Source organism: Nonomuraea sp. NPDC049419 (genome assembly GCF_040676995.1).
Lineage (GTDB): Bacteria > Actinomycetota > Actinomycetes > Streptosporangiales > Streptosporangiaceae > Nonomuraea > Nonomuraea salmonea.
In genome coordinates this window covers 396,695-624,410 of the sequence record NZ_JBFAQB010000002.1, presented here as the reverse complement: position 1 = coordinate 624,410, position 227,716 = coordinate 396,695, and the positions used below count along the sequence as shown (strand labels likewise).

206 protein-coding genes and 1 pseudogene (2 of these 207 cut by a window edge) are annotated in these 227,716 nt (G+C 71.8%); 109 read left to right on the top strand and 98 right to left on the bottom strand.

Going from position 1 to position 227,716, the window contains the following annotated elements; translation table 11 throughout:
- From AB0K12_RS08175 to AB0K12_RS08155, 5 genes are all read right to left on the bottom strand, one after another.
- On the bottom strand, positions 1–801 hold the 5' portion of the coding sequence (locus AB0K12_RS08175) for a sugar phosphate isomerase/epimerase (RefSeq protein WP_364556739.1). The gene continues 63 nt to the left of window position 1, outside the view; the window shows 801 of its 864 coding nt (coding positions 1–801); its start codon is at positions 799–801; the stop codon falls past the left edge of the window.
- A complete protein-coding gene (locus tag AB0K12_RS08170; protein WP_364556736.1) occupies positions 798–1,964 on the bottom strand; it encodes a dihydrodipicolinate synthase family protein in 1,167 nt (388 codons plus the stop codon). The genes AB0K12_RS08175 and AB0K12_RS08170 overlap by 4 nt, the downstream gene beginning before the upstream one ends.
- Positions 1,961–3,106, bottom strand: a complete 1,146-nt coding sequence (locus tag AB0K12_RS08165) for a Gfo/Idh/MocA family oxidoreductase (RefSeq protein ID WP_364556734.1) — start codon at positions 3,104–3,106, stop codon at positions 1,961–1,963. Before AB0K12_RS08165 ends, AB0K12_RS08170 begins: the two co-directional genes overlap by 4 nt.
- A gap of 358 nt (positions 3,107–3,464) precedes the next feature.
- Complete coding sequence (locus AB0K12_RS08160; protein ID WP_364556732.1) at positions 3,465–4,691, bottom strand: ribonuclease D; 1,227 nt, start codon at positions 4,689–4,691, stop codon at positions 3,465–3,467.
- A gap of 45 nt (positions 4,692–4,736) precedes the next feature.
- Entirely contained in the window at positions 4,737–5,333 is a 597-nt protein-coding gene (locus tag AB0K12_RS08155) for a DUF3000 domain-containing protein (protein ID WP_345387286.1), read from the bottom strand.
- A 598-nt stretch (positions 5,334–5,931) separates the two neighbouring features.
- Between AB0K12_RS08155 and hemE the strand changes: the two genes are divergently transcribed.
- From hemE to AB0K12_RS08135, 4 genes are all read left to right on the top strand, one after another.
- Positions 5,932–6,951: a uroporphyrinogen decarboxylase gene (gene hemE / locus AB0K12_RS08150; RefSeq protein ID WP_364556728.1), complete on the top strand. Its 1,020-nt coding sequence runs from the start codon at positions 5,932–5,934 to the stop codon at positions 6,949–6,951.
- A gap of 283 nt (positions 6,952–7,234) precedes the next feature.
- Complete coding sequence (hemG, locus tag AB0K12_RS08145) at positions 7,235–8,638, top strand: protoporphyrinogen oxidase (RefSeq protein WP_364556725.1); 1,404 nt, start codon at positions 7,235–7,237, stop codon at positions 8,636–8,638.
- A gap of 5 nt (positions 8,639–8,643) precedes the next feature.
- Entirely contained in the window at positions 8,644–9,345 is a 702-nt protein-coding gene (gene hemQ / locus AB0K12_RS08140; RefSeq protein ID WP_355427777.1) for a hydrogen peroxide-dependent heme synthase, read from the top strand.
- A gap of 194 nt (positions 9,346–9,539) precedes the next feature.
- Positions 9,540–10,340: a hypothetical protein gene (locus tag AB0K12_RS08135; protein WP_364556722.1), complete on the top strand. Its 801-nt coding sequence runs from the start codon at positions 9,540–9,542 to the stop codon at positions 10,338–10,340.
- 180 nt (positions 10,341–10,520) lie between these two features.
- Here the strand turns inward: AB0K12_RS08135 and msrB are convergent, their stop codons facing one another.
- Positions 10,521–10,922, bottom strand: coding sequence for a peptide-methionine (R)-S-oxide reductase MsrB (msrB, locus tag AB0K12_RS08130; RefSeq protein ID WP_345387280.1), 402 nt, complete (start codon positions 10,920–10,922; stop codon positions 10,521–10,523).
- Positions 10,923–11,297: 375 nt separating this feature from the next.
- Between msrB and AB0K12_RS08125 the strand changes: the two genes are divergently transcribed.
- Genes AB0K12_RS08125 through ligD form a run of 3 tightly spaced genes read left to right on the top strand, consistent with a single transcriptional unit; the run spans position 11,298 to position 12,620 of the window.
- Complete coding sequence (locus AB0K12_RS08125; protein ID WP_364556718.1) at positions 11,298–11,444, top strand: hypothetical protein; 147 nt, start codon at positions 11,298–11,300, stop codon at positions 11,442–11,444.
- Between the two features lie 15 nt (positions 11,445–11,459).
- A complete protein-coding gene (locus tag AB0K12_RS08120) occupies positions 11,460–11,582 on the top strand; it encodes a hypothetical protein (RefSeq protein WP_364556715.1) in 123 nt (40 codons plus the stop codon).
- A 36-nt stretch (positions 11,583–11,618) separates the two neighbouring features.
- Positions 11,619–12,620 carry a non-homologous end-joining DNA ligase gene (gene ligD / locus AB0K12_RS08115; RefSeq protein WP_364556712.1) on the top strand — a complete coding sequence of 334 codons (1,002 nt, stop codon included), beginning with the start codon at positions 11,619–11,621 and terminating at the stop codon, positions 12,618–12,620.
- Positions 12,621–12,635: 15 nt separating this feature from the next.
- Here the strand turns inward: ligD and AB0K12_RS08110 are convergent, their stop codons facing one another.
- The gene (locus tag AB0K12_RS08110) at positions 12,636–13,448 is read right to left on the bottom strand and encodes an MBL fold metallo-hydrolase (RefSeq protein WP_364556709.1); all 813 of its coding nucleotides are present in this window, start codon (positions 13,446–13,448) and stop codon (positions 12,636–12,638) included.
- 540 nt (positions 13,449–13,988) lie between these two features.
- Between AB0K12_RS08110 and AB0K12_RS08105 the strand changes: the two genes are divergently transcribed.
- Both AB0K12_RS08105 and AB0K12_RS08100 read left to right on the top strand, forming a co-directional pair.
- Positions 13,989–14,327 (top strand): RNHCP domain-containing protein, encoded by a 339-nt coding sequence (locus AB0K12_RS08105; protein ID WP_364556706.1) that lies wholly within the window; start codon positions 13,989–13,991, stop codon positions 14,325–14,327.
- Between the two features lies 1 nt (position 14,328).
- Positions 14,329–14,730: an RNHCP domain-containing protein gene (locus AB0K12_RS08100; protein ID WP_364556703.1), complete on the top strand. Its 402-nt coding sequence runs from the start codon at positions 14,329–14,331 to the stop codon at positions 14,728–14,730.
- A gap of 43 nt (positions 14,731–14,773) precedes the next feature.
- On the opposite strand, the gene AB0K12_RS08095 is transcribed toward AB0K12_RS08100, so the two are convergent.
- Positions 14,774–15,649 (bottom strand): tetratricopeptide repeat protein, encoded by an 876-nt coding sequence (locus AB0K12_RS08095; RefSeq protein WP_364556701.1) that lies wholly within the window; start codon positions 15,647–15,649, stop codon positions 14,774–14,776.
- 19 nt (positions 15,650–15,668) lie between these two features.
- On the bottom strand, positions 15,669–17,102 hold the full coding sequence (locus AB0K12_RS08090; protein WP_364556698.1) for an aldehyde dehydrogenase family protein: 1,434 nt from the start codon (positions 17,100–17,102) through the stop codon (positions 15,669–15,671).
- 126 nt (positions 17,103–17,228) lie between these two features.
- Between AB0K12_RS08090 and AB0K12_RS08085 the strand changes: the two genes are divergently transcribed.
- Positions 17,229–18,302: a class I SAM-dependent methyltransferase gene (locus tag AB0K12_RS08085; RefSeq protein ID WP_364556695.1), complete on the top strand. Its 1,074-nt coding sequence runs from the start codon at positions 17,229–17,231 to the stop codon at positions 18,300–18,302.
- Here the strand turns inward: AB0K12_RS08085 and AB0K12_RS08080 are convergent.
- Positions 18,292–19,707 carry an MFS transporter gene (locus AB0K12_RS08080; protein ID WP_364556692.1) on the bottom strand — a complete coding sequence of 472 codons (1,416 nt, stop codon included), beginning with the start codon at positions 19,705–19,707 and terminating at the stop codon, positions 18,292–18,294. The genes AB0K12_RS08085 and AB0K12_RS08080 overlap by 11 nt on opposite strands.
- Before the next feature lie 83 nt (positions 19,708–19,790).
- Here AB0K12_RS08080 and pgeF point away from each other — a divergent pair, with 83 nt between their 5' ends.
- Positions 19,791–20,498 carry a peptidoglycan editing factor PgeF gene (gene pgeF / locus AB0K12_RS08075; RefSeq protein ID WP_364556689.1) on the top strand — a complete coding sequence of 236 codons (708 nt, stop codon included), beginning with the start codon at positions 19,791–19,793 and terminating at the stop codon, positions 20,496–20,498.
- A 353-nt stretch (positions 20,499–20,851) separates the two neighbouring features.
- On the opposite strand, the gene AB0K12_RS08070 is transcribed toward pgeF, so the two are convergent.
- From AB0K12_RS08070 to AB0K12_RS08060, 3 genes are read right to left on the bottom strand one after another with little or no spacing between them, the layout of a single operon-like run.
- Positions 20,852–21,211 (bottom strand): hypothetical protein, encoded by a 360-nt coding sequence (locus tag AB0K12_RS08070; protein WP_364556686.1) that lies wholly within the window; start codon positions 21,209–21,211, stop codon positions 20,852–20,854.
- 25 nt (positions 21,212–21,236) lie between these two features.
- On the bottom strand, positions 21,237–22,415 hold the full coding sequence (locus AB0K12_RS08065) for an ATP-dependent DNA ligase (RefSeq protein WP_364556683.1): 1,179 nt from the start codon (positions 22,413–22,415) through the stop codon (positions 21,237–21,239).
- Positions 22,408–23,133, bottom strand: coding sequence for a pyrimidine reductase family protein (locus tag AB0K12_RS08060; protein ID WP_364556680.1), 726 nt, complete (start codon positions 23,131–23,133; stop codon positions 22,408–22,410). Before AB0K12_RS08060 ends, AB0K12_RS08065 begins: the two co-directional genes overlap by 8 nt.
- Before the next feature lie 138 nt (positions 23,134–23,271).
- On the opposite strand from AB0K12_RS08060, the gene AB0K12_RS08055 reads away from it, so the two are divergent.
- Entirely contained in the window at positions 23,272–23,667 is a 396-nt protein-coding gene (locus AB0K12_RS08055; protein ID WP_364556677.1) for a hypothetical protein, read from the top strand.
- Between the two features lie 38 nt (positions 23,668–23,705).
- On the opposite strand, the gene glgX is transcribed toward AB0K12_RS08055, so the two are convergent.
- Both glgX and AB0K12_RS08045 read right to left on the bottom strand, forming a co-directional pair.
- Positions 23,706–25,838 (bottom strand): glycogen debranching protein GlgX, encoded by a 2,133-nt coding sequence (gene glgX / locus AB0K12_RS08050; RefSeq protein ID WP_364556675.1) that lies wholly within the window; start codon positions 25,836–25,838, stop codon positions 23,706–23,708.
- Between the two features lie 77 nt (positions 25,839–25,915).
- Entirely contained in the window at positions 25,916–26,341 is a 426-nt protein-coding gene (locus AB0K12_RS08045) for an OsmC family protein (RefSeq protein ID WP_345387252.1), read from the bottom strand.
- A 174-nt stretch (positions 26,342–26,515) separates the two neighbouring features.
- Here AB0K12_RS08045 and AB0K12_RS08040 point away from each other — a divergent pair, with 174 nt between their 5' ends.
- The 4 genes from AB0K12_RS08040 to AB0K12_RS08025 all read left to right on the top strand — a co-directional run bounded on the left by AB0K12_RS08040 (position 26,516) and on the right by AB0K12_RS08025 (position 29,826).
- Positions 26,516–27,073 (top strand): sigma-70 family RNA polymerase sigma factor, encoded by a 558-nt coding sequence (locus AB0K12_RS08040; protein ID WP_364556671.1) that lies wholly within the window; start codon positions 26,516–26,518, stop codon positions 27,071–27,073.
- A 154-nt stretch (positions 27,074–27,227) separates the two neighbouring features.
- On the top strand, positions 27,228–28,118 hold the full coding sequence (locus tag AB0K12_RS08035) for a maleylpyruvate isomerase family mycothiol-dependent enzyme (RefSeq protein ID WP_364556668.1): 891 nt from the start codon (positions 27,228–27,230) through the stop codon (positions 28,116–28,118).
- A 359-nt stretch (positions 28,119–28,477) separates the two neighbouring features.
- Positions 28,478–29,032, top strand: coding sequence for a hypothetical protein (locus tag AB0K12_RS08030; RefSeq protein ID WP_364556665.1), 555 nt, complete (start codon positions 28,478–28,480; stop codon positions 29,030–29,032).
- A 215-nt stretch (positions 29,033–29,247) separates the two neighbouring features.
- Positions 29,248–29,826: an HD domain-containing protein gene (locus AB0K12_RS08025; protein WP_364556662.1), complete on the top strand. Its 579-nt coding sequence runs from the start codon at positions 29,248–29,250 to the stop codon at positions 29,824–29,826.
- 113 nt (positions 29,827–29,939) lie between these two features.
- Here AB0K12_RS08025 and AB0K12_RS08020 read toward each other — a convergent pair whose 3' ends face one another.
- The gene (locus AB0K12_RS08020) at positions 29,940–31,280 is read right to left on the bottom strand and encodes an ankyrin repeat domain-containing protein (RefSeq protein WP_364556660.1); all 1,341 of its coding nucleotides are present in this window, start codon (positions 31,278–31,280) and stop codon (positions 29,940–29,942) included.
- A gap of 183 nt (positions 31,281–31,463) precedes the next feature.
- Here AB0K12_RS08020 and AB0K12_RS08015 point away from each other — a divergent pair, with 183 nt between their 5' ends.
- Positions 31,464–32,180 carry a DUF1707 domain-containing protein gene (locus tag AB0K12_RS08015; protein ID WP_364556657.1) on the top strand — a complete coding sequence of 239 codons (717 nt, stop codon included), beginning with the start codon at positions 31,464–31,466 and terminating at the stop codon, positions 32,178–32,180.
- Positions 32,181–32,395: 215 nt separating this feature from the next.
- On the opposite strand, the gene AB0K12_RS08010 is transcribed toward AB0K12_RS08015, so the two are convergent.
- The 5 genes from AB0K12_RS08010 to AB0K12_RS07990 form a co-directional block, all read right to left on the bottom strand.
- Positions 32,396–33,094 carry a sirohydrochlorin chelatase gene (locus AB0K12_RS08010; RefSeq protein WP_364557747.1) on the bottom strand — a complete coding sequence of 233 codons (699 nt, stop codon included), beginning with the start codon at positions 33,092–33,094 and terminating at the stop codon, positions 32,396–32,398.
- A gap of 59 nt (positions 33,095–33,153) precedes the next feature.
- Positions 33,154–33,882: a phosphoadenylyl-sulfate reductase gene (locus AB0K12_RS08005; protein WP_345387240.1), complete on the bottom strand. Its 729-nt coding sequence runs from the start codon at positions 33,880–33,882 to the stop codon at positions 33,154–33,156.
- 181 nt (positions 33,883–34,063) lie between these two features.
- Positions 34,064–35,752 carry a nitrite/sulfite reductase gene (locus AB0K12_RS08000; RefSeq protein ID WP_364556653.1) on the bottom strand — a complete coding sequence of 563 codons (1,689 nt, stop codon included), beginning with the start codon at positions 35,750–35,752 and terminating at the stop codon, positions 34,064–34,066.
- Between the two features lie 109 nt (positions 35,753–35,861).
- The gene (locus AB0K12_RS07995) at positions 35,862–35,945 is read right to left on the bottom strand and encodes a putative leader peptide (protein WP_311132608.1); all 84 of its coding nucleotides are present in this window, start codon (positions 35,943–35,945) and stop codon (positions 35,862–35,864) included.
- An 83-nt stretch (positions 35,946–36,028) separates the two neighbouring features.
- Positions 36,029–36,217: a hypothetical protein gene (locus AB0K12_RS07990; RefSeq protein ID WP_364556650.1), complete on the bottom strand. Its 189-nt coding sequence runs from the start codon at positions 36,215–36,217 to the stop codon at positions 36,029–36,031.
- 18 nt (positions 36,218–36,235) lie between these two features.
- On the opposite strand from AB0K12_RS07990, the gene AB0K12_RS07985 reads away from it, so the two are divergent.
- The 4 genes from AB0K12_RS07985 (at position 36,236) to glyA (ending at position 40,134) form a co-directional block, all read left to right on the top strand.
- Positions 36,236–36,997: a TIGR03084 family metal-binding protein gene (locus AB0K12_RS07985; RefSeq protein ID WP_364556647.1), complete on the top strand. Its 762-nt coding sequence runs from the start codon at positions 36,236–36,238 to the stop codon at positions 36,995–36,997.
- A gap of 52 nt (positions 36,998–37,049) precedes the next feature.
- Positions 37,050–37,424, top strand: a complete 375-nt coding sequence (locus AB0K12_RS07980; RefSeq protein ID WP_364556645.1) for a YccF domain-containing protein — start codon at positions 37,050–37,052, stop codon at positions 37,422–37,424.
- A 91-nt stretch (positions 37,425–37,515) separates the two neighbouring features.
- Entirely contained in the window at positions 37,516–38,448 is a 933-nt protein-coding gene (locus tag AB0K12_RS07975; protein WP_364556642.1) for a YihY/virulence factor BrkB family protein, read from the top strand.
- A gap of 435 nt (positions 38,449–38,883) precedes the next feature.
- Entirely contained in the window at positions 38,884–40,134 is a 1,251-nt protein-coding gene (glyA, locus tag AB0K12_RS07970; RefSeq protein WP_364556639.1) for a serine hydroxymethyltransferase, read from the top strand.
- A 125-nt stretch (positions 40,135–40,259) separates the two neighbouring features.
- Here the strand turns inward: glyA and AB0K12_RS07965 are convergent, their stop codons facing one another.
- Both AB0K12_RS07965 and AB0K12_RS07960 read right to left on the bottom strand, forming a co-directional pair.
- Positions 40,260–40,991, bottom strand: a complete 732-nt coding sequence (locus tag AB0K12_RS07965; RefSeq protein WP_364556636.1) for a zf-HC2 domain-containing protein — start codon at positions 40,989–40,991, stop codon at positions 40,260–40,262.
- Positions 40,988–41,584: a sigma-70 family RNA polymerase sigma factor gene (locus AB0K12_RS07960; RefSeq protein WP_364556633.1), complete on the bottom strand. Its 597-nt coding sequence runs from the start codon at positions 41,582–41,584 to the stop codon at positions 40,988–40,990. Before AB0K12_RS07960 ends, AB0K12_RS07965 begins: the two co-directional genes overlap by 4 nt.
- 244 nt (positions 41,585–41,828) lie before the next feature.
- Between AB0K12_RS07960 and rsgA the strand changes: the two genes are divergently transcribed.
- Together rsgA and AB0K12_RS07950 are read left to right on the top strand one after the other, a co-directional pair.
- On the top strand, positions 41,829–42,926 hold the full coding sequence (gene rsgA, locus AB0K12_RS07955; protein WP_364556630.1) for a ribosome small subunit-dependent GTPase A: 1,098 nt from the start codon (positions 41,829–41,831) through the stop codon (positions 42,924–42,926).
- Positions 42,927–43,175: 249 nt separating this feature from the next.
- Positions 43,176–43,835 carry a phosphoribosyltransferase family protein gene (locus tag AB0K12_RS07950; RefSeq protein ID WP_364556628.1) on the top strand — a complete coding sequence of 220 codons (660 nt, stop codon included), beginning with the start codon at positions 43,176–43,178 and terminating at the stop codon, positions 43,833–43,835.
- On the opposite strand, the gene AB0K12_RS07945 is transcribed toward AB0K12_RS07950, so the two are convergent.
- Positions 43,800–44,273, bottom strand: a complete 474-nt coding sequence (locus AB0K12_RS07945) for an ATP-binding protein (protein WP_364556625.1) — start codon at positions 44,271–44,273, stop codon at positions 43,800–43,802. The two genes, AB0K12_RS07950 and AB0K12_RS07945, sit on opposite strands and share 36 nt — an antisense overlap.
- Positions 44,274–44,404: 131 nt before the next feature.
- On the opposite strand from AB0K12_RS07945, the gene AB0K12_RS07940 reads away from it, so the two are divergent.
- Both AB0K12_RS07940 and AB0K12_RS07935 read left to right on the top strand, forming a co-directional pair.
- On the top strand, positions 44,405–45,286 hold the full coding sequence (locus tag AB0K12_RS07940) for a helix-turn-helix transcriptional regulator (protein ID WP_364557745.1): 882 nt from the start codon (positions 44,405–44,407) through the stop codon (positions 45,284–45,286).
- A 132-nt stretch (positions 45,287–45,418) separates the two neighbouring features.
- Complete coding sequence (locus AB0K12_RS07935) at positions 45,419–45,652, top strand: DUF397 domain-containing protein (protein ID WP_345387214.1); 234 nt, start codon at positions 45,419–45,421, stop codon at positions 45,650–45,652.
- Between the two features lie 29 nt (positions 45,653–45,681).
- On the opposite strand, the gene AB0K12_RS07930 is transcribed toward AB0K12_RS07935, so the two are convergent.
- The 5 genes from AB0K12_RS07930 to AB0K12_RS07910 form a co-directional block, all read right to left on the bottom strand.
- The gene (locus AB0K12_RS07930; RefSeq protein WP_364556622.1) at positions 45,682–46,335 is read right to left on the bottom strand and encodes a hypothetical protein; all 654 of its coding nucleotides are present in this window, start codon (positions 46,333–46,335) and stop codon (positions 45,682–45,684) included.
- Between the two features lie 417 nt (positions 46,336–46,752).
- Positions 46,753–47,064: a WhiB family transcriptional regulator gene (locus tag AB0K12_RS07925; RefSeq protein ID WP_080036407.1), complete on the bottom strand. Its 312-nt coding sequence runs from the start codon at positions 47,062–47,064 to the stop codon at positions 46,753–46,755.
- Between the two features lie 100 nt (positions 47,065–47,164).
- On the bottom strand, positions 47,165–48,034 hold the full coding sequence (locus AB0K12_RS07920) for a sucrase ferredoxin (RefSeq protein WP_364556619.1): 870 nt from the start codon (positions 48,032–48,034) through the stop codon (positions 47,165–47,167).
- A 101-nt stretch (positions 48,035–48,135) separates the two neighbouring features.
- Complete coding sequence (locus AB0K12_RS07915) at positions 48,136–49,647, bottom strand: glycerol-3-phosphate dehydrogenase/oxidase (protein ID WP_364556616.1); 1,512 nt, start codon at positions 49,645–49,647, stop codon at positions 48,136–48,138.
- Entirely contained in the window at positions 49,640–50,149 is a 510-nt protein-coding gene (locus AB0K12_RS07910) for a helix-turn-helix domain-containing protein (protein ID WP_355427655.1), read from the bottom strand. Before AB0K12_RS07910 ends, AB0K12_RS07915 begins: the two co-directional genes overlap by 8 nt.
- A gap of 31 nt (positions 50,150–50,180) precedes the next feature.
- Here AB0K12_RS07910 and AB0K12_RS07905 point away from each other — a divergent pair, with 31 nt between their 5' ends.
- The gene (locus tag AB0K12_RS07905) at positions 50,181–51,755 is read left to right on the top strand and encodes an FAD-binding oxidoreductase (RefSeq protein WP_364557742.1); all 1,575 of its coding nucleotides are present in this window, start codon (positions 50,181–50,183) and stop codon (positions 51,753–51,755) included.
- A gap of 16 nt (positions 51,756–51,771) precedes the next feature.
- Here AB0K12_RS07905 and AB0K12_RS07900 read toward each other — a convergent pair whose 3' ends face one another.
- Positions 51,772–52,122 carry a hypothetical protein gene (locus AB0K12_RS07900; protein WP_364556612.1) on the bottom strand — a complete coding sequence of 117 codons (351 nt, stop codon included), beginning with the start codon at positions 52,120–52,122 and terminating at the stop codon, positions 51,772–51,774.
- A 197-nt stretch (positions 52,123–52,319) separates the two neighbouring features.
- Between AB0K12_RS07900 and AB0K12_RS07895 the strand changes: the two genes are divergently transcribed.
- The 3 genes from AB0K12_RS07895 (at position 52,320) to AB0K12_RS07885 (ending at position 56,888) form a co-directional block, all read left to right on the top strand.
- Positions 52,320–53,825 (top strand): metallophosphoesterase, encoded by a 1,506-nt coding sequence (locus tag AB0K12_RS07895; protein WP_364556610.1) that lies wholly within the window; start codon positions 52,320–52,322, stop codon positions 53,823–53,825.
- Positions 53,826–53,855: 30 nt separating this feature from the next.
- On the top strand, positions 53,856–55,424 hold the full coding sequence (locus tag AB0K12_RS07890) for a bifunctional 3'-5' exonuclease/DNA polymerase (RefSeq protein ID WP_364556608.1): 1,569 nt from the start codon (positions 53,856–53,858) through the stop codon (positions 55,422–55,424).
- 78 nt (positions 55,425–55,502) lie between these two features.
- Positions 55,503–56,888, top strand: coding sequence for a serine hydrolase domain-containing protein (locus AB0K12_RS07885; RefSeq protein WP_364556606.1), 1,386 nt, complete (start codon positions 55,503–55,505; stop codon positions 56,886–56,888).
- Here AB0K12_RS07885 and AB0K12_RS07880 read toward each other — a convergent pair.
- Positions 56,854–58,128, bottom strand: coding sequence for an MFS transporter (locus tag AB0K12_RS07880; protein ID WP_364556603.1), 1,275 nt, complete (start codon positions 58,126–58,128; stop codon positions 56,854–56,856). The genes AB0K12_RS07885 and AB0K12_RS07880 overlap by 35 nt on opposite strands.
- 133 nt (positions 58,129–58,261) lie before the next feature.
- Entirely contained in the window at positions 58,262–59,080 is an 819-nt protein-coding gene (locus AB0K12_RS07875; protein ID WP_364556601.1) for an MOSC N-terminal beta barrel domain-containing protein, read from the bottom strand.
- 160 nt (positions 59,081–59,240) lie between these two features.
- Here AB0K12_RS07875 and AB0K12_RS07870 point away from each other — a divergent pair.
- A pseudogene (locus tag AB0K12_RS07870) lies at positions 59,241–59,474 on the top strand (helix-turn-helix domain-containing protein); the annotation flags it as partial.
- A 111-nt stretch (positions 59,475–59,585) separates the two neighbouring features.
- Here AB0K12_RS07870 and AB0K12_RS07865 read toward each other — a convergent pair.
- The 7 genes from AB0K12_RS07865 to tnpA all read right to left on the bottom strand — a co-directional run bounded on the left by AB0K12_RS07865 (position 59,586) and on the right by tnpA (position 69,099).
- Positions 59,586–60,782: a Cmx/CmrA family chloramphenicol efflux MFS transporter gene (locus AB0K12_RS07865; RefSeq protein ID WP_364556599.1), complete on the bottom strand. Its 1,197-nt coding sequence runs from the start codon at positions 60,780–60,782 to the stop codon at positions 59,586–59,588.
- Between the two features lie 52 nt (positions 60,783–60,834).
- Complete coding sequence (locus AB0K12_RS07860; RefSeq protein ID WP_364556597.1) at positions 60,835–61,407, bottom strand: TetR/AcrR family transcriptional regulator; 573 nt, start codon at positions 61,405–61,407, stop codon at positions 60,835–60,837.
- 40 nt (positions 61,408–61,447) lie between these two features.
- A complete protein-coding gene (locus AB0K12_RS07855; RefSeq protein ID WP_364556593.1) occupies positions 61,448–63,532 on the bottom strand; it encodes a protein kinase in 2,085 nt (694 codons plus the stop codon).
- 256 nt (positions 63,533–63,788) lie between these two features.
- A complete protein-coding gene (locus AB0K12_RS07850; RefSeq protein ID WP_364556590.1) occupies positions 63,789–65,189 on the bottom strand; it encodes a DUF1116 domain-containing protein in 1,401 nt (466 codons plus the stop codon).
- Between the two features lie 55 nt (positions 65,190–65,244).
- Positions 65,245–66,588, bottom strand: a complete 1,344-nt coding sequence (locus tag AB0K12_RS07845; RefSeq protein WP_364556587.1) for an FdrA family protein — start codon at positions 66,586–66,588, stop codon at positions 65,245–65,247.
- Entirely contained in the window at positions 66,585–67,439 is an 855-nt protein-coding gene (locus AB0K12_RS07840) for a DUF2877 domain-containing protein (RefSeq protein ID WP_364556585.1), read from the bottom strand. The genes AB0K12_RS07845 and AB0K12_RS07840 overlap by 4 nt, the downstream gene beginning before the upstream one ends.
- Before the next feature lie 166 nt (positions 67,440–67,605).
- Positions 67,606–69,099 (bottom strand): IS200/IS605 family transposase, encoded by a 1,494-nt coding sequence (gene tnpA / locus AB0K12_RS07835; protein WP_364556582.1) that lies wholly within the window; start codon positions 69,097–69,099, stop codon positions 67,606–67,608.
- Positions 69,100–69,265: 166 nt separating this feature from the next.
- Between tnpA and AB0K12_RS07830 the strand changes: the two genes are divergently transcribed.
- The 10 genes from AB0K12_RS07830 to AB0K12_RS07785 all read left to right on the top strand — a co-directional run bounded on the left by AB0K12_RS07830 (position 69,266) and on the right by AB0K12_RS07785 (position 79,656).
- Entirely contained in the window at positions 69,266–70,867 is a 1,602-nt protein-coding gene (locus tag AB0K12_RS07830) for a PucR family transcriptional regulator ligand-binding domain-containing protein (protein WP_364557739.1), read from the top strand.
- 22 nt (positions 70,868–70,889) lie between these two features.
- Positions 70,890–71,093 carry an RNA-binding S4 domain-containing protein gene (locus AB0K12_RS07825; RefSeq protein WP_355431188.1) on the top strand — a complete coding sequence of 68 codons (204 nt, stop codon included), beginning with the start codon at positions 70,890–70,892 and terminating at the stop codon, positions 71,091–71,093.
- Between the two features lie 148 nt (positions 71,094–71,241).
- Positions 71,242–71,886, top strand: a complete 645-nt coding sequence (locus AB0K12_RS07820) for an NYN domain-containing protein (protein WP_364556578.1) — start codon at positions 71,242–71,244, stop codon at positions 71,884–71,886.
- A gap of 76 nt (positions 71,887–71,962) precedes the next feature.
- Entirely contained in the window at positions 71,963–73,288 is a 1,326-nt protein-coding gene (locus AB0K12_RS07815; protein ID WP_364556575.1) for a solute carrier family 23 protein, read from the top strand.
- 189 nt (positions 73,289–73,477) lie between these two features.
- The gene (locus AB0K12_RS07810) at positions 73,478–74,887 is read left to right on the top strand and encodes a solute carrier family 23 protein (protein ID WP_364556573.1); all 1,410 of its coding nucleotides are present in this window, start codon (positions 73,478–73,480) and stop codon (positions 74,885–74,887) included.
- A complete protein-coding gene (locus AB0K12_RS07805; protein ID WP_364556571.1) occupies positions 74,884–75,741 on the top strand; it encodes an FAD binding domain-containing protein in 858 nt (285 codons plus the stop codon). Before AB0K12_RS07810 ends, AB0K12_RS07805 begins: the two co-directional genes overlap by 4 nt.
- Before the next feature lie 109 nt (positions 75,742–75,850).
- A complete protein-coding gene (locus tag AB0K12_RS07800; protein WP_364556569.1) occupies positions 75,851–76,345 on the top strand; it encodes a (2Fe-2S)-binding protein in 495 nt (164 codons plus the stop codon).
- Positions 76,342–78,711, top strand: coding sequence for an aerobic carbon-monoxide dehydrogenase large subunit (cutA, locus tag AB0K12_RS07795; protein ID WP_364556568.1), 2,370 nt, complete (start codon positions 76,342–76,344; stop codon positions 78,709–78,711). The genes AB0K12_RS07800 and cutA overlap by 4 nt, the downstream gene beginning before the upstream one ends.
- 32 nt (positions 78,712–78,743) lie before the next feature.
- Positions 78,744–79,169 (top strand): hypothetical protein, encoded by a 426-nt coding sequence (locus AB0K12_RS07790; RefSeq protein WP_364556566.1) that lies wholly within the window; start codon positions 78,744–78,746, stop codon positions 79,167–79,169.
- A gap of 58 nt (positions 79,170–79,227) precedes the next feature.
- A complete protein-coding gene (locus AB0K12_RS07785; RefSeq protein ID WP_364556564.1) occupies positions 79,228–79,656 on the top strand; it encodes a hypothetical protein in 429 nt (142 codons plus the stop codon).
- Here the strand turns inward: AB0K12_RS07785 and cydB are convergent.
- The 3 genes from cydB to AB0K12_RS07770 form a co-directional block, all read right to left on the bottom strand.
- The gene (cydB, locus tag AB0K12_RS07780; RefSeq protein ID WP_364556563.1) at positions 79,625–80,506 is read right to left on the bottom strand and encodes a cytochrome d ubiquinol oxidase subunit II; all 882 of its coding nucleotides are present in this window, start codon (positions 80,504–80,506) and stop codon (positions 79,625–79,627) included. The genes AB0K12_RS07785 and cydB overlap by 32 nt on opposite strands.
- 28 nt (positions 80,507–80,534) lie before the next feature.
- Positions 80,535–81,890, bottom strand: a complete 1,356-nt coding sequence (locus AB0K12_RS07775; RefSeq protein ID WP_364557736.1) for a cytochrome ubiquinol oxidase subunit I — start codon at positions 81,888–81,890, stop codon at positions 80,535–80,537.
- Between the two features lie 197 nt (positions 81,891–82,087).
- On the bottom strand, positions 82,088–82,951 hold the full coding sequence (locus AB0K12_RS07770) for a polysaccharide deacetylase family protein (protein WP_364556561.1): 864 nt from the start codon (positions 82,949–82,951) through the stop codon (positions 82,088–82,090).
- 96 nt (positions 82,952–83,047) lie between these two features.
- Between AB0K12_RS07770 and AB0K12_RS07765 the strand changes: the two genes are divergently transcribed.
- From AB0K12_RS07765 to AB0K12_RS07755, 3 genes are read left to right on the top strand one after another with little or no spacing between them, the layout of a single operon-like run.
- A complete protein-coding gene (locus AB0K12_RS07765; protein WP_364556559.1) occupies positions 83,048–83,776 on the top strand; it encodes a carbon monoxide dehydrogenase subunit G in 729 nt (242 codons plus the stop codon).
- Positions 83,777–83,832: 56 nt separating this feature from the next.
- Positions 83,833–84,729: a hypothetical protein gene (locus AB0K12_RS07760; protein ID WP_364556557.1), complete on the top strand. Its 897-nt coding sequence runs from the start codon at positions 83,833–83,835 to the stop codon at positions 84,727–84,729.
- A 40-nt stretch (positions 84,730–84,769) separates the two neighbouring features.
- Positions 84,770–85,438: a DsbA family oxidoreductase gene (locus tag AB0K12_RS07755; RefSeq protein ID WP_364556555.1), complete on the top strand. Its 669-nt coding sequence runs from the start codon at positions 84,770–84,772 to the stop codon at positions 85,436–85,438.
- On the opposite strand, the gene AB0K12_RS07750 is transcribed toward AB0K12_RS07755, so the two are convergent.
- The gene (locus AB0K12_RS07750; RefSeq protein WP_364556553.1) at positions 85,387–86,106 is read right to left on the bottom strand and encodes a thymidine kinase; all 720 of its coding nucleotides are present in this window, start codon (positions 86,104–86,106) and stop codon (positions 85,387–85,389) included. The two genes, AB0K12_RS07755 and AB0K12_RS07750, sit on opposite strands and share 52 nt — an antisense overlap.
- A gap of 78 nt (positions 86,107–86,184) precedes the next feature.
- Here AB0K12_RS07750 and AB0K12_RS07745 point away from each other — a divergent pair, with 78 nt between their 5' ends.
- The 3 genes from AB0K12_RS07745 to AB0K12_RS07735 are packed head-to-tail and all read left to right on the top strand — an operon-like array spanning position 86,185 to position 90,365.
- A complete protein-coding gene (locus tag AB0K12_RS07745) occupies positions 86,185–86,556 on the top strand; it encodes a hypothetical protein (RefSeq protein ID WP_364556552.1) in 372 nt (123 codons plus the stop codon).
- 7 nt (positions 86,557–86,563) lie between these two features.
- Complete coding sequence (locus AB0K12_RS07740; RefSeq protein ID WP_364556550.1) at positions 86,564–88,564, top strand: hydantoinase/oxoprolinase family protein; 2,001 nt, start codon at positions 86,564–86,566, stop codon at positions 88,562–88,564.
- Positions 88,557–90,365 carry a hydantoinase B/oxoprolinase family protein gene (locus AB0K12_RS07735; RefSeq protein WP_345387152.1) on the top strand — a complete coding sequence of 603 codons (1,809 nt, stop codon included), beginning with the start codon at positions 88,557–88,559 and terminating at the stop codon, positions 90,363–90,365. The genes AB0K12_RS07740 and AB0K12_RS07735 overlap by 8 nt, the downstream gene beginning before the upstream one ends.
- Before the next feature lie 155 nt (positions 90,366–90,520).
- On the opposite strand, the gene AB0K12_RS07730 is transcribed toward AB0K12_RS07735, so the two are convergent.
- Entirely contained in the window at positions 90,521–91,381 is an 861-nt protein-coding gene (locus AB0K12_RS07730) for an NAD(P)-dependent oxidoreductase (protein WP_364556548.1), read from the bottom strand.
- Between the two features lie 50 nt (positions 91,382–91,431).
- Here AB0K12_RS07730 and AB0K12_RS07725 point away from each other — a divergent pair, with 50 nt between their 5' ends.
- Entirely contained in the window at positions 91,432–92,100 is a 669-nt protein-coding gene (locus AB0K12_RS07725) for a histidine phosphatase family protein (protein ID WP_364556547.1), read from the top strand.
- Here AB0K12_RS07725 and AB0K12_RS07720 read toward each other — a convergent pair.
- Positions 92,090–92,620, bottom strand: a complete 531-nt coding sequence (locus AB0K12_RS07720) for a hypothetical protein (protein ID WP_364556545.1) — start codon at positions 92,618–92,620, stop codon at positions 92,090–92,092. The genes AB0K12_RS07725 and AB0K12_RS07720 overlap by 11 nt on opposite strands.
- Before the next feature lie 80 nt (positions 92,621–92,700).
- On the opposite strand from AB0K12_RS07720, the gene AB0K12_RS07715 reads away from it, so the two are divergent.
- Both AB0K12_RS07715 and AB0K12_RS07710 read left to right on the top strand, forming a co-directional pair.
- The gene (locus AB0K12_RS07715; protein ID WP_364556543.1) at positions 92,701–93,870 is read left to right on the top strand and encodes a CoA transferase; all 1,170 of its coding nucleotides are present in this window, start codon (positions 92,701–92,703) and stop codon (positions 93,868–93,870) included.
- A 74-nt stretch (positions 93,871–93,944) separates the two neighbouring features.
- Positions 93,945–95,429, top strand: a complete 1,485-nt coding sequence (locus AB0K12_RS07710; RefSeq protein ID WP_364556541.1) for a carboxyl transferase domain-containing protein — start codon at positions 93,945–93,947, stop codon at positions 95,427–95,429.
- Positions 95,430–95,440: 11 nt separating this feature from the next.
- On the opposite strand, the gene AB0K12_RS07705 is transcribed toward AB0K12_RS07710, so the two are convergent.
- Genes AB0K12_RS07705 through AB0K12_RS07685 form a run of 5 tightly spaced genes read right to left on the bottom strand, consistent with a single transcriptional unit; the run spans position 95,441 to position 99,511 of the window.
- The gene (locus AB0K12_RS07705) at positions 95,441–95,836 is read right to left on the bottom strand and encodes a hypothetical protein (protein WP_364556540.1); all 396 of its coding nucleotides are present in this window, start codon (positions 95,834–95,836) and stop codon (positions 95,441–95,443) included.
- Positions 95,833–96,279, bottom strand: a complete 447-nt coding sequence (locus tag AB0K12_RS07700; protein WP_364556538.1) for a hypothetical protein — start codon at positions 96,277–96,279, stop codon at positions 95,833–95,835. The genes AB0K12_RS07705 and AB0K12_RS07700 overlap by 4 nt, the downstream gene beginning before the upstream one ends.
- A 46-nt stretch (positions 96,280–96,325) precedes the next feature.
- Entirely contained in the window at positions 96,326–97,102 is a 777-nt protein-coding gene (locus tag AB0K12_RS07695; protein WP_364556537.1) for a carbon-nitrogen hydrolase family protein, read from the bottom strand.
- Positions 97,062–97,982, bottom strand: coding sequence for a DUF418 domain-containing protein (locus AB0K12_RS07690; RefSeq protein ID WP_364556536.1), 921 nt, complete (start codon positions 97,980–97,982; stop codon positions 97,062–97,064). The genes AB0K12_RS07695 and AB0K12_RS07690 overlap by 41 nt, the downstream gene beginning before the upstream one ends.
- Positions 97,979–99,511 carry a hypothetical protein gene (locus AB0K12_RS07685; protein WP_364556534.1) on the bottom strand — a complete coding sequence of 511 codons (1,533 nt, stop codon included), beginning with the start codon at positions 99,509–99,511 and terminating at the stop codon, positions 97,979–97,981. The genes AB0K12_RS07690 and AB0K12_RS07685 overlap by 4 nt, the downstream gene beginning before the upstream one ends.
- Positions 99,512–99,536: 25 nt before the next feature.
- Here AB0K12_RS07685 and AB0K12_RS07680 point away from each other — a divergent pair, with 25 nt between their 5' ends.
- Positions 99,537–100,703: a pyridoxal phosphate-dependent aminotransferase gene (locus AB0K12_RS07680; protein WP_364556533.1), complete on the top strand. Its 1,167-nt coding sequence runs from the start codon at positions 99,537–99,539 to the stop codon at positions 100,701–100,703.
- A 5-nt stretch (positions 100,704–100,708) separates the two neighbouring features.
- On the opposite strand, the gene AB0K12_RS07675 is transcribed toward AB0K12_RS07680, so the two are convergent.
- The 3 genes from AB0K12_RS07675 to AB0K12_RS07665 form a co-directional block, all read right to left on the bottom strand.
- A complete protein-coding gene (locus AB0K12_RS07675) occupies positions 100,709–101,035 on the bottom strand; it encodes an Atu4866 domain-containing protein (RefSeq protein WP_364556532.1) in 327 nt (108 codons plus the stop codon).
- Between the two features lie 119 nt (positions 101,036–101,154).
- Positions 101,155–102,246 carry an FUSC family protein gene (locus tag AB0K12_RS07670; RefSeq protein ID WP_364556531.1) on the bottom strand — a complete coding sequence of 364 codons (1,092 nt, stop codon included), beginning with the start codon at positions 102,244–102,246 and terminating at the stop codon, positions 101,155–101,157.
- A gap of 61 nt (positions 102,247–102,307) precedes the next feature.
- Positions 102,308–102,988 carry an alpha/beta fold hydrolase gene (locus AB0K12_RS07665; RefSeq protein WP_364556529.1) on the bottom strand — a complete coding sequence of 227 codons (681 nt, stop codon included), beginning with the start codon at positions 102,986–102,988 and terminating at the stop codon, positions 102,308–102,310.
- Between the two features lie 123 nt (positions 102,989–103,111).
- On the opposite strand from AB0K12_RS07665, the gene AB0K12_RS07660 reads away from it, so the two are divergent.
- The 8 genes from AB0K12_RS07660 to AB0K12_RS07625 all read left to right on the top strand — a co-directional run bounded on the left by AB0K12_RS07660 (position 103,112) and on the right by AB0K12_RS07625 (position 109,603).
- Complete coding sequence (locus tag AB0K12_RS07660) at positions 103,112–104,203, top strand: ring-opening amidohydrolase (RefSeq protein WP_364556527.1); 1,092 nt, start codon at positions 103,112–103,114, stop codon at positions 104,201–104,203.
- A 132-nt stretch (positions 104,204–104,335) separates the two neighbouring features.
- Entirely contained in the window at positions 104,336–104,878 is a 543-nt protein-coding gene (locus AB0K12_RS07655) for an SseB family protein (RefSeq protein WP_364556525.1), read from the top strand.
- A 167-nt stretch (positions 104,879–105,045) separates the two neighbouring features.
- Positions 105,046–105,627 carry an A24 family peptidase gene (locus AB0K12_RS07650; RefSeq protein ID WP_364556524.1) on the top strand — a complete coding sequence of 194 codons (582 nt, stop codon included), beginning with the start codon at positions 105,046–105,048 and terminating at the stop codon, positions 105,625–105,627.
- A 44-nt stretch (positions 105,628–105,671) separates the two neighbouring features.
- A complete protein-coding gene (gene aroC / locus AB0K12_RS07645) occupies positions 105,672–106,853 on the top strand; it encodes a chorismate synthase (RefSeq protein WP_364556522.1) in 1,182 nt (393 codons plus the stop codon).
- Positions 106,850–107,353: a shikimate kinase gene (locus tag AB0K12_RS07640; protein WP_355423968.1), complete on the top strand. Its 504-nt coding sequence runs from the start codon at positions 106,850–106,852 to the stop codon at positions 107,351–107,353. The genes aroC and AB0K12_RS07640 overlap by 4 nt, the downstream gene beginning before the upstream one ends.
- Positions 107,350–108,420, top strand: coding sequence for a 3-dehydroquinate synthase (gene aroB, locus AB0K12_RS07635; protein WP_364556519.1), 1,071 nt, complete (start codon positions 107,350–107,352; stop codon positions 108,418–108,420). Before AB0K12_RS07640 ends, aroB begins: the two co-directional genes overlap by 4 nt.
- The gene (aroQ, locus tag AB0K12_RS07630) at positions 108,417–108,851 is read left to right on the top strand and encodes a type II 3-dehydroquinate dehydratase (protein WP_345387107.1); all 435 of its coding nucleotides are present in this window, start codon (positions 108,417–108,419) and stop codon (positions 108,849–108,851) included. Before aroB ends, aroQ begins: the two co-directional genes overlap by 4 nt.
- Positions 108,848–109,603: an SGNH/GDSL hydrolase family protein gene (locus tag AB0K12_RS07625; RefSeq protein WP_364556517.1), complete on the top strand. Its 756-nt coding sequence runs from the start codon at positions 108,848–108,850 to the stop codon at positions 109,601–109,603. The genes aroQ and AB0K12_RS07625 overlap by 4 nt, the downstream gene beginning before the upstream one ends.
- A 138-nt stretch (positions 109,604–109,741) precedes the next feature.
- Here AB0K12_RS07625 and AB0K12_RS07620 read toward each other — a convergent pair whose 3' ends face one another.
- A complete protein-coding gene (locus tag AB0K12_RS07620) occupies positions 109,742–111,736 on the bottom strand; it encodes an ATP-dependent DNA helicase (protein WP_364556515.1) in 1,995 nt (664 codons plus the stop codon).
- Positions 111,737–112,110: 374 nt separating this feature from the next.
- On the opposite strand from AB0K12_RS07620, the gene AB0K12_RS07615 reads away from it, so the two are divergent.
- The gene (locus tag AB0K12_RS07615) at positions 112,111–113,160 is read left to right on the top strand and encodes a hypothetical protein (RefSeq protein WP_364556513.1); all 1,050 of its coding nucleotides are present in this window, start codon (positions 112,111–112,113) and stop codon (positions 113,158–113,160) included.
- 91 nt (positions 113,161–113,251) lie between these two features.
- Complete coding sequence (locus AB0K12_RS07610; protein WP_364556511.1) at positions 113,252–114,832, top strand: Na+/H+ antiporter; 1,581 nt, start codon at positions 113,252–113,254, stop codon at positions 114,830–114,832.
- 64 nt (positions 114,833–114,896) lie between these two features.
- On the opposite strand, the gene AB0K12_RS07605 is transcribed toward AB0K12_RS07610, so the two are convergent.
- The gene (locus tag AB0K12_RS07605; protein ID WP_364556510.1) at positions 114,897–115,154 is read right to left on the bottom strand and encodes a UBP-type zinc finger domain-containing protein; all 258 of its coding nucleotides are present in this window, start codon (positions 115,152–115,154) and stop codon (positions 114,897–114,899) included.
- Between the two features lie 89 nt (positions 115,155–115,243).
- Between AB0K12_RS07605 and AB0K12_RS07600 the strand changes: the two genes are divergently transcribed.
- Positions 115,244–115,822, top strand: a complete 579-nt coding sequence (locus AB0K12_RS07600; RefSeq protein WP_364556509.1) for a UTRA domain-containing protein — start codon at positions 115,244–115,246, stop codon at positions 115,820–115,822.
- 30 nt (positions 115,823–115,852) lie between these two features.
- Entirely contained in the window at positions 115,853–116,641 is a 789-nt protein-coding gene (locus tag AB0K12_RS07595; protein ID WP_364556508.1) for an NAD(P)-dependent oxidoreductase, read from the top strand.
- 4 nt (positions 116,642–116,645) lie between these two features.
- Here AB0K12_RS07595 and AB0K12_RS07590 read toward each other — a convergent pair whose 3' ends face one another.
- Entirely contained in the window at positions 116,646–118,814 is a 2,169-nt protein-coding gene (locus tag AB0K12_RS07590; protein ID WP_364556506.1) for a transglycosylase domain-containing protein, read from the bottom strand.
- Positions 118,814–119,770 carry a class A beta-lactamase gene (gene bla, locus AB0K12_RS07585; protein ID WP_364556504.1) on the bottom strand — a complete coding sequence of 319 codons (957 nt, stop codon included), beginning with the start codon at positions 119,768–119,770 and terminating at the stop codon, positions 118,814–118,816. Before bla ends, AB0K12_RS07590 begins: the two co-directional genes overlap by 1 nt.
- 200 nt (positions 119,771–119,970) lie before the next feature.
- Between bla and AB0K12_RS07580 the strand changes: the two genes are divergently transcribed.
- The 5 genes from AB0K12_RS07580 to AB0K12_RS07560 are packed head-to-tail and all read left to right on the top strand — an operon-like array spanning position 119,971 to position 122,461.
- Positions 119,971–120,924: an alpha/beta hydrolase gene (locus AB0K12_RS07580; protein WP_364556502.1), complete on the top strand. Its 954-nt coding sequence runs from the start codon at positions 119,971–119,973 to the stop codon at positions 120,922–120,924.
- Positions 120,925–120,970: 46 nt separating this feature from the next.
- Positions 120,971–121,357: a hypothetical protein gene (locus tag AB0K12_RS07575; RefSeq protein ID WP_364556499.1), complete on the top strand. Its 387-nt coding sequence runs from the start codon at positions 120,971–120,973 to the stop codon at positions 121,355–121,357.
- Between the two features lie 56 nt (positions 121,358–121,413).
- Complete coding sequence (locus tag AB0K12_RS07570) at positions 121,414–121,746, top strand: DUF202 domain-containing protein (protein ID WP_345387087.1); 333 nt, start codon at positions 121,414–121,416, stop codon at positions 121,744–121,746.
- 13 nt (positions 121,747–121,759) lie between these two features.
- Positions 121,760–122,101: a DUF202 domain-containing protein gene (locus AB0K12_RS07565; protein WP_364556498.1), complete on the top strand. Its 342-nt coding sequence runs from the start codon at positions 121,760–121,762 to the stop codon at positions 122,099–122,101.
- 57 nt (positions 122,102–122,158) lie between these two features.
- Positions 122,159–122,461 carry a hypothetical protein gene (locus tag AB0K12_RS07560; protein WP_364556496.1) on the top strand — a complete coding sequence of 101 codons (303 nt, stop codon included), beginning with the start codon at positions 122,159–122,161 and terminating at the stop codon, positions 122,459–122,461.
- Between the two features lie 65 nt (positions 122,462–122,526).
- On the opposite strand, the gene AB0K12_RS07555 is transcribed toward AB0K12_RS07560, so the two are convergent.
- Both AB0K12_RS07555 and AB0K12_RS07550 read right to left on the bottom strand, forming a co-directional pair.
- The gene (locus AB0K12_RS07555; protein ID WP_364556494.1) at positions 122,527–124,380 is read right to left on the bottom strand and encodes an ABC transporter ATP-binding protein; all 1,854 of its coding nucleotides are present in this window, start codon (positions 124,378–124,380) and stop codon (positions 122,527–122,529) included.
- Positions 124,377–126,101 (bottom strand): ABC transporter ATP-binding protein, encoded by a 1,725-nt coding sequence (locus AB0K12_RS07550; RefSeq protein ID WP_364556493.1) that lies wholly within the window; start codon positions 126,099–126,101, stop codon positions 124,377–124,379. Before AB0K12_RS07550 ends, AB0K12_RS07555 begins: the two co-directional genes overlap by 4 nt.
- Before the next feature lie 353 nt (positions 126,102–126,454).
- On the opposite strand from AB0K12_RS07550, the gene AB0K12_RS07545 reads away from it, so the two are divergent.
- Complete coding sequence (locus AB0K12_RS07545) at positions 126,455–127,735, top strand: HAMP domain-containing sensor histidine kinase (protein WP_364556491.1); 1,281 nt, start codon at positions 126,455–126,457, stop codon at positions 127,733–127,735.
- On the opposite strand, the gene AB0K12_RS07540 is transcribed toward AB0K12_RS07545, so the two are convergent.
- Complete coding sequence (locus AB0K12_RS07540; RefSeq protein WP_364556489.1) at positions 127,634–130,699, bottom strand: hypothetical protein; 3,066 nt, start codon at positions 130,697–130,699, stop codon at positions 127,634–127,636. The genes AB0K12_RS07545 and AB0K12_RS07540 overlap by 102 nt on opposite strands.
- Before the next feature lie 48 nt (positions 130,700–130,747).
- On the opposite strand from AB0K12_RS07540, the gene AB0K12_RS07535 reads away from it, so the two are divergent.
- Positions 130,748–131,395: a TetR/AcrR family transcriptional regulator C-terminal domain-containing protein gene (locus AB0K12_RS07535; RefSeq protein ID WP_364556488.1), complete on the top strand. Its 648-nt coding sequence runs from the start codon at positions 130,748–130,750 to the stop codon at positions 131,393–131,395.
- Between the two features lie 31 nt (positions 131,396–131,426).
- On the opposite strand, the gene AB0K12_RS07530 is transcribed toward AB0K12_RS07535, so the two are convergent.
- On the bottom strand, positions 131,427–131,879 hold the full coding sequence (locus tag AB0K12_RS07530) for a lytic transglycosylase domain-containing protein (RefSeq protein WP_364556486.1): 453 nt from the start codon (positions 131,877–131,879) through the stop codon (positions 131,427–131,429).
- Between the two features lie 334 nt (positions 131,880–132,213).
- Positions 132,214–132,612 (bottom strand): transglycosylase SLT domain-containing protein, encoded by a 399-nt coding sequence (locus AB0K12_RS07525; RefSeq protein ID WP_364556485.1) that lies wholly within the window; start codon positions 132,610–132,612, stop codon positions 132,214–132,216.
- A 188-nt stretch (positions 132,613–132,800) separates the two neighbouring features.
- On the opposite strand from AB0K12_RS07525, the gene AB0K12_RS07520 reads away from it, so the two are divergent.
- Together AB0K12_RS07520 and AB0K12_RS07515 are read left to right on the top strand one after the other, a co-directional pair.
- Complete coding sequence (locus AB0K12_RS07520; RefSeq protein WP_364556484.1) at positions 132,801–133,286, top strand: glutathione peroxidase; 486 nt, start codon at positions 132,801–132,803, stop codon at positions 133,284–133,286.
- Between the two features lie 98 nt (positions 133,287–133,384).
- Complete coding sequence (locus AB0K12_RS07515; RefSeq protein ID WP_364556482.1) at positions 133,385–134,533, top strand: hypothetical protein; 1,149 nt, start codon at positions 133,385–133,387, stop codon at positions 134,531–134,533.
- A 33-nt stretch (positions 134,534–134,566) separates the two neighbouring features.
- Here the strand turns inward: AB0K12_RS07515 and AB0K12_RS07510 are convergent, their stop codons facing one another.
- Positions 134,567–135,634 (bottom strand): LacI family DNA-binding transcriptional regulator, encoded by a 1,068-nt coding sequence (locus tag AB0K12_RS07510; RefSeq protein ID WP_364556480.1) that lies wholly within the window; start codon positions 135,632–135,634, stop codon positions 134,567–134,569.
- Between the two features lie 177 nt (positions 135,635–135,811).
- Here AB0K12_RS07510 and ugpC point away from each other — a divergent pair, with 177 nt between their 5' ends.
- The gene (ugpC, locus tag AB0K12_RS07505; RefSeq protein WP_364556478.1) at positions 135,812–137,026 is read left to right on the top strand and encodes a sn-glycerol-3-phosphate ABC transporter ATP-binding protein UgpC; all 1,215 of its coding nucleotides are present in this window, start codon (positions 135,812–135,814) and stop codon (positions 137,024–137,026) included.
- A 134-nt stretch (positions 137,027–137,160) separates the two neighbouring features.
- On the opposite strand, the gene AB0K12_RS07500 is transcribed toward ugpC, so the two are convergent.
- Complete coding sequence (locus AB0K12_RS07500) at positions 137,161–137,910, bottom strand: SDR family oxidoreductase (protein ID WP_364556476.1); 750 nt, start codon at positions 137,908–137,910, stop codon at positions 137,161–137,163.
- A gap of 26 nt (positions 137,911–137,936) precedes the next feature.
- Between AB0K12_RS07500 and AB0K12_RS07495 the strand changes: the two genes are divergently transcribed.
- Entirely contained in the window at positions 137,937–139,097 is a 1,161-nt protein-coding gene (locus AB0K12_RS07495) for a PQQ-dependent sugar dehydrogenase (RefSeq protein ID WP_364556474.1), read from the top strand.
- Here the strand turns inward: AB0K12_RS07495 and AB0K12_RS07490 are convergent.
- Positions 139,057–139,392: a carboxymuconolactone decarboxylase family protein gene (locus AB0K12_RS07490; protein ID WP_364556473.1), complete on the bottom strand. Its 336-nt coding sequence runs from the start codon at positions 139,390–139,392 to the stop codon at positions 139,057–139,059. The genes AB0K12_RS07495 and AB0K12_RS07490 overlap by 41 nt on opposite strands.
- Positions 139,393–139,658: 266 nt before the next feature.
- Here AB0K12_RS07490 and AB0K12_RS07485 point away from each other — a divergent pair, with 266 nt between their 5' ends.
- From AB0K12_RS07485 to AB0K12_RS07475, 3 genes are all read left to right on the top strand, one after another.
- Entirely contained in the window at positions 139,659–140,318 is a 660-nt protein-coding gene (locus tag AB0K12_RS07485) for a hypothetical protein (protein ID WP_364556471.1), read from the top strand.
- Positions 140,319–140,330: 12 nt separating this feature from the next.
- Positions 140,331–143,285 (top strand): AAA family ATPase, encoded by a 2,955-nt coding sequence (locus tag AB0K12_RS07480; protein WP_364556469.1) that lies wholly within the window; start codon positions 140,331–140,333, stop codon positions 143,283–143,285.
- A 252-nt stretch (positions 143,286–143,537) separates the two neighbouring features.
- The gene (locus tag AB0K12_RS07475; RefSeq protein ID WP_364556467.1) at positions 143,538–144,707 is read left to right on the top strand and encodes a TerC family protein; all 1,170 of its coding nucleotides are present in this window, start codon (positions 143,538–143,540) and stop codon (positions 144,705–144,707) included.
- A 7-nt stretch (positions 144,708–144,714) separates the two neighbouring features.
- On the opposite strand, the gene AB0K12_RS07470 is transcribed toward AB0K12_RS07475, so the two are convergent.
- Positions 144,715–146,190 (bottom strand): LLM class flavin-dependent oxidoreductase, encoded by a 1,476-nt coding sequence (locus AB0K12_RS07470; RefSeq protein ID WP_364556465.1) that lies wholly within the window; start codon positions 146,188–146,190, stop codon positions 144,715–144,717.
- 63 nt (positions 146,191–146,253) lie between these two features.
- Here AB0K12_RS07470 and AB0K12_RS07465 point away from each other — a divergent pair, with 63 nt between their 5' ends.
- Together AB0K12_RS07465 and glnII are read left to right on the top strand one after the other, a co-directional pair.
- Complete coding sequence (locus AB0K12_RS07465; RefSeq protein WP_364556463.1) at positions 146,254–146,733, top strand: hypothetical protein; 480 nt, start codon at positions 146,254–146,256, stop codon at positions 146,731–146,733.
- 88 nt (positions 146,734–146,821) lie between these two features.
- The gene (gene glnII / locus AB0K12_RS07460; RefSeq protein ID WP_364556462.1) at positions 146,822–147,841 is read left to right on the top strand and encodes a glutamine synthetase; all 1,020 of its coding nucleotides are present in this window, start codon (positions 146,822–146,824) and stop codon (positions 147,839–147,841) included.
- Positions 147,842–147,892: 51 nt separating this feature from the next.
- Here the strand turns inward: glnII and AB0K12_RS07455 are convergent, their stop codons facing one another.
- From AB0K12_RS07455 to AB0K12_RS07445, 3 genes are all read right to left on the bottom strand, one after another.
- The gene (locus tag AB0K12_RS07455) at positions 147,893–149,431 is read right to left on the bottom strand and encodes an aldehyde dehydrogenase family protein (RefSeq protein ID WP_364556460.1); all 1,539 of its coding nucleotides are present in this window, start codon (positions 149,429–149,431) and stop codon (positions 147,893–147,895) included.
- A 141-nt stretch (positions 149,432–149,572) separates the two neighbouring features.
- A complete protein-coding gene (locus AB0K12_RS07450) occupies positions 149,573–150,475 on the bottom strand; it encodes an alpha/beta hydrolase (protein WP_364556458.1) in 903 nt (300 codons plus the stop codon).
- Positions 150,476–150,740: 265 nt separating this feature from the next.
- On the bottom strand, positions 150,741–151,283 hold the full coding sequence (locus tag AB0K12_RS07445; RefSeq protein WP_364556457.1) for a cupin domain-containing protein: 543 nt from the start codon (positions 151,281–151,283) through the stop codon (positions 150,741–150,743).
- 122 nt (positions 151,284–151,405) lie between these two features.
- Between AB0K12_RS07445 and AB0K12_RS07440 the strand changes: the two genes are divergently transcribed.
- The 5 genes from AB0K12_RS07440 to AB0K12_RS07420 are packed head-to-tail and all read left to right on the top strand — an operon-like array spanning position 151,406 to position 158,720.
- Positions 151,406–152,860, top strand: a complete 1,455-nt coding sequence (locus AB0K12_RS07440) for an SWIM zinc finger family protein (RefSeq protein ID WP_364556456.1) — start codon at positions 151,406–151,408, stop codon at positions 152,858–152,860.
- A complete protein-coding gene (locus tag AB0K12_RS07435) occupies positions 152,857–154,254 on the top strand; it encodes a DUF5691 domain-containing protein (RefSeq protein ID WP_364556454.1) in 1,398 nt (465 codons plus the stop codon). Before AB0K12_RS07440 ends, AB0K12_RS07435 begins: the two co-directional genes overlap by 4 nt.
- Entirely contained in the window at positions 154,251–155,315 is a 1,065-nt protein-coding gene (locus AB0K12_RS07430; RefSeq protein ID WP_364556453.1) for an AAA family ATPase, read from the top strand. Before AB0K12_RS07435 ends, AB0K12_RS07430 begins: the two co-directional genes overlap by 4 nt.
- Positions 155,312–157,537, top strand: a complete 2,226-nt coding sequence (locus tag AB0K12_RS07425) for a DUF5682 family protein (protein WP_364556452.1) — start codon at positions 155,312–155,314, stop codon at positions 157,535–157,537. Before AB0K12_RS07430 ends, AB0K12_RS07425 begins: the two co-directional genes overlap by 4 nt.
- A gap of 13 nt (positions 157,538–157,550) precedes the next feature.
- The gene (locus tag AB0K12_RS07420; protein ID WP_364557733.1) at positions 157,551–158,720 is read left to right on the top strand and encodes a VWA domain-containing protein; all 1,170 of its coding nucleotides are present in this window, start codon (positions 157,551–157,553) and stop codon (positions 158,718–158,720) included.
- A 6-nt stretch (positions 158,721–158,726) separates the two neighbouring features.
- On the opposite strand, the gene AB0K12_RS07415 is transcribed toward AB0K12_RS07420, so the two are convergent.
- Positions 158,727–160,172, bottom strand: a complete 1,446-nt coding sequence (locus tag AB0K12_RS07415) for an MFS transporter (protein ID WP_364556450.1) — start codon at positions 160,170–160,172, stop codon at positions 158,727–158,729.
- Between the two features lie 102 nt (positions 160,173–160,274).
- Here AB0K12_RS07415 and AB0K12_RS07410 point away from each other — a divergent pair, with 102 nt between their 5' ends.
- From AB0K12_RS07410 to AB0K12_RS07400, 3 genes are all read left to right on the top strand, one after another.
- Positions 160,275–161,015, top strand: coding sequence for a TetR/AcrR family transcriptional regulator C-terminal domain-containing protein (locus tag AB0K12_RS07410; protein WP_364556448.1), 741 nt, complete (start codon positions 160,275–160,277; stop codon positions 161,013–161,015).
- Positions 161,016–161,089: 74 nt separating this feature from the next.
- Positions 161,090–162,475, top strand: coding sequence for an MFS transporter (locus tag AB0K12_RS07405; protein WP_364556446.1), 1,386 nt, complete (start codon positions 161,090–161,092; stop codon positions 162,473–162,475).
- A gap of 11 nt (positions 162,476–162,486) precedes the next feature.
- Complete coding sequence (locus AB0K12_RS07400) at positions 162,487–163,491, top strand: enolase C-terminal domain-like protein (protein WP_364556445.1); 1,005 nt, start codon at positions 162,487–162,489, stop codon at positions 163,489–163,491.
- A gap of 32 nt (positions 163,492–163,523) precedes the next feature.
- On the opposite strand, the gene AB0K12_RS07395 is transcribed toward AB0K12_RS07400, so the two are convergent.
- Positions 163,524–163,778 (bottom strand): hypothetical protein, encoded by a 255-nt coding sequence (locus AB0K12_RS07395; RefSeq protein WP_364556443.1) that lies wholly within the window; start codon positions 163,776–163,778, stop codon positions 163,524–163,526.
- A gap of 25 nt (positions 163,779–163,803) precedes the next feature.
- On the bottom strand, positions 163,804–165,294 hold the full coding sequence (locus AB0K12_RS07390; protein ID WP_364556442.1) for an LCP family protein: 1,491 nt from the start codon (positions 165,292–165,294) through the stop codon (positions 163,804–163,806).
- A gap of 171 nt (positions 165,295–165,465) precedes the next feature.
- On the opposite strand from AB0K12_RS07390, the gene AB0K12_RS07385 reads away from it, so the two are divergent.
- Together AB0K12_RS07385 and AB0K12_RS07380 are read left to right on the top strand one after the other, a co-directional pair.
- Positions 165,466–166,326: an enoyl-CoA hydratase-related protein gene (locus AB0K12_RS07385; protein ID WP_364556440.1), complete on the top strand. Its 861-nt coding sequence runs from the start codon at positions 165,466–165,468 to the stop codon at positions 166,324–166,326.
- A gap of 1 nt (position 166,327) precedes the next feature.
- Positions 166,328–167,293 carry an alpha/beta hydrolase gene (locus AB0K12_RS07380; RefSeq protein ID WP_364556438.1) on the top strand — a complete coding sequence of 322 codons (966 nt, stop codon included), beginning with the start codon at positions 166,328–166,330 and terminating at the stop codon, positions 167,291–167,293.
- On the opposite strand, the gene AB0K12_RS07375 is transcribed toward AB0K12_RS07380, so the two are convergent.
- On the bottom strand, positions 167,266–168,759 hold the full coding sequence (locus tag AB0K12_RS07375; RefSeq protein WP_364556436.1) for a prolyl oligopeptidase family serine peptidase: 1,494 nt from the start codon (positions 168,757–168,759) through the stop codon (positions 167,266–167,268). The genes AB0K12_RS07380 and AB0K12_RS07375 overlap by 28 nt on opposite strands.
- 107 nt (positions 168,760–168,866) lie before the next feature.
- On the opposite strand from AB0K12_RS07375, the gene AB0K12_RS07370 reads away from it, so the two are divergent.
- The 3 genes from AB0K12_RS07370 (at position 168,867) to AB0K12_RS07360 (ending at position 174,728) form a co-directional block, all read left to right on the top strand.
- On the top strand, positions 168,867–169,988 hold the full coding sequence (locus AB0K12_RS07370; RefSeq protein WP_364556434.1) for an exonuclease SbcCD subunit D: 1,122 nt from the start codon (positions 168,867–168,869) through the stop codon (positions 169,986–169,988).
- Positions 169,989–173,612, top strand: a complete 3,624-nt coding sequence (locus AB0K12_RS07365; protein WP_364556432.1) for an AAA family ATPase — start codon at positions 169,989–169,991, stop codon at positions 173,610–173,612. It begins immediately after the preceding gene.
- Positions 173,613–173,843: 231 nt separating this feature from the next.
- A complete protein-coding gene (locus tag AB0K12_RS07360) occupies positions 173,844–174,728 on the top strand; it encodes an NAD(P)-dependent oxidoreductase (protein ID WP_364556431.1) in 885 nt (294 codons plus the stop codon).
- Positions 174,729–174,737: 9 nt separating this feature from the next.
- Here the strand turns inward: AB0K12_RS07360 and AB0K12_RS07355 are convergent, their stop codons facing one another.
- Positions 174,738–175,367, bottom strand: a complete 630-nt coding sequence (locus tag AB0K12_RS07355) for an HAD family hydrolase (protein ID WP_364556429.1) — start codon at positions 175,365–175,367, stop codon at positions 174,738–174,740.
- Positions 175,368–175,472: 105 nt separating this feature from the next.
- Here AB0K12_RS07355 and AB0K12_RS07350 point away from each other — a divergent pair, with 105 nt between their 5' ends.
- Together AB0K12_RS07350 and AB0K12_RS07345 are read left to right on the top strand one after the other, a co-directional pair.
- Positions 175,473–176,759 (top strand): MFS transporter, encoded by a 1,287-nt coding sequence (locus AB0K12_RS07350; RefSeq protein ID WP_364556427.1) that lies wholly within the window; start codon positions 175,473–175,475, stop codon positions 176,757–176,759.
- 51 nt (positions 176,760–176,810) lie between these two features.
- A complete protein-coding gene (locus AB0K12_RS07345) occupies positions 176,811–178,199 on the top strand; it encodes a citrate synthase (RefSeq protein WP_364556426.1) in 1,389 nt (462 codons plus the stop codon).
- Between the two features lie 4 nt (positions 178,200–178,203).
- Here AB0K12_RS07345 and AB0K12_RS07340 read toward each other — a convergent pair whose 3' ends face one another.
- Genes AB0K12_RS07340 through AB0K12_RS07330 form a run of 3 tightly spaced genes read right to left on the bottom strand, consistent with a single transcriptional unit; the run spans position 178,204 to position 183,709 of the window.
- Positions 178,204–181,239: a chromosome partitioning protein ParA gene (locus tag AB0K12_RS07340; RefSeq protein WP_364556424.1), complete on the bottom strand. Its 3,036-nt coding sequence runs from the start codon at positions 181,237–181,239 to the stop codon at positions 178,204–178,206.
- A gap of 57 nt (positions 181,240–181,296) precedes the next feature.
- A complete protein-coding gene (locus AB0K12_RS07335) occupies positions 181,297–182,514 on the bottom strand; it encodes a hypothetical protein (protein ID WP_364556423.1) in 1,218 nt (405 codons plus the stop codon).
- On the bottom strand, positions 182,507–183,709 hold the full coding sequence (locus AB0K12_RS07330) for a hypothetical protein (RefSeq protein ID WP_364556421.1): 1,203 nt from the start codon (positions 183,707–183,709) through the stop codon (positions 182,507–182,509). The genes AB0K12_RS07335 and AB0K12_RS07330 overlap by 8 nt, the downstream gene beginning before the upstream one ends.
- A 238-nt stretch (positions 183,710–183,947) precedes the next feature.
- On the opposite strand from AB0K12_RS07330, the gene AB0K12_RS07325 reads away from it, so the two are divergent.
- Positions 183,948–185,039 carry a MoxR family ATPase gene (locus tag AB0K12_RS07325; RefSeq protein ID WP_364556419.1) on the top strand — a complete coding sequence of 364 codons (1,092 nt, stop codon included), beginning with the start codon at positions 183,948–183,950 and terminating at the stop codon, positions 185,037–185,039.
- 90 nt (positions 185,040–185,129) lie between these two features.
- Positions 185,130–185,429 carry a crosslink repair DNA glycosylase YcaQ family protein gene (locus AB0K12_RS07320; RefSeq protein WP_364557730.1) on the top strand — a complete coding sequence of 100 codons (300 nt, stop codon included), beginning with the start codon at positions 185,130–185,132 and terminating at the stop codon, positions 185,427–185,429.
- Here AB0K12_RS07320 and AB0K12_RS07315 read toward each other — a convergent pair.
- The 7 genes from AB0K12_RS07315 to AB0K12_RS07285 form a co-directional block, all read right to left on the bottom strand.
- Entirely contained in the window at positions 185,426–185,992 is a 567-nt protein-coding gene (locus tag AB0K12_RS07315) for a hypothetical protein (RefSeq protein WP_364556418.1), read from the bottom strand. The two genes, AB0K12_RS07320 and AB0K12_RS07315, sit on opposite strands and share 4 nt — an antisense overlap.
- Positions 185,989–188,055: a hypothetical protein gene (locus AB0K12_RS07310; RefSeq protein WP_364556417.1), complete on the bottom strand. Its 2,067-nt coding sequence runs from the start codon at positions 188,053–188,055 to the stop codon at positions 185,989–185,991. The genes AB0K12_RS07315 and AB0K12_RS07310 overlap by 4 nt, the downstream gene beginning before the upstream one ends.
- A complete protein-coding gene (locus tag AB0K12_RS07305) occupies positions 188,052–188,279 on the bottom strand; it encodes a hypothetical protein (protein WP_364556415.1) in 228 nt (75 codons plus the stop codon). The genes AB0K12_RS07310 and AB0K12_RS07305 overlap by 4 nt, the downstream gene beginning before the upstream one ends.
- Before the next feature lie 132 nt (positions 188,280–188,411).
- Positions 188,412–189,530 (bottom strand): magnesium and cobalt transport protein CorA, encoded by a 1,119-nt coding sequence (locus AB0K12_RS07300; protein WP_364556413.1) that lies wholly within the window; start codon positions 189,528–189,530, stop codon positions 188,412–188,414.
- 23 nt (positions 189,531–189,553) lie between these two features.
- Entirely contained in the window at positions 189,554–190,027 is a 474-nt protein-coding gene (locus AB0K12_RS07295; protein ID WP_364556412.1) for a nuclear transport factor 2 family protein, read from the bottom strand.
- 7 nt (positions 190,028–190,034) lie between these two features.
- Positions 190,035–190,916 carry an amidohydrolase family protein gene (locus tag AB0K12_RS07290; protein ID WP_364556410.1) on the bottom strand — a complete coding sequence of 294 codons (882 nt, stop codon included), beginning with the start codon at positions 190,914–190,916 and terminating at the stop codon, positions 190,035–190,037.
- The gene (locus tag AB0K12_RS07285; RefSeq protein WP_364556408.1) at positions 190,913–191,776 is read right to left on the bottom strand and encodes an LLM class F420-dependent oxidoreductase; all 864 of its coding nucleotides are present in this window, start codon (positions 191,774–191,776) and stop codon (positions 190,913–190,915) included. The genes AB0K12_RS07290 and AB0K12_RS07285 overlap by 4 nt, the downstream gene beginning before the upstream one ends.
- Before the next feature lie 121 nt (positions 191,777–191,897).
- Between AB0K12_RS07285 and AB0K12_RS07280 the strand changes: the two genes are divergently transcribed.
- Positions 191,898–192,596, top strand: a complete 699-nt coding sequence (locus AB0K12_RS07280; RefSeq protein ID WP_364556406.1) for a M50 family metallopeptidase — start codon at positions 191,898–191,900, stop codon at positions 192,594–192,596.
- Between the two features lie 46 nt (positions 192,597–192,642).
- Positions 192,643–194,202: a protein kinase gene (locus tag AB0K12_RS07275; RefSeq protein ID WP_364556404.1), complete on the top strand. Its 1,560-nt coding sequence runs from the start codon at positions 192,643–192,645 to the stop codon at positions 194,200–194,202.
- Here AB0K12_RS07275 and AB0K12_RS07270 read toward each other — a convergent pair.
- Entirely contained in the window at positions 194,191–196,410 is a 2,220-nt protein-coding gene (locus AB0K12_RS07270) for a thiamine pyrophosphate-dependent enzyme (RefSeq protein WP_364556403.1), read from the bottom strand. The two genes, AB0K12_RS07275 and AB0K12_RS07270, sit on opposite strands and share 12 nt — an antisense overlap.
- Positions 196,411–196,609: 199 nt before the next feature.
- On the opposite strand from AB0K12_RS07270, the gene AB0K12_RS07265 reads away from it, so the two are divergent.
- Positions 196,610–197,941: a hypothetical protein gene (locus AB0K12_RS07265; protein WP_364556402.1), complete on the top strand. Its 1,332-nt coding sequence runs from the start codon at positions 196,610–196,612 to the stop codon at positions 197,939–197,941.
- 57 nt (positions 197,942–197,998) lie between these two features.
- Here AB0K12_RS07265 and AB0K12_RS07260 read toward each other — a convergent pair whose 3' ends face one another.
- Both AB0K12_RS07260 and AB0K12_RS07255 read right to left on the bottom strand, forming a co-directional pair.
- On the bottom strand, positions 197,999–198,559 hold the full coding sequence (locus tag AB0K12_RS07260; protein ID WP_364556400.1) for a hypothetical protein: 561 nt from the start codon (positions 198,557–198,559) through the stop codon (positions 197,999–198,001).
- 252 nt (positions 198,560–198,811) lie between these two features.
- Positions 198,812–199,411, bottom strand: a complete 600-nt coding sequence (locus AB0K12_RS07255; protein ID WP_364556399.1) for a helix-turn-helix domain-containing protein — start codon at positions 199,409–199,411, stop codon at positions 198,812–198,814.
- Between the two features lie 61 nt (positions 199,412–199,472).
- On the opposite strand from AB0K12_RS07255, the gene AB0K12_RS07250 reads away from it, so the two are divergent.
- From AB0K12_RS07250 to AB0K12_RS07225, 6 genes are all read left to right on the top strand, one after another.
- Positions 199,473–201,044, top strand: a complete 1,572-nt coding sequence (locus AB0K12_RS07250; protein ID WP_364556397.1) for a carboxyl transferase domain-containing protein — start codon at positions 199,473–199,475, stop codon at positions 201,042–201,044.
- A gap of 3 nt (positions 201,045–201,047) precedes the next feature.
- The gene (locus tag AB0K12_RS07245; protein WP_364556395.1) at positions 201,048–202,994 is read left to right on the top strand and encodes a biotin carboxylase N-terminal domain-containing protein; all 1,947 of its coding nucleotides are present in this window, start codon (positions 201,048–201,050) and stop codon (positions 202,992–202,994) included.
- Complete coding sequence (locus tag AB0K12_RS07240; protein ID WP_364556393.1) at positions 202,994–203,899, top strand: hydroxymethylglutaryl-CoA lyase; 906 nt, start codon at positions 202,994–202,996, stop codon at positions 203,897–203,899. The genes AB0K12_RS07245 and AB0K12_RS07240 overlap by 1 nt, the downstream gene beginning before the upstream one ends.
- Before the next feature lie 3 nt (positions 203,900–203,902).
- Positions 203,903–205,048, top strand: coding sequence for an acyl-CoA dehydrogenase family protein (locus AB0K12_RS07235; protein ID WP_364556391.1), 1,146 nt, complete (start codon positions 203,903–203,905; stop codon positions 205,046–205,048).
- Between the two features lie 93 nt (positions 205,049–205,141).
- Complete coding sequence (locus tag AB0K12_RS07230) at positions 205,142–205,576, top strand: GNAT family N-acetyltransferase (RefSeq protein WP_364556390.1); 435 nt, start codon at positions 205,142–205,144, stop codon at positions 205,574–205,576.
- Between the two features lie 49 nt (positions 205,577–205,625).
- Positions 205,626–208,646: an AAA family ATPase gene (locus AB0K12_RS07225; protein ID WP_364556388.1), complete on the top strand. Its 3,021-nt coding sequence runs from the start codon at positions 205,626–205,628 to the stop codon at positions 208,644–208,646.
- A 185-nt stretch (positions 208,647–208,831) separates the two neighbouring features.
- On the opposite strand, the gene AB0K12_RS07220 is transcribed toward AB0K12_RS07225, so the two are convergent.
- From AB0K12_RS07220 to AB0K12_RS07210, 3 genes are all read right to left on the bottom strand, one after another.
- Positions 208,832–212,134, bottom strand: coding sequence for a hypothetical protein (locus AB0K12_RS07220; RefSeq protein ID WP_364556387.1), 3,303 nt, complete (start codon positions 212,132–212,134; stop codon positions 208,832–208,834).
- An 82-nt stretch (positions 212,135–212,216) separates the two neighbouring features.
- The gene (locus AB0K12_RS07215; RefSeq protein WP_355428461.1) at positions 212,217–213,146 is read right to left on the bottom strand and encodes a sugar kinase; all 930 of its coding nucleotides are present in this window, start codon (positions 213,144–213,146) and stop codon (positions 212,217–212,219) included.
- Entirely contained in the window at positions 213,143–214,069 is a 927-nt protein-coding gene (locus AB0K12_RS07210; protein WP_364556385.1) for a pseudouridine-5'-phosphate glycosidase, read from the bottom strand. Before AB0K12_RS07210 ends, AB0K12_RS07215 begins: the two co-directional genes overlap by 4 nt.
- A gap of 167 nt (positions 214,070–214,236) precedes the next feature.
- On the opposite strand from AB0K12_RS07210, the gene AB0K12_RS07205 reads away from it, so the two are divergent.
- Complete coding sequence (locus AB0K12_RS07205; RefSeq protein WP_364556383.1) at positions 214,237–215,742, top strand: NAD(P)/FAD-dependent oxidoreductase; 1,506 nt, start codon at positions 214,237–214,239, stop codon at positions 215,740–215,742.
- Positions 215,743–215,924: 182 nt separating this feature from the next.
- On the opposite strand, the gene AB0K12_RS07200 is transcribed toward AB0K12_RS07205, so the two are convergent.
- On the bottom strand, positions 215,925–216,485 hold the full coding sequence (locus tag AB0K12_RS07200; protein WP_364556382.1) for a TetR/AcrR family transcriptional regulator: 561 nt from the start codon (positions 216,483–216,485) through the stop codon (positions 215,925–215,927).
- 88 nt (positions 216,486–216,573) lie between these two features.
- Between AB0K12_RS07200 and AB0K12_RS07195 the strand changes: the two genes are divergently transcribed.
- The 3 genes from AB0K12_RS07195 (at position 216,574) to AB0K12_RS07185 (ending at position 219,919) form a co-directional block, all read left to right on the top strand.
- The gene (locus AB0K12_RS07195) at positions 216,574–217,773 is read left to right on the top strand and encodes a cytochrome P450 (protein WP_364556380.1); all 1,200 of its coding nucleotides are present in this window, start codon (positions 216,574–216,576) and stop codon (positions 217,771–217,773) included.
- A gap of 65 nt (positions 217,774–217,838) precedes the next feature.
- On the top strand, positions 217,839–218,537 hold the full coding sequence (locus AB0K12_RS07190) for a response regulator transcription factor (RefSeq protein ID WP_364556378.1): 699 nt from the start codon (positions 217,839–217,841) through the stop codon (positions 218,535–218,537).
- Entirely contained in the window at positions 218,534–219,919 is a 1,386-nt protein-coding gene (locus AB0K12_RS07185; RefSeq protein WP_364556376.1) for a HAMP domain-containing sensor histidine kinase, read from the top strand. The genes AB0K12_RS07190 and AB0K12_RS07185 overlap by 4 nt, the downstream gene beginning before the upstream one ends.
- Positions 219,920–220,023: 104 nt before the next feature.
- Here the strand turns inward: AB0K12_RS07185 and AB0K12_RS07180 are convergent, their stop codons facing one another.
- The 4 genes from AB0K12_RS07180 to AB0K12_RS07165 form a co-directional block, all read right to left on the bottom strand.
- Positions 220,024–220,290 (bottom strand): hypothetical protein, encoded by a 267-nt coding sequence (locus AB0K12_RS07180; protein WP_345386917.1) that lies wholly within the window; start codon positions 220,288–220,290, stop codon positions 220,024–220,026.
- A 69-nt stretch (positions 220,291–220,359) separates the two neighbouring features.
- Entirely contained in the window at positions 220,360–221,211 is an 852-nt protein-coding gene (locus AB0K12_RS07175) for a helix-turn-helix transcriptional regulator (RefSeq protein WP_364556374.1), read from the bottom strand.
- 57 nt (positions 221,212–221,268) lie between these two features.
- Positions 221,269–221,532, bottom strand: coding sequence for a hypothetical protein (locus tag AB0K12_RS07170; RefSeq protein WP_364556372.1), 264 nt, complete (start codon positions 221,530–221,532; stop codon positions 221,269–221,271).
- 168 nt (positions 221,533–221,700) lie between these two features.
- Positions 221,701–222,714: a phosphotransferase family protein gene (locus tag AB0K12_RS07165; protein ID WP_364556370.1), complete on the bottom strand. Its 1,014-nt coding sequence runs from the start codon at positions 222,712–222,714 to the stop codon at positions 221,701–221,703.
- Between the two features lie 93 nt (positions 222,715–222,807).
- Between AB0K12_RS07165 and AB0K12_RS07160 the strand changes: the two genes are divergently transcribed.
- The gene (locus AB0K12_RS07160; protein ID WP_364556368.1) at positions 222,808–223,719 is read left to right on the top strand and encodes an ROK family protein; all 912 of its coding nucleotides are present in this window, start codon (positions 222,808–222,810) and stop codon (positions 223,717–223,719) included.
- On the opposite strand, the gene AB0K12_RS07155 is transcribed toward AB0K12_RS07160, so the two are convergent.
- The 3 genes in view from AB0K12_RS07155 to AB0K12_RS07145 are tightly spaced (each overlapping or abutting the next) and all read right to left on the bottom strand, a layout consistent with a single transcriptional unit that may run on beyond the window.
- On the bottom strand, positions 223,710–225,428 hold the full coding sequence (locus AB0K12_RS07155) for an acyclic terpene utilization AtuA family protein (protein ID WP_364556366.1): 1,719 nt from the start codon (positions 225,426–225,428) through the stop codon (positions 223,710–223,712). The genes AB0K12_RS07160 and AB0K12_RS07155 overlap by 10 nt on opposite strands.
- Positions 225,416–226,174, bottom strand: a complete 759-nt coding sequence (locus AB0K12_RS07150; RefSeq protein ID WP_364556364.1) for an enoyl-CoA hydratase-related protein — start codon at positions 226,172–226,174, stop codon at positions 225,416–225,418. Before AB0K12_RS07150 ends, AB0K12_RS07155 begins: the two co-directional genes overlap by 13 nt.
- A protein-coding gene (locus AB0K12_RS07145) for a biotin carboxylase N-terminal domain-containing protein (RefSeq protein WP_364556362.1) crosses the window boundary here: on the bottom strand, positions 226,171–227,716 show its 3' portion. 320 nt of this gene lie beyond the right edge of the window; 1,546 of the gene's 1,866 nt are visible here — the last part of the coding sequence; its start codon lies off the right edge, out of view; the stop codon is at positions 226,171–226,173. Before AB0K12_RS07145 ends, AB0K12_RS07150 begins: the two co-directional genes overlap by 4 nt.

Below are 227,716 nucleotides of genomic sequence, written 5' to 3'. Positions count from 1 at the left end.
GGCCCAGACGTCGGCGTTGAAGATCTCGACCTCGACGTCGCCCGCGTACCCGGCGGCCTGGACGGCGCGCGTGATCGGCGGGAAGCCGATCACGCCGTCGCCCATCATCCCCCGCCCGAGCAGCACGTCCGCCGGCAGCGGATGCAGGTAGTCGCACACCTGGTAGCTCGCGATCCTGCTGCCCGCCCGCGCGATGTCCTCCGCCAGGCGCGGGTCCCACCACACGTGGAAGGTGTCCACGACCACCCCGACCTGCTCCTCGGGGTAGGGCAGGCTCAGCTCCAGCGCCTGGCCGAGCGTGGACAGCACCGCCCGGTCGGGGCAGTAGATCGGGTGCAGCGGCTCCAGCGCCAGCTTGACCCCACGCTCGCCGGCATACGGGGCCAGCTCCGCCAGCGCCTCGGCCACCCGCTCCCTGGCCCCCGCCAGGTCACGGGTGAAGCTTTCGGGCAGCGCCTCACCGGGTCGCACGCCCGGCAGGCCGCCCACGACCATCACCAGGCAGGCCGCCTCCAGCTCGGCCGCCTCGTCGATGGCCCGCCGGTTGTCGTCCAGGGCGCGGGCGAAGGCCGCCCTGCCCTCCTCGCCGGGCAGGCCGCCCGCGGTCAGGAAGCCGCCCCGGCACAGCGACGACACGCGCAGCCCGGCCGCGCGTACCAGCTTGACGCTCTCCGCCAAGCCCTGCTCCTCGACCTTCTCCCGCCACAGCCCGATCGCCTCCAGGCCGTGACGGACGCAGCCGTCCACCGCCTCGGCCAGCGACCAGCGCCGGGTCGTCCACTGGTTCAGCGACAGGCTCACAGGCCGTTCACCGCCAGCAGCGCCCGCATCCTGCGCACGGCCAGCTCCTGGTCGGCCAGCAGCCCCGCCTGGTCGGCCAGGCGGAACACCTCCGACAGGTGCAGCAGCGAGCGCGCCGACTGGGCTCCGTTCACCATGGCGAACGCGTCCTGGTGGCCGTTCAGCCAGGCCAGGAAGACGATGCCGGTCTTGTAGTGGTAGGTCGGCGCTTCGAAGATCTTGCGCGACAGGGTGACGGTCGGGGCGAGGATCTCGTCGTACGCGGTCAGCAGCCGCTCCCGCTCGGCCTCGTCATCGGCCGACTCGGCGGCGTCCAGGGTCCGCAGCGCCGCCGCGGCGGCCGGGGCGATCGCGTCGAAGATGCCGAGCAGCGCGTGGGAGCCGCTCTTGATCAGCGACGGGTAGTTGAAGTCGTCGCCGGTGTAGAGCTTGACGCCCTCGGGCAGCGCGGCGCGCAGCCGCACCTCGTGGTCCTCGTCCAGCAGCGACACCTTCACGCCGTCCACCTGCGCGGCGTGCGCGTGGATCAGCTCCAGGAACGCGTTCGTGGCCGCGTCCACGTCGGGCGAGCCCCAGTAGCCGGCCAGGTTCGGGTCGAACATCTCGCCCAGCCAGTGCAGGATGACCGGGCGGTCGGCCAGGCCGAACAGCTTGCTGTACACCCTGTGGTAGTCCTGCGGGCCCGAGGCGACCGCGGCGAGCTGGCGGGAGGCCATGATGATCACGCCCGCGCCCGCCGACTGGACGGTCTCGATCTGCTCGGCATACGCCTGCGTGATCGCGTCCAGGTCCGCGGCGCCCGGCGCGTGGTCGGTGCCCGCTCCGCACGAGACGAGCGTGGCCGGGTCGCCGAACGAGCGGGCCTCGGCGGCGCTGCGCCTGATCAGCTGCTGGGTCGCGGCCCAGTCGAGACCCATGTTGCGCTGCGCGGTGTCCATGGCGTCGGCCACCCGCAGCCCGTGCGACCACAGGTGGCGGCGGAAGCGCAGGGTCGCGTCCCAGTCGACGGCGGCCGGTGAGCCCGGCGTGTTGTCGCCGAGGGGGTCGGCGACGACGTGCGCGGCGGCGTACGCGACGCGCCCGCGTGCCGGCGCGCTCTCGACCGGCCAATTCCCCTGCTCACGCAGGGGATAGGACCCGAATCCGGGAAGTTCGATCCTCACGGCTGCGGCACCTCGATCCTGCGGCCCTCGGCGTTGGAACGCAGCCCCAGCTCGGCCAGCTGCACGCCTCTCGCGCCCGAGGCGAAGTCGTTCGGGAAGGGCGCGTCCTCCAGCACGTGCCGGATGAACCGCTCCCACTGCACCTTGAAACCGTTGTCGAACTCGGCGTTGTCCGGCACCTCCTGCCAGCCGTCGCGGAAGCGCGCGGTGGCGGGCAGGTCGGGGTTCCAGACCGGCTTGGGCGTGGCCGAGCGGTGCTGGACGCGGCAGTTGCGCAGGCCCGCCACGGCGCTGCCGTGCGTGCCGTCCACCTGGAACTCGACCAGCTCGTCCCGGTTCACCCTGACCGCCCAGGAGGAGTTGATCTGCGCGACGATGCCGCCCTCCAGCTCGAAGATCCCGTACGCGGCGTCGTCGGCGGTCGCCTGGTAGGCGTTGCCCTGCTCGTCCACCCGCGAGGGGATGTGCGTGACCGCCCGCGCATAGACCGACTGCACCCGGCCGAACAGGTTCTCCATCACGTAGTGCCAGTGCGGGAACATGTCGAGCACGATGCCGCCGCCGTCCTCGGAGCGGTAGTTCCAGGACGGGCGCTGCGCCTCCTGCCAGTCGCCCTCGAACACCCAGTAGCCGAACTCGCCCCGCACCGACAGGATGCGGCCGAAGAAGCCGCCGTCGATCAGCCGCTTCAGCTTGAGCAGGCCGGGCAGGAAGAGCTTGTCCTGGACGACGCCGTTCTTGACGCCCTTGGCGGCGGCGGCCTCGGCCAGCGCGAGCGCCTCCTGGGTCGACTCTGCGGTGGGCTTCTCGGCGTAGATGTGCTTGCCTGCCTCGATGGCCTTCAGCACGGCCTTGACGCGGGCGCTGGTGACCTGGGCGTCGAAGTAGATGAGGTTGGCGTCGTCGGCGAGTGCGGCGTCGAGGTCAGTCGTGAAATCCGAAATATCGTGCTTCGTAGCGATATCTGCAAGCTTGTCGGCATTGCGGCCGACCAGGACGGGCTTGAGGGCGACCCTGGAGCCGTCAGAGAGCGTGACGCCGCCCTGCTCGTTGATGGCCAGGACGGACCGGACCAGGTGCTGGCGGTAGCCCATTCGTCCGGTGACGCCGTTCATCACGACGCCGATGGTGCGCACGCTCATGAGGATCCCTTCAGGCACAACAGGTGGAAAGCGCTTTCCCGAACGGTAAGGCCGTCCTGCCAAGGGCGTCAAGAGCCCCGGCCCCGCCACGCCGCCCCCTGCGCCCGGATGAACCCCGGGCACGGCACGCCGAGGGCCCGGATCAGGCCACGGCGTGGCGGGCCTCGACCGGCCGCGGATGCGCTCTGGGCGGGGCCGCGGCCTGGGTGAGGCCACGGATGTGTCGGGCCTCCGGCCCGGATGTGGCGGGCTCTGAGCTCGGATGGGTTTCGGGCGTTGACCCCAGTGGGGAAGGGCCTCGGGCCCTGGTGGGGAAGGGCCTCGGGCCCGGGTGGGGTCTGCCACCCGGGGGCCGGGGCTACGCCTCGCCGCGGGTCTCCAGCCGGGCCAGGGCCTTGGCGATGGGGTGGGCGGTGAGGGAGAGCTGCCACTCGCGGGCTCCGAGCCCGCGCAGCCGCTCGGTCACGCTCTCGTCGGTGATCACGTCGGGCGGCTCCCACGTGAGCCTGCGTACGGCGTCGGGCTGCAGCAGGTTCTCCGTGGGCATGTGGTGCTCGTCGGCCAGCGCGGCGACCACGGCCCTGGCGGCGGCCAGCCGCTTGGCGGCGGCCGGGTCGCGGTCGGCCCAGCGGTTGGGCGGCGGCGGGCCGTCGCCCGGGGTGCTGGGCTGGGGGAGCTGGCTGTCGGGCAGGTTGCGGGCGCGGGCGACCGCGGCGAGCCAGTCGCTCATGTGCCGGCGGGCGCTGCGTCCGGTGAATGCCGATATTTCGGTCAATGCCTTCTTGGTGCGCGGGCCCTCAAGCGCCGCCGTCACGATCGCCGCGTCCGGAAGCACCCGGCCGGGCGCCAGGTCCGCCTCACGGGCGATGCGGTCGCGCATGGTCCACAACTCGCGCACGATCGCCAGCGCCCGCACGTTGCGCACCTTGTGAATCCCCGACGTACGGCGCCAGGGATCGGCGCGCGGCGCCGGCGGCGGGGTGTTGAGCACGGCGGAGAACTCCTCGCGCGCCCACTCCAGCTTCCCCGTCTCGGTCAGCTCCTGGTGCAGCACGTCGCGCAGCTCGACGAGGACCTCCACGTCGAGCGCGGCGTAGCGCAGCCAGTCTTCGGGCAACGGCCTGGTGGACCAGTCGGCCGCCGAATGGCCCTTCTCCAGCCGCAGGCCGAGCACGGTCTCGACCATCGTGCCGAGGCCCACCCGTTCATAGCCGAGCAGCCGGCCGGCCAGCTCGGTGTCGAACATCGTCCGCGGCCTGAACCCGACCTCCAGCAGGCACGGCAGGTCCTGCGAGGCGGCGTGCAGCACGATCTCGGCCCCGGACACGGCCTCGTCGAGCGCGGACAGGTCGGGGCAGCCGATCGGGTCGATCAGCGCGGTGCCGGCGCCCGCCCTGCGCAGCTGCACGAGGTAGGCGCGGTTGCCGTAGCGGTAGCCGGAGGCGCGCTCGGCGTCGACGGCGACGGGGCCGCTGCCCGCCGCGAACCTCTCCACCACCTCGGCCAGCCCGGCCGCGTCGGCGATGACGGGAGGGATGCCTTCCCGCGGCTCCAGCAGCGGCTCCACGGTGCGTTCTTCTGTCATGAGTTCACCGACCTCATGACGTAGGTGCTGTGTTGACTGGTGCCCTCACTTCGTTCGGTCACTCTCCGGATCATCACGTCGACGGGGCAGGGCGGCCACGTCGGGCGGGAGCGGCGGGATGCCCGCAGCCAGACACATCAGATCACACCAAGCGGCGACATGGCCGGACAGATCTTCCTGTGCGGGTGACCAGGACGCCCGCAACTCCAGCTCGGTCGTGACCGGATCGTCGGCCTTGTTGCCGAACCCCTCGGACACGGCTCTAGTCACGGTACCGCCAGCGGCGGAGTAGTCGGCTTGGTGGGCGTCGAGCGCCTCGGTCAGCCAGCTCCACGCGACCGGCCCGAGCAGCGGGTCGGAGGTGATCTCCGGCTCCATGTCGGCCCTGACGTAGGCCACCAGCCGGAACGGCCCCTCCCAGCCGCGCTGGCCGTCGGGGTCGTAGAGCAGGATCAGCCGGCCGACCGCCAGCTCGTCGTCGTCGCGGTAGACCGACGCGCCGATGGCCGCCGAGTAGGGGGCCAGCCGCTGGGGAGCGGGCAGGTCCTCGAGCTCGATCTCCGGCCGCACCTCGGCCAGCCGCATGCTCTCCGCGGCCCGTGCGAACACTGCGGGAGGCGGCGGCTGGTCACCGAGCGTCATAGCCGAAGCGTAGGTCGAAGACGGGCGGAAGGGGACCACGGGGGTGCTCATCCTTCGTGATCAAGCCGCTGCCGTAACCAGCTGGCGAACCGGGCGGATGGTCTCAGCGGCGCCGAAGACGAGGGCGTGACCACACTCGACGCAGGCCCACTCAGGGCACTGGCCGGGCTCGTGCCCGTCGAGGCACGGCGGCTGCTCGAACGGCCGCTCACCGGCGCAGGTCGGGCAGCGCTCACTGCGGCGCTCTGGGGAACTCCACAACGCGGTCATCGCACGAGTCATCGAACCGGGGCCTTTCTTCGGGTCGTGGCTCCGACGTTGGCATGAGCCGCTGACAATTCCCCGCAACGCGCTCGGCGTGTCCTGAAAGTGGTCGATGAATCGGTGCCGCGCGGTGGCTTGGGGAACATTTGGCCCAGTCGAGACCGGCTCTCTGGGCGGGCATGGGGTGTGGTGGACCCGTGGGGGATGCCGATGCCGAGCAGACCGGTAAACCTTCATCTGGCTATCTGATCATGATTTGGGGTGTCCAATGCATCTTTTTCCGACACCTCGGACCCGTGTCCTGACCGCGCCCCCCACATGGCACCCTGGTGAGGTGAACCTCGCCGAGTCAGCCTTCCTGCGCGCCTGCCGCCGCCAGCCCGTCCCGCACACTCCCGTCTGGTACATGCGCCAGGCCGGACGTGCGCTGCCGGAGTATCACAAGGTCCGCGAGGGCGTGCCCATGCTGACGGCGTGCGCCACCCCCGATCTGATCGTCGAGATCACCATGCAGCCCGTCCGCCGCTACGGCGTCGACGCGGCCATCTTCTTCAGCGACATCGTCGTGCCGCTCAAGGCCATCGGCATCGACCTCGACATCAAGCCGGGAGTCGGGCCCGTCGTCGCCGACCCCATCCGCGACGCCAAGGGCCTCAGCGCGCTGCGCCCCCTGGAGCCCGGCGACGTCCCCTACGTCACCGAGGCCATCAAGGCGCTCACCGCCGAGCTCGGCTCCACCCCGCTCATCGGCTTCGCCGGCGCGCCCTTCACCCTCGGCTCCTACCTCATCGAGGGCGGCCCCTCCAAGAACCACGACCGCACCAAGGCCATGATGTACGGGGCGCCCGAGCTGTGGCACGCGCTCATGGAGAAGCTCACCGACATCGTCCTGGAGCACCTGCGCATCCAGATCGCCGCGGGCGCCTCCGCGGTGCAGTTGTTCGACTCGTGGGTGGGGGCCGTCGCGCCCGACGACTACCGCGAGTTCATCCTGCCCCACACCAGGCGCATCTTCGAAGGCGTCGCCGGAGTCCCCCGCATCCACTTCGGCGTCGGCACCGGCGAGCTGCTCGGCGTGCTCGGCGAGGCGGGGGCCGACGTCGTGGGCGTCGACTGGCGCGTCCCCCTCGACGAGGCCGCCCGCCGCGTCGGCCCCGGCAAGGCCCTGCAGGGCAACCTCGACCCGGCCATCCTGCTCGCGCCGTGGGAGGTCGTGGAGAAGAAGGCCCGCGAAGTCCTCCGCCGCGGCGCCACCGCCGAGGGCCACGTCTTCAACCTCGGCCACGGCGTCCTCCCCTCCACCGACCCCGACCAGCTCAAGCGCCTCACAGACCTGGTCCACGAACACTCCTGACGCGTGGCGTGCGCGCGTCGGGGGCATCCGACGCGCCCGAGCCTTGCGGCGCTTTCCGTGCGGTGGCGCGCCGTCGTGCGTTGCTTCCGAGCGCTGGCACTACGGCGAGTGCAGCGGGTCTCCGACACGCATGGCGGCGCCGCGCCCGTGGGGGTTGCCCAAAAGGCGTCGAAGCGTTGCCGAGGGGAGCCCGTGCATCCAGAAGTGGGAGCCTCCTACCCGGGTCGGTGAGCTTCTGCCCCGGGCAAGTGAGCGGGGGCGTGAGGCGGTAGCGTCTGGAGGCGTGGAAGGGAAACGGGCGCACGTGGTCGTCGTCGGCGCGGGGATCTCCGGACTCGCCGCGGCGTGGTATCTCCGCCAAGGCGCGCGCGAGCGCGTCAAGGTGACGGTCCTGGAGGGTTCGCCCCGCATCGGCGGCAAACTCCACGCCTCCGAGGTCGCCGGGGTGAGCGTCGACGCGGGCGCCGAGGCCATGCTGGCCCGCCGTCCCGAGGGCAAGGAGCTGGCCAGAGCGGTCGGCCTCGGCGACGACCTGGTCTTCCCCGGCACCACCCGCTCCGCCGTCTACAGCCGCGGCGCCATCCGCCACCTGCCGAAGGGCCAGGTCATGGGCGTGCCCGCGGATCTGGCCGAGCTGGCGAAGTCCGGCATCGTCTCGCCCGGCGGGCTGCTGCGCGTGCCGCTCGACCAGATCCTGCCCCCGACGCTCGTCCGCACCGACGTCTCCGTGGCCTCCTACATCCGCGCCAGGATGGGCGCGGAGGTCGTGGACCGGCTGGTCGAGCCGCTGCTGGGCGGCGTCTACGCGGGCCGCGCCGACATGTTGTCGCTGGAGGCGACGATGCCGCGGGTGGCGGCGGTGGCACGTTCCGAGCGTTCGCTGCTGAACGCCGCCCGCCACCTCGTCGAGGACGCGCCCAAGGACGCGGGCCCGGTCTTCACGACCCTGCGCAACGGCGTCGGCGGCCTGCCCGAGGCGGTGGCGAAGGCGTCGGAGGCCGACATCAGGACCGGCGTCACCGTGCGGGAGCTGCACCGCACCGAGTCCGGCTGGCGTCTGGTGACCGGCCCCGTCCCGCGCCCCGAGGCGGTGGAGGCGGACGCGGTCATCGTGGCCACGCCGGGCCCGGCGGCGAGCCGGCTGCTCAAGGCCGAGGCGCCCAAGGCGGCGGCCGAGCTGGCCCGCATCCAATACGCCAGCATGGCCGTCGTCACGCTGGCCTACCCGGTCGACGCCTTCCCAGAGCCGCCCGCCACCAGCGGCTACCTGGTGCCGCCCGTGGAGCGGCGGCCGGTGAAGGCGGTGACGTTCAGCTCGGTGAAGTGGCCGCACCTGTCGAAGGACCTGGTGATCCTGCGCTGCTCGATCGGCCGGGTCGGCGAGGAGCACCTGCTGCAGCGCGACGACGTGGAGCTGGTCGCGCTGGCCACCGCCGAGATGGCCGACGTGATGGGCGCCCGCGGCCTGCCCGTGGACAGCAGGGTGACGCGCTGGGGCGGCGGGCTGCCGCAATACAACGTGGGCCACCTCGACCGGGTGGCCAGGGTGCGGGCGGCCGTCGCGATGGAGCCGGGCCTCGCGGTGTGCGGGGCGGCTTATGACGGCATCGGCATTCCCGCCTGCATCGGCACCGCCCGCACGGCCGCCGCCCGGATTCTGGACCACCTGTCCCTGAGAGCAGAATAGGCAGCATGACAGAGGGCGCTCCGCGGCTCAAAGCCCGCGATCTCAACCAGGTGATCCGTTACACGATGTGGTCGGTCTTCCAGGCGACCGAGCCGTGCCCAGGCGACCGCGACGGCCTGGCGGCCGAGGTGCAGGAGCTGCTCGACCAGGCGGCCGGCAAGGACGTCGTGACCAGGGGGGTCTACGACGTCGCCGGGTTCAGGGCCGACGCCGACTTCATGTTCTGGTGGCACGCTCCCACCCCCGAGGACCTCCAGGACGTCTACGCCAGGTTCCGCCGCACCCGGCTGGGCCGGCACAGCAGGCCCGTCTGGTCGGCGATGGCGCTGCACCGGCCGGCCGAGTTCAACAAGTCACACATCCCGGCGTTCCTCGCCGAGGAGGAGCCGCGTGCCTACGTGAGCGTCTACCCGTTCGTGCGCTCCTACGAGTGGTATCTCCTCGACGACTCCGAGCGGCGGGCGATGCTGGCCGAGCACGGCAGGATGGCGCGCGACTACCCCGACGTGCGGGCCAACACGGTGGCCTGCTTCTCGCTCAACGACTACGAGTGGATGCTGGCGTTCGAGGCCGACGAGCTGCACAGGATCGTCGACCTCATGCGGACGCTGCGCGGCGCCCAGGCCCGCCGCCACACCCGCGTCGAGATCCCCTTCTACACCGGCGCCCGCAAGCCGGTGCAGGAGCTCGTCGCAGCTCTGCCGTAGTCCCGCGGGTGGGCGCGGGCTCTCCCCAGCGCCCACCTCCCCACCGCCCACCTCCGAAGGCCCTGGGAAGAGAACCAGACCCAAATCGGCGATCTCGCTGCAGTGCTCTATCCCCTTTGTCACAATCAGGGAGATCTCCGCTCGGCGGGGCGTGACCGGGGTGGCACGTTCCAGCGGTGGGGCTTGGAGGGCTGGTGGACAGGTCCGGAAGGCGGCGGGGGCGGCACGCGGCAGGACGTCGTGCGGGGCGCTCCGGGCGGCGGCGGGGGCTGCTCAAGCGCGTGGCGAGGGGCCGGACGGCGGCCGCGGCCGGCGTGGTCGCGGGCGGCACGGTGGTGGCGCTGGCGGTGACCGGGATGTTCGGCGCGCCGGCCACGTACGGGCTGCTCGGCACGATCGTCGCCCCTGCCGTGAGCCCCGCCGAGAGCCCGCCTGCGGTCGGCGGCGCGCCACGCGAGGGCAGGACCGGTGCGGCGCAACCCGGCCCCAAACCACCGGGGGCGAAGGGAGCGGAGGCGGTGAGCAGGGGCGAGCGCCGGCCGGAGCCGCCCAAGCCACGGCAGCAGGCTCCGAGCAAGAGTTCCGGGCTGGTGCCGGGCGTCACGACCCCGGATGACGTGCTGGCCGAGGGCCCGGCTCCCGAGGACGGCAAGGACTACAAGGCGGACGGCCCCTCCCGGCACACCGACGTCATGGCGGCCGAGTACCTCCGCACGAACTGGGGAGCGAAGGACAAAGCGTTCAAACGCCTGAAAGACATCCGCACGGTGGGCGGCTACCTGCGCATCTACACCGACCTGCCGGAGAGCGCGAACAACTCCCTCACTGCGATCAGGCTGTGTGAGCGCGGCCTGGCCTACCTCCACGAGCAGGGCGTCGAGAACCCCGTGGTGTTCGTGCACTCCGAGTTCGGTGAGAACGGCAACCCGGTGCTCGCCAACATCCTCGGCCCCTCCGACCGCAGCTGCCGCGTCACCTACCCGAACCCCCGCTGACCAGCGGGAGGAGGGGTCCGGGTCAGCGGACCCGGACCCGTGTCCTCGAGCACAGCTCACAGCGCTGAGTGACCACCCGCCCGATGGTCTCGATCGTCACCCACCGGTGGCGAAGATGGACAAACCGCACGCGGTGCTCGTACCCGTAGCCGGCGATCGATACGCGCTGTCGTTACCTGATCACCCCTTGGGTTCGAGCCGCAGGGAGATCGAGTTGATGCAGTAGCGGTCGTCCGTCGGCGTCGGGTAGCCCTCGCCGTGGAAGACGTGCCCGAGGTGGGAGTCGCAGCGGGCGCAGCGCACCTCCGTGCGGACCATGCCGAGGCTGCGGTCCTCGATGAGCCGGACCGCCTCGCTCTCGGACGGCTCGAAGAAGCTCGGCCACCCGCAGTGCGACTCGAACTTCGTGTCCGAGCGGAACAACTCGGCCCCGCAGGCGCGGCACGAGTACACCCCCTCGGTCTTGGTGTCGACGTATTCCCCCGTGAACGGGCGCTCGGTCCCGGCCTCCCTGAGGACGCGAAACTCCTCAGGAGACAGCTGGGTCCGCCATTCGGCCTCGCTCTTGACCACCTTGTCCATACCTCCAGAGTACGAGATGCGGCAAAAAGAGATCTCCGCAGGCTGAAGCATCCGTTCTCAGGGAATTTCGCGTCTTTCTCGGCAAGGGGGTGTCATCACCTCCTGCCAAGGGGTGAGATCATCCGCAGATCCCGCCGAGCGGCACAGCCCACGCCCGTGCTGGCGCCGCTGGGGATCGGAACGGCCGGCCGGGTGGCGCGCCAGCGCCCGGAACGGCGGAGGGTGATCTGGCGGCCCGTCCCGTCGAGCCCTCGGTCCCGCCACCGAGGAGGCTCCGGGACGGGCCCACCCCGTCCACCGCCATACTGCCCGGGACGCCCGTAAGAGATCGCCGGCGCGAAGCAACCTCCCCAGGGCCTCGCGCATGGAGAAGACATGCAATCCGAGATCATCCATCCGCCACCCACGGAAGCGGGCGGCGCAACCGTGGCGGCCTTGTTCGAGGCCCACCGCCTGTCGCTGGTGCTGCGGCGCAGGGCGGTCATCGGGCGCTTCCGCGGGCAGCGCGAGACGCCGTTCTGATCGGCGGAGGCGGCGATGGTGCTGAGCGAGACCCGCAGGCAGGTGTTCCTGGCCGTGCGGGGGCTGCCACGACGCCAGCGCGAGGTGCTGCCCGATGGATGCGTGCAGCGGCCGGGAGAAACCTGTCAGGGCTCCTGAGGCCCCTCCTCGACCGCAAGGGGTAGGTTCGGGGGCATGGCATCGCCGTTTATCGAGCTCGAGGTGGGGGAGCGGACCGTCAAGGTCACCAATCCCGACAAGGTCTACTTCCCGGAGATCGGCGCGACCAAGCGCGAGCTGGTCGAATACTACGTGAGCGTGGGTGAGGGCGCCCTGCGGGCGCTCAAGGACCGCCCGACCAACCTCAAGCGCCACCCCGACGGCGTGCAGACCGAGGCGATCTACCAGAAGCGCATGCCCCCGAAGCATCCCGACTGGCTGCAGTCGGTGGAGGTGACGTTCCCGAGCGGCAGGAAGGCCCACTCGCTGCGCGTCACCGAGGTGGCGGCCATCGCCTACTGCGCCAACCTCGGCACCATCGACTTCCACCCGTGGCAGGTGCGCGCCGCCGACGTCGAGCACCCCGACGAGTTGCGCGTCGACCTCGACCCGCAGCCTGGCCTCGAGTTCGACGCGGCGCGCAAGGCGGCGTTCCTGACCAGGGACGTGCTGGCCGAGCTCGGCATGACCGGCTTCGTGAAGACCTCGGGCAACCGCGGCGTGCACATCGCCGTGCGCATCGAGCCCCGCTGGGATTTCGTCCAAGTACGTCACGCCGGCATCGCCCTGGCCAGGGCCGTCGAGGCGCGCGACCCGAGCCTGGTCACCACGGCGTGGTGGAAGGAGGAGCGCGGCGAGCGGGTGTTCATCGACTTCAACCAGAACGCCAGAGACCGCACGGTGGCCAGCGCCTACTCGGTCAGGGCGAAGCCGCACGCGCCCGTCTCGACGCCGCTGACCTGGGACGAGCTGGCCGACGCCGACCCGCGCGACTTCGACATCCGCACGGTGCCGGCCCGGTTCGCGAAGGTGGGCGACGTGCACGCGGCCATCGACGACGCGGCGTACTCGATCGAGGCGCTGCTCGACCTCTATGCCGAGGACGATCGCGGCGATCTGCCCTATCCGCCGAACTATCCGAAGATGCCGGGCGAGCCCAAGCGGGTCCAGCCGAGCAAGGCGCGCTCCGACACCTGACTCCCTGCCGGCGGCTCACTGCCGGACGAGGCGGTGCGGGGCCAGCTCGCGGGTCTCGCCCCGCTTCAGGTAGACCACCCGGTCGGCGAGCCCGGCCTGCTCGATGTGGTGCCTGAAGTCGTCGAGCGGCGAGCTGAAGACCGTGTAGTCGTCGTAGTGGATCGGTACGACGGTGTGCGGGTTGATCAGGTCCACCCATGACGCCCCCTGCTCGCCGTCCATGGTGACCATGAGGGTGCCGAGCAGCTTGGTGCCGCCCAGGTGGACGAGGGCCAGGTCGATGTCGGGGAAGCGGCGCGGGATGGCGTCGAGCCGCCGGTCGAGCAGCGTGTCGCCGCTGATGTGCAGGCGCAGCTGGACGCGTTCGTCCTGGCCGCAGAACTCCAGCATCGTGCCCATCACGGGCGGCAGCAGCGATTCGGCGAAGCCCGGCGCGTGCTTGCCGGGCAGCGCGGTGATCCGTACGCTGCCGCCGGGGCCGTGCAGCCGGTACTCCGACCAGTTCGACAGCCCGACGGCCTGGCCGAAGCCCTGTCGGTGCAGGACGCGGGCGGCGGACGGGGTGGTGACGATCGTGGTGTCCCGGTCGAGCTTCTTGCGGGCGACCCGGTCCCAGTGGTCACCGTGCATGTGGGAGAGCACGACGGCGTCGAGCGGCGGCAGGTCCTCGACGCGCAGCGCCGGGTCCGTGAGCCGCCGCGCGGCCAGCCCGTAGCCGAGGTGGGCGAGCTGACCCCGGTGCAGGAAGTTCGGGTCCGTCAGGAGCGTGAAGCCGTTGTAGCGGATGAGCGTGGTCGCGTTCCCGATGAACTGCAGGCTGCCTGTCACGTCGGATCACTCCGGGTGTCGTGGTCGCTGCTCCGGAGGCACGCCGCCGCCCTTGCCACCGCCCTTGCGGCCCTTGTCGGTGCCGTGCGGATGCCCATGGCGCTTCTTGGTCTCGGGTATGACGTCGGCCGCTTTCGCGTTGGCGCCGGACCTCCCTGACCTGCGAAGTTCTGGCTGTTGCGGGTTGCTCATGGCTTTCATCCCCCTTTGTTCCGTACGTCCTCTGCCACGGCCGTTCGGAGCCAAACCCGCATGGGACGGTCGCACGGAAAAATGGCTGGCGATCCTGCGGCGCGCCCCGTTACGCTCCCATCCGTCCGTGAAATGCCGTGTCCGTGGCCTCGTGCCACACGGGAGGAGGGTTTGATGCCTGGCACCGCGCCCAGCGCGCCTCGCAGTCGTGCCTCCGGCGGATCCCGCCTCTGACCGAGCGATGACCTCATAACCGGACAGGCCGTACGACCAGCGTGCCCCGCGAGGCCCGCTGGGCGCTTCCTTGCTGCGTGATTTCGAAGACCAATCCGGCAAGGAGTACCCAGGTTGTCCACCAACGGCAATTCACCACTGCTCACCACTTTCGCCTGCGTACGCTGCGGCCTCACGGTCACCGCGAACGCCCCCGACGGCACCCGGCGCAACCACTGCCCGAGCTGCCTGCACTCGCTGCACCTGCAGGACGAGTGCCGGTCACGGATGATCCCCATCTCGATCGCCGTGCTGCGTACCGGGGAGTGGATGATCATCCACCGCTGCACCCGGTGCGGTGAGCTGACCTCGAACCCGATCTGCGGGGACGACAACCAGCTCATCCTCATGCGCATGGCCGTCAGGCCGCTGGCGCAGCCGCCGTTCCCGCTTGAGGCGTTCGGTGATCTGTGACATGCCGCGAAGGAAACCCGGCGGCCGGCGGCCGCAGCAACGCAAGAAGATCCATCACGCGGAGCCGGCGGACGCGTTCCGCTGCGTCGGCTGCCGGCTCGACGTGCCCATGAGGGCGCCCGGCACCGCGCACCGCAACCACTGCCCGAACTGCCTGACCAGCCTGCACGTCGATCACCGCGTGCCCGGTGACCGCAGGGCGGGCTGCCGGGGCCGGATGGCGGCGCTCAGCGTCTCCGTCCGGGGCGACGGCGAGTGGCTGATCATCCACAGTTGCCAGTCGTGCGGCGAGCTGAGCGCCAACCGCATCGCGGGCGACGACAACGCGCTGGCGCTGCTGCGCATCGCCATGCGGCCGCTGTCGGACGCCCGCCTGCCGGTCAACGCCCTGCTCGCGCTGTGACGGGGTGGCCGGGACCGCTTCACCGGCAGGCGGTTCCGGCTTCTCAGTCGCCGAACTCCAGGTGCAGGGCCCGGGTGAAGTCGGCGATGGCCTCCTCGTGCCGGTCCAGCTCCTGGTAGATCTCGCCGCGCACGCGGAACGCCCAGACGTACTCGGGGTCCAGCTCGATGGCGGCGTCCAGGTCCCTCAGCGCGGCCTCGTTGTCGCCCAGCTCGCTCAGCACCGCACCCCGGCTGCCGAGCGCGCGGTCGTTGCCCGGGTCCAGCTCCAGCGCACGGTTGAGGTCGGCGAGCGCCTCGTCGTAGCGGTCGATCATGCGCAGCGCCTCGCCGCGGCGGCTGAGGGCCCGTACGTAGTCGGGGTCGGCCTCAAGGGCCTTGGTGTAGTCGTCGATGGCCTCGTTGTAGAGGTTCATGCGCTGGTAGAGCTCGCCGCGGGCGAGCCAGGAGTACGCCAGGTCCGTGTTCAACGAAATGATCTTGGTGTGCTCCGCCAGTGCCTCGTCCAGCCGGTCCAGGTCCACCAGCACGTCCGCCTTCGCCTCGAGGATCCACAACGAGTCCGGGGTGAGGGTGAGCGCGTGCTCGAAGTCCGCCATGGCCTCTTCCAGGCGTCCCATCGCGGCGTAGGTCTGGCCGCGCGAGCCCAGCGCGTACGCGCTGTCCGGCTCCAGCTTCAGCGCCTCGTCGAAGTCGTCGAGCGCGGCCTGATAGCGCTCGATCACCCGATGGCTCTCACCGCGCAGCCGCCAGGCGCGGGCGTTCTCCGGGACCAGCGCGATCGCCTCGGTCAGGTCCGCTATCGCGGCGTCGTGCCGCGACAGGGCGATGTACGACTCCGCCCGGCTGCGCAGCACGGAGGCCCGGGACTGCGCGGCCGCATCGGACAGCCCGGAATGGTCCATGATCCCCTCGTCCATGGGGGGTAAATCTATCCGACTAAATCTTGATGATGGCGGCCTTTTCCCGGGTGTACTCGAGGACCGCGTCGTGGCCGTACCCGCTGTCCTTGACCCCGCCGAACGGCAGCCCGGGAGGCATCTGGCGGAAGGTGTTCACCCAGACCGTGCCGGTCCGCAGGTCACGGACGAACCGGTGTGCCCGTCCCAGGTCACGCGTCCACACGCCGGCCGCCAGCCCGTAGCGGGAGTCGTTCGCGATCGTGAGCGCCTCGTCGTCGGTCTCGAACGGGATGGCCACCGCGACCGGGCCGAAGATCTCCTCCTGGCACACCCGCAGCCCGTTGTCCTCGCTCGTGTAGAGCGTGGGCGCCACCCAGTAGCCGCCCGGCAGCTCCGGCACCACCTCCGCGCCCGCCCGGCCGCCGAAGACCAGCCGGGCGCCCTCCTTCTCGGCCAGCTCCAGGTAGGACGTGACGCGCTCGTACTGGGCCGCCGACACGATCGGCCCCATCGTCGTCGCGAGGTCGAGCGGGTCGCCCAGCACCAGCTCCGCGCAGGCGCGTTCGATGCGGCCGAGCATCTCGTCCCAGATCGAACGGTGGATGAGGATGCGCGAGCCCGCCACGCACACCTGTCCCGCGTTGCCGGTGTAGACGGAGTTCACGGTGACGCCGAGGGTGGCGGCGTCCAGGTCGGCGTCGGGGAAGACGATGTTCGGCGACTTGCCGCCCAGCTCGAACGTCATCGGCTTGAGCGCGTCCGCCGAGGCCCTGGTGATGGCCTGGCCGGTCTCGGTGGAGCCGGTGAGGCTGACCTTGCCGACGCCCGGATGCCGGACGAGCGCGTCGCCGACCTCCTCGCCCGGGCCGCTGACGATGTTGAGCACGCCGGGCGGGAACACCTCGGCCAGCAGCTCGCCCAGCCGCAGCACCGACGCGCTCGCCTGCTCGGCGGGCTTGACGACGACCGTGTTCCCGGCGGCCAGCGCGTACGCGGCCTTCGCGGAGAAGGTCGAGATGGGGGAGTTCCACGGAATGATGCAGACGGCCACCCCGTACGGCTCGCGCCTGGTCAGCCCGAGCGCGTCCGGCCCGAGCTGCACGGTGTCGCCCCTGACCGCGTCGAGGCACTGCCCGGCGGCGATCTGCCACAGGTACGCCATGCCCGGCAGGTCCCGCTTGAGCGTGTCGCGCAGGATGCGGCCGTTGTCGCGGGTCTCCAGCCTGGCCAGCTCCTCGGCGTGCTCGCCGAACACCTCGGAGACCTTGCGCAGGTAACCCGCCCTCGCCAGGGCGGGCAGCGCCGACCAGGAGGGGAACGCGCGGCCGGCGGCCTCGACCGTGGCGGCGGCCTCTGCGGCGCCCGACGCGGGGATGCGGGCCCAGGGCTGGCCGGTGGCGGGATTGACCGTGTCCATCATGCGCGGGGCGGGCACCAGTTCGCCGCCGATGAGGTTGCGGTAGTCAGGCACGCGACCAAGCATATGCTTGCTCAAGTACCCTGACCAGGGGCCGGAAAGATCGCGTAAAGCGCCCGAAAGTGGACGCATAGTCGCGGAAGCGCGGGGCACAACCGGTCGCGAGGATGGGTGGTGGCGATGGTGAAGCGATGGCTCGGGCGGCTGGCGTACGGATCGCGCTATGACGACGTGCCGTGGGGGCAGCGGGTCTACGTACGGCCGGGGGAGCGGCTCGCCAGGGAGGCGCAGTGGCGCCTGCTCACCAGGCGTGCACCGATCGTGTCCCGGGCCGCGTACGAGCGGACGCGCTCTTTGGGCGAGATCGAGGAGTTCCTCGACTGCATGATGTGCGGCGAGTCGCGCCAGCAGCCGCTGTTCGAGCCGAACGGCGGCAAGGGCTGGCGCTACCACGTCGTCCGCTGCCCGTCCTGCGGCTTCCTCTACCGCAATCCGAACGTCCGCCCCGAGCGCCTCGGCGACCTGTACGCCACCGGCTACAGCAATTTCCTGACCGGCAAGTACGCCGCCAACCGGCAGCGCCGCTACGAGCTGACGATGCAGGCGTTCTCCCCGGTCTTCGACGAGGGCAAGGAGCGCCGCCTGCTCGACTTCGGCTCCGGCGTCGGCCTCTTCCTGGAACTGGCCGAGCAGCGCGGCTTCGACGCGTGCGGCGTGGACCTGTCGCCGGAGTCGGTCGCGCAGGCCAACGAGCGGCTCAGCCGGGCCCGTACGTTCTTCGGCGCCCCGCAGGACGTGCCCGAGATCGCCGCGGGCGGCTTCGACGTGATCACGCTCTGGTCGGTGCTCGCCCACCTGCCCCGGCCGCTGGACGACTTCCGGCAGTTCAGGAGCCTGCTGGGGCCGGGCGGCGTGCTGCTGATCCTCACCGTGAACGCCAACTCGCTGCTGCTCAAGGCGTACGGGTCGAAGTGGAGCGGCTTCACCAAGAACCACCTGATGTTCTACTCGCCGCGGACCGTGCGCACGCTGCTGCGGCGCACCGGCTTCGCGGGCGTCGCGTTCGCCCCGCACTACGGCGACACGATCGAGGCCGGCACCACCAGGCTGCCCGCCGGCCTGGTCAGCCGGCTGCGCAGGAACGTGCGGCTCAGCGACGGCGGCAACATGATGCGGGTGCTCGCCTTCGCCGACGAGGAGGCCATCGGCCGGTACGGCGGCGGCCCGCTCACCGTGCACCGCCTCACGTCGTAGCCGTCACGGCGGCGCGCGCCCGCTCGCGGGTGAGCGGGGTGAGCAGCAGGCCCACCGCGACGGCGGCGGCGCAGGCGAGCACGCACACGACGAACCCGTCCCGCAGCCCCTGCGCGGTGCCGAGCAGCGGGCCGAACGTGGCCACGCCGACGGCACCGCCGACCTGCCGCGCGGTGTTGAACGCCGCCGAGGCGGCCCCGTGCAGCTCGGGCCCGACGGTGGCGATCGCCTGCGAGGTCATGGACGGCACCAGCAGCCCCGAGCTGAATCCGGCGGGCACCAGCGCGAGCACCAGCGGCCACAGCTCCTCCGCCGTGCCCGCCCACGCCACCAGCAGGAACGTCCCGGCCAGCACCGCCTGCGCCGTGCCCACCACGGCCGGCCGCCCGAACCGCCGCGCCAGCCGGGCCGCGCACAGGTTGGCCACCGCGATGAGCCCGGTCAACGGCAGGAACAGCAGCCCGCTGCTCAGCGCTCCCAGCCCGCGTCCTTGCTGGAGCATGAGGCTCATCGCGAACAGCAGCCCGTAGAAGGCGAGATTGAACAGCGCCCCTTGCGCCGCCGTCACGACGAACACCCGATCCCGGTAGAGCGCCGCAGGCACCAACGGCATGCGCCTGGCCCGGCCGTCCCGCCCGGGGAGGGCCGGTGCCTGGCGGGTGGAGGTGGCGCGGGTGGCCAGGACGAAACCGGCGAGTCCGGCCACCCCCAGGATCATGGCGGTGACGACCGGCGTGCTCGGCAGGCCCTGGACGGGAGCCTCGATCAGGGTGAAGACCAGGCCGCCGATCAGCAGGGTCGCGGTGACCAGGCCGGCGACGTCGAGACGACGCGCGCCGCGCGGGACGGCCGGCATCGACCGCACGCTCCAGATTGCCGCGGGAACCCCGATGAGCACGTTGACGCCGAACACGGTACGCCAGTCCGCGACCGCCACGAGCGCGCCGCCCAGCAGCGGCCCCGCCGCCATCCCGACGCCGCCGGCGGCGGACCACCAGCCGACCAGCCGGTGCCGCGCGTGCTCGTCGCCTGCCGCCGCGGTGGCGAGGACGAGCGCGCTGGGCAGCAGCAGCGCCGCCCCCACGCCCTGCACCAGCCGCGCCCCGTTGAGCATCGCCATCGTGGGCGCCGCCGCGCACGCCGCCGACGAGACCGTGAACACCAGCAGCCCCGCCACGAAGGCCCGCTTGGCGCCGAGGGTGTCGGTGATCGCGCCCGCGCCCAGCATCACCGCCGCGAACGCGAGCGTGTAGGCGTTGACGGCCCACTCCAGCTCGGCGCGCGAGGCGCCGAGGTGGGAGGCGAGCTGGGCGAGGGTGAGGTGCACGATCGTCCCGTCCACGAAGACCATGAAGGACGCGACCAGCGCCAGTACGATGACACCTCGACGATGTTCGATAGCCATGGAACAACTGTAGAAAGTGTTCTATCACCATCGAACACTGGGGTGCCCGCTGAAGGTGGCAGGCGTCGCCTAAGATCGGGGGCATGCAGCTCGCCCCCGGCGTCCACGTGGCCATCACCGACCGCAACGGCGGCGTCGGCGCCCCGCCCTACGGTTCGCGCAACCTCGGCGGCATGGTCGGTGACGACCCGGCGACCGTCCGCGCCAACCGCGCGGGCCTGGTGGCCGAGCTGGGCGTGCGGGCGGTGGTCTTCATGCGCCAGGTGCACAGCGCGGAGGTGGCGTACGTGAGCGAGCCGTACGGCGACGACCCGCCGCCGCTCGACGGCGTGTTCACCACCGAGCCCCGGCTGGCGCTGGCGTCGCTGGGCGCCGACTGCCCGGCCGTGCTGGTGGCCGACCCGGTGGCCCGCATGGTCGGCGCCGCCCACTCCGGCCGCCCCGGCACCGAGGCCGGCATCGCCACCGCCCTGGTGGCGGCGATGGCGGCCAAGGGCGCCGAGCCAGGCAGAATGGTCGCGCTGATCGGCCCCGGCGCCTGCGGCCGCTGCTACGAGGTCCCCGCCGCCCTCCGCGACCAGGTGGCCGAAAAGGTCCCCGCCACCTGGTCCACCACGTCCTGGGACACTCCCGCCCTGGACCTGCGCGCCGGCATCGAGTCACAGTTGAGAGCAGCAGGCGTCAGCGACGTCCACCACGACGCCCGCTGCACGATCGAGTCGGCAGAGCTCTACTCCCACCGCCGCGACCAGCCGACGGGCCGCTTCGCCGGCCTCATCTGGCTCACCTGACATCACGACCGCCCCACATCAGGCCCCACCAGCGCCCTCATGGGCTCTCGCCAGCGCTTTCCCGGAACACCCGACCGGAGCCTCCTTGGAACCCCCGCAGGGCCCTCGCCGACGCTGCCGCAGGCCCCGCATAGGAGGCCCCGCATAGGCGGCCCCGCATAGGCGGGCTCGCCGAACCCCACGGGCACTTCGTTACGACCCTCGTAGGACCTCCGCCGACGCTGCCGCAGACCCCGCACCGGCCTTCCTCGCCGGACCCCGCCTCCGCCCCTGATGAACCCCCGATGAACCCCCGCAGATCCCCGCAGAACCCCCGATGGCCCCAGTGGCCACTGTCACCTTGTGGGTGGGGGTTAGTCCTTCTTGTCCTTGGAGGAGTTGGAGCCGCTGAAGATGGAGTTGACGGCGATGATGCCGATCCACACCGCCAGGATCGGCCAGAACCGGCCCTCTCCAAGCACCATGAACACGACGGTCGACACGGTGCCGAGGGCCACCGACACGATGGCGAGGGCGAGGCGTTGGCCGTCGGGTGGGCCTTGGCGGGCCATCTGGCGGCCTTTGGGTGTGACCTGGCTCAGCCGCTCGTCCACCCGCCGGTCGATCTCCTGGCCCATCTTGTCGAGGAACGAGTCCACGACGGCGTCTTCGTAGTCAGGCCCTAAATCGCGGCGTGCGGACACGGCGGCCCTGAGCTCATCCCCTGTCGTCATATAACGAGATATATCGGGACAACGACTATCGGGCAAGGATGTCGTCGAGGTTGTAATGCACGGGACGTTCGAGCTGCTCGTACGTGCACGACTCAGGAGTGCGGTCGGGCCGCCACCGACGGAACTGCGCGGTGTGCCGGAACCGGTCGCCTTCCATCTGGTCGTAGGCCACCTCCATCACCAGCTCAGGCCGGAGCGGGATGAACGACAGGTCCTTCTTGGCGTTCCACCGCGACACCGCGCCGGGCACCCGCTGCCCGCCCCTGGACGGCCCGGCCGCCGGCTGGCCGACGTTCGCCGCCGCCTGCTCGGCCCAGTGACCCCACGGATGCTCGCTCAGCTCGGCGATGTACGGCTTGACCTCCTCGACCAGCTCCGCCCTTCGCTTCATCGGGAACGACGCCGCCACCCCCACGTGGTGCAGCCGCCCGTCGTCGCCGTAGAGGCCGAGCAGCAGCGACCCGACGATCGGCCCCGACTTGTGCTCGCGGTAGCCGCACACCACGACGTCGGCCGTGCGCTCGTGCTTGACCTTGAACATCGTGCGCTTGTCGGGCACGTAAGGCTGGTCGCCCGGCTTGACGATGATGCCGTCGAGCCCGGCGCCCTCGAACATCTCGAACCACTCGCCCGCCTGCCCCTGGTCGGTCGTGACCGGGGTGAGCCTGATGGAGCCGCCCTTCTCGGGGAACAGCGTCTCGAGCCGCGCCCGCCGCTGCGCGAACGGCACCTCCATGAGCGACTCGTCGCCGAGCGCCAGCAGGTCGAACGCGACGAACTGGGCAGGCGTGCGCTCGGACAGCATCGTCACCCGCGACTTGGCCGGGTGGATGCGCTGCTGAAGCGCGTCGAAGTCGAGCTGGCTGCCCATGGGCAGCACGATCTCGCCGTCGATGACGACCTTGTCGGGCAGCTCGGCCCGCGCCGCCTCGACCAGCTCGGGAAAGTAGCGCGTGAACGGCCGCTCGTTGCGGCTGCCCAGGTAGACCTCGTCACCGTCGCGGAAGATGATGCACCGGAAACCGTCCCACTTCGGCTCGTAGAACAGCGTGCCGTCCTGCTTCGGCATGGCCTTGACCGGCTTGGCCAGCATCGGCGGAACGGGCGGCCGCACCGGCAAATTGGGCACCGGCTGCGGCTCCTCCTCGGCCACCGGCCCGGTGATCGGTCCGGTGGTCGGCTCCGTGGTCGAGTCGTCAGTCATCGCTCTGCTCCCTCGTGTACTTGCAGAAGAGCACCCCGTCCTCCTCCAGCACGTGGCCGAGCCGCAGCCCGACCTGCGCGGGCGTGCCGTTCTGGATGCGGGCGGCACCGCCCCCGACCAGCAGCGGGCTGATCGTCAGGCACAGCTCGTCGACCTGCCCGCACGCCGAGAGCTGGGCGTTGATGCGCGGCCCGCCCTCGCACAGCACCCGGGTCAGCCCCCGATCGTGCAGCGCGGCCACGGCGAGAGGCATGTCGACGCCGTCGTCACCGGCCACCACGAGGTCGGCGTATTTGGCCGCCAGCCTGCGCCGCTCCTGGGGCGCGGACTCGCAGGTGATGACGATGGTCCTGCTCGGCGCGTCGGTGAAGAGCTCGCCGTCGAGGTCGAGCGCCAGGCTGCGGGTGACGACCGCGATGGGCGGCACCTCGGGCCTGCCCTCGCGGATCTCGGCCCATGAGTCGCGCGGCGGGACCGGGCCGTAGCCCTCTTTGCGCACGGTGGCGGCGCCCGCGAGGATCACGTCGGCCAGCCCGCGCAGGGTCTGGAAGACACGCCGGTCGCCCTTGCTGGACAGCGGCCCCGAGCGCCCGTTGAGCCAGGCGGCGCCGTCGACGCTGGCGACCATGTTGAGCCGCAGCCACGGCCGGTCTTCAGGGTAGGCGTACGCCTGAACGATGTCCGGGTTGTCCTGAATGTCGGGATAGATGCGCCGCACTCCTCTACCTTGGCACAGCGCACCGACAATCGGTCCCGCCCCGGTTTCGGGACGGATAGTACTTTCGCGTAACGGCGGACTTCTTACCGTTTCTTTGCTTAACGTGACGATAGGGATGACAAAGGGAGAGGGGCCGCCGTGAGCCTGGCCACCGCCGTGGCGTGGACGATCGCCGCAGCCGCCGGCGTCTATCTGCTGTCGTTCTGGCTCACCGGCGCCACGCGCCCGACCAAGATCACCCGGTTCCCCGCCGCGCTCGTCGTCTCGCACCCGGCCCTGGCCGTGACGGCGCTGCTCTGCTGGGCGGGCGGGCTGATCACCGGCAACCGGGTGCTGGCCTGGGCAGCGTTCGCCGGCCTCGCCGCCGCCGCGCTGCTCGGCTTCGTGATGTTCACCCGCTGGCTCGGCACCGGCCGCCACACCAGCACCGCCGCGCGCGGCTTCCCCGCGCTCGCCGTCACCCTGCACGGCCTGGCCGGCGTCACCGCGTTCACGCTCGTCTTCCTGAGCGCGAGCGCCGCCCGGCTCTTCTGACGCGGCTCAGGGCTGGGGCGGCTCAGGGCTGAGGCGGCTCAGGGCGTCCTGACGTCCTGGCGGGGCAGGCGCAGCACCTGCAGCGAGCGGGCGGTGACCGCCACGAGGTCGCCGGCCGACCAGCGCTCGTCGGCGTACGCGTCCTCGATCGTGTCGTGGTTGGTGTCGAGCACCGGCAGCCAGCCGCTGCCGAACTCCTCGCCGGGCAGCGTGAACGACATGTTCTCGTGGTGGGCGTTGATGAGCAGCAGGAACGAGTCGTCCACGATGCGCTCGCCCCTGGGGCCAGGCTCGGTGATGGCGTCGCCGTTCAGATAGACCATGAGCGACTTGGCGTAGCTGATGTGCCAGTCGCCTGCCGTCATCTCGCGCCCGCCCGGCGTCAGCCACACGAGGTCGCGCCGGCCGTCGTCGGGGTGGCGGCCGTGGAAGAAGCGGCGCCGCTGGAAGACGGGGTGCTCGCGGCGCAGCTTCGACAGCGCGCGGACGAACTCCAGCAGGTCGGACTCGGTGTGCACGGTCGACCAGTCGATCCAGGCCAGCTCGTTGTCCTGGCAGTAGGCGTTGTTGTTGCCCCGCTGGGTGCGCCCGATCTCGTCGCCGTGGGACAGCATCGGCACGCCCTGCGACAGGAACAGCGTGGCGAGGAAGTTGCGGCGCTGGCGGCGGCGCAGGGTCACGATGTGGGGGTCCTCGACCGGGCCCTCGGCGCCGCAGTTCCAGGAGCGGTTGTCGTTGGTGCCGTCGCGGTTGTCCTCGCCGTTGGCCTCGTTGTGCTTGTGGTCGTAGGAGACGAGGTCGGCGAGGGTGAAGCCGTCGTGGCAGGTGACGAAATTGATCGAGGCGACGGGACGGCGGCCGGACGACTCGTAGAGGTCGGCGGAGCCGGTCAGCCGGGACGCGAACTCAGGAAGGGCGGAATGGGTGCCCCTCCAGAAATCTCGTACGATATCGCGGTACTTCCCGTTCCATTCCGTCCACAAAGGCGGGAAATTTCCGACCTGATACCCGCCCGGCCCCACGTCCCACGGCTCCGCGATCAGCTTGACCTGAGAGATCACCGGATCCTGCTGAATGAGGTCGAAGAACGCGCTCAGCCGGTCGACGTCGTGCAGCTCCCTGGCCAGCGCCGAGGCCAGGTCGAAGCGGAACCCGTCGACGTGCATCTCCAGCACCCAGTAGCGCAGGGAGTCCATGATGAGCTGCAGCGCGTGCGGCGAGCGCACGTTGAGCGAGTTTCCGCAGCCGGTGTAGTCGAGGTAGTAGCGGCGGTCGCCGTCGTGCAGGCGGTAGTAGGCGGCGTTGTCGATGCCCCTGAACCCGAGCGTCGGCCCCATGTGGTCGCCCTCGGCGGTGTGGTTGTAGACCACGTCGAGGATGACCTCGATGCCCGCCTCGTGCAGCGCCCGCACCATGGCCTTGAACTCCAGCACCTGCTGCCCCCGCGTGCCCGCGCTGGAGTAGCCGCCGTGCGGGGCGAGGTAGGCCATGGTGTTGTAGCCCCAGTAGTTGGTCAGCCCGCGGGCGACCAGGAAGTGCTCGGGGACGTAGTGGTGCACCGGCATCAGCTCGACCGCGGTCACCCCGAGCGACAGCAGGTGCTCGATGATCGCCGGATGCCCCACCCCCGCGTACGTGCCCCGCAGGTCGGGCGGCACGTCGGGGTGGCGCATCGTGAGCCCGCGCACGTGGGCCTCGTAGATCACGGTCTGGTGGTACGGGATGCGCGGCGGCCGGTCGTTGCCCCACTCGAAGAACGGGTTGATCACCACGTTCTTCGGCATGTAGGGGGCGCTGTCCTCGGTGTTGCGCCGGCTCGGGTCGGTGAAGTAGTAGGGGAACAGCGCCTGGTTCCAGGTCAGCTCGCCGTCGATGGCCTTGGCGTAGGGGTCGAGCAGCAGCTTGGCCGGGTTGCACCGGTGGCCCTGCGGCGGGTCGTAGGGCCCGTGCACGCGATAGCCGTAGCGCTGCCCCGGCTGGATGCCCGGCAGATAGCCATGCCAGACGAAGCCGTCGACCTCGGGCAGATCGACGCGCTCCTCGGAGCCGTCATCGTGGAAGAGGCACAGCTCGACCCGCTCGGCGACCTCGGAGAACACCGCAAAGCTGGTGCCAACGCCGTCCCAGGTGCCGCCGAGTGGATAGGGCTCGCCCGGCCAGACCTCGCGCATGTGACCCGATTGTCGCACGCGAAAGCGGTCTTGGTCGCGCAATGGTCCGATCGCTGTTCGGTAAGGGCGCTCGCTCGTCAGAGCAGCTCGGCCTTGAGCGTGATCGTCGTGCCCGCGAGCGCCTTGCTGACCGGGCAGCCGGCCTTGGCGGCCTCGGCCGCCTGCTGGAACTGCTCGGCGCTGATGCCGGGCACGCGGCCCTGGACGGTCAGCACGATGCCGGTGATGCCCTCGCCCGGCTGGAACGTCACGTCGGCGCTGGTGGTCAGCGACTCGGGCGGGGTGCCGGCGCCGGCCAGGCCGTGGGAGAGCGCCATGGAGAAGCAGGAGGAGTGGGCGGCGGCGATGAGCTCCTCGGGGGAGGTCTTGCCGTTGGCGGATTCGGCCCTGGACGGCCAGGAGACCTCGAACGTGCCGACGCCCGAGGTGTCGAGAGAGACGGTGCCCGAGCCGTCGAGCAGGGCGCCTTTCCACTGGGTCGTCGCGGTGCGGGTGGTGGCCATGGGTGGTCCCTCCGTGTTCCCTCCGTGTGTGCTTCGTCGCTTTCTGAAGACGACACTATCGCGGCGCGAAAGACTCTCGCGGTGGGGGTCATCCCGCTCTACATTTGCCGCGAATAATGACATGCTCGGGTCGCGGCGCCTGTGCCGCCTTGGTCCGGATTACACGGGAGTGTGGTGCCAGTGGAGGCACCGTACGACGACCGCCTTCTGCACCAGCGGGTGGTCGGCGGCGATGAGTCCGCGCTGGGGGAGGTCTACGATCGGCTCTCCTCGCTGATCTTCGGTCTCTCCCTGCGGGTCACCAGGGACCGGGTGATCGCCGAGGACATCACGCAGGAGGTGTTCCTGGTCTTCTGGGAGCGGCCGCTGGCCTACGACCCCGACCGGGGCACGCTGCGCGCCTGGCTGGCCACCATCGCCCACCGCAGGGCGGTGGACCACGTGCGCGCGGAGGAGCGCAGGCGGGTGTCGGTGCTCGGGCCCCGGCTGTTCGAACGGGAGCCGGCCCGCCTGGAGGACACCGTGCTGGCCGCCGACGAGGCCGACCGGGTGCGCAGGGCGGTGACGTCCCTGCCCGAGGCGTTACGCCAGGCCGTCGAGCTGGCGTACTTCGGCGGGCGCACCTACCGGCAGGTGGGTGAGGAGCTCGGCGTCCCCGAGGGCACCGCCAAGTCCCGCATCCGCCAGGCGTTACGCCGCCTGGCGGACGAGCTGGCCGAGGAAGAAGTCTGATGAGCGCCGGAGCCTCGCACGGATCGGGCGCGAGCGGAGGAGATCTGATGAACGTCCGGTCGCCCCACAGATCGGGCGGACATGGAGCAAGCGTGCCGGAACCAGGGCCGCCGCACACGGGCCTGACCGCCGCGTACGCGCAGGAAGAGGTGTGATGGACCCCGTCGAGCGTCTCTATCTGGACGCGATGATGGAGGACCCGGCGGTGCCGGCCCACTCGCTGCGGCCCCAGCTCCTGGCCGGGGCCCGCGCGCGGCGCCGCCCCGCGGCCCCCACCGCCGGCTGGGCGCAGCCGTACGCGGCCCGCGTGGCCGCCATGGACGCCCTGCTGGCCTCCGCCGTGGACGACGACTGGTCGCGCGTCATCGTCGAGGGCTGGACGCTGCAGGAGCTCGTGGCTCACCTGGCGGCCAAGGACGGCCTGGTGGCGGCCTCCGTGGGCGCTCCGGTGCTGGGCCCGCCGATCGAGGCGGCCGACTCGCTGGGTCGTACGCACGACGTCCAGGCGTACGAGCGGGCCCGCAGTCCCGAGCAGACGCGGCGGGACTGGCGGGCGCAGGCCGACGCGCTCTGCCGGCACCTGGCCGAGCTGCCGCCCACCACCCCCGCCACGCTCGACGGCATGGAGATCGCGGTCAGGGACCACATCCTGGCCAGGGGCCTGGAGACGTGGATCCACACGGCCGACGCCGCGCGGACGGCGCGGGTGCGCCTGCCCGACCCCCTCCCCGAGCACATCCATCCGACGGCCGACCTGTGCGCGCGCCTGCTGCCGTGGACGATGCTGCTGTCGGGGCTGGACGGCTCCGGCCGCACGCTGCTGCTGACGCTGACGGGTCCCGGCGGCGGCGAGTGGCGGGTCGCGCTGGGTGTGGAGGACACCGGGCCGGGGGAGCCTGACGCGCACATCACGGCGGACGTCGTGGCCTTCTGTTTCCTGCTGGGTGGCCGGGGCGACCCCGCTGACTTCCCTGCCGACCTGGAGGGCGACCTCTCCTTGGCCAGGGACGTGCTCACCACCGCCCCCGCTCTTTCCGGCCCTTAACCTGCGAAATCGGACTAATTCCGCACTCCTCGCTTATCCGTTATAGGAAAAGGCTCGGAGCGTGCGTCTTTTACCGTACAGGCGCCCGGGAAGGGCGCAGCGGTCTCCCAAAATTCTGGTACAACGACCCCTTCGCCGGAACCTTAAGGATTTGACGGGTTGTTTGGATCAGTACGGGTAAACGGGATTCTGTGCGCGGGTACGTCTGCCCTTGTCCGAGTACTCCGAGAAATGGGGGCTCGGATTTCGGGTCGTTCTACCCAGGGCGGTAATAGATGCACGTTCATTTCGATAAGCCACATAGGCCAGCGGTGCGCCGGCGTATCGCTGGCCTTGCGCTCGCCGCCACCGCGGCCGGCGTGGTGCTCCTTCCCGTCGGCCAGGGAATCGCCGGCGCGAGCGCAGGCGCGCCCGCCGTCCCCGCCGCCGTCGCCTACTCCTCCGGCGAGAAGCCGGTGCTGGGGTGCGGTCACCGCCGCTGCGGCCCGTACTGGTGGGGCCGCCGCTGGTGGGGCGGGCACCACCATCACCACCACCACGACTTCCACGACGAGCACCACTTCCGTGGCCACCGCCACCACGACGACAGGCGCCACGAGCCCATTCGCGAGCTGCCCGAGCAGGAGGAGCCGGAGGTCGAGGAGCCGGAAGAGCCCGAGCAGCCCGAGCAGCCCGAGCAGCCCGAGCAGCCCGAGCAGCCCGAGCAGCCGCCCAACCAGCCGCCGAACCGGCCACCGCACCAGCACCAGAAGCCGCACAAGCCGTATAAGCCGTACAAGCCGGTCAAGGAGCGGCCCATCAAGTTCAAGCCGCGCTACGACGACCGCGGCGGCGAGTGGGCGCCGTGGGACAGCTGGCGCAACGGCCTGAAGAGCGACTACGGCAACGACTGGCGCGCCTCCGACTGGGACTGACGGCACACCGGCCACCGGGCTGACCACCGGGCTGATCACCGGGCTGATCACCGGGCTGATCACCGGGCTGATCACCGGGCCGATTACCGGGGCCGACGCAGGAACCGGGGAGCGGCGACGTAGGCTTGCCAATCCTCGACCAGGTCGCCGGGGGACGCCGTGACCGCTGGGCACGGCGCCCCCGGACGGCAGCACGAGACGAGAGGGGGTCTCCCATGACGGGTGACGACACGACCGGTCTGGCCGACCTGATGTACGAGTTCGGGCTGCTCAAACGCTACAAGCGGACCGGCTGGCTGGTCGCGGGCGTACGCGATCCCGAGAGCATCGCCGAGCACTCGTTCCGCGCGGCCGTGCTCGCAGCCGTGATCGCCAGGCTGGAAGGGGCGAACCCCGAGCGGGCCGCCTTCATGAGCCTCTTCCACGACACGCAGGAAACCCGCATCACCGACATCCCGTACGTCGGCAAGCTCTACCTCAAGCCGGCCCCCAACGAGGAGGTCACCGCCGACCAGGTGCGTCACGTGCCCGCCGAGGTGGCCGGCATGCTACGCGACGCCGTGGGCGAGTACGAGGAGAAGGCCAGCCTCGAAGCCGTCTGCGCGCGCGACGCCGACAAGCTGGAGTGCCTCATCCAGGCCGTGGAGTACCGCGAGCAGGGACACCAGAACGTGCAGGGGTGGATCGACAGCTCGCTCGCGGCGATCACCACGACGACGGGCAAGCGCCTGGCGGAGGAGGCGCTGAGCACGGGCACCCTGGACTGGGTGACCCACGTGCTCAACGGCGGCTGACAGATTCGGCCGCATCTCCTGCATGGACGGCGGCCGACCGCCCGGGCGACGCCCCAGGTGCGGTTCCCGCCCGGCCCAAGGGCCCGGGCGGGGCTGTGAGGGCCTGTGCGGGCTCAGGCGGGCTGGGAGACGAGATCCCTGGCGTACTCGTCGTCGCTCTCCGCCAGCACCCGCTGAGCGCCCTGGGCGGCCCGCTCGTCGCCGCGCACGGCCAGCCCGCGCGTGGCCTCGGCCACCGTACGCAGGTCGGAGTCGGTCAGCCGGGCCGCCAGCGCCTCCCTGATCTGCGGCGTGTCGGCCGACAGCCCCGCGAGCCCGGAGGTCGCCCAGTCGCGGATCTCGGAGTCGTCGTCCTCGCTCATCGAGATGAGCAGCGCCAGCCCCTCCTCGTGGTCGGGCGGCAGCACGTCGGCCAGCGCGATGGGGTCGGTGATCGTGCGCTTGTGATCGGGACGCCCGATGACGTCCAGCACGTACGGCAGCGCCCGCGGGTCGCCCTGGTGGCCGAGCGCGGCCAGCACCGAGCGCAGCACCTGCGGGTTGCCCTCGGTCGTGACCATCTTCTCCAGCAGCGGCAGGGTCCTTTCGAGGTACGGCCTGTCGCCGTCGGAGAACCCGAACTGCGCGATGGCGTCCACGCCGAACTCGCGCTCCCTGGCGTCCTCGCTCACGCACAGCCTGGCCAGCGCCTCGTAGGTGTCGTCGTCGGCCCGCTTGCCCAGCGTGTCGGCCACGATCCACCACGTCTCGGCGTCCTCGTCGACGTCGCGGTGCGCCAGCGCCCGCGCCACCAGCTGATCCACCGGCGTCTCGACGCCCGCCGCGTCCTCCAGCAGGGTCGCGATGGCCGCGTGGCCGCGCTGGGCCTGCACCTGCTCGCTCTCGGCGCCGTCGGCCGAGCGGCCCGCCACGGTGACCAGCTCGGTGCCGTCCTTGGCGTATTGGCGGGCGACGACGTATTCCCAGCCCTCCTGCTCCACCTGGTCGAGCAGCGCGCTCTCCAGGTGCACGCCGACCCAGTCGAGGGCGATCTCCAGCGGCGTGTCGCCGTCGCCGTCGTACTTCTGGTGGTCGGCGCCCGCCTCCAGCAGCACCTGCACGACGCCCAGCGCGCCGCGCCTGGCGGCCAGGGTGAGCGGGGTGTCGCCGTCGTCGTTGGTGACGTCGACCTCGGCGCCTGCCTCGATCAGCACCCTGGCGACGTTGGCGTGGCCGTTGGCGGCGGCCCAGAGCAGCGCCGTCCAGCCGCCCGCCTCCCTGGCGCCGACCTCGGCGCCCGCCGCGAGCAGCGCGCCGGCCACCTCGGTGCGGTCCCAGGCGGCGGCCGCGCACAGCGGCAGGCCCGCGTCCTCGCCCTCGCTGGGCCTGTTGGGATCGGCGCCACTGGCGAGCAGCTTGCCGACGGTCTCGGTCTCGCCGTTCAACGCCGCGCGGTAGAGCTGTTCCTCATGCATGACAGGGACCCTAGCCTGGTCCGGCCGCGCCCCGGACCAGACCGGGGTCCGTGTCATCGCGTGATACGTGCCCCGCCCATGGACCGGTTCACTTCTCATCCGAAATGTGCATGTTTCGGGGTATCAAGGTATTCCTCCGCAGGGAGGAGGAGCATCGGGGGCAAGACGCGATATGTTGCGAGTATGACTGATCCCGGTGAGCTCCGCGCGTCCGATGCCGAGCGCGAGGCCGTCGTCGAGCAGCTGCGCGTCGCCTCGGTCGAGGGGCGTCTCACCCTCGCCGAGCTGACGGACCGTACCGAAGCAGCCTATACGGCCACCACACACGCCGAGCTGGCCCTGCTCACCCAGGACCTGCCGTCGGGCGCCGCCGCGCCCGCTCCTGCTCCCGTGCGGCCCCAAGGCAGGAAGCGGCGCTGGTTCGTGGCCGTCATGGGCGACTCCAAGCGGCACGGCACCTGGCGCATCGACCAGGAGCTCGGCGCCGTCGCGGTGATGGGCGACGTCGTGCTCGACCTGCGCGAGGCCGAGGTGCGCACCGACAAGGTCGAGATCATGGCCGTCGCGGTGATGGGCGACGTGAAGATCATCGTCCCCGACGGCGTGAGCGTGGACCTCGACGGCATGGCCATCATGGGCGACAAGAAGGTCAAGGTCGACCAGGCGCCGGTCGGGGCGAACGTCCCCGTGGTGCGCGTGCAGGCGTACGCCGTGATGGGCGACGTCAAGGTGGTCGGCGACTCGCAGGCCAAGCCACTCAAGCGCGGCTTCTCGGCCTGGCGCGAGCACTGGCGCCAGCTCCACGGCGAGGACTGGCGCGAGCTGAGCCGCCAGGTCCGCGCCGAGGGCCGCGAGCTCCGCCGCCAACTCCGCAACGACAACCGCCACCCCGGCTACTGACCTCCCACCTGTCCCTTTCCGGCGGCAGGTGGCCGACGTCCTGTGGGGGAGGGGTGGCCTCCGCCACCGGCCCCCTGTCCCGGCCGCCTTCCGGCCGTAATGGAGCGTGCGGCCGTGGGGTTGGCGCCCTCATGGGAGGGGTGGCCTCCGCCACTGCCCGGCCATAGGGAGTGTGCGGCCGTGGGGTGCGCGTGCCCCATCAGGGTGTCCCGGGGTCAGCCGGCCAGGGCGGCCGGTTGGTTCAGCGCGGTTTTGTAGCGTTCGAGGAGGATCTCGACCAGTTCTGGGGCTGGGCCCAGGACGTCGGCTACCGCGTCGGCGCCGGCCTCCAGGGTTTCGTGGCGGACCTTGTCGGCGAAGAAGCCGGGGGCCAGCAGGTACGGGGCCACGACCACGCGCGGGGCGCCGGCTCGTCTGAGGGCGGTCACCGCCTGCGCGGGGGTGGGGCGCGCCGCGGAGGCGTATGCGGGTGTCACGGTCCACCAGCCGGACCGCCGCCACACCCGCGCCGTCTCCGCCACCACGCCGTTGGCCCTGGCGTCGCTGGAACCGGCCGACACCAGCACCACCGCCGTCCCGGGGTCGCCCGCAGGCACGCCCGCCTCGCCGAGCCGCCGCTCCAGCGCGGACAGCAGCAGCGGATGCGGGCCCAGCGTGCTCCCGTAGCCGACCCGCAGCAGCGGGTCGCGCGCCCTGGCCTCGTTGAGCGCCGCGGGCAGGTCGACCCGGCTGTGGTACGCCTCGGTGAGCAGCAGCGGCAGCACCACGGCCGCCCGCAGCCCGCTGAGCGCCTGCCCGAGCGAGGGCGCGCAATGATCGAGGTACGCCACCCGCACGTCCAGCGGCACCTGGTCGAGCAACGCGGCCACGGTGGCGGCGGCGCGCGGGTCGCGAGACCCGTGGGCCACCGCCACCAGTGGCACGCGGCCGGGGGCCGCCCCGCCTGCCAACGGGACGGGTCCCCCGCTGGGGATCACAGGTGAATGCCGCATTCGACCTTCCCCAGGCCCGCCCAGCGTCCGCTGCGCGGATCCTCTCCCTCCGCGACCTGCCGCGTGCACGGCGCGCAGCCGATCGAGGGGTAGTTGTCGTAGTGCAACGGGTTGATCAGCACCCCGTTGTCGGCGATGTAGTTGTCGACGTCCTCCTGCGTCCAGGCGGCGATCGGGTTGACCTTGACCATCTGCCGCTTGGCGTCCCACTCCACGACCTTGGTGCCGGTCCTGCTGGGCGACTCGTCGCGGCGGATGCCGGAGATCCAGGCCAAATACGGCTCGAGCGCCCGGTTGAGCGGCTCGACCTTGCGCAGGTAGCAGCACAGGTCGGGGTTACGGCCGAACAGCCGCGGCCCGAGGTCGCGGTCCTGCTCCTCGACCGTGCGCGACGGCTTGATGTCGATCACGTTGACGTCGTAGACCTGGCGCACCGCGTCGCGGGTGCCGATGGTCTCGGCGAAGTGGTAGCCGGTGTCGATGAACAGGACGTCGACGCCGGGCTTGACCCTGCTCACCAGGTCGATGAGCAGCGCGTCGCTCATCGAGGAGGTCAGGCACAGCCGGTCGCCGAACGTCGCCGCCGCCCACCGGATGATCTCCCGCGCGGGTGCGCCTTCGAGGAACTTGGCGGCGGACTCGACGATGTCCTGCAGGTCGAGCACGCCGCGCTGATCTCTCAGCCCCACCTCGATGTCGACGAGCGTCATATCTTCACTCCGATCCCCAGGAATTTCAGCTTGAAGGCACGAGCGCAGGCGCGGCAGTACCAGCCGCCGCCCGTTCCCGCCCCGGACGCCCCGCGCTCGCCCGCGTGGGATTCAGTGGGCTCGTAGGGCTCGAGGTCCTCGTCACCGCAGTAGGGGCAGTGGAAGGGAACCGCTCGTTCGGTCATTTCAGGTCGGCCTCGTCTGCTCGCTGGACCCAGTCGGCGAACGACTCGCCTTCCTTCTTCTGGCTGTCGTAGTTGGACACGACGCGTGTCACGTAGTCGGGCAGTGCCTTGGCGGTGGTCTTGAGCCCGCGCACCTTCCTGCCGAAGCCCGCGTTGACGCCGAGCGAGCCGCCCAGGTGGATCTGGAAGCCCTCGACCTGGTCGCCGTTCTCGTCCACGACGAGCTGGCCCTTCAGGCCGATGTCGGCGACCTGGATGCGGGCGCAGGAGTTGGGGCAGCCGTTGACGTTGATGGTCAGCGGCTGGTCGAAGTCGGGCAGGCGCCGCTCCAGCTCGTCGATCAGGTCCATCGCGGTGGCCTTGGTCTCGACGATGGCGAGCTTGCAGTATTCGATGCCGGTGCAGGCCATCGTCTGGCGGCGGAACGTGGACGGGTTGACCTGCAGGTCGTTGGCCTCCAGCTCGGCCACTACGGACTCGACCCGCTCGGGCGCGACGTCGAGGATGACCATCTTCTGCTCGACGGTGGTGCGCACCCGGTCGGAGCCGTGGCGCTCGGCGATGTCGGCGATCACCCGCAGCTTGTCGCCGTCGACCCGGCCCACCTTGGGCGCGAAGCCGACGTAGAAGTTGCCGTCCTTCTGCGGGAAGACGCCGACGTGGTCGCGCCGGCTGTCGCGCGGCTGCTCGGGCGCGGGCCCGTCGGGCAGCGCCTCCTTGAGGTATTCGGTCTCCAGGATCTCCCTGAACTTCTCCGTCCCCCAGTCGTTGACCAGGAACTTGATCCTGGCCCTGTGGCGCAGCCGCCGGTAGCCGTAGTCGCGGAAGATGCCCACGACGCCCTCGTGCACGTCGGCCACCTTCTCGGGGCTGACGAACACGCCGAGCCGCTTGCCCAGCATCGGGTTGGTGGACAGGCCGCCGCCGACCCACAGGTCGTAGCCGGCCTCGCCGCGCTCGTTGACCACGCCGACGAACGCCACGTCGTTGATCTCGTGCACGGTGCAGTGGGCCGGGCAGCCGCTGAGCGCGGTCTTGAACTTGCGCGGCAGGTTGGAGTAGGCCGGGTTGCCGACGACCCGGTCGTAGATCTCCTTGATCTGGTCGCTGGCGTCGAGCACCTCGTCGGAGTCGATGCCCGCCAGCGGACAGCCCATGATCACGCGCGGGGTGTCGCCGCACGCCTCGGTGGTGGACAGGCCGACGGCCTCCAGCCGCTCCCAGATGTCGGGCACCGACTCGATCTCCACCCAGTGCAGCTGGATGTTCTGGCGGTCGGTGATGTCGGCGGTGCCGCGGGCGTACTCGTTGGAGATGTCGGCGATCGTACGCAGCTGGGCCAGGTCGAGCTGGCCGCCGTCGATGCGCACGCGGAGCATGAAGTAGCGGTCGTCCAGCTCCTCCGGCTCCAGGATGGCGGTCTTGCCGCCGTCGATGCCGGGCTTGCGCTGGGTGTAGAGGCCGTACCAGCGCATGCGTCCGCGCAGGTCGGCCGGGTCGATCGAGTCGAAGCCCCGCTTGGAGTAGATGTCGATGATCCGCTGCCGGACGTTGAGCCCGTCGTCGTTCTTCTTGTTCTCTTCGTTCTTGTTGAGCGGCTCACGGTAACCGAGGGCCCACTGGCCTTCGCCGCGCGGGCGTTTGTGGTGCCGGCTGGCAGGAGTGCGGCTGGCAGGGGTACTCATTGCGCGTCCTTCTGATCATGGGCGCGCGCAACGTTCCTCCTGCCTCGTCGGCGAGGGCAGGGCTGGAGTGGAGAAGTGCGACGCGCTCAGCGGAAAAAACAGATGTCGGTTAGCGGGCGTCGCAACAGATGGCACTGCGGACACGCTGAAGGTCGACGTGGCGTCGACCGACGAGCATGGGGTCCGCTGGCATGATTCGAGAGTACTCTCGCTGTCCGAGATGTCCAAGACGGGGTCCAGAGTGTGGGATAGTGTCCCCTCGTCCCCCGAGTTGTCTCATCCCTGCCGCTGCCAGTTGACGGACGGCTCAGGGGCGCTCTCGCCGAGCTCCCCGGTGAGGTCCCCGGTGAGTTCCTGCGTCGCGTCCTGATCTGACGGGCGGGACATGACCCGATGCTGGCAGTCGCACCAGGAGCCGCCCCGGCAGTCGCCATGGCGCTTGTCCTTGCAGCTGTCACAGATCACGCTTGCATTATGGACCTCATGGCCGAGCTGATCGGTGACCTGCGTGCCGAGACCGACGCGCTGCGCGCGCTGCTGCCCTCCCCTGACGACGCGGACTGGGAGCGGCCCACCCCCGCGGAGGGGTGGGCGGTGCGCGACCAGGTGAGCCACCTGGCGTGGTTCGACGACGCGGCCGTGCTGGCCGTCACCGATCCCGGCGCCTTCGCCGCGCTGCCGGCGGGCGCCGGCTCGGTGGACGACCTGGCCGCCGAGTCGCGGGGCATGCCGCCCGCGGAGCTGCTGGCCTGGTTCGACGCGGCCAGGGGGCGGTCGCTCGAGGTGTTCGCGGGGCTGGGGGCGCGCGAGCGGGTGCCGTGGTTCGGGCCGCCGATGTCGGCCGCCTCGTTCGTGACCGCGCGGCTGATGGAGACGTGGGCGCACGGCCAGGACGTCGCCGACGCGCTGGGCGTCGTCAGGGAGCCGGCCGACCGGCTGCGGCACGTCGCCATGCTGGGCTTTCGCGCCAGGCCGTTCAGCTTCGCCGTACGCGGCCTGCCCGTGCCGGAAGAGCCCGTACGCGTGGAGCTGGCGATGCCCGGCGGCGGCACCTGGACGGCGGGCCCCGAGGACGCGCCCTCGTCCGTACGCGGGACGCTGCTCGGCTTCTGCCTGGCCGTCACCCAGCGCGCCCACCTGTCCGACACCGGCCTGGAACTGGCCGGCGAGCCTGCGCGGGCCTGGATGGAGATCGCCCAGGCGTTCGCGGGACCCCCCGGAAAGGGCCGCGCGCCCAGGGGATGAGTCAGGGTCATTCCGGATACGCGACCGGCATGATCGATGACATCCTGTGAGCATGCGCACAATCTTGAACGTCATCTGGCTGGTGTTCGCGGGTCTCTGGCTGGCGCTCGGCTATGTCGCGGCCGGGATCATCTGCTGCATCCTCATCGTCACGATCCCGTTCGGCATCGCCTCGTTCAGGATCGCCGCGTACGCGCTGTGGCCGTTCGGCAGGACGGTCGTGCGCGACCCGGACGCGGGCGTGTTCTCGACCATCGGCAACGTCATCTGGCTCATCTTCGCGGGCATCTGGCTGGCCATCGGTCACGTGGTGACGTCGATCCCGCTGTTCATCTCCATCATCGGCATCCCGCTGGGCGTCGCGAACATCAAGCTCATCCCGGTCTCCCTTCTCCCGCTGGGCGCGCGCATCGTCGACAACGACTAGGGGCCCGATCAGGAGCATCGTGTAGGGGGCCTAGGGCAGAGGCGGGGACGTAAGCTGTCCCACAGAGTCACTGCGAATACCGTTGGGTGCCATGACGTCCACCGAAGCCCCTCCCCGGCCCAAACGAGGGCTCGTCACCCATGCCAGGGCCAGGCTGAGCTGGGTGCTCGACACCAAGTCGTGGGCGATCGTGCGCGCCGCCACGAACGCCGGCGTCACCTACCGCGTCACCGGCCTGGCCGGCGAGGCCGCGTTCTTCGCGCTGCTGTCGCTGCCGCCGTTCGTGCTGGGGCTGATCGGCGTGCTGGGCAAGCTCGGCACGTGGCTCGGCCCCGGCGTCGTCGGCGAGGTGAAGGCGTGGGTGATCCAGCAGGCCGGCCTGCTGTTCACCGACGATGCGGTCAACAAAGTCATCAACCCGCTCATCACCGACGTGCTCAGCGACGACGCGGGCAAGGTGTCGATCATCTCGCTGGGCTTCCTGCTGTCGCTGTGGTCGGGCTCGCGGGCGCTCTACGTCTACGTCGATCTCATCTCGGTGGCGTACGGGCTGGGGGAGGAGCGGGGCATCATCCGCACCCGCCTCATGTCGTTCGGCCTCTACGTCGTGGGCCTCATCATCGGCATCATCGTCATGCCGATCCTCGTCGTCGGCCCTACTCTCATCAGGGACGCGCTGCCCGCCGACTACGGCGTGCTCATCGACGTGCTCTACTGGCCGGTCGTCATCGCCGGCTCGGTGCTGTTCCTGACCGTGCTCTACCACGTCAGTGTGCCGGTGCGGACGAAGTGGTATCGCGAGCTGCCCGGGGCCATCCTGGCGTTGTTCCTGTGGATCGTCTGCGCGGCCGTGCTGCGCGAGGTGCTGGCCGCCTGGTTCTCGCCCGTCTCGGTCTACGGCTCGCTGGCCGCGCCCATCGCGCTGCTGCTGTGGCTCTACATCACCGCGCTGGCCGTGCTCATCGGCGCCATCCTGAACGCGGAGGTCGACCGGCTCTGGCCGGGCGTGGGCCGGGCGAAATAGCCGTTCCGCGCGGTCGACGGGGACGCCCGCGTACATGTCTCCCGAGCAGGCCAGGGGCGAGCACGTCACGCCCGCCCGCGACGTGTTCTCCTGGGGCTCGCTGGTCGCGCACCCAGGCCGTGTCGGAGACCTGGACGCCGGTGATCGTCCCGCCCGCGGGACCGCCTGCGCCGCGCGAACCGGCCGCCTCAAGGCGCGCGGTTCTTCGCCGTCTTCCGCCGCGTGCCCAAGACCGCCACCACGGCCGACCTGGACATGAAGAACCTCGGGCACTACGCCAACGTGGTGATCACGAAGAAATAAGCCCTCGTCACATCCGCTATCGTCTAGGGCGAGACGCGACTGGCGCATCAGGTGGGAACGACCACCAGGGAGCGAAAGGAGCGGAGGCCGTGCGCCTGGGTCTTCGCAGATCGTCAAGATGACAGGAGAGTCATGGGTTCTCTCGCTAGCGTCGACCCGCAGATCGCCCAGCTCATCCAGGCGGAAGAGCGGCGTCAGGCCGACACCGTCAAGCTGATCGCGTCCGAGAACTACGTGTCCAAGGCCGTGCTCGAGGCCACCGGCACGGTGCTGACCAACAAATACTCCGAGGGCTACGCCGGCAAGCGCTACTACGAGGGCCAGCAGGTCATCGACCAGGTCGAGACCCTGGCCATCGAGCGCGCCAAGTCGCTGTTCGGCGTCAACCACGCCAACGTCCAGCCCTACTCCGGCTCGCCCGCCAACCTCGCCGTCTACATGGCCTTCCTGCAGCCCGGCGACACCGTGATGGGCATGGGCCTGCCGTTCGGCGGCCACCTCACCCACGGCTGGTCGGTCTCGGCCACCGGCAAGTGGTTCAACCCGGTCCGCTACGGCGTGCGCAAGGACACCGGCCGCATCGACCTCGACGAGGTGCGCAGGCTCGCGCTCGAGCACCGGCCGAAGCTGATCTTCTGCGGCGGCACCGCCATCCCGCGCACCATCGACTTCGAGGGCTTCGCCTCGATCGCCCGCGAGGTCGGCGCCGTGCTCGCGGCCGACATCGCCCACATCGCGGGCCTGGTCGCGGGCGGCGCCCACCCGTCGCCGGTCGGCCACGCCGACGTGATCTCCACGACCACGCACAAGACGCTGCGCGGCCCGCGCGGCGCGATGCTCATGGCCATGACCGACGAGCACGCCACCGCCCTCAACAAGGCCGTCTTCCCCGGCCTGCAGGGCGGCCCCCACAACCACACCACCGCCGCCATCGCGGTCGCGCTGCACGAGGCCGCCCAGCCCGCCTTCCGCGACTACGCGCACCAGATCGTGCGCAACGCCAAGGCCCTCGCAGAAGAGCTGTCCTCGCGCGGCTTCGACCTGGTCTCCGGCGGCACCGACAACCACCTCATCCTGCTCGACCTGACGCCCAAGGGCATCGGCGGCAAGCCGGCCGCGCAGGCGCTCGACCGCGCCGGGCTCGAGACCAACTACAACACGGTGCCGTTCGACCCGCGCAAGCCGTTCGACCCGTCCGGCATCCGCATCGGCACCCCGTCCGTCACCTCGCGCGGCATGGGCGAGAACGAGATGCGGCAGATCGGCGCCTGGATCGACGAGGTCGTCACGGCCGTGGCCAAGGGCGACGCCGAAGACGTCATCACCCGCGTGCACCACGAGGTCACCGAGCTGACCTCGCAGTTCCCCGCTCCCGGCCTGTAAGACCGGCCGGACGGCGAAGCGCCCCGCCGCACGGGCTCCGTGCGCGGCGGGGCGCTGTCGCGAGCGGGGCAGGCCGGAGTGCCCCGTCGATCATGGGTGGTACGTACGGCTTGCGGCGCGGCCGCTCAGGCCGGGATGGTGAGCAGCCGCTTGCCTCCCGAGGTGACCACCTCGAAGTGGTCGATGTCCTTGAGCTGCGTCGCGCTGCCCCCGTGCATGTAGAGCGGGTCGGGCGACCCCGGCACTCCGTACCCGGCTGGAGGTACGGACCACCCGGTCATCACCCTGCGCTCGCCCGACTTGGCGACCGAGACCAGCTCGCACTGCAGCGGCCCCTTCACCCCCGCGAGCTTCAGCGCCGCGTGCGTGCCCCACCCCTTCGACTCCACCACCAGCCCCCCGGTGACGCCGTCGACCCCCTTGCCCTGCATCGGCCGGCCCTCGGCGTAGAACTGCTCCGCCGGGCCCATGTCGGTGCCCATGCGACCGCCCTGGCCCTGCGCGAGCGTCGCCGCGTCGCCCGCGTCGAGCTGGGTGCCGATCGTCAGCCCCCCTGCGACCAGCGTGACCGCCGCCGCCATGCCGATCAGGAACGTCCCCCTGCGGGCCCGCCGGTCGGCCGCCTTCTTGCGCCGCAGCAGGCCCACCACGTCGTCCTGGCGGTCAGCGGAAGGGGGGTAGGGGGCCTCGACGGGGGCGATGCCGTTGAGCACGTTCGCCACGCCGGACAGCTCGTGCAGCTCGTACCGGCAGGAGTTGCAGCCCAGCAGGTGGGCCTCGAACGCCAGCCGGTCGTCCTCGTCCAGCAGCCCGAGCGCGTACGCGCCGACGTCGGTGTGCTCGACCCTCGAAGTCACGCCGTCACCCCCCTCTCCTCCAGTGCGATGCGGAGCGCGCGGACGGCGTAGTAGACGCGGGACTTCACGGTGCCCACGGGGATGCCGAGGGCGGCGGCCGCGTCGTTGACCGACCGGTCCCGCAGGATCGTCTCGTTGAGGATCTCGCGATGTGCCGGCGACAACGCCTTCAGCGCCTCGGACACGACCACCTGATGCAGCAGTCCCTCCATCTCGTCGGGCACGGGCAGGCTCTCCAGCGGTGCGGCGCCCGACTCCTGGGGGCGGGCGTCCCTTCGCCGCCGGTCATCGATCACGATACGTCTGGCGACCGTGGCGAGCCAGGGCATCAGCGAGACCGCGTCGGGATCGAGCCGCTCCGCACTGCGCCACGCCCTGATCATCGTCTCCTGCACCACGTCTTCCGCCCACTGCCGATCGCCCGCGGTCAGCCGGATCACGAAGGCCAGCAGCGGCCTGTGGTATTCCCGGTAGAGCGCGGAGACGACCACCTCGTCGTCCGGGCGTACGCGCCGGATCCAGTGGCGTAAGCGCGGCTTGCCCAACGGGGCGGCTCCCTCGGCCGAGGGCGGGGGATACGTGCTGGTTCGCATGCTTCCCCTTTCTCAGTCCGTCGGCAGGTGGTACGGCCGGCCGCCCTGACACGGTTCAACGAACGCCGGAAGATAATGCGATTGCATGGCCGGGGAGCACTTGCGTAGAGTCGGCTCGGCAACCGATCGAGGAGGTGAGGACTATGCGGGTCACCGTCTTCCGCCTGCCTTCAGTCCACCTCCGGGCGCTCGCCTGAGCAGCCCCGTTCTCTCTTTCACCTTCTCGATCAAAGGTTTCACTGCGTTGTCTTACGATCTTTCTTCCTTCGGCTGGACCGACCTGCGCGCCGCCGGCCTTCCTGACGGCACCGTCCCCGCCCGGGTCTCCCGGGTCGACCGCGGCGCCGCCGAGGTGATCGCCGCCGACGGGCAGCACCACGTCCGCTACGGCGCCCGCGTCCGCCGCGCTTCGGCCGCCGACCCCGTCGCGCTGCCCTGCGTCGGCGACTGGGTGGCGCTCGCCTGGCTGCCCGAGGGCCGCTACGAGCTCGACGAGGTGCTGCCGCGCACGACCGCGTTCGTGCGGGGCGGCGTCAGCCGCGACTCCGTCGGCGGCCTGTCCGGCGACGGTCAGGGCCAGGTGCTCGCCGCCAACGTCGACATCGTCTTCGTGGCCGAGCCGTCCATGCACTCCACCGACTTCGCCGACCTCGGCCGCATCGAGCGCCTGGTCGCGCTGGCGTGGGAGTCGGGCGGCACGCCCGTCGTGCTCGTCACCAAGTCCGACCTGTTCGAGGACGGCCTCGACGACCTGCTCGCCGACGTCCGCGCGGCCGCGCCGGGGGTGGACGTGCACGCCGTGTCCTCCCTGCTGGGCGACGGCGTCGAGCTGGCCCGCGGCTACCTCGAGGGCTCGCGCACCGCCGTCATCCTCGGGCCTTCAGGGGCCGGCAAGTCCACCCTCGTCAACGCGCTGGCGGGGGAGGGGGTCATGGAGACCCAGCAGGTGCGCGCCGCCGACGGCCGCGGCCGGCACACCACCGTCCACCGCGAGCTGATCCCGCTGCCCGGCGGCGGGCTGGTCATCGACACGCCGGGCATCCGGCGGATCGGCCTCTACGACATCGGGGAGGGCGTCGATCGCGTCTTCTCCGACATCGAGGACCTGGCCGCCGAGTGCCGCTTCGGCGACTGCGGCCACGACGGCGAGCCCGGCTGCGCGGTCCTGGCCGCCCTGGAACGCGGCGACCTGCCGGAACGCCGCCTGCAGAGCTGGCGCAAGCTGCAGCGCGAGGCGGCGTGGATGGCGTCGAGGACGGACGCGCGGCTGCGCAAGGAGCAGCAGAACAAGTGGAAGATCATCCACAAGGAGATGCGCCGCTCCGGCCGCAACCGCCCCTGACCCCGACCGCCCTTGACCCCAAGCGCCCTTGACCGCGACACACCCGCCGCCCCGCGCGCAGCGGTTGGCACGCGACGGCTTCTGCCGGCGCGCCAACGGCCCGGCACGGCCCTCGCACCGCCCGTTCGCTCTGGTCGTCGGCTGGGGCGGCGGAGTGTGGCGCCGCACCCCCCGCCGCTCCGGGTGCGGGTCTCTTCCCGTCATCTCTCCTCAAGGGGAGGGGTGGCGGGGAGGGGGTAGGGGCAGGGCATGGTGGTGTTCGCAGATCGGGCGCAGGCGGGAGAACTGCTCGCCGAGCGGCTGCAGGGCGCGCGTGATCCCGTGATCCTCGCGCTGCCGCGGGGCGGAGTGGCCGTGGCGGCGCCGATCGCGCACCGGCTGCGTGCGCCGCTCGACGTGCTGGTGACCAGGAAGATCGGTTATCCGCCGGCCCCCGAGCTGGGGGTGGGCGCGGTGGCCGAGGGCGGCGAGCCGGTGTTCCACCGCGAGCTGCTGCGGCGGCTCGGCATGACACCCGAGTCGGTCGCGGACGTCGTGGAGCGGGAGCGGCGGGAGCTGGCCCGGCGGGTACGCGCGTACCGGGGCGACCGGCCGCTGCCCGAGCTGGCGGGCCGTGAGGTGATCGTGGTGGACGACGGCCTGGCCACCGGCGGCACCGCGCGGGCCGCGCTCAGGGCGGTCAACGCGGCCAAGCCCGCCAAGGTCACCCTGGCCGTCCCGGTGGGGTCGCCGGACACGGTGGCGTCGATGCGCGGCGAGGCCGACGAGGTGGTGGTGCTGGCGACGCCGGTCGACTTCCGCGCGGTCGGCCAGTGGTACGAGCACTTCGAGCAGCTCGACGACGACGACGTGCTGGACCTGCTCGACGCCGCGTCAGCTGGTGATGACGGCCCAGACGAGCTTGCGTGAGCCGCCGGCCGACAACCAGCCCCACGCCGAGCAGAGAGCGTCGACGAGCCGAAGCCCTCGGCCGTACTCGGAGAAGACGTCGGGCGCCGCCGCGACCGGCACCGTACGGCTGTGGTCGGTGACGACGCAGGCGAGCTCGGCCTCGTGGGACAGCAACCGGAGCTGCGCGGCGCCGCCGCCATGCCGGATCGCGTTGGTCACCAGCTCCGACACCACCAGTTGCATGTCGAAGGCGGCTTCGAGCGCGCCCCAGGTGCCGAGCGTCTGGTCGACGAAGCGCCGGGCGGTGGCCACGCACGCGGGCTCCACCGCCGAGCGATGCTGAAAGGGGAAGACGGCGTCGCACGCGCCGGGCCGCCCGTCGACCAGGATGGACGAGAGCCATGCCGGTGGCCGCGAACCGATGGCGGCCTGCGGCCGAGCGTCGAAAGTCGTCATCCTGGCCCCCGAAGCGCGGTCTGGTGATCCAATACCCATCTTTACGGCCAGTGCTTACCGATGCAAGACTTTTCGTAGTTTGCGGATGCGAATAGCATCTGCACGTGCAGGAGAGTCCGGGGAGCGGTGGAGTGAGCGCGGAGAGCACAGAGGGGAAGCTCCTCAGCCATACGCCGGGAAGCCCTACGGTGCTGCGGATCCTGCTGGGGACCCAGCTGCGCAGGCTCCGCACGGAGAAGGGTATCTCGCGGGAGGACGCCGGGTACTCGATTCGCGCATCTCATGCAAAGATCAGCCGATTGGAGCTGGGTCAGGTCAGTTTCAAGCAGCGTGACGTGGCCGACCTGCTCACCCTGTACGGCGTCACCGACCCGGCCGAGCGCGAGCCGCTGCTGGCCCTGGCCAAGCAGGCCAACGCCCCCGGCTGGTGGCACCAGTACGGCGACCTGCTGCCCGCCTGGTTCGAGGTCTACATCGGCCTGGAGGGCGCCGCCTCCAGCATCCGCACCTACGAGAACCAGTTCGTCCCCGGCCTGCTGCAGACCCCCGAGTACGCCAGGGCGGTGATCGAGCTGGCGCACGAGAAGGCGCCGAGGCACGAGCTCGACCGCCGGGTGACGCTGCGGATGACCCGGCAGAAGCGGCTGGAGAGCGGGCTGACGCTGTGGGCGGTGATCGACGAGGCCGTCGTGCGCCGCATGCTGGGCGGGCGCGAGGTCATGCGCGCGCAGATCGCCCACCTGCTCGACATCACCGCCGAGCGCAACGTCACCGTGCAGGTGATGCCGTTCGAGCGGGGCGGGCACGCCGCGGCGGGCGGCCCGTTCAGCATCCTGCGCTTCCCCGAGCGCGAGCTGCCCGACGTCGTCTACATGGAGCAGCTCACCAGCGCCCTCTACCTGGACAAGCCGCAGGACTCCGACCACTACATGGAGGTCATGGACCGGCTGAGCGTCCAGGCCGAGGAGCCGAAGGCCACCCGGCGCTTCCTGGAGCGGCTGCTCTCCGACTGAGTCACATCTCCCTGTGATTCACTCCATATAGGGATTTTGGTCGTCCGCTATATGGAGCTTCTCGTGTTGCCGTATTGTCACCTCGCAAACGCGGATGCACGTGCATCCGTAAGATCGCGAGGAGCTGCCCCCATGCAAGAGTTCCGGAACGGAACGCCCGCCGGCCGCCTTCCCGTCGTCTGGCGCAAGAGCAGGCGGAGCAACCCCAACGGCAACTGCGTCGAGGTCGCGAACCTGCCCACGGGGGAGATCGCCATGCGGAACTCACGCTTTCCCGACGGTCCCGCGCTGGTCTACACGCCGGCTGAGATCACCGCGTTCGTCCTGGGAGCCAAGGACGGCGAGTTCGACGACCTGATCGTCTGACGTCTCGGTCTGTCATAGCCACTTTTCGGTCAGGCGGTTTCTGAGGGCGGCACGTTGTGCCAGCGCCACCGAGTAAGGCGTGGCCGGCCGGGAAGGTCGCCGCGTCCCGTCGCCCAGAGCAGGGTGGCCCAAGGGTCGCCGCCGACCGGGGCGTCGGGGAAGAGGCGGTCGAGCACGCGCGCGCAGACACCGGCGGGCGGCGTCCATGCCAGGCCCAGCCCCTGCGCGAGGTCGTGCACGTGCACGAGGGTCTCCACCAGGCCCATCGCGGCCGTCGCCGAGGCGTCGGCGGGGCCGAAGATGTGGTGGGCGCGGGCCTGCGGCGGCGCGGTGCGCACGACCGCGACGAGCAGCGCGCCGCTGCTCTGCACCACCTGAAGCAACCCGGTGACGCCGGCCGCGCGGTCGGCGTGCACGCTGTTGCGCGGGCCGCCGGGCCTGCGGCTCTCGCCGGTGAACGGCACATAGACGTCGAGCGGCGGCACGGTCAGCCCGAGCTGGACGGCGTAGGCGAACAGATCGTCGGCCAGGTGCTCGGCCGTCTCCCAGCACGTCCATTCGAGCGAGCCCGCTCTGCCCTCCCAGGCGGCGGGCTCGCCGGCGTGCGCGAGTGTATGGACGGCCTGCGCCACGACGTCTTGCAGATCATCGGCCCATGCGGATGCGTTATGCGAAGTCGGCATGGCCGCGAGAGTATCGGTGACGCACGGCGGATGATGCCATGAGCAGGCAGGGTTATGCCGGGAAGATGCTGGATTGGGGCAGTGACGAAAAATGTCGGAAGCGTCGGCTAACGTGCCATCCGTGAGGCAGGGACACGAGAGGGGCGCCGACACGCATGAGAGTCCGCAGGGGCCGTGCACGACGGAGAGCCCGCTCCGACGCGAAGGGCGGGACCGGCGGACATGAGGCGTCTCCCTGCCGCGGCTGGCATCCGCGGTCAGGGAAGAGGAGATCCCCTCGCCCGATGGCGAAGGGATGCTGGTGGCCTGATCAGGCAGTTGTCCCGACCGGGTTCGCCAGAGCCTGGGCATGGGATGCCAGGCTTCGGTTCATCGGGACAACTGCGTGATCACGCGATGATGGCTGCCGGGTGTGTGTCAGGCGGCGGAGATGCCGGCGCTGGCCGCGCGGCGCATACGACGGCGACGCTCGCTCGCGCGCTCGTCTTCGTTGAGACCGCCCCACGTGCCGTACTTCTCGGGCCGGGACAGCGCGTAGTCAAGGCACTCGTTGCGGACAGGGCACTGGGCGCAGATCGCCTTGGCCTTCCGCTCACGTACGTCACGCTCGGGCTGCCGCTCCCCATCGGGGCCGAAGAAGAGCACGAGGTCCTCACCCCGGCACGCGGCATCATCCTGCCAACCCCAGCTGGGGCGCGGGCGGGCGAGCTGCCGACGTACCTGAGACATGAGAAAACCACCTTCGTGAGAGGTATTTCGGGATTTGAGCCGCATTGGACGCTTTTGGCGTCACTGTTCCAACGCAACCTTGGGCCGTGATGTTCCCTGATCAGGCGAGGGCGGGCGTGGCGTACCGCACAGGCGCGAGCCTGTCCAGCGAAACCAGCCGGTAGGTGGTGATCGTCTCGGCGCAAGCCGTACCACACGGCGCGGTGAACGCCGATGGTTCGATCACAACCTGGAGCCGGACGTCACCGCAGCGCACGATGGCTTCAGTGACGTCGCCGTCCATCCTGGAGGATTCCACGGCCACCGCGCCGACGGAGCGCTCTCCCGTATGGGCTCGGGCGAAGTGCTCGACGGCCTGCAATGGCTCAGGGATGCCTGCGCGTCCCCGGAAACGGTCGAGGATGACCTCGCCCGACCGGTACGCGTTAGCCGCTGCCAGTGCAGCAGCCTGAGACATGCTGCCGTAGAAAATTCCGTGTGGCAAGCACACGAGGTTGGCGGCGTAGCGATCGCCGCCAACGTGTGACGTTTCCCACACTCTGTCCGGCAGTTTTTCGGCCAGGGACCGAGCGAGGGGTAGTCCAATGCGGGCGCAGCACGCATTGCGCTTGGCGTGCGTGCAGACCAGAAATACCGGCTCGTCTTCAAGTATGCAGGACTCGGGGACCACTCCGGCCACCAGCGCGTCCAGGTCAAGATCGTCAGGACCTGCGATGACGCCTGACGCGAGCCACGGGCGCTCGCCTGCGGCGTAGCCCACTAGCACACGGATCCCCTGCTCCCGCTGGCGGGTCCGCCTTCCGGGGCGGCGGATCAGCTGGGGCCTGATACCGCGTTCGAGCGCTCTGCGGACGAGTTCCGAGATTTCTTGAGGAAGTTCGAAGTTTTCCAGGCGCGAGGGCCAGGTTCCGGTGTATTCGACGAGCAGCCACAGCCTGGCGCCCACCGTGGCACTGGCCAGAGTGGGCACCTCCCCGGTGTGGCACCCGGCCGGATGCTCGCAGCCCCTTGCCAACTTCCCTACCCCTTCCGAACCGACTTAGGTAAGACTAACCTAACGGTTCGGAGGGGCTATCCGCGGGAGGTCCGGTCCACTATCTCCCGTGTCGTCGGCAGTGCCCGTTCTCTGTCCTGCCGCACGAGGCCGATCCTGGTGCGGCGGTCGAGCAGGTCGCCCTCGTCGAGCGCGCCCTCGTGCAGCGCCGACCAGAGCAGGTCGCCGGCCGTCAGGCCCAGCCCGACCTCCTCCGGGTGCGTCTTGACCAGCTCGTACGCGGCCTCCGCCTCGGCGCCGTACCGCTCGGCCAGCCGGGGCGGCACCTTCTGCGGCGGCTTCTGCAACCGGGCCCCGGCACCCACGAGGGGGATCCGCCGCGTGCGGCACCGGCGGGCCTTCAGGTTCGCGTGCGAGATTGCCTCATCCACGGCATCCTCGGCCATCCGCCGATATGTCGTCAGCTTCCCGCCCACGACGGTCACCACGCCGTCGCCGGTGACCACCGCGTGCCGGCGCGACAGGTCGGACGTCCTGCCGTCGGCCGCCAGAAGGGGCCTGAGACCCGCGTACGCGCCCGCGACCGCCTCTCTGGTCACCGGAGTCTCAAGCACCCCGTTGAGCACGCTCAGCAGCGTTCTGACGTCCTCCTCGGGCGCCTCGGGGACGTCGGGCACCGGCCCGTCCACCGGCTCGTCGGTGAGCCCGACGTACGTGCGGCCGTCGGGCTGCGGCAGCACCAGCGCGAACCGGTTGCTCTCGCCGGGCAGCGGCAGGTGCAGGCCCGCGATCAGGCCGGGCAGGGCGCCGGGCGCGAGCACGAGGTGGGTGCCGCGCGACGGGCGCAGGCGTACGCGGTCGTCGAGGCCGCCCGCCCACACGCCGGTGGCGTTGACCACCACCCGCGCGCGGATCGTGAACTCCTCGCCGGTCAGCTCGTCGCGCACCTCCGCACCGCTGCCGGTGAGGCGCAGGGCGCGGCAGCGGGTCAGCACGCGCGCACCGTGACCTGCGGCGGTCCGCGCGATGGCCACGACCAGGCGGGCGTCGTCGAGCAGCCGGCCGTCCCACGACAGCAGGCCGCCGCGCAGCCCGCCGTCGTCGCGCAGGACCGGCGCGAGCGTGTGGGCGCGGGCCGCGCTGAGCCGGGTGGGGCCGGGGAGCAGGCGGCGGGGCGTGCGGGCGGCGGCGCGCAGCGCGTCGCCGAGCCGGTAGCCGGTCATCACCAGCGCGGCCTGCCGGCGGGAGACGTCCTTGGTCAGCGGCAGCACGTACGGGTGCGCCTTGGCCAGGTGCGGGGCGGTCCTCCTGAGCAGGATGCCGCGCTCGACCGCGCTCTCGTACGCGACGTCCACCTGTCCCTTGGCCAGGTAGCGCAGGCCGCCGTGCACCATCTTGGAGCTCCACCTGGAGGTGCCGAAAGCCAGGTCGTGCGCGTCGATCGCCGCTACGCTCAACCCCCGGGACGCGGCGTCCAGCGCGGCGCCGGCGCCTGTCGCGCCCAGCCCCACGACCAGCACGTCCAGCCGTTCCTCCGCCACCTCGCGCAGCTCGCGGGAGCGTCTGGCGGCGTTCAGCGAGCTATCCAAGGTAGGCCTCCAGCAGCGCGGCGAGCTCGGCGTCGAGCTCGTCCATGGTCACGGGGTCGAGCATGGTCGGCGCGGACAGCAGGAACGACTGCGCCACCAGCAGCACCGCGCGCGCCCTGCGCGGGCCGCCGGCCACCGGCTCGAGCACCTCCAGCACGGCCTCGTGGCTGGCGCCGCGCCGGTCGAGCAGGTACGGCAGCAGGAGCTCAGGGTCCGCTTCCACGATCTTGCGCCACAGCGGGTGCTCGCGCAGCCCCCTGACTCCCGACACCACCGCGCGCACCGGGTCGGACAGGTCGAGCTCCGACACCACCCGTACCCACTCCCTGGTCATGAGATCGGCGACCAGCGTGCGCACGTCGGGCCAGCGACGGTAGATCGTCATCCGCGAGACGCCCGCCCGGCGCGCCACATCGGTGAGCGTCGTCCTGCGCACCCCGTAGGCGAGCACGCAGTCGCGGGCCGCGTCCAGCACGTCGTCATTGTGACGATTCGACGTCATGTGTCACAGTGTAAACGTGACTGGAGAACCCATGTTGTGGTCGGGCTGGGGCGACCCCGCCCGAGCCCGCGAGCTGCCCGAGCAGGTCAGGAAGCTGCTGCACGACCTGCTCGGCGTCCGCGCCCCCGCCACCCCCGCCGCCGCCCTCGGCGAGGTGCGGCTGCCGCCGGTCGCGCTGCCCGCGTCCCTGCAGGCGGTGCTCGCCGGCGTCGTCGGCGAGGCGCACGTGCTGACCGGGCACGAGGACCGCGTCCGCCACACGCGCGGCAAGTCCACCCCTGACCTGCTGCGGATGCGCGCGGGCGACGGCTCCTACGCGCCCGACGCCGTCGTGCTGCCCGGTTCGCACGACGAGGTGGCCGAGCTGCTGCGGCTGTGCTCGCGCGAGCGCGTCGCGGTCGTGCCCTTCGGCGGCGGCACCTCCGTCGTCGGCGGGCTCGCCCCGGCCGGCGGCGCGCATGGCCGGGCCCGCTTCGCCGGCGTCGTCGCGCTCGACCTGCGGCGGCTCGACCGGCTGCGCTCGGTGGACACCGAGTCGATGATCGCCGAGTTCGAGCCGGGCGTGCGCGCGCCCGACGCCGAGCGGCTGCTCGCCGCGCACGGGCTGACGCTCGGGCACTTCCCCCAGTCCTTCGAGTACGCCACGCTCGGCGGCTTCGCCGCGGCCCGCTCCAGCGGCCAGGCCTCGGCCGGGTACGGCCGCTTCGACGACATGGTCGCGGGGCTGACCCTGGCCACGCCCGCCGGCGACCTCGAACTCGGCCGCGCGCCCAAGTCGGCGGCCGGGCCCGACCTGCGCCAGCTCGTGCTCGGGTCGGAGGGCGCGTTCGGCGTCATCACCGCGCTGCGGCTGCGGGTGCGCCGCGCGCCCGCGGAGCGGCGCTACGAGGGGTGGCGCTTCCCGACGTTCGCGGCAGGGTCGGCCGCCGCGCGGGCGCTGGCCCAGGAGGGGCCGCTGCCGACCGTGCTGCGGCTGTCGGACGAGACCGAGACGATGATCGGCCTGGCAGACCCCGGCGCCATCGGATCCGGCGGTCCCGGCGGCTGCCTGATGATCACCGGGTACGAGGGCGCCCGCGTGGAGCCGCGCAGGACGGAGGCGTCCGCCGTGCTCGCGCGGCTCGGCGGCGAGCCCCTGGGCGAAGCGCCAGGGCAGGCGTGGGAGCACGGGCGGTTCTCGGCGCCGTACCTGCGCGACTCGCTGCTCGCGGCCGGCGCCACCGTCGAGACGCTGGAGACGGCCGGCTTCTGGGCGAACCTGCCGCGCCTCTACGACGCCGTCAGGCTCGCCCTGCTCGGCGCGCTCGGCTCGCCGCTGGTGCTGTGCCACATCTCCCACGTGTACGAGACCGGCGCCTGCCTCTACTTCACCGTCGTGGTCGCGCAGGACGGTGAGCCGGTGGCGCAGTGGGAGCGGGCCAAGGAGGCGGTGAACGCGGCCGTCGTCGAGGCCGGCGGCACGATCACGCACCACCATGGGGTCGGGCGTGACCACCTGGAGGCGTACGGGCGGGAGATCGGCCCCGTCGGGGTGGGCATCCTGCGCGCGGTGAAGGCGTCGGTCGATCCGGAGGGCGTGCTCAACCCCGGCGTGCTGATCCCCTGAGCCCGGCTCGGAGGGGTCAGTGCTCGTCAGGAGGGACCGCGTCGGCCTCGGCCAGGGCGGCGGCGGCGTCGCTGTAGCGGTGCAGGGCCTCCTGGACGGAGGCGAGCGTGTGCAGGCAGACCACCAGGGACCCGCCGCCGATCGACCGGCTGACCGCCACCGCCTCCTGGGCCAGGGGCAGCGCCTCCGTGGACCGGCCCCACGCGAGCAGGTGCTTGGCGGTCGTGCGCAGGCAGCGGGCCAGCAGCTCGGTGTGCTCGCGCGGCGCCCGCTCGGCCAGGATCCTGCTGCGGGCGATCGCCTCCATGAAACCGTTGAGCGCGGCGCTTCTGCTCCAGCGCGGCCGGGTCTGGGCGAATGCCAGCAAACCCTCGATGGCCCCCACTTCGGAAGTGCCTTTTCGGGTCGCGTCATCCGGGCCGTTACGGCTCATGGGAGCCTCCCCTCGGGCGATCCCAACCGCTTGCTTGGGGGAGGAGGCTACACCATTGCGAACCTTCTGTGTTCCTCACGGTACGGAGCGTTCAGGATGCATGAAAGGTAGATCGCGGTAAAGATGTTGTCATGGTGGAAGTAGCGGCTGAGCGGGGAAAGCAGCTTTCGTCACGGGTGTCGGAGGAGGGCGCGGGCTGGGCGTGTGCGCAGATCGGGACGTTCGACCAGCTCAGACCCCATCGCAAGGGGTTCAGCTGGCTCAATCCGGCGACGTTGTGGCGCTCGCGTAACGAGGTGCTGGCGACGTTGTTCGGTGATCCTTCCGGGCAGGTGCGCGAGCGGTGGGTGGAGGCGCAGGAAGCGCGCGGGATTGATCGGGAATTTCGCATCAAGCCGCCCGTCGGGGGAAATTTCAGTTTCCTGTTACTGGGCGATACCGGTGAGGGGGACGCGTCCCAGTACGCTGTTGTTCCCGGCATGCTGAAACTCGGCGAGGGCACCGCGTTCGCCGTCATCGCCAGCGACGTGATCTATCCCACCGGATCGGGCAACGAGTACGGCGACAAGTTCTTCCGCCCGTACCAGGAGTACGACGCCCCGATCTACGCGATCCCCGGCAACCACGACTGGTACGACGGGCTCGGCGGCTTCATGCGGGTCTTCTGCGACGCGCCGCCGCTCAAGCCCACCCCCGACCGAGGGCTGCGCGGGCTGCTGTGGCGCAAGCCGGAGACCATCGACGAGGACCGCCTGGCCGAGGCACGCGCGCTGCGCGGCAGGCCGTCGCAGCAGGCCAAGGGGCTGGCCGCGCAGCCGGGCCCCTACTGGGCGATCGAGAGCGAGAGCCTGCTCATCGTCGGCGTGGACACCGGCATCAGGAACGTCATCGACCGCGACCAGACCGCGTGGCTGCGCCGCGTCTCGCTCGACCCCCGGCCGAAGATCCTGGTGACCGGCAAGCCCATCTACACCGGCAACGAGTACAAGCCGTCGCCGCTGGAGGAGGGCGGCACGATCGACGACATCGTGCGCGACCCGGCGCACCGCTACGTCGCCGCCATCGGCGGCGACGTGCACAACTACCAGCGCTACCCGGTCGAGCTGGACGACGGCCGGGTGATCCAGTACGTCGTCTCGGGCGGCGGCGGCGCGTTCATGCACGCCACGCACACCATCGAGCGGGTGGACGTGCAGGGCGTGCACGAGGACGCCTTCAAGTGCTACCCGCTGCGCGGCGACTCGCTGTCGTTCTACAGCCAGCTCTACGCCAGGCGGCTGCGCATGCGCTGGCTCTGCCTCACGCCGGCCGAGGCCGCCTGCATCATGACGGAGCGCATCAAGAACGAGCCGGTCAGGACCCCGGCCGGGCCGGTGCGCATCACCCTGCGGATGCGCTGGGCGGCGCGGCTGCTCGGCGCCTGGCCGTGGCCGCTGCGGCTGCCGGTCGACCGGGTGTTCCACCGCTACCTGTCGGAGCTGTCCGACTGGGACACGCCGCCGTTCTTCAAGCAGTTCCTGCACGCCACGGTGACGCCGCAGGAGCTGACGCTGCGCTGCTTCGCCGCCACCGGCTGCCTGGGCCAGGAGCTGAACCCGCCGCTCGAGGACGAGGTCCGCATCGACCTGACGCGGTAATTGTCGGAGCCGTTTGGCACCCTTGGTCACGTGTACGTGGTGGTCGCGGGCGAGACGGTGCTGCCGGTCGGCGGCGCGCCGAGCCGTCCGGCCGGCCTGGCGGAGGCGGTGCGCGAGCTGGAGGCCGGCCAGGCGCCCCGGTGGGTGTGGGCCGACACGCGTGAGGCCTATCCTCCGCTGATCGAGAAGGGCGTGCGGGTCGCGCGCTGCCACGACCTCGCGCTGACCGAGGGCCTGCTGCTCGCCTACGAGGGCCGCCACCGCGACCCGCGCTCGGCCAGGGCCGCCCACGCCAGGCTGCACGGCCTGCCGGTGCCCGACGAGCGGCCGAATGAGCCCGGCACGCTGTTCGCGCCGGAGCCGCCCTCCGCCGAGCTGGTCGCCGAGGTGCTCGACGACCAGCTGCGCCGCATCGCCGCGCTGCCCGAGCCGGGCCGCTTCCGGCTGCTGGTGGCGGCCGAGTCGGCGGGCGCGCTGGTGGCGGCCGAGATGACGCACGAGGGCATGCCGTGGCGCAAAGACGTGCACGACGCGCTGCTGACCGAGCTGCTCGGGCCGCGTCCCGTCCACGGCATGCGGCCGGCCAAGCTGCAGGCGCTGGCCGACGAGGTGGCGGCGGCGTTCGGCCATCCGGTCAATCCCGACTCCGCGCAGCAAATCGTCAAGGCGTTCAAGGGCGCGGGGGTGTCGCTGAAGACGACCCGGCAGTGGGAGCTGAAGCAGATCGAGCATCCGGCCGTGGCGCCGCTGCTGGCGTACAAGGAGCTGGCGCGGCTGCACAGCGCCCATGGGTGGGCGTGGGCCGACCAGTGGGTGCACGGCGGGCGGTTCCGTCCCGAATATGTGGTCGGCGGCGTGGTGTCGGGGCGGTGGGCCACCAACGGCGGCGGCGCGCTGCAGATCCCGAAGGTGATGCGGCAGGCCGTGCTGGCCGACGACGGGTGGGTGCTGGTCGTGGCCGACGCCGCCCAGCTCGAGCCGCGGGTGCTCGCCGCGATGGCCGGTGACGGGCGGCTGGCCGAGGCGGCGGGGGAGATCGACCTCTACTCCGCGCTCGCGCGGTCGTTCGGCGGCGAGCGGGCCAACGCCAAGATCGCGATGCTGTCCGCCATGTACGGCGGCACCAGCGGCGACGCCTCGCGCCTTCTGGCCGTGCTGCGGCAGCGCTTCCCCAAGGCGTACCAGTTCGTCGAAGACGCGGCCAAGGCGGGGGAGGAGGGGCGGACCGTACGCACCTGGCTGGGCCGCACCAGCCCGCCGCCGTCCGAGCGGTGGAAGGAGCTGGTGTCCGGGCCCGAGGGCGTGCGGGCCGCCCGCGACCGCGGCCGCTTCACCCGCAACTTCGTGGTGCAGGGCACGGCCGCCGAGTGGGCGCTCGCGCTGCTCGCCGTGCTGCGCGGGCGGCTGCCCGAGCCGGCCAGGCTGGTGTTCTTCCAGCACGACGAGGTCATGGTGCACTGCCCCGCCGAGCAGGCCGAGGAGGTGACGGCGGCGATCGCCGCCGCGGCGGCCGAGGCGACCCGGCTGCTGTTCGGGCACACGCCGGTGCGCTTCCCGATGGAGACGGTCGCGGTCGGCTGCTACGCCGACGCCAAATAGCACGGCTACGGTTTCCCGTAACGAACGCGGCGGTTTCTCACCATGGCGGGGGACAAGGGGCCTCCGTAGCGTCGGCAGGTGTTCAAAACCGTGCTTGCCGCCATCTGCCTCACCTTCGTCCCCGTCACCTCGCTCCCCGCGTCGGTCGACTCCTACGTCGAGCATTACCGCGCGGCCACCGGCCTGCCTGGCGTCGCGGTGGCGATCACCAGGAAGGGCGAGGTCGTCCACACCGCCGGGTACGGGGAGACCGCCACGGGCGAGCCCGTCACCGCCGGCACCCCCATGGCGGTGGCCTCGGTCAGCAAGTCCTTCACCGCCCTGGCCGTCCTGCGGCTGGCCGAGCAGGGCAAGCTAGCCCTCGACCAGCCGGTGCGCCGCTATCTCCCCGAGTTCACGATGGCCGACCCCAGGGCCGAGAAGATCACCGTACGGATGCTGCTCGACCAGACCTCGGGCATGGCCGACGCGGCCTTCCGCGAGAAGAGCCTGCCCCAGCCGGACACCCTGCACGGCGCGGTGGCCCGGCTCAGGACGGCGAAGCTCGCCGCGGATCCCGGCACCACCTTCAGCTACCACAACACCAACTACCAGGTCGCCGCCCGGCTCGTGGAAGTGGTCGGCGGCCGGCCGTTCGCGGACCATCTCGCCGCGCACGTCTTCGAGCCCCTCGGCATGCGCCACACCACGACGTTCGACACCGACCGGGACCTGCCCGGCACCGCTCGCGGCCACCTGTACGTCCTCGGCCGGGCCGTCGCCCTGCCGGAGCCCGCGGCCTTCGGCAACGGCTCAGGCGGCGTCGTCAGCACCGCCGACGACATGGCCAGGTGGCTGATCGCACAGAATGCCGACCTGTCGGGGCTGCTGTCCCCGCAAGGTGTCAGGGAGATGCGTACGGGCTCCGAGCCGAACAAGGACTACGCACTCGGCTGGCAACTCGGCACGACGGACGAGGGCTCCCCCGTGCTCGAACACGGGGGAGACCTGTTCACCTCCACCGCCTACCAGGTGGTGATGCCCGGCTCGGGCTACGGCATCGCCGTCATGGCCAACACCGGCATGGCCTTCTCCGACGCGGAGACCCTCATGAGGGGCCTGGTCGCCATCGTCGAGGGCGGCACCCCGCAGGTGCCCGGCGGCCGGCCGATGCTCCTCACCGACATGCTCTTCGCGCTGCTGACCCTGGCGACCGTCGCCCTGGCGGCACGCGGCACCGTACGCGCCCGCCGCTGGGCCGCGCGCCGCACGGGGTGGCAGCGGTGGCGGCTGGTGCCCTACCTGGCCCCGCTCGTGCTGTGCGCGACGCTGGAGCCGGTGCACCGCTTCCTGGCCCGGGGGCGCGACGCGGCGTTCGTCCAGCTCGCCTACCTCTACCCGACGTTCATGATCTGGCTGGTGGCCGCCGCCGCAGCGGGGCTCACCGTGATCACCGCGCGCCTGTGGAGCGGCGCCAGACGGTGACCAGCCAGAGGCCGGACACCGCGACCATGATGCCGACCACCAGGCCGAGCACGCCGTAGCCGAGCAGGCCGACGATGGCGCCCGCGATGATGGTGCCGGTGGCGCCGCAGACGTTCATCAGCAGGTCGGACAGGCCCTGCACGGCGGTCCGCCGCTCCAGCGGCACCGACTCGGTGACCAGCGCCGAGCCGGCCACGAGGCCGCACGACCAGCCGAGGCCGAGCAGCACCAGCGCCGCCGTCACCTGCCACACCCGGTGCCCCGCGGTGCCGGCCAGCGCGGCGGCGCTCAGCAGCAGGCCCATGCCGAGCACCAGCACCGGCAGCTTGCCCGCCTTGTCGGCCAGCCAGCCGACGAGCGGCGACAGCACGTACATGCCGGCGATGTGCAGGCTGATGACCAGGCCGATGACGTCGAGGTTCGAGCCGTCGTGGTGCAGCTTGACCGGGGTCATGGACATGACCGACACCATGGCCGTGTGGCTGACCGCGATCATGACGAGGGCGTGGCGGGCCATCGGGGTGGTGCGCAGGGTCTGCAGGGCGGTGCGGATCGTGCCCCGGCGTCCCGTGCTCTCCTCGCGGGTGCCGTGCACCTCGCGGGCCAGCACGAGCGGGTCGGGGCGCAGCAGGACGAGGATGACGAGCAGCGCCAGGCCGAAGGCGAGCGCCGCGAACGCGAACGGCCCCGCCTTCTCCACCAGCCCGAGCCGCATGCCGATCTGGTCGGCGGGCCTGGCGAGGTTGGGCCCTGCGACGGAGCCGATCGTGGAGGCCCACACGACCAGCGACAGGTGCCGGGCCGAGCGGTCGCGCGGCGACAGGTCGGTGGCCGAGTAGCGGGCCGCCAGGCTGCCCGCGCTGCCGCCGCCGACCAGCACGAGCCCGGCCAGCAGCAGCGGCCATGTGCCCAGGCTGATCGCCAGCACGGAGACCAGGCAGCCGGCCAGCGCGGCGACGTACGCCAGCGACAGGCCGGCCCGCCGCCCGCCGCTGCCCGCCGCCCTGGCGGTGGGCAGTGCGAGCAGCGCCGCGCCGAGCACCGTGGCCGTGCCGGCGAAGCCGCTGATCACCGTCGACCTGGACAGCTCGTCCACGACGACGGAGCTGAGCGCCAGCCCGACGGCGACGCCCACGCCGCCCACGATCTGCGCCGCGGACAGCACCGCGAGCGTGCGGCGCTGGACGCGGGCGATCCGGTCAGGAGGGGACGAGGCGGACTGTGTGGGGGCACTGGTCACCCGTGAAGTCTCGCATAACCCCTAACAACACCCCATAGAGGACAGTGCGCCTCTATCGGGCCGATCCCCGACGGCCGTTGCGTCCGGGGCCGCCGGGGGTGGGGGCCACGCGTCTCTTGCGGGGTGATCCGGGTCAGAGGATGGTGACGCGGTCGCCCACGGCGATGCGGCCGGGGGCGTCGGGGATGAGGTTGACGCCGAACCAGGTCTTCCCCTCGCGCCTGCGGTAGCGCGACAGCGTCCTGATGGGCTCCTTGCCCTTCTCGTAGGTGTCGGGGTCGATGGTCGTCAGCACGCACCGCGCGCACCCCTTGGCGACCCTGAACTCCACCTCACCGATGCGCAGCCGCTTCCACTCGTCCTCGGCGAACGGCTCCGACGGCACGCCGTCGACCACCACGTTCGGCCGGAACCTGCGCATGGGCAGCGGCGCGGGCGGTTCGTCGCCGCGTTCGAGCGCGTCCTCGGCGATCCAGTCGTTGAGCCGGGCGAGCGAGGCCGCCGAGGTCAGCAGCAGCGGGTAGCCGTCGGCCAGGCTGACCCGGTCGTCAGGCCGCCCGTACGCGGGATCGACGGGCCGCCTCCTGGGGTCGTCCAGCCACTTCAGCCGCACCGGCCGCCCCACCAGCGAGGTCAGCCACGCGGCGGCGGAGTCGCCGCAGTCGGTGAGCTCGATGTCGCTGCCCCACAAGGTGACGGGGGACAGCCGGGCGGAGGGGGCCACCCGCAGCGGCTCGGCGTGCGGGCCGGTCAGCGTCAGCGTGTCGCCGTCGAGCATGGGGACGACGGCCAGCAGCCGAGGCTCGACGCGGGCGGTCAAGGTGCGGCCCTGCTCGTCGGCCACGAGGTAGCGGCGGTCGCCGGCCAGCCCCCACGGCAGCACGTCGGCCTCGCTCACCTCATGGCCCGTGGTGGATTTGACCGGGTAGTACGAGATGCTCGCCAGCTTCATCAGATACCTCCGCGGAAACCCCCGCCTTCAGGCGGGGGAGGAATCGGACCCCTGCGGGGCAGGACAGGGGCAGCCGGTTCGCCGTCAGGCGAACCGGCGTATCGAACACACGCACGGCCCTTAGCCGATCGTGCGATAGTTGTGAGGCGGGGCGCAGATCGTGAAGCGGGCCTACAAGTACCGCTTCTACCCGACCCCCGAGCTTGCCCGGACGTTCGGCTGCGTCCGTCTTGTTTACAACAAGGCACTCGAGGAGCGCACCCGCGCCTACCGGCTGCAAGGCCGCCGCGTCTCCTACGTGGAGTCCTCCGCGCGCCTGACGGGGTGGAAGCGCAGCGGAGAGTACGACTTCCTGTTCGAAGTGTCGTCAGTCCCTCTTCAGCAGGCGCTGCGGGGAGCGGGTGTAAGACCTCAACGAGAGTCCTCTCGGACGGGCGACCGGCTGCGAAGCAGGAAGGCCCGCGGGTGAGCGTGGGAATCCCCCTCGTTTGCGAGGGGGAGGATGTCAAACGGCAGACCGTATCTCCACTTCGGGGGTTTTCCGAAGGGGATGTCCGCCGCGCTCCAGGCCCGCCGACAGCGCCGCCGCGGCCAGCGCGACGACCCCGATCGCGGCGCCGGTCCAGGCCACGGAGGCGTAGCCGAGATCGGCACTGATCATCAGGCCGCCCACCCAGGGGCCGACCGTGATGCCGACGTTGAAGGCGGCCACGTTGAAGGCGGCGGCCAGCGTCGGGGCGTCCTTGGCGAGGGCGAAGGGGCGGGCGTTCAGCGCCGGGTTGGTGCCGAAGCCGAACGCGCCGAGCAGGAAGATCAGCGGGATGGCCAGCACGGCGACCTCGGCCGACAGGGCGAGGGCGGCCGAGGTCAGCACGAGACCGACGACGCCGGTGAACAGCAGCGGGAACGGCCGGGCGTCGCCGATCCTGCCGCCGATGGTGATGCCGATGAGGGAACCGGCGCCGTACAGGGCGAGGACGGCGGGCACCCAGGGCTCGGCGAGGCCGGTGACGCCGGTCAGCAGCGGGCTCAGGTAGCTGAAGGTGGCGAGCAGCGCGCCCGTGGTCAGCGCGGTGACGCCGTACGCGAGCCACAGCCGCGGCCTGGCGATCGCCCGCAGTTCGGTGGTCACGCTCGGCGTGCCGTCCGTCTTGGGGCGGCCGCCGGGGATGGTGGCGAGCACGCCGATCGCCGACAGCGCCGACAGCCCGGCGACCGCCCAGAACGCGGCCCGCCAGCCCAGGTGCTGGCCGATCACCGTGCCGGCGGCCAGGCCGAGGATGGTGGCCACGGTGAGCCCGCCCGCCAGCACGCTCATCGCCTTGGCGCGGGCGTTGACGGGCACCAGGCCGATCGCGGTGGCGGCGGCCACGGCCCAGAAGCCCGCGTACACGAAGGCGCCCACCACGCGGGTGGCGAACAACACGGCGTAGTCGGCCGTCAGCGCGCCCGCCACGTGGGACAACGCGAAGATCGCCAGGAACGACAGCAACACCGTACGCCGGGGCAGCCGGATCGTCGCGACGGCCAGCAGGGGCGCGCCCACCAGCATGCCCAGGGCGAACGCGGAGATCAGCAGGCCCGCGTCGGGGATGGACACGCCGAGGTCGGCGGCCATGCCGGGCAGCAGCCCGGCCAGCATCAGCTCCGACGTGCCCTGCGCGAAGATCGACAGGCCGAGGATGTAGACCGCCAAGGGCATGGCGGGCCTCCTTGTTTTAGATTGATCAGTACAAAATGCGGGCATGAAGAAATCAGAAGACGGTCAGCGCGACGTTCGCGATCGACTCGAGCGCCGCCCGGTCCGCGCCGCCCCGCTCGGCCACCCGCAGGCCGTTGACCGTGGCGGCGACGAACCTGGCCAGGGCCAGCGGGTCGTGCTCGGAGCCGAGCTCGCCCCGGGTGCGCGCGCTCTCGATGCCGGTCCTCAGCAGCTCGATGCGTTTCGCCTCGTCGCGGCGGAGCACCTCGGCGATCGCGGAGTCGTGGGGCGCCAGCTCGATGCTGGCGTTGACCACCATGCAGCCGGCCGGTTCCTCAGGATCGGGCTCGACCGCCCACCACAGGACGGTCCTGACCTTCTCCCTGATGGGCAGATCGGCGTCCATCAGCTCGGCGAGCGAGCCGTTGTGCACGTCCATGTAGTGGCGCAGCGCCCGCTCGAACAGGTCGTGCTTGCTCACGAACGTGTTGTAGATGCTGCTGCGGCCGAGGCCGGTCGCGGCGCACAGGTCCTGCGTCGAGGTGGCCTCGTAGCCCGCGTCCCAGAACGCGCGCATGGCCGCCTCGACCGCCCTGCCCTCCTCGAACTTCCTCGGCCGCGCCATGACCGGCACGCTACCGTTTTGGAACGACCGATGCAATACGTCAGGCGTTCGGCTGGAACGTGTCCAGGAACACCTTCCTCGTCTCCGCCTGGTCGTCCCACCGCAGGTCGGGCAGGTCGAAGACGATCTTGTACGCCGACGTGCCGCCGAGTGCGGCGTACCGGGTCAGGGCGTGCATGGGGATGCCGTTGGGCGTGGTGTAGGTGTACTCCCAGTCGGCCGCCTGCGTGCCCCGGTACTTCACGGCCTGCAGCCGTACCTGGATGTAGTTCTCCCTGCCGCCCTGGGCCTCCTGCTCGCCCAGTTCGGCCAGCCCGCCGTCGTCCTGCGGGGCGGCCTTCTCGACCACGATCCGCATGTTCGAGTCCTTCGGCCCGTTGAACGTCGCCACGTCGCCCGCGACCGCGAGCTTCCACCCCTTCGGCAGGGCGGCGGTGAACCCGGGCCCCGTGTGCTCCTCGAACCCGCTCGGCACCGGTGAAGGCTCGCTCGCCTGCTCGGCCGCGGCGCTCGCCGGTGACGGCGCGGCGGCCGGCGGCGTCTCGCCTGAGCCGCTGGTCAGGATGAGCACCACGGCGCCCGCCACGACGGCCACCGCCACCAGCGCGCCGACGATCGTCAGCGGCGTCGGGCGGCCGCCGCGCACCCACGGCCCCTCGTCCTTCTCGGGCCTGCGCCGGCTCTTCCCGGTACGCGGCCCGGCCGGGGGCAGCGAGGTCAGGCTGCCCCTGCCGACGTCCCTGGACAGGCTGCGCGACTGCTCGCGCAGGTCGTCGGGGGTGGCCAGGGGCCACGGGGTGGCGGCCGAGGTGCGGCTGTCGGTGGTGAGGGGGAGGATCGGCTGCGGCCTGGGGCCCGTGCCGGTGTCCAGGTCGTCGTCGATGCCGCGGCCGGGAGGCGGCGCGCCGAAGGGCGGCTGCGGGCCGGACGAGCTGCGCAGCGCGTCGTACGGGTTCGACGAACTCGCGAGGGAGTCGTAGGGGCCTGACGAGCTCGCGAGGGAGTCATAAGGGCCGGACGAACCGGCCAGGGAGTCGTACGGGCCCGAGGCGCTCGCGAGCGAGTCGTACGGGCCCGAGGCGCCGCCGGCCGGTTCGTCGGCGCGGGGGAGCGGGGGCAGCTGGTCGGTGCGGTGGCTGCCCGAAGGGCTCGACATGCCCTCGTACGGCATCGAATGGCCGCCCGACGGGCTCGTGATCGGGTCGTACGGCACCCGCACCGGCCCCGACGGCGTCTCCACGATGCGCGACGGCATCGGCCCCGACGGCGGCTCCAGCGGCGGCAGCAGGTTGGCGGGCGTCGAGTCGGTCGGGCTCGGCAGCGTCTCGGGCGTGCGCGGCCTGGGCGCGCCGTGCGCCCGCAGCACCGCCTCCAGCATCTCCATGACCTGCTCGGAGGTCAGCCGCTCGGCCGGGTTCTTGTGCAGCAGGCCCTCGATCACCGGCAGCAGCGAGCCGGCGCGCTGCGGCCTGATCGGCTCCTGGGTCAGCACCGAGCCGAGCACCGCCACCGGGTCGGGCCCCTCGTACGGGGGCCGCCCCTCGACGGCGGCGTACAGGGTGGCGCCGAACGACCACAGGTCGCCGGCCTGCCCGATCGGCTGGCCGGACAGGCGCTCGGGCGGGATGTACGCCGGCGAGCCCATCAGCAGCCCGGTCTGCGTGATCGTCACGTCGCCCTCTATGGCGGCGATGCCGAAGTCGGTCAGCACCACCCGGTCCGAGGTCAGCAGCACGTTGCCGGGCTTGATGTCGCGGTGCAGGATGCCGTGGGCGTGCGCGTGCCTGAGCGCGTCGAGCACGCGGATGCCGATCTCGGCCGCCTGGACCACCGGAAGCGGGCCGCTCTGGCGTACGGCCTGCTCCAGCGACCACGCGCGGACCAGCTCCATCACGATCCAGGGCCGGCCGTCCTCCTCGACCACGTCGTGCACGGTCACGATGCCCGGGTGCGTCAGCCGCGCGGCCGACCTGGCCTCGCGCAGCATGCGCCGGTGCGCCACCTGCTTGCCCGCGTCGTCCAGCCCGTACGGCAGGATCAGCTCCTTGACCGCCACGTCACGGTCGAGCAGCACGTCGTGCGCGTGCCACACCATGCCCATGCCGCCCCTGCCCACGGGCGACATCAGCCGGTAGCGTCTGCCGATCAGGCGCCCCTGGCTCTGCGAAGAGCCTCCCGCGGCACCCCCCTCTGGGCCGGGTCCGCTGAGCAAGCGGTCGGCTGCCATGTTCCCGCCCCCATCTCGCCTCATCCGTCACGTGCGTTCTCACGCTACTTGCAGATTATGGAGGATCGTCACGATATCGGCGGCAAATGCACAAGGGAAGGTGACATTGTCTGACAACAATCCTGACGTGCAGAAATATCGGAATTAAAATGGATCACTTACCCAAAGCGGACAGCGCTTGGAGGGCGCTCGTGAACGCCTCCACCGGCGGCTCCACCAGGCCGGCACCCACCTGACCGGTGCCCGCGACCCGGCCCGCGATCCCCGTGTTGACCACCGGCAGCAGCCCCGTCCGCGCCACCAGCGCCACGTCGATCCCCACCGGCGTGCCGCGGAAGCCGAGGCCGGGAATCTGGTAGGCGGGATGCTCGGCCAGCGTGATCTCGTACATCGACCGGGTGGCCTTCACCGCGTCCGCCACCTCGCCGCCCACGAACCGCACGATCGCCGGCGCCGCCGCCATCGCGAAACCGCCGAGCCCCGACGTCTCCGTGATCGTCGAGTCGCCGATGTCCGGGTTCGCGTCGTCCGGCCCGTACGCGCCCAGATAAAGCCCGTGCGGCACCCCGGCGGGCCCGGTGAACCAGCGCCCGCCCAGCCCCGACACCTGCACCCCGAAGTCGGTGCCGTTGCGCGCCATCGCCACCACCAGCGACGAGCCCGGCACGTCGCGCGCCGCGTCGGTGCTGACCTTGGCCGCGGCCATGCCCGCGTTCAGGAAGAAGTGGTCGTTGCCGTTGATGAAGCGCAGCACCTCCGCCGCGTCGCCCGGCGCCGCCTCCACGATCGCGGGAGCCAGCTCGCGCAGCAGCAGCGAGGTGGCCGCGCGGTTGCGGTTGTGCAGCTCGTCGCCCATCTGCAGGGCCTGCGCGATCAGCGCGCGCAGGTCGATCGGCCCCGTACGCTCCAGCGCCCCCGCCAGCGCCGGGCCGAGCACCTGGTCCATCCAGCGCAGCCGGTCGAGCACCTCGGGCCCGTACGCGCCGTACCGCAGCACCTTGCCCAGGCCCTCGTTCAGCGAGCAGTACGCGGTGCCGCCGTGCTCGGCGTCGTGCACCTCGAACAACCACATCGACGGGCTCACCACGCCCGCCATCGGCCCCACCGCGCCGTGCTCGTGGCAGGGGCGCAGCTCGACCGCGCCCGCCGCCAGCCGGTCGGCGGCGTCCTCCTCGTCGGCGGCCAGGCTCTCCAGCAGCATCGCGCCGATCAGCGCGCCGCGCATCGGGCCCGACGCCCGTTCCCACGTGATGGGCGGGCCCGCGTGCAGGAACACGCCGGGTTCGAGGATCTCCGAGGCCCGCCGCACGCCCACCAGGTGCGGCCTGGCCGCCGTCAGCCGGCCGACGGCCACCGCGTTGGCCTCCTGCCTGCGCGGATCGGCCAGCACCCGGGCCAGCGCCTGCTCGGTGCCGGGCAACGGCGGGCGCCAGGCGACCGGAACCGTCGCCACGGCCTGCTCCCGCAGCGCCTCGTCGAGCAGCCCGGCCCCGACGGTGATCACGCGGGGCGGCCCGTCGAGCAGGCCGGGCACGGTCTCGGGCTGAACGGTCACATCAGGCTCCTGGCAGGGCGAACGGCCTGGGCGATCAAAGCGAACTCCCGCCTGGTCACATCAGGCTCCTGGCGTGGCGGGCGGCCTGGGCGTTGGAGACGAAGACCGACGCGCCCGCCTCGCGGAACGCGGCGGCCTGCCGGTGCAGGTCCTGCGGATCGCTCTCCGAGCCGATCAGGGCGATCACCACCGTGGCCGGCGTACGGGCGATCGCGGGGGCCAGCGCGGCGGCCGGGTCGGGGTCGGCGCCGTGGCCGAGCACGACGTCCATGAGCACCACGTCCGTCTCCACAGCCCGGGACAAGGCCTCGACGCGCAGGGTCGGGTCGATCATCGGGTGGGCGCGGCCCCTGGTGTAGGCGTCGTCGCCGAAGTCCACGAAGTCGCCTGACCCGGCCAGCAGGGCGGACTCGGCGCACAGCGTGCCGCCGGCGTACAGGCCCTTGAGCGCCTTGGCGGCCGGACGCGAACCAGGCGCGGCCGGCCAGGACGGCCACTCGGGGACGGCCCTTCCGAGCACCCGCAGCACCTGCTCCGCCGCCGTGGTCAGATCGCCGCCGGACGTGCCGAGCAGGGCGTGCACCACGGGGGTGCGCAGCCGTTCCGCCGCCACCTCGCGCGCCACCCCAGGGGACGGCGGCTTGGAGACCAGCACGATCAGCTCGGTGGCCGGGTCGTCGTCCAGCATGCGCAGGGCGCGCCGCGTGGACAGGCCGCCCACCTCGGCCGACAGGTCCCTGCCGCCCACCCCGAGCACGTGGCTGACCCCCACGCCCGCCCAGTCGAGCAGCGACGTCACCTGCTGCGCCCCGGTGCCCGACGCGGCCACCACGCCGACGGGGCCGGGCGACAGCACGTTCGCGAAGCCGAGCCCGGCGCCGCCGATCGCGGCGGTGCCGCAGTCGGGGCCCATGACCAGCACGTCCTTCGCCTCGGCCAGCTCCTTCAGCCGCCGCTCCTGCTCGACCGTGACGCCGTCGCTGAAGATCATGACGGGCAGGCCGGCCTCGACGGCGTCCAGGGCCTCGAAGAAGGCGTACTCGCCGGGCGTCGAGACCAGCACCAGGTTCGCCGCGTCGCGGGCGGCGGCCGAACGGGTGGTCAGCGGCGGCTGCTCCGCCGCCGAGGACTCGGCCCCGTGCGTGCTCGCGAGCAGCCGATCGGCCTCCGCCACGGCCGCGCCCGCGTCCTCGGCGCGTACCGCGATCAGCAGGTCGGACGGCCCCGCCGGCGGCACGTCGAAGCCCATGTCGCGCAGGATCGAGACGTTGAGGTCGGTGCCCATCGCGACCATCGCGGCCGTCACGCCGGGCAGCTTCGACAACGCCCGGCTGACCCGCATGAGCGTCACCGAGTCGTGGTACGCCCCCCGCCGCGCCAGCACCAGCGGCTCGCTCATCCGGCCGCCCCCAGCGACAGCACGGTACGCGCGCCGATCGCGACGCCCTGGGCGAGGTCGCTGCCCGAGGTGTGGCCGAGCCGGTGCAGGCGGCGCAGCGCCGGCGGTAGCGCCTGACGCCCGGCCAGGCCGCGCAGCACGCCGAGCACCTCGGGGCTGGCCTCGCCCCTGGCCGCGCAGTGCAGGAGGGTCGCGGAGATCGGCGTCGTACGGGTGCGGGCGTCGTACGTCACGGTCGCCGCCAGCCAGTCGGCCAGCCACACGGCTCGCCCGGCGCCGGCGGCCCTGCCGAGATGCCGCAGCGCCACCAGCAGCCCCGCCAGCACGTCGTCCCCGCTCGGCGTGAGCCCCGGGCCCAGCCCGACCAGCCGCTCCGCCGCCGTCACCGCGCCCAGCAGCCATCCCTTCACGCAACTTTCCGCGAGCAGCTCCACCGAGGCGTCACCGGCCAGCCCCGCGCCAGGCGGCTCGGTCAGCTCGTCCACGGCCCGCGCCAGCAGGTCCCTGTCCACCGCGCCGAGCGGCGGCGCGGGATCCCACCACCGGCGTACGGTCAGGCTCAGCGGGCCCAGCTCGATCGCCCGGTCGCCCACCGCCGCGTCGTCACCCACCGTGAGGTGCGGCAGCGGGGCGGCCAGCAGCACGGAGTTGGGCAGCCGGCTGGCCTCGCCCGTGATCACCGCGATCACCGACGGCTCCACCTCGGTCCTGACCTCCAGATACACGCCCTGAGGGAACGCCGCGAGCACCCGCGCGGGACGCCGCTGCGCCTCCAGCACCGCGCGCACCGCCGTGCTGGCCGCACCCGTGACGTGCACGCGGGTACGCCGCGCATGAGTACTGACGGTCACCGGACCTCCCAACCGACCTTGGACCTGACCGTAGAACGGCCGATGAACCCTCCGTACGGGTAAATTTGCCAACAGTCAGCGCGATGGTTGGCTCTTCCTGACAGACGGTCCCCGGGGTCACAATCGCTTCGTGACTCCTCCGCTCCGTGAAGGGAGCGGCTTCTCGCTAAGCCGCTTCCGCAGCCTGGCGAAGGGCAAGCCCTGCCCTGAGGATGTTGATGGCCGCGTTGACGTCGGCGTGCGCGGCATGTCCGCACGCCGTGCAGGCGAACGCGGCCTGGGTGAGGCGGTTGTCCTTCGCGCAGTGCCCGCATCGGGCACACGTGCGAGAGGTGCCGGCGGGGTTCCCCGCGATCAGCTCTCGACCGGCGCTTTCAGCCTTGTACGCGAGGACCGTCAGGAACACCCCCCAGCCCGCGTCCAGAATGCTGCGATTCAAGCCGGACTTCTGCGCGACGTTGCAGCCGGGAGAGGCGATCGTGCCGGACGCACTGCGGGTCATGTTCCTGATACGCAGGTCCTCGTGCACGATCACGTCGTAGCCGCGGACCAGCACGAGCGCCGCCTTGTGCGCGTGGTCCAGCCGCTGGCGGCGGACCTTGCCGTGCAGGGCGGCCACCCGTGCGACGGCCTTACGGCGGCGCTTGGACCCGCGTTTCCTGCCGGCCAGGTCGCGCTGAGCGTCTGCGAGTCGATCAGCGGTCGCGGCCAAGTGGCCGGCGGGCACGTCGTCGCACGACAGGATCACATACCAGCGCGAGCCTTCCCGCTTGGCGCTGATGGTCTTGACCCGGCCCCGGATCGGGCGGTGCTGGTGGACGCGGACGTGCCCGGCGCCCTGGAGCCGGACGTAGGTCGCGGTGGGGTGCCCGGGCTGGGAGTCCCACCGGCAGCCATCCCCGTCCTTCGGCCACTGCACGCTGTCGAACCGGCCCTGGCCCTTGAACCGGGGGAAGCCTGGCGTGCGCCCGGCCTTGACGCGGTCGAAGAACGCGCGGAACGCCCTGTCCAGGCGGCGCAGCGTGGCCTGCTGGGAGGAGAACGACCACCGGCCCTGCCCACCGGGATCGTCGGCACGGGTGTGCTTCAACTCGGCCGACCGGTCACCGTACCGGACGCTCACCCCGACCTTGGCGTAGGCGGTGCGGCGGTGCTCAAGGGCGGCGTTGTACAGCGCGCGGTGATCCTCCAAGCACGCGGCGAGCGCGGTGGCCTGCTTGACCGTGGGGCGCAGCAGGAACGTGAACGACCTACGCACCGCACCACCCTTGGACGGCCGCTCGTCCTGCGTCTGGAGGAAGCGCTGCACCGTCCCGGCCGGCACCGCGCCGGCCGTGGCCACGAAGCAGGACCGCGACCACAGCGCGGGCGACCAGGACCGCGAATGACCGAACTCGGCACGGAGGTAGTGGGAGGTGAACCCCTTGAACTGGCCGACCACGTACGACGGCGAATTCTTCGGGCAGGGCTTAAGGAACAGGCGCACCTGGCCGGGCATCACCCCAAGCGCCACGATCTCCCAGCCGCGCTCGCCGGCCTCAGCGCGGATCAACTCCTCCAGGCGGTCTTCCACCCAGCCGCCGAGGACCGGGCTGCGGTACTTCGGGCACCACACCACGGGGTACCCGAGGTCGTACCCGGCGCCCGGGGAAGTGCGCACCTGCAGAGTCACACGATCGTGTAACAGCGCTGTCCAGCTCATGCGCGACGAAACGGAGAACTCTCATGTGCAGACCAGGCAGGTCACTGCACGCGCGGGCCTTGACGGCCCTCCTGCTCCCGCTTCCCCCGTCGCCTGAAGGCGCCGGTCCCTTCGGGAGAGTATGATGCAGCGTCCCGTCCGTCTCGCCAGCACCGGCACGATCATCCACGGCGTGTCCGTCGGAGAGGTGCTCGGCGTGTCCACCCTCGCCGGCGCGCGGCTGATCGCGGGGGAGAGCGGGCTCGGCCGCATCGTGCAGCGGCTCAACGTGATGGAGGTGCCCGACATCCTCGCCTGGGTCAAACCGCACGAGCTGCTGCTGACCACCGGCTACCCGCTGCGCAACACGCCCCAGTCGCTCGGCCGGCTGGTCGCCGACCTCGACGAGCGGGGGCTGGCCGCGCTGGCCATCAAGCTCGGCCGCTACGTCGACGAGCTGCCCGACGAGATGGTCGAGCAGGCCGACCGGCTCGGCTTCCCGCTCATCCTGCTGCCCAACGACGTCGGCTTCGACGACATCCTCAACCAGGTGCTGACCGACATACTCAACCGGCAGGCCGCCGTGCTCGCCCGCGCCGAGGAGGCGCACCGGGCGCTCGTCCAGGTGGTGCTGGCCGGGGGCGGGCTCAACGAGGTCACCGCCGAGGTGGCCCAGCTGCTCGACGTGTCGGTGGCGGCCGTCGACGGCACGGGCCGCGTCCTCGCCACGGCCGGGCCGGCCGAGCACGTGGCCGTCCTGCGCGAGTCGATCGCCCACGAGGGCCCGCCCGCCGCACCTTCGCCCGGCCTGGTGCGTTCGTTCGCGGCCGTGCCCGTGCTGGCCGGCGGGCACCACCACGGCCGCATCGTGGCCTACAGCCCGTCGGGCGCGATCAGGGACAGCGACGTCGGCATACTCGAACGCGCCGCCACCGTCGCCGCGCTCGTCGTCACCCGGCAGGAGGCGGTCAACGCCGTCGAGAGCAAATACCGCGCCGACTTCCTGCGCGACGTGCTCACCGGGCGGGCCGGCACCGCCGAGCGGGTCACCTCGAGGGCGCGCGCCTTCGGCTGGAACCTCGCCAGGCCCGTCACCGTGCTCGTCGCCGAGCTCGACCCCGACGGCGACGAGCGCAGCGCCCAGGACCGGCTCGTCGCCTGCTGGACCGCCGCCATCAGGCGGCACGACCCGCAGGGCGCGGTCGCCGGGTTCTCCCACGAGGTCGTGGCCGTGGTGGACGCCTCGCTCGACGCCGCCAGAGTCGCCAAGGACGCCGCGTCCGCCTTCGCCGACATGCCGCCCGCGACCTTTTCCACCGGCACCTCACGGCCGAGCCCCGGGGCGGAGACGCTGCCCGAGGCGTACGCGCAGGCGCTGAAGGCGGCCCGCGTCGGACGCCAGCTGCACGGGCCCGGCGCGGTCGCGCACTTCGATCAGCTCGGCGTCTACCGGCTGCTGTCGCTGGTCAACGACACCGACGAGCTGCACGCGTTCGTCCGCGAGACGCTCGGCCCGCTCGCCTCCGACGACGACGCCGAGAACGCCGACCTGCGCCGCACCCTCCAGGTGCTCCTGGAGACCAACCTCAACGTCGCCGAGACCGCGCGCCGGCTGCACTTCCACTACAACACGCTGCGCTACCGCATCGGCAAGCTCGAACGCCTGCTCGGCAACTTCACCGACGACCCCCACCTGCGGCTCAACCTCACGCTGGCGCTGCACGTGCTGCGCATGCGCGGCATCTGAGCTGCATCTAGGCTGGTCGCTCGTGGACTTCGAACTGCGCTCCGACTACATCCCGCTGTGCGACCTGCTGAAATACTGCGGCATCACCGAGACGGGCGGCATGGCCAAACAGCTCGTCGCCGAGGGCATGGTGATGGTGGACGGCGAGGTTGAGCTGCGCAAACGCGCCAAGATCCGATCGGGCCAGGTGGTCAGCGGCGAGGGGTTCTCGATCCGCGTGGAGTAGCGCGGCGGACGTTCACGAAAAGTCATCACGTCATTACGTACTGTTTACTAGCATCAGTCCCGCAAAAAGAAACGGCCCCCTGGCGGGGGCCGTAAGACCCGGGAACTGAGTGCCGGGCGATCTGACTCCATGCTAGGAGATAGTGGCAGTGCGTGACAAGCCGAACGGCACAGGCGGGCGCGTAGGCGTCTACGTCGATGGATTCAACCTGTACTACGGGCTCAAGGGCATGAGCCACCACCGCGACCTCTGGCTGGATCTCGCCGGCCTCGCTCGCGACCTGCTGCGCGACGGGCAGTCGCTGGAGCGGGTCCGCTACTTCACCGCCATCGTCCGCAACGACCGGCAGGCCGCGGCGCGCCAGCGCGTCTATCTGGCCGCCGTCCAGAGCCAGGGCGTCGAGGTGGTGCTCGGCCGCTTCCAGGAGAAGTACAACCGGTGCCGCCAGTGCGGCATGGTGTGGCGGTCGTATGAGGAGAAGAAGACCGACGCCGCCATCGCCAGCTCCATGGTGGCGGACGCGGCGCTCGGCGTCGTGGACGTCGTGCTGCTGGTCTCCGCCGACACCGACCTCTGCGCCCCCATCGAGAAGATCAGGGCGATCGACGAGCGGCGCGGGCACAAGACCAGGATCGTCAGCGTGTTCCCCCCGGGGAAGGGCGCCGACGGGCTGCGCAGGTGCAGCGACGCCTGGTTGCCGCTCGGGCAGGCCCTGATCCGCCGGTGGCAGCTCCCCGAGGTGGTGTGCGGGCCGGACGGGATCGAATATCGGCGCCCGGCGTACTGGAATTAGGGGGCACCCTCTATTGTGCTCTGCGACATAACTCGTGGTCGTACCCGCTGGTCAGGCGGGAGATTGAGGTGCGGGCGTGGCGTTGGGGTGGAAGGTGCACGGCGATGGGAAGCGCCTGACGCCGGGTGAGGTGGTCAAGCCGGACGAGCGGCTGAGCTGGCCCAGGATGGTGGGCATCGGCGCGCAGCACGTCATCGCGATGTTCGGCGCGACGTTCGTGTTCCCGCTGGTCATGGGGCTGGACGCGAACCTGGCGGTGATGATGTCCGGGGTCGCGACGATTCTCTTCCTGCTCATCGTGAAGGGCAAGATCCCGAGCTACGTGGGGTCGAGCGCGTCGTTCGTCGGCGCGGTCGTCGCGATCAGGGCGGCGGGCGGCGGCGACGCGACCGTCACGGGGGCGCTGCTGGCGGTCGGGGTGGTGCTGGCCGTCTGCGGCTACGCGATCCACAAGCTGGGCGTCGGAGTCCTGCACCGGGTGTTCCCGCCCATCGTCACCGGCGGCGTGGTCATGCTCATCGGGTTCGGCATGGCGTACGTGGCGGCCGACGTCTACTGGCCGAAGGACCCCTGGGTGGCGCTGCTGACGATGGCGGCGACGTTCGTGTTCATCGGCGTGTTCCGCGGCTTCCTCGGCCGGATCGGGGTGCTGCTGGGCCTGGTGTTCGGGTTCCTGCTGTCGTGGGGCTGGGACGTCGTCGGCGGGAAGATCACCGCACCCGACGACAGCGGCCAGGTCACCGAGCACTTCCGGGTCAACCTCGACGCGGTCGCGCAGGCCGACTGGGTGGGCCTGCCGTCGTTCCACGGGCCGGTGTTCGAGGCGTCGGCGATCGTGCTGGTGCTGCCGGTGGTGATCGCGCTCATCGCGGAGAACGTCGGGCACGTCAAGGCCGTGGGCGAGATGACCGGCACGGACGTGGACGCCTACATGGGCCGCGCGGTGATGGCCGACGGCGTCGGCACGGTGGTGGCGACGGCGGTCGGCGGGCCGGCGACGACCACGTACGCGGAGAACATCGGCGTCATGGCGGCCACCAAGGTCTACTCGACGGCCGCGTACTACATCGCGGCGGTGATCGCGATCCTGTTCGGCCTGTGCCCCAAGTTCGGCGCGCTCATCGCGGCCACGCCCGGCGGCGTGCTGGGCGGCGTGACGACCATCCTGTACGGCATGATCGGCCTGCTGGGCGCCAAGATCTGGATCGAGAACCGGGTGAACCTGTCGGACCCGGGCAACCTGGTGCCCACGGGCGCGGGCATCATCTGCGCGATCGGCCCGGTCGCGTTCCCGATCACCGACACGTTCGCGCTGAGCGGCATCGCGCTCGGCACGATCGTCCTGCTGCTCGGCTACCACCTGCTGCGCGCCGTCCGGCGTGAGGAGCCCGCGGCCTCATAGCCCCGCACTCACTGGACATCCCTCAGATGACACCCCTCACGGGGCGGGTCTGCTCATGTGCGCGAGGTTGGCTCTGGTCGGCGGGTCAGATTTGGCAGATCATGCCCGTGTGAGCGCGTGCCGTCGGGCCTAATGTGCCCGCAACGGTACGTGACGCCGGCCCAGCGCCCAGTACAAGAGGGGCTTGCCATGGTTGTGGGATGGACCAAACACGGTGACGGCAGGCATCTGGCCCCCGGCGAGGTGGTCAGGCCGGACGAGCGGCTGAGCTGGCCCAGGATGGTGGGGTTCGGGGCACAGCACGTGATCGCGATGTTCGGGGCGACGTTCGTCTTCCCGCTGGTGATGGGGCTCGACCCCAACGTCGCGGTGATGATGTCGGGCGTCGCGACGATCCTGTTCCTGCTGATCGTCAAGGGAAAGGTGCCCAGCTACCTGGGCACCAGCGCGTCGTTCGTCGGCGGTGTGTTCGCCATCAGGGCGGCGGCGGGCGGCGACACCGCGGGCGCCGACGCGATCGTGACGGGCGCGATCCTGGTGGCCGGGTTCGTGCTGGCGCTGGCCGGGCTGGCGATCCACTTCCTCGGCGTGGACATCATCCACAAGATCTTCCCGCCGGTGGTGACCGGCGCGGTGGTGATGCTCATCGGGTTCGGGCTGGCGTTCGTGGTCGCGGACGTCTACTGGCCGCAGGACCACTGGGTGGCGCTCATCACGATGCTCATCACGTTCGTGGTGATCGTCCTGTTCAAGGGGTTCATCGGGCGGATCGGGGTGCTGATCGGGCTGGTGTCCGGGTTCGTGCTGTCGTGGCTGCTCGACCTGACGGCGGGGCCCGTCACGTCGGTCCTGCCCGGCGCGAACCTGCGCGACGCGGCGGGCGCCGCCTGCCCGGTCGAGGGCACGTACTGCGTGGCCACGGCGTTCCCGCACGACCGGGTGAGCTTCGACGCGGTGGCGGCGGCGCCCTGGTTCGGGCTGCCGAACTTCCACGCCCCCGACTTCAGGACCTCGGCGGTGCTCCTGGTGCTGCCGGCCGTGATCGCGTTGATCGCGGAGAACATCGGGCACGTCAAGGCCGTGGGGGAGATGACGGGCACGGACGTCGACCCGTACGTGGGCCGCGCCGTGACGGCCGACGGCGTCGCGACCGTGGTCACCAGCGCGGTGGGCGGCTCGCCGACCACGACGTACGCGGAGAACATCGGCGTCATGGCGGCCACCAAGGTCTATTCGACGGCCGCCTACTACATCGCCGGCATCATCGCGATCGCGTTCGGGCTGTGCCCGAAGTTCGGCGCGCTGGTCGCGGCCACGCCGGGCGGCGTGCTGGGCGGCGTCACGGTCATCCTGTACGGCATGATCGGCCTGCTCGGCGCGAAGATCTGGATCGAGAACCGGGTGAACTTCGCCGATCCCGTGAACATGGTTCCGATCGGGGCGGGCATGATCCTGGCCATCGGACCTGTGCAGCACGCCATCGGAGGCGACTTCACCCTGGAGGGCATCGCGCTCGGCACGATCGTGGTGCTGGGCGGCTACCACCTGCTGCGCGCCATCGCGGGACGCAGCCAGGAGCCCGCACGGAGCGAGGCTTGAAGCCGCCGCCCTTCGCCTACCACGCCCCCCGCGACCTCGGCGCGGCGTTGCGGACGCTGGCCGAGGTGGGGGCCGAGGGCGGCAAGGTGCTGGCGGGCGGGCAGAGCCTGATCCCCATGCTGAACATGCGGCTGGCCGCTCCCGGCCACCTGGTGGACATCAACCGGGTGGCGGGGCTCGACGGCCTGGAGGTGACGCCGGAGGGCGTCCGGGTGGGAGCGCTGGTCCGGCACTCCGACGCCGAGCGGGCGGGCGCGCACCCGCTGCTGACGCAGGCGCTCAGGCTGGTCGCCCACCCCGTGATCAGGAATCGCGGCACGGTGGTGGGCAGCCTCGTGCACGCCGATCCGGCGGCCGAGCTGCCCGCGGTGCTGGCGGTGCTGGGCGGTCACGTGCGGCTGGCCCGATGGGACGGCGGCCCGGAAGGTGGCGCGGAAGGTGGCGCGGTGGTGACGCGTGACGTGCCCGCCGCCGAGTTCTTCCTCGGGCCCATGGAGTCGGCGGCGCGGCCCGGCGAGCTGGCCGTCTCGGCGTTCTTCCCCGCGGTGGAGGAGGGCGTGGGGGTGGCGTTCCGCGAGGTGGCGCGGCGGCACGGCGACTACGCGCTGGCCGGGGTGTGCGCGCTGGTCACGCCGGACGGGTGGGCGCGGGTGGCGTGCATCGGGGTCGGGCCCGTGCCGGTCGTCGTGGAGCTCGACGGGCTCGCGGGGGCGGCCGGCGCCGTACGCGCCGCGACCGATCCGGACGACGACCTGCACGCCACCGCCGCCTACCGGCGGCACCTGGTGGGTGTCCTGGCCGAACGGGCGCTGCACGACGCGGCGCGGGAGGGGGCGGCGGCCCATGGGCCATGAGACCACCCGGTACGAAGCCACGAGCCACGAAACAACGAGCCACGAAACAACGAGCCACGAAACAACGAGCCACGAAACAACGAGCCACGAAACAACGAGCCGCGAGAACATGAGCCGCGAGAACGCGCTCCACGAGATCACGCTGGTCGTGAACGGGACAGCCAGGCGGGCGCGCCTGCCCGCGCGGCGGTTGCTGTCCGACTGCCTGCGGCACGACCTGGGCCTGACCGGGACGCACGTCGGCTGCGAGCACGGCGTCTGCGGCTGCTGCACGGTGCTGCTCGACGGCCGCCCGGTGCGCTCGTGCCTGACGTTCGCGGTGACCGTGGACGGCGCCGAGCTGACCACCGTGGAGGGCCTGGCAGGGGAGGACGGGCGGCTGTCGGCGGTGCAGCGGGCCTTCGCCGAGTGCCACGGCCTGCAGTGCGGCTTCTGCACCCCGGGCTTCCTGTGCACGGTGACGGCGCTGCTGCGCGACAACCCGGCGCCGACGGACGAGGAGGTGGTCGAGGGCATCTCGGGCAACCTGTGCCGCTGCACCGGCTACCAGAACATCGTCAAGGCCGTCCACCGGGCCGCCGAGCTGCTGGCGGAGGAGGCATGACGACGCGGTGGCTCGGGGAGCCGGTGGCGCGCAGGGAGGACCCGCGGCTGCTCACCGGCCAGGGCCGCTACCTCGACGACCTCGGGCAGGACGCGCTGGCGGCGGCGTTCGTGCGCTCGCCGCACGCGCACGCCCGCATCCGCGACATCGACGTCTCGGCGGCGCTCGACGTGGAGGGGCTGGTCGCCATCTACGCCTGGGAGGACCTGCCGGAACGCGTCGGACGGCCGCTGCCGCTGCTCATCCCGCACCCGGCGCTCACCCACGGCCGCACCGCCTACCCGCTGGCCAGGGACGTCGTCAGGCACGTCGGCGAGCCCGTGGTCATGGTGGTGGCCGCCGACCGCTACGCCGCCGAGGACGCCTGCGCGCTCATCGAGGTCGACTACGAGCCGCTGAAGCCCGTGGTCGGCCTGGCGGAGGCCGTGCAGGGGGCGCAGCTCGTGCACGAGGACGTGCCCGGCAACGTCGGCGCCCACCTCGTCCAGGAGGTCCCGGCCACCGACGGCCGAGGCGCAGAAGAGGCGATCGAGGGCGCGCCGCACATCCTGTCCTTCCGGCTCGACATCGAACGCAGCGCCAGCATGCCGCTGGAGGGCCGCGGCGTGTACGCCCGCTGGGACGGCCGCGACCTGCGCGTCTACTCCAGCACCCAGACCTCGACCAGCGTCAGGATGGCCGTGGCCGCCGCGCTCGGCCTGCCGCTGCCGCAGGTCGAGGTGATCGCGCCCGACGTGGGCGGCGGCTTCGGCGTGAAGATCGTGCACCCGTGGCCGGAGGAGATCCTGGTGCCGTGGGCGGCCATGACGCTGAACCGCGAGATCAAGTGGGCCGAGGACCGCCGCGAGCACTTCGTGTCGTCGGCGCACGAGCGGGCGCAGGTGCAGCACGTGCGGGTCGGGTTCGACGACGACGGGCGCGTGCTGGGCCTCGACGTGAGCATCCTGCACGACCACGGGGCCTACACGCCGTACGGGATCATCGTCCCGATCGTCACCTCGACGCAGCTGCTCGGGCCGTACAAACCGGGGGCGTACCGGGTCGAGTTCACCGCCGTCTACACCAACACCGTGCAGGTCACGCCCTATCGCGGGGCGGGCAGGCCGCAGGGCGTGTTCTGCATGGAGCGCACGCTCGACAAGATCGCGCGGCACCTCGGCAAGGACCGCACGGAGGTACGGGCGGTCAACTTCATCCAGCCCGACGAGTTCCCGTACGACCAGGGGATGACCTTCCAGGACGGCCGGCCGCTCATCTACGACAGCGGGAACTACCCCGAGATGCTCCGCATGATCAAGGAGCTGATCGGCTGGGACTCCTTCGAACGCCGTCCTGGGCGCGGCATCGGCATCGGCTGCTACGTCGAGGGCACCGGCGTGGGCCCGTACGAGGGCGGGCACGTGCAGATCACCTCCGACGGCCGGGTGCACGTCTCCACCGGCCTCACCTCGCAGGGGCAGGGCCACGAGACGGCCTTCGCCCAGATCGCCGCCGCCGAGCTGGGCGTGCCCATCGAGCGGGTCAGCGTGGTCACCGGCGACACCCGCCGTTTCGGGTACGCGGTCGGCACCTTCGCCTCGAGGGCCGCGGTCGTCAGCGGCAACGCCATCGCCCTGGCGTGCAGGAAGGTCCGCGAGAAGGCGCTGCGCATCGCCGCCGACGCCCTGGAGGCCGACCCCGCCGACCTGACCGTCACCGACGGGCTCGTGCACGTCGCCGGCACGCCGTCGGCGTCCATCCCGCTGTCCACGGTGGCCGTGCTCGCCAACCCGCTCAGGTACGCCTTCGACGAGGAGGCCGCCAAGGCCACCCAGTTCTCCGGCGCCGCCGACCCGGACAAGCCGCCCGTCGCCGAGGGCGAGGAGCCCGGCCTGGAGGGGCGCGACTACTACTCGCCGATCCGCTCGACGTTCGCGGCCGGGATGCACGCCGCCGTCGTCGAGACCGACCCCGACACCGCCGAGATCAAGGTCGTCAGGTACGCCGTGGTGCACGACTGCGGGCGGCTCATCAACCCGATGATCGTCGAGGGGCAGATCCACGGCGGCGTCGCCCAGGGCATCGGCGGCGCCCTGTACGAGCGGATGGTCTACGACCAGCACGGCCAGCTGGTGAACGCGTCCTTCATGGACTTCCTCATGCCGTACGCGACCGAGATCCCCCGAGTCGAGACCGGCCACCTGGAGACGCCGTCGCCGCTCAACCCGCTCGGCGTCAAGGGGGCGGGGGAGGCGGGCGTGATCCCGGTGTCGGCGGTCATCGCCTCGGCCGTCGAGGACGCCGAGGGCATCCCGATCGACCGCATGCCGATCTCCCCGTCCGACCTCCACACGCTGCGCACCGCAAGGGGCGGCCGATCCGGGTGAACCGGAGGCGGCGGGGCTGCGTACCCTCGCACATGACGACTTTTCCACGTCTGGCCGCTTTCGCGCTGCTGGCCGGACTGGTCGCCGGCTGCTCCTCAGGAGGCGGCTGGAACGACTACGTCGCAGCAGACGGGGCGGAGCCGGCGAGTCCCAAGCCGATGACCGTCGAGCAGATCTCGGAGAAGGTCGGCTGCAAGCCCAAGATGCAGGTCGAGGCCGACGACATCAGGACCGCGTTCTGCAAGACGGACGCCGGCGAGTTCTTCGTCAACACCTTCAAGACCGAGAAGCTCAAGGACGCCTGGATGAACGAGGCGCCCGAGTACAACCCGCACCTGGTGGGGCCCAAGTGGACGGTGCTCGGGCCGCTGAAGGTGCTGGAGGTGCTCAAGGGCCCGCTCAACGGCGACCTCCACCTGACCGACCACCGCGTCTCCCAGAGCCCCGCCCCCAAGTGACCGGCCACGTGACCGGCGGGTCCTGAACCTGGCCTCCCGCAGGTGCGTACCTCTGCACATGACGACTTTTCCACGTTCGGCCGCTTTCGCGCTGCTGGCCGGACTGGTCGCCGGCTGCTCCTCCGGGAGCGTCGGCGGCTACGTCACGGCGAGCGCGCAGCGGGCCGGCGCCGCCCCCGTCACCGTCGAGCGACTGGCCGCCAAGGTCGGCTGTGCGCCCCGGATGCAGGTGGACGCGCCGGAGATCCGTACCGGCTACTGCAAGACCCCCGACGGCGAGTTCTTCGTCACGACCTTCGCCAGCCAGGCCGGGAAGGACGCCTGGATGGACGCCGCGCCGGAGAAGAACCCGTACCTGGTGGGGCCCAAGTGGACGGTGCTGGCCGGCCGGCAGGTGCTCGACCTGCTGCACGAGCGGCTCGGCGGCGACCTGCACCTGGCGAAGGAGGCGCGGGTCAGCTGGCAGGCACCAGGACCCGCTTCCTGAACACCCAGTACGTCCACCCCTGGTAGACCAGCACGAACGGCAGGGCGATCAGCCCGATCCAGCTCAGCATGGTCAGCGTGTACGGCCCCGACGCCGCCTCGGCCAGCGTGAGCCCCGGCAGCGGGCGCAGCCGCAGCTCCATGAAGACCGCCAGCGTGGTCAGCACGATCGCGCCGGCCGTCGCGCCGAACGCCCATCCCTCCCTGCGCCGCCAGATCAGCGCCGTGGCCGCGGCCAGCGCCGCCATCGCGGCCAGGGCGGGGCCGGTGCCGAGGCCCGACAGGGCGAACACCGCCACCGGCAGCGTCACGCCCGCGGCGGCGAGCGCGGCGGTCCTGGCGCGGCGGCGCACCTGGCCGGTGGTCTTCAGCGCCAGGAACACCGCGCCGTGCAGGACGCAGACGGCCAGCGTGAACGCGCCGCCGAGCAGGGCCGCGAGCAGGCCGCCGAACAGCAGGTGGGCGAAGACCGTGCCCCACAGGAACGCCGGCAGCGCGCTGCCCGCCACGACCGCGAGGTCGCACCAGGCCGGGTTCGCGACCTTGCTCCGCCACTCCAGGCCGAGCCCGCGCAGGATCAGCCCGACCAGGATCAGCGTCACGGGCAGGTAGAACGTGCTGAACACGCCGGCGTACCAGGCGGGGAACGCGGCGAACATGGCGCCGACCGCGGTGATCAGCCACACCTCGTTGCCGTCCCACACCGGGCCGATGGTCTGCAGGCTGGCGCGCTGCTCGGCGGCGTTCCTGCTGACCACCGGGGCCAGCATGCCGACGCCGAAGTCGAAGCCTTCGAGGACGAAGTAGCCGGTCCACAGGAAGGCGATGATGGCGAACCACAACTCGATCACGGGAAGCTCCTCAACTCGTCACATGGGCTCAGTACATGAGCTGCGGTTCGCGCCGCTCGGCCGCGGGCTCGGGAGCGGGCTCCTCGACGCCCTTGCGTACGTGCCTGGCCAGCAGCACGGCCTCGGCCACGGTGAAGACGCCGTACACGAGGGTGAAGATCGCCAGGGAGGTGGCCACCTCGGCCAGTGTCACGCCGGGTGAGACGCTCGCGGCGGTCAGCAGCTCGCCGGCGACCGTCCACGGCTGGCGGCCGATCTCGCTGAGCAGCCAACCGGCGATCACCGCGGCCAGCGGCAGCGGCAGCGCGAGCAGCAGCGCCTTCGACAGCCACGCGGGGAAGCCCCGGCCGCGCCTGGTCAGCCACAGCCCGAGCACCGACAGGCCGACGGTGGCCATGCCGAAGACGATCATCACGCGGAACGACCAGAACACGACGGGGCCGTTGGGGCGGTAGTCGCCGGGGCCGAACTGCTCCTCGAAGCGGCGCTGCAGGTCCTCGGTGCCGGCGACGACGGCGTCGGGGTCGTTGGTGGCGAGGAAGCTCAGCACCTTGGGGATCTCGATGCCGGGGGCGACGCTGAACGCCGCGCCCGCCGTGTCGCGCTCCAGCCCCTCGGCGGCGGCCAGCTTCATCGGCTGCTGCTCGTACATGAGCTTGGCGGACATGTCGCCGGTGCCCGCGACCACCGCGCCCGCGAGCGCGGTCATCAGCAGCGCGGCGCGGGCGGCGCCGCGCCACATGGCGGCGGCCTGCGTGCCGCGCGTGCGCAGCAGCCAGTAGCCGCAGACCGCCAGCACGAAGCCGCCCGCCACCACGAACGCCCCGCCGATCACGTGCGGCACCTGGGCCAGCGCCGTGGAGTTGGTGAGCACCGCCCACAGGTCCGTCATCCTGGCCTTGCCGTCCACGACCTCGTAGCCGACCGGGTGCTTCATCCAGGCGTTGGCGGCGAGGATGAAGTAGGCGGAGATGTTCGAGCCGATGGCCGCCGCCCAGATGCAGGCCAGGTGCGCCTTCTTCGGCAGCCGGTCCCAGCCGAAGATCCACAGGCCGAGGAACGTGGACTCCATGAAGAAGGCCAGCAGCGCCTCCATGGCCAGCGGGGCGCCGAAGACGTCGCCCACGAAGGTGGAGTATTCACTCCAGTTCATCCCGAACTGGAACTCCTGCACGATGCCGGTGACCACGCCCATGGCGAAGTTGATCAGGAACAGCTTGCCGAAGAACTTGGTCAGCTTGAGGTAGTGCTCCTTGCCCGTGCGGTGCCAGGCCGTCTGCAGGCCCGCCACGAAGATCCCGAGACCGATGGTCAGGGGCACGAACAGGAAGTGGTACACGGTGGTCACCCCGAACTGCCACCGCGCCAGGTCTAGTGCGTCCATCATCCCCGCCGAGAAAAGTCGTTGCTCTACAAGCCGTAGTACATCTACTTGCAGTAGTACTACACGTTGTAGAGCAATGGGGTGCGACGTTCGTCACATCCCGTTTGCGCTGGTTGCCGAGCTTCGAGAATGCCCTGCTGGGGCGGGGATGCGCGTCACCCGCGCGACGGATCGTCGCGTACGCCCCGAGGCGGACCTCAGCGCGGGTCGGCGGCGTCCAGGTACGCCTGAAGGTTGCCCAGGGCGTAACCGCGGCGCTTGATCTTCTTCACCAGGATGCGGAAGTCCCTGGCCAGGTTGGGACGGAAGTGCAGGAGCAGGATGTCACCGGGGCGCAGCCGCTTGTCCGGCACCTGGTAGGCGATCTTGCCGCCCGGCTGCACGGTCGCCGTCCACAGGAGTACGGCCCGCACGCCGCAGCTCTTGGCGGCGAGCAGCGTGTCGGTGTTGTAGTTGCCGAACGGCGGGCGGAACAACGCCGGCCGCGTCCCGATCTCCTTCCTGATCAGCTGGGCCGTGCCGCAGATCTCTTTGCGCTGGGCGGCGCGGCCGAGGAGGCGGAGGTTGGGGTGGGTGAGCGTGTGGTTCTCGACGGCCACCCCCGCATCACGCAATTGGCGGAAGTATCCCCACTTGCCGGCGCCGACGTAACGGGCCTCGCCGCCCGCCTGGTCCGGCGTGCCCTCGGCCTCCACCGCGTCCCGCATGGCGAAGGCCGTGACGGGGATGCGCTCGTCGCGGATCTGCTGGACGAAGCCGGGGTCCTGCTCCCAGCCGTCGTCGATGGTGAGGAAGACGACCTTGCGTCTGGTCGGGATGGAGCTGATCACCGGTGGCAGGTCGCCGGTGCGGGTGATCGGGCGTACCTCGCCCTTGCGCGGCCTGACCCCGGGCGGGCCCTGCGGCTTGGCCGGGCTCGGCGTCGCGGACGCCGTGGGCTGATCCTTCGGTGCGGCGGACTCCTTGGGCGCGTCACCCGGGCCGCAGGCGGCCAGCGCCAGGGCGCACACCACGCCCACCGTCACGCCCGCCTTCGCCCACGCCCGCCGCTTCCCGTTCATAGCCACACAATCTTGCCAGGCATGATCGACCGACCGGTCCGCGTCTGGCAGGTGTTGCCCTTAAGCCGGGAGGCTCCGGCTGCTTAGAGTGGCGACATGAACGTGGCGGGCAGTGTCGTGATCGGGGTGGACAGGGACCGGCTGTGGGCGGCGTTCCGCGACCCCGCCGTGCTGGTGCGGACCATCCCTGGGTGCGAGCGGCTGGAGGAGTGCGGTCCTGACACGTACCGGATGACGGTCAACGCGGGCGTGGCCTCCGTCAAGGGCGTCTACCAGGGCGAGGTGGCGCTGTCCGATCCGCTGCCGCCCGAGCGCTTCACGCTCAGGGCGCGCGGGCAGGGCGCGCCCGGCACCGTGGACGCGACCGTGCAGGTCCGGCTCAGCGAGGCCGACGGCGGTACCAGGGTCGACTACGACGCCGAGGCGGTCATCGGCGGCATGATCGGCGGCGTCGGGCAGCGCATGCTGGGCTCGGTGGCCAAGCGCACCGCCCAGGAGTTCTTCACCGCCGTCGAGCAGCACCTGTGCGCCCCGGTCCCGGCCGCCGCGCCCGCGCAGGACGCCGCGCCCCTCACGGACGCCGCGCCCCTCACGGACGCCGCGCCCCTCACGGACGCCGCGCCCCTCACGGACGCGGGGGCCCTCACGGACGCGCGGAGCCTTACGGACGCCGCTCCCGCCGCCGTCTACGAGCGGCCCCGCGCGCCGCGCACCGAGACGCGGCCGTGGGTGATGCTGGCCGCGTTCGGCACCGGCGCCGGCGTGGCGCTGGCCGGCGTGACGCTCGGCTGGCTCCTCGGGCGGGGCACCCGCCACCGCGCCTGACGGCGCCTGCCTCCGGACTCTCGCGGAAAAGGATCTCCCGGCGTAGCGTGGCGAGTATGCGGCAGGCACACGCTGAAGACGCACGTACCGAGGCCAGGCGAGTCGTACGCAATCTGCTCGGCGAGGAGCGGCCCACGGCCGAACGGCTCATCGGCGACGTGCGTCCCTTGCTCGGTGACGAGCGCACCGAGCGCACGCTCGAGCTGGCCCGTGGCGCCCAGCTCACCCGGCGCTCGGCCGAGCTGGCCGCCCTGGCGGCGCTGCTGGTCGGCACTCGCGAGCTGGGCGAGCAGTGGTGGAGCAGGCCGCGCGGCGGGAAGCTGCCGCCCCCCGACGAGGTCGTGCGCACCGCCGTCGCCATCGAGCCGTGGACCGACCTGACCGCCCTGGAGATGCTCGCCGCCTGGATCGCCGACGACGCCGCCGACCAGCTGTGGGGCGCGCCCGTCGCGCAGGTCGACCTCAACTCCTGGCAGGCCGAGGACCGCTTCGCGCTGCCGCTTGGCGTCAAGCCGGGGCAGCGGCTCGTCGTGCACTTCGACGCCGGAGGCAGGCTCGACGCGGTCGTCACCCGGCGCGCCGACGGCGACCTCGGCTCCAACCTCGACTTCCACTCCCTGCGCTACTCCCGGCCCGCCGAGGCGCAGTGGAGCTGGGGGGTCGCGGCCGGGCTCGGGCCGCACCGGCTGCCCGGCGAGGACCCCGACCCCTACGCGCGCGAGGTCTCCGCCTCGGCGGCCGGCATCCTGCGGGCCTGGGCGGTGCGCCACGGCGCCACCCGCGAGCAGCTCGGCGAGCAGTGGCGGACGGTCGGCGACGTGGTGGCCGCCATCGAGCGGGTCGACTGGATGTGGCGCAGCGGCGAGTGGTTCGGCTGGTGGCGGGGAGCGTCGGCGCTGGTGGACGACTCGGCGTACCTGACGTACCGGCTGGAGGAGCTGGCCGCCGGATGAACCAGGAATCAGGCAGGTCCGCAGGCGGTTGTGGACCGACATGAAGGTCGAGATCTTTTCTGATGTCGTGTGCCCCTGGTGTTACATCGGGCACACCAGGTTCGACAGGGCCGCCGAGCGGTTCCGCGCGAGGGGCGGCACCATCGAGGTGACGATGCGCCCGTTCCAGCTCGACCCCGACGCCTCCAGCGACGGCGAGCCGGTGATCCCGGCGATGCAGCGCAAGTTCGGCCCCAACGCGACGCAGATGATCGACCGCGTCGTCGGCGTCGCCGCGGAGGACGGGCTTGAGCTCCGCTACGACCAGGCCATCAGCGCCGGCACGTTCGAGGCGCACCGGCTCATCGAGGTCGCCACCCGGCAGGGGCGCGGCAAGGAGATGGCCGAGCGGCTGTTCGGCGCGTACTTCACCGAGGGCCGCAACGTCGGCGACCCCGCCGTGCTGGCCGAGCTGGCGGCCGACGCGGGCGTCACCGACACCGGCGAGGGGGCCGACGAGGTGCGCGAGCAGCTCGCCAGGGCGCGCTCGCTGGGCATCAGCGGGGTGCCGCTGTTCTTGTTCGAGGGCAAGTACGCCGTGTCGGGCGCACAGCCTGAGGACGCCTTCGCCGCCGCGATCGACGAGGTGGCCGAGCGGACCGGGCAGACCCCGATCACTCAGCTCGCCGCGCCCGCCGACGGTTGCGACGACAGGACCTGCGCGGTCTGACCGCCGAGTGCGGGCCGTGCGCCGTGGCGGGCGACGTGAGAGCCCTCCCCGAGCCGGCCCGCGCGGTGGTGGCGGCGGCAGAGCACCTGATAGCGCACGGGCGCGTCGTCGGTGTCGCCGATGACGACCTGCTCGCCCGTACGCACCATCGTCCCGCCCACGACGCGGGCGTTGAGCTGCCCGGGACGCCCGCACCAGCACAGCACCTCGACCTGGAGCCGCGACACCTCGTCGGCCAGCTCGAACAGCCGCTGCGCGGCGGGGAACATGACCGAGCGGAAGTCCGACGCCAGCCCGAACGCGTAGACGTCCACGCCGTGCTCGTCCACGAGGTCGGCGAGCTGCTCGATCTGCTCGACGGTGTAGAAACAGGCCTCGTCGCAGATGAGGTAGTCGACGCGGTCGTACGCGGTGACCAGCGCGACCAGGTCGAGGTCGTCCTCCACCTCGATCGCCTCGCGGCCGAGCCCGATCCTGCTGGTGACCTGCGGCTCGCCCGAGCGGTCGTGCTTGGTCAGCACCAGGCCCCGCCTGCCCTGCCGCGCGTGGTTGTAGTTCATCTGCAACGCCAGAGTGGACTTCCCGCAGTCCATGGGCCCGAAGTAGAACTTCAGGACGGCATCTCTGGCGCCCGACGGCGCTGGCGACAAGGCAGACAGATCAGTCACGGGCCGTCAGCTTAGTGGCTTGGCTTGTTCCATGACCTCGTGGGACATTTCTCCCCACGAGTTACAGGAGGAAAATCTGTGGTCACCGACAAACCAGCCTCGCTCGACGTCATGATGACGCAGGACGACCTCTCACCGGCCCAAGCCGACGCCACCCGCTGGCGCTATGGTTTCCTCGTCGTCGTGGCGGGCATCGTCGCGGTCCTCGCCGCCTTCGGCGCGGCCGTGTTCGCCAGTGCCGAGTTCGGTGTGCTGTTCGCCGGCGTGGCGGGGGTGATCGGCACCATCATCGGCGCTTATTTCGGAGTTCAGGCGGGCCAGTCGGGGAAGGCCAGGGTCGAGGCGGAACTCGCCAGGTCCCAGGAGATGGTGGTGCGCCTGGCTGCGTACGTCGGCACGGAGAACGCGCCCCGAGTCATCGACGAAGTGCTCGGCCGGCGCCGGAGCTGAGGAGCCCATGCGTAGCGTCCGTATCGGAGTGGACACCGGAGGCACGTTCACCGACGTCGTGGCGGTGGACGAGCAGACCGGTGAGATCCTCACCACGAAGACCCCCTCGACCCCGGCGAACCCGGCCGACGGCTTCATGGCCGGGCTCGGCAAGCTGGGTGAGCTGGAGGTCGCCTCGATCGTCCACGGCACCACGGTGGCCACCAACCGGCTGCTGGAGGACCGCATCGAGAGCCTCGGGTTCATCACGACCGAGGGCTTCGAGTTCATCCTGGAGATCGCCAGGCAGAGCGTGCCCGACGGTTACGGCAACTCCTACTTCTGGGTCAAGCCGCCCAGGATCGTGCCCGTGCACCTGGTCAAGACCGTCGGCGGGCGGCTCGGCCACCTGGGCGAGGAGGTGCGGCCGTTCTCGGAGGAGCAGGCCGTCGAGGTGGCCCGCTGGTTCCGCGCCAAGGGCATCACCGCGATCGGGGTCTGCTTCCTGCACTCCTACGCCAACCCCGAGCACGAGCGGCGGATGCGCGAGGTGCTGGCCCGCGAGCACCCCGAGGCGGTGGTCTCGCTCTCCAGCGACGTGCTGCGCGAATACCGCGAGTACGAGCGCTCGGTCACCACGCTCGTGGACGCGGCCGTCAAGCCGGCCATGCGCGGCTACCTCGCGAACCTGTCCGGCCGCCTCGGCAGGTCGTTCTCCGTGATGAAGTCGAACGGGGGCGTGCTGTCGGCCCGGGAGGTCGTCAACCAGCCCATCACCACGGTCCTTTCCGGCCCGGCGGCCGGCGCGCTGGGCGCGGCGCTGCTCGCCGGCACGGCGGGCCACACCTCGGTGATCACCCTTGACGGCGGCGGCACCTCGACCGACGTGGCGGTGGTGGTCGACGGCGAGCCGTCCATCACGACCGAGGGCACGATCGGGCGTTACCCCTGCAAGATCCCGATGATCGACATCGTCACCGTCGGCGCGGGCGGCGGCTCGATCGCCTGGATCTCGCCCGAGGGCACGCTGAAGGTCGGCCCCCGCTCGGCCGGCGCCGACCCCGGCCCTCTCTGCTACGGCAGGGGCGGCACCGAGGTGACGGTGACCGACGCGCACGTCTTCCTCGGCCGCATCCCGCCGCACCTGCTGGGCGGGGAGATCCCGCTCGACGTGGACGCCGCGCGCGGCGGCATCGAGGCGCTGGCCGACAAGCTGGGGCTCACGCCCGAGCGCACCGCGACCGGGATCCTGGAGATCAGCGCGTTCAACCAGAGCAACGCGATCCGCAGGCTCACCGTCAAGCGGGGGCTGGACGTGCGGGACTTCCCGCTGGTGACGTTCGGCGGGTCGGGGCCGCTGCTGGCGTGCCGGCTGATCGACATCCTCGGGCTCCCGTCGGTCGTCGTGCCCCGCGACCCGGGCAACGTCTCGGCGTTCGGGCTGCTCACGGTGGACGTCAAGAACGACTACGTCCGTACGTACGTCACCCGCGACCTCTCGCTCGGCAAGGCCGTCGAGATCTTCCACGACCTGGAGCATCAGGCCGCCGAGGCCCTCGACCGCGAGGGCTTCTCCGAGCCGGTCCACCAGCGCAGCGCCGACCTGCGCTACTTCGGCCAGGCGTACGAGGTGCGGGTGCCCGCCCCGGCCGGCGAGATCGACGAGTCCTGGCACGAAGAGGTCGTCTCCCGCTTCCACGAGGCCCACGAGAAGCTCTACGGCTACGCCTACCGCGACGACCCCCGCCACGGCGTCGAATGGGTCAACCTGCGCGTCTCCGGCATCGGGCCCATCACCCGCCCGGTCATCCCGCGCCTGGACAAGCCGGGCTCCGGGGCCACGTCGGTGCGTCCCGTGCACTTCGACGAGACCCGCGACACCCCGATCCACCAGCGCGCCGCGCTCGGTCCCGGCGCGACCGTCACGGGCCCGGCGGTGATCGAGGAGTACGGCTCCACGATCCCCGTCCACCCGGGCTTCACCGCCAAGGTCGACGAATACGGAAATGTGGAGATAAGTCGTGACTGATCCGATCCTGGTGGAGATCGTCGAGGGCACGCTCGCCTCCGTCGAGAAGGAGGTCGAGACCGCGATCGCGCGGACGGCCCGCTCGCCGATGATCCGCGACGCCCACGACTTCCGCGCCGGCATCCACGACGCCCGGCTGCGCAAGCTCACCGGCCGCTCCTACAGCGCGCTCGTCCAGCCCGTCGTCCGCGACTTCCCGATCGAGACGATGAAGCCCGGCGACGTCTACTTCCACAACGACGTCTACCTGTCGGAAGGCGGCATCGGCCACCTGCCCGACCTGTGCGTCACCGTGCCCGTCTTCCACGAGGGCGAGGTGGTCGCGTTCGTGCAGGCGTTCGGCCACCACGACGACATCGGCGGCGCGGTGCCCGGCTCCATGCCCTCCCACGCCCGCTCGGTGTACGAAGAGGGCCTCATGGTGCCGCCGATCAAGCTGCGCGACCAGGGCGTGCCCAACGAGGCCGCGCTGCGCATCATGACCCGCAACTCCCGCATGCCCGACTCGCTGGCCGGCGACCTCGACGCCGAGTGCTCGGCCTGCCTGATGGGCGCGCGCAGGCTCGGCGAGCTGTTCGAGCGCTACGGCCGGGAGGCCGTCGAGGAGTGCTTCGACGCGATCATCGGCAAGACCACCGAGACGTTCCGCAGGGAGCTGCTGGCGAAGATCCCCGAGGGCACGTACGTGTGGGAGGACTACGCCGAGCACGACGGCGTGGACGAGCCGCGCCTGCACGCCCAGCGCATCACGCTCACCGTGGACCACGCCGCAGAGTCACCGCTCACCATCGACTTCACCGGCACCTCGCCCCAGGCCAAGGGTCCCATCAACCACGCGGGCGACTACGCCGACGGCGTGTTCCTGAAGAAGTGGCTCGCGCCCGTGCTGCGCAACCTCGCCGACACCCCGGAGCGCATGGCAGAGCTGGAGGTCAACGAGGGCGTCGTGCCGCTGATCACGATGGTCTTCCCCGAGAAGGGCACGCTGCTCACGCCGATCTTCCCGGCCCCGACCAACGCCCGCACGTTCGTCATCCTGCGCCTGCTCGGTGTGCTGGCCGGCGTGCTGGCCAAGGCCACCGGCGGGCGCATGCCGGCCGACCAGGAGACCATCCGCTACACCGGCGTGCACGGCGTGGACGCCGACGGAGTCCCCTACCTGATGCGCGAGGTGCTCGGCGGCGGCTCCGGCGGGCGCTGGTACGCCGACGGCGAGGACACCATCCACGTGGTGCCCGACTCGCGCAACATCCCCGTCGAGTTCGCCGAGGCCCGCTGGCCGCTGCGGGTCGAACGGCTCGGGCTGGCCTGCGACTCCGGCGGGCCCGGCATGTTCAGGGGCGGGCTCGGCTACGACAAGCACATCAGGATGCTGCGCAACGCCTCGTACATGTCGATCGCCGACCGGTCGATCCTGTCCTGCTGGGGCGTCAACGGCGGCCTGGCCGGGCGGCCGTTCCGCGTCGAGATCGCGGGCCGCGAGATGGAGGGGCTGGTGGACGACCATCCCGTGCTCGCCGGTGAGCTGATCAGAATCCGCACCACCGGCGGCGGCGGATGGGGCTCCCCGTACGACAGGGACCCGCGGGCGGTGGCGGCCGACGTGCGCGACGGGAAGGTGTCGATCGCGGGCGCGCTCGGCGACTACGGCGTGGTGCTCGACGGCGACCGCATCGACGAGCAGGCCACGGCCGAGCTGCGCGCCCGCCTGCGTCCTCCGGCCGACCGCTTCTTCGACCGCGGGCCCGGCTACGCCAAGCTTTCCGGCGGCCGCAGCCACGCCGAGGTGGACGACCTCTGACGCCGCGCCCCGGCCGCTGACCCCGCCTCACGGCCGCTGCCCCCGTCACCCGGCCGCTGACCCCGCCTCACGGCCGCTGCCCCCGAGCCCCAGGGACCCGGCCTCTGGGGCCGGAGTCCCGGGCGGCGCCCACGGCCGGTCGCGGTGGCCGGGGCTCAGGAACTGGCGAAGTAGGTGGCGGCCATGTCCTCGTCGCCGTGGCCCTGCGCCTCGGCGCGGCGGAAGCGTTCGCCAGAGGCGGCCACCACGTCGAGCCGCACCCCGGCGGACTCGCCCGCCTCGACGATGAGGCGGGTGTCCTTCTCGGCGTTGCGCACCGAGAACGACGGCGTGAAGTCGCCCTCCAGGATGGCCTTCGACTTGGCCTGGAAATACGGGCTGTCCATCGGCCCGCCCGAGATCACCTGCCTGACCAGGCCGGGGTCCAGCCCGAGCCCCTTGGCCAGGGCGAGCGCCTCGGCCACGACGGCGGTCATGGAGATGCCGACGCTGACCGTGGCCATCTTCAGCCTGGTGCCCGCGCCGTCCGCGCCGTCGCCGGACAGCCAGAGCGTACGCTGCCCGACCGCGCAGAACACCGGCTCCAGGACCTGCCTGGCCGGCTCGGGACCGGCCGCGAGGATGACCAGCTTGCCCTGCTCGGCGGGCTGCTTGGTGCCCTGCACCGGCGCGTCCACGAACGTCAGCCCGTGCCGCCCGGCCAGCGCCGCCAGCCGCCCGACGGCCGCGACGCCGACCGTGCTTATTTGCGCCCACACCTGACCGGCCCGCAGCCCGGGCGCGGCGGCGGTGACGGCCTCGTGCACCGCGTCGCCGTCGCTGAGCATGGTCACGATCACGTCCGCGCCTTCGACCGCCTCCGCCGGTGAGCCTGCCACGGTGGCGCCGTCGGCCTCCAGCGGCCTGGCCTTGTCGAGCGTGCGGTTCCACACCGTGACCCGCAGGCCGGCCCTGACGAGGTTGCGGGCCATGGGCAGCCCCATGAGCCCCGTTCCGAGAACTGCGACAGAAACCATGAGATCACCATACGATCACCCCCGGAGCCGGCTCGTGTGAGGATGGCGGTATGCGACCGTCCGTCATCATGGCCGTGCGGCACGGCGAGAGCGAGGCCAATCTCGCCCATCGGCTCGCGGGCGACCGGCCGCTGGTCTACGAGCGCGGCGACGACGAGGTGACGGTGACCGAGCTGGGGCGGGCCCAGGCGGCGGCGTTCGGCCGGCTGCTGGCGGCGCTGCCTCAGGACGAGGCGCCCGAGCTGGTGTGCTGCTCGCCCTACCGGCGGGCACGCGACACGTGGCGGATCGCCCAGGAGACGTGGGGCGCGGAGCCGCCGCCCGTCATCGTGGACGACCGGCTGAGGGACCAGGAGCAGGGCGCGTTCGCCGGGCGCAACCTGGCCGCGCTGCGCGAGCGGTTCCCTGACGAGCTGGCGCGACGGGAGGCCGCCGGGGCCTACGCCTTCCGCCCGCCCGGCGGGGAGTCACTAGCCGACGTGACGGTCAGACTCCGCGCGTTCCTGGCCGATGACCTGGGCGGGCGCGCCGACGGGCGGCGGGTGCTGATCGTCGCGCACGACTCCGTGGTGCTGGGGCTGCGTCACGTGCTCGGCGGGCGGCCCGACACGGAGCTGTCGGCGGTGCTGGCGTGCGCGCCGGTGCTGAACGGGTCGGTGTCGGTGTGGCGGGCGGGCGAGCTGGTCCGCTTCAACGACGTCGCCCATCTCACGTCCTGACGACGAGGTCGGCGCGTTCCTTCGTACGGTCGGCCGCGAACCAGGCGCGCTCGGCCGCGAACCACTCGCGCCAGCGCGGCTCCAGCTCAGGCCCGTCGCGCTCCAGCACCCGCCGCAGCCGCTCGGCCTCGTCGGCCTCCACCCACACCGTGTACGCCAGCATCCCGGCCGCCGACGCCCGCGCCGTACCGACCCCTTCGATCACCAGCACCGGCGCGGGAGGCACCGGCACCTGCTCGGCATAGACCCCGCGCACCCAGTCGTACCTGCGGAAACCGCCCGGCAGGCCGCGCTGGAGCGGCCGCAGCACCTGCGACTCCAGCAGGTGGAACCAGCCGCCCGGCCCCTCCTCCCACGGCACGGGGAAGTCGTCGCTGCCGATCACCTGGCAGCCCAGCAGGGCGCCGAGCCGCCCCGCGTACGTCGTCTTGCCCGACCCGGCGGGCCCGTCGACGGCGACCAGCCGCACGGGGCCGCAGGACGGCGGCAGGGCGGCGATGCGGGCAGGCAGACCGATCATCGCACCCAGGGTAGAGGAAGGGGGGTGGACGCCTGCGAGAATGTTCATTCACCCCATAACGCGCATGGGAGGTTGGGATCGTGCTCGAACCCCTTGATGGCCCCCTTGATGGCATCGTCGTGCTCGATCTGTCCAGAGCGCTGGCGGGGCCGCACGCCGCCCAGCTGCTCGGCGACCTGGGCGCCCGGGTGATCAAGGTCGAGCATCCGGACGGCGGCGACGAGTCACGCGGGTGGGGCCCGCCCTTCGTCGGGCCGGATCACGACATATCCACGTACTTCCTGGCGGCCAACCGTAACAAGCAGTCCATCGCCGTCGACCTGAAGTCCGACGACGGCAGAAGGCTCATAGAGCGGCTCGTCCGCCACAGCGACGTCCTGGTCGAGAACTTCCGCACCGGCGTACTCGACCGCCTCGGCTTCCCCGTCGAGCGGCTGCACGAGCTCAACCCCCGCCTGGTCATCCTGTCGATCACCGGCTTCGGCCACGACGGCCCCGAGGGCGGCCGCCCTGGCTACGACCAGATCGCCCAGGGCGAGGCCGGCCTGATGTCGCTGACCGGCCCGTCGGCCGACGAGCCCTACCGCGTGGGCGCGTCCATCGCGGACCTGCTGGCCGGCATCCACGGCGCGTACGGCGTGGCCGCCGCACTCTACGAGCGCGAGCGGACCGGCGCGGGCAGGGTCGTGCGCACCTCGCTGCTCGCCGCCGTCACCGGCGTGCACTCCTACCACGGCACCGCCTGGACGGTCGGCGGAAAGGTGGCCGCCCCCACGGGCAACCACCACTCCTCGATCACCCCGTACGGCGCCTTCCGCTGCGCCGACGGCCTGCTGCAGATCGCCGCCGGCAACGAGGCCCACTGGCGCAAGGTCGCCGAGCTCCTCGGCATCGACGCCGGGCAGCCCCGCTACGCCACCAACCGCGACCGGTTCCTGCACCGCGACGAGCTGATCGCCGACATGGAGAAGGCGCTGGCCGCCCACGACCGCGCCCACTGGCTGGCCGAGCTGGGCGCGGCCGGCGTGCCCGCGGGCGCGATCAGGACGCTCGACGAGGTCTACACGTGGGAGCAGACCCGTTCGCAGGGCCTGGTCGTCCAGGTCGATCACCCGGTGCTCGGCCCCATCGAGCTGCCGGGACCGCCGCTGCGCTTCGACGGCGAGCCCCCGATGACGCACACCGCACCGCCCGCGCTCGGCCAGGACGGCCCCGCCGTGCTGGCCTGGCTGGAGGAGCGCGAACGATGAGCGGCGTTCTGCGGCACCGGCGGGGGCGCTCGTGCGTCACCATTGCATCGTTGGCCGACATCTAGGGAGCGATAGTGAGCCGACCGGACGCGCGCACGCTGATTGACACGGTCCTCGACCGGGGGTCGTGGAAGTCATGGGATGCGCCGCCCGCCGATCCGGCCGAGCCAGGCTCCTCCTACGCCGACGAGCTGGCCGCGGCCCGGGCCAAGTCCGGCTACGACGAGGCCGTGATCACCGGCGAAGGGCTGCTCGACGGCCGCAGGGTCGCGGTCGCGGCGTGCGAGTTCTCGTTCATGGCGGGGTCGATCGGGGTGGCCGCCGCCGAGCGTTTCGTGGCCGCCATCGAGCGGGCCACCCGCGAGCGGCTGCCGCTGCTGGCCGCGCCCGCCTCCGGCGGCACGCGCATGCAGGAGGGCGCGCTGGCGTTCGTCCAGATGGTGAAGATCACCGCGGCGATCCAGGCCCACCGCGCGGTCGGCCTGCCGTACGTCGTCTACCTGCGGCATCCGACGACCGGCGGGGTGTTCGCTTCGTGGGGGTCGCTCGGGCACGTCACGGCGGCCGAGCCGGGGGCGCTGATCGGGTTCCTCGGGCCGCGGGTGTTCGAGTCGCTGCACGGCTACCCCTTCCCCGAGGGGGTGCAGGTCGCCGAGAACCTCCACCGCAAGGGCCTGCTCGACGCCGTCGTCTCGGCGGAGGAGGCGCGGGAGGTGGCGATCAGGGCGCTGTCGGTGCTGGCCGACGACCGTACCGGCGTGGTCGCGGGTGAGCCGCCCGAGGAGGACCTGCGGCCCGTCGAGGCGTGGGAGGCCATCACCAGGTCACGGCGTGACGACCGTCCAGGCGTACGCGCGCTGCTCAAGCTCGCCGCCACCGACGTCACCCCGCTCAGCGGCACCGGCGAGGGCGAGAACGAGCCGGGGCTGCTGCTCGCGCTGGCCAGGTTCGGCACCGCGCCGGCCGTGGTGCTCGGCCAGGACCGCCGCTTCCAGCGCACCACCTCGCCGCTCGGCCCGGCCGGGCTGCGGGTGGCCAGGCGCGGCATGCGGCTGGCCGCCGAGCTGGGCCTGCCGCTCATCACCGTGATCGACACCGCGGGCGCCGACCTGTCGAAGGCGGCCGAGGAGGGCGGGCTGGCCGCCGAGATCGCGCGCTGCCTGGCCGAGCTGGTCATGCTCGACGCGCCCACGGTCTGCCTGCTGCTCGGCGAGGGCGCCGGCGGGGCCGCGCTGGCGCTGCTGCCCGCCGACCGGGTGCTGTGCGCGCAGCACGCGTGGTTGTCGCCGCTGCCGCCCGAGGGCGCCTCCGCCATCCTCTACCGCTCGGTCGACTTCGCCCCCGAGATCGCCCAGGCGCAGCGCATCCGCGCCACCGACCTGCGTGGCGACGGCATCGTGGACCGGGTCGTGCCCGAGCTGCCCGACGCCGCGTACGAGCCGCGCCAGTTCTGTGAGCGGGTGGGGCGGGCGCTGGAGTATGAGATCGCCGGCCTGCTGCGGCTGAGCCCGGAGGAGCGGCTGGCCGCCCGCCACACCCGCTACCGCAACCTCCGCTGACCCCTCGGGCGTCAGGGCACCGGGATGCGCTCGACGCGGATGGAGAAGACCTCCTCGCGCGGCACCACGACCTCGTAGGCGCCGTGATCGACCATCCAGTAGCCCAGCGCCTCGGCCTTCATCCCGCTGTGGCCGGTGTAGGCGATGTGCAGGCCGTCGTCGTCCTCGTCGAGCACGATGCACGGCTCGCCGCCGAACGCGCCGACGGTGCGGATCAGCACCAGCCACTCCACCTTCGAGCGCGGCACCACCCGCCGCCAGTAGCCGGACGCGGGCTCGAAGCCCTCCAGCTCGGTCTCGCTGAACAGCACCACCTGGTCGCTGTCGGGGCCGAGCGCGGCGGGCAGCGTGTGCTCGCCGTAGCGGGCCACGAAGCCCGAGGCGATGGGCGTGATCTCGTCGCTCATGCGGCGGGCCGCCAGGTCAGCCCGTCGTAGTCGGCGAAGGGCCGCTCGCCCTCGACGGTCACGTGGACGATCTGCGCCCCGGCCGGGATCGGCATCGGGACGGTGTGGAACTGGGGCACGACGTGCTCGGACGACGTGGTGAACCCGTTGCCCGCGAACGGTGGCGCGTCGCTCCAGTCGCCGCCCATGTGGGGCCCGTAGGGCACCGCGTAGGTGTCGACGTCGCGCGCGTGCCAGCGCATGACATAGAGCTCCGGCACCTCGGCGAACAGCTCCGAGCCGTCGAAGGACAGGTCGAGCCCGTAGAAGAGCGCCTCGGGAGTGGTCAGCCGGACGCAGTCCTGCACCCGGTAGACGTAGCCCGATATGACCGTGCGCTTGCCCGACAGGTATGGCACGAGCAGACGCGGCGGGACGACCTTCTGCATCTGCGTTCCGCTCACGGGTCTACTTTACGATCGCTTGACCCCCGGATGGACCACTCCCCGGTTACAGAACGCGATGTTCGAGGCAAGGGAGGGTGGCGCGGGCGGTCGCGGTCCACTCGTGGTCGATCTCGACCAGGCGGGTGCCAGGGCCGGTGCCGAGGTCGGCGCGCACCACGCCGAGCGGGTCGACCAGCATGCTGCGGCCCACGCCGTAGCCGTCGGACGACTCGGCCGGGTTGGGCGCCTGGCCGACGGCGGCGGTCCACATCGTGTTCTCCAGCGCGCGGGCCCTGACCAGGGTGATCCAGTGGTCTTCCTTGAGCGGCCCGGAACCCCAGGCGGCGATCACCGCGAACATCTCGGCGCCCTTGTCGACCAGCGCCCTGGCCAGCTCGGGGAAGCGTACGTCGTAGCAGGTGATGAGCCCCACCTTGAGCCCGGCCAGCTCGGCCACGACCGGCTCGGCGCCCGGCTCGACCAGATCGGACTCCTTCGCGCCGAACGAGTCGAACAGGTGGATCTTCCGGTACGCCGCCGTGATCGCGCCCTGCGCGTCGATGGCCACGGCCGTGTTGCGCACGCGGTCGCCGCCGGTCTCGAACGTGCCGGCGATCACCGCCAGCCCGTGGGCGCGCGCCGACTCGGCGAGGCCCGTCACGAAGGGACCGTCGAGCGGCTCGGCAAGACTCGTGATGCGGCGGCCGTAGCGGGTGAGCGTGGCCTCGGGGAAGATCGCCAGGTCGGCGCCTTCGGCGGCGGCCAGCGCCTCCCTGGCCCTCTTGAGATTGGCGGACGGGTCAGGGGAGACCGGGATCTGGCAGAGGGCGATGGTGGTCACGATTCGACTCTAGCCGGTTGGGCACGGGACGGAAGAAGGTCAGGCACCGCCAGACCCACTCCAGCGGGCCGTACCGGTATCGGCCCAGCCACCACCGGCTGACCAGCACCTGCACGACCAGCGTCACCGCCGTCAGCGCGAGCACCGACCACCGGGTCGGGTCGGCGTTCAGCAGCGGCAGGGCCAGCACGATCACGGCGGTGCCGGTGACGTAGTTGGTCAGCGCCATCTTCCCAAGCGGCTCCAGCACCGCCGACAGGCGCGGGCGCAGCACGAGCAGCAGGCCCAGCGAGTACGCCGCCGCCCCCGTCACCGCCGCCAGGTTGTAGACCAGCCCGTCGCCGGTCATCCGCCCGGCCGCCGTCAGCAGCGCCGTCGCCAGCGCCGCGACCGCGAACCCCGGCAGCAGCAGCTCGCGCGGCGGCCGCAACCGCCACACCGCCATGCCGAGCAGGAACAACCCGGGGATCAGCAGCACCCCGCCGCCCACCATCAGCCCCCAGACCGTGACGACCAGGCCGAGCAGCAGCACCGGCAGCCCGCCTGGCAGGAACGAGGCGGGCAGCAGCACCAGCGCCCCGAAGAAGGCGTAGTCGGTCAGCACCTCGCCCTCGTAGAAGGCGTGCTGCACCTTGCCGAGGCAGAACAGCCAGAACAACCGGCTGAGCAGCGCCCACCGGCTGTTGCCGCGCAGGAACAGCAGGAAGCTGATGCCGAACAGCATCGAGAAGATCGGGTAGAAGCGGCTCTGGAACAGCGTCTCGATCGTCCAGTCGAGCGGGACGCGCAGCTGCTTGTCGGTGTGCTGCCACGTGTTGACCAGCATGATGCCGCCCACCGCGAAGCCGCGTAGGGCGTCGAGCTCACGGATGCGTGTCACAGGAACCAGGTGAACCACCATATGAGGAATACGCCCGAGATGGCGGCCGCGGTCGTCTGCGGCCACTTGCGGTTGTGCAAAAGTGCCGCCACGGTGAGCGCGGCGGAGACGACCGCGAGCCACGCGTACCACTCGGTGATCGCGGGCACGCCGACGGTCAGCGCGCCGCCGTGCTCCTTGGCGAGCTCGTAGACGGACCGGCCGGTCAGCCCCGCGAACGCCACTCCCGCCAGGCCGCCGTACGCGGGCAGCGCCCGGCCCTTGAGCGCCGCCGTGACGAGCTGGATCAGGCAGGCCAGCGCGAAGATCCCGAACGGCGCGGCCAGCCAGGGGGTGCGCGCGATCGCGTACGGGGCCGCCGTCACGTGCAGCTCGACCGGCCGCGCTCCGGGGCAGGGACCGGCCGGCCTGAGGTCCGCGACGAACGCGGCGGCCGCGCGCCGGGCGCAGGCGTCCCCGGGGAAGGCGGCGGGCAGGACGTGGACGGGCGCCTGGGGCGCGGTGCTCGCCAGGGTGACGGGCTCGGGGGCCCTGGGCAGGTTCCAGGCGTCGCACACCGCCTGGTCGCCGCTGACCGTGAAGAGCGGCGACCCGGCCGGGGGAGGCGCGTCCTGGCAGCGTACGGCGTGGTACGGCCCCGACGCGCGCCCCGCCAGCTCCTCGCCCAGCCGCTCCACGAGCGGGCGCAGCAGCTCGTCGCGCCCCTCGGCCAGGGCGTTCACCAGCGCGGGCGTGCCCGCGTCGTGCGGCGCCGCGCCGAGCAGCGCGGTCAGGTCGTGGCCGCTCACCCGGGCCGCGAACTCCCTGCCGAGCAGCGGGTCGAGCGCCGTCACCCGGGCGGGCCGCGCGTTCAGCCGGGCGACCGCCCTCTCGTACGCGTCCCCCGGCCGGGCCGGCACGATCCCGGGCTCCTCCGGCGGGGGCTCCAGCACCACGGAGCGCGTCCCCGCGGGGTCGGCCGCGGCCACCGCCGCCATCACGCGCGCGGCGTGGCCGGCGCCGACGAGGTTCCATGCGTCGTACCCGAGCAGGCCGCGCAGCGCCACCACGTCGGCCACGATCTCGCCCGTCCGGTAGCCCCGCAGGTCCACGCCTTGGGCGGCGAGCCGGTCGCGGCAGCGTACGGCGGCGGCGCCCACGTCGGACGGCGGCACGCGCAACCGCCCGAGCAGTGCCTGCGCCGTCTCGGGGCAGCCCACGGCGGGCTGCGACGCCCCGCCGCCGCGCTGGTCGACCGCCACCACGTCACGCTCGGGGAACATCCCGGCCAGCTCTTCCATGAGCGGGATCGCCGACGTGCCGCCCATGAACACCACCGGGTCGGGCCGCCGGCCGGGGTCGAGCGAGTGGCGCACCGCGTACGCGACCTGGATCGTGCGGCCGGGGGAGTCTCTGCGCTCGGGCACCTCCAGGAAGCCGCAGACCGTGCCGGCGGGCACGGGGACCCGGCAGGGCCCAGGATCGGCCTGGTCCGGTGTCACGACGGGCGGCGCGGACAGGGCGAGGGCGAGCACGACCCGAATGAACACGGCACGAGACTAATAGTGTGGAGCCGTGACCGAACCACTTGTTGCCAGGATGCGCGCCTTCGGCACGACGATTTTCGCGGAGATGAGCGCGCTCGCCGTCCAGACCGGATCGATCAACCTCGGGCAGGGCTTCCCCGACACCGACGGCCCCGCGGCGATGCTCGACCGGGCGGTGCAGGCCATCGGGGCGGGCGCCAACCAATACCCGCCCGGCCCCGGCGTGCTGGAGCTGCGGCAGGCGGTCAGCGAGCACCGGGCGGCCCACTACGGGCTCGCGTACGACCCGGTCAGCGAGGTCCTGGTCACGGTGGGCGCCACGGAGGCGGTGGCGGCGAGCGTGCTCGCGCTCTGCGAGCCCGGCGACGAGGTGATCGCCTTCGAGCCCTACTACGACTCCTACGCCGCCTCGATCGCCCTGGCCCAGGCCAAGCTGGTGGCCGTCACCCTGCGCCCGTCCGAGGGCCGCTTCACCTTCGACCCCGACGAGCTGCGCGCCGCCGTCACGCCGCGCACCCGCGCGATCCTGGTCAACTCCCCGCACAACCCCACCGGCACCGTCTTCACCCGCGCCGAGCTGACCGCCATCGCCGAGCTGTGCCAGGAGCACGACCTCATCGCCGTCACCGACGAGGTCTACGAGCACCTCACGTTCGACGGGGTCGAGCACATCCCCATGGCGACGCTGCCCGGCATGCGCGAGCGCACGGTGATGATCTCCTCCGCGGGCAAGACGTTCTCGGTCACCGGCTGGAAGACCGGCTGGGTCTGCGCGCCGCCCGCCCTGGTCACGGCGGTCTCCACGGTCAAGCAGTTCCTCACGTTCACGGCGAGCGCCCCGTGGCAGCTCGCGGTCGCCTACGGGCTGCGGCACGAGATGGACTGGGTCTCGGCGCTCGCCTCCGGCCTCCAGGACAAGCGCGACCGGCTCATGGAGGGGCTGTCGGCGGCCGGGTTCTCCGTGCTGCGGCCGGCCGGCACCTACTTCGTCCAGACCGACATCAGGCCGCTGGGCTTCACCGACGGGCTCGAGCTGACCCGGCGCCTGCCCGAGCTGGCCGGCGTGGTCGCCATCCCCACCCAGGTCTTCTACGACCACCCCGAGCGCGGCCGCCACTTCGTGCGCTTCGCCTTCTGCAAGAAGGAAGAGGTGATCGACGAGGCGGTGGCCAGGCTCAAGCGGCTGTCCGCCTGAGCGGGTCACCACTCCCGGTAGAGCACCAGGTGCTCGTGGTAGAGCACGCCGTCGCGCACGTCGCCCGTCGCGGTGAAGCCCAGGTCGTCGAAATAGTCGATGTGGTCGCCCGTGACGGTGTACCTGCCGGTGTAGGCCTTGGGGCGGCCGTCGCGCTCCTCCTCGTACCGGCCGTCGGCCCGCAGCTCCTGGCGGATCCGCCCGTCGGCGGTCACCCACATGCCGACGTGCGGGTGCGGCGCCGTCGCGTTCGTCTTTCCGCGCGCCTCCGCGTCGGCGCAGGCCGCCATCGCGGTCATGACGCCCAGCGTGAGCAGCACTCTGCCGATCATGTACGTACTCCCTCGATCAGCGGAGACGGACCTCCCGCCCCCTGATCAGGGAGTCTGCCGGGGCGCGGCGGGCCGCACGAGAGGCGGGATCTTCCTGGGAGCGCCACACCCAGGCTCCGCTAGGGGCGGGGCGACGGCTCGCCGTCCAGCGGGGTCAGCGCCGCCGTGGCCTCCTCGTGCTCCATGCCCGTGGCCTGCAGCAGGTCCACCACCACCGAGCGCAGCTGGGCGATGATGACGTGCGCGGAGAAGCCCAGGCCGCGCGGGCGCTCCCTGGCGGCCACCGCGAGCAGCGCCTGGCGGGCCAGCGTCGGGTCCCGCCCCGCGCCCAGCTCCAGCTGCAGCAGCAGCGCCGCCTCCGACACCTCGCGCATCGCCTCGGCCAGCGCCGCAGGGGGCGGGCTCGCCTCGCCGAGCGACGCCAGCGTGCGCCTGACCAGCACCCGGACGTTGCGCAGCGCGAGGTCGACCGGCACGGCGGCGGTCTCGTAGCGGGCCAGGCGGGCGCGGCGGTGCCAGTGCAGCGGGGAGATCATGGTGATCTCCTTGCTGGTCTCCAGCGCGGCCCCGAACTCCTCCACCGCGGCCTGCGTCTCACGCGCCTCCTCCAGCGCCTCGGCCGCCAGCTCCACGTCACGCTTCTCGATGGCCTCCGCGGCCCGCTCCATCACCGTGGACAGCGCGTCGAGCACCCCCGACAGGTGTTTCGCCGCGATCGAGAACGGGCTCGCGGGCAGCAACGCCACCGCCACGACGCCCACGATGCCGCCGGTGAGCGCGTCGGCCATCCGGTCGAGCCCGCCCACGTCCTCGCCCGGCACCAGCGTGGCCACCAGCACCGCCGACGAGCCCGCCTGCGCGACGAACAGCGCCCCGCTGTTCAGCAGCACCGCCACGGTCATCGCCAGCGCCACGACGAGCGCGAGCTGCCAGGCGCCCGAGCCGATCCAGGACACCAGCAGGTCGCCCACGCCGACGCCGACGCTGACCCCGACGACCAGCTCGACCAGCCGGCGCAGGCGCTGGCCGAGACCGACGCCGACACAGATCAGCACGGAGATGGGGGCGAAGAACGGGCGGGGGTGGCCGAGCAGCTCCATGGCGATGATCCAGGCGAGGGCCGAGCCGACCGCGCACTGCGCGATGGAGGGGGCTGTGAGGCCGAACGTGCCCAGCCGTTCCTTGACGAGATCGCTGAGCCGGGTGCGCACCCATCCTAGGATGGCGGATCTTTATGACGGTAAGGTCACGTTTGCCCCATGAAGCCCGCTTTTACCGAGGGTCTTCGTCGAGGAACGCGTCCACCACCCGCAGGAACTCCTGGCGCGCCGTCACGTGGATCAGGTGCCCCGCCTCGACCGTCACCAGCCGCGCTCCGGGGATGCGTCGCGCGATGTCCGCCGCGTCCAGCGGGCTGGCCGTCCCGCCCGACAGCACCAGCGACGGCCTCACGATCGCCGCGAGCCCCGCCACCCAGGCCGGGTCGGGGTCGATGAGCTGGGCTTCCGTCTGGTGCATCATCCGCCAGTCGAAGCTCGCGGGGCCGTCCTCCACGATCGGCGGCCGCCCGGTGATCGCGTACGCCTGCGGCGGGTCCTCCAGCACCAGCCGCGACACCAGGTCCGGCCGCGCGATCGTCACCCGCGTCGCCACCAGCGCGCCCAGCGAGTGCCCGACCAGCTCCACGGGCCCGGTCCTCAGGTGGTCGAGCAGCGCGGCGACGTCGTCGGCCATCTCGTGCAGGGCGTACGCGCCGGGATGCGCGCTTTCGCCGTGCCCCCGCAGATCCGGCACGAGGACGTGGCGGCCCCTCCTGGCGAAGTGCTGGGTGATGCCGTTCCAGTCGTTGTGGTCGGCGGTGCGGCCGTGCAGCAGCACGAGCGGCCGGTCATCAGGGCCGCCCTCCTCCCGGTAGCGGAGCCTGATGCCGTTGACGTGCGCGTCCCGAATCACATCCCGGACCCTACCGCCGCCACACGTTGACATCACCGCCGGTCTACGTGGGCAGACATTGACCATGAACCCCGCTGGCCGGCTCGGTAGCGTCAGCGGAAACCGGGCAGAGGAGGGCAACGCATGCCGGACCCGATCGAAGTGCGTAAGGTGCCGATCGAGAGCGTCACCGACGCCTCCGGCCTGTCACGTCTCATCGCCGACGGGGTGATCGAGGCCGAACGGGTGCTGGCCGTCATCGGCAAGACCGAGGGCAACGGCGGCGTCAACGACTACACCCGCATCCTCGCCGACCGCGCCTTCCGCGAGGTGCTCGCCGAGAACGGGCATCCGTCGCCGGAGAGCGTGCCGCTCGTGTGGTCCGGCGGCACCGACGGCATCCTCAGCCCCCACGCCACCATCTTCGCCACCACGGCCGACGCGCCGCCGTCCGACGAGCCGCGGCTGTCGGTCGGCGTCGCGATGAGCGAGGTCATCCTGCCCGAGGACATCGGGCGGCCGGCCATGGTGGAGAAGGTCGCGGCCGGCGTACGCGAGGCCATGAAGATCGCCGGCATCGACGACCCGCGCGACGTGCACTACGTCCAGACCAAGACGCCGCTCCTCACGCTCGCGACCATCACCGACGCCAAGAGCCGCGGCCAGGACACCGCCATCGAGGAGACCGGGCCCTCGATGGACCTGTCCAACTCCACCACCGCGCTCGGCATCGCGGTCGCGCTCGGCGAGATCGAGATGCCGAGCGCCGACCAGATCCACAAGGACCTGTCCCTGTACTCGTCGGTCGCCTCCTGCTCGTCCGGCGTCGAGCTGGACCGGGCCCAGATCGTGCTGGTCGGCAACGTACGCGGGATCGGCGGGCGCTACCGCATCGGCCACAGCGTCATGAAGGACGCGCTCGACGCCGACGGCATCTGGGAGGCCATCGAAGACGCCGGCATCCCGCTCCCCGACCGCCCCCACCCGTCGGACCTCGGGGGACGATTGGTCAACGTCTTCATGAAATGCGAGGCCGACCCATCGGGCCGCGTCCGCGGCCGCCGCAACATCATGCTGGACGACTCCGACGTCCACTGGCACCGCCAGATCAAGGCCGCAGTGGGCGGCGTGGCCGCCTCGGTGACGGGCGACCCGGCCGTCTTCGTCTCGGTGGCGGCCGTCCACCAGGGCCCGTCGGGCGGCGGCCCCGTCGCAGCCATCGCCGACCTCGGTTAGCGCCTCGGACCGGTCTCCGGGCCCCGCCACGTGCTTCGGCGCGGCCGTATCTCCGGATGGCCCGGTGCGTCCGGACGGGCCCGGTGCAGTCGTCGGACGGGGTGAGGCGGGTGGCGGATAGGCTCGGGCGTTGTGCCGAACATCCCGCAGCCACTCGACCCGCAAGACGACGGCTCCGCCGCACCCGCCGTGGCCGCGGCCCTGGCCGCCTACGAGGCGGGCACGGCAGGCCCCGCCGAGGTGCTCAACGCGCTCGGCGCGGCACGCCTGCTGGTGCCCGTGGTCGCCCTGCTGACCGAGACCGAGGTCGGCGCCCACGGGCTGCGGCAGGAGAAGGAGAGCGAGATGGCGCTGCCCAAGCTCGTCGGCCAGGACGGCAGGCAGGCGGTGCTCGCGTTCACCGGCGCGGAGTCGCTGGCGAGGTGGCGCCCCGACGCCCGCCCGATCCAGGCCACCACGCTCCAGGTGTGCAGGGCAGCCGTCCAGGAGCGGGCGGCGGCGGTCGTGGTGGACGTGGCGGGCCCGGTGCAGTTCGTGATCGAGGGCGACGTGCTGGGCGCCCTGGCCGCCGTCGAATCCGGCACAGTGGACCGACTGACCGGCGTAACCGTCGCCAAGGTGACCCCCGCCCAGCCCAAGCCCAAACGCCGCTGGTTCTCCAGAAGGCCCAGCTGACCACCCCAAGCAGCACCGCACATGCGCGGTCCCCCCGCTCGCGCATGAACGTCGTTCGCTCGCGCGCATGATCCCGCGTGTGCGGGGTGCCGCGCCCGCGCGGCGGCGTCATGCCGGTTGTGCGTATCGGCCCTCCTGGCGCGGAGGAGCGGGTTAGGTTCTGCGGCATGTTCGGGATCATGGCGGTGGTGGGGCTGGTCTGCGGGGCTCGGATCAGAGCGCTCGCGGGGTCCTACGACGACGGGCCGACGTGGGAGCCGGCCCCGGGGGCGGTGGAGCTGACCTGTGCCGCCGTGGTGGCCGTGATCGCGTGGCGGGCGGGGCCGGCGTACGCGTGTTTCGCCGTCATCGGCACCGCGCTGGCGGTGATCGACTGGCGGACCAGCACGTTGCCCGACGCCATTACGCTGCCCGCGTACCCGGTCATGGCGCTCGCGCTCCTGCCCACCGGCGAGCTGACGGGCGCACTGGCGGGAGGGGCGGCGCTCATCGCGGTCTACGGCGTGTTGTGGCTGGTCAGGCCGGATGCGATGGGGTTCGGGGACGTGAAGCTGGCCGGGCTCATCGGCATGGCGTGCGGCACGTTGGGCTGGGAGGCGGTCGCCGCCGCCGCGCTCGCCGGGCAGGTGCTCGGCGCCCTGTACGCCCTCGTCCTGCTGCTGACCGGGCGCGGCACGAGGCACACCCAGTTCCCGTTCGGCCCCTTCATGCTGCTCGGCGCGTTCACGACACTCTGTCTCGCTGGGTGAGCGGAGGGACATCCCACTCGGCGGCACGTGGAAGACTTGTACGCATGTTGCGCTGGTTGACCGCCGGAGAGTCCCACGGGCCCGAACTCGTCGCCATCCTCGAGGGCCTGCCGGCCGGGGTCGAGGTGACCACGGCCGCCATCGACGAGGCCCTGCGCCGCCGCAGGCTCGGTTATGGCCGCGGCGCGCGGATGAAGTTCGAGCAGGACCAGGTGACGATCGTCGGCGGCGTACGCCACGGGCGCACCATGGGCAGCCCGGTCGCCATCCGTGTCGGCAACACCGAGTGGCCGAAGTGGGAGAAGGTCATGGCGGCCGACCCGGTCGACCCGGCCGAGCTCGAGGGCCTCGCGCGCAACGCGCCGAGGTCCCGCCCGCGCCCCGGCCACGCCGACCTGGCCGGCATGCAGAAATACGGCTTCGACGACGCCCGCAACGTCCTCGACAGGGCCAGCGCCCGCGAGACCGCGGCCCGCGTCGCGCTGGGCGAGGTCGCGCGGCGCTTCCTCAAGCAGGCGCTCGGCGTCGACATCGTCAGCCACGTCACCGAGATCGGCGGCGCCCGCACCCCGGCCGAGACGCTGCCCGGCCCGGGCGAGCTCAGCAGGATCGACGACGACCCGGTCCGGTGCGCCGACCCCGAGGGCAGCGCCGCGATGGTCGCCGTCATCGACAAGGCGCACAAAGAGGGCGACACGCTCGGCGGCGTCGTCGAGGTCCTCGCCTACGGCCTGCCGCCCGGTCTCGGCAGCTACACCCACTGGGACCGCAGGCTCGACTCCCGCCTGGCGGGCGCGCTCATGGGCATCCAGGCGATCAAGGGCGTCGCGGTCGGCGACGGTTTCGAGACCGCCCGCAGGCCGGGCTCCCGCGCCCACGACGAGATCGAATACACCACAGCAGACGGCGTGCGCCGCATCACCAACCGGGCGGGCGGCGTCGAGGGCGGCATGACCAACGGCGAGATCCTGCGGGTCAGCGCCGCCATGAAACCCATCTCCACGGTGCCGCGGGCGCTGGCCACGATCGACGTCAAGACCGGCGAGGCGGCCAAGGCCCACCACGAGCGCTCCGACGTGTGCGCCGTGCCCGCGGCCGGCATCGTGGCCGAGGCGATGGTCGCGCTGGTGCTGGCCGACGCGGCGATCGAGAAGTTCGGCGGCGACTCCGTCGAGGAAGTCGCCCGCAACCTGTCCGGCTACCTCTCTTCCATGGTGATCAAATGACAGCCAAGGCCGTGCTCATCGGGCCGCCCGGATCCGGCAAGACCACGCTCGGGCGGCTGCTCGCCGAGCGGCTCGGCGTCGGGTTCCGCGACACCGACTCCGACGTCGAGGCGGTGGCGGGCAAGCCCGTCTCCGACATCTTCGTCGAGGACGGCGAGGAGCGCTTCCGCGAGCTCGAACACGAGGCCGTGCGCCGCGCGCTCGCCGAGCACGACGGCGTCCTGTCGCTCGGCGGCGGCGCCGTGCTGCACGAGGAGACGCAGGCCCTGCTCGACGGCCAGCCCGTCGTCTACCTCCAGGTCGGGCTGGCCGACGCGGTCCAGCGGGTCGGCCTGGCCAGCGCCCGCCCGCTGCTGGTGCTCAACCCGCGCAGCCGCCTCAAGGCGCTGATGGAGGAGCGGCGGCCCATCTACGAGCGGCTGGCCGTGATGACCGTGGTGACCGACAAGCGCGAGCCGGAAGAGCTGGCCGACGAGATCGTGAAGGGGCTGCCCGGGTGAGCGCCACCAGGATCCACGTACGCGGCGACAGCCCCTATGACGTCATGGTCGGCACCGGCGTGCTGGCCGAGCTGGCCACGCTGCTCAAGCCCGGCGTGCGCACGGTCGCGGTCATCGCCCCCGAGACGCTGCCCGAGATCACCAGGCCCGTCCGCGAGGCGCTGGCCGGGGCCGGCTACGACGTGGCCGAGCTGACCGTGCCCGACGGCGAGCAGTGCAAGACCGTCGAGGTGGCCGCGCGGCTCTGGTCCGAGCTGGGCCGCCACGGCGTGACCCGCTCCGACGCCGTGGTGGGCGTCGGCGGCGGCGCGACCACCGACCTCGCCGGGTTCGTGGCGGCCACGTGGCTGCGCGGCGTCCAGGTCGTGCTCGTGCCCACCACGCTGCTCGCCATGGTCGACGCCGCCGTCGGCGGCAAGAACGGCATCGACACCGCCGAGGGGAAGAACCTCGTCGGCACCTTCCTGCCGCCCGCCGGCGTGCTGTGCGAGCTGTCCACGCTGGCCGGGCTGCCCAAGGCGGACTATGTCGCGGGCCTCGCCGAGATCATCAAGGGCGGCTTCATCGCCGACCCCGAGATCCTGCGGCTGGTCGAGTCCGACCCCGAGGCCGCCACCCGTCCCGACGGCCCCCACACCCGTGAGCTGATCGAGCGCAAGATCCGGGTCAAGGCCGACGTCGTGGGTGCCGACCTGCGCGAGGCCGGCCTGCGCGAGATCCTCAACTACGGCCACACGCTCGCCCACGCCATCGAGCGCGACGAGCACTACACGATCCGCCACGGCGAGGCGGTCGCCGTCGGCATGGTCTACGCCGCCGAGCTGTCCAGGCTGTCCGGCCGCGCCGACGTCGTCGCCCGCACCCGCGCCATCCTCACCTCCGTGGGCCTGCCGACCACCCACCGTGCCGAGGCCTGGCCGCGGCTGCGCGACCACATGCGGCTCGACAAGAAGAACCGCGGCGCCAAGCAGCGGTTCGTCGTGCTCGACGACCTCGCCAGGCCGGGCCGCCTCGAAGATCCGGCGGAAGAGCTGCTCGAAGCCGCCTACAAGGAGATCTCCGCATGATCCTCGTCCTCAACGGCCCCAACCTGGGCCGGCTCGGCGTGCGCGAGCCCGACGTCTACGGCGCCGACACCCTGGACGACCTCGCCGCCCTCTGCCGCGACACCGGCCGCAAGCTCGGCCATCACGTCGAGGTGCGCCAGACCGACGACGAGGCCGAGATGATCGGCTGGATCCACGAGGCGTGCGACGGCCGCATCCCCGTCGTGCTCAACCCCGCCGCCTTCACCCATTACTCCTACGCGCTCAAGGACGCCATCGCCCAGCGCACCGCCCCGCTCGTCGAGGTCCACATCTCCAATCCCGCGGCGAGGGAAGAGTTTCGCCATACCTCCGTCGTGGCCGGGGTGGCGACGGGCACGATCGCCGGCTTCGGACTACAGTCATACGTCCTTGCGCTGCACGCTATCGCGGAGATGATCACCACCTCATGAGGCACTACAAGTCCTTCGTCGCGCTCGGCGACAGCTTCACAGAAGGACTGAACGATCCCGGTCCGGACGGGCACTACCGTGGCTGGGCCGACCGGGTGGCCGAGCGGCTCGCCGCCGACGACCCCTCCTTCCGCTACGCCAACCTGGCCGTGCGCGGCAAGCTGCTCGACCAGGTCGTGGCCGAGCAGGTGCCGCTGGCCGTCGAGATGGCGCCCGACCTGGTCAGCTTCTGCGCCGGGGGCAACGACCTGCTCAGGCCCGGCAGCGATCCCGACGTGATGGCGAAGACGCTCGCGCGGGCCGTACGCGACCTGCGCTCCGGCGGAGCCGACGTGCTGCTGTTCACCGGGGTCGATCCGCGTGACACGCCCATCATGCGGCGGATGCGCGGCAAGTTCGCCATCTACTACCTGCACCTGCGCTCCATCGCCGACCTCTACGGCTGCCGGCTCGTCGACCAGTGGTCGATGCAGGGGCTGCGCGACTGGCGGGCCTGGAGCGCCGACCGGCTGCACATGAACGAGGACGGTCACCGGCTGGTGGCCGCCCGGGTGCTCGACGTGCTGGGCGTGCCGTTCGAGGACTGGCGCAAGGAGTGGCCGGCCCGCACCGTCGACCCCCGCACCCGGCGTCGCGAGGACGCCCAGTGGATGCGGGAGCACCTGGTGCCGTGGGTCTCCCGCCGCCTGCGCGGCGTCTCTTCGGGCGACGGCCTCACCGCCAAACGCCCCGACCTCGCCCCCTGGGCCTGACCCAACTCCCGACCCAGGCTCCCGCGGCCACCGCGGGGGCCGTCTCCATGCGTCCCTGTCGCCGTTTCAGGCGCCGCACGCCCCGTGCTGCGGCGGTGTCCGCCGTCGGGGCCACCGCCGTGCCGGGCGTCTCCGGGGTCAGGTGGTGGTGAGGCGCTTCAGGGCGGCGCGGGGGACGGCCGGGTCGGTGGTGCGCCAGAACGGCGGCAGCGAGCCCAGCAGGAAGCCGCTGTAGCGGGCCGTCATCAGGCGGGGGTCGAGGACCGCGATGACGCCCTTGTCGTCCTGCGAGCGCAGCAGCCGGCCGACGCCCTGGGCCAGCAGCAGGGCGGCGTGGTTGGCGGCGACGGCCATGAAGCCGTTGCCGCCCCTGGCCGCCACGTGGCGCTGGCGGGCGGAGGTCAGCGGGTCGTCGGGCCGGGGGAACGGGACGCGGTCGATGATGACCAGCCGCAGCGACGGCCCCGGCACGTCGACCCCCTGCCACAGCGACAACGTGCCGAACAGGCAGGTCGGCTCGTCCTCGGCGAACTGCTTGACCAGCAGCATCGTCGAGTCGTCGCCCTGGCACAGCAGCGGCACGTCGAGCCGGTCGCGCAGCGCCTCGGTCGCCGCCTTGGCCGCCCGCATCGAGGAGAACAAGCCCAGCGTGCGCCCACCGGCCGCCTCGATCAGCTCGGCGATCTCGTCGAGGTATTGCTGCGGCAGCCCGTCGCGGCCGGGCTGGGGGAGGTGCTTGGCGACGTAGAGGATGCCGGAGCGGGGGTGGTCGAAGGGGGAGCCGACGTCGATGCCCTGCCAGTCCTTGCCCGCCTCGCCGAGCCCCCACTGCGCGGCCAGCGCGTCGAACGTGCCGCCGAGCGCCAGCGTGGCCGAGGTGAGCACGACCGTGCGCTCGCCGAACAGCTTGTCGCGCAGCATGCCGCTGACGCTGAGCGGCGCCACCCGCAGCGCGGGCGGGCGGCGGTCGGTGCCGCCGTCGAGCCAGACCACCTCGGCCCTGTCGGCCTCGGAGGCGTGGCCGTAGGCGTCGAGCATGCGTACGGCGGTGTCGTGCACCTCGTCGAGCGCCGTGAACGCGGCCTTGCGCTGGCCCGCCTTGTCGGGGTCGTCCTTGTCGGCGTTGCGCGGCCCCAGGGCGGTGACGCAGCGCCAGGCGGAGTCGCGGATGAGCTGCAGGGTCAGCCCGAGCACCTGGGGCAGCTCGTCGATGCGGCCGGGCGGAGCGGCGGCCAGCAGCGCCTTGAGGTCTTCGCCCGCCTCCATGAGCTGGTCGGCGATGGGCTGGTCGATGAGGCGGCCGACCCGGCGTACGGCGAGCATGACGGATGCCTCCGACAGCTCGGACGTCACCACGGACGTCACCCTGTCGACCAGCTCGTGCGCCTCGTCGACCACGACGACCTGGTGCTCGGGCAGCACCGGCAGCTCGCCCATGGCGTCGATGGCGAGCAAGGCGTGGTTGGTCACCACGACGTCGACCTCGCCGGCGCGGGCCCTGGCCAGCTCGGCGAAGCACTCGGCGCCGCTCGGGCAGCGGCTCGCGCCCAGGCACTCCTGCGCGCTGACCGAGAACTGCCGCCACGCCTGCTCGCTGACGCCCGGCACCAGCTCGTCGCGGTCGCCGGTCTCCGTCTCCTCGGCCCACTCCTGGATGCGCTGCACCATGCGCCCCGTCGCGCTCACCTCGCGCGGGTCGAACAGCTGGTCCTGCTCGTCGTCCTCGGGCCAGCCCGCGCTCGCCTTGTAGCGGCACAGGTAGTTGCGGCGGCCCTTGAGGATCGCGTACGTGGGCTCGTGGGGCAGCTCCTTGCCCAGCGCCTCGGACAGGCGGGGAAGGTCGCGGTCGACGAGCTGGCGCTGCAGCGCGATGGTGGCCGTGGAGATCACGACGGGCGCGTCGCTGTCCATCGCGTGGCGGATCGACGGCACCAGATAGGCCAGCGACTTCCCCGTGCCGGTGCCCGCCTGGACGGCCAGGTGCTCTTCCGCGTCGATGGCGTGTTGCACGGCCCGCACCATGGTGATCTGGCCCTGGCGTTCGCTCCCTCCGAGAGCGTTTACCGCGATGCTGAGCAGTTCGTCCACTGGCGGGAGATGGGAGTCGGGCACGGCAGTAAACGCTACCCGCATTCCGGGGTCGCCGCGCCGAACGCGGTGTGATCGGCCAGACGCATCCCGGCGTTCCAGGAAACTCCCGGCGGGTTGCGTGGCACACTGGGCGATCGGAACGCCGACTGGCAGGTGGGGGACGTCACCGGATGTGACCAGAGGGGTTCCGGGAGTAGATGGGAAGGCCGGTTAAGTAGGGTTTTCCGGGGTTGAGTGGACGAATAAAGGCTGGTTAAAGCAATATGTCTGCCATGTCGGAAGTTGTCCCGTTGCCGTCGTTCGGCGAAGTCTTCTTCGATGCGCGAGGTCAGGAGCGGTGCCTGCGTGTCACGTGGCATGAGGGCACGCTCGTCCTCAGCCTGTGGCGCGGGGAGATGTGCACAGCGAGCTTCCGCATGCCGATGGAGGATGTCGGCCGGCTGCTCGACACCCTCGATGAGGGGTACGCAGAGGCGACCGGCGAGCAGCCCGCCGTGCCGGCGCACGACCCGGGCACCGAGGTCATCCCCGGCACCGGTCAATACCACCGGCCGCCCCAGCCTCAGCAGCCCCAGGCGCAGCAGCCTCAGGGCCAGCCGCTGGACGACCGTCCCACGGCGGCGCTGTCGCCCAACGACGTGCTCGTGGCCCGGGGCAACCCGCCCCACCAGGACAAGCTCGTCGCCTCGTACGGTGACGCGGGCGCCCAGCGCGAGGCGTACGGCGAGACCACCGCGCCCCGCGAGCAGTACGGTGACCAGCGCAACCCCTTCACGGGCCCGCAGTACGTCGAGTCGACGGGCCCCCAGCCGAAGTACACCGGCGACCCCTACAGCGGCCCGCAGTACACCGGCGACCCGCTCAGCGATCCGCGCTACGCCCAGCAGCAGGGCAGGCAGCCCGAGCCGTTCACCGGCCCGCAGTACGTCGACCAGGACCCCGTCTACCAGTTCCCCGGCGAGCAGCGCCGCCCGTCGCCGCTGAGCACCGACCCGCTGGGCTTCCCCTCGCAGGCCGCCGACCCCTACCAGCAGGCGCAGCCCCGCCACGACCAGTACGCCGCCGACGCCTACCCCTCCCCCTCCGACCCCTACGCGGGCCGGCGCGCCGACGGCTACCAGCAGCAGGCCCAGCCCCAGCAGCCGCAGCCCCAGCAGCGGCCCGAGCCGCAGCCCAGCACCGCGGGCCTGGGCACGCCCATGCACGGCATCCCGGGAGCGGGCCGCCGCAGGCAGCCGCCGCAGCCCGCCCCCGACGACTACGGCTCCTACCAGAACCCGCCGGCCGGCCAGGCCAACCCGGTCGATCCGCTGCTCGCGCTCGGCCGCCAGGAGCAGCAGCAGTACCCGCAGTCCGAGGCCGAGCTGACCCGGCCGTACGTCGGGGACCCCATGTTCTCCACGGGCGAGCGCCTGCGCCCTGACCAGCCCGATTACCACGAAAGAAGCGACCGCAGGGAGTGGTGACCGCCTGGTGACCGCCGCCCTCGCGCCGCCGGGTACTCTTCACCGCGAGACGATCGGCTGACACGGCCGTGACCTGACGGAGGGGGCGCTGGTGGGGTTCGGCATGGGCCCGCAACTGCTGTTGCTGGCCGGTGGCGCGGTCGCCGTGGCGGCGTTCGCGCGGCGCAGGGGCTGGCCGGCCCCGCTGCTGCTGGTCGCGGCCGGGCTGCTGGTCTCGCCGCTGGTGCCCGCGGTGCCGCTCGACCCCGAGCTCGTGCTCTACGTCTTCCTGCCGCCGCTGCTCTACTCCGCCGCCCTCGACAGCTCCTACCTGCGCCTGCGCGACGTCAGGAAGTCGGTCGGGCTGCTGTCGGTGGGGCTGGTGCTGTTCACCACGGTCGTGGTCGGGCTGCTCGTCCACCTCCTGCTGCCCGCCCTGCCGCTCGCGCTGGCGTTCGCGCTCGGCGCGATCGTCGCGCCGCCCGACGCGGTGGCGGCCGTCGCGGTCGGCCGCCGTCTCGGGCTGCCGCGCCGGCCGCTGACCATCCTCGTCGGCGAGAGCCTGTTCAACGACGCCACCGCGCTCACGCTCTACCGCGTCGCCATCGGCGCGGCCACCGGTGGCGCCATCAGCCTCTGGCACGGGATGGGCGAGTTCCTGCTCGCCGCCGTGGGCGGGGCGGCGATCGGGCTGGCGCTGGCGTTCGGATGCGCGTGGGTGCTCGAACGCACCAGGGACTCGCTGGTCGACAACACGGTCATGCTGCTCGTCCCGTTCGCCGCCTACCTGGGGGCGGAGTCGGTGCACGCCTCCGGCGTGATCTCCGTGGTGATCGTGGGCCTCTATCTCGGCAACCGCATGCATCTGCGCGGGTTCGGCACCCGGCTGGTGTCCGACGCCGTGTGGCGGGTCATCGTCTTCTTCCTCGAGACGGTGGTGTTCGCGCTGATCGGGCTGCAGCTCGTGCCCGTGATCGAGGGCATCGCCGGTTATCGGCCGTGGCAGGTCGCGGGGTACGCGGTGGCGGTGCTGGGGGTGACGATCGCCGTCCGGTTCGTCTGGATGTTCGCGTACTCGTACCTGATCGCAATGATCCGCGGGGGAGAGGCGCGGCCGACCGGGCAGCAGACGGCGATCCTCAGCTGGGCGGGCATGCGGGGCGTCGTCTCGCTGGCGGCGGCGTTCGCCATCCCCGAGACCGTGCCCGAGCGCGATCGGGCGATGCTGCTGTTCCTGACGTTCACCACCGTGATCGGCACGCTGCTCATCCAGGGCACCACGTTCCCCGCGCTGATCAGGAGGCTGCGGGTGTCGAGCGAGCAGGAGCGCTACGAGGACCGGCTGGCCGAGGCGGCCGCCCAGCAGGCGGCGCTGGAGGCGGGCCTGGCCGAGCTCGACCGGCTGGTCGCCGAGCACGGCCACGAGCCTGACGAGATCCAGAAACAGGTCATCGACCAGCTCAGGGAGAAGTCGTGGCGGCGCTCGCTGACCGCCTGGGAACGCCTCGGCGGCGGCACGGGGCCCGGCGGCGCCGAGACGCCGAGCGCGCTCTACCGGCGGTTGCGGCGGCGGATGTTGCAGGCCGAGCGGGAGGTCTTCGTCCGCATGCGCGACGAGCGGCGGCTCGATGACGAGGTGCTGCGCGAGGTGATGGCGCAGCTCGACTTCGAAGAGGCCATCCTCGACCGCTGACCGAGGCCGAGCGCCCGGCGGTCAGGGCCGCGCGCCCAGGGCTCGGATCCGGCGCCGGGGTGGGTCAGCCCATCTGGCTGTCGACGAAGCACCAGCGCCAGTTCTCGCCCCGCTCGTACGACTGCATGACGGCGTGGCCGGTCTCGTGGAAGTGCGCGGTGGCGTGCTTGGCCGGCGAGGAGTCGCAGCACCCGATGTGGCCGCACTCCAGGCAGCGCCGCAGGTGCACCCACCGCCCCCCGTGGGCCAGGCACTCCTCGCAGCCCTCCGGCGTGTTCGCGGCGGGGTCGCCCGCTTGTGACAGATGTTCGCACGTTGCCATGTACGCGATCCTATGCTCCGCCCGGCGATCCCCAGGACCGGGGCCGGTGGCGGGCGCGTAGGATGCCTGCGCACGTCGAGGAGGCTGACATGGGAGTCACAGAGGGCACCGGCGCCGGGGCCCAGCGGGTGCTGGTGCGCCGGGCGCTGCCGACCGACCCCGCCGTACGCGCGTCGACGTCCCTGTTCCTGGCCGAGGCCGAGCGCCAGGGGCTGGAGGCGGGGCGCCGCATGCTGTACGTCGGCGAGGAGCCCGCCCCCGATCATGTCGCCGCCTGCCTGCGCGTGCCGCCGGGCAGCGGCGTCATCGCGCGGCGCAAGCTGCTGACCGCCTCCGGCGTCCCCGTACGCATCGCCACCAGTTTCTTCCGCGCCGACCTCTTCGCCGGCACCCGCATCGCCGAGCCCGGGTTCGTCCGGCCGTCGCTGCAGTCGGCGCTGGTGGCGCTGGGCCACGAGTTCGGGCACGCCGAGGAGACGCTGGTCGCCCGCCCGCCGACCGCGTTCGAGCGCGAGACGCTGGAGCTGGCGGAGGGGGAGTGGGTCGTCCAGGTGCTGCGCACCGGCTACTCCACGGACGACGTGCCCGTCCACGCCCTGGAGACGATCTGCGCCGCCACCCGCCACGTCTTCACCATCACTCAGGTCACCGGACACGACGAGTTCTGAAAGTGTCGGAGGCGGCGGCAGACTGTCCGCATGATCGTGCAGAGTGTTGTTCTCACCGGCGCCGCCGGGCGGGTCGGGTCGGTGCTCCGTGAGCCGCTGCGCCGCCGGGTGCGCCGGCTGACCTCGATCGACCGGGTGCCGATGGTCGCGCAAGGGCCGGGCGAGGAGTGCGTGCAGGCCGAGCTGAGCGGCGCCGGCCCGTTGGAGCCGCTGGTCGCGGGCGCCGACGCCGTGGTGCACCTCGCGGGCGTGCCCGACGAGGCGCCCCTGCCCGACCTGCTCGACGGCAACGTGCTCGGCACCCATCACGTGCTGGAGGCGGCCCGGCGGCAGGGGGTGCGGCGCGTGGTGCTGGCCGGCAGTAACCGCCTGACGGGCTGCTATCCGGCCGCGCAGACCGTCTCGGCCGAGGCGCCGCCCCGGCCCGACGGCCTCTACGGCGTCAGCAAGGTCGCCGCCGAGGCCCTCGGGCGGCTCTACGCCGACAAGTTCGGGCTCGAAGTGGTCTGCCTGCGCATCGGCAGCCTGGAGCCCGAGCCCACCGAGGCGCGCCATCTTGCCACCTGGCTCAGCCCCCACGACTGCGCCGGGTTCGTGTGGGCCGCCCTGACCTGTCCCGAGGTGTCGTTCCGCGCCGCCTACGCGGTGTCGGCCAACACCCGCCGCTTCTGGGAGCTCGACGAGCACCTCGGCTACCGCCCGCGCGACGACGCCGAGACCTACCGCGACCGCCTCCCCGAGCCGGCGGCACCCGCCCACCGGCTGCAAGGCGGCGCCTACGCGACCCCGGAGTTCACGCTTCCCCACATCTCCGCGTGAGACCTCACGGTTCGGTGGTGGGAGTGGGGCTGGGGGAGAGCGAGGTCGTGGGGGTGGGGGTGGCTCCCGTCGCGTCCTCGTCCTCGTCCTTCTCCGGCTTCACCGGCGGGCAGCCCGTCGTGCAGCCCTCGAAGCGGCTGGTGAGGATCGGGGCGAACGGCGTCGGACGGACCTTGCGCAGCGCCTGGATCATGGTCTCCCGCCAGATCGGCCCGGGGACGCTCGCCCCCTGCACCGACCCGTAATAGCGCCCGCCGATCGTCACCCCGGTCAGCTTGTACTGCTGCGACCCCCGCGGATCGCCCAGGCTGACGGCGCCGGCCAGGTCGGGGGTGAAGCCGGCGAACCAGGCCGAGGCGTACCCGTCGGTGGTGCCGGTCTTCCCTGCGGCGGGCCGGCCGATGCCGCCCGCGCCCCGCATGGTCCCCTCGGTGAACACGCCCGACAGCACCTCGGCGGTGGCGTCGGCGATGGCGGGTTCGAGTGCCTCGCGGCACTTGGGGCGGTAGCGGGTGGTCGAGCCGTCCCTGTCGGTGATGTGGGTGATGGCCATCGGCGCGCAGTAGGTGCCCCGGGCGGCGATCGCCGCGTAGGCGGCGGCCACCGTCACCGGGTCGGTCTCGTTGATGCCGAGCGTGAACGTCTCGTACTCGCGCAGCTTCTTGCCGTCCGCGCGCCGGATGCCGAGCGACTTCGCGGTCTTGACGGTGTCGCAGAGCCCGACCCGCTGCTCCAGCTCCATGAAGAAGGTGTTGACGGAGCCCCACGTGCCGGTGCGCAGCGTCTTCCAGCCGGGCGAGCCCTCGTCGTTGGTGACGGTATGGGTGGGGTCGCCGATGCTCTGGCCTGCGCAGTTCTTGAACGTCGAGTACGCCGGCGCCCGATAGCCCGCTCCCGCGGCGAGCCCGTCGTCCAGCTTCATGCCCTCCTTGAGCGCCGTGATCAGCGTGAACGTCTTCATCGTCGAGCCCGGCTGGAATCCGACACCGCCCCCGTGCGCGGTGTCGGCGACCACGTTGTACGAGATCTCGTTCTTGCCGGCGTCGGGCCCGTACCGCCGGCTGGCGGCCATCGCCCTGATCGCCCCGCTGCCCGGCTGGACCAGCGCCTCGGCGGCCACGGCCCGGTCTGAGGCGTGCACGTATCGCTTGATGCCGCGCTCGGCGGCGGCCTGCGCGACCGGGTCGAGCGTGGTCCTGATGGTGAGCCCGCCCCGGTTGAGCATGGCCAGCCGGGCCTTGGCGGTACGGCCGAAGTCGGGGTTGCTCAGAATTTCGTGCCGGACATACAGGCAGAAGTACGGATATTTGCTGGCCTCGCAGCCGCCGGGCAGGCGCGTGCCCTTGTAACCGAGCTTCGTGGCCTTGGCCGCGGCCGCCTCCTCAGCGGTGATCTTGCCCAGCTCCGCCATCCGGTTCAGCACCACGTTGCGGCGGTGCAGCAGCCGCTCCCGGTGCTCAGGGCCGAGGTTGGGGTCGGTGGCGTTCGGGTCCTGCACGGCGCCGGCCAGCGTGGCGGCCTGCGCCAGCGTCAGGTCGGCCGCGTGGACGCCGAAGAACCGCTTGGCGGCGGCCTCGACGCCGTACGCGCTCGCCCCGAAGTACGCGATGTTCAGATATTTCTCGAGAATCTGGTCCTTGGTGTACTTCTGCTCGATCCCCATCGCGTACCGCAGCTCGTTGAGCTTGCGCGCGTAGCTGGCCTCGATGGCGGCGTTCCGCTCCGCCTCGGTGCCGGCCGAGTTGAGCAGCACCTGCTTGACGTACTGCTGGGTGATGGAGGAGCCGCCCTGGCTGGTGCGGCCCGTCTGCAGGTTCGTGGCGAGGGCGCGCAGCGTGCCCTCGATGTCGATGGCCCCGTGCTCGTAGAAGCGGAAGTCCTCGATCGCCACGATCGCGGTCCGCATCTGCTCGGCGATCTCGTCGAGGCCGACGATCTCGCGGTACTCCTCGTAGAAGCGGGCGATCTCGCCGCCCTTGGCGTCCCGCACGATCGTCACCTCTGCGGGCGGCGGCTCGGCGAGGTCGACCGGCTTGAGGTTCACCTCGTCCGCCGCCGCCACGAACCCGGCCCCCATGCCCCCGACGGCCGGGATCGCGATCGCGGCCACGAGCACGCCCGACCCGGCGGCGGCCGCGGCGAGGCGCAGAAGCTTCGTCCCCCGACGTCGCATCAGAGCCTGCCGAGTCCGCGGGCCAGGATGGTGGCGGTCTGAGCGATCACCTTGTCGTCGGCGGGCTGACCGGCGGCCGTGCGGTTGGTGTAGACGGCGAGGATGATCGGCTCGCGCGAGCGGCCGGACGGCCAGGCGATCGCGACGTCGTTGCCCGCGCCGATCTCCTGGTTGGTGCCGGTCTTGTCGCCGATGGTCCACTTCTTCGGCAGGCCGGCGCGGATGCGGGCGTCACCGGTCTCGTTCGCGATGAGCCAGCGGTTGAGCTGCGCGCGGTCCTTGGGGTGCAGCGCCTTGCCCGCGGTGAGCAGGCGCAGGTCGCGGGCGATTGCCGAGGGGGTGGTGGTGTCGCGCTTGTCCTTGGGCGTCCAGTCGTTCAGCTCGGTCTCCCAGCGGTCCAGCCGCGAGACCGGGTCCTTGAGGCTGCGGAAGTACCTGGTCAGCCCGGCGGGCCCGCCGAGCTGCTTGAGCACCATGTTGCCCGCGGTGTTGTCGCTCAGCGTGATGGCGGCCTTGCAGAGCTGCGCGACCGTCAGCCCGTCCTTGACGTGCTTCTCCGTGGTGGGCGAGTTCGGCTTCACCTCGGCCTCCGTCCACTTCACCCGCTTGTTCATCAGGCCGGGCTCGGACGTGCGGGCCTTGTGCAGCGCCGCGCCGCACGCCACCGCCTTGAACGTGGACAGCAGCGGGAACCGCTCACCCGATCGGTAGGCCACCGTCCTCCCCGTCGCCGTGTCGATCGCGTACGCCCCGATGCGCCCCTTGAAGGACGACTCAAGCGCCCGCAGTTCCTTGCTGACCAGCGCCTGGCCGGAGAGCTCGGCGGTGACCGCCGAGGCCGTGGCCGCCGAGGCGGTGGCGGGGCTCGCGGTCGCGGCCCCGCCGGCCAGCAGCGAGAGGGTCAACGCAGTCGCCTGCACCGCGGCCGAGAGCCGCCGGGCACGAAGGTGTCGCATGCCAAGTCCTTGCCGTCGTTCGATCAGATCAGAGGGCAGGAGCAAAGCAGACGCGAAAGCGCCATGTCTAATAGCGATATCGCGAAAGCATTCATATCGCTTTCCATATCCTTGCAGGTCAGTGCCCATTTTGCCGGATCGGCAACGTGGTTACCCGCCGCCCTCGCGAGCGGCCCATAGTGCTGGGAAAGGAGGATGACATGAAGGACATCACGCATCGGCTGATCGAGGGGCCCGCGGGGCGCATCCACGTGGCGGAGCAGGGCGACGGGCCCCTGGTGCTGCTGGTGCACGGCTTCCCCGAATCGTGGTACTCGTGGCGCCACCAGCTGCCCGCGCTGGCCGCCGCCGGATACCGGGCGGTGGCGATGGACGTGCGCGGCTACGGGCGGTCGGTCAAGCCGGCCAGGGTGGCGGCGTACCGGATGCTGGAGCTCGTCGCCGACTGTGTGGCCGTGGTGCGGGAGCCGGGCGGAGGGCCGGCGGTGATCGCCGGGCACGACTGGGGGTCGGGCATCGCCGCGCACAGCGCGCTGCTGCGGCCCGACCTGTTCCGCGCGGTCGCGCTGTTCAGCGTCCCGTACGCGCCGCGCGGCCCGCTCCGGCCCGCCGACGCGTTCGCGGCGATGGGCGGCGAGGAGGAGTTCTACGTCAGCTACTTCCAGGAGCCAGGGCGGGCCGAGGCGGAGATCGAGTCCGACGTGCGAGGGTGGCTCGCCGGCTGCTACGCCGCGCTGTCGGCGGACGGGCCGGGCGAGAGTGCCTTCTTCCTGCCCGCCGGCGGCCGGCTGCGCGACCGCTGGCCGAAGGGCGCGCTGCCGTCCTGGCTCGGCGAGGAGGACTTCGACGTCTACGCGGGCGAGTTCGAGCGCACCGGCCTGACCGGCGGGCTCAACCGCTACCGCAACGTGGACCGCGACTGGGAGGATCTCGCGGCCTGGGACGGCGCCCCGATCCCGCAGCCGTCGCTGTTCGTCGCGGGCGCGCAGGACGCGGGCGTACGGTGGCTGGCGGGCGCCATCGAGGCGTTCCCGCAGACCATGCCCGGCATGTCGGGCAGCCACCTGATCGACGGCTGCGGTCACTGGGTGCAGCAGGAACGCCCGCAGGAGGTCAACCGGCTGCTGACCGATTGGCTGGCCACGCTGCCCTGATCGTTCGGTCACGCCACGTGGCCGCCTGCTTGGGTAGGGTCAAAGTATGCGTTCACTCAAAAGCCGGTTCGTGCCCCTGGCCCTCTTCGCCTCATGTGTGCTCGCGGCCGGTTGCAGTGAGGTCAATAACACCATCGACAAGGCCCAGGCCTGCATCGAGGCGCCCAAGATCATCACCGAGCTGGGCGCCGAGATCACCAAGCTGACCGACGACCCCCAGGCCATGGACAAGGCGATCGACAACGCCGCGGCCAAGCTCAACGACGTGGCCGACTCGGCGGCCAACACCACGCTCAAGGAGGCCAGCGACAACATGGCCGCCACGTTGACCGGCATCACGGTCAACGACGTCAACGACGCGGTCGACGCCGCCCAGAAGGTCGCCACCGAGAGCGCCGACTACGTCAACCAGGTCGCGCAGGCCTGCAGCTGACCCCAGGGACAATCCCGGCATCTCTAGGGGAAATGGGGACGAATTACCGTTTCTCCATGGAACCCGACCCGCGTTTCACCTTGGCCAACGAACGCACCTTCCTCACCTGGCTGAGCACGGCGCTGGCGCTCAGCGCGGGTGGGGTGGCCATCGCGGCGGTGCCGTCCGACGTGTTCGTGCCGTGGCTGCGTACGTGCCTGGCCATCGCGCTCGTCACCCTGTCCGCGCTGGCGGCCGGCATGGCGTACCCGCGCTGGCGCAACATCCAGCGCGCGCTGCGCAAGCAGGCGCCGCTCCCGCCGCCCGCGCTCGCGGCCGTCTTCGGTTACGGCGTCGCCGCCGTCGCCGTGGCCGCCCTCGTCCTGATCATCCTGTCGGCGCGGGGCTGACGGCGAGGACGCCGTGGGCATCACTCCGGAAGAGGAGATCTGGGACGAGGGCCTGCAGAGCGAGCGCACCCGGCTCGCCTGGGTGCGCACCGCCGTGGCGCTGTCCACCGGCGGGCTCGGCGCCGCCGGCGTCGCGCTGCGCAGCGGCCTGCCGGCGCCCGCCATCGCCGCGTTCGCGCTGGCCGCGCTCTGCGGCGCCGTGCTGCTGATCAGGACCAGGCGGCGCTTCCGCCGCGTGCAGGCCGCCCTGCACGGCGGCCGCCCCCTCGACGCCGGGCTCGACGCGATCGTCGCCTGGCTCGGCACACTCAGCGTGGTCGCGGGCGCCGTGACCTTTGTGTTCACCATGCGGTAGGGCCGGGTTGCGACACGCCGGGAGGGAGGCGGACACTCGGAAGCAGGGGGTGACCTCATGGAAGAAGAACTGCGGATCGTGCCTTTCGAGTGTCAGCGCTGCTGGCACGTGTGGGAGGAGGAATACGTCGTCAGGCATCAGGAGGACCGTCACGGCAACGCGGGTGAGATCTGGCTGCGCGCCGGGCTGCCCGTCTCGCCGCCCTCGTCGGGCGCCATCTGCCCGCGATGCGGCTGCCAGCGGGCCACGACCTTCCCCGACGGCTACCTGTCACGCCATCCGGAGCTGAGGAGGGCGGCGGAGCCCGCCGTCCCCGACGAGACGCCGCTGATCAGCCCGGTACGCCCGCCGCTGTACTGAACTCCCCGACCCTCCATACAGAGCCGGCTCCGGCACCCCTACAGGAGCGCCGGAGCCGGAACCCTCTAGCTGAGGCTCTCCAGCCACGCCTGGTGCAGCCCGGCGAAACGGCCGGACGCGGCGATGAGCTGGGCCGGCGGCCCGTCCTCGACGATGCGGCCGTGCTCCATCACCAGCACCCGGTCCGCGATCTCCACCGTGGACAGCCGGTGCGCGATGATCAGCGCGGTGCGCTCGGCGAGGATCGTCCGCAGCGCCCGCTGCACCAGCCGCTCGCTCGGCACGTCGAGGCTGGAGGTGGCCTCGTCGAGGATGAGCACGGCAGGGTCGGCGAGGAACGCCCGCGCGAACGCGACGAGCTGGCGCTGACCGGCCGACATGCGCCCGCCGCGCTTGCCCACCTCGGTGTCGTAGCCGTCGGGCAGCGACGAGATGAACTCGTGGGCGCCGATGGCCTTGGCCGCCTCGCGTACCTGGTGGTCGGTGGCGTCGGGGCGGCCGAACCTGATGTTGTCCGCCACCGTGCCGTCGAACAGGAAGTTCTCCTGCGTCACCATGACCACCGCCTGGCGCAGCGTCGGCTCGTCGAGCGTGCGCAGGTCCACGCCGTCGAGCAGCACGCGGCCCTCGGTCGGGTCGTAGAAGCGGGAGATCAGCTTGGCCAGCGTGGTCTTGCCCGCGCCGGTCGCGCCGACCAGCGCCACGCTCTGCCCGGCCGGGATGGTCAGGTCGAGGCGCGGCAGGATCGGCATCTCCTTGACGTAGGAGAACTCGACGCCGTCGAAGCGCACCTTGCCCTGCGCCCGGCCGCCCGGCAGCGCCGCGGGCTCGCGCGGCTCCGGCACGCCGGGCTCCTCCTCCAGCACGCCGGACAGCTTCTCCAGCGCCGCGCCGGCCGACTGCAGCGTGTTGTAGAACTGGCTGATCTCCTGCATCGGCTCGTAGAACTGGCGCAGGTAGAGCATGAACCCGGCCAGCACGCCGACCTCCACCTCGCCGTGCAGGGCGAGGTAGCCGCCGTAGAGCAGCACCGCGCCGATCGTCATGTTGCCGATCAGCTTGATGCCGGTCATGAACGTCGCGCCGAGGATCATGCTGCGCGCGTTCGCGTCGCGGTAGTCGTCGTTGAGCTGCTCGAAGATCTCCTGGTTACGCGGCTCCCTGCGGAACGCCTGCACCGCGCGGATGCCGATCATCGACTCCACGAAGTGCACGATCACCAGGGCGACCGTCTCCCTCGTCCGCCGGTAGACGACCGCCGACTGCCGCTGGAACCACTTGGTGAACAGCAGCAGCAGCGGCAGCGGGACCAGCGCCACGAGTCCGAGGTGCACGTCCAGCACCAGCAGCAGCACCGCCGTGCCGACCAGCGTCAGCACCGCCTTGACCAGCGCGTCGAACCCCGACTGCACCAGCTCGGCGATGGCCTCGATGTCGGAGGTCAGCCGGGAGATCACCCGGCCCGAGGTGTACTTCTCGTGGAAGCTCAGCGACAGCCGCTGGAAGTGGTCGAACACCCTCCTGCGCAGCGTCAGCAGGATGCTCTGGCCGACCGTCCCCATCAGCCGCAGGAACGCCTGGCGGGCCAGCGCCTGGGTGACCGCGGCGGCCAGGATCACCCCGACCACGGTGAGCAGCACCGTCGGGGCCTGGCCGCCGGTGATCGGCGGGATGCCCTGGTCGATGCCGACCGAGACCAGGAACGGGATCGACAGCCCGGCCGCGTTGGAGATCACGATGATCAGGACGAGCAGCGCGATCTTCTTCCGGTACGGCCGCAGGAGATCGCCGAGCAGCCGCCGCGAGCGGGCCCGCAGCAGCACCGACACCTTCTCCGACAGCTCGTCCTGGTCCTCGGAGCCGACGCCACGCCAGGAGGCGTTCTTCTCGGGAGCCGTGGTGGTCGCCGTCGTCGTCATCGCAGCGCTCCTTCCGCCGCGTCGTCGAAGTCGGCGTCCTGCGCCAGGAGCTCGCGGTACTCCGGCACCTGCGCCAGCAGCTCGCGGTGCTGGCCGACGTGCGTGATCGTGCCGTCGCGCAGCAGCGCGACCTTGTCGGCCAGCAGCACCGTGGAGGCGCGGTGGGCGACCACGATGCCGGTCGCGTCGCGCAGCACGTGCCGCAGCGCCTCCTCGACGAGGGCCTCGGTCTCGGCGTCGAGCGCGGACAGCGTGTCGTCGAGCACGAGGATGCGCGGCTTGCTGAGCACCGCCCTGGCCAGGGCGAGCCGCTGCCGCTGCCCGCCGGACAGCGACAGGCCCTGCTCGCCGATGCGGGTGTCGAGACCCCACGGCAGGTCGTGGACGAACATCGCCTGCGCGGTCTGGATGGCCTGCTCCAGCTCCTCCTCGGTGGCGTCGAGCCGGCCCAGCATGAGGTTCTCGCGCACGCTCATCGAGAACAGCGTGGGCTCCTCGAACGCGGTGGCGACCACTTGGCGCAGCTGCTTGAGGTCGAGGTCGCGGACGTCGTGACCGTCGATCGTGACCCGGCCGGAGGTGGGGTCGAGCAGGCGGGGCACCAGCGCGGTCAGGGTGGTCTTGCCCGACCCCGTGGCTCCCACGATGGCGACCGTCTCGCCCGGCCGCACGTCCAGCCAGACGTCCTGGAGCACGGGCTGCTCGGAGTCGGCGAAGCGGAAGCCGACGCCCTCGAAGCGCAGGTGACCGCGCGGCTCCTCGATGACGTCCGAGCCGCTCTCGATGGTGGGGACGGTGTCCATGACCTCCATCAGCCGGTCGGCGGAGGTCATCGCCTCCTGTGCCATGACCAGCAGGTAGCCGAGGCTCGCCACCGGCCAGACGAGCTGCAGCATCAGCGTGGTGAAGGCGACCAGCGCGCCCAGCGTCAGCGCGCCGGAGCCGACCGCCAGCGCGCCGAGCAGCAGCACCAGAGCGAGCGTGATGTTGGGCACGATCTCCAGGAAGGAGAAGAACTTCGCCGACAGCCGCACTTTGCTCATCGAGGAGCCGTAGACCTTGAGCGCGGCCTCGTCGTAGCGGTCGAAGACGTGGTGGCGGCGGCCGAACGCCTTGATCGTGCGAATGCCGATCGCCGACTCCTCGACGAACGTGGCGAGGTCGCCCTGCTCGTCCTGGACCTGGCGGGAGATCTTGATGTAGCGCCGCTCGAAGCGCTGGGAGGTCATCACGATCGGCACGACCGAGGCCAGCACCAGCAGGCCGAGCGGCCAGTACTTGTTGAGCAGCAGCACGGTGACGGTGACGACCTGCAGCACGTTCATGACCAGGAACAGCGCGCCGAAGCCGAGGAAGCGCCGCAGGGTCGACAGGTCCGTCGTCGCCCGTGACAGCAGCTGGCCCGACTGCCAGTCGCCGTGGAAGGCCATGGGCAGGCGCTGCAGGTGGGCGTAGAGGTCGTCGCGGATGGCGGTCTCCAGGCCGAGCACCGGCTTGACCTGGATGAAGCGCCGGAAGAAGATCAGCAGCGCTTCGAGCGCGCCCACGCCGACCGCCAGCAGGCCGAGCGGCAGCAGAGCGCCGGGGTCCTTGTCGGCCACGGGCCCGTCGATGACCTTCTCGATGATGAGAGGGAAGACGATCACCAGGCCGACGCCGACGAGTGCGGTCAGCCAGATGACGACCAGCCGTAAGACGTATGGGCGGAGGTAGGACCGCATCCGCCACAGGGAGTTGGCGGAGAGCCCGGAGGAGGATCTGGAAGACGGCAGGGCAGGGCGAGGTTGGTGCGTATCGGGAGGCATCCCTTCTAGGCTAATACGTCAGATCAACCGATTTTCTGTGGCCTCAGGGTGGGTTTTCTGTACATGACGTGGGAAAACGTGAATAGTCATGCACTTTCGGCCGGTCCGTAAACCGCAGTTGACGACAGGAAGGAGGGCGGCCGATGATCGGCGAATCCGAGCTGCACAGGGGCTACCACAGCGGACGGCCGACATCCGTTTGACCTGCGGTTTGCAGCCCGCGTGGCACAGTCGGACACATGGTGCCCGGCCGCTCCATCAGGGCTCGGATGACGCTCGCGACGGTGGTGTCGTTCGGCGTCCTCCTGCTGGGCGGAGCGGGCCTGCTCTCGGCGACGTGGCCGTCCAGAGCCCGCGCTGACCTGGTCTCGCAGGCCGCCACCGCCAGCAGGCACGTCACCACGATCATCGACGCCCAGCGCTTCGAGGGCCCCATCCCGCCGATGAACGGCATCGGGCTGCTGCAGATCGTCGACTACGAGGGCCGCGTGGTCGCCGCCAGCGCCGGCATGCTCGGCCAGCCGCCGATCACCCAGGCCCGGCCCACCGGCGGTGACTCACAGGTCGAGACCCGGGAGTGCCGGCCGGAAGGCTGCCTCGCCGTCGTCGGCACCAGCAACCGCGCCACCGTCTACGGCCCCGTCGTCGCCTACGCGGCCGTCCGCGAGCCGTTCCTGCTGCACTCGCCGTACCTGAGGGTCATGCTCTTCGGCTCCTCCGCGCTGCTGCTGGCGCTGATGGCCTGGGGCACCTGGTACGGCGTCGGCCGCGTGCTCGCCCCCGTCGAGCAGATCAGGCAGGGCCTGCAGAGGATCAGCGCCGAGGACCTCAGCTCCCGCATCGCGGTGCCGGACTCGCGCGACGAGGTGGCCGAGCTGGCCGCCACCGTCAACGAGACGCTCGACCGGCTGGAGGACGCCGTGGACCGGCACCGGCGCTTCGTCTCCGACGCCTCCCACGAGCTGCGCACCCCCATCACCGGGCTGATGGTGCGGCTGGAGGACGGGCTGTACGAGCGCGGCGAGGCCGACTGGCGGGCCGCGCTGGACGACGCGCGGCGGCTCGCCGACATCGTGCAGGACCTGCTGCTCATGGCCCGCCTGGACGCCGGGGCGCCGGTCAAGAAGAAACGACTCGACCTCGGCCGCCTGGTCGAGGACGAGGTCGCGCGGCGACCCTCCCGGCTGCCCATCACCGTACGCGCCGAGCCCGGCGTGCACGTGCACGGCAACCGGCTGCGGCTGGCCCGCGTCCTGACCAACCTGCTGTCCAACGCCGACCGCTACGGCGACTCCAAGGTGGAGGTGCACGTGTGGGGCAACGGGGACGAGGCGGTGCTCGAAGTGGTGGACGACGGGCCCGGCATCCCCGAGGAGAAGCGGGAGCAGGTGTTCGAACGCTTCACCCGCCTCGACGTGACCCGCTCGCGCGACCTCGGCGGCAGCGGCCTAGGGCTGCCGATCGCCCGGGACATCGCCAGGGAGCACGGCGGAGAACTGGCCATCGAAGGGCCGCAGACGCGGCTCGTCCTCCGCCTGCCCCGCGATTAGGCCCGCCTGCACCTTGACGCGCTCGTCGACGTCGGGGCGCGCGCTCAGCACCTCGTGGATCCGCTGCAGCCGGGTCGGCCCCGACCAGCGGCGGGCGGCCGTCCGCATGAGGCTGAGCACCTCGCGGCCGGGCAGCACGCGGGCGTCCTCCGCCAGCCTGCGCAGCACCTGGTCCACGTACTGCCAGGTCGGGCCCTCCGCCAGCGCGACCGCGTACCTGCCGCTGTCCGGAGTCTCGCTCAGCAGGAGGTCGAGCAGCAGCGCCACAGGAGAGCGCGGGTACGCCTCCAGCGTCGGATCGACGTCCGCCGCGTAGGGGAGGAGGGCGGCGTACAGGTGGCCGAGCAGCGTGTCGTCGCGGAAGGCGATCTCGCGCATGTGGATCGAGCCGCTCGACCGCATCCTGCGGGCCGGCTGCGGCCTCTCGCCCGGCCAGGTGAAGAAGACCAGGTCCGCCACGTCGATCTCGGCGTCCCGCTCGAAGGTCACCTCCAGCGTCCTGACCCCGTCGCGCAGCTCGTGGCGGACCTTGACCGTGCGGATCAGCGCGTCCCACTCGGCCCTGGTGAGCTGGGAGTGCCACAGGCGGGTCATCCTGCGCCACAGCTCGTTCGCCTGCTCCGGCTGGGCGCTTCCGAACAGCTCGGCCCCCGTCACCGGGCCGCCGGCCGCAAGGACCGCGAGCAGCATCAGGTTCGCGGCGTAGGCGGCGCAGCGGGCGGTCACGTCCGCTCGGGTGGGCTGGTAGGCGTCGTACGCAGAGCCCGGCCTGGCCTGCAGTGCCCGCGAGAACAGCTCGCACAGGTGCCGCTTGAGGATCTCGCGGCGATCCTCCGTGAGGTCGGTCGTCAGGCGGTGGGCCAGGAAGTCCACCGTGGGGGCGCGGCCCACAAGCGCGGCGAACGACAGCAGGGCGTGCGGGAAGCCGTCGTCGGGGGTGGCCGGGCGGCGGCGCGACTCGGCGAAGGCCAGCTGCTCCGCCATGTCCGCCAGCTCCCTGGCCACCAGGCGGGCGACCAGGTATTCGCCGAAGGTGGCGTGCAGGAACTCGTACGTCCTGAGGCGTTCGTGGTCGCGCAGCGCCTGGGTGGTGTGAATGAAGAAGAACCCGCCGATCACGCCTTCCGCCTGCGTCAGCCGGCGGCGGAAACCCGTCCCCTCGGTCCTGTCCTTCGCGTCCGGCAGCAGCACATGCAGGTCCGCGTCCAGGTCGGCGTCCGCGATCCACTGACGGCCGCGGTTGAACATCGCGAACGCCGTCACCGACAGCCGCAGCAGCTCGTCCTCCACGGTCCGTTCGAGGTCGTCGTCCGGCAGCCCCGGGCGCGTCTTGGCGACCTCCCGGGCCGCGAAGCCGTGCAGGAGGCGCTCGTAGAGCTCGGCCTCGGGGAGGTCGTCGCGCATGAGGCGCAGCGCGTTGGCGTCGGCGTCGTAGAGGGCTAGAAGGGACAGCAGGAGCGGCTGACCGGCCAGCTTCGGTACGGCGAGCACTCTTTCGAGGGGCAGGGATCGCAGGTCGCGGTCGCGGAAGTATGTCTGGTTGGCGTTGTTCCAGACGGTGACCCACTGTTCGATCTGGTCGTCGTCGAAGGGCTCCAGACGGATGACGTAGGAACCCTCCGGCACACGGGCGCGATCTGCGACCGCTGTCCTTGAGGTGACGATGACCGCCAGCGCCCGCCCCTTCTCGGCCTGGGCGCGCTGGAACTCGGCGACCCGTTCCAGGTAGTCGCTCTGGTTGACGCCGGTCGCCTGGAGCAGCTCGTCGAACCCGTCCAGCATGACCACCGGGAGCGCGCCGCCGCCCGCGTGCACGAAGTCCGGCCAGGACATGTCCTCGTCCAGCGCGGCCCTGATGCCATATTCGATCTGCGTGAGAACGTCGGCGTCCGCCGGCACGCCGCGCAGCTCGACCCTGAGCGGGAGGAACTCGCTCGCCGGGAGGCGGGCGGCGAGCACCCTGGTCAGCACGGACTTGCCCGCTCCCGGCTGGCCGAGCACCAGCAGCGGGGCCTCGGCGGCGAGAGGTGTCGTCAGGTAGGCGGCCAGGAAGGCAGTGAGGTCGTCACGGTGGTCGGCCTGCGCCCACATCTCCTCGAAGGACACGAACGCCGAGTGCGGAATCAGACGGTATCTCGGGTCGATGTAGCCCTGTTCGAGCGAAGGAAGGGTCATTCCCGGGGGTGTGCGCGTGGAGGACATCATCGGGTGGCGTAGGGCGGCCCGGTTCGATGTGATGAGCGCGGTGAGGCGGTCGGGCAAGCCGCGAACCTGCGGGAGCGCGGCCAGCCGCTGCTCGATCCCGGCCAGGCCGTGCGCCAGCTGCCTTACCTCGGCCCTGGTGGCCTGGTGATCGGCGCGGTCGATCCAGCACGCCACCTCGGGGAACTCGGCGGCCATGCGGCGGAACAGCTCCTCGTAGCGGCGCAGCGCCCGGACCGGTATCTCGTCACCCAGCCGATAGCGTGTGGTCTCGTCCCAGCGGTCCCAGCAGGCGAGGCCGGACAGAACGTCGAGCACTATGTCCGTGAGATGGCGATAGTGGTCCACGAAGATCGCCAGCATGTGCTCATAGGAGAGGTCGGGGCCGGGGATCCTCATGGGGTCACTGGACAGTGAGCGTCGCTCATCGTTGTCGCCGAGCATGAGGCGCTGGTCGTCGAGGGTGAGTTCGCGCAGTACTTCCACCTCGGCGAGCGCTTCCAGAAAGGCGACCGTCACGATGATCGTGTGTGCCGCCGCCAGCCGCTCCGTGGCGTGATACCTGCTCAGGCCCTTGACCTTGTCGCGCAGCCGGCGGAGGAAGGCGTCACCCAGCCGGACCGCCTCGCCGCGGGCGTCGAACAAGTCGATCTCGCCCAGCCCGAACAATGCCAGGGACGAAGCCTTGTCGAGCAGGCCCGTGGCCATCGTCGGGCCACCCAGCCACGCCACGGCGTCACGGTAGGTCAGGAATTGCCGCACCTGCCCAGTCTGCCGGAGCCGGGGGTGATCGCGTTCCTAGAATGAGCCATGCCCACTGAGCCTCTTTCCCGAGCGCGTATCGTCGCCGCCGCCGTCGAGCTGATCGAGCGGGAGGGCGCCGATGCGATCTCCATGCGGCGCGTGGCGGCCGGGCTGGGGGTCGGCGTGATGTCGCTCTACAACCACGTGCCCAACAAGGACGCCGTGCTCGACGGGGTCGCCGAGGCGGTGCTGAGCGAGATCGAGTTCACCGACGACCCCGAGGCGCCGTGGAGCGAGCGCGTACGCGGGCAGGCGCGGGCGTTCCGGCAGATCGCCCGCCACTACCCGCGCTGCACGATGCTGGTGGTCAGCAGGCAACTGCACTCCACGGCGGGGCTGCTGCCGGTCGAGCGGGCGCTGGCGACGCTGCGTGACGCGGGGTTCGACGGGGCCGGCGCGGTGCGGGTGCTGCGCATGTTCATCGCCTACATCGTGGGCTCGCTGCTGCGGGAGGTGGGGGTGACGCCGACGTTCGCGCCGGCGCAGACCAGGACGATCAGCGCGGACGGAGTCGATCCCGCGCTGTTCCCCGAGGTGACGTCACTGGCGGAGCTGCTGGGGGAGTGCGATCACGAGGCGGAGTTCGAGTTCGGCCTGGACATGTTGATCAGGGCCGTCGAGGAGCGGGCTGGGCGTAGGGAGGGCACCCGGTAGTGGTACGGCACCGGATGCCCTCCTGAGCCTCCTAGTACCAGTTGTGCGATCTGAAGTGTCCCCAGGCGCCGCAAGGCCTGCCGTACCTCCCCTTGATGTAGGCCAGGCCCCACCGGATCTGTGTCTCCGGGTTGTGCTTCCAGTCGCGGCCCGCGCCGCGCATCTTGCCGGCCGGGAGGGCCTGCGGGATGCCGTACGCGCCGGATGAGCTGTTACGTGCCCGGTGGTTCCAGCCGCTCTCCCTGGTCCACAGGTTGTCGAGGCAGCGGAACTCGCGCAGGTTCCACGAGCGCTGGACGACGTGCCCCAGGGCGATCTTCTTGTTCCTGTTCTCCGGCCTGACGGCCGTGATCTTCGGCTGGGCCGACGTGGTCCAGGTCCTGGTCTTGATCGGCATCGTCTCGGCCTTGGCCGGAGTGCCGCCGATGACGGTGAATGCGCTGACGGTGATGAGTGTGCCCGTGAGCACGCGTTTGCTGTCCAAATCGATCCTTGCCATCGGGCCGCGTGCGGACGGGCGCGCTCGGCGCGCGCCCTGCCTGCCCGCGCCCGTGGCTCGGGCGCGGAGGGTCCGCGTGGCCCTCCGGGATCCTGTTGCCGCCCGATCGTGCTGGGCGGCCCGGAGGGCACCGCGACGTGTCCTTTAGCACGATTCCTATTACGCACAGTCACCATCGGTCACTTACAGTGACACGCGAAGGACGGGTGTTTGTGTGTTCGTTGCGGATAAAAGGCCCGCTCGCTGGAGCGGGATTGCCCGGCCCGCCTCCCGGCTGGGCGGGGCTTGCCGTAAAAAGCGCGCGAACCTGGGGTTTGGCTCAGTACCAATGGTGGGACTGGAAGTGGCCCCAGGCCCGGCACGGCGACTTGTAGCGCTGCTTGATGTAGCCGAGCCCCCAGTGGATCTGCGTGCGCGGGTTGGTGCGCCAGTCGCGCCCCGAGGCGGCCATCTTGTGGCCGGGCAGCGCCTGCGGGATGCCGTAGGCGCCTGAGCTGCGGTTGCCCGCGCGGTGGTTCCAGCCGCTCTCGCGGGTCCAGAGCTTCACCAGGCACCTGTACTGGCCGATGTCCCAGCCTCGCTTGGCCACCATGGTCCGAGCGATGGACTTGTTCCTGCCGCTGGTCTGGGAGCTCTGCGCCTGTGCGGCCGAGGCGCCGCCGGCCGCCACGAGCGTGGCGGTCAGCACCAGGACGCCGGTACGGCGGAGCATGGGCATGCGGGTTCCCTTTCGAGGGGGTTCATGGACCGCGCCACAGTGCCCGAGCGATTCTCTTGACAGCGAATTGACCAAGAAAATGAAGATCGTCAGTAAAAATCACGATATATACCTTCTTCAGGGGGTTTGTCCGAAAAATGAGGACTGTGTCACAAATCTGGTCCTGACTCGTTCTGTAGGGTCGGATCATGAGCCTCAGTGACATCCCGCTCCGCACCCTCGACGACGCCACCACCACGCTCGGCGCCCTCGCCTCCGGCGGCCCCGCCCTGATCGTGAACGTGGCCTCCCGTTGCGGCCTGACCCCTCAGTACGCCGCCCTCGTCGAGCTCCAGCGCCAGTACGGCCCCCGCGGCTTCACCGTCGTCGGCATGCCCTGCAACCAGTTCGCCGGCCAGGAGCCCGGCACCGCCGAGGAGATCCAGCAGTTCTGCGCCGCCACGTACGGCGTGGACTTCCCGCTCCTGGAGAAGGCCGACGTCAACGGCCCAGGACGGCACCCGCTCTACGCCGAGCTGACCCAGGCCGCCGACGAGCAGGGCGAGGCCGGCGACGTGCAGTGGAACTTCGAGAAGTTCCTCGTGGACGGTGAGGGCCGGGTCGTGGCCCGCTTCCGCCCCCGCACCACACCCGACGACCCGGCGGTCGTGGCGGCGATCGAGAAGCTGCTCTGACGCGGCGGTCGCCAAGCGTTACGAAGTCATGACGCTACGCGCGCGGGCCGGTGGGTAGTCATCCCCATTGTCGCTGGTCCGGCCCGCAGGGGAGCGTGATGACGATCAATCCGTACGCCGGCAACCCGTACGCGGGATCGCCCTTCACCTACGCCGCCGAGCCCTCCGTGTCGCCGTACGCGATCGTCGAGCTGATGCCCGGCGCGCGCAACCTGTGCGAATACGCCCGGGTCGCTCCGGGCGACCGGGTGCTGCTGATGATGGAGCACACGGTGGACCCGGTGGTCGTGCAGGCCATCGCCGCCGCCGCGGCGCTGCGCGACGCGGACGTGCGCATCCTGTCGGTGCCGCCGTTCAGCGCGGGCGGGTGGGACCGCGAGGCGCCGCTGCAGATCGAGACGGCCGCCTTCCACGAGGCCGACGTGGTGATCGGCGGCACGTGGTGGGGCGAGGTGCACAGCGAGCCGCTGTTCTTCGACCAGATCAGGGCGCGCTCCGCCCGGTTCGTGTCGCTGCACATGACCGCCACGGCCGGCGCGCTGCTGACCGGGGCCAGGCTGCCGGCCGAGGTCTTCTACGCGCTGGTGGCCAGGGCGCTGCGGCAGCTCGCCACGGCCTCCTCGATCAGGGTGACCTCCGCGCGGGGCACCGACCTGACGTTCGCCGGGTTCACCTTCGAGGACCCGGGGCCCGGCGGGCTGCGGCCGGGCGACTGGCGGCCGTTCCCGTACGGGGGCGTCAACTTCTGGCCCACCGAGACCGAGGGCATGCTCGTTGTCGAGGACTCCACCGTCACCGGCGTCCCCGAGGAGCCGCTGCGCATCACGCTCGAAGGCAACCTGGTCCGCAAGATCGAGGGCGGCGCCGCCGCCGCCCAGCTGCGCAGGTACGCGCCCGAGGGCTTCTACATGCGGCACGCGCTGTTCGGGCTCAACCCGAAGGTGCGGCTGGCCGGCGGCACCCAGTTCGAGCGGGAGAAGCACGCGGGCGCCTTCTACTGCGGGCTCGACGGGCTGACCGGCGGCCTGCCGGTGACCAGCGGGCCCGGCTTCGCGCACTGCGACTGCCAGGTGGACCGGCCGACCGTGGTGGTGGACGGCGAGCTGTTCGTCGAGCACGGGCGGCTGCTGCTGCTCGACGAGCCGGAGATCAGGCGGGCGGCGGCCAGGTTCGGCCCGCCCGAGGTGATCCTGGACGACAACCCGGTGCTGGTCCTGCCCCGCCGCTACACGGGCGGCGCCGGGTAGGGAGGCCACGGCGCGCCGCGAGCTGAAAGGTGCTCAGTGGCGGGGGCCGCAGCTGCCGCGCACGATCAGCTGCGTGGGCAGCACCACCGAGCGCGGACGCCGGCCGCCCGACCGCAGCACCAGCTCGGCCGCCCGATAGCCCATGTCGCGCCCCGGCTGGGCGACGACGGTCAGCGGCGGTGAGCACAGCTCGGCCCAGGGCACGTCGTCGTACATGACGAGCGAGACGTCTCGCGGCACCCGCAGGTCGAGCTCCCTGGCCGCGAGCACGGCCGCCTCGCCGAGCACGTTGCCGCCCGCGACCACGGCCGACAGGTCGGGACGGCTCTGGAACAGGCCGGACGCGGCGGCGTAGGCGGAGTCGCGGCTGCCGGTGCCGAACACGATCAGCTCCTCGTCCACCGGCTCGCCCACCGCCTCCCTGAACGCCGCGGCCCGCCGGTCATGGCCGGGGCCGCCGATGAACGCGATGCGCCGGTGGCCGAGGCCGCGCAGGTAGCGCACCGCCGTACGGATGCCTGACCGGTCGTCGGCCGTCACGGACGGCACGTCCAGCGACCGGGGACGCACGGGAGCGGGGGCGGCTCCGTCGAGCAGCATGAGGTCGTTGACCGCCCGCACCGCCGGGTCGTCGTCATCGGCGGACGGCACGGCGGGCAGCCGGTCGGCGAAGACCACCGTCATGCCCGCGCGGAGCGCCGGCGCCCAGCTCTCCTCGTCGCCCGACGGGACCGCGATGAGCCGGTCGACGCTCTGCTCCAGCAGCATGCCGATCAGCTCGGACTCCTGCTCGGGGTCGCCCGCCGTGGAGCCGAGCACGACCGGCTCGCCGGCCGAGCGGGCGCAGGCGAGCACACCCTCGGCGAGCTGGGCGTGGAAGGTGTCGGTCAGGTCGGGCACGAGCAGGCCCATGCCGCCGGTGCGGCGCTGGCGCAGGTTGCGGCCGAGCGCGCTGGGACGGTAGTCGAGCTGCGCCGCGACGGCCAGGACGCGCTCGCGGGTCTGCGGGCTGGCCGAGCCGCCGGACAGCACCCGGGAGACGGTGGCGACGCCCACGCCGGCCGCCTCGGCCACATCCTTGATGGTCGCCCGCTTTTCCATGGAAACGATTCCATCATGGTTTCCGGTAAAGAGGAAGATGGGCGAAGAACAAGGGCTGGTCACGCCGTAACCCTTGACACTCATGTCCGTTTCGGGTGAGATGCTTGAAAACGTATCCACGTGAGTGGGAAACGGGACCAACATCCGGGCCACAGCCCTGGAGCGCGAAGGAATGTCATGGCATCCATCGTTCTGACGAACGTCGACAAGGTCTACGCCGGTGGCGTCAAGGCCGTGAACGGACTCAACCTTGAAATCAAGGACGGCGAGTTCATGGTGCTCGTCGGCCCGTCCGGCTGCGGTAAGTCGACCGCGCTCCGGATGATCGCGGGCCTGGAGGACATCAGCGGCGGCGAGATCGCCATCGGCGACAAGGTGGTCAACCACCTCCCGCCGAAGGACCGCGACATCGCGATGGTCTTCCAGAACTACGCGCTCTACCCGCACATGACGGTCGAGGAGAACCTCGCCTTCGGCCTCAAGCTTCGCAAGATGCCGAAGCCGGAGATCCAGAAGCGGGTCAACGAGGCCGCCAAGATGCTCGGCCTCGAGACCTACCTCAAGCGCAAGCCGGCCGCTCTCTCCGGTGGTCAGCGTCAGCGTGTCGCCATGGGCCGCGCCATCGTGCGTGAGCCGCAGGCGTTCCTCATGGACGAGCCGCTGTCCAACCTGGACGCCAAGCTCCGTGTCTCCATGCGCGCCTCGCTCAACCAGATGCACGAGCGCCTCGGCGTCACCACCGTCTACGTCACGCACGACCAGGTCGAGGCCATGACCCTCGGCGACCGCGTCTGCGTGCTGCGCGACGGCATCCTGCAGCAGGTCGACACCCCGCAGAACCTGTTCGACAAGCCCGTCAACCTGTTCGTGGCCGGCTTCATGGGCTCGCCCGCGATGAACTTCGTCACCGCCGAGCTGGTGCGCGGCGACGGCGGCCCCGCGGTGACCTTCGCCGACATCAAGCTGTCGATCCCCGAGTCGACCTTCTCCGAGAAGCCGGGCCTCGACCAGTACGTCGGCAAGAAGATCATCCTCGGCATCCGCCCCTCCGACTTCGAGGACGCCGCCTCCGCCGGCAACCACGCCAACGGCTGGGCCACGCTGCCCGTCAAGGCGGAGGTCACCGAGGAGCTGGGCTCCGAGATCAACGTCCTGTTCCTGATCGACGCCCCGCCGGTCGAGCACAAGGACACCGTGGCCGCCGCCGACGCCGGTGACGACGAGGACAGCACGCTGCCGCTGGCGGGCGACAAGTCCCTGTGGACCGCCCGCGTCAACGCCCGCAGCCACGTGCGCCCCGGCCAGCAGATCGACCTGGTCGTCGACACGCACAACCTGCACTTCTTCGACTCGTCCTCGGGTCTGGCCATCGGCCACGAGGCCAACCGCTGAGGCGCTGACCTCCCATTCCCGGCCGCGGGCGACGCCCGCGACCGTCCGGGCCCCCACCGCGACCCCCTCCCGCGGCGGGGGCCCGCCTTTTTGCCGGCGTCCGATCGTCGGCGTCCGATCGTCGGCGTCTATCGTCAGCGGCCGATCCGCTGCGACACCATCGCCTGCACGCTGCGCGGGATGAGCCGCCCGATCGCCACGACGGCCTTGTAGCGCAGGTCGGGGATCGACACCCGCTTGCCGAGCGCGAGGTCGCGCATCGCGTCGCGCACCACGTCGTCGGCCTTGAGCCACATGAAGCCGGGGATGGTCGAGGAGTCCATCGAGGCCCGCTGGTGGAACTCCGTCCTGACGAACCCCGGGCACAACGCCATGATCTTGATGCGCGGGTCGCGCAGCTCGGCGGCGGCCGACTCGCTGAAGTTCACCACCCACGCCTTCGAGGCGCTGTAGGTGCCCCGCGTGAAGAACGCCGCCACCGACGCCACGTTCACGATCGCGCCGCGCTCGCGCTCACGCATGCCGGGCAGCGCCGCCAGCGTCAGCCGCAGCACCGCCTCGCAGTGCACCTTGAGCATGCGCGTCTCGCGCTCGACCGGCACGTCGGGGAAATTGCCGGGGTTGCCGAACCCGGCGTTGTTGATCAGCAGATCGACGCCGTCGCGCAGCCGCGACTCGACCTTGGCCAGGCCCTCGTCCGTCGCCAGGTCGGCGGGCAGCACCTCGACCGGCACGCCGTACCTCAGCTTGAGCTGGTCGGCGGTGCGGATCAGGCGGAGCTCGTCGCGGGCCACGAGGACGAGCGAATACGCGTCGGCGGCCAGGCGCCGGGCGAAAGCGGCGCCGATTCCTGAGGTGGCGCCGGTGATCAGTGCGGTAGGCATGTCTGAACCCTAACGTTCGTGGCAGGATGAGGGCCGTGCGCCTCGTCGTGGCCGTGTTCTCGTTCGCGCTCCTGCCCGGTGCCCTGCTGGCCTGCACGCCGGCCGCCCCGGCCCCTGTGACGCCGTCGGCCGCTCAGAGCTCCGCGAGCTCCGAGGCCGCCACCCCCTCGCCGTCGTCCAGCGGCAAGCTGCGGTTCACCGAGATCGCCACGCTGGAACAGCCGGTGGCGATGGCCGTGCGCAAGGACGACGACCGCCTCTACGTCGCCGAGCAGACCGGCCGGCTGCGCACCTCCGACGGCGCGACGGTCATCGACCTGTCCCGCGAGGTCAGCACCGGCAACGAGCAGGGCCTGCTCGGCGTCGCCTTCCACCCCTCGGGCCGCTGGCTCTACCTCGACTGGACCGACGCCCGGGGCGACACCCACGTCACCGAGTGGGCCTACGACGGCTCCAAGGCCACCGCCAGGCGCGACGTGCTCAAAGTCGACCAGCCCTACGCCAACCACAACGGCGGCCAGCTCGCCTTCGGCCCCGACGGCCACCTCTACATCGCGCTCGGCGACGGCGGCAGCGGCGGCGACCCTGAGGGCAACGGCCAGGACCTGGGCACGCTGCTGGGCAAGATCCTGCGCATCGACCCGCGCGGCGACGAGCCGTACGCGGTGCCGCGCGACAACCCGTTCGTCGGCAAGTCCGGCGCGCGGCCGGAGATCTGGGCGTACGGGCTGCGCAACCCCTGGCGCTTCACCTTCGACCGCGAGAGCGGCGACCTGTGGATCGGCGACGTCGGCCAGAACGCCTGGGAGGAGGTCGACCGCGAGCCGGCCGGCTCGAAGGGCGGCGCCAACTACGGCTGGAACCTGCGCGAGGGCAGGCGCCCGTTCCGCGACGGCGAGGCCGCCGACCTGGTCGAGCCGGTGATCGTCTATCCGCTGCAGGAAGGCGGTAACTGCTCGGTCATCGCCGGCCACGTCTACCGCGGCACGAAGATCCCGTGGCTGCGCGGCCACTTCCTGTACGGCGACTTCTGCGCCGGATGGGTGAAGGCCGCGCCCGTCGACGATCTCGACGCCGCGGCCGGCGTGGGCGAGGTTGAGCAGCTGTCGTCGTTCGGCGAGGGCCCCGACGGCGAGCTCTACGCGCTCAGCCTGGGGGGTCCGCTCTATCGCGTCGATCCTGCCTGACCCGCTCGATCAACGACTCCACCTGGTCGTTCAGCTTCGCGCCACGGGCCCATCCGGCGTAGTGGGTGAGGAAGACGACCACCTCGCGCAGCTCCGGCTCGTTCAGCTCGCCGGCGCGCAGGGCCACGTCGAGCTGGATCTCGGTCGCCTCGTGCAGGCCCTGACCGACCAGCAGGCCGAGCAGGAGCAACCGGCGCTCCCTGACCGACAGCACCGGGCGTGACCAGACCTCGGCGAACAGCCGCTCGGCCGTCATGCCGAAGGAGTCGACGGTCTCCATGGCGGGTTCTGTCATTGTTCGCTCCGCGGGTGTCGGAAGGGATCCTCATATCTTTCGCTACTTCCCGAGATGAACCAATGGGAGGTTGCATGAACGTTGGAGCCCCGAGGACCGGTTTCGAGGGAGGTCCCTGCCGATCTGTAACAAGTGAAGCCAATCTGCGGCCAAGATTTGGTCAAGATTTACTCCCGTGCATCGGGCCTCATTTCACCAGAAAGCGGGCACAACCACTCCGTTGGTCCGCTAAGCGGAGGTAAGCCCTGGTGAAAAAGACACGGGGGTTGATCGCGCTGTTGGCCGCGACCCTGACGCTGTCCGCGTGCGGGCAGCCGGAGTTCACCTACGTAAGGGACAAGAGCGGCACCACCTACTTCAAGGTGCCGGCCTCCTTCAAGCAGCTCGACGCGTACCCCATCGAGCTGTACCTGTCGGGGGACCACCCCCACTCGCAGGCGGCGCTGCTGCGGGCCCAGCGGGTCTGGTCGACGGCCTTCGACCAGTCGGCGCAACCCTCGGTCGCCCACCTGCTCGGCTCGGCCGACGCGTTCGTCTACGCCACCGTGCACCGGCTCACCGCCGAGCAGCGCGACGCGATCTCCCTCAACCGGCTGCGGGACTTCATCCTGCCGGTGACCGAGCAGACGCGCGCGCTCTACGCGCAGCAGGCCATGCTGACCGGCCAGGCGCCCCTGTTCAACCGCTTCGAGCCCATCAGCGACGACGTCCTCAGCCTGGACGGCGGCGCCAGAGGCGTGCACGTCCGCTTCAACTACCAGATCGGCGCGTACGTCCAGACGTTCGACCACACCGCCATCCTCGATGAGAAGGGTGCCACGGTCTCCGTCATGCTGATCGGCTGCCGCTCGACCTGCTACCGCGAGCGCGCCGCCGAGTTCGACACGATCGCGAGTTCTTTCAAGCTGCTCCGGCTGCCTGGATGAGGGAGCCCGTCCATGACGACCACCCACCACGAAGGGCTGCGCGCGCCCGGCAGCGGCCCGACCGACCCGGACTCCGTGACCAGGAAGAAGATGCAGTTCTGGGACCGGAGCACGTTCCTCATCGTCCTCGTGCTGGCCTACCTCATCCTCACCTGGAAGGTGATGGCGGACTTCGAGGGCATCATCGCCTTCCCCGAGGCGGCGCGGAGCATCGCGCGGTCGTACCGGTGGATCTTCTGGCTGCTCGGCGTGGAGATCGTCAGGCAGGCCCACCTCCTCATCAGCGAGCGCTCGCCCGGCTACCACCGCTTCTGGAGCAGGACGGTCTTCGGCGGGTTCGAACGCTGGACGCACCGCCGCTTCGACGACTGGACGCGCTTCCGGCTCGCCAGGGCGCTGAAGATCGCGTTCTTCGTCACGCTGGTCGCGCTCGTGCTCGGCGCGGTGCTCGACGTCAGCCCGTTCGCCGCGCTGCTGCAGGCGCCGGCGCTGGTGTGGCAGGCCCTGCCGTTCCTCTTCCCGTTCCTCTTCCTGTCCTTCTTCATCGTCATCCATCTCGTCGGGCTGTTCTGGTTCCTGTCCAGGGGCGGCGTCGAGACGTACTTCCCCGACGACATCAAGACCCGCTTCCACGACGTGTGGGGGCAGGACCACGTCGTCGAGCGGGTCCGCGAGAGCATCGTCTTCCTCGAACGGCCCGACGAGATCGAACGGCGCGGCGGGTACGTGCCGAGCGGCCTGCTGCTGTGGGGGCCGCCCGGCACCGGCAAGACCCTCATGGCCGAGGCCGTGGCCGGGGAGACCGGCAAGCCGTACGTGTTCGTGGACCCGGGCGCGTTCACGAACATGTTCATGGGCATCGGCATCCTCAAGGTCAAGGGCCTGTTCAGGAAGCTGCGCAAGCTCGCGCTGCGCTACGGCGGCGTCGTCGTCTTCTTCGACGAGGCCGACTCGCTCGGCAGGCGCGGCCGCCTCGCCCAGCAGGGGCCGCCCGGGCAGGGCGGCGGCTTCTCCGGCTGTCACGGCATGACCTACTTGTCGGAGCCCACCCGGCAGCTGCTCGCCTTCCGCCCTGGCCGCCGTGGTGAAGAGCGTGGTGAAGAGGAGGCCGGGCGGCGCAGCCGGTTCTTCATGGGCGGCGGCATGATGAACAGCGGCGACCCCGGCACCCTGCAGGCGCTGCTCACCGAGCTGTCCGGGTTGAAGAAACCGCGCGGCTTCCTCAACCGCCTGGTACGCCGGCTGCTCGGCATGCGCCCCAAGCCGCCGCCCGAATACCGCATCCTCGTCATGATGGCCACGAACCGGCCCGACGCGCTCGACGAGGCGCTGCGGCGGCCCGGCCGCATCGACCGCATCTACAAGGTCGGCTACCCGTCCAAAGCCGGGCGGGTGCGCACCTACCAGGGCTACTTCGACAAGGTGTCGCACGAGCTGACCGCCGAGCAGATCGACAAGCTCGCCACCATCACCCCGTACGCCACCGGCGCCACCATCAAGGACCTGGTCAACGAGTCGCTCATCACCGCCGTCAGGGACGGCAGGGAGATCATCACCTGGTCCGACGTGCTGCGCGCCAAGCGGCTCAAGCAGCTCGGGCCGCCCGAGGACGTCGAGTACATCGAGCGCGAGCGGCACGCCGTGGCCGTGCACGAGGCGTGCCACGCCGTCGTCGCGTACGTGACCCGCCTCCACCTCGAGATCGACGTCGCCACCATCGAGAAGGGCGCCGACCGTCTCGGGATGGTCGGCTCGATCAAGCCCGAGGACCAGTTCACCCGGTGGAAGTCCGAGCATGAGGCCGACATCATGGTCTCCCTGGCCTCGCTGGCCGGCGAGCGGATGTTCTTCGGCGAGGACAACTCCTCCGGGGTCTCCGGCGACCTCTACTCCGCCACGTACCTGACGGCCATGATGGAGTCGTACTGGGGGATGGGCTCCGGCGTCGCCTCCCTGCCCGCGCTCCAGGAGCTGGAGATCATGGGCGGCAAGGCCGTGCGCAAGCCGGGCGGCGGCGGCTCCATCGGCATCACCGACCGCGAGCCCGTCGGGCGCCCGCCCGACCTGACGCCCGACGTGCTCGGGGAGCGCATCGAGTTCAACCTCGTGCGGCTGCTCGATCAGGCCGAGGAACTGCTGCGGCGGCACCGGCGCGAGGTGCTGTGCCTGGCGCACGCGCTGGAGACGCACAAGACGCTCAACGGTGACGACGTCGTGGCGGTCGTCCGCGGCGAGCGCGGCCCGCTGATCGACGGCACGGTGTACGCCTCGGACGCGTTCTACGAGGAGCTGGAGGAGTACCACAGGGACGCCGCCCGGGCCCACAAGGACCACAGCCCGATCGCCCGCACCCTCCCCACCCCGGTGGGCGCCCTGGACGCGGCCCCACCGACCCCCACCACCCCGCCCACCGCTCGCGGCCCTGCCGTCGCACCGCCTGCCGGGTCCGGTGGGGAGCCGTCGGAGCGGCCCGAATTCGTGCCGTGGGCCGCCGCGGGACCGCCGCTCGCCCAGCCCGTCGCTCAGCCGCCCGTCGCGGTGAGCGCGGGGCCGGGACGTGGGCGGAGGGTGTGGCTGGTCGTCGGGAGCCTGCTGGTGCTCGTGGCGCTGTCCCTGCTCACCGCGCTGGCCGTAACGGGCGTGCTGTCGGGCGCCACCGGCAGCACCGGCGCCGTGGCGGGCCGCGCGGGCACCACCACGGCCGGCGGCGGGGGCGGCGCGGTGACCGCGCCTGGCATCGCCTCACCGGGCCTGCTGCTCCTGCTGTTCGTGGTGATCGTGGCGGTGATCGTCGGCGCCGGGCTGGCGTACGTGGCGGTCAAGGGCATCCGTACGGCCCAGGCCAAGGCGGAACGGGAACGCGACCAGGCGCACGCCCGCGCCCAGTTCCTGGCCGCCGCGATGGACCCGGACACCGCCATGCGCCTGCTCGGCTACGACGGCACCGACCCCGGCCGCCGTACCTGACGCCTGACGCGCCCAGGCCACCCGACCCGGCGGACGATCGTCCGCTCGACCACGTCGGTCCGCCGCACCTCCGCCTCCGCCGGCAGCTCGATGAGTTCCGGGGAGCAGGCGGCGCCGGCCGTCCTCTCTGTGCGCCCTTTCCCGCGAGACTATCGAGTTCGGAGCCCGCCGTACCGGGTACCACCTGCGACGACGAGTACGCGCAAGGCCGGCGCAAGCCCCCGCGACGCCCGGCACCCGTAGGGGAGCCCGATGGACGTATCCGCAGCGGTGTGGTGGCTGACGATCCTGGGCATCGTCGCGCTGCTGGCGTTCGACTTCTTCTTCCACGTCCGCCACGCGCACGTGCCCACCCTGCGCGAGGCGGCCGTCTGGTCCGCCCTGTACGTCGGCGTCGCGCTGCTGTTCGGCGTCGGCGTGTGGTGGTTCGGCGGCTCCGACGCGGGCGCCGAGTATTTCGCCGGTTACGTCACCGAGAAGGCGCTCTCGGTGGACAACCTGTTCGTCTTCCTCGTCATCATGGGCAGCTTCAAGGTGCCGCGCGCCGACCAGCAGAAGGCGCTGCTGTTCGGCATCGTGTTCTCGCTGCTCGCGCGGACGGGGTTCATCCTGGTCGGGGCCGCGCTGATCAACCTGTTCGCCTGGGTGTTCTACGTCTTCGGCCTCATCCTGCTGCTCACGGCGGGCAACCTGCTCAGGCCGGAGGGGGAGGAGAGCCACTCGCCCGACAACCTCATGGTGCGGGTGGCCCGCAGGCTGCTGCGGACGAGCGACGAGTACGACGGCGACAAGTTGTTCACCGTACGGGACGGGCGCCGGGTGATGACCCCGATGCTGCTCGTCATGATCGCCATCGGCGGCACCGACATCCTGTTCGCGCTCGACTCGATCCCCGCCATCTTCGGCCTCACCCAGAACGTCTACATCGTCTTCACCGCGACCGCGTTCTCCCTGCTGGGCCTGCGCCAGCTCTACTTCCTCATCGACGGCCTGCTCGACCGGCTCATCTACCTCAGCTACGGCCTGGCCGCCATCCTCGGCTTCATCGGCGTCAAGCTGATCCTGCACGCGCTGCACGAGAACAACGTGCCGTTCATCAACGAAGGTCAGCCGGTGAAGGTGGTCGAGATCAGCACCGGGCTGTCCCTGACGGTGATCATCGGCGTGCTGCTGGTCACCGTGGTCGCCTCGCTGGCCAGCCCCAGGGGCCGGGCCCGCAACGTGGTGTCCGTGGTGCGCCGGCACGCCCAGCAGTACCTGGACGTCGAGCACGACCCCGAGGTGCGCGAGGAGATCTACCGGCGGCTGCTCGCCGAGGAGGCCAGGCTGGCCGACCTGCCGCCCAAGCACTGCGACCTCGCCGCGGACGAGCGGCTGGTCGCCCTGCTGCGCCGTGCGCACGCGGAGCACGACCGCGCCTGAGCGGCGCTCAGATGCGGATGCCGAGCCGGGCGATCGGCTCGACCAGCTCCTCCTCCTCGTACGCGAAATGCGACGACAGCACCCGCACCAGCCGGTCCACCTCGGCCCTGACCTGCTCGATCGCGGCCTGGTCCGCCAGCAGCGCCACGCACGCGGCGTCGAGCCGGTCGAGCAACTCGGCGATCACCTCGTGCTCCTGTTCCAGCTTCTTGACCACCGGCGCCAGCGTCGAGTCGCGCTCCAAGACGGCCGGGAACATCGACTCGTCCTCGATCGTGTGGTGCACGGTCAGCAGCCGGTTGAACGTGGCGCAGAACGTGCCGAGCGTCCAGTGGTTCTGCCGCACGCTCAGCCGGTTGATCGCCGAGCGCAGCGCGCCGGTGCCGGCGTGGCCCGCGGCCACCTGCTCCACCGCGTCCTGGACCTGCCGCAGCTCCTGCCGGTAGCCGTCGTGCACCTGCACGAGGTGACGGCCGAGCCGGAGCTGCGCGGGCGTCAGCGCCGCCGGGTCCTGCTTGGGCGCGTGCGGCCGGCCCGCCTCGTCGAGGTCGGCGAGCGGGGCCGGCGTGACGGGCCGCTCGGTGACGGGCTCGGGTTCGCCGCGTTCCTTGGCCACGGCCTCGCGTACGGCAGGCGCCACCTCTTCGGCGAACGTGCGCAGGTCACGCTCGGCGTCCTCACCTGGCGCCAGCACGAACCCGGTCATCCCCACCTCGAACACCAGCTCCGTCAGCTGCTCGGCCCACAGTACGGCGGGCCCGTCGAGGAACCCGCGCCCCGGCAGCGGCGAGAACGTCCCGCCCACGTTGTAGATCCGGCGGATGCCGGCCGGGTCGCGCCCCGCGTCCTCGGCGGCGGCGTTCAGCACCTTCGCCTGGCGGGCCACCGCGTCGGGCGGGCTGTAGAAGGAGGAGGGCAGCCAGCCGTCGCCCATCCGCCCGGTCAGCTCCAGCATCCTGCGCTTGATCGCGCCGATCCAGATGCCGATCGGATGGGCGGGGAACGGCCCGGGTGCTGCTCCGGCGAGCCGGTGGTGGTCGCCCTCGAACACGACGGGCTCGCCCGGTGTCCAGAGCGCCCGCAGCACCGTGATGGCCTCGGCCAGCGCCTCGATCGACTCGCCAGGCGACAGGCGGCGCCCGCCCATCGCGGCGATCGCGTCCCAGAACGCCCCCGCGCCCAGCCCCAGCTCCACCCGGCCGCCGCTGAGCAGGTCGAGCGAGGCTGCGGCGCGCGCCAGCACGGCCGGCGGCCGCAGCGGCAGGTTGACCACGTCGGGGACCAGCCGGATCCGCTCGGTGCGGGCCGCGATCACCGACAGCAGCGTCCAGGTGTCCAGGAATCCCGCCTGGTACGGATGGTCCTGGACCCCGACCAGGTCCAGGCCGAGCCGGTCGGCCAGCGTCACGTGGCGCAGCAGCCGCTCGCGCCCCTCGGCCTCCGGCGACAGGAACGCGCCGAACCACAGATCATGCATGTCCATCCCCCCGAGTCGATGTTCGCACGGCCCCGTGAACCGCCGCCCGCTGCCCTCCGTCTTACGGATGTGCACCGGCTCCGCGCGCCTCTGGCCGCCCTCCTCCTCGCCTGCGCCGCCTGCTCGACCACGGTGGAGTGCACGGCGATCGGCACCCCCGTCGGCGTGAGCGTCGCCGTACGCGCGCCGCTCGGGGCCCGCGCCCAGGAGGCCGACCTGGAGGTCTGCTGGGACGGCTCCTGCCGCCGGGCCCGCGCCGAGCTGTTCCCCACCACGCGGGCGGGCGAGCAGACCTGCTCCGGCGACACCTGCTCGGTGACGGCCGTGCCGACCGGCGACAAGCACGGCTTCGGCGGCGTCGCCGGGCTGCCCGCGCGGCCGGTGGAGGTCAGGCTGACGCTGCGGGACGCGCAGGCGAAGCCGCTGCTCGAACGCACGGTGCGGGCCACCCCGAAGGAGCGCTTCCCCAACGGGCCCCAGTGCGGTGCCGGCGGGCCCAACACCACTGTTACGGTCATGCCTGATGGGAGCGTACGGACGGAAACCTGATTAACACAGCGTTCACATTCGGGCAAAAAGCGGGAAACGGCTGTCCGTAAGACTCGGCGTGGCTGAGAAGAACCCCGAAAGGACCGCCGTGAGCTACAAGGCTGAGTACATCTGGATCGACGGCACCGAGCCCACCGCCATGATGCGCTCGAAGACGAAGATCCTGACCGACGGAGCCGAGCCGCCGGTCTGGGGTTTCGACGGCTCCAGCACCAACCAGGCCGAGGGCCACTCCTCCGACCGCGTGCTGCGCCCCGTCTTCGTCTGCCCCGACCCCATCCGCGGCGGCGACAACAAGCTCGTGCTGTGCGAGGTCGAGGAGATCGACGGCACGCCGCACTCCAGCAACACCCGCGCCCTGCTGCGCCCGGTCGCCGAGCAGTACGCCGACCAGGAGTCCTGGTTCGGCATCGAGCAGGAGTACACCTTCTTCAAGGGCAGCCGCCCGCTCGGCTTCCCCGAGGGCGGCTTCCCCGCCCCGCAGGGCCACTACTACTGCGGTGTCGGAGCCGAGGCCGTGTTCGGCCGCGAGATCGTCGAGCTCCACCTCGACCGCTGCCTCGCCGCCGGCCTGAAGCTCTCCGGCATCAACGCCGAGGTCATGCCCGGCCAGTGGGAGTTCCAGATCGGCCCGGCCGGTCCCGTCGAGGCCGCCGACCACATGTGGGTCGCCCGCTACCTGCTCTACAGGACGGCCGAGGAGTTCGGCGTCGAGGCCACCCTCGACCCCAAGCCCGCCCGCGGCGACTGGAACGGCGCCGGCGCCCACACCAACTTCTCCACCCGCGCCATGCGCGAGGGCTACGACGCCATCATCACCGCCTGCGAGGCGCTCGGTGAGGGCGACAAGCCGATGGAGCACGTCTCCCAGTACGGCGCCGACATCGAGCTGCGCCTGACCGGACACCACGAGACCGCCCCGTGGAACAAGTACACCTACGGCGTGTCCAACCGCGGTGCGTCCGTGCGCATCCCGTGGCAGGTCGAGGTGGACAAGAAGGGCTACATCGAGGACCGCCGCCCCAACGCCAACGTCGACCCGTACGTGGTCACCCGCCTGCTGGTGAGCACCTGCTGCGCCGCCCTGGAGAAGGCCGGCCAGGTCTGATCCTTCTCACGCGTAAGAGCCCCTCGCATGAGCGAGGGGCTCTTTCGCGTCTCACGCCAGGCGGAAGTCCAGGTCGGGGACGATCTCCGCGACGTCCATCTGCGCCTTCTGCAGCCGGCCCGAGTGATCCCAGTTCATCGCCTGCCAGCGGGTGAACTGGTCGAGCACCCACATGCCCGACTGGCGGCTGCCGTTGCCCGACTTGCCGTTGCCGCCGAACGGCAGGTGCGCCTCGGCGCCCGAGGTGGAGTTGTTGACGCTGACCATGCCCGCCGAGACGCCCTCGCGGAAGCGGAAGGCGTGCCTGGCGTCGGTCGTGTAGATCGAGCTGGACAGGCCGTAACCGGGCAGGTTGGCCAGCTCGATCGCCTCGTCCATGGTCGCGAACGAGGCCACCCCGACGATCGGCCCGAACGTCTCCTCCATGAACAGCCGGTCACCGGGACGCACCCCGTCGACCACCACCGGGTGGTAGTAGAGCCCCTCGCCGCCGTCGAAGCCGCCGCGCGGGCTGTCCTTCGTGATGCGGCCCGTCGCGCCCGTCACCACGCGGTGGTGCGGCTCGATCCAGGTCAGGTACTCCTCGTAGCGGTCGGCGAACTTGCGGTCGAGCAGCGGCCCGGCCAGCACCTCCGCGCGCGGGTCGCCGATCCTGGCCGACTCCACCGCCCGCGCGAACCGCTCCACGAACGCGTCGTGGACGCTCTCGTGCACGATCACCGTGCCGAGGCTCGTACAGCGCTGACCCGCCGTGCCGAACCCCGAGAACAGCGCGCCCTCCACGGCCAGGTCGAGGTCGGCGTCCGGCATGATCACCATCGGGTTCTTGCCGCCCAGCTCCAGGCAGGCCGACTGCAGGTGCCGCCCGGCCAGCTCGCCGACCTTCCTGCCCACCTCACTGGAGCCGGTGAAGCCCACCTTCTGCACGCTGCCCGCGCCCAGCGCCAGCTCCAGGCCCCTGAACGTCTCGGCGCCGTCGGCGAAGACGATGTTCAGCACGCCGTCGGGCAGGCCGGCCGCCACGAACAGCTGGTACATCGCGTGCGCCGACGCGGCGGCGTACTCGGCGGGCTTCCACACCACCGCGTTGCCGCACAGCAGCGCCGGCACGAGATACCACGACGGGACCGCCACCGGGAAGTTCCCCGCCGTGATCACCGCCGCGACCCCGACCGGGGTGCGGAAGGTGAACAGATTCTTGTCCGGCATCTCCGACGGGACCGTCTGCCCGTACAGCCTGCGGCCCTCGCCCAGGAAGAAGTCGCAGGTGTCGACGATCTCCCTGACCTCGCCCAGCGCCTCGCCGTACGGCTTGCCGATCTCCTCGGTCACCAGGGCCGCGAGACGCTCGGCGTTGGCCTCCACCAGCCTGCCGATGGAGGCGATCACCCGGCCGCGCACCGGCGCCGGCACCTTGGCCCACTCGCGCTGGGCCTCCTTGGCCGTACGGCAGGCGGCGGCGAACGTGTCGGCGTCGGCCAGCCCGACTTTCGCCACGACCTCGCCGGTGCGGGCGGGGTTGACGGAGTCGTACGTGGACACGGCCTCCGCGTCCTTGCCCCCCACGATGGAAACGATCTGACGGCTCACCGCTGCCCTCCTCATAGTTCCTCCGGCTAGACAATCATCCCGCCGCAAAAAACCCAAGGTGACCCGACCGCGAGGGGCCGTGCGGCCCGGCCGCCACGCAGCCCGCGGTCAGCCTTCGCCGGTCCCTGTACGCGTCGGTCGTCAGCGGGCTCCGTGGCTCAGGACGAGCTCGGCGACCCGACCGGGGACGCCCTCGGACAGCAGGGAATGTCCCATCCCCTCGACCGTCTCCAGGCGCGCCCCCGGGATCTGGGCGGCCAGCGCCTCGCCATGGGGGAGCGGGAGCAGCGGATCCTCGGTGCCGTGCACGACCAGCGTGGGGGCCTTGATCGTCGAGAGCGGGACGAGCCGGTCCGGGGTCAACGTCCGCCCGGCCAGGTCGTGGTTGCCGGCCGTGGCCGGATCGCCGGCTGCGTCGTGGGCGTACTCGGCCGGCCGCCGCGCCGCGTCCTCGTCGAACGGCAGCACGTCCCCGCTCAGCACCCGCCACGTCTCGACGGCGGCGGCCAGAATCTCCTCGCGGGTGGTACGCGGGGCCGGCGACATGAGGTGGGCGAGCAGCCGTGGACGGGGCGGCGGCAGCGCACCCGGATCAGGCTCCTGCCCGGCCAGCGCCCGTGCCCAGACCGGCCCCTGGTCCGCCCCCATGGGCGCGCTCATGACCAGGGTGAGCGCCGCGACCCGCTCAGGCCGGTGCACACCCAGGACTTGCGCCACCACCCCACCGAGCGAGGCCCCGACGACATGGGCGGTGGCGATCCCGTACGCGTCGAGCACGGCGACGGCGTCATCGGCCAGGTCGGTGGCGGTGTACGGATGGACGGAGAAATCGACCCAGTCGGACCGCCCGGTGTCGCGATGATCGAACCGGATCACCTGCCGTCCACCGGCCACCAGAACCCGCACCAGCTCATCGGGCCACCCGAGGCCCGGGGTGGAGGTCCCCATGACGAGCAGCACCGCCGGATCCCCAGGATCGCCGAACCGCTTGGTCCACAAGTTCAGTTGCCCGGATTTGACGAATTTCCCGTCCTCAGCAGCCATGACCGCGAATATAGCTGCCCAATTCGTCTTATTCGAATGAAATGCAGAATATCAATATTAATGGTATAATAGAATAACCAATAACGAGTGGACATGCGCTGAATTCGGGATGCGTCGCTGCATAGAGCGCGACCAGCCGCGACCCGGCCTCATCCGCCACCATGCCCTGGGAAGCCAGGCCCTCATGGCATCTGGCGCTGCAAGACACCGACCGCGGAGGGGCAGGCCAAGCGGTCTTCGCGAGGTACGTCGGTGGCGTCGGGTTTCAGGCGGAGAAGTCGGCGAAGTCGAAGCCGGGGGAGACCACGCAGCTCACCAGCACCGCCTCGTCCCCGGCCGGGCGCGCCGACTGCCAGACCCCGCCCGGCACGACCGCCTGCGGCACCTGGCCGTTCTCGACGTCCTGCCCCAGGGTGACGACGGAGTCGCCGATGGTCAGCGCCAGCGGCCCGCCCCGATGCCACAGCCACAGCTCCGTCGAGCGCACCACGTGCGGCACGGACTCCTCGCCCGGGTGCAGCAGGAAGTAGATGGCGGTGGCGCTGGCACGCTCCCCCGGATAGTCGTCCGGCGTGAACGTCACCGGCGACCGCCACGTCTCCCTGAACCAGCCGCCCTCGGGATGCGGCAGCAGGTCGAGAGCGGCGGCGACGGGCGGACGCTCGACGAAGGCGACGGGGGCGCCGGTGACGTCTCTGCGCAGGAAGCGTCCGTCGAGAACGAGCTGGCCGTCGAGCGAGCTGGCCAGCGCCGCCGCCTCGTCGGCCACTTCGGCGGACGGGCCGTCAGGATAGATCCGCAACTCCACAGAGCGAGTCTAGGCGTCCCCGCAACCAACGGATCGGGCCGGTCCGGGCGGAGGGCGTGGGGCTCGTCACGGGTGGGAAACGGGGGCGGGAATTGTCGGTGCGGCTGGCTAGTCTGCGGCAGGTGATCGAACGGTGGAGCCGTGATCAGGTCCTCGCCCTCGCCCCTGACGCCTCGTCCCGCAAGGCGGCGCAGGGCGTGGCCACGCCCGCGAAATGGCCGGTGCGCGGCCACACGGGCATGGTCGTCTACGGCGAGTGCAGGGGCAGCGGGTCCACGCCCTACCTGGCGTGCGTCGACCTGAGCGAGCCCGCCTACCGGTGCAGCTGCCCGAGCCGCAAGTTCCCGTGCAAGCACGCGCTGGGGCTCCTGCTCCTGTGGTCCGACGAGGCGATCCCGGCCGAGGCGGGCGCGCCGCAGTGGGTGACGGAGTGGCTCGACAGCCGTGCCGAACGCGCCGCCAAGTCCGCCGCCAGGTCCGCCGCCCGCGCCGCGACCGCCGCCGCCGCCGACACAACAGCCGACGGGCAGACCGCCGACGGGCAGACCGCCGCTGGGGCAACCCTTGCGGGCCCTGATGGCGGCAGCTCGGTCGGGGGCGTTGAGGCATCGAGCGACGCCGGTGGAGCGGGGAGCGGTGCCCGGCAGGTGAGTGGGGGTGGGCGGGGTGGCTCGCGTGCGAGCGGGGCGGAGTCCCTACGGCATGGGCGGGTCGCCGCCGGGCTGGCCGAGCTGGAGCGGTGGTTGGCCGACCAGGTGCGGCAGGGGCTGGCGGTGGCGGCCGAGCATGACTGGGAGGGGCTGGCCAAGCGGCTGATCGACGCGCAGGCGCCGGGCGTGGCGGGCATGGTGTCGCGGTTGGCGCGCGTACGGGCCGAGGAGGGGTGGCCGGGGCGGTTGCTGGAGGAGTACGCCCTGCTCAACCTGCTTGCCGTCGCCTATCGCAGGAGGGCTGAGCTGCCGCCGGACCTCGCGCGCACGGTGCTCATCCGGGTCGGGTTCCCCGTGACCAAGGAGGAGGTGCTGACGGAGCCGGTGGTCCGGGATGTGTGGCATGTCCTGGGGCGGCGTGACGAGACGCAGGACCGGTTGACCGCGCGCCGGGTGTGGCTGCGCGGCCGCCGTACGCGACGGGCCGCCCTCATCCTGTCCTTCGCGCCGCAGGGGCAGCCGCTCGACGCCTCCCTGGTGACCGGCACCGCCGTCGACGCCGACCTGGCCTACTACCCGGGCGCCGCCCCGCTCCGCGCCCTGGTGGCGACCCGCCACACCCCGGCCATGTCCGCCGAGGGGCCCGGGCCCGTGCCTCCCGGCATGACGCCCGCCGAAGCCCTCGACGAGGTCGCCCGCGCGCTCGCCGAGGACCCGTGGACGGAGTCGTGGCCGCTCGTGCTCACGGGCGTGATCCCCGACCGGCGCACCATCGGCGGCCTGCCGCTGCATCCGCGCGCCCACGACCCCTGGCGCCTCATCGCCGTCTCCGGCGGGCACCCGCTCACCGTGGCCGCCGAATGGACGCCGGCCGGCCTGCGCCCCCTGACCACCTGGGACGACGAAGGAACGACGGTGATCCTGTGACCGGCTGGGACGACCTCGCTTCGACCGCGCTCGTGGGCACCGACCGCCGCCCATACCCGGGCGACCTGCTGGAAGCAGCCGCCGTGGAGTCCGTACGCCGGCGAGCGGGCACCAAAACCCCCGACGAGCCGTCACAAACCTCCGCGCCCGGCGAGAGTCGTGCGTCCGGTGATGGGGGTGCCGCCGACGCGGGGCGGGCGGCTATGGAGGAGCGCGGGGTTGTGGGGAGGCGGGCGGCGGAGTGGTTGCGGCGGATTCTCGGGGGTGAGCATGAGCGGTTGCTGCCCGAGTGGCTGGCCGCCGCGGCGGCGACCGGCCGGATCGTGCCGCCGTACGTGCTGCCCGACCTGCTGGAGCGCGGTCGGCGGGATCGGTCGATGCGGGTGCATCTGGGCGTGCTGGCCGGGCAGCGGGGCCGCTGGCTGGCCGGGCTCAACCCCGGCTGGGACTACCTGCTGGCGGAGCCGACCGGCGAGACGTGGGAGCTGGGCGGCGCGGCCGACCGGCGGGCTCATCTGACGGCGCTCAGGGCGGCCCACCCGGCCCAGGCCAGGGAGTTGCTGGAGAGCACGTGGGAGCAGGAGTCGCCGGACGATCGGGCCGGGTTCGTGGAGGTGCTGGCCGAGGGGCTGAGCATGGACGACGAGCCGTTTCTGGAGGAGGCGCTCGACGACCGCCGCAGGGAGGTGCGCCAGGCCGCCGCCAACCTGCTGACCCGCCTGCCGGAGTCCCGCATGTCGCGGCGCATGGCGGGAAGGCTGCGCGCCTGCGTGACGATCACCGGCGGCGTCATCGCCGTCCAGGCCCCGATGGCCTGCGACAAGGAGATGGAACGCGACGGCGTACGCCAGAAGCCGCCCCGCGGCACCGGCGAGCGCGCCTGGTGGCTGCAGCAGATCATCGCCCGCGCCCCGCTCTCCGTCTGGGACCACCCGCCCGCCCGGCTGCTCGCCATGAAGATCCCCGACTGGGACGTCGAGGTGAAGGGCGCCTGGGTGCGCGCGGCGGTGCTGCAGCGCGACCCGGAGTGGGCGCGGGCCATGTTCGGCTGGGACCCGATCGCCGACCTGCTCGTGGCCCTTCCGCCCGCGGAGCAGCAGGAGCTGGCGGCCAGGTTCGTCGCGGAGCACGACCTCGACAGCCAGCTCATCATGGTGCTCGGCGGGGTGTCGTCCCATTGGGGTGATGGCCTGGCGACGGCCGTCCTCCGCAAGATCGTGAAAGTGAACACCACGCAGCCGTGGAACCTCGCCGAGCTGGTCAAGCTGGCCGGCGAGCACATCGACCCCGACCTGCACGAGCTGGCCGAAGACTTCTCCCCGGCCGAACCCGTCCAGAAGGTCGCCGCCCTGCTGCGTTTCCGCGCTGACATGTACAAGGAGCTCCACCGATGACCGTTCTGCGCCCGCACGCGGAAGACCAGTACGCCGAGGAGCTGGCCGTCCTCGCCAAGGACGACGACCGGCCGAGGCCGCCGGGCTGGAAGCTGTCGCCGTGGGCCGTCACCACGTACATCCTGGGCGACGGCGACCGCATCACCCCCAAATACGTGGGCGCGCGCCGCATCGTCGAGGTCGCGGTCGCCACCCTCGCCACCGACCGCGCGCTGCTGCTGCTCGGCGTGCCGGGCACCGCGAAGACCTGGCTGTCCGAGCACCTCGCCGCCGCCATCAGCGGCGACTCGACGCTGCTCGTGCAGGGCACGGCCGGCACGGCGGAGGAGGCCATCCGTTACGGCTGGAACTACGCGCGGCTGCTGGCCGAGGGTCCGTCGCTGGAAGCGCTCACCCCGTCGCCGGTCATGCGCGCCATGGCCGAGGGCCGGGTGGCCCGGGTCGAAGAGCTCACCCGCATGCCGTCCGACGTCCAGGACGCGCTGATCACCGTGCTGTCGGAGAAGACGCTGCCCATTCCCGAGCTCAACAGGGAGGTCCAGGCCGAGCGCGGCTTCAACGTCATCGCCACCGCCAACGACCGCGACCGGGGCGTCAACGAGCTGTCCAGCGCGCTGCGCCGCCGGTTCAACACCGTCGTGCTGCCGGTGCCCGCCACCGCCGACGAGGAGGTCGACATCGTCGCCCGCCGCGTCGCCCAGCTCGGCCGTTCGCTGGAGCTGCCCGAGACGACGACGGGGCCGGCGGAGATCCGGCGGGTGGTGACCGTGTTCAGGGAGCTGCGCACGGGGGTGACCGAGGACGGCCGCACCAAGCTCAAGTCGCCCAGCGGCACCCTGTCGACCGCCGAGGCCATCTCGGTGCTGACCAGCGGCATCGCCCTGGCCGCCCACTTCGGCGACGGGGTGCTGCGGGCGTCCGACGTGGCGGCCGGGATCGTCGGTGCGGTGGTGCAGGAGCCGGTGTCGGATCGGGTGGTGTGGCGCGAATACCTGGAGACGGTCGTGCGCGAGCGTACGGACTGGCACGACTTCTACCGCGCCTGCCGCGAGGTGTCATGACCACTCCAAAGGTCTCCGTGCTCGGGGTGCGGCATCACGGACCGGGGTCGGCGCGGGCCGTGCGGCGGGAGCTGGAGCGGTTGCGGCCCGACGCGATCCTCATCGAGGGGCCGCCCGAGGCCGACGCGCTCGTCGCGCACGCCTCCGGGCTCGAGCCGCCGGTCGCGTTGCTGGCGCACGTGCCCGGGGCGCCGTCGCGGGCGGCGTTCTGGCCGTTCGCCGCGTTCTCGCCGGAGTGGCAGGCGATCAGGTACGCCACGTCGGCCGGCGTCCTCGTCAGGTTCTGCGACCTGCCCGCCGCCCACTCGCTCGCCGCGACCGGGGAGCCTGCCGCCCCTGGTGAGGCGCCCGTCGATCCCATCGGGGCGCTGGCCGCGGCGGCCGGTTACGACGATCCCGAGCGCTGGTGGGAGGACGTGGTCGAGCACCGGGGCGGTGACACGCCGTTCGCGGTGATCGCCGAGGCCATGTCCGCCGTACGCGAGGGGCACCGGCCGGACGAGCGGGAGGCCGTGCGCGAGGCGTACATGCGCAAGACCATCCGCGCGGGCGTCAAGCAGGGCCACGGCCGGATCGCGGTGATCTGCGGCGCCTGGCACGTGCCCGCGCTGACGGCCCCCTTCCCGCCCGCCACCGCCGACAACGCGCTGCTGCGCGGCCTGCCGAGGGTGAAGGCCGAGCTGACGTGGGTGCCGTGGACGTACGGGCGGCTGGCGTCGTGGAGCGGCTACGGCGCGGGCATCACCTCGCCGGGCTGGTACCACCACCTGTTCGAGGCCGGCGACCGGCCGATCGAGCGGTGGCTGGCGCAGGCGGCGGCGGTGCTGCGCGACGAGGGGCTGGCGGTGTCGTCGGCGCACGTCATCGAGTCCGTACGGCTGGCCGAGAGCCTCGCAGCCCTGCGCGGCCGCCCGCTGGCGGGGCTCGGAGAGGTCACCGAGGCGGCCAGGGCGGTGCTGTGCGAGGGCGACGACCTGGCGGTCGAGCTGATCCAGCGGCGCATGGTGGTCGGCGACCGGCTCGGGCACGTCCCCGACGGCATCCCGATGGTCCCGCTCCAGCGCGACCTGCGCGACCGGCAGCGCAAGCTCAAGCTCAAGCCCGAGGCGCTGGACCGCGAGATCGACCTCGATCTGCGCAAACCGCTCGACCTCGACCGCAGTCACCTGCTGCACCGGCTGCGGCTGCTGGAGGTCGGCTGGGGCACGCCGGGGCAGGCGCGCGGGAAGGGCACGTTCAGGGAGACGTGGACGCTGCGCTGGCGGCCCGAGCACGATCTCGCGCTCATCGAGCACGCCGCCCTCGGCACCACCGTGGTCGCCGCCGCCGGGCGGCGCGCCCGCGACCTGGCGGCGTCCGGGTCGGCGGCGCTGGCGGACCTGACGGGGCTGGTGGAGCAGTGCCTGCTGGCCGACCTGCCGGAGGCGTTGCCGGACGTGCTGGCCGCCCTGTCGGCCAAGGCGGCGCTGGACACCGACGTCACCCGGCTGATGGCGGCGCTGCCCGCTATGGTGCGGGCACACCGCTACGGTGACGTGCGCGGCACCTCGGCGGAGGGGCTGGCGGTGATCGTCCGGTCGATGCTCGAACGGATCTGCGTCGGGCTCCCGGTGGCCGTGACGGGGCTGGACGACGACGCGGCGGCCGACCTGCTCAAACACGTGGACGCCGTGCACTCTGCGGTCGCCCTCCTCGACGCTGAAAGACCCGCCGTTGAAGGGGCGCCGAGGGGCCGGTGGATGGCGACGCTGCGCGCGATCAGCGAACGCCAGGACCTGCACGGCCTGATCGAGGGCCGGCTCACGAGGATCCTGCTGGACGCGGGCGAGCTGCACGACGCCGGTGACCGGATGTCGAGGGCGATGTCCCGGGGCCAGGCGCCGGCGCGGGCGGCGGCGTGGGTGGAGGGGTTCCTGGCGGGCGGCGGGTTGCTGCTGGTGCACGACCCCCGCCTGCTGGGGCTGGTCGACGAGTGGCTGACCGGCCTGTCCTGCGAGCAGTTCACCGACGTGCTGCCGCTGCTTCGCCGCACGTTCGGCGCGTTCGCGCCCCCGGAGCGCCGGGCCGTGGGGGAGCGCCTGCGCTCAGCGGGCCGCGACGACGGGCCTGGCCGGCGCGACCTGGACGACCACCGCGCCGCCCCGGCGGTGGCGACCGTCCTGTCGATCCTGGGAACAACGGCGCAGAACACGACCGGAGGAGGGGGCCGGGCCGGTGAGTGAGCGGGATGAGCGGATGCGGCGGTGGCGGCTGGTGCTCGGCGGCGGGGCCGCCGACGGCACCGGGTGCGCGCTCGACGGTGCGGACGCGCAGATGGACGGCGCGCTGGCGGCCCTCTACGACCAGAGCGGCCGGGACGGCGGGGCCAGGGGCGGCGAGGGCGGACGGGCGGACGGGCGGGAAGGAGGGCTGGGCGCGTCGGCGCCGCGGGTGGCGCGGTGGCTGGGCGACATCAGGACGTACTTCCCGTCCACCGTCGTCCAGGTCATGCAGAAGGACGCGATCGAGCGGCTCAACCTGACCAGGCTGCTGCTCGAACCCGAGATGCTCGAGGCCGTGGAGCCCGACGTGCATCTGGTGGGCACCCTGCTCGCGCTCAACAAGGTGATGCCGGACCAGGCCAGGGAGTCGGCCAGGGCGGTGGTGCGCACGGTGGTGGCGGAGCTGGAGCGCCGGCTGACCCAGAAGACGCGGGCCGCCGTGTCGGGGGCGCTCGACAGGTCGGCCAGGACGCACCGGCCGAAGCGCACGGCCGACATCGACTGGGACCGTACGATCCGGGCGAACCTGAAGAACTACCTGCCGGAGAAGAACACCGTCGTCCCCTCCCGCCTGGTGGGCTACGCGCGCCGGCAGCGGTCGGTGCAGCGGGAGGTGGTGCTGTGCATCGACCAGAGCGGGTCGATGGCGGCCTCGGTGGTGTACGCGGGCGTGTTCGGCGCCGTGCTGGCGTCGATGCGGTCGCTCAAGACGTCGCTGGTGGTGTTCGACACGGCGGTGGCCGACCTGACCGACCGGCTGCACGACCCGGTGGAGCTGCTGTTCGGCACCCAGCTCGGCGGCGGCACCGACATCAACAGGGCCATCGCCTACAGCCAGGGCCTCATCACCAGCCCGGCCGACTCGATCTTCGTGCTGATCAGCGACCTGTACGAGGGCGGGATCAGGGAGGAGATGCTGCGCAGGGTGGCGGCGATGACGCAGGCCGGCGTCCAGGTGATCGTGCTGCTCGCGCTGTCCGACGAGGGCGCGCCCTTCTACGACCACGAGAACGCGGCCGCGCTGGCCGCGATGGGTGTGCCCGCGTTCGCGTGCACACCCGACGCCTTCCCCGATCTCATGGCCGCGGCCATCGAGCGGCGCGACATCGCCCGCTGGGCCGAGCACCACACCGCCGCGCCCTGACCCGCCTCACGCGGCCCGCTGCTCAGGACGGGCGTGCCGGGGCAGCAGGTACGACAGCCCGAACGTCAGCGCCAGCAGCCCCACCTCGACCCACACGGTGACCTGCATGGCGACGCCGAAGCTCCACTGCCCGGCCAGCATGTTGAAGAACAGCGTGCCGAGCAGTGCGGTGCCGAACGCGCCGCCGAGCTGCTGGACGCCGGTCAGGGTGCCGGAGGCGGAGCCCGACTCGTGCGCCTCGACGCCGGCGAGCACGATGTCGAAGAACGGCGCCATGGTGAGCCCCATGCCGATGCCGGCCAGCGCGAGCCCGGGGGCGAGCTGCAGCGTGCCGACGTCGGTGCCGGCCAGGTGAATGGTGAGGGCGAGCGTGGCCGCGCCGGCGGCCATGACGACGGTGCCGATCTGCAGCAGGCCGCGCCCCAGCTTCTCCTGCAGGCCCGACATGGCGATGCCGAAGCCGACGACGCCGCCGAGCGCCTGCGGCAGCGCGGCCAGGCCGGCTTCGAGCGGGCTGAACCCGAGGCCGAGCTGGGTGTAGAGGCTGAAGACGAGGCTGAAGCCGATCATGCCGGAGAAGAACGCGAGCCCGGCGACGAGCCCGCCGGTGAAGGCCCGCTTGCGGAACAGGCTGGGCGTGACGAGCGGGTCGCGGCCGGAGGCGGCGCGGCGGGCCTCGTACCGGCCGAAGAGGGCGAACACCGCGATCGACGCGGCCATCGACACGAACGTCCAGGCCGGCCAGCCCAGCTCGCGGCCCTGGATGAGCGGGAAGACGAGCAGGAACGCGGCGACCGAGACGAGCCCGACGCCGGGCAGGTCGAGGCGGGTGGCGCCGGCGGAGCGGTATTCCGGCAGGTAGCGCAGCGCGGCGAGGACGGCGGCCAGGCCGAGCGGCAGGTTGATCAGGAAGATCATGCGCCAGCCGGTGCCGAAGAAGTCGGCGTCCACCAGCCAGCCGGCCAGCACGGGACCCCCCACGGACGAGATCGTCATGACGGGCCCGAACATGCCGAACGCCTTGCCCATCTCGTGCGGCGGGAACATCTCCTTGATCAGCCCCAGCCCCTGCGGGATCATCACCGCGCCGAACAGGCCCTGCAACACGCGGCTGGCGATCAGCATCTCGGGGCTGACCGCGACGCCGCACAGCAGCGAGGCCGCGGTGAAGCCGCATGCGCCGATCACGAACATGCGCTTCTTGCCGTAGAGGTCGCCGAGGCGCCCGCCGGTGATCAGGCCGACGGCCATGGCCAGCGTGTAGCCGGCGCCGAGCCACTGCACGAGGCTGTCGGAGCCGCCCAGCTCCTTCTGCACGGTGGGGGCGGCGATCGTGGTGACGAGCGCGTCCAGGAGGTCCATGACCTCGGCCGCGAGGATCACGAACAGGGCGACCCAGCGCCATCGGTAGGGCTGTAGCCCGGTCTGCGCCGGGGGTGCGGTCACGGTCATGGGGCAACTCCTTGGATAACGGTGTTCGTAGAGACGAACGGCGTTCGTCAGCGAACACCGTTGTAATAGCGAACGGCGTTCGTGTCAAGTACACTGTTCGCCATGGTGGATCGCAAAGGAGCGGACGGCGTCCCGGCGCCTCCGTGGCGCAAGACGCGCAAGCCGGTGCAGCCGAGACGGCAGCTCAGCCAGGACCTCATCGTCGAGACCGGGATGCGCATCCTCGACGCCGAGGGGCTCGACGCGCTCAGCATGAGACGGGTGGCGCAGGAGCTCGACACCGGCCCCGCCTCGCTCTACGCCCACGTCGCCAACAAGGACGAGCTGCTGGAGCTGCTCTACGACCGGGTGCTCGGCGAGATCGTGCTCCCCGAACGCGATCCGGGCCGCTGGAAGGAGCAGCTGCGGGCGTACGCGCTGGAGGCGCACCGCGTGCTCGGCGCGCACGGCGACGTCGCCAGGGCGGCACTGGCCACCATCCCCACGGGCGAGAACTCCGTACGCGCGGGCGAGTTCATGTACGGGCTGCTCGTCGACGCCGGCATGCCGCCCAGGGAGGCGGCCATCGCCCTCGACCGGCTCTCGCTCTACATCGCCGGCGACGCGTACGAGGGGTCGCTGCACTACGCCAGGATGCGCGCGGCCGGCTACGACAACAGGAAGGACTACTTCAACGCGTTCGTCGAGCAGATCACGACCTACTACCGGGCGCTCCCGGCCGAGCAGTTCCCCCACGTCACCAAGCACATCGACGACCTCGTGGACGCCGAGGGCGAGGAACGCTTCCGCTACGGGCTCGACCTCATGCTCGACGGCATCGAGGCCCGCATGCCCAAAGGCTGAGCGTGCCTTAGGCCCAATTGCCTAGGGCCGATGCCCGATGTGCCGGGCAGGGGGCGCGCCATACGTTTTCGCACATGACGACGATTGTGGAGAAGACCGCGGCGGCCCCTCCGGGTGCGCTGTCCGCCCCCTACCGGGCCCTGAGCATCGGACTGGTCGCGCTCGTGACGCTGGTGGCGTTCGAGGCGATGGCGGTGGCCACCGCCATGCCCGTGGTGGCGCGCGACCTCGACGGCATGCCCCTGTACAACCTGGCCTTCAGCGCCACCCTGGCGGCCAGCGTGATCGCGACCGTGCTGGGCGGGCGATGGAGCGACGTACGCGGGCCGCTGCCGCCCATCGCGGTCGGCGTGGCCACCTTCGTGGCGGGACTGCTGCTCGCGGGGTTCGCGCCGATCATGGAGGTGTTCGTGGCCGGCCGGTTCGTGCAGGGGCTCGGCGCCGGGCTGATCCAGGTGGCCCTGTACGTGCTGGTCGCCCGCGCCTACCCGCCCGCGATGCATCCCCGCGTGTTCGCCCTGTTCTCGGCGGCCTGGGTGGTGCCCTCGATGGTGGGCCCGGCGATCGCCGGTTTCGTGGTGGAGAACACCGACTGGCGGTGGATCTTCCTCGGGGTGTCACTGATCGTGATCCCGGCGGCGCTGCTGCTGTGGCGCGGCGCAGCGGGGCGTACCGGTGAGGGCGACCCCGTCGCGGGACCCGCGCCCGGCCTCGGACGCAAGCTCGTCTGGGCCACCCTCACCGCCGTCGCCGCCGCACTCCTGCAGTACGGCGGCGCGCTCAAGACGGCCGGCCTGCCCCTGCTCGCGGCGGGCATCGTGCTGCTCGCCGTGTCCCTGCCCAAGCTGCTGCTGCCCGGCTCGATGCGGGCCGCCCGCGGCCTGCCCACCGCGCCCGTCCTGCGCGGCCTCGCCTTCGGCGCGCTGACCGCCACCGAGGTGTTCATCCCGCTCATGCTGATGAACGAGCGCGGCCTGACCGCCACCGGCGCCGGCGTCGTGCTCACGATCGGCGCGCTCGGCTGGTCCACCGGGTCCTGGATCAAGGGCCGCGGCATGGTCGGCAACATGGCCGCCATCAGGGGCGGCGCCGCGATGATCGCCGTCGGCATCGGGCTGGTGACGCTCGTCCTGCTCGACTCCATGCCGATCGCGGTCGCGTACGTCGCCATGGCCATCGCCGGTCTCGGCATCGGCGCGCTGCACCCGACGGTTTCCGTGCTGGTGCTGGAGATGTCCAAGGAGGGCGAGGAAGGCGGCAACAGCGCGGCCGTCGGCGTCGGCGAGTCGGTGTTCACCGTGGTGGCGGTCGCGATCAGCGGAGCCCTGTTCACCGCTGCCGGCGAGAGCTACCTCATCGGCCTCGCCTTCACCGCTCTGCTGGCCGTCGGAGCCTTCGTGCTGGCCCCGCGTTTTGTGCACGCTTCGGCACCGGGCACTATGGAGGGAGCCGCGCCATAAAAGGGGGATGCATGCCGCGAGTCCGGGAGCTTGAGGTTTTCCGGCTTGTCCTGCCCTTCGGCAGGAGGTCGGAGAGCCTGCTCGTCAAGCTCACCGACCACGGGGGCATGACCGGGTGGGGCGAGGCGACCGCGCCCCCGGCCAAGACCTGGTCGAGGCTGGAGGAGACGCTGGCGGCGCTGCTCATCGGCGTCGACTGGGAACACCCCGACACGGTGCCGAGCGGCGACAGCGCCGTCGACATGGCCTGCTGGGACCTGTGGACCAAGATGCGCGGGGTGCCGCTCGCCGAGGCGATCGGCGGCACCCGCACCTCCCTCATGGCGACCGTCCGGCTGTCGCCCGACTCGTCGGTCGAGGGCCTGGTCACCCGGGTCAACCAGCAGATCTGCGCCGGTTACGGACATGTCACCCTCGATGTACGGCCCGGCTGGGACGTCGAGCCCGTACGCGCGGTGCGGCAGGCGTACCCGGCGCTGACCCTGGCCGTCGACTGCGGCAACGCCTACGCCGACCTCGACCAGCTCGTCGCGCTCGACTCCTACGGCCTCGAGGTCATCGAACGCCCCTTCGCCACCACCGACGTCTACTCCCACGCCTCGCTCCAGGACCAGGTGGCCGCGTCCGTGGCGGTCGAGGTCGCCTCGGCCGCCGAGCTCGACGACTACCTCACCCTGCGCGCGGCCCGCGTGCTGCTGCTGCGGCCGGCCGCGTTCCCTTCGCTGTCGGAGGCCCGCCGCGCCCATGACCGCGCCGCCGCCGCCGGATGGGACATCCAGTGCACCGGCGGCCAGGGCGCCGGCCTGGCCAGGGCCGCCACCGTCGCGGTGGCCAGCCTGCCGGGGTGCACGCTGCCGTGCGACGTGACGCAGCCGCCCCGCCAGAACCAGATCGTCACGCCCGTGGTGGGCGCGAACGGCGGGGTCATCGCGGTGCCGCTGACGCAGTCAGGGCTGGGCCATGAGATCGACGAGGACCGCCTCCGCCGCATGACCAAGGAGTCCTTTCACGCCTGACCCACGGCCCCGGCGACGCGCCCCGGCGGCGTTCAGGAATGCAGCGAGCGGGCCAGATGCACGCCGGTGATGATGTCGGCGATGCCGGAGAAGCGGGACCCGGCCTCGATGAGCGCGTCACGGACGCCGTGCGTACGGTCCACGAGCCCGCTCGTGGGCGTGCCGGCGGCGACGACCAGCGCGAGCGCGGACAGGGCGAGCAGGCGGCGGTGCATGACGGACCTCCCGAGGTACGGCGACACCGCCCAGGAGATCATGAGGGCCGCCGCGCCCGGCGGGTGCGCCACAGCGCCGAGGCGGGTTCTTTACCGATCAGCTCCTGGCCGAGGGGCCGCAGCCCTGGGTGAGGCCCTGCACGGGGTCGTCGCCGTCCTGCTCGGCCGACTTCTTCTTCGGCGCGGGCGTCTTCGAGGACGAAGCCGACGGTGAGGCTGAGGCCGGTGCGGCCGACGGTGAGGCGGAGGCCGCGACGGGCCGCTCGGGACGGGACGACTCGCGGATCGCCTTCTGGGCCAGGGAGCGGATCTCGTCCCAGTCGGGGTAGCCGGTGTTGATCAGCGGCGGCACGAACTGCAGGCTGGTCACCTCGGCGTTCTTCACCTTCAGCGCCAGCGGCACGAGGTGCCGCAGCATCGGCTGCGGAATGTCGGTCCTGATCAGGTTCTTGGTGGCTCGCGCGACCTGGTTGAACCTGGTCAGGATCGTCGCCGGGTCGGCCTGGTCGAGCAGCGCGCCGATCACGCAGCGCTGGCGGCGCATGCGGGTGTAGTCGTCGCTGAAGGTGCGCGAGCGGGCGTACCACATGGCGTCGGCGCCCTTGAGGCGGCGCGTGCCGGCCTTGACCAGGCCCTCGTTGTACTTGCCGAAGACGACGTCCTGCTCGACGGTGATCGTGATGCCGCCGATGGCGTCGATGAGGCGGGCGAAGCCCCACATGTTGACCAGGGCGTACCAGTCGACGTCGAGGCCGAGGGTGTAGCCGATGGTGTCCATCAGCACCTTCGGGCCCTGGTGCTGCTTGCCGCCGAACAGATCGGGGTGGGCGTCGGCGTACTCCCACACGCTGTTGAGCAGGTCGCTGCTGCCGCCGCCGGCGTCCTTCGGCAGGTCGAAGCCGCCGGGGAAGCGGCGGGCCATCGGCGTGCCGGGACGGAAGCGCACGTCTTCGAGGTTGCGCGGCAGGCTGAACAGCACGGTGTTGCCGCTCCGCACGTCGATGCTGGCCAGGTGCATGCTGTCGGTCCGCACACCGGTCCTGTTGTCGTCGGCGTCGCCGCCCAGCAGCAGGATGTTGACCCGCTCGCGCCCGGCCCACGGGTCCTCGGGCTCGGGCTCGGGGGCCGGCGGCTGATCGGCGAGCTCAGGGGGCTGGAGGATGTGGTCGAGCGCCTGCCGGTAGGTGTTCGCGGAGTGGGCGGCGTACCCGAACGGCACCACGACCACGACGGCGAGCAGCCCGGCCAGCGTGCCGGTGAGCGCCTGCCCCGCCGGGCCGAGCCGGCCGGGCCGCAGCACCACGAACGAGTGCACGATCAGTGCGAACCAGGCCGCGCCCAGCACTCCGGTGCCGATCATGACGGAGGTGATCCACGAGTCCTGGGTGGCCGAGCCGAGCAGCGTGCCGAGATCGTTGGTCAGCACGACCGCGAGCAGGGCGAGCAGCATGGCGGCGTAGCAGGAGATGAGGACGAGGCCGGTCCTGCGCCGGCCGGCGCGCAGGTGAGCGGCTCCGGGTGCGAGTGCTGCCAGCACGAGCCACCCGAGGACCGCCGCGGCGTTCCCTGGTTCCTTCGCCTGCTCCACGCCTTCCCCGTTTCCCCGCGTGTTCCACCATAGGCGCGAAGCCCTCATGACCTGTGGCGAACCGCGTGGCGCGGTCGTCCCCAGGCTTCATCGAGGCGGCAGCCTATGCTCCGTATACGAAATATGACGTTATGTGGGGATGAATTTCAGCGACCGAATAAGATTCTAGGCATGGGCTTCTCAGAGATCGAGTACGGGGTGACCGATCGCATCGCCACCGTGACATTGAAGCGTCCCGACCGGCTGAACGCCTTCACCTTTACGATGCGCGGAGAGTTGATCGAGGCTTTCGACCTGGCCGACGCCGATGACGACGTCCGCGCGGTGGTGGTCACCGGGGCCGGCCGGGCGTTCTGCGCCGGGGCCGACCTGGGCGGCGGCGGAGGCACGTTCAAGGGCAGGGAGTGGGGCGAGACCGTGGACGGCGTGCCGCGCGACGGCGGCGGCACGGTCGCGCTGCGCATCGCCCGCTCGCTCAAGCCCGTCATCGGCGCGATCAACGGCCCGGCCGTCGGCGTCGGCGTCACGATGACGCTGCCCATGGACGTCCGGCTCGCCTCGGAGGACGCCAGGTTCGGGTTCGTGTTCGCGCGGCGCGGCATCGTCACCGAGGCGGCGTCGAGCTGGTTCCTGCCCAGGATCGTCGGCATCGCCCAGGCCATGGAGTGGGCCGCCACCGGTCGCGTCTTCCCCGCCTCCGAGGCGCTCGAAGGGCGGCTGGTCTCGCGCGTCCATCCAGCGGACGAGCTGCTGCCCGCCGCGTACGCGCTGGCCAGGGAGATCGCCGACAACACCTCGGCCGTCTCCGTCGCCGCCATCCGCCGCCTCATGTGGTCGGGCCTGTCGGCCGCCTCGCCCTGGGAGGCGCACGCCGCCGACTCCCGCCTCATGACCGAGCTCGGCAGCGCGCCCGACACCGTCGAAGGCGTCACCGCCTTCCTCGGCAAGCGGCAGCCCGACTTCCCGATGCGGGTCAGCACCGACCTGCCCTCCGGTGTGCCCTCCTGGCCCGACGATCCCTATCGTGTCTAGCATGTACGAGATCACCGTGCTGCCCATGCCCGACGACTTCGAGGGCGAGGTCGTCGCGACGCTGGTGTCCAGGAAGGCCGAGCCCGCCTCCCGCAGGGCGGTGCTCTACCTCCACGGCTTCACCGACTACTTCTTCCAGGACCACCTGGCCGACCACTACGTCCAGCGCGGCATCGACTTCTATGCGCTCGACCTGCGCAAATACGGCCGATCTCTGCTGCCGCACCAGACCAGGGGCCTGGTCAGGAGCGTCACCGAATACTTCCCCGAGATCGACGAGGCCGTCCGCGTCATCAAGCGCGACCACGACGAGCTGACCGTCAACGCCCACTCCACCGGCGGGCTCGTCGCGTCCCTGTGGGCCGACCGGGTGCGCGGGCGGGGCCTGGTGCAGGGGCTCGTGCTCAACAGCCCGTTCTTCGATCTCAACGTGCCCACCCACCTGCGGCTGGCCGCCGACCTGCTCAAGACGCCGCTGTCGTACACGCGGTGGGTGCTGCCGCTGCCCTCCAGCAACGTCTACGGCCGCACCCTGCACCGCAGCGAGCACGGCGAATGGGACTACGACCTGGAGCTCAAGCCGCTCGGCGGCTTCTCCGTGCACGCCATGTGGCTGGCCGCCATCCGGCGCGCCCAGCGGCGGCTGCACGGCGGGCTCTCCGTGGACGTGCCGGTGCTCGTGCTCGCCTCAAGCACCGGCCTGCGCGTACGCGACTTCGTCCCCGAGGCCCGCTCGGCCGACATCGTGCTCGACCCCCGCCACATCGCCCGCTGGTCCACCTCGGTCGGGCCGCACGTGACCTGCGTGCGCATCCAGGACGGCGTGCACGACCTCGTGCTGTCCGCCGAGCCCGTACGCAAGCAGGTCTTCGCCGAGATCGACCGCTGGATGGCCGCCTTCATTCACCAGGACGTTCACCGGGATGTTCAGCAGGGTGTTCACCAGGGGAAGGAGAACAGCCCGTAGTAGGCGGCGGCCACGAGCAGCAGCCCTGTGCCGCCCAGCACGCCGGCCACGGACACGTACTGCCAGCGGGTCGGCTGCAGCCCCTCGCGCAGCGCCGACACGTACGCCGCGACCGCCGTGACCTCCTGGATCAGCATGAGCACGGCCAGCAGCCGCACCACCAGCCAGCCGGCCAGCACGGCCGGCCAGGCGCCCGCCTGGTTGACCGAGAACAGCACCAGCAGCGTGATGAACGCGACCACCGAGGCCAGCAGCCCGAGCCCGGTCCACGCCATCCGGGTCAGGCGCCGCCTGATCGGCGGCCACAGCCGGGCGTTGGTCTCGACGGGGGTCTGGTGGCGGTGCCGCAGGCGGACCACCATGGCCGCCACCGGGCCCGCCACGTAGCCGACGGCGGCCAGGCAGATCGTCAGGCCGAGCATCGTGCCGCCCGCGTACCAGGGGGCGGCCGGCACGTCACTCGCCTCGAACCGCTGCACCGGCGTCGCGCCCGCCATGTGCACCGCCGGCTTCGCCGTACCCGGCAGGCCCTTGATCCAGTTGGCCAGGGTCTCCAGGTAGCCGCTGGTGAAGTCGCCGCCGTTGACCCGCATGGCGTGATCGCCTTTGGCCATGAACCGGATCGTGTAGTCGTCGTTGCCCGCCTTGCCGAGCGCCGTGATGAGCGCCTTGGTGGACTCGACGAAGGGGATCGAGGGGTCTGTGGTGCCGTAGAACGCCAGGACCGGCTGCTTGACCTGGCTTAACGCGGGCATCGCGTCGTAGCGCAGGAAGTCGAAGCCGACCCCGCCCATCGCCCTGGTCAGCAGGTCGCGTACGCCGGCGGGGGCCCGCAGCCGCAGCAGCTGCTCGTTCAGCGCCCAGGCGACCTGGCGCAGCGGGGAGACGTTGGGGGACGACACCAGCACGATGAACCCGACCGACGTGCTCTTGGCCGCGGCGATCGGCACCACCCAGCCGCCCTCGGACACGCCCCACACGCCCACCCGCGCGGGATCGACCTCGGGCCGCGTCCGAAGGTACTCGACCATGCGCAGCGCGTCGTCCGCCAGCAGGCCGAAGTCGCGGCGGCGGAAGTCGTAGCCGATCGTGCGCTTGTCGAACGCGATCGTCACCACGCCCGCCTTCGCCAGGAACTCCGCCTGCGGCGTGAACTCCTCACGCGAGCCGTTGCCCGACCCCGACACGAACACCATCGCCGGGTGCCGCCCAGGCGTGAGCGGCACCCGCAGCGTGCCCTGGAGCCGCTGGGCCTCCGCCGGGATGGAGATCTTCTCCTCGCGGATCGCGCCGGCGGCGATCACCGGCCTCAGCTCCTCGACGGGCTGAGGTGGGATCGCCTGAAAAGCTGGATCGACCTTGAGCGGCGGCGGGTCGAATGCGGGCGGCAGCACGTACCCGACCGTCGCGAGAGCCACCAGCACCAGACCGGCGGCGACGCTCAAGGTGCCACGGCCAGTGCGCATCGGCCTCCCCATGTGCGTTGGTTTGCCCGCTGATCTTTCAGCCTACTCCCGGCGCGTGGGACTGGAGAGGCCGCATTTGTCAGTGAGAGCTGTTAGCTTCCTGCGACATGCGGATCCTGCACACCTCCGACTGGCACCTCGGGCGCTCCTTCCACCGCGAGAGCCTGCTCGCGGCACAGGCCGCGTTCGTCGATCACCTGGTCGAGACCGTGCGGGCCGAGCGGGTCGGCGTCGTGGCGGTGGCCGGCGACGTCTACGACCGCGCGCTGCCGCCCGTCGACGCCGTCGCCCTGCTCGACGAGGCGCTCGCCCGGCTGCGCGCCGCCGGGGCCCGGGTGGTGCTGATCAGCGGCAACCACGACTCGGCGCTTCGGCTGCGCTTCGGCTCCGCGCTGTTCGAGGCGGCGGGCGTCCACGTGCGCACCTCGCCCGATCAGTCGTGGGAGCCCGTCGTGGTCGACGACGTCGCCTTCTACGGCATCCCCTACCTCGAGCCCGAGCTGGTCCGCGCCCAGTGGGAGCTGCCCGACCGCAGCCACACCGCCGCCATCACCCACGCCATGACCCGCATCAGGGCCCGCATCAGGGCCGACGCCGCCCGCCACCGCGCCTCGGTGGTGCTGTCCCACTGCTTCGTGACCGGCGGGCAGGCCAGCGACAGCGAGCGCGACATCAGCGTCGGCGGGGTCGCCCACGTGCCGCTGACGGCGTTCGACGGGGCCGACTACGTCGCGCTCGGCCACCTGCACGGGCGGCAGCGCATGTCCGAGACCGTGCGCTACTCCGGCTCGCCGCTGGCCTACTCCTTCTCCGAGGTCGGCCACGTCAAGGGCTCCTGGCTGGTCACGCTGGGGCAGGAGGTGGAGTTCGTGCCCGCTCCCGTGCCCCGTCCCGTCGGGCGGCTGCGCGGCGAGATCGACGACCTGCTCACCCACCCCCGCCATGCCCCCTACGAGGACCACTGGCTGCAGATCATCCTCACCGACCCGGTGCGCCCCAAGTCCGCGATGGACCGCCTGCGCGCCCGCTTCCCCCACACCCTCGCGCTGTCCTTCGAGCCCGTGGGCGCCGTCCCCGCCGCGCAGCCCGTACGCCTCAGCGGGCGGCCCGAGGCGGAGGTCGCGCTCGACTTCGTCAAGGAGGTCCGCGGCGAGCCTGCCGCACCAGAGGAGGAAGACCTGCTAAGACAGGCCATCGAGGCGTCCAGGGTGAAGGAGACGATGGCGTAGATGCGGCCGCACCGGCTCACGCTGACGGCGTTCGGGTCCTTCCCCGGCACCGAGACCGTCGACTTCGACGCGTTGTCCGAGGCCGGGCTCTTCCTCGTCCACGGGCCCACCGGGGCGGGCAAGACCACCATCCTCGACGCGCTCTGCTTCGCCCTCTACGGCCAGGTGCCCGGCCAGCGCAACAGCGCCCGCAGCCTGCGCTGCGACCACGCCCCGCCCGGCACCGGCCCTTCGGTGACCCTTGAGGTGACCCTCCGGGGCCGTTTACTGCGCATCCAGCGCTCACCCGCCTGGCAGCGGCCCAAGCTGCGCGGCACGGGCGTCACCGAGGAGAAGTCCAAGGTCGTGCTGTCGGAGTGGCAGGGCGCCGACTGGCACGGCCTCACCACCCGCCTCGACGAGGCCGGCGACCTCGTCGGGCAGCTGCTCGGCATGAACGCCGACCAGTTCTGCCAGGTGGCCATGCTGCCGCAGGGCGACTTCGCCCGTTTCCTGCGCGCCGCCGGCGACGAACGCGCCAAACTCCTCGAACGCCTCTTCACCGTCAAGATCTTCACCTCGGCCGAGTCGTGGCTGGCCGAACACCGCAAACAGGCCTGGCGCGAAGCCCAGGACCTCCGCCAGGAGGTCGACTTCGCCGTCAAACGCCTGGAAGAAGCCGCCGGCCCCACCCTCCTGCACTCCCTCACCCCGGGCCCTGAGCCCACCGAGCCCGTGGCCTCGGCCTTCGGGGACGTGCCGTCACCGGAGGAGGAGCCGTTGCCGTGGGCGGGCGCGCTGCTCGCCGCCGCGCGGGCCGTCGTGACGCGAGCCGAGGAAGAGCACGCCGCGGCAGGCGTCGCCGTGCGCGCCGCGCGCACCCGGTTCGAGCAGGCCGCCGCCCTGGCCGAGCGCCGGCGCCGCTACACCGAGGCGCTCACCCTGCGCCGCACCCTCGACGAACGTGCCGACGAGCGCGCCGACCTGCAGGCCATCCTCGACGACGCCGCCAGAGCCGACCGCGTCGTCCCCTTGATCACAGCCGCCAGGCAGCGCGCGGAGGCCGCCGCCAAGGCCCGCGCCCTGGCCGCCGACGCCCTCGCCCGCGCCCGCCCCCTCCTGTCCTCCTCCGACCCGTCCGCCTCGGACGGATCCCCCGACGAGCGGTACGGCGATCAGCGGCGGATCGAGGAGGGTGGACCCAGCGTCGGGGAGCTGGCGGCGCTGGAGCGGGCGCGGCAGGACGAGATCGCGCGGCTGCAGGAGCTGCTGACCGAGGAGGCCAGGCTCTCCGTGGTCAGGCGCGACCTGCTGCGGGTCGAGGACGAGCTGGCCGAGCTGCTGCGCGCCGACGAACGCGTGACCGCCCGGCTGGCCGAGCTGCCCGCCTTGATCGAGCAGGCCGAGGCGGGCCTGGCGATGGCGCGTACCGACGCTGCGAGGATCCCGGCCGCCAAGGCCGCACGTGACGCCGCCGCGCACCTCATCGAGATCGACGGCGAGCTGGCCGCGCTGGCGGCCGAGCTCGACGGGCTGGCGCAGCGCGAGGCCGAGGTGGCCGCCGCGGAGGCCGAGTTGCCCGGCCGGCTCGCCGAGGCGGAGGCCGCGCTGGCCGACGTGCGCGCCCAGGCCGCGGCCATCCCCGCCCAGACGGCCGCGCTGGAGTCGGCCAGGGCCGCGCTGGAGGCGACGCACCGCCGCGAGACGCTCGCGGGCGAGCTCGAAGCGGCGCGGGCCGCGCACCAGGTGCTGGTCGATCAGGCCCAGGCCGCCCGCGAACGCTGGCTCGACCTGCGGCAGGCCCGCATCGACGGCATGGCGGCCGAGCTGGCGCGCGACCTCGCCGACGGGCAGCCGTGCGCGGTCTGCGGCTCCGAGCACCACCCCCACCCCGCCGCGCCCGCTCCGAGCGCTCCATCCGCCGGCGACGAACGCGAGGCCGAGGCCGCCCACGACGCCGCCCTGAGCGAACGCGAGGCCGCCGAACGTGCCCTGGCCTCGCTGGAGTCCCGCCACGCCGACGCCGCCGCGGCCACCGACGGCCTCGACGTGGTCACCGCTGAGGAGCACGTGGAGCAGGCCGAGCAGGAGCTGGCCCGCCTCCAGGCGGTCGCCGACCGCGAGCCGGCCGTGGCGCAGGCGCTCGAGAGGGTGGAGTCCGACCGCGAACGCGTCCGCGACGAGGCCCGCGAGATCGCCGAGGCACTCGCCGCCACCCGAGCCCACCGGGCACAGCGGCAGGCCGAGCGGGCGCGCGTACGCGCTCAGCTCGACCTGGACCCCGAGGCCGACCAGGCGCGGGGTGAGGGCGTAACGGCGCGGCTCGATCTCGACGGCGCTGCGGCCGGCCGGGAGCAGGGGGCGCGGCTCGGCCTGGAGCTTGAGGCCGAGGTGGTGCTGGCGGCGGCTGAGCGTGAGTTGCGCAGGCTTCAGGAGTCGGCGGCCGGTGAGCCTCGGCTGGCGGAGGAGGCCGGTCGGCTCGGGCGCGAGCGTGGTGAGCTGGAGGAGCAGGGGCGTCGGGTGGCGGCGCGCCTCGCGGCCGCGCGTACCCGGCATGAGGAGCTGAGCGGCGACGCGGGACGGCTCACCGCGCGGCTCGACGCGGCGCGCGGCGGCGACGCCACGCTGACCGCCCGCCTGTCCCGGCTGAACGACGAGGCCGAGCTGCTGCGTGAGGCGCTGGAGGCGACGCAGGCGGCGGTGTCCGCCCGGGACGAGCTGGCCGGGGCGAAGCGGGCGGCCGAGGAGGCGGCGGCTGAGGCCGGGTTCGGCGACGTGCGCGATGCGGAGGCCGCCTACCGGAGCCCGGCCGAGCGGGAGCGCCAGGCCGAGCTGCTGCGCCGGCTCGACGACCAGCACGCGGCCGTCAGCGGCGTCCTCGCCGACCCCGAACTGGTGGCCGCCGCGGCCGAGCCCGCGCCCGACCTGGCCGGGGCCGGGGCCGAGCGTGACGCGCTGGAGGAGGAGCACACGCGGCTGGCGAGCGTACGCGACCGGGCGGCGGCCAGGGCGCGGCGGCTGGCCGAGCTGCGCGACGAGCTCGCCGGGCACCTCGAACGCTGGCGTCCCGCCGCCGACCGGCACCGCCTCGCCGAACGCATGGCGTCCCTGGCCAGCGGCACGTCCAGCGACAACCAGTGGAGCATGAGCCTGTCGTCGTTCGTGCTGGGGGAGCGGCTGCGGCAGGTCGTGGCCGCCGCCAACGAGCGGCTTGACCACATGTCGGGCGGCCGCTACCTGCTCAGGCACGACCTGGGGAAGACGGCCGGGGCGCGCGGGCGTGCCGGTGGCGGGCTGGGCCTGAAGGTGGCCGACGGCTGGACCGGCGTCGACCGCGACCCGGCCACGCTGTCCGGCGGCGAGAGCTTCATCACCTCGCTGGCCCTCGCGCTCGGGCTGGCCGACGTCGTCACCGCCGAGGCGGGCGGCGCGGAGCTGGGGACGCTGTTCGTGGATGAGGGGTTCGGCACGCTCGACGAGGACACCCTGGACGGCGTCCTCGACATCCTCGACGGCCTGCGCGACGGGGGCCGTGCCGTGGGCATCGTCAGCCACGTCCCCGAACTCCGCTCCCGCATCACCGCCCAGCTCAAGGTCACCAAAACCCGCACCGGCTCCACCCTGAGCGCCGTCGGCGTCACCTGATGTCCTCAGGCCCGCTGCTTCTGGAGTCTTCGTGTCGCTGCGGGTCACCGAAGGAGGTGGTGGGGATGCGTTGTCCACGGGGGAGTAGCTGGTCACGGCCGGTCTGTTCCCACGCGCAGGAAGGTCGTGCGGGCGGGTGGTTCTCCGGGGGCAGGCTGGTGGTGAGGAGGGTGGGGCGGGAGGTATAGGTTGTGGGCGAGATCGAGGGTTTCAGCCTCTGAGGAGCGGCTCATGCGCGTCGTCGTCACCGGAGCACACGGGAAGGTGGGCAGGGCCGCCGTCAAGGCCCTGGCCGAGGCGGGGCACGAGGTGACCGCCACCGACCTGGCCCGCCCCGTCTTCGAGCGGCACGATCCCGGCGAGCCGCGCTATCTGCAGGCCGATCTGACCGACGCGGGGCAGGCGTACGCCATCACGCACGGGGCCGACGCCGTGGTGCACGCGGCGGCCATCCCCGACCCCACCTCCAACGCGCCGCACGTGGTGTTCCACAACAACCTGATGGCGACGTTCAACCTGATCGAGGCGGCGGTGCGGCTGGGGGTGACCCGGTTCGTCAACATCTCCAGCGAGACCGTCCCCGGGTTCTTCTTCGCCGAGCGGCCGTTCCTGCCGGACTACGCGCCGGTGGACGAGGAGCATCCGGCCCGGCCGCAGGACCCGTACGCGCTGTCCAAGCACTTCGGCGAGCAGCTCATGGACGCGGCGGTGCGCCGCTCCGACATCAGGTGCATCTCGCTGCGGCCGAGCTGGGTCCAGCACGAGGGCAACTACGAGCGCAATCTCGGGCCCCAGGTGCGGGACGCCGGCGAGATCGGGGCCGGGCTCTGGAGCTACACCGACGTGTACGACCTCGCCGACGCCATCGTGCTGGCCGTCGAGTCCGACCTGCCCGGGCACGAGGTGTTCTACATCGCCGCGCCCGACAACGCGGGCGGGCACGACTTCGCCGCCATGCTGCGCAGGATCCACGGCGACAAGATCGAGCTGCGCCCGCTGTCCCGGGTCGACTCGTCGGGCATCTCCTGCGAGAAGGCGTACCGGATGCTGGGCTGGACCCCCAAGCGGACGTGGCGCGACTACCTGGACGAGAACGGCCGCTCGCGCCAGAGGTGAGGCCCGTCTCTAGAGGGCGGTGATCAGGGCGGGCAGTTCGGCGGGGTGGTGGAAGAGCGTCGCGCCCAGGCCCTCCAGACGGGAGACCGGCGTGATGCCGCCTGCGAAGGCCAGGCAGCGCATGCCCGCGCTGAGCGCCGCCGTCACCCCGACGGGGCTGTCCTCCACCACCACGCACGCCTCAGGCTCGGCCCCCATGGTGGCGGCGGCGTGCAGGAACAGGTCGGGCGCGGGCTTGCCCTCGGCGACGTCCTCGGCGCTGAACACGCGCCCGTCGAAGTGGTGGGCCAGCCCGGTGAGCCGCAGGTTGTGGCGGATCGTACGGTGGCGCCCGTTGGAGGCCACGCAGAACGGGATCGTGAGCCGTTCGAGCACGTCGGTGATGCCTTCGACGACGCGCAACTCGGCGTCGACCGCGGCGCGGTACTCCGCGACGAACCGGTCGCGCCACCCGGGCGGGGTCGCGCCGACGTACTGCTCCCAGTAGTCGCCGGTACGCCCGACGAACAGCTCGATGTACTCGTCCTCGGTCATGTCCCGGCCGAGCCGCCGCATGGCCGCCAGCCCCACGCGTACGGAGATCGGCTCGCTGTCCACCAGCACCCCGTCACAGTCGAAGATCACCAGATCGACCGCCAAATCCACTCCTTCTTCGCGAACGTTCCGTAGTGAAACCTAGCATCGCTCCAGGTGATAGCGTCCTCGTATCGATTCACAAGACGATCGTCCGCATAGTGAGACAGCATGAAGGTTTCCCCCCAGACCGACGCCCCCAGCCGGTCCCGGATCGCGGCGGCCAGCCTCATCGGCACCGCGATCGAGTTCTACGACTTCTACATCTACGGCACCGCCGCCGCCCTGGTGCTCAACACCGCCTTCTTCCCCGAGATGGACCCGGTCGCGGGCAGCCTGGCCGCGTTCTCGACGTTCGCCGTGGCCTTCATCTCGCGCCCGCTCGGCTCGGCCGTGTTCGGGCACTGGGGTGACCGCATCGGCCGCAAGTCCATGCTGGTCGTGTCCCTGCTGGTGATGGGGCTGTCCACGGTCGCCATCGGCCTGCTGCCCGGCTACGCCGCCATCGGCGTGATCGCGCCCGTCCTGCTCGTGCTGCTGCGCTTCACCCAGGGCATCGGCCTCGGCGGCGAATGGGGCGGCGCGGCGCTGCTCGCCACCGAGCACGCACCGCCCGGCAAGCGCGGCCTGTACGCCATGTTCCCGCAGCTCGGCCCGTCGGCCGGGTTCATCGTGGCCAACGGGCTGTTCCTGGTGCTCGGCGAGACGCTGAGCGACGGGCAGTTCGAGAGCTGGGGATGGCGGCTGCCGTTCGTGGGGAGCCTGCTGCTGGTGATCGTCGGCCTGTACGTCCGGCTCAAGATCTCCGAGACGCCCGTCTTCCAGGCCGCCATGGACCAGCGCCGCATCGCCAGGGTGCCGTTCGCCGGCCTGATGCGGCACCAGTGGCGGCGCGTCCTGCTCGGCGCCGGCGCCATGACGATCGCGTACACGCTCTTCTACACCGCCACCACCTACTGCCTGGCCTACGGCACCGACGTCCTCGAGATCTCCAAGACCACGATGCTCGCGCTGTCGATGATCGGCGTGGTGTTCATGGCGGCCGGCACGGTGGTCTCGGCCATGGTGTCCGACCGGCTGGGCCGCCGCCGTACGCTGATCACCGGCGTGCTCGCCGCCATCGTGTGGGGGCTGGTGATGTTCCCGCTGATGGAGACCCGGGTGATCTTCCTCGTCGGCCTCGCGCTGGCGGGCGCGCTCGGGCTGATGGGACTGGTCTTCGGGCCGATGGGGGCCTACCTGCCCGAGCTGTTCAACACCGAATACCGCTACAGCGGCTCGTCCGTCGCCTACAGCCTCGGCGGCGTGCTCGGCGGCGCGGTGCCGCCCCTGGTCGCCACCAGCATGCAGGCGAGCGGGCTCGGCGCGCTGGCCGTCGGCGGGTACGTCTCCGCGATGGCCGTCCTCAGCCTGCTCTGCCTGCTCGCCCTGCCGGAGACCGGCGACCGCACCCTGTGACGGCCGTGCTTCAATCAACGTTGACGGTCGTCAACGTGAAGGGCCTTCGGGGTGGAGTGGATCGACGCGGCCGCGGCGTCGGAGCGGCTCGGGGTCAAACCCGCCACGCTGTACGCGTACGTGAGCCGCGGCGTCGTGCAGCGGCGGCACAGCGAGGACGGGCGGCGCAGCCTCTTCTCCGCCGAGGAGATCGAACGCCTCGCCCGCCGCGGCCGGCCCCGCGCCCAGCCGCCTGAGCTGGTCATCGAGTCGGCCGTCACGTCGCTCGGCGTGGACCGGCCCCACTACCGGGGCGCGGACGCGCTGGCCCTCGCCGGTACGGCGCCGTTCGAGACGGTCGCGGAGTGGCTGTGGACCGGCGACCCCGCCATCTGGCACCGTCCGGCACGGCCCCGCCGCCCCAAGCAGGAACGTCCGGCCGGGCTGGGGCGGTCGGAGGAGCAGGCGCTTTCGGCCGGTCTTGGGCGGTCGGAGGAACAGGCGCTTTCGGACGGTCTTGGGCGGTCGGCGGGCGCGGGTGGGCCGGAAGGGCCGCCGGGGCCGGCGATCGGCCGGGACGGGTGGCGGTTCGAGCCGGGCGACGGGTTGCGGGCCGCCGTCGCCGCCCAGCGCGGCCTGCCCGGCGACCTCCTGCCGCTCGACCGCCTCCAGGTCATCGTCACGGTCCTCGGCGCATCCGACTCCCTGCGCTACCAGCTCGACCCCGCCTCGGTCACCGCCACGGCCCGCCGCCTGATCGCGGGCATGGTGGACGCGATGCCGCCCCTCGGCGGCGACGACCCCCAGGGCGGCACGATCGCGGAACGCCTCTGGACCCGCCTGTCCCCGCACCCTGCCACCCCCGGCCTGCTCGACGCGCTCAGGGCCGCCCTGGTGCTGCTCGCCGACCACGAACTGGCCGCCTCCACGCTCGCCGCCAGGGTCGCCGCCTCCGCCAAGGCCGACCCGTACGCGGTGGTCCTGACCGGCCTCGGCGTGCTGAGCGGCCCGCTGCACGGCGGCGCCTCGTACGCCGCGGAGCGCCTCCTGGCCGAGATCACCCACCCGGGCGAGGCCCCGCGCGTCATCGGCGAGCGGCTCCGGCGCGGCGAACGCATCCCCGGCTTCGGCCACAGCGTCTACAAGAGCGGCGACGCCCGCGCCACCCTCCTCCTCGACCTGCTCAACAAGGCCGCCATGCCTTCCGGTGGTCCCGCGGGCGAGCGGATCGCGGCGCTGGACGCCGTACTGGCCGAGATGCGCCGACGCCGCCTCCCGCACCCCAACGTGGACCTCGCCCTCGCCACCCTCGTCACCGTCAGCGGCATGACCCGCGGCGCCGGCGAGGCGATCTTCGCGGTGGCCAGGGCGGCGGGCTGGCTGGCGCACGCGATGGAGGAGTATCGCCGCGGCTCCCTCCTCCGCCTGCGCGCCTCCTACACCGGCCCGCCACCCAGGTGAGTGCTCACCGCTCGACGTAGGCCGCCAGCGCCCGCACCCGCTCCGCGTGCTGGTCGTGCCCCACGATGACCGGCGGCTCGTTGTACGGCATGGCGTCCGACGACCGCCGCAGCTTGATGTACTGGCCGCAGGCGTCGATCGCGTACGGCTCCATGTCGTCCTGCAGCGCCCCGATCACCGTGATCCCGTAGGTCTCCCCGATCCGCCGGAACAGCGCGACGGCCTCCCGCCGATGCTCCTTGCCCAGGTTGCGCCCGAGCTCGTCGAGCACCAGGCACAGGTGACCGCCCCCGGACGAGGCGATGGCCGCCGCGCACACCAGCTTGACGGCCTTCTCGTCCATGAGCGCGGTGTTGGCCCGCCGGTTGTACGGCACGAACCCCTGCCCCTCGCCCCGCCGCCACTTCGGCGTGACCCGCCACTGCCAGCGCTGCTCGGGGTCGGCCGGCGCGGGCGGCACCGGGAACTCCAGGGTGGCGCCGTAACCGCCGTACGAGGTGTCGAGCTTGTCGAACTCCTCGGCCACCCGCGTGAGACGGGCCTTGATCGCGGCCGTCAGCGCGGCCCGGTGCACGGCCGTGGACTGGGCGGCCTCCTCCGCGCCCCTGGCCGCCGCGGCCAGGTCGCGCTGCCGGGTGACGAGCTGGGCCTCGATCTGGCGGCGCTGGTGGCGTTCGTACTCCTCCTGGCCCCGCAGATAGGACGAAAGGGACCCGCACACCGCCGAAAACGTCGCCTGCTCCCGCGCCGTGCTGCCCTCCCGCTCGCTCAGCAGGAAGCGCAGCTCCTCGGGCAGCTCCGCGTCGTCGTCCGGGAACGTGTCACGCAGCGCCTGGTCGAGGAGGCGTTCGGCGGCCCGCCACCACTCGTCGGCGGTGCGCGGCCGCTCGTCGTCGGGCAGCGCGTCGAGCCACTCGCGGGCGGTCTCGACCGTGCCGCCCCAGTCGGCGGCCAGCGCGTCGAGCTTGAGCGCCTCGCGTTCGGCGGTGACCTTGGACTCCTGCTCGCGGGCCTGCGCCCGCTCGCTCTCGTGCCGGTGCCTGCGGCCCTCCATCCGCTCGATCTCCATGTCACGCGTACGGGCGCGGAAGTCGAGCGCACCCGCCTGACGCTCGGCCTCGGCGACCTTGGGGGCCAGCTCCTCGATGGCGGCGTTGAGCTCGGCCAGCTTGGCCCGCCGCTCGCTTAGCTTGACCTCCAGCTCGGCCAGCCGCACCCCGGCCCTGGCCCCTTCGAGCCGCCGCTGCGCCTCGGCGACCGCCTCCTCGGCCTCGCGTACGGCCTGGGCGGCGCTCTCCTGGACGTCTTTGGCCCGGTTGAGCCGCTGCTCGGCGGCCTTGATGCGGGCCTCGCGCCCGGTCGCCACCCCGTCGAACGCCCCGACGACGCTCACTCCGGCCGCGCTCACCAGCACCGAACCCGGCAGGTCGGCCAGGGCAGCGGCGGCGGCGTCGAGCCGCCCCGCGTCCACGATCACGGCGTGTTCGTGCGGCCACCCCCGCAGGTCACCGACCGCGGCCGGCTTCCCGTAACGAGCCTTGAGCGCCGCCCCCAGCGCCACCCCCTCAACAGCGCCGGCCGCGGACGGGCCGGCGTCGCGGGCCTGTTCGGCCACGTCGAGCGCGTCGAGCAGCCCGGTCGCGCCGATGCCCGCCGCCGCCAGCGCGTCGAGCTGGGCCGCCGCCGGCCCGCCCTCGGCGTCGTCGAGCGCGGCCTGCGCGGAGGCCACCTCCTGGTCGGCCACCCCGAGCGCCTTGAGCGCCTCGTTGAGCCGCAGCCGCACCTCGCCCAGCTCGCGCTCGGCCGCCGGCACGTCGCGCCCGTCGGCGAAGCGGCGCGTCTCCTCCAGCGCGGGGACGAGCCCGCGCAGCTCGTCGGCGGAGTTCTCGGCGACGGCCCGGTCGGCGTCGAGCTTGCCCGCCCGTGCCTGCAGCGCCGCCAGCTCCTTGCGCGCCTCGGAGACCTGCCGGTCGAGGGTGTCCTCACGCAGGGTGGAGATCTCCGCCTTGACCAGGGCGACCGCCTCGGCCGCCGCCTCACCGGCCGCCCGGTGCCGCTCGAGGTCGGCGGCCAGTGCCTCGTCCTTCGCGGCGGCGTCGGCCAGCTTGCGCGCCTGCCGCCCGCGCCAGCACCGCAGCGCGTCGGCCAATCTGACGCGCGCCTGGTCACGCCGGTCGAACGTGCTCAGCAGCGCCTTCGACTCCGACTCGAACTCGGCCAGCCGGTCGGCCGCCAGCGCCGCCCGCACGCGCTTGGCGTGCTCGTCGCGGCGCGCCTCGCGCTCCTGCTCGAGCTCGGCGTCGAGGCCGGTCAGCGCGGCGATGGCCTCGAAGACCCGCTCGGGCGAGATCTCGTTGAGCGGCTGGGAGAGCAGGTTGGTGGCGACCTTGCTGCGTACGGACGTCGACAGGAACGACACGCACCTGACCCGGTCGCCGTAGAGGACCTTGGTGAGGTCGCGGGCCACGACGTCGCGCCGGCCCGCCGAGCGCGGCAGCGACGCCCAGATCTCGTCGGCCCGCGCCACCCGCTCCGCCTCCGACGGCGACGCCGCCAGGTGCACCCCCTCGCGCCAGCGGATCTCCAGGTGCGGCGCCTCCTGGTTGACCCGCAGCCACACGGTCATCGCGCCGCCCGAGGTGTCGGGCACCTCGAACAGCTCACCGTCGGCCGCGGGCTCCTGCGGCTCAGGGACAGGCGGGGCGAATCCGTCCATGCCGGGCGGCCCGAAGACGCCCACGATGTAGCCGTGGCCGGCGCTCGCCCACTGCCTGGACCCGGCGCCGCTGGCCAGCTCCGCGTTGAACAGCAGCTCCGACACCGCCTTGGCCCCCGACGCGAACCGCCACTGCTCGTCGCCGAGCAGCGCCGTGATCGAGGCGATGAACGACGACTTGCCCGCCCCGTTGGAGTCCTTCGGCCCCGCGCCCGCCACCACGATCAGCGTGCCGGGGACTGTGGGCACCGGATGGGTCGACAACCGCGAGATGTTGACCGCCTGCACGGCGATCAGCACCCGGTCTCCGACGACGTTCTCCACCTGCGACACCTGAACCCCCGTGACCCTTCCATCCCTCATCAACGCTGACATCTGATCTCATCTGGCCGATCTTCTGGCGAGCACGGCCGCCGCGAGCGGCGTGCTGGGCCCGGCCGCGAGGATCAGCTCCTCCTGCAGCCGCCGCCGCGCCGCCGGGGTGAGCCGGTGGAACTGCGGCCCCGGCACGTAGCCGCCCGCCTCCTCGCCCGCCTTGACCTGGCTGATCAGCCCCGCGTGCCGCAGCACCCGCAGCGCCGACTCCAGCTCGCCGATCGGCAGCTGGGTGTGGCGGCGCAGCTCGTCGGCCGGCGTGGGGTGCGGCGACAGCCAGGAGTCCTCCGGCAGCAGGCCCTCGGCGCGCGGGATGGCCACCGAGTGCACGAGCACGAGCGTCAGCACCGCACGCTCGCTCACCCCCAGCCGGGCCGGCCCCTCGGCGCCGATGCGGGCTGCGACGGCGTCGTCGTAGCCCGAGGTCCAGCGGTCGCGGTGCTGGATCAGCGTGCGGCCGCGCCTGGCCAGCATCTCGCCCAGCGTGTGGCGCAGCGCCGGGTCGCGCAGCGCGGCGAAGCGCACCTCCTGCACGGGCTCGGCCGCGTGCTCGACCACCATGTACGCCGCCACCAGCTCGGCCCGCCGCCGCTCGTCGTAGCCGCTCAGCAGGTCGTCGAACTCGGCCACCGCCGTCTCCGCCCGGCCGCCGGCCCCGCCGCCTTCGGCGCTCACCAGGTCGTCGTCGGGCACCACGGTCAGCTCGGGCCGGGCCGGCTCGGGCAGCCTGCGTACGAGCTCCTGCAGCTGCGCGTGCGACTCGACCGGCCACAGGGCGCAGCGCGGGCCCGGCGCGACCACGCCGTCGCCCATCACCACCCACGCGGAGTCGTGCAGCCGCCGCAGTGCGCCCACCGCCCAGTTGCGCATGAGGTCGTCGGTGCGGCCGATCAGCTCGCGGTAGGTGTCGAGCACCAGGTCGACGGGCGCGGGCCGGCCCGGCCACGGGTCGGCGGACAGGTCGTGCCAGCAGCACTTGAGCACCGCCGCCAGCACCCGCCGCGTCTCGCCGGAGCGCTCCACCGCCACGGGCGGCACCTGGTGCTCGTCGAGCAGCACGGGCGTCACCCCGTCGGGCCACACCGGCAGCGCTTCGCCGGTGGAGTCTGCCCTGGTCAGCCGCATCATGCCGGGCGGCGCAGGCTCGGCCGCGCCCAGCCTGACGGGACCGCCCGCGCGGGCGCGCGCGTGGGCGACGGCGGCGGGCTCGAGATGCTCAGCCATGGACACGCTCCAGGTGACCGTCGGACAGCCAGGCCGGCTCGCGATCGGGGTCGATGCTGAGCCCGTCGGCCCAGACCAGCCGGTAGGGCAGCTCGGGCCGCAGGTCGACGGTGGTCAGGTCGGCCAGCACCCGCCGCGCGGCCACCCAGTCGGAGCCCAGCACGTCGCGCAGCGCCACCCGCTCCGACCCGCCGAGCAGCGACTCGGCCGTCTCGCGCAATCGCTCGAGCACGGCGTCCTGCGAGGCGCCGAGCTCGGAGTCAGGGCCCGGATCGGGCAGGTTGGAGCGCGGGGGAGTGGGCTGCGCCGGAGCCGGGCGCGGGGCCTCGTCGACCGCGCGGGCGATCGCGGCCGGGTCGTGCCAGGGCGCGGGCGCGTCGAACACGAACCCGCCGAGCACCGCCGCCAGCCGCTCCTTCGGCGCGGTCTGCGCGAACGTGCGCCATGTCTCGGTCGGCAGCAGCGTGAGGTTGCGGGTGGTGCCCGCCGAGTCGGCCAGCCGGCCGGCCGCCCGGCGCGAGGCGTCGCTGTAGGCGTAGATGGACGCGCGCAGGTCGGTGCAGACCCGGTCGAGCTCGGGCCAGCGGGTCAGGATCGTGCCGTGCAGGCCCTGCGCCCGCCGCGCGATCTCCTCGGTGCCCCACAGCTTGGGCGCCTGCTCGCGCAGCTCCTCGATGGTGCCGGTGGTGAGCGTGATCAGCTCGAGCGCCCACAGCCGGAACGCCCGCGCCAGGTTGAGCGCGCTCTGCCTGGCCTCCTCCATCGTGGTGCGCGGGTCGGCGACGTTGAGGTCTTCGAGCGCCAGCAGCCGGTGCATCTCCGACTGGCCGCCGTCGTCCATCATCCGCCTGATGAACATCAGCCCCACCACGCTCGTGAACGACGCGCGGTAGCGGAGCTGGTTGGGCTTGGGGAACACCTCGCGGATCGCGCCCAGCCCCTTGAGCACCCGCAGCCGGTTGTCGAACTGGTCGGTCGGATAGGCCCGGCAGGCGAAGCGCATCTGCTCGTGCGTCAGCCACTCCTCGCCCGCCTCGGCGAACGCCGCGAACAACGTCTCGGCGATGTCGACCAGGGCGGGATCGTCGACCACCGCCCCGCTGTCGCGGGCCAGCGCGGCGAACATGCGGCGGTAGGTCGACAGGACCGCCTCGTCGGTGAGCACGGAGTCGAGGGTCAGGGGCTGTTCGGACACGGGCACTAAGGTACGGCTTCGGACCGACACTCCACGCACGCCCGCACCCCGGATCCCAGCGCTACCAGCCGGTACGCGCGCGCGAGTGATTCCCGAGCGCTAGGGTGATCCCCGGTAATACGGGGGCGAACGGTGTGCAGTCGGAAATATCGGGGTGTGTAGCGGTGTACCGGCTGTCCTCGCCGCTGCCTCCCCGGAGGGCCGCTCTCCGAGTGCGCCGGCTGAGAAGGGGACTCAGTTGACCCAGTACCACTACCAGGACCACGCCGCCCGCTACCAGGACCCCGGCGAGCAGGCCGCGCCGGCGTACCAGCAGCAGGCCGCACACCCCCAGCACACCGGACCGCACGACCCCTCCGCCCACCTCCAGCAGCACAACGCGCAGCTCGCCGGCCAGTTCGCCCAGCGCTTCCACCTGCTCGCCACCAACATCGAACGCATCATCAGAGGCAAGCACGAGGCCATCGAGCTGGCCCTGATCTGTCTGTTCGCCGAAGGGCACCTGCTCGTCGAGGACGTCCCCGGCACCGGCAAGACCACGCTCGCCCGCTCGCTCGCCGCCAGCGTGGACGCCGAGTGGCGGCGCATCCAGTTCACGCCCGACCTGCTGCCCAGCGACATCACCGGCGTGTCCATCTTCAACCAGGCGCAGCAGACGTTCGAGTTCCACCACGGGCCCGTCTTCGCCAACATCGTGCTCGCCGACGAGATCAACCGCGCCTCACCGAAGACGCAGGCCGCACTCCTGGAGGTCATGGAGGAACGCCGGGTCACCGTCGACGCCGAACCGCACCCGGTGCCCCGCCCGTTCCTCGTCGTGGCCACGCAGAACCCCGTCGACATGGACGGCACGTACCCGCTGCCCGAAGCCCAGCTCGACCGGTTCCTGATGAAGATCTCCATCGGTTACCCCGACCACGCCTCCGAGGTCGAGGTGCTCAAGGGCATGCCCACCGGGCCGCAGGTCGAACGGCTGCCCGTGGTGGCGCGCTCGTCGGACGTGGCCGGCATGATCGACTTCGCCTCGCGCATCCACGTCGCCGACCCCGTCTACGACTACATCGTCGCGCTGTGCGCCGCGACCCGTACGAGCCCGCACCTCAGGCTCGGCGCCAGCCCGCGCGGCAGCCTCGCCCTGCTGCGCGCCGCCCGCGTCAAGGCCGCCGCCGCCGGACGCCACTACGTGGTGCCCGAGGACGTCAAGGCCCTGGCCGTCCCCGTCCTCGCCCACCGCCTCATCCTCACCCCCGAAGCCGAACTCCGCGACGTCACGGCGGCCACCGCCCTGACGGAACTGCTGACCACCATGCCCGTCCCCCAGGCCGCCTGAGCGCGACGCCCGGCACGCCGAGAAGCGTCGAGGCCCAGCTGCTGCACCGCCCGCCGGGCCTGACCGCCGGGAACATCGTCCGCCACCTGGATCCGCCACCTGGGTGCCGTACAGGCCCAGGACGTACCGTCCGCGCTGCTCGCCTTCCGCACCCGCTCCGCCACCCTCACCCGCGCCGGCGTGGCAGCCGCCCGGCACGCCCGCGAGATCGTCAGAACGTGGGCCCCGCGCGGCACCCTCCACTTCATCCACGTGGACGACCTCCCCTGGCTCCACGCCCTGACCAGCCGCCTCACGAACACCCTGCGCCGCCTCGCCCAGGAAGGAGTAACCGGCGACGACCTCCTTCCTTCGACAACCTCCCACCATCGCCCACCACACCCGAGCTAACCGACCTCGACCGCTACCTCACCTGACCGTTTGTCCAGCAAAACCGGCTTAAGCTGCCGAAAAAACTCCACCGCATCCGCCACCGAATCCCGCCCCGGCGCACCCTCCATGATGTTGACGGTGAGCAGCTTCTCGTAATCAGCCGTCCACCCATAGACGAACGCAATGCTCCGCCCCCGAGCATTCTCCCGACGCGCCACAAACCCTGGGCCCAGTCCATCGGGGAGATCATTGCCGCGGTTCACCCGCTTCGTGTTCTCCAACCCTTCAGGGCTGATAGGTGAGGGCTCGAACATTTTGATCAGCAGCCCTTGCTCACCTTCTGCTTCTCCACCGACGGAACACGACCCGAAGCGCCGGCCCATGTCGATTGTGGTGCCGTAGGCGGAATACTCGGTGAGGCCGGTAGCGATTTTGATGGCATCGGATGAGATCAGCCCGCACTCCCGAGGCTCGGCTGTGACGTCCCCAAGCGCCCGGGTGTCTGGTGGTGTGCTCGATGGTGACGAGCATGCCATCAAGAGAGTCACGGCTCCCGTGAAGAGGATGAGCCGGCTCTTCATGAGCCATGTCCGGAGTAGATGTTCTTCGCATCCCTGAAGCCACTCGTGATCGCGGCGTCAGGAGCAGCGAACACCCGGCCGGTGTCGTTCAGTCGCAGCCACTCGTCGTAGGCTCGGCGTTGGTCGGCGTTCATGTCGGCCCAAGGAATGAGGTGCCCATCATCGAGAAAGTGGCCAGGTGTACCGGGGGAGAAGTCCGCGTGATGGTAGGGATGCGACCTGGCCTGCGCGGCCGCGTCTCCGAAAAGGCCATGGCGCATCATGGCGGCTGCCGTGAGGTCGGTGAACATGTGCTTGGCCGCTCCCACAGCCGTGTCCGCGTCCTGGCGAGCCGTTTCCTCATGGCTCGGCTTGATCTGTCCGAACATCTGGTCCCGCGCTGTCTCGGCGACCGTGCCGACCAACGTTCCCGGAGGTCCTGCGAGGAATCCGACAGCCTGTTCCGCCAGGTCCTTGAAAAAGGTCAGCCGCGCATCATCCTCTTTGGCGGCACTTATCATGGAGATATTGGCGGCGTCGGTGATCGCCCACGTGGTCATGCTGAGATCGCAGGCGGCACGGGAAAATGCGGCACCACCACTACGGCTCATCCGCTCTTCCAATATGTCCTGCCACTTCGCTTTGAGCTGCTGTGGAGTCGTCTCCGGGTGCGAGTGCCGCCATTCAGTGAAATCGGCTTGCACTTCAGCAGACACCTTGCCGGCCAATTGGTCGAGGACTTCAGCTGAATAGAGGCCGTGTGCCGTGGCGACTGTCTCGAATGCTCCTTCATCAACGAACGCCCAGGTCATAATCTTTGTGAGGTCGCTGCTGCTGAATCTGGCGCCATAGGCTTCCAGCCCCTTCACGTTCTTGTCCGGATCCAGGCTTGTCACGACGCCGGGGACTTCGTCGCTGAATGCCTGCGTGTCGCGATGCACGTCGCTGATGTACGTCGCGAGAATTCTCGCGACATGCGGTCGGGAGCCGGAGAGGTTGGATTGGACCTTCGGGTCGCTCCAGAAGTGGAGGGCCCAGGAGGCGATCAGGGCGGATTTGTAGCCGCGGCTCTCGCCGGGCGGGAGGTCGTGGTCGCGGAATTCCGTGGTGGCGGATTCGATGGCCCAGGCGAGGTCTGTTCCGGCGGTGCCGTGCCAGGGGTGGGTGCGCATCAAATATGCCAGGGGGCGGCGGTCCGGGTCGGTGAAGAAGTCCTGGGCTACGGCGGGGTGGTGGGCGAGGGCGGCCAGGGCGGTGCCCATCGGGCTGAGGTCGCCGGGCGTGGTGTCGCGGGGGCTGGGGGTCGTCCACGCGTCGCGGGGGAGTGAGAGGTCCGGCGGGTGGGCCAGGTCGAGGTCGTAGAGCTTGCGGACCAATGTCAGGAGGAAGGTGTGGTCGAAGGTGCCGTCCTGGAGGAGACGCTTGAGGGCGAAGGCGTTTCCTGGGAGGTGGAGGTCGGCGGTCAGGAGGCCGGTGTAGTCCGGTGGGAGGGTGAGGCGGCCGGCGCCTCGGGAGGCCGTGGCCAGCAGGGTGCTGAGGATGGTGGTGAGGCGGTCCTGGGTTGCCACGTCGTACTGGAGGGGGCGTTGCGAGGGTGGGAGGCCTGACCCGTAGGCGCGGGCGATCAGGGTTCTGAGTTCGGCGGGGCCGATCAACCGGGTGAAGGCCAGGGCGAAGTACGGGTCGTTTTTGTGGCGTTCCAGGGCGGCGACTGTCTCCGGGGTCAGGGCGTGGGCGGTGAGCTCGGTGCGGAGGCGGGTGGTGAGGCTCTGGGCGTTGGTGGTGCCTTCGGCGGGGGACTTGGACAGCCAGGCGGATTCGTCGGCCCAGAGGAGGCCGTCCTCGCCGAGGGTGCTGTCGGGGGTGGCGAGGATGAGGTCCAGGCGGCCCTGCAGGGCGGGGAGTTGGTCGGTCAGACGGCGGGCCACTGTGTGGAGGTGGGAAGGACCCCACACCTGGAGGCCCAGGGCGGTCAGGTGGCGTTCGATGTGGACGGCCACTTCCGGGAGGGTTTGGGCGGTTCGTCGCATGCCGTTGATGAGCCGGGTCATCAGGGCGGGGTCGATGCCTACCTGCGGGGTCACCGGGCGTCCGGGGTGAGGGTGTCCAGGAGGGACAGGGCGCGGGTGAAGAGGTCTTTGACGGCGTGGTCCCAGGAGCGGAGGTCGGCGGCCAGCCGGTCGCCTGCGGGGCCCTTGAGCGCGCCGGCCTCGACCAGGCGGGCGAGTGCGAGCACGTCATCCTGGTGGTGGTCGCGCAAATGCTCCAGGTGCCGCCGGGCGGTGTTGATGTGTTCCTGCGTGGCCATCGTCGCCGATCTGTAGGGGCGAGGTCGAAGGCATCATGAAAGCAGGTCAGGGCCGAAATCATCAAGCCCGGGAAAGGGTGACGGAATGGATGATGATATGTCGGGAAAAATTGCCTGGGAATGGCTCGCTCGTCAGAGCCAGTCCCTCCGCTTGAAGACGGTGTACAGGATCAGGCAGACCGCCCCCATCAGGACGATGGCGAACGGATAACCGAAAACCCAGTGCGTTTCCGGCATGAAGTCGAAATTCATCCCGTAAATGGTCCCCACCAACGTAGGCGCGAAGAGAATGGCCGCCCACGCCGAGATCTTCTTGACCTCCTCGCCCTGCCGGATGCTGGCCTCCGTCATCCGCGCCATCTCCGCGTTCTGCGCCTGGGTGACCAGCGTGGAGTTGACGACGAGGATGTTCTGCAGCATCTGGCGGAAGGACGAGATGCGCTCGGTCACCGTGATGGCGTGGTCGGCGACGTCGCGCAGGTAGCTCTGCAGCTCGTCGGTGACCCCGTATTTGCGCGCCCCGGCGATGAAGCCGTGGATCATGCCGACCAGCGGCGCGGTGGCCCGCTGGAACTCGATCACCTCGCCGGACAGCTCGTAGACGCGCCGTGACACCGAAGGGTCGCCGCTGAAGACCTGGACCTCGATCTCCTCGATGTCCTTCTGCAGCCCGGCCACGACCGGGGCGTAACCGTCGACGACGGCGTCGAGGATGGCGTACAGGACGGCCTGCGGGCCCTGCCGCAGCAGGTCGGGGTCGGACTCCATGCGCCGGCGCACGCCCTGCAGATCGGGGGCCTCGGCGTGGCGTACGGTGATCACGAAGTTGGGGCCGACGAAGACGTGCAGCTCTCCGAACGCGACCTCCTCCACATCGTCGAGGTAGCGGGCGGCGCGCAGCACGACGAAGAGGGTGTCGCCGTAGCGGTCGGCCTTGGGGCGCTGGGAGCCGACGATGGCGTCCTCCAGCGCCAGCTCGTGCAGCTCGAACTCCTCGCCGAGCTTGACCAGCTCCCATTCCTTCGGCCGGTAGAGCCCGATCCAGGCCATGGCGTCGGGGGTCTGCTTGAGGCGCTCGAAGGCGTCGGCGAGCGAGCCGGGGTTGTCGACCCGCTCGCCGTCGCAGTAGATGGCGTTGTCGATGACGGTCGGGCGGTAGGGAGGCTCCTCCACGGCGCGCGGGTCCATCGAGTGTTCGGGCGCTTGCTCGCGTACGTCACCGCCGCGCCTGAGCCCCTTCACCCTGGCCATGGGCACCTCCCCAACAGGAAGAACTAGGACGAGCCGAGCTCGTCGAGCTGCTGTGTCGCGCGGTCTCTGATGGTCTTGCGCCACATGGGCGTCCAGCCGAACAGCAGCCCGTGCGGCCGGCCCAGGGCCATCTTCGACCAGCGTCTGAAGTCGAAGTCGTCGTGGTGGCGGACGATCAGGCCGTCCTCGAACCTGAACAGTGCGTCGATCTCGTTGACGACCTGGCGGCCCGTGCTGGAGAAGGTGTAGGTGGCCGTCCAGTGGGCGGTGCCGGTGAAGTCGTCGGCCGTCACGTCCCGGTATTCCGACTTCAGCCCGTCGCGTACGCCGAGCTGCAGCCGCCACATCCTCATCACCCTGTCGCGCCCTTCGACCTCCTGGAAGATGGGGTCGCCGAAACTGACCGCGGGGTGGTAACAGCGCTCCATGGCCGCGAAGTCCGCGCGGCCCAGAGCGTCGTAGAAAGCGCTGATGAGCGCCACGTGCCGATCGTTCACCCCTCTATCAGATCATGGCCGCACCGTTGTCCCAGCACACGGCCCGCAACCAGGAGTCCCCCAGCCCGAGGCGGGCCAGCGCGTCGAGCTGGTGCGCGTAGGGGTACGGGATGGTAGGGAAGTCCGTGCCCAGCACCACCTTCCCCGCCAGGCCGAGATCAAGCAGCGCGGGCCGCAGCCGTTCGGGGAACGGCATCCGCTCCTGGCTGAAGTCGGTGAAGGCCATGGTGGTGTCCAGGGCGACGCGTTCGTAGCGGGCGGCCAGGTCGAAGAACGGGTCGTACTCGGGCATGCCGAGGTGCGCGATGACGACCCGCAGCGCCGGATGGCGGCGCAGCACCTCCGCGATGGGCCGCACGCCGACGTGCCCGCCCGGTACGGGCACCGAGCTCGCGTGCACCACGACCGGCACCCCCGACTCGGCCAGCACCCCCCACACGTCGTCCAGCTCGGGCGCCCGCGGGTCGAACCCGCCCACCTGCAGATGAACCTTGAAGATCCGGGCGCCGTCGTCGAGCGCCCGCCGCACGTACGCCTCCACGCCCGGCTCGGGGTAGAAGGTCGCGGAGGGCAGGCAGCCGGGGGTACGCCGGGCGAAGTCGAGGGTCCACGCGTTCAGGTCGGCCGCCATGTCCGGCTTGTGGGCGTACGCCAGCGCGGGAAACGTCCGTACGCCCAGCTCGCGCAGCCGTTCGACCCGCTTCTCGATCGGCCATTCGTATTCGATGGGCCATCCTCCGCCCATCAGCGGCCCGCCGTGGTTGAAGTGGTGCCACACCCGGCGTTCCATGCGTTCGGGCAGGAAATGTACGTGCAGGTCGATCAGCCCCGGCAGCCCCAGCCGCCACGACCATTCGGGCACATCGACGTCGGAGAGCACGCCCGTCACCAGCCCGAGACCTCCGGGATCACCGCTCCGCCGAGCAGGTCGATCGCCTTGCGCTGGTCGCCGTCGCGCACGGTCACGTAGACGGCGGTGAAGCCGAGCTCGTGCATGCCGCGCAGCCGCTCCAGCACGCGTCCCGTGTCGTCGTCCGGCCCGATGACCAGCACGGTCGTCTTCTCGATCGCGTCGTAGTCGCGGCCTTCGCGCTCGCAGTGCTCGCGCAGCACGTCGAGCTTGCGGGTGACCTCAGGGCCGCCGAAGAGGTTGCAGGCGTCGGCGTACTTGGCGACCAGGCGCAGCGTCTTCTTCTCGCCCGACCCGCCGATCATGATCTTCGGGTGCGGCCTGCCGATGCTCTGAGGCGCGTTGAGCGTGCGTTCTAGCCGGTAGTGCCGTCCTTCGTACGGCTCGTCCCGGCCGCTCCACATCTGCAGGCAGATCTGCAGCGTCTCCTCCAGCCGCTCGAAGCGATCGGCGAGCGGCGGGAACGGCAGGCCGAGCCCGCGAGCCTCCGCCTCGTACCAGGCGGCGCCGATGCCGAGCCAGGCGCGCCCGCCGGAGAGCACGTCGAGCGTGGTCACGGTCTTGGCGAGCAGGCCTGGCTCCCGGTAGACGGTGCCGGTGACCAGCGTGTGCAGCTGGACCCGCCGCGTCGCGGCGGCCAGGAAACCGAGCGTCGCGTACGGCTCAAGCATGTCCTGCTCGGCGGGCCCCACCGAGTCGATCTGCCAGACGTGGTCCATGACGGTCAGCCGGGCGACGCCCGCGTCCTCCGCCGTACGCGCGATCTCGGCCAGCTCGGGCCCGATCCGCTCGGCGCCGCCGGGCCAGGTGAAGTGCTGAATGTGCAGTCCGAGTTCCATGGGCTGATCCCGTCGTGAATCGGAGGTATCTCCGGTTCATTATCGCGCCGTCCGCATCTCCTGGATCGCCGCCCCCGTACGGGCGCCGCGGACAGGCCGGAGCGATTAGGGTTTGTCCTCGATGGACAAGTTCTGGGCCCACCTGATCGCGGTTCAGCCTGACCCCGACCCCTGGGTCGTGGGGGTCTCGGCGCTCGCCGCGCTCGTGATCGTCGGTTTCCGCATGCCCTGGCAGGTCTCCCGGGGGCTCATCACGATCGCCCACGAAGGCGGTCACGCCGTCATGGCGCTGCTCACCCGGCGCAAGCTCGAAGGCATCCGGCTGCACTCCGACACCTCCGGCGTGACCCTGACCAGGGGCAGGCCGACCGGGCCCGGCATGGTGCTGACCGCGATGGCCGGTTATGTCGCGCCGCCGCTGCTTGGGCTCGGCGCCGCGTGGCTGACCGAGCAGGGTCACATCACGCTGCTGATCTGGGGCGTGCTGCTGCTTCTGGTCTGCATGCTGCTGCTGATCCGCAACCTGTACGGCGCTCTCATCCTCCTCGTCACCGGCGGCGCCGTCTTCGCCCTGATCATGTACGCGCCCGCCGAGGTCCAGCAGGTCGTGGCCCTGGTCGCCGCCTGGTTCCTGCTCTTCGGCGGCATCCGGCCGATCATCGAGCTGCAGCGCAAGCGGCGCCGCAGGCAGGCCAGAGACTCCGACGCCGACCAGCTCGCCCGGCTGACGATCCTGCCCGGCGGCTTCTACGTGTTCTTCTTCCTGCTGGTGGCGCTGGTCTCCATGGTGTTCGGCGCGTACCTGATGAACCCGCTCTGATCCCCTTATTTCCCACTAAACTCCACAGCAACAGGGGGAGAGTGGTGTGCTGCCAGTCGAGGACGCACCCGGCTACCGGGTACTCGATCAGGTGGGCCAGGGCGGATTCGCCGTCGTGTACCGCGCCTACCAGGAGCGCCTCGACCGGGTCGTGGCGCTGAAGGTGCTGTCCGTCGACCGGGTCGACCAGCGGACGATGCGCAGGTTCCAGCGCGAGCTGCAGCTCACCGGCCGCCTCACCGGCCATCCCAACGTCGTCACCGTCTTCGACACCGGCATGACAGGGTCGGGCAAGCCGTACATCGCGATGGACTTCTTCGAGCACGGCTCGCTGCGCGAACGCGTACGCAACGAGGGGCCGCTGCCGGTCCCCGACGTGCTGCGCGCCGGGGTGAAGCTGGCGGGGGCGCTGGCCGCCGTCCACGAGGCCGGGGTGCTGCACGGCGACATCAAGCCGCAGAACATCCTCATCTCCCGCTACGGCGAGCCGGCCATCGCCGACTTCGGCGTGGCCAGGGTCGTCGACGCGGCGGAGATCTCGGCCACCTCGCAGGCGTTCACCCCGCTGCACGCCGCCCCCGAGGTGCTCACCGGCCGGCCCCACTCGGCCGCCACCGACGTCTACTCGCTCGGCTCCACCCTCTACCACCTGCTCGCCGGGCAGCCCGCCTTCCACAACCCGGCCGACCCGTCGATCGCGCCGCTGATGTACCGGGTGCTGAGCGCCGAGCCGCCGCCGGTCAACCGCGCCGACGTGCCGCCCGCGGTGCTCGCGCCCGTGCTGCGGGCGATGGCCAAGCAGCCGGAGGCCAGGTACGGGTCGGCGCGCGAGCTCGCCCGGCACCTGCAGGCCGTACAGGCGGAGCTGGGCCTGCCGGTCACCGACCTCATCGGCTCCGACGCCACCCCGCCCCGGCCCGCTCACCCCACCACGACCGGCCCCGCCTTCCCCGCGACGGGCCACCACGCACCACCCGCCACGGGCCACCCCGCACCACCCACGACGGGGCACCATTCGATCGGCGGCAACGTCCCGGGCCCGGCCGGCGGTAACGCGTTCCCCGCCACGGGCCAGCACTTTCCCCCGGCCCAGCCCGCCATGAGCGGGCCGCCGAGCTTACCGACGCAGCCCTCGGGCAACACCCGCACCCGCAACGTCCTCCTCATCGCGGGCGCAGTGGCGGTCGTGGCGGCGGGCGGCACCGCCCTGGCCGTCTTCCTGCAGCAACTGGAGACACCGGCCACCACGACCCCGACGGCAGCGGCCACCGAGCGCCGGGACCCAGGCGGGCAGGACGCATCCGCGTACGCCCCGCGCCAGCTCAAGCTGACCGCCGACCAGGGCGCGCTGATCGAGCTGAAGTGGACGCTCCCTGCCGCGGCCCGCGGCTACCCGGTGGTCGTCCAGCGCTCCCCGGTCGAGCAGGGCAAGCAGCCCATCACCGCGCTCGGCCAGGGCGTCACCTCGGCGAAGATCAGCGGCCTGCACCCGGAGAGCGGCTACTGCTTCCTGGTCGGGGTGCCGCTGCAGATCTCGGAGAAGTCGACGGTCGCCTGGTCGAAGCCGTACTGCATCAGGGGAGCGGTGGCCCGCTCAGCCGAGTAGCTTGCGCGCGGCCTGCTCGATCTCCTCCTCCGACAGCAGCACGTGATCGGCCGCCCGCCCGAGCGGGATGAAGCTGTCGGACGACGTCACCCGCGCGACCTTCCCGGTGTAGCCGGCGTCGAGCAGCTCGGCCACGATGCCCTCGGAGACGCTGCCGGAGTGGCGGGTCTCGTCGGCGATCAGCACGTTGCCGGTCAGCTCGGCCGCCCGCAGCAGGTCGTCGAGCGGCAGCGGCGCGAGCCAGCGCAGGTCGAGCACGCGGCAGCCGTATCCCTCCTGGGTGAGGCGCACCGCGGCGCGCAGGCTCATCCGCACGCCGTTGCCGAACGTGACGATCGTCAGGTCGCGCCCGTCGCCGTAGGAGCGGGCCCGGCCGATCGGGACGTGCGTCTCGGCCCAGCGCGCGGGCGGCGCGTAGGGGGCCAGCCAGCCGCCGTCGCCGTCCTCGAACAGGTCACGGGTGTGGTAGAGCGCGATCGGCTCCAGGAACACGCACACCGACCCGGCCGTACGGGCCGCCGCCAGGCACGTGCGCAGCATCGCGGAGGCGTCGTCGGGGCGCGCCGGCGAGGCGATGACGAGCCCGGGGATGTCGCGCAGCGCGGCCACCGCGTTGTCGTTGTGGAAGTGCCCGCCGAACCCCTTCTGGTAGGCGTAACCGGCCACCCGCACCACCATCGGGTTGGTGTAGGCGCCGCGCGAGAAGAACGACAGCGTCGCCGCCTCGCCGCGGATCTGGTCGAGCGCGTTGTGCAGGTAGGCGAGATATTGGATCTCGGGTACGGGCAGGAGCCGCGACACGCCCTGCCCGAGCGCGAGACCCAGGATGGCCTGCTCGTCGAGCATCGTGTCGAAGACCCGGCCGGCCCCGAACCGCTTCTGCAGCCCCCGGGTCACGCCGTAGACGCCGCCCTTCTTGCCGACGTCCTCGCCGAACACGGTCAGCTCCGGATAGACGGCCAGCGCGTCGGCGAGCGTGCGGTTGATGGACTGCGAGAGCGTCATCGCCTTGTCGTTCTCCGGCAGCGACCCGGCGAACGCCTTATCCCGCACCGCGGGCGAGGCCGCCATCGGGCTGATCTTGGCGATCAGCTCGGGCTTGCGCGGCGCGATGGGCTCCATGACCTCCTTGGCCGAGCTGAGCCGCGGGCTGCGCGCCGTCTCCTGGGCGATCAGCAGCACGTGTTCGCGGGCCAGCTCGTACAACTTGAGCAGCTCGTCCGGCGTCTCAAGACCCGCCTCGACCAGCAGCGCCGCCGTGCGCAGCAGCGGGTCGTGCTCGAGGTCGGCTCTGATCTCGCGCTGCGTGCGGTAGGCCGACTCGACGTCGGACCCGGCGTGGCCCATCAGCCGCACGGTGCGCAGGTGCAGGAACGCGGGAGAGCGGTGCTCGCGTACGTGCTCGGCGGCCCTGACGGCCACGTCGTACGCCTCGGCCAAGTCGCACCCGTCGGCGGCGAAGTATTCGATGCCGGGCCGCCGCGCCGCGGTCTCCACCCAGCCCTTGGGGGTGCGCACGCTGATGCCGATGCCGTTGTCCTCGCAGACGAACAGGATCGGCATGCCCAGCCCCTGGTAGGTGGCGTAGGCGGCGGTGTTGAAGCCGGACAGGGCGCTGGCGTGGTTGATCGAGGCGTCGCCGAAGCTGCACACCGCGATGGCGTCGTCGGGCCAGGCTGAGGGCACGCCGAGCGCCCGCGCCCGCTCGATCGCGAACGCCACCCCCGCGGCCCGCGGCAGATGGCTGGCGATCGTGGAGGTCTGGGGGATGACGGCCAGGTCGGGGTGGCCGAACACCTTGTGCCGCCCGCCCGCGATGGGCTCGTCCGCCGCGGCGGTCAGCCCCATGAGCACGTCGCGGATGCCCTGCTCGGGCAGTCTGCCCGCCTGCTCGGACCGGGTCAGGTAGAACGCGCCCGAGCGGTAGTGGAGCAGCGCGGGGTCGCCGGGACGCAGGGCGGCGGCCACCGCCGCGTTGCCCTCGTGACCGGCCGAGCCGATCGTGTAGTGGCCCTCGTCCCGCTCGCGCAGCCACCTGGCCGCGATGTCGAGCAGCCGGCTGTCGAGCTGCCGCCGGTAGAGCGTCCTGCACTGGGCGCCGGTCAGGGACGTGCCGTCGCGGATCGGGAGCCCCGGATCTCGCGGGGGACCCGCCTCCAGCGTCGCAACGGCCTGGATGAAATGAGTCTCAACTGTGTCGCGCGCCACACCCCCGATTATGTCTTTGATCGGCGCTGACGTCTGCCGGACGCGGGGGAGATGTTGTGGACCGGTCCGATTGACCCACTGAGATAACTGTTTGTCAGAATTCCCAACCTTCACAGCGAGAGCCACGTCTACTAGGAGGACACACGTGGCACCCTCAATGCCGCGTTGAAACCAACGGGGTCTCCAGAAAGGAACCCGCATGTTACAACGCATCCGTGTAGCCGCCCTCGCCCTCGTACTCGGGGCAGGGGCACTCGCCGCCGCGCCTGGCACGGCGACGGCGGCAGCCGCACCCACCATCAGCGACGTGGGCATCAGCCCCACGCCCGCGATCGTGGTCTTCGACAAGGACGTCACCGTGACGTTCACGTTCACGACCAGGCGTGCGAACAGCGCCGAGCTCAAGCTCAACAACGACGTCGTGAACCTCGCCAAGTCGCCCGTGCCGGGCGGCTTCAAGTGGACCGGCACCAAGGCGTTCGGCGCCGGGGCCGTCGGCAAGTGGACGTACAACGCCGTCGCCAAGGGCGACGGCGATGCCACGAAGACCGGCACCTTCGACGTCGTCAAGGCGCTCACCACCAGGATCGGCGACTTCGACGCCGACCCCGACCGGGTGAGCAGGGGCGACACGATCAAGGTGTCCGGCCGCCTGGTCGCCGACGGCAAGGGGTACGACGGGCAGACCGTCGCCATCGCCTTCCGTGGGCGCGGCTCCGACGACTACCGCGAGGTGACCAAGGTGACGACGGGGCGCGGCGGCTGGTTCTCCGCCCGCGTACGCGCCTTGTCCACCGGCTGGTGGCGGGCCGAGTTCGCGGCCACCGCCACGGCCAGGGGCACCGTCAGCGACGGCGACCGCGTGGACGTCAGGCGCGCCAACCTCGCCAGCCGCATCTCCGGCTTCGACGCCGGGCCCGAGCCCGTGGACAAGGGCGACAAGCTCCGCTTCACCGGCACCCTGCGCGCCGAGCGCCGCGGCGGCCTGCCCGGCCAGCGCGTGTCCGTCTTCTTCCGTGCGGACGGTTCCCACCGCTGGGAGTACGTCACCTCCGACGTGACCGGTCGCGGCGGCCGCTTCTTCGCCACCGCCACCGCCGAGAAGTCGGGCTGGTGGCGTGCCGAGTACCGCGGCACCCGCGGCGTCAACGGCACCGTCAGCGGCCCCGACTGGGTCCGCGTCAACGAGCCCGCCCCGCCGCCCACCGCGGACAAGGCCGACACCCGGCTGATCAGGTTCAACGCCTACCCCGAGCCGCCGAGGCGTGGCGGCTACCTCAAGTTCAGGGGTGTGCTGCAGGTGGACGACGACGGCTCGTGGGAGGGCTACGCCGGCAAGGTGGCGCTCTACTTCAAGCCGCTCGGCTCCAGGAAGTGGCAGTACGTCAAGACCACCTCCTCGGGTGACAGCGGCCGCCTCTACACCAAGGCCAGGGCCTGGCGCTCCGGCCACTGGAAGTTCGTGTTCCGCGGCGACGCGGACACCAACGGCGACGACAGCGCCAGGGACTACGTCCGCGTCCGCCGCTGATCTCCCGATTCAACGAGGCCCGGGGCACCCACCCCGGGCCTCGCCCTTTCGACCTGGCTAGTTGACCTGCGAATCCGGCAACTTGGCATCGATCCGCATAAGCAGCGTCCGGAGACCGTCGAGCTGCGTATCGACCTGCTCGAACCGCCGGTCGACCTGCTCGAACCGCTTATCGATCTGCTCGAAGCGTGTGTCGATTCGTTCGAACCGCTTATCGATCTGCTCGAACCGCCGGTCGACCTGCTCGAACCGCTTATCGATCTGCTCGAAGCGTGTGTCCATCTGTTCGAGCCGCGTGTCGATCTGCTCGAAGCGTGTGTCCATCTGTTCGAGCCGCGTGTCGATCTGCTCGAACCGCGTGTCCATCTGTCCGAGCCGCGTGTCGATCTGCTCGAACCGCTCGTTGACGGCCCCGAAGCCGGCCCTCATCTCGGCCCTGATGGATTGGGCCTCTTTCGTGATTCTCGCGTTGATGTTGTCCTGGACCTGCGTGACGCGAAGGTGAAGGGTGTCGAAGCGATCGGCGATGCTGAGGTCTGGCACGCCACTCACGATAGCCCCCTCGACCTTTCGCATCCGGTTCTGCAGGTCAAGGTGCTGCTCTGCGTGATCCAACATCGGGTGAGCTCCTTATGCTCGGGGGGACTGCTGGAAGGGGCCGCGCGGCGCATCAGGAAAGTTACCCTCCGCACAGGGTCGTGCGCAGGTTGATGTGAGAGAAATTCCTAGTCGGCCTCGCCTCGCTATCGCTCTCACGATGCGGCCGTGGTCGATGATGGCGATGCTGTCGCAGTACTCGGCCTCGTCCCTGTAGTGGGTGGTCTAGCGCAGGCGGGAGGGCACAAGGCGCTGAGCGCAGAAGGGAAAAAGTTAATAAGCCTTAACGGTCGCCTCGATGGCCGCCCTGGCCATCGCGTGCAGCAGTGGCCGCATCTCGTGCCCTGGCAGCTCGCCCGCGCTGTGCGGAGTCGAGTTGAGCAGCCCGAACACCGCGTGCGTGGCGGCCCGCAGCCGCGCGGCGGGGCAGGACGGGTGCAGCTCGGCCAGCACCGTCACCCACTCCTCGACGTAGAGCCGCTGCAGCCGCCTGATCTGCCGGCGCTGCGGCTCCGGGACGTTGCCCAGCTCCCTGTCGTGCACGGTGATCAGCGCCGGCTGCTCGATCGCGAACGTGATCTGCACGTTGAGCAGCGCGTCGAGGGTCTCCTTGGGGCCGGGGGAGGAGGTGGCGACCGCGACGGCCGACTCGCGCAGCCGCGAGCTGACGTCGAGCAGCATCTCCGACAGCAGCGCGTCCTTGCCGTCGAAGTGCCGGTAGAGGGCCGGGCCCGAGACGCCGACGGCGGCGCCGATGTCCTCGATCGAGACGCCGTGGAAGCCGCGCGCCGCGAACAGCCGGGCGGCCGCCTCCAGGATCTCCGCGCGCCTGTTGCGCCTGCTGCGGGTAGAGGGGGCGGAGGCGGTGGTCACGTCTCACATGCTAGACGATGACGTTAATGATGGCTAACATCCGAGCCATGGGAGGGGACTCATGAGCAGCGACTGGCCGGTGCTGAGATCGGCGATCGAGCCCGGGAGCGAGGCGTACAAGCGCAACGCCGAGCTCAACGAGCGGCTGGCCGCCGAACTGCTCGAACGCCTGGCCACCGCCGCGCTCGGCGGGCCGGAGCGGTCGCGGCGGCGGCACGTCGAGCGGGGCAAGCTGCTGCCGCGCGACCGCGTGGACGGCCTGCTCGACCCGGGCTCGCGCTTCCTGGAGCTGTCGCCGCTGGCCGCTGGCGCCCTGTACGACGACCAGGCCCCCGCCGCCGGCATCATCACCGGCGTCGGCCGCGTCTCCGGCCGCGAGTGCGTGATCGTCGCCAACGACGCCACCGTCAAGGGCGGCACCTACTACCCCATGACGGTCAAGAAGCATCTGCGCGCCCAAGAGGTGGCCCTGCACAACCGCCTGCCCTGCGTCTACCTGGTCGACTCGGGCGGCGCGTTCCTCCCCAGGCAGGACGAGGTGTTCCCCGACCGCGAGCACTTCGGCCGGATCTTCTACAACCAGGCCACGATGTCCGCGCGCGGCATCCCGCAGATCGCCGCGGTGCTCGGCTCGTGCACGGCGGGCGGCGCGTACGTGCCCGCGATGAGCGACGAGGCGGTCATCGTCCGCGGCCAGGGCACGATCTTCCTGGGCGGCCCGCCTCTGGTGAAGGCCGCCACCGGCGAGGAGGTCACGGCCGAGGAGCTGGGCGGCGGCGACCTGCACGCGCGGGTCAGCGGCGTCACGGACCACCTCGCCGAGGACGACGCCCACGCGCTGGCCATCGTCCGTGACATCGTCTCCACGCTGGCGCCGCGCGCCCCGCGCCCGTGGGAGACGACCACGCCGGAGCCGCCCCGCCACGACCCCCGCGACCTCTACGGCATCGTCCCCGCCGACACCCGCCAGCCGTACGACGTGCGCGAGGTGATCGCAAGGATCGTCGACGGCTCGCGCTTCCTGGAGTTCAAGGCCGAGTACGGCCCGACCCTCGTCACCGGCTTCGCCCACGTCCACGGCCACCCGGTCGGCATCCTCGCCAACAACGGCATCCTGTTCAGCGAATCGGCCATGAAGGGCGCCCACTTCATCGAGCTGTGCGACCAGCGCGGCATCCCGCTGCTCTTCCTGCAGAACATCAGCGGCTTCATGGTCGGCAAGGCGTACGAGGCGGGCGGCATCGCCAAGCACGGCGCCAAGATGGTGACGGCGGTGGCGTGCGCGCGGGTGCCCAAGTTCACGGTCGTGATCGGGGGCTCGTTCGGGGCGGGGAACTACGCGATGGCGGGGCGGGCGTACTCGCCCAGGTTCCTGTGGATGTGGCCGAACGCCCGCATCTCGGTCATGGGCGGCGAGCAGGCCGCGAACGTGCTCACCACCGTCGGCGACGCCGATCCCGCCGCGATCAGGGCACAGTACGAGCATCAGGGCAATCCGTACTACTCCACGGCCAGGCTCTGGGACGACGGCGTGATCGACCCGCTCGACACCCGTACCGTCCTGGGCCTGGCGCTGTCCGCGGCGGCCAACGCGCCGCTCGAACCCGCCGGTTTCGGCATCTTCCGGATGTGACGCATGTTGTTCGACCGTGTTCTGATCGCCAACAGGGGCGAGATCGCCGTACGGATCGCCCGCACGCTGCGCGCGCTCGGCATCGAAGCGATTGCGGTGCACACGCCGTCCGACGCCGGGGCGCGGCACGTCCGCGAGGCCGACGCCGCCCTCCAGGTGCCGTCCTACCTGGACGCCGAGGCGATCATCGGAGCCGCCCAAGCGTCCGGCGCGCAGGCCGTGCATCCCGGTTACGGGTTCCTCGCGGAGAACGCCGCGTTCGCCCGCCGGTGCGCCGAGTCGGGGCTGGTCTTCGTCGGGCCGCCCGCCGCGGCCATCGAGGCCATGGGCGACAAGATCCGCGCCAAGGAGACCGTGTCGGCCGCCGGCGTGCCGGTGGTGCCGGGCGCGACAGGGCCGGGGCTTGAGGACTGGCGCGACTTCCCCGCCCTGATCAAGCCGTCCGCGGGGGGCGGCGGCAAGGGCATGATCCTCGTACGCGCGGCCGCCGAGCTGCCCGAGGCCCTGGCGTCGGCCAGGCGTACGGCGCGGGCCGCGTTCGGCGACGACACCCTGCTCATCGAGCGCTACGTCGAGAGCCCCCGCCACATCGAGATCCAGGTGCTGGCCGACGCCCACGGCGGCGTCGTGCACCTCGGCGAGCGCGAGTGCAGCCTGCAGCGCCGCCACCAGAAGATCATCGAGGAGGCGCCGTCCCCGTTCCTCACCCCCGAGACCCGCGCGGCCATGGGAGCGGCGGCGGTCGAGGCCGCCCGAGCCGTCGGTTACACCGGGGCCGGCACGGTCGAGTTCATCGTCGACGGCGCCACCGGCGCCTACCACTTCATGGAGATGAACACCCGGCTCCAGGTCGAGCACCCCGTCACCGAGCTGGTCACCGGGCTCGACCTGGTGGAGCTGCAGCTCAGGGTGGCGGCGGGTGAGCGGCTGCCGCTCGCGCAGGAGGACGTGCGGCTCGACGGGCACGCGGTCGAGGCGCGGGTGTACGCCGAGGACCCGGCGCGCGGCTTCCTCCCGACCGGCGGGCGCGTGCTCGCGCTCCGCGAACCCCGGGATCCGGCGGGCCAGGCGGTCGTGCGGGTGGACTCGGGCCTGGCCGAAGGGGCCGTGGTCGGCAGCGAGTTCGACCCCATGATGGCGAAGGTGATCACCTGGGCGCCCGACCGCGCGGCTGCGTACCGGACGCTCGACCGCGCGCTCGCCGCCACGGCGGTGCTCGGCGTCGTCACCAACGTCCCGTTCCTGCGCGCGCTGGCCGCCCACCCGGCCGTCGCGGCCGGGGAGCTGGACACCGGCCTGGTCGAACGCGTCCTGCCCGGCCTGCTGCCCGCCACGCAGACGCCTGACGCGGTGACGGCAGCGGCGGCGCTGGTCTTCCACGACCTGCCGCGCGGCGACGACCCCTGGGAGGTCGCCGACGGCTGGCGGATCGGCGAGCCGGCCTGGACGACCTGGCGGCTGGAGTCCCGCGACGGCGTGCACGCGATCCAGGTGCGCGGGCTGCCCCAGGAGCGGGCCGAGGTCCGCGTGGGCGAGCAGGCGGTGCCCGCGCGCATCAGGCGCGACGGCGCCGACCTGACCGTCACGCTCGGCGGGCGCAGCGAGCGGTATCTGTGCGTACGCGACGGCGACACGCTCTGGCTCGGCCGCGACGGCGCGTCCTGGGCGCTCACCCGCCACCACATCGGCGACCCGGGCGACCGGCCCGGCGCGGCGGCGGCCGGCGACGGCGTCGTCAGGAGCCCCATGCCGGGCACCGTGCTGCTGGTCAAGGCCCAGCAGGGCGAGCGGGTCAGCGCCGGCCAGCCGCTGGTCGTCGTCGAGGCCATGAAGATGGAGCACACGGTCACCGCGCCGCGCGACGGCGTGGTCTCCGAGCTGCCCGTACAGGCGGGCCGGCCGGTGGACATGGACGCCGTCCTGGCCGTGGTCACCGCCGAGGAGGCGTGATGCCGTACCCGATGGAAGGTCTTCCGCAGCAGGTCACGATCTACGAGGTCGGGCCGCGCGACGGCCTGCAGAACGAGTCCGCCACCATCCCCGTCGAGGTCAAGGCCGAGTTCATCGACCGGCTCGCCGACGCGGGGCACAAGGTGATCGAGGCGACCAGCTTCGTGCACCCCAAGTGGGTGCCCCAGCTCGCCGACGCGGACGAGCTGCTGCGCCGCCTGCACCGCCGTACGGGCGTGCGCTACCCCGTGCTCGTGCCGAACGCGCGCGGCCTCGACCGGGCGCTCGACCTCGGCGTGGCCGAGATCGCCATCTTCGCCAGCGCCACAGAGACGTTCGCCGCCAAGAACCTCAACCGCAGCCTGGAGAGCCAGTTCGAGATGTTCGAGCCGGTCGTGGCCAGGGCGCTGGACAACGGGATCCGCGTGCGGGCGTACGTCTCCATGTGCTTCGGCGACCCCTGGGAGGGGCCGACGCCGATCGCGCAGGTCGTCTCCGTCGGCGAGCGGCTGCTCGGGCTCGGCTGCTACCAGCTCTCCCTGGGCGACACCATCGGCGTCGGCACCCCCGGCCACGTCACCGAGCTGATCCGCGCCTTCCGCCGCCCGGACCGGCTCGCCGTGCACTTCCACGACACCTACGGGCAGGCGCTGGCCAACACCCTGGCCGCGCTGCACTGCGGCGTCACCACCATCGACGCCTCCACCGGCGGGATCGGCGGCTGCCCCTACGCGGAGTCCGCCACCGGCAACCTCGCCACAGAAGACCTCGTCTGGATGCTCCGGGGACTCGGCATCGAGACGGGGCTCGACCTGGGCAAGCTCGTCGCCACCAGCACCTGGCTGGCGGAGCTGCTCGGTCGGCCGAGCCCGTCCCGCGTCGTACAGGCGCTAGCGAAAGGCTGAGAGATGCTCACCGACGAGTACGAAGAGCTGCGCAAGACCGTCGAGGCGTTCGCCCGCGAGGTGGTCGCGCCCGTGATCGGGGACTTCTACGAGCGCGAGGAGTTCCCGTACGACATCGTGCGGCAGATGGGCGCGATGGGGCTGTTCGGCCTGCCCATCCCCGAGGAGTACGGCGGCATGGGCGGCGACTACTTCGCTCTCTGCCTGGCCCTGGAGGAGCTGGCCAGGGTCGACTCCAGCGTCGCCATCACCCTGGAGGCGGCGGTCTCCCTCGGCGCGATGCCGATCTACCGGTTCGGCTCGGCCGAGCAGCGCCGTACGTGGCTGCCCAAGCTCGCCTCGGGCGAGATGCTGGGCGCGTTCGGGCTGACCGAGCCGGGCGGCGGGTCCGACGTGCCCGGCGGGATGCGCACCACGGCCGTGCTCGACGGCGACGAATGGGTGATCAACGGCACGAAGTCGTTCATCACCAACTCCGGCACCGACATCACCGGCGTCGTCGGCGTGGCCGCGCTCACCGGGCTCACCGGCGAGCGCGAGATCTCCACCATCCTCGTGCCGAGCGGCACGCCGGGGTTCGCGGTGTCGAAGAAGTACTCCAAGGTCGGCTGGAACGCCTCCGACACCCGCGAGCTGTCCTTCACCGACTGCCGCGTGCCCGCCGCGAACCTGCTCGGCGAGCGCGGCCGCGGTTACGCCCAGTTCCTGCGCACCCTCGACGAGGGCCGCGTCGCCATCGCCGCGCTCGGCGTCGGCCTGGCACAGGGCTGCGTGGACGAATGCCTCAAGTACGTCAGGGACCGCAAGGCGTTCGGCCACCCCATCGGCCACTACCAGGCCATCCAGTTCAAGATCGCCGACATGGAGGCCCGCGCCCACAGCGCCCGCCTCGCCTACTACCACGCCGCACAGAAGATGCTCGCGGGCGAGCCGTTCAAGAAGGAGGCGGCGATCGCCAAGCTCGTCTCCTCCAACGCCGCCATGGACAACTCCCGCGACGCAACCCAGGTGTTCGGCGGCTACGGCTTCATGAACGAGTTCCCCGTCGGCCGCTTCTACCGCGACGCCAAGGTGCTGGAGATCGGCGAGGGCACCAGCGAGGTGCAGCGCATGCTCATCGCCCGTCAGCTCGGACTCGGTGACCTGTGACCTGCCGCGCCCGTTTCATCCCGGCACGAAAAGCGGGGAAACGTCAAGCATGGGTTTGCGCAGGCGACGACCGACGATCTAGGGTCGATGCTCATGACGGCTGACGATCTTCTCATCAGGAGAGCGGAGAAAGCGGACGCCGACGAGGTGTTCGCGCTGGCCCGCGAGTTCGGCCTGACCTTCAGGCCCGAGCGCGAGGCCTTCGACGCCGCGCTGCCCGCGCTGCTGGCCAACGACGACGCCCTGCTGCTCGCGGCCGTCGTCAACGGGCGCGTGCGCGGCTACCTGCTCGGCTTCGTCCACCTCACTCTCTTCGCCAACGGGCCGGTCGCCTGGGTGGAGGAGGCCATGGTGCAGTCGGGCTCCCGGCGGCAGGGCATCGGGCGCTCGCTGCTGGAGGAGTTCGAGCGGTGGGCACGCTCCCGCGAGGCCGGCTACGTCGCGATGGCCACGCGGCGGGCGCCGGAGTTCTACCACGCGCTGGGCTACGAGGCGTCGGCCACGTTCTTCCGCAAGGTGCTGCGATAGGGGCTACCTGGCGGGCGATTCTGTCGGCGCCGGGTGGCATGCTGAGGGCGTGAGGATCCACGCCGTGAGCCCGCTGTTCGTCGGGCGCTCCCGCGAGCTCGCCGCCCTCGGCGAGGCCCTGTCCAGGGCGCGCGCCGGCATACCGGCCACCGTGCTCGTCGGCGGCGAGGCGGGGGCCGGCAAGACCCGCCTGATCAACGAGTTCACCGGGCGGCACGCGGGCGACGCCATGGTGCTCGTCGGCGCCTGCCTGGAGCTGGGCACGGAGGGCCTGCCGTTCGCGCCGTTCACCGCCGTGCTGCGCCAGCTCGTCCGCGAGCTGGGCCACGACGCGGTCGCCGCGCTGGTGCCGGGCGGCGACGCGCGCGGGCTCGCCAGGCTGCTGCCCGAGTTCGGCGAGCCGGGCAAAGACGGCGCCGAGGCCAGGGCGCGGCTGTTCGAGCAGGTGCTCGGGCTGCTGGAGCGCCTGGCCGACGAGCGGCCCGTGGTGCTCGTCGTCGAAGACGCCCACTGGGCCGACCGCTCCACCCGCGACCTGCTCACGTTCCTCGTCCGCTACCAGCGCACCGCCGCCCGGGTGCTGCTCGTGGTCACCTACCGCACCGACGAGCTCCACCGCACCCACCCGCTGCGGCCGCTGCTCGCCGAGCTGGGGCGCATCGAGTCGGTCGGCAGGGTCGAGCTGCGCAGGCTCACCCGCAAGGAGGCCGTCGCGCTGGCCGTCGGCATGCTGGAGCGCGAGCCGTCCGCGGCCGACATGGACCTCATCTACGCCCGCAGCGAGGGCAACCCGCTGTTCGTCGAGGCGCTGCTCAGCGAGTCGGGGGCGGGCGAGCCGCTGCCCGAGTCGCTGCGCGACCTGCTGCTCGCCGCCGTCGAGCGGCTGCCCGAAGAGACCCAGGAGCTGCTGCGGGTGGCCAGCGCCGGCGGGCAGCGCATTGAGCACGCCCTGCTCAGCGCCGTCGCCGGGCTCGACGACGCCGCCCTGTCGCGCGCGCTGCGCCCGGCCGTGGCCGGCAACGTCCTGGTCGTCGACGGCGAGGGCTACGCCTTCCGCCACGCCCTCATCCGCGAGGCACTCCACGACGACCTGCTGCCCGGCGAGCACACCCGCCTGCACACCCGCTACGCCGAGGCCCTCGAGCACGACCTGTCGATCCTGCCCGCCCCGCGCGGCGCCATCGAGCTGGCCCACCACTGGCACTCCGCCCACGACTCCACCTGGGCGCTGGTCAGCGCCTGGCACGCGGCCGCCGCCGCCCGCAAGTCCACCGCCTACGACGAGCAGCTGCGCATGCTATCCCGCGTGCTGGAGCTGTGGGACCAGGTGCCCGACGCGGCCGAGCGCATCGGCGCCGACCGGCTCGACGTGCTCAGGGTGACCGCCGTCGTCGCCCACCTGGCCGGCGAGTTCGAGCGCGGCATCGCCGTGTCCAGCGCCGCGCTCGACGAGCTGGCCCGCGACCCCGGGCTCGAGGCCGACCCGGTCAGGGCCGTCATGCTGCTGCGCCAGCGCGGCCACACCCGCTACGACCTCGGCCGCCCCGGCTTCCTCGACGACCTGCGCAGGGCCGCCGAGCTCGTCCCCGACGACCAGCCGCTGCTGCGCGGCAGGGTGCTGGAGTCGCTGGCCCGCATGCTCCACGGCCCGGCCACCCGGGCCGAGCGCGCGGCCACGGCCAGGGCCGCCATGGAGATCGGTCGCACCCTGGGTCATGCCGGCATCGAGGCCCACGCCATCATCGACCTCGCCTGGGGGCTGACCGACTACTCCGACATGGAGCCGCAGCTCCAGGCGTTCGCCGAGGCCCGGCAGATCGCCGCGCGCGGTGAGGTCTTCAGCGCGCTCATGCGCTGCGCGATCTCCGAGTCCGACGCGCTCGAAGGCGCGGGCCGGCACGAGCAGGCCGCCAAAGTGGCGAGGGAGGGCATCGAGGAGTCCCTGCACTACGGGCTGGCCCGCACGTCCGGCGCGTTCCTGTCGATCAACCTGGCCGAGCCGCTGGTCTCGCTCGGGCGGTGGGACGAGGCGCTCCAGGTGATCGACCACGCCCTCGACCTCGCGCCGCCCGCCCCCTACGCCGCCAGCCTGCGCGGGTTCACCACCGACATCGCGCTCGCGCGGGGCGACCACGACCGGGCCGCCCGCCTGCTCGACTCCGCCCGCCGCGTCCTGGCCCGCGGCGCCCACCGCGACCAGCACGTCCTGCCGCATCTGCGCAGGGAGGTGCTGGCGCTCATGTGCCGCGGGCAGCTCGGGGAGGCGGTGGCGGCGGCGCTGCGCGGCATGGAGGGCGAAGACCTCATCAACGGCCCCCGCTACGCCTGGCCTGTTGTGACCACCTTCGGGCGACTCGTCCGCATGGCGGTGCCCGCCTCACGCCTGCTCGATGCGATCACGGATGATGCGCTGAGCGGGTCCGATGGGGGTGGCGCGCCGGGCTCTGGGGTGGCTCAGGGTGAGGCGCTCGTGGATCAGGCGCTGGTGTTGCTGCGGCGGCTGCGGGCGCTCGGGCGTGAGCTCGGGTGCGAGGGCCTGCTGCAGGAGGCGCATCGGCTCACCTTCATCGCGCTGACCGGCCCGGAGAAGCCCTGGGACGAGGGGGTCGAGCCGGCCGCGTGGCATTTCGCGGCCTGGGAGCAGGCGGTGGAGGCGTGGGCGGCGTTGCGGCAGCCGTACGCGGAGGCGCAGTGCCTGCTGGCGGCCGGACAGGCGGCGCTCGCGTGCGGCGCCCGCCAGGAGGCCGCCACCCGGCTCGCCCGGGCCCGCACGCTGGCCCGCGACCTGGGCGTCACACCGCTGCTCGAACAACTCGACGTACTCGGCCGCCGCGCCAGGATCGGCGGCTCCGACGAGGCCACCGACACCCAGCCGCTGGGCCTGACCGCACGCGAGCTGGAGGTCCTGCGCGAGGTGACGAACGGCCGCAGCAACCGCGAGATCGCGGAGGACCTGGTCATCTCGATCAAGACGGTGAGCGTGCACGTCTCCAACATCCTCGCCAAACTCGGCGTCGCCACCCGAGGCGAAGCCGCCGCCACCGCCCACCGCCTCCACCTCTTCGACTAGCTCCGCAGGAGGTTTGGCCTCGGTGCCGGGGGTGGTGTCGGTCGGGCGTCCTCTTCCGTGCCGCTGCTGTCGCCGATTCGGCCTTTCTCGTCCTTGTTCGACGGGTCGGCCGGGTGCCTTGGGTGGGCGTGTGGGGGCACGGCTTCGGTGTTCTGCGGCTTGCCCTTTGCCTTTCCGGGTGGTGGTCAGCCGGTTAGCTGGGCTTCCAGGCGGTAGCCGTCCACTGTGACGTAGACCTGGTCGCCGGGGCGGGCGTTCAGGCGCATCAGTACCGGCTGGAGGGAGTCGAAGACGGGCTGGTGGCCCTGCCAGACCAGGACGATGGCGTTGTCGCCGGGGCCCGTGACCGACAGCAGGGTGCCGGGGCGCATGCCGAGCTGGGCGGCGTAGCCTTCCGGGACCGGCACCGGGCCGCCCCTGAGGTGTTCCGGGGTGACCTCGATGCGTTGCCAGCGGCGCGGGTCGGACGACGGGCTGGGCAGCGGCGGGGGAGGTGTGGGCGGCGTCCCGGCCAGGGTGCCGGAGAGCATGGGCGAGCGGCCGCCCGACAGCGCCGACAGGGTGGCCAGCGCGGCCGACGGGTCGATCGAGCTGGCCGCGGCGGGCGGGATGGGCTGGCCGCCGCGGTGGTGGTGGCCGTTCGCGCCCGGCGTGCGGCGGGGCAGCGGCTGGGCCGGGCTGGGGGCCGCGGCCGCGGCGTCGCGGCTGGTCTCCGGGGGCAGGGCGTCGAGCCACGCCTTGGCGGAGTGGGCGCGGATGCCCAGCTCGCTCATGAGCTCGACGACGTCCGCGTCGGGCGGGGCCGAGGCGAGGAGCTGCCGCGTACGCGCCTGGAGACCGTACATGTCGCCGACGACCAGCCAGCCGTCCTGGAGGCGGCGGTCCGGCATGAGCGTCACCAGGACCCGCCACAGCGGCGTACGCAGCGATGGGACCGTCACCGGGTGGGCCGGGTCGGCGCCGATCAGCTGATCCTCGGTGGCCGCCGCGCCCAGCCACTCCGTCAGCCGGAACATGTGCCCGGTGACCGGCGCGGACTCGGAGGAGCGCAGCCACTGCAGGACGCGTTCCTCGGCGGTGCGCTGGGCCAGCGAGAGCGCCTCGCGTTCGACGAGCATCTTGTGGGCGAGCGTACGCAGGCTCACCGGGTCCTCGGCGAACAGCCGGTGCTGGGCCACGGCCAGCTCCAGCTTGTCGAGGTTGCGGAAGAGGTTGTCCACGACCCTGACCATGGCGTGGTCCGGGTCGTGAGGGACGGGGCCGGAGCCCGCGTAGGCGGGCGTGCCCTTCCCCGGGACGGACGTGTTCGTGCCCGGCACGGCGGTGTTCGCGCCAGAACCGGGGCCGGGGCCGTTCGCACCCGAGCCCGGGCCGTTCGCGCCGGATCCGGGGGCGTTCGCGCCCGAGCCCGGTGCGTTGGTGCCGGATCCGGGGGCGTTCGCGCCGGGAATCGCCGGGAGGGAGCCCGTTCCGGGGCCGCCCGCGCCCATTCCGGGTCCGCCGCCCGCGCCGGGTCCGCCGCCCGTTCCGGGGCCGCCCGTGTTCGCTCCGCCTGTGCTGCCGGCGCCTGCGGGGGTCGCTGCGCTGCCGGGGCCGCCGGGCAGCCCGTTGCCGGGGGCGCCGGGCATGCCGTTGCCCGCGCCGGCTGCAGCGGAGCCGGTGTCCTGGCGGCCGGACTGGGGGCCGGTGGGGCGTTGCGGGAGGCGGTCCTGCTGACCTGGGCGCTGGGGCAGGCCCTCGCCCGCGAAGCCCTGGCGGGCCGCGCCGCCCTGCTGACCGCCGGGGTACGCGCCGCCCTGACCGGGGAGCGCGCCGTTCTGGCCGGGGACTGCGGGGTCCTGCCCGGCGGGCGAGCCGCCCTGCTGCGCCCCAGGCGCGCCGTCCGAGGCGGCCGGGAAGCTGCCCGTCTGGCGGGAGCCGGGCGCGCCGTCGGAGGCGGCCGGGAAGTTGCCGGTCTGCCGGGGGCCGGGGGCGCCGTCGGGGTTTGCGGCGAAGCTGCCGGTTTGAGGGGAGCCGGAGGCGTCGGGGACCGCTGGGAAGGAGCCCGTCTGGCGGGGGCCGGGTGCGCCCTCGGGGAAGGTGCCGGGGCGGCGCTGCTGGCCGCCGTCGGCGGGCGCGCCGGGGAAGGCACCCGGCTGGGACACCGCCGGGAAAGAACCGGTCGAACGCGCCCCGGGCGGAACGGGGAAGGAGCCGCTCGTGCGCGAGTCGGCCCTCTGGGCGGGGGGCGAGCCGGTGCCGGGCTGCCCGTCGGAGGCGCCGGGGACGTTACCGGCCTGTCCAGAGCCGGGGGCGCTGTCAGAAGCGGCCGGGAAACCGCCGGATTGGCGGGAACCGGGCGCGCCGTCGGAGGGTGCGGGGAAGCCGCCGGTTTGCCGCGACCCTGGGGAGCCGTCAGAGGCGGCCGGGAAGCTGCCGGTCTGTCGGGGGCCGGGGGCGCCGTCGGGGTTTGCGGCGAAGCTGCCGGTCTGGGGGGAGCCGGAGGCGTCGGGGACCGCTGGGAAGGAGCCCGTCTGACGGGAGCCGGGGGTGGCGTCGGCGAAAGTGCCGGTCCGGCGGGGGCCATCCGACACAGCCGGGAAGGAGCCCGTCTGGCGCGAGCCGGGGGTGCCCTCGGGGAAGGTGCCGGGGCGTTGCGGGTCGCCGTCGGCGGGCGCGCCGGGGTAGGAGCCGCCCGGACGCTGGGGCAGGGGGCCGTTCTGGGTGCCGGAGCCGGCGAAGGAGCCGCCCGCCGGGGACTGGCCTTCCTGCGCGGCGAACGGGCCGCTCTGGCCGCTCGCTGGGGGCTGGCCGCCCTGTGCGGCGAAGGGGCCGCTTGTCTGGGGGCGGCCGGTGGTGGTGTCGATGGGTGCGGGGAGCGGGCCGGAGGGGCCACCGGCGCCGGCCTGGGCTGCCAGCGGTTGTGCGGCCGGGTCGCCCTGCGCGGGGAAGGGACCGGACTCCGGTACCGGGAACGCGCCCGACGGTACGCCCTGGCCGCGTTGGAGCGGCCGGGTGACCTCGGGGTGGCCGCCCGCGACCCCCGGGACGCCGGCGGCGCCAGGAGCGGCGCCGGACGCGTCGGGCTGGGCCGGGATGCGGCCGAGGATCTCGCGGAAGACCGAGCCGATGACGACCTCGGGCGTGGCCGACGGAGTGCCGAGGTCGCTCGGGGACAGCCGGCGCAGCCGCTGCCAGCCGCCGAGACCGGTGATCGCCGTACGGGTCGCGTCGGGCCAGCCCGGCAGCGCGGGGTCGATGTGGTGGACCGTCAGCGCGGGCAGCAGGTCGGACAGGGGGAGGTGGTCCCAGCGGGAGGAGGCGAGCCGGGCGAGGCGCTCGCAGATCCAGTCGAGCCCCGTCATGCCGAGGGCCTTGGGCAGCGGCAGGGAGTGCCACCATCCGGCGGGCAGGCGTGGGTCGCCCAACGCCTCGGCCACCTGCTGGGGCCGGCTCCATCGCAGCGCAGGGACCAGGTCGCTCAGGCAGATCGATGACTCGACTTCCATCGGCGGACCTTATCCTCCCCAGTGAGCCGCGTGTGCTGCCCGTAACGCATGTGGCTAATGGTGCAGCCTACGCGGCAAGCTATCAATCAGTGTGAATAGGGTAAAGACGGTTCAGATCCAAACCGTACCGTGGACGGCCGCCCACCTGGGCCACACATGCGGCACCGGCACGGCAACCCACCTCCAGAGCCGCCCGCGTCCCGGCGCCGCGCAGCGTCGCGGCGATGAACCCGGCGGCGAAGGCGTCACCTGCGCCCGTCGAGTCCACGACCTCAGCGGATCGGCCCTCGGCCGTCGCCACCACCTCACCGTCTCGCGCGGCCAGCGCCCCCTCCGCGCCGAGTTTCACGACCGCTGTGCCATATCTCTCACTCAAGAGTACGGCCGCACGCTCGGCCGATGTCACCCCGGTGAGCAGAAGCGCCTCGTCGAGGTTGGGCAGGATCAGCTCGGCGGCGGCTGTCGCCTGCATGAAACGTTCGACGCCGAAGTCGCGCAGCGGCCCCGTGGAGGCCGGGTCCACGCTCACCGTGATGCCCGCCGCCACGGCGTCGGCCATGGCGCGGGCGGCCAGGCGCAGGCCGGGTTCGGCGAACAGGACGTACCCCGACAGATGCAGCCGACCGACGCCGTCGAGCAGCGCCGGGTCCCAGTCGTCCTCGGAGATCAGGTCACCGGCGCCGCGGTTGGTGAGCATCGAGCGTTCGCCGCTCTTGTCCACCATGGCGATCACCACGGCGGTGGGATGGTCGGGGTCCACGGAGAAGTGGGGCTGGACGCCCGTGTTGATCAGTTCGGTGGCGTGCCACTCGCTGCTGTCGTAGCCGAGCTTGGCCAGCAGGTGCACCTCGGCTCCCAGGCAGGCGGCCCAGGCGGCGGTGTTGGCGCCGGAGCCCCCGGGACGCAGCACGATCTCGGCGGCGGTGTCCTCGCCCGCCAGGACGGGCGAGCCGTGCAGCGCCACGACGTCGGTGACGACGTCGCCGATGATCAGGAGGGCGTCACCGCTCACGATCGGGACCAGGCCAGCGCGATGCGGGCGGCGAGCGCGGCGTTGCCGCGCACGGCGGCCAGGTTGGCCTCCAGGGACGCGCCCTTGGTGCCGTCGACCAGGTAGCCGAGCAGGAACGGGGTGATCGCCTGGCCCTTGACTCCGTCGCGCTCGGCGGCGGCCAGCGCCTCGGCGAGCACCCGGTCGTGCAGCTCGGGGTCGAGCTGCTGCTCCTTGGGCACCGGGTTGGCGACGATCAGGGCCGTCTCGGGGCCGCCGAGCGCGTCCTGGCCGCGCATGACGGCCGCCGCCTCGTCGGCCGTCTCGATCCGCCACTCGATCGGCTGGCCGGAGGAGTGCAGGTAGAAGCCGGGGAAGGTGTCGGTGCGGAACCCGGCCACGCTCACCCCGCGCGTCTCCAGCCGCTGCAGTGTGGCCGGCACGTCGAGGATCGACTTGACGCCCGCGCACACGACCGTGATGCGGGTGCGGGCGAGCGTGTCGAGGTCGGCGGACTCGTCCTGGTCCTCGGTCCAGTGGCGGTGCACGCCGCCCAGGCCGCCGGTGGCGAAGACGCGGATGCCGGCGCGAGCGGCCAGGAACGACGTGGCCGACACGGTGGTCGCGCCGCTCGCCTTCAGCGCCGCCGCCGGCGGCAGGTCGCGCTGGCCCAGCTTGCGCAGGCCCGGCTCGGTGGCGATGCGCTCCAGCTCGACCTCGTTCAGCCCGATGCGGGGCACCCCGTCGAGCACCGCGATCGTGGCGGGGACGGCGCCCTCGGCTCGTACGATGCCCTCCAGTTCGCGCGCCACCTCCAGGTTGCGCGGCTGCGGCAGCCCGTGGGAGATGATCGTGGACTCCAGGGCCACGACCGGCGCTCCGGTCGCCAGGGCCTCGGCGACCTCGTCGGACGGCTGCGGAACGGCGTCGGTGGTGCTGCGCATGGTGAGGCTCGTGCTCCTTCAGTGGTGGTGGCCCTGCGTGTGAGGAACGGCGGCTCTGATGAGATTTGTTCCGAACAGAGCAGCGTACGGGCCCCCTTGCCCGGCCGTCCACTTGAGGACCGCGCGGCCCGTGGCGTCCTGACCGGTATCGGCTTTAAGGTGCGAGGATGAGTGCGTATGACGTGATCGTGGCCGGAGGCGGGCACAACGGGCTGGTGGCGGCGGCGTACCTGGCGCAGGCCGGGCGGCGGGTGCTGGTGCTGGAGCGGCACGAGCACGTCGGCGGCCTGGCGATCTCGGCGCAGGCCTTCCCCGGCGTGGACGTGCGCCTGTCGCGGTACTCCTATCTCGTCAGCCTGCTGCCCTCGAAGATCGCCCGCGATCTCGGGCTCGACCTGGAGCTGCGCCGGCGGCGCTACGCCTCGTACACGCCCAAAGGCGACACGGGGCTGCTCGTGGACAACGAGGACGACCTGCGGACGGCGGCCTCGTTCCGGCACGTGACGGGCGGCGAGTCCGACCACCAGGCGTGGCGGCGCTTCTACGGCATGGTCGCCGAGGTCGCGCGGGTGCTGGCGCCGACCCTGCTGGAGCCGCTGCGCCCGCAGGCCGAGATCGAGCGGATGGTCGGCCCCGAGGCGTGGCGCGACCTGTTCGGGCGGCCGATCGGGGAGAGCGTGGCCGAGCGGTTCGCCGACGACACCGTACGCGGGGTCGTGCTCACCGACGCGCTCATCGGCACCTTCGCCGACCCCGGCACCGACCTGCTGGCCAACCGCTGTTTTCTCTACCACGTGATCGGCGACGGCACCGGCGAGTGGAACGTCCCCGTCGGCGGCATGGGCGCGGTCTCCGGCGCGCTGGAGGCGGCGGCCAGGCGGGCGGGCGCCGAGATCAGGACGGGCGCGGAGATCGTCGGCATCGACCCGTCGGGCGAGGTGACGTTCAGGGACGACGCGGGCGAGCACGCCGTGCGGGGCGGGCACGTGCTGGTCAACCTGCCGCCCGCGGTGCTCGACCGGCTCATGGGCCGGCCCGCGACGGTGCCCGAGGGCGCCCAGCTCAAGGTCAACATGGTGCTGACCCGGCTGCCCCGGCTGAAGGACACGACGGTGGATCCGCGGGCGGCCTTCAGCGGTACGTTCCACATCAACGAGGGACGTGACCAGCTCGCGCGGGCGTACGAGCAGGCGGCCCGCGGTGAGATCCCGGAGCTGCCGCCCGCCGAGGTCTATTGCCACTCGTTGACCGACCCGTCGATCCTGGGCCCCGACCTGCGAGGGCGGGCGGAGACGATGACGCTGTTCGGCCTGCACATGCCCGCCCGCCTTTTCCGGAAAAATCCGGAGAAAGCGCGGAAGATGGCGTTGGATGCCACCTTCGCTTCCATCAACGCCGTCCTCGCCGAGCCGATCGAGGACTGCCTGCTCACCGCCCCCGACGGCACCCCGTGCGTCGAGGCCAAGACCCCCGTGGACCTGGAGATCGACGCGGGCCTGCCCGGCGGCCACATCTTCCACACCGACCTGAGCTGGCCGTACGGGGAAAGCGGCGGCTGGGGCGTGGAGACCGAGCACGAGCGCATCCTGCTCTGCGGCGCCGCCGCCCGCAGGGGCGGCGGCGTGAGCGGCATCGGGGGCCACAACGCCGCCATGGCCCTGCTCACCGCCTGACGCCGCACTCGGCGCGGTCCGGCCGGGAGGGCGGGGTCAGGATGATCGGGCAGGCCGGTGGCACGGCCGGCCAGGCTCAGAGGCCGGCCGGGTCTGGGGCCGATGGCCTTAGAGGCCGGCCGGGCTTGGGGCCGACGGGCTTGAAGGCCGGACGGGCTTGGGGCCGACGGGCTTGGGGCCGATTACGCGCCGGTGACGAGCTTGGTGGCGACGTGGAGCGCCACCTCGTTCAGGTCCGTCTCCGGGTCCGTCTCCGACCCGAACAGGAGCGGCAGGTTGCCGAGGATCACCGCGAGCACCGCCAGCCTGGACTCGAACTGCTTCTCCGCGCTCTCGCCGGGCACGCACAGCAGCGACACCAGCGAGATCACGCACCCGCGCAGGCGTTCGCCCTTCGGGTGGTGCTCCATCGCGCCCTGGTTGACCTGGGCGAACCTGAACAGCGGCCGCCACTGGTCGGAAAGCAGCCCGGAGATCCGCCGCAGGATCTCCAGCCGCGCCTCCGTGGTGGCCGGCTGCTGCCGCCCCCAGGCCACCAGTTCCTCGATCGACTCGACCAGCCGCTCGATCACGCCGGCGAGGATCTCCTCCTTCGTACGGAAGTGGTAGTAGAGCGCCGGCCTGGTGATCTGCAGCCGCTCCGCCACCTCCTGCAGGGAGGTCTTGTCGTATCCGCGCTCGGCGAACAGCTCCAGCGCGACCTGCTGGATCCGCTCTCGTGTGTCCGTCCGCCGCCCTGCCATCTCGCTCCTTCTGTTGACGGCCGTGCCCCCGCATTGTTTACTTTCGCGTAAGTAAGCAATGCGGAGTCCGGCTATTACGGAGCAGACTATGGCGGAAAGCTTCCCTGTCCATCGCACGTGCCCGTTCGCCCCGCCTCCCGAGTACGAGGGCTGGCGCGAGCAGGCCCCCCTCGTCAGAGGCGAGACCTCCCGCGGTGAGGTGTGGCTCGTCACCCGGCACGCCGAGGCCCAGCAGATCCTCGCCGGATCCGGCTTCAGCACCGACCCCCGCACCCCCGGCCACCCCAGCGCCCCCGACACGGCGACCATGACGCCCGAGGAGATCGCCGCCGCCCATCAGATGTCCGTCGGGTTCTTCATCGACCACGACCCGCCCGAGCACACCCGCTTCCGGCGGCTGCTCATCAGCGAGTTCACCGTCCGGCGGGTCAGGGAGATGCGGCCCGGCATCCAGCGGCTGGCCGACGAGCTGCTCGACGACATGATCGCGAAGGGCGACCAGGCCGAGCTGGTGGAGGCGTACGGGCTGGCGCTCCCGTCGCTGGTCATCTGCCGGCTGCTCGGCGTCCCGTACGCCGACCATGACTTCTTCCAGTCCCGCACCAGGATGATGGTGGACGCCGGGGCCGACGAGCGGGCCAGGCGCGCGGCGACGTTCGAGATCAGGTCCTACCTCGCCGACCTCGTCACCGGCGTCGTGGCCGCGCCCAAGGACGACCTGCTCGGCCGGCTGGCCACCGGCGGCAAGCTGACCGCCGAGGAGCTGACCGGGGTGGCCTTCCTGCTGCTCGTCGCCGGTCACGAGACCACGGCGAACATGATCCCGCTGTCGGCGTACACGCTGCTGCGCAACCCGGACCAGCTCGCGGCCCTGCGCGAGAACCCCGACGGCTGGCCCGCCGCGGTCGAGGAGTTGCTGCGCTACCACTCGATCGTCGACTGGGTGGCCTTCGACCGGGTGGCCGTCGAGGACCAGGAGATCGGCGGGCAACTCGTCAGGAAGGGCGAGGGCGTGTACGTGCTCGGCGCGTCGGCCAACAGGGACGAGCGGGCGTTCGAGCGGCCCGACGACTTCGACGTCCAGCGCGGCGCCCGCCACCACGTGGCCTTCGGGTACGGGGTGCACCAGTGCCTCGGCCAGAACCTGGCGCGGGCCGAGCTGGAGATCGCGCTGCGCACGTTGTTCGAGCGGCTGCCCGGGCTGCGCGTCACGGCGCCGGAGGAGGAGATGGATCCCAAGTACGGCAAGGCCATCTTCGGGCTCACCAGGATGCCCGTCGCCTGGTGATCGTCAGGAAACAAAGGTGAGATCGTTCATCCGGTTCTCATGATGACGTCTTACCTTTGGTAAGTATGAGTGAGCCTGCACGTCTGCTGGTGGTCGACGACGAGCCCGCGTTGCGCGAGGCGCTGCAGTCGAGCCTGGAGTTCGAGGGCTACAAGGTCGCCACCGCCGACGACGGTCAGCAGGCACTCGACGCGCTGGCCGCGGAGACGTACGACGCGGTGCTGCTCGACGTGATGATGCCGCGGCTCGACGGGCTCACCGCGTGCCGCAGGCTGCGGTCGTCGGGCAACCACGTGCCCGTCCTCATGCTCACCGCCCGCGACGCCGTCGGCGACCGGGTGTCCGGGCTCGACGCGGGCGCCGACGACTACCTGGTCAAGCCGTTCGAGCTGGACGAGCTGCTGGCCCGGGTGCGCGCGCTGCTGCGGCGGGCCGCGATCAGCACGGGCACGCCGGAAGGTGACACGCTCACCTACGGCGACCTGCGCATGGACCAGGCCACCAGAGAGGTCACCCGCGGCGAGCGCAGGCTCGACCTGACCCGCACCGAATACCTGCTGATGGAGCTGTTCCTCGCGCACCCGCGCCAGGTGCTGACCCGCGACCAGATACTCAGCGAGGTGTGGGGCTTCGACTTCGAGCCGACCTCCAACTCGCTCGACGTCTACGTCATGTACCTTCGGCGCAAGACCGAGGCCGGCGGCGAGCCGCGAGTGATCCACACCGTGCGCGGGGTGGGGTACGTCCTGCGGAACTCCCCATGAGCAGGCGCACGAGCACGATGCGGTCCCGTCTGGCCGCGCTCTCCAGGCGGGGCAGCCTGCGCACGCGGCTGACGCTGCTCGTCACGGTCGCCGTGGCGGTGGCCATCGCGACGTGCGCCGGCCTGTCCTACTACATCGTGCAGCAGCGGCTGCGCAGCAACCTCGACATGAGCATCGTGGAGTCGCTGAAGGACAGCGACCGCGACTACCTCAAGCACCACTGCACCGAGCAGGGCACACAGGGCATGTTCGACGGCATGGCGACGCTGCTGCGCTCCGACGGCACCACCTGCTCGATCGGGCCGCCCATCGTGCCCGTGTACGACAAGGACTCCGAGGCGTTCGAGCCGTGCGAGCCGGTCTACCGCGACGGCCACACCAGCGACGGCACGCCGGTCCGGGTGGTGGCGCTCAACTTCGACAAGGGCGTGGCCGTGATGGAGGCCAGGCCGATGTGGTGGGTCAGCAACACGCTGCGGCGCTCGGCGCTCATGCTGAGCGGCATCACCGCGCTCGGCGTCATCGGCGCGGCGTGGGCCGGGCTCGTGATCTCGCGGGCCGCGCTGCGCCCGGTCGGCGAGCTGACCAAGGCGGTCGAGCACATCGCCCAGACCGAGGACCTCGGCACCCGCATCCCCGTCACCGGCAACGACGAGATCGCCCGCCTGTCGTCGTCGTTCAACGCCATGACGGCCGCGCTGGCCGGGTCGAGAGAGCGGCAGAAGCAGCTCGTCGCCGACGCGGGCCACGAGCTGCGCACGCCGCTCACCACCCTGCGCACCAACATCGACCTGCTGCTGCGCAGCGAGCAGACCGGCCGCAGCCTCGACCCGGCCGCCAAGGAACGCCTGCTGGTCAACGTCAAGGCGCAGTTCGCCGAGCTGTCCACGCTGGTCGCCGACCTGCTCCAGCTCGCCAGGGGCGACAACGACCACGAGCCGCACGTCGAGCTGGCCCTGCACGAGGTGGTCACCGCGGCGGTCGAGCGGGCCAGGTTGCGCGGCGCCGAGGTCAGCACCGACCTGCGGCCCTGGTACCTCGTGGGCAACGCCGCCTCTCTGGAACGTGCCGTGCTCAACCTCATGGACAACGCGGCCAAGTTCAGCCCCGGCGGCCAGATCGAGGTGCGGCTGCTCCACGGGCGGCTGACCGTCCGCGACCACGGGCCGGGCTTGCCGGAGGAGGAGCTGCCGCACGTCTTCGAACGCTTCTGGCGCTCGCCCTCCGCCCGCGGCCTGCCCGGCTCGGGGCTGGGCCTCGCGATCGTCAAGCAGGCCGTCGAGGAGGCGGGCGGCACGGTACGCCTGGGCAACGCGCCCGGTGGCGGCGCGATAGCGATCATGGAGCTGCCCGGGAGTCACGTACGCCGGTCCGCGTCCTGAGGACGGCCCCTCGGGGTTGACAGCGCACGAAGGGCGGCCCGGGAGGGCCGGCCGGACGCGGTGGTCAGGCGCGGTGGTCAGGCGCGGTGGTCAGGCGGGGGTGATCAGGCGGGGAGGGCGGCGAGGAGGAAGGCGAGGCGGGCGGCGGCCGACTCGACGTCGTCCGTGGTGCCCAGGCGGTAGCCCCAGGAGGTGATGAACGCGCCCTCGTCGGAGCAGGTGACGGTCTCGGCGAGGGTGGCGGAGAACCGGTTGCGGACCGACACGTACGCCGGGTCGCAGGCCAGCGCGATGCTCTGGACCGACAGGTCGGCGTGACGACCCGCGTGCCAGGCGAAGCGCTCAAGGCTGAGCGCGGTATCAAGCATCATGCGTCACCTCCGCAACGTCTCGCGACAGAATTGCACGATCTTGGCGGAGGAGGCAAGCAATTGCTGCGGTTAATGTGGAGTTTGTTTCCGGTATTCGTGAAGAACGGAGATGATGACCTCCCGTCCGGTCTCATCGAACTCCGCCACCTTCACGTAATCGTCGAAGGCCCGTACGTAGAAGGCGATGTCGTCGGGGTCGCGCAGGATGAGGTCCTTCGTCATGGTGGCGACCGCGACCAGGGCCTCGTTGAAGATCCAGAAGCCGTTGATGGGGCTGGACGGCAGCTCGGTGCCGAACGGGACGACGCCGAACTCCACGTTCGGCAGTGTGCTGACCGCGAGCAGGCGGTCGAGCTGGCCGCGCATCACCTCCGGCGGGGCCAGCGCCGAGCGCAGCGCGGCCTCCGTGACGACGAACCTGAACGTCCGCGTGCGGTCGTACAGGATCTCCTGGCGCTGCATGCGCACCCGGACCGCCGCGTCGATCTGGTCGGCGGCGCTGTAGAGGCGCTTGACCTTGCGGAAGACGTGCCTGGCGTACTCGGAGGTCTGCAGCAGGCCCACGATGATGCCGGGCTCGAAGACGCGGAACAGCTTCGTGCGCGCCTCCAGGTCGCGGATGTCCTCCTGGAGCGCGGCCAGGCCGCTGCGGTGGCGCTGCTTCCAGTCGTCGTGCCGTTCGAGCAGCGCGATCGACTGCCGGATGAGCTCGTCGGTCGTGTCGGGCGAGGCGTTGACGGCCTGCGCCCACACGACGACGTCATCCTCGGTCGCGGTCTGCCGGGCGTTCTCGAGGCGGGAGACCTTGGAGGGTTGCCAGCGCAACCGCTCGGCCAGCTCCTTGCCCGACAGATGGGCCGCCTCGCGCAATTGGCGTAACTGGCTGCCGAGATCGATGCGCGCCTGCTGAAAGGACGTCACGCGGCAAGAGGCTAGCTCCGGTCACGCCGATCATGCCAGGGCCCTCCGCAAATGTGATCAAGCGGTTGCCGTGGGTGTCCCTTCGCTGGTCGGGAAAGCGGTTACCGTCCCATTCCGACCATCGGGGAGGACGCGGCGGGCGATGTCGGTGAGCAGTTCGCGGGGCACTTCGACCGCTGTCTCGCCGTCGAGGACGTCGCGGAGGTCCGCGAGCGCCTCCGCGTCGGTGACTTGCAGACCCTGCACGACGATGGTGCCGCGGTCGGTCTCGTACAGGGTGGGGCAGGCGCCCGCCTCCGAGGTGGAGCCGAGAAACCGCATGCGCATGACGATCCTTCCCCGATGATTGATGCAATTGCGCGCAATTGTACGGGCCGGGGGTAAGCGTGTGATCGTTTTTCCGGAAATCGTGATATAAGGCTGGCGCGGACACATGCCTTTTGTGGCGATTTATGGTGGCTGTGTGTGGCTTTCGGGTTGTTCGACCGATCAGGAGAGCGTGCCGCCCATGAACTCCCGCGCCCGCTCGAACAGGCCCAGCGTCGTCGCGTGCAGCAGGTCGCCGATGTCTTTGGGCGCCTTGCCGGCGCACGCCCGCGCGTGGGTGCCTTCGAGCACGATGCCCAGCTTGAAGCAGGCCATGACCGCGTACCACTCGACGGCCGACATGTCCCGCTCCGACAGCTCCCCGTAGTAGGCGACGATCTCCTGCGGCGCGGGCAGGCCGGGCACGTGCCCGGCGCTCGACGGCCAGGTGGCCAGCAGCCAGCCCAGGTCGAGCAGCGGGTCGCCGATCGTGCACATCTCCCAGTCGACGATCGCCGCCACGCGCGGGCCGTCGCAGGCGAACATCAGGTTCGCGAAGTGGTAGTCGCCGTGCATGATGCCCGGCGTGAACGCGCGGGGCAGGTGGCGGGTCAGCCATGCGGCGGTCTCACGCAGGCCCGGGATGTCGGGGCCGGGATAGCCGTCGAGCTCCCCGTACGAGTCGAGCTCCTTCAGCCAGCGCGGCACCTGCCGCTCCAGGAAGCCGTCCGGCCGCCCGAACCCCGGCAGCACGTCCGGATCGACCCGCCCCAGCTCGGCCAGCGCCGCGGCGGCCTCCAGGCCCATGCGGTGCCTGATCGCCGGGTCGGAGGCGTGCGGCTCCGGCAGCCCCGTCGAGGGGTTGAACCCGTCCACCGGCTCCATGAGGTAGAACACCGGCTCGCGCAGCGTCTGCGCGGCCACCAGCCGGGGCGCGGGGACCTGCGTGCCGCGCAGCGCCGCCAGCACGCGCGCCTCACGGCGCAGCACCTCGTTGCTCTTGCTGCGGGCGTGGACGGGCGGGCGGCGCAGGATGTACGCGCGGCCGCCGCGCTCGAAACGGACCATGACGTTCTGCGTGCCGCCGAGGACCGGCGCGGGGCCGGTGATGGGGCCGCCGGGCAGGCCCTGGGTGTCCATCCACGCTCCGAGCGCGTCGAAGTCGATCGTGCCGACGTCGATGTGGGTGGAGGTCATGGGCCGCCCCTCGACAGAACGATATTCTGGTGCCCGACCTTACGAGAGCGGCTCCCGGCCGGTCAACCATGAGGTTGTGAAAGGATGCCGCGGGTGACGTACGTGGCAGCGATCGACGTCGGCGGCACCACCATGAAGGGCGGGCTCGTCGCCCGCGACGGGACGATTCTCCACCTCGAACGCAGGACCACGCCGCGCGCCGAAGGGCCGGAGCACGTGATCGCGGCGATCTCCCGCTTCGCCGCCGACCTCACCCGCCCCTGGGACGGCTCAAGAACACCCTCGCCGGGCCTCGGGACCCTCGCGGACGGCACGCGGCCGGTCGCGGTGGGGCTGGCCGTGCCGGGGCTCGTCAGCCCTACGCATGCCGTCTTCTCCGCCGCCTTCGGCTGGCGTGACGTGCCCGCCGCCGCGTTCGCCGACGTGAACCTGCCCGTCGCGCTCGGCCACGACGTGCGGTCGGCGGGGGAGGCGGAGCTGGCGTACGGGGGCGGCGAAGCACACGTGCTCTACCTGCCGATCGGCACGGGCATCGCGGGAGCCGTGGTGCCGTCAGGAGCGCTCTACGGCGGCGCGGGCGGCTGGGCCGGGCAGATCGGGCACGTCCCCGTGTGGCCCGACGGGCTCGCGTGCGGGTGCGGGCAGGCGGGGTGCCTGGCGGCGTACGCGTCGGGGTCGGCCGTGGCGGCGCGGTGCGGGGTCCCCGCCGCCGAGGACGTCGTCCGGCTGGCCGCCCGGGGCGACGCGCGGGCCACGGCGGTGTGGGCGGAGGCGGTGGAGGCGCTCGCGCTGGCGCTGGCGACGTACACGCTGGTGCTCGATCCCGCGGCCGTCGTCATCGGGGGCGGCGTGTCGCAGGCGGGGGACGCGCTCGTGGTGCCCCTGCGCGAGCGGCTGGCCGCCCGGCTCGCCTTCCGCCCCGCTCCCGATGTACGGACCTCGCGCCTCGGCCCCCTGGCCGGCCTGCTCGGCGCGGCCCTGCTGGGCTGGAGCGCTCAGGGGTGAAGGCCGGCCGGGACCTCCACCGGGCGGGCCCGGAGCTCCTCGCCCAGCGCCTTGGCCTGCGGGTCCAGGCGGGTGCTCGCCGCCACGCCCCGGCCGAGGAGGCCGTGGATCACGAAGTTGACGGCCTTGAGGTTGGGCAGCTCGTGCCGGTCCACGCGGTACGGGCGCAGGGTCGGGAGGAGGTCCTTCAGGGTCTCTGCGGTGAGGTACGCGGCCAGCCAGTCGTAGCGGGGCCGGGTGTCGGTCCAGACGCCCAGGTTCGCGTTCCCGCCCTTGTCGCCCGATCGGGCCCCGGCGATGCGGCCCAGGGGGATCCGCACGCCCTCCCCTCCGGGAGCCGGCCGCGGCGTGGGGGCTTCCTGGATGATCGGCGCCTCGGTGGGCGGCGGTGGCTGCTCGAAGGGGATCTCGGTGCCGTCCACGAAGACGCGGGGACGGACCTGGGCGGCCGGGACGAGCACCGGCCAGTGCACGCCGTATGGGGAGGCGTCCCCCGGCGGGGTGAGGGCGTAGAAGCCGGGATAGCTGGCGAGACCGGTCTCCACGACGGCCGATGAGAAGGCGCGGCCCGCCGTGCGGCGGTCGTCGGACATGACGGTGATCCGCAGGAGTGCCGTCCCGGCCGCCGATTGCGGGCCCAGGCCGGTGAGGGTGACGGAGACGTCGTCGAAGCGGTCGCGGGGGATGCGGGCCCACAGGGCCTCCTCGGCGAGCCTGGCCTTGGCGGGCAGGTCGAGGCCGGTCAGGACGAGCGTCATCGTGTTGCGGTAGCCGCCCAGGTGGTTGACCGACGCCTTGAGCGTGTCAGGTGGCGGCTCCCCGCGGACGCCGGAGACGCGGACCCGGTCGGGGCCGTCGTCGGTGAGCGTGATGGTGTCGAAGCGGGCGACCACGTCGGGCCCGAGGTAGCGGGGGCCGCCCAGCTCGTACACGAGCTGCGCGGTGACGGTGCCGACGGAGACCAGGCCGCCGGTGCCGGGATGCTTGGTGATGACGGACGAGCCGTCGGCGTGCAGCTCGGCGAGCGGGAAGCCGCAGTGTCCGAGGTCGGGAACGTCCTGGAAGAACGCGTAGTTGCCGCCGGTCGCCTGGCAGCCGCACTCGATGACGTGCCCGGCCACCACCGACCCGGCCAGCGCGTCGAGGTCGTCAGGCGCCCAGCCGTACCGCCAGATGCCGGGCCCGGTCACGAGCGCCGCGTCGGTCACCCGCCCGGTCACCACGACGTCCGCGCCGGCCGTGAGGGCGGCGGCGATGGGCCGGCCGCCGAGGTAGGCGTTGGCGGTGAGCGGGGTGGCGTCGAGGCGCTCGCCCGTGTCGGCGTTGACGAGGTCGAGGGGCAGGCCGGTGAGGTCGTCGCCGGTGACGTACGCGACGGAGGGGCTGAGCCCGAGCCGGTCGGCGAGCTCGTGGACGGCCTCGGCGCACCCGGCGGGGTCGAGACCCCCCGCGTTCGTCACGATCTTGATGCCGCGGTCGAGGCAGGGGCCCAGGACGTCGTCGAGCTGGCGCAGGAACGTCGGCGCGTACCCTGGACGGCCCTTGAGCCGGTTGCCGGCCAGGATGAACATGGTCAGCTCGGCCAGCCAGTCGCCGGTCAGCACGTCGATCGGCCCGCCCGCCACCATCTCGCGGGCGGCGGAGAGCCGGTCGCCGTAGAAGCCGCTGCAGTTGGCGACGCGCAGCACCACGGGGCTCACACCGTCCACGCGGGCGGGCGCTTGGCCTTGAACGCGGCGATGCCCTCCTGGCCCTCCTCGGAGGTGAAGCGCTCGGCCGACAGCTCGGCCATGGCCCGCAGCCCTTCGTGGAACGACATCGCGGGCACCTCCCTGACCAGCCGTTTCGTGATGGCGAGCGCCTCGGGGCCGCCCTTGACCAGCATCTCGGTGTAGCGGGCGACGGTGGCGTCCAGCTCGTCCTCGGGGACGGCCCGCGACAGCAGCCCGATCTCGACGGCCCGCGCCGCGTCGAACACCTCGCCGGTCAGGAGGTATTCGGCCGCCGCCCTGGCCGACAGCCTCCTCAGGACCGGCACGGCGATCATGGCGGGCGCGACCCCGAGACGTACCTCGGTGAACGCGAACGAGGCCGTCAGCGGCGCGATCGCGAAGTCGCACGCGGCGACCAGACCGAGCCCGCCCGCCCTCGCGGTGCCGTTGAGGCGGCAGACCACCGGCTTGGGGCTCTCCCAGATCAGCTCCATGATGTCGGGGAACGACGCCGTCACCGGCGCCCCCGGCTTGCCCTGCTCCTTCAGGTCGGCGCCCGAGCAGAACACCGTCCCCGTGGCGGTCAGCACGATCACCCGGGCCGCGGGCTCGTCCAGGGCCTGCTTCAGCTGCTCGGACAGCTCGCCGAGCAGCGCCACCGACAGCGCGTTGCGGTTGTGCGGCGAGTCGAGCGTGATCGTCGCGACGCCCGCGGCGAGCTCCTTGTGCACCAGGCCCGTCATGAGTCCCCCTCCTGGATGATCGCCAGCACCTCGCCCGCGTCGACCTGCCGGCCCTTCTCCACGTGTACGCCGGACACCACCCCGTCGGCCGGCGCGGTGATCCGGTGCTCCATCTTCATCGCTTCGAGGACGAGGACCGTCCGCCCCTTGGTCACCCGGTCGCCGGGCGCCACCTCGACCCGCAGCACGCTACCCGGCATGGGGGCGAGCAGTGAGCCAGGGGCGGTGTGCTCGGCGGGTTCCGGCAGGCGGGGGAGCGGGGTCAGCCGTGCGGCGCCCTCGGCGTGGTCCACGTAGAGCGGGCCTTCCGGCTCGTACCCGGCCACCTCGTACGCACGCCGCACGCCGTCGCGCTCCAGCACCACCTCGTCGGGCCCGGCCTTGACCACGCGGACGTCGGGGGGCAGCGGGTCGTAGGTGACGGGGCCGGTCTCCTCGAAGGTGACCGCGCGGGGCTGGGAGCGGACGTTGCGCCAGCCGCCCGGCAGCCCGCCGAGTACGCGTGCCCGGCGCCGGTTGCCGGCGGCCATCGCGAGCGCCGCGGCCAAGGGAGCGAGGTCATCGACGGCCTCCGCGGACGGCAGGGGGTGGTCGAGCAGCCCGGTGTGCGTGTCACCAGCCACAAAGTCCCGATTTTTCAGGACGTCCAGTAATAAATCGCGGTTAGTCGGTACGCCATGCAGCTTCGCCCGCCGCAACGCCCCCGCCAGCCGCCGGACCGCCTCCGCCCGCGTCGCCCCGTACGCGACCACCTTGGCCAGCATCGCGTCATAGTGCGGCGGCACCGCGGACCCCGACTCCACCCCGGCGTCCACGCGCACGTCACCGGGCACCTCGAACCGCCACAACGTGCCGCTCTGCGGCACGAAGGAGGCGTCCTCGGCGTACAGGCGGGCCTCCACCGCCCACCCGGACGGCTCGGGCGGCGACGGCGGCAGCGCCGCGCCCTCGGCCACCTCCAGCTGCAGCCGGACCAGATCGACACCGTAGACCAGCTCGGTCACCGGATGCTCGACCTGGAGCCGGGTGTTCATCTCCAGGAACGCCACCCGGTCGCCCTTGACCAGGAACTCCACCGTCCCGGCCCCGACGTAGCCGATCTTGCGGACGGCCCTGGCGGCGGCGGCGTACAGCAGCTCCCGCGTCGCCTCCGTGACGCCGGGCGACGGGCACTCCTCGATCACCTTCTGGTGCCGCCGCTGCACGCTGCACTCGCGCTCGCCCAGCGTCCACACGCCGCCGTACCGGTCGGCCAGCACCTGCACCTCGACGTGGCGGGCCCGTTCCAGCAGCGGCTCGCCGAAGACCGTGCCGTCGCCGAACGCCGCGGCCGACTCGCGCCGCGCCGACTCCACCGCCTCGGCCAGCTCGTCCGGCCCGCGCACGATCCGCATCCCGCGCCCGCCACCGCCCGCCGACGCCTTGACCAGCAGCGGGTACTCCTCGGGCGCGGCCAGGTCGAGCGAGGGCAGCACCGGCACGCCGGCCTCCGCCATCAGCCGCTTCGCCCCGATCTTGACCCCCATGGCGGCGATCGCCTCG

Coding starts and splice junctions, on each gene's coding strand:
- AB0K12_RS07985 (WP_364556647.1), top strand. CDS start 36,236: ATGGCCGAGCTGATCGGTGACCTGCGTGCCGAGACCGACGCGCTGCGC.
- AB0K12_RS07240 (WP_364556393.1), top strand. CDS start 202,994: ATGCCGTACCCGATGGAAGGTCTTCCGCAGCAGGTCACGATCTACGAG.
- AB0K12_RS07775 (WP_364557736.1), bottom strand. CDS start 81,890: ATGGACGCACTAGACCTGGCGCGGTGGCAGTTCGGGGTGACCACCGTG.
- AB0K12_RS08120 (WP_364556715.1), top strand. CDS start 11,460: ATGGTGCTGAGCGAGACCCGCAGGCAGGTGTTCCTGGCCGTGCGGGGG.
- AB0K12_RS07335 (WP_364556423.1), bottom strand. CDS start 182,514: ATGGCTGAGCATCTCGAGCCCGCCGCCGTCGCCCACGCGCGCGCCCGC.
- AB0K12_RS07190 (WP_364556378.1), top strand. CDS start 217,839: ATGAGTGAGCCTGCACGTCTGCTGGTGGTCGACGACGAGCCCGCGTTG.
- AB0K12_RS07725 (WP_364556547.1), top strand. CDS start 91,432: ATGCGACCGTCCGTCATCATGGCCGTGCGGCACGGCGAGAGCGAGGCC.
- AB0K12_RS07495 (WP_364556474.1), top strand. CDS start 137,937: ATGAGGGCCGTGCGCCTCGTCGTGGCCGTGTTCTCGTTCGCGCTCCTG.
- AB0K12_RS07470 (WP_364556465.1), bottom strand. CDS start 146,190: ATGGACATGCATGATCTGTGGTTCGGCGCGTTCCTGTCGCCGGAGGCC.
- AB0K12_RS07510 (WP_364556480.1), bottom strand. CDS start 135,634: ATGGAAAAGCGGGCGACCATCAAGGATGTGGCCGAGGCGGCCGGCGTG.
- AB0K12_RS08125 (WP_364556718.1), top strand. CDS start 11,298: ATGCAATCCGAGATCATCCATCCGCCACCCACGGAAGCGGGCGGCGCA.
- bla (WP_364556504.1), bottom strand. CDS start 119,770: ATGCGACACCTTCGTGCCCGGCGGCTCTCGGCCGCGGTGCAGGCGACT.
- AB0K12_RS07860 (WP_364556597.1), bottom strand. CDS start 61,407: ATGGCGCGGCCGAGGAAGTTCGAGGAGGGCAGGGCGGTCGAGGCGGCC.
- aroQ (WP_345387107.1), top strand. CDS start 108,417: ATGATCCTCGTCCTCAACGGCCCCAACCTGGGCCGGCTCGGCGTGCGC.
- AB0K12_RS07420 (WP_364557733.1), top strand. CDS start 157,551: ATGCGGCGGTGGCGGCTGGTGCTCGGCGGCGGGGCCGCCGACGGCACC.
- AB0K12_RS07995 (WP_311132608.1), bottom strand. CDS start 35,945: ATGCCAGCGGACCCCATGCTCGTCGGTCGACGCCACGTCGACCTTCAG.
- ugpC (WP_364556478.1), top strand. CDS start 135,812: ATGGCATCCATCGTTCTGACGAACGTCGACAAGGTCTACGCCGGTGGC.
- AB0K12_RS07785 (WP_364556564.1), top strand. CDS start 79,228: ATGACGACTTTTCCACGTTCGGCCGCTTTCGCGCTGCTGGCCGGACTG.
- AB0K12_RS07185 (WP_364556376.1), top strand. CDS start 218,534: ATGAGCAGGCGCACGAGCACGATGCGGTCCCGTCTGGCCGCGCTCTCC.
- AB0K12_RS07960 (WP_364556633.1), bottom strand. CDS start 41,584: ATGCGAACCAGCACGTATCCCCCGCCCTCGGCCGAGGGAGCCGCCCCG.
- AB0K12_RS07765 (WP_364556559.1), top strand. CDS start 83,048: ATGAACGTGGCGGGCAGTGTCGTGATCGGGGTGGACAGGGACCGGCTG.
- glyA (WP_364556639.1), top strand. CDS start 38,884: ATGGGTTCTCTCGCTAGCGTCGACCCGCAGATCGCCCAGCTCATCCAG.
- AB0K12_RS07210 (WP_364556385.1), bottom strand. CDS start 214,069: ATGCGCAGCACCACCGACGCCGTTCCGCAGCCGTCCGACGAGGTCGCC.
- AB0K12_RS07280 (WP_364556406.1), top strand. CDS start 191,898: ATGGACAAGTTCTGGGCCCACCTGATCGCGGTTCAGCCTGACCCCGAC.
- AB0K12_RS07740 (WP_364556550.1), top strand. CDS start 86,564: ATGCGTAGCGTCCGTATCGGAGTGGACACCGGAGGCACGTTCACCGAC.
- AB0K12_RS07905 (WP_364557742.1), top strand. CDS start 50,181: ATGTTGTGGTCGGGCTGGGGCGACCCCGCCCGAGCCCGCGAGCTGCCC.
- AB0K12_RS07625 (WP_364556517.1), top strand. CDS start 108,848: ATGAGGCACTACAAGTCCTTCGTCGCGCTCGGCGACAGCTTCACAGAA.
- AB0K12_RS07615 (WP_364556513.1), top strand. CDS start 112,111: ATGCCGATGGAGGATGTCGGCCGGCTGCTCGACACCCTCGATGAGGGG.
- AB0K12_RS07205 (WP_364556383.1), top strand. CDS start 214,237: ATGAGTGCGTATGACGTGATCGTGGCCGGAGGCGGGCACAACGGGCTG.
- AB0K12_RS07720 (WP_364556545.1), bottom strand. CDS start 92,620: ATGATCGGTCTGCCTGCCCGCATCGCCGCCCTGCCGCCGTCCTGCGGC.
- AB0K12_RS07950 (WP_364556628.1), top strand. CDS start 43,176: ATGGTGGTGTTCGCAGATCGGGCGCAGGCGGGAGAACTGCTCGCCGAG.
- AB0K12_RS08165 (WP_364556734.1), bottom strand. CDS start 3,106: ATGAGCGTGCGCACCATCGGCGTCGTGATGAACGGCGTCACCGGACGA.
- AB0K12_RS07640 (WP_355423968.1), top strand. CDS start 106,850: ATGACAGCCAAGGCCGTGCTCATCGGGCCGCCCGGATCCGGCAAGACC.
- msrB (WP_345387280.1), bottom strand. CDS start 10,922: ATGGACAAGGTGGTCAAGAGCGAGGCCGAATGGCGGACCCAGCTGTCT.
- AB0K12_RS07450 (WP_364556458.1), bottom strand. CDS start 150,475: ATGGCTGCTGAGGACGGGAAATTCGTCAAATCCGGGCAACTGAACTTG.
- AB0K12_RS08015 (WP_364556657.1), top strand. CDS start 31,464: ATGACTGATCCCGGTGAGCTCCGCGCGTCCGATGCCGAGCGCGAGGCC.
- AB0K12_RS07365 (WP_364556432.1), top strand. CDS start 169,989: ATGCGGCCGCACCGGCTCACGCTGACGGCGTTCGGGTCCTTCCCCGGC.
- AB0K12_RS07910 (WP_355427655.1), bottom strand. CDS start 50,149: ATGACGTCGAATCGTCACAATGACGACGTGCTGGACGCGGCCCGCGAC.
- AB0K12_RS07935 (WP_345387214.1), top strand. CDS start 45,419: ATGCAAGAGTTCCGGAACGGAACGCCCGCCGGCCGCCTTCCCGTCGTC.
- AB0K12_RS07555 (WP_364556494.1), bottom strand. CDS start 124,380: ATGACGACGACGGCGACCACCACGGCTCCCGAGAAGAACGCCTCCTGG.
- AB0K12_RS07705 (WP_364556540.1), bottom strand. CDS start 95,836: ATGAGCGACGAGATCACGCCCATCGCCTCGGGCTTCGTGGCCCGCTAC.
- AB0K12_RS07545 (WP_364556491.1), top strand. CDS start 126,455: ATGACGCTCGCGACGGTGGTGTCGTTCGGCGTCCTCCTGCTGGGCGGA.
- AB0K12_RS08045 (WP_345387252.1), bottom strand. CDS start 26,341: ATGGCCACCACCCGCACCGCGACGACCCAGTGGAAAGGCGCCCTGCTC.
- AB0K12_RS07405 (WP_364556446.1), top strand. CDS start 161,090: ATGACGACGATTGTGGAGAAGACCGCGGCGGCCCCTCCGGGTGCGCTG.
- AB0K12_RS07300 (WP_364556413.1), bottom strand. CDS start 189,530: ATGGCCAGGGTGAAGGGGCTCAGGCGCGGCGGTGACGTACGCGAGCAA.
- AB0K12_RS07400 (WP_364556445.1), top strand. CDS start 162,487: ATGCCGCGAGTCCGGGAGCTTGAGGTTTTCCGGCTTGTCCTGCCCTTC.
- AB0K12_RS07595 (WP_364556508.1), top strand. CDS start 115,853: ATGATCGTGCAGAGTGTTGTTCTCACCGGCGCCGCCGGGCGGGTCGGG.
- AB0K12_RS08000 (WP_364556653.1), bottom strand. CDS start 35,752: ATGAGTACCCCTGCCAGCCGCACTCCTGCCAGCCGGCACCACAAACGC.
- AB0K12_RS08160 (WP_364556732.1), bottom strand. CDS start 4,691: ATGACAGAAGAACGCACCGTGGAGCCGCTGCTGGAGCCGCGGGAAGGC.
- ligD (WP_364556712.1), top strand. CDS start 11,619: ATGGCATCGCCGTTTATCGAGCTCGAGGTGGGGGAGCGGACCGTCAAG.
- AB0K12_RS08085 (WP_364556695.1), top strand. CDS start 17,229: ATGGTGAAGCGATGGCTCGGGCGGCTGGCGTACGGATCGCGCTATGAC.
- AB0K12_RS07560 (WP_364556496.1), top strand. CDS start 122,159: ATGGAAGAAGAACTGCGGATCGTGCCTTTCGAGTGTCAGCGCTGCTGG.
- AB0K12_RS07285 (WP_364556408.1), bottom strand. CDS start 191,776: ATGGAACTCGGACTGCACATTCAGCACTTCACCTGGCCCGGCGGCGCC.
- AB0K12_RS07650 (WP_364556524.1), top strand. CDS start 105,046: ATGTTCGGGATCATGGCGGTGGTGGGGCTGGTCTGCGGGGCTCGGATC.
- AB0K12_RS07620 (WP_364556515.1), bottom strand. CDS start 111,736: ATGCGGGTAGCGTTTACTGCCGTGCCCGACTCCCATCTCCCGCCAGTG.
- AB0K12_RS07475 (WP_364556467.1), top strand. CDS start 143,538: ATGGACGTATCCGCAGCGGTGTGGTGGCTGACGATCCTGGGCATCGTC.
- AB0K12_RS07490 (WP_364556473.1), bottom strand. CDS start 139,392: ATGACAGAACCCGCCATGGAGACCGTCGACTCCTTCGGCATGACGGCC.
- AB0K12_RS07790 (WP_364556566.1), top strand. CDS start 78,744: ATGACGACTTTTCCACGTCTGGCCGCTTTCGCGCTGCTGGCCGGACTG.
- AB0K12_RS07980 (WP_364556645.1), top strand. CDS start 37,050: ATGCGCACAATCTTGAACGTCATCTGGCTGGTGTTCGCGGGTCTCTGG.
- AB0K12_RS07180 (WP_345386917.1), bottom strand. CDS start 220,290: ATGATGCTTGATACCGCGCTCAGCCTTGAGCGCTTCGCCTGGCACGCG.
- AB0K12_RS07525 (WP_364556485.1), bottom strand. CDS start 132,612: ATGCCCATGCTCCGCCGTACCGGCGTCCTGGTGCTGACCGCCACGCTC.
- AB0K12_RS08065 (WP_364556683.1), bottom strand. CDS start 22,415: ATGACTGACGACTCGACCACGGAGCCGACCACCGGACCGATCACCGGG.
- AB0K12_RS07770 (WP_364556561.1), bottom strand. CDS start 82,951: ATGAACGGGAAGCGGCGGGCGTGGGCGAAGGCGGGCGTGACGGTGGGC.
- AB0K12_RS07675 (WP_364556532.1), bottom strand. CDS start 101,035: ATGATCGGCAGAGTGCTGCTCACGCTGGGCGTCATGACCGCGATGGCG.
- AB0K12_RS08155 (WP_345387286.1), bottom strand. CDS start 5,333: ATGACGCTCGGTGACCAGCCGCCGCCTCCCGCAGTGTTCGCACGGGCC.
- AB0K12_RS07315 (WP_364556418.1), bottom strand. CDS start 185,992: ATGAAGAGCCGGCTCATCCTCTTCACGGGAGCCGTGACTCTCTTGATG.
- AB0K12_RS08070 (WP_364556686.1), bottom strand. CDS start 21,211: ATGACGACAGGGGATGAGCTCAGGGCCGCCGTGTCCGCACGCCGCGAT.
- AB0K12_RS07845 (WP_364556587.1), bottom strand. CDS start 66,588: ATGAGCGAGCCGCTGGTGCTGGCGCGGCGGGGGGCGTACCACGACTCG.
- AB0K12_RS07515 (WP_364556482.1), top strand. CDS start 133,385: ATGACGATCAATCCGTACGCCGGCAACCCGTACGCGGGATCGCCCTTC.
- hemQ (WP_355427777.1), top strand. CDS start 8,644: ATGACAGAGGGCGCTCCGCGGCTCAAAGCCCGCGATCTCAACCAGGTG.
- AB0K12_RS07810 (WP_364556573.1), top strand. CDS start 73,478: ATGGTTGTGGGATGGACCAAACACGGTGACGGCAGGCATCTGGCCCCC.
- AB0K12_RS07730 (WP_364556548.1), bottom strand. CDS start 91,381: ATGGTTTCTGTCGCAGTTCTCGGAACGGGGCTCATGGGGCTGCCCATG.
- AB0K12_RS07250 (WP_364556397.1), top strand. CDS start 199,473: ATGAGCAGCGACTGGCCGGTGCTGAGATCGGCGATCGAGCCCGGGAGC.
- AB0K12_RS07760 (WP_364556557.1), top strand. CDS start 83,833: ATGCGGCAGGCACACGCTGAAGACGCACGTACCGAGGCCAGGCGAGTC.
- AB0K12_RS07800 (WP_364556569.1), top strand. CDS start 75,851: ATGAGCCGCGAGAACGCGCTCCACGAGATCACGCTGGTCGTGAACGGG.
- AB0K12_RS07895 (WP_364556610.1), top strand. CDS start 52,320: ATGGTGGAAGTAGCGGCTGAGCGGGGAAAGCAGCTTTCGTCACGGGTG.
- AB0K12_RS07855 (WP_364556593.1), bottom strand. CDS start 63,532: ATGTCGCCCGTGGGCAGGGGCGGCATGGGCATGGTGTGGCACGCGCAC.
- AB0K12_RS07975 (WP_364556642.1), top strand. CDS start 37,516: ATGACGTCCACCGAAGCCCCTCCCCGGCCCAAACGAGGGCTCGTCACC.
- AB0K12_RS08100 (WP_364556703.1), top strand. CDS start 14,329: ATGCCGCGAAGGAAACCCGGCGGCCGGCGGCCGCAGCAACGCAAGAAG.
- AB0K12_RS07370 (WP_364556434.1), top strand. CDS start 168,867: ATGCGGATCCTGCACACCTCCGACTGGCACCTCGGGCGCTCCTTCCAC.
- AB0K12_RS07945 (WP_364556625.1), bottom strand. CDS start 44,273: ATGACGACTTTCGACGCTCGGCCGCAGGCCGCCATCGGTTCGCGGCCA.
- AB0K12_RS07600 (WP_364556509.1), top strand. CDS start 115,244: ATGGGAGTCACAGAGGGCACCGGCGCCGGGGCCCAGCGGGTGCTGGTG.
- pgeF (WP_364556689.1), top strand. CDS start 19,791: ATGCAGCTCGCCCCCGGCGTCCACGTGGCCATCACCGACCGCAACGGC.
- AB0K12_RS08080 (WP_364556692.1), bottom strand. CDS start 19,707: ATGGCTATCGAACATCGTCGAGGTGTCATCGTACTGGCGCTGGTCGCG.
- AB0K12_RS07230 (WP_364556390.1), top strand. CDS start 205,142: ATGACGGCTGACGATCTTCTCATCAGGAGAGCGGAGAAAGCGGACGCC.
- AB0K12_RS07575 (WP_364556499.1), top strand. CDS start 120,971: ATGCGTTCACTCAAAAGCCGGTTCGTGCCCCTGGCCCTCTTCGCCTCA.
- AB0K12_RS07500 (WP_364556476.1), bottom strand. CDS start 137,910: ATGCCTACCGCACTGATCACCGGCGCCACCTCAGGAATCGGCGCCGCT.
- AB0K12_RS07305 (WP_364556415.1), bottom strand. CDS start 188,279: ATGGCCACGCAGGAACACATCAACACCGCCCGGCGGCACCTGGAGCAT.
- AB0K12_RS07195 (WP_364556380.1), top strand. CDS start 216,574: ATGGCGGAAAGCTTCCCTGTCCATCGCACGTGCCCGTTCGCCCCGCCT.
- AB0K12_RS08095 (WP_364556701.1), bottom strand. CDS start 15,649: ATGGACGAGGGGATCATGGACCATTCCGGGCTGTCCGATGCGGCCGCG.
- AB0K12_RS07150 (WP_364556364.1), bottom strand. CDS start 226,174: ATGACGGGCCTGGTGCACAAGGAGCTCGCCGCGGGCGTCGCGACGATC.
- AB0K12_RS07605 (WP_364556510.1), bottom strand. CDS start 115,154: ATGGCAACGTGCGAACATCTGTCACAAGCGGGCGACCCCGCCGCGAAC.
- AB0K12_RS07570 (WP_345387087.1), top strand. CDS start 121,414: ATGGAACCCGACCCGCGTTTCACCTTGGCCAACGAACGCACCTTCCTC.
- AB0K12_RS07360 (WP_364556431.1), top strand. CDS start 173,844: ATGCGCGTCGTCGTCACCGGAGCACACGGGAAGGTGGGCAGGGCCGCC.
- AB0K12_RS07580 (WP_364556502.1), top strand. CDS start 119,971: ATGAAGGACATCACGCATCGGCTGATCGAGGGGCCCGCGGGGCGCATC.
- AB0K12_RS07430 (WP_364556453.1), top strand. CDS start 154,251: ATGACCGTTCTGCGCCCGCACGCGGAAGACCAGTACGCCGAGGAGCTG.
- AB0K12_RS07830 (WP_364557739.1), top strand. CDS start 69,266: ATGCAGCGTCCCGTCCGTCTCGCCAGCACCGGCACGATCATCCACGGC.
- AB0K12_RS07520 (WP_364556484.1), top strand. CDS start 132,801: ATGAGCCTCAGTGACATCCCGCTCCGCACCCTCGACGACGCCACCACC.
- AB0K12_RS07865 (WP_364556599.1), bottom strand. CDS start 60,782: ATGCCCTTGGCGGTCTACATCCTCGGCCTGTCGATCTTCGCGCAGGGC.
- AB0K12_RS08020 (WP_364556660.1), bottom strand. CDS start 31,280: ATGCATGAGGAACAGCTCTACCGCGCGGCGTTGAACGGCGAGACCGAG.
- AB0K12_RS07535 (WP_364556488.1), top strand. CDS start 130,748: ATGCCCACTGAGCCTCTTTCCCGAGCGCGTATCGTCGCCGCCGCCGTC.
- glgX (WP_364556675.1), bottom strand. CDS start 25,838: ATGCGCGAGGTCTGGCCGGGCGAGCCCTATCCACTCGGCGGCACCTGG.
- AB0K12_RS07380 (WP_364556438.1), top strand. CDS start 166,328: ATGTACGAGATCACCGTGCTGCCCATGCCCGACGACTTCGAGGGCGAG.
- AB0K12_RS07265 (WP_364556402.1), top strand. CDS start 196,610: ATGTTACAACGCATCCGTGTAGCCGCCCTCGCCCTCGTACTCGGGGCA.
- AB0K12_RS07930 (WP_364556622.1), bottom strand. CDS start 46,335: ATGCCGACTTCGCATAACGCATCCGCATGGGCCGATGATCTGCAAGAC.
- AB0K12_RS07660 (WP_364556527.1), top strand. CDS start 103,112: ATGCCGGACCCGATCGAAGTGCGTAAGGTGCCGATCGAGAGCGTCACC.
- AB0K12_RS07260 (WP_364556400.1), bottom strand. CDS start 198,559: ATGTTGGATCACGCAGAGCAGCACCTTGACCTGCAGAACCGGATGCGA.
- AB0K12_RS07375 (WP_364556436.1), bottom strand. CDS start 168,759: ATGCGCACTGGCCGTGGCACCTTGAGCGTCGCCGCCGGTCTGGTGCTG.
- AB0K12_RS07235 (WP_364556391.1), top strand. CDS start 203,903: ATGCTCACCGACGAGTACGAAGAGCTGCGCAAGACCGTCGAGGCGTTC.
- AB0K12_RS08025 (WP_364556662.1), top strand. CDS start 29,248: ATGACGGGTGACGACACGACCGGTCTGGCCGACCTGATGTACGAGTTC.
- AB0K12_RS07755 (WP_364556555.1), top strand. CDS start 84,770: ATGAAGGTCGAGATCTTTTCTGATGTCGTGTGCCCCTGGTGTTACATC.
- AB0K12_RS07480 (WP_364556469.1), top strand. CDS start 140,331: ATGACGACCACCCACCACGAAGGGCTGCGCGCGCCCGGCAGCGGCCCG.
- AB0K12_RS07925 (WP_080036407.1), bottom strand. CDS start 47,064: ATGTCTCAGGTACGTCGGCAGCTCGCCCGCCCGCGCCCCAGCTGGGGT.
- AB0K12_RS07875 (WP_364556601.1), bottom strand. CDS start 59,080: ATGAAGCTGGCGAGCATCTCGTACTACCCGGTCAAATCCACCACGGGC.
- AB0K12_RS07170 (WP_364556372.1), bottom strand. CDS start 221,532: ATGCGGTTTCTCGGCTCCACCTCGGAGGCGGGCGCCTGCCCCACCCTG.
- AB0K12_RS08005 (WP_345387240.1), bottom strand. CDS start 33,882: ATGACGCTCGTCGACATCGAGGTGGGGCTGAGAGATCAGCGCGGCGTG.
- AB0K12_RS07385 (WP_364556440.1), top strand. CDS start 165,466: ATGGGCTTCTCAGAGATCGAGTACGGGGTGACCGATCGCATCGCCACC.
- AB0K12_RS07410 (WP_364556448.1), top strand. CDS start 160,275: ATGGTGGATCGCAAAGGAGCGGACGGCGTCCCGGCGCCTCCGTGGCGC.
- AB0K12_RS07200 (WP_364556382.1), bottom strand. CDS start 216,485: ATGGCAGGGCGGCGGACGGACACACGAGAGCGGATCCAGCAGGTCGCG.
- AB0K12_RS07425 (WP_364556452.1), top strand. CDS start 155,312: ATGACCACTCCAAAGGTCTCCGTGCTCGGGGTGCGGCATCACGGACCG.
- AB0K12_RS07590 (WP_364556506.1), bottom strand. CDS start 118,814: ATGCGACGTCGGGGGACGAAGCTTCTGCGCCTCGCCGCGGCCGCCGCC.
- AB0K12_RS07415 (WP_364556450.1), bottom strand. CDS start 160,172: ATGACCGTGACCGCACCCCCGGCGCAGACCGGGCTACAGCCCTACCGA.
- AB0K12_RS07550 (WP_364556493.1), bottom strand. CDS start 126,101: ATGCGGTCCTACCTCCGCCCATACGTCTTACGGCTGGTCGTCATCTGG.
- AB0K12_RS07245 (WP_364556395.1), top strand. CDS start 201,048: ATGTTGTTCGACCGTGTTCTGATCGCCAACAGGGGCGAGATCGCCGTA.
- AB0K12_RS07220 (WP_364556387.1), bottom strand. CDS start 212,134: ATGGAAGTCGAGTCATCGATCTGCCTGAGCGACCTGGTCCCTGCGCTG.
- AB0K12_RS07165 (WP_364556370.1), bottom strand. CDS start 222,714: ATGACCTCCACCCACATCGACGTCGGCACGATCGACTTCGACGCGCTC.
- AB0K12_RS07350 (WP_364556427.1), top strand. CDS start 175,473: ATGAAGGTTTCCCCCCAGACCGACGCCCCCAGCCGGTCCCGGATCGCG.
- AB0K12_RS08035 (WP_364556668.1), top strand. CDS start 27,228: ATGGACCCCGTCGAGCGTCTCTATCTGGACGCGATGATGGAGGACCCG.
- aroC (WP_364556522.1), top strand. CDS start 105,672: ATGTTGCGCTGGTTGACCGCCGGAGAGTCCCACGGGCCCGAACTCGTC.
- cutA (WP_364556568.1), top strand. CDS start 76,342: ATGACGACGCGGTGGCTCGGGGAGCCGGTGGCGCGCAGGGAGGACCCG.